Here is a 223468-nt window from a genome sequence, read left to right on the forward strand (position 1 = left end):
TGAAATCCGCTTTAAGAGAAGTCACGGTGTTCGTAAATGGTTTATTCCCCCAGCGATACAGAACACCGACCGCTTTAGAAATGCGGAATAATCGGGTGCCGGGTGTCGGTTATTTTAGTTCTATGCAAAGAGCGGTAGTAAAAAATAAAAATGGTAAATTACTATTTTTTATAAAACCATAGGTTTTTAGAAAAGGCTGAAAGTCCCCGACACCCGGCACCCGGCAAGCCTTGAAAAGTTAATTTCAACAGAAAGGACGGTGAAACCCTGATGGAAGAAAAGTGGTGTCCTATGTGCGGCCCTGATTGCAATATGCCCCACTGTGAGCGGGAAGGCTGTGCATGGTGGACAAATGGCCGCTGTGCAATTGTGGCGATTGCCGAAAACCTGAAGAAGCTGGACAGCGCCCAGGCCCAGTAATAAAAAGCCCCCATGCGTCACACCCTTCCACAAGCTGACGCATAGGAGCCGGAACCTACCCACCAAGGGGTGATCTATGATGATTCTACCATGGATCGCCCCTCCAGTCAAAGGAAAAGTGATTCAGAATGTTGTATAACGCTGAACAAGTCAAGCTGATGTTCGACGAACACGCTATCTTGTTCTATGACCAAGAGGGCGTTACCTTTACCGATGCTATCAGGCTTTTCGGGAATAACGCCTTTGAATGGGCGTTTCACTGTGGGGAACGTGATATTGACCTTCTTCTTTTCGGTGATCCTGAAATGTCCCTTTGTGAACCATTCGTTTCCTACCGGGGGTTCTGCCTTGTGGCTACATACGCAAATCTCTTGGAATTGCGCCGCATGAGTAAAGAAGCCGGAATGAAGGTTGATCCCCTTCCTGATGTTTCTATCAAGCCGAAAACGCCAGAGCGCCGCAAGCCCACCACTCCCAAAGTGGTTGATATTCGTCCGATGCTGAGAGACAATGCGGCCTATGCCGCCCAACAGAAAGTGAGGTAGTACATAATGGACAGAACTGATTTTGCAATGAAGATGGCCCAGTTTGTGGCCGATGCCCCGGACTATGGCGTGAGCCGGGAAACCCTGGACGCGCTGAATGATTTTTCGTGCAAGGTGGAACGCTTGAAGCACGATCTCAGCGTCCTTAGCGTTCTGACTTGGAATGGGACTATGGAGGGTGACGAGAAGGCCGGGGAACAGGCGGCGCACCTGTCCGAAACGCTGTTGGAGATCGTCACCATCCGGGACAAGGAGATCAGCCAGATTATTAGCACGATCCACCCGTTGATCTTCCCACCGTTGGAGTGATCGCCTATGAAGATTCATATCAGTTACGAACCGGAAGAAAAAGCGACAAAGGCCCGGATCGTGACGCTCCTGGAGGGAAATTTACCCCCCGTAAAAATCAAGAATACACCCGGCAAGCCCCCCTATAATAACGTGTATATCACCACTAAAAACCACGGAAAGCCTGTAAAATAGTCCGGTTTGGGCTTGACCCCCTACCCCCTATGTGGTATAATCGACCTATCAAAGTACCCCACCCCTTGCGGTGGAAGCTGTGCGAAAACGGCGTGGGAACTGTCTGCTATGGACGGTTCCCACGCTTTTTTCTATATTAGTCCACTCTGGACGTTAAACGGAGGTATTCAAAATGGATGAAAACAAGACCACGAACACCAACCCGGAGAGTGGAGCCGGGGAAAAGACCTTCAGCCAAGACGATGTGAACCGTATTGTGGGCGAACGCCTTGCCGCCGAAAAGCGCAAGGGGGAAGCCGCCCTTGCTGAAAGGGAACAGCAGTTGGCCCAGCGTGAATTGCTGTTGACCGCCAAAGAGGAATTGACCAAAGCGGGCCTTCCCGTGGAATTGGCGGACGCTTTGAACGTGTCCAGCTCGGAAGCCATGAAGAAGGCCATTAACACCCTGAAGGGTGTGATCGACAAAATCAAAGGGGAAGCCCCGCCCCGCAAGTTCTACGGTGCCAAGCCCACTGAATCTGGCCTGGCCATGCCGAGAGAAACCGGAACCGATTCCAAGATAAGAAAGGCTATGGGGCTTTCCTGATCAAGAAAGGAAGTGCCATAAATGGCTACAATCAATCTGATTACCAAGTTTCTTCCGTATGTGGATGAATTGTTCTCTACGGAAAGCAAAAAATCCGAACTGACCAATACTGATTTTGACTTTGACGGGGCCAAGACTGTAAAGGTCTACAAGATTTCCACCGCCGCCATGTCTGACTATGACCGTGATGGTTCCAGCGGCAACGCTTCCCGCTATGGTGTAATTCAGGGCCTTGATGCAACCACTGAAGAATTTACCCTGACGAAAGATCGTTCCTTCACGTTTGCCATTGACAAACTGGATGAGGACGAAACCGCCGCCCAGCTTTCGGCTGGTTCTGCTCTGGCCCGACAGATTCGTGAAGTGGTGATCCCGGAAGTGGACACCCACACCTATGGCGTGATGTGCGCCAATGCAGGTCACAAGCCTACTGCCGTTGCCCTGACCAAGGACAACATTTGTGGCGAAATCCTGAAGGCCAACACCGAACTGGACAATGCCGAGGTTCCCGAAACGGGCCGAATATTGGTGGTAACGCCTGACACTTATCTTCTGATGAAGTTGTCCGATGGGATCGAAATGATCACCGATGTTGGTAATGAAATGCGCCTGAAGGGCGTTATTGCCATGATGGACGGGGCCAAAGTGATCAAAGTTCCCGCCAACCGGCTTCCCGCTGGTTTTGGCTTCATGATTGCCCATCCGTGCGCCACCGTTGCTCCCACAAAACTGTCTGAATACAAAGTGCATGAAGATGCGCCGGGGATCAGCGGTTCTTTGGTTGAAGGTCGTATCTGTTATGATGCCTTCGTCCTGGATAACAAGGCCAAAGCTATCTACTATCAGGCCCAGCCCGTCAGCAAAGCAAAAGAATAACCCATCATGGGGCCGCATGGGGAAACGCCCTGTGCGGCCCTCTGTGAGCCTATGGAGGGCATTTTATGGATAGAGTAGACCGGTTAATTATCAAGGCCAGGAAAGCCGCCCAGCGGAACGCAGAACGCTTTTTTATGGGGTTCGTAAGCCATGACCCAGATACCGGGAAATGGACGGCACAAGGCCAGCTATGCGGCGGCAAGATTAACGGTATACGGCAGATTTTTACAGAGCATGACACCATGGAAGCCGCCGTGGATGCGCTTCAGGCTTTGGCGGACGAATACCCCAACACGGTTGAAGATGCCGTGATTTTCATTGACGATCTGAACCAGTAAGGCGGTGAGAGTATGCCCCGGCGAAAAACCTTGAAGCTATCCACCCCGGCTGACATTCGCCGGAGTATAGGCCGGATCGGCAACATGATCTTGAATGGTGAGATAGACCCCAAAAGGGGAAACGCCCTTCTCTATGCTTGCAATTCGGCGCTGAACGTGATTAAAACATCTGAACTTCAAACCAAGCTGGATGAGTTGGAAGCCCTGTTGATGGAAAGTGAACGGTGATCTTATGGTTGATTTGTCCCCGGCTGAAATCATGCTGGATTCCCTGGTTCCGGCGCAACGCCTGATAAGGCGCTTGCAAGCCGTCATAGCGGCCCCTGTTCCCTATACGGGTATTGACCTACCCCGGCGCACCAAAGACAAAATAGCGGCCTTTCAGGGCGATATACAAGGCCGTATTGATGAACTGACTACACAACGGGAAAAGGCTGTGGCATTGATCAAGCTGATTCCAGACACTACCGCCCGGACAGTCATAGAATTGCGCTATGGGCTGATCGGTTCGGGATGTGAGTTGATGCCATATCCCGATGTGTGCGAAACTTTGGCTTATGAGAATCAAACCATATTCAGGTATCGCAAGAAAGGTGTTGACCAGCTAAACCAAATTTTGGGAAGCACAAAGGATAGTGAAAAATCATGCTGAAACATGAAAACCCCAACATCGAAATTATCAACGAAAACCTGTGGGCTGTTCGATATTCCCTGATTCCGCTGATTCCCCAAATCGATTATAAGCCTGATCCGGCAATCCCTTTGGAGCATTTGCCCAGCCAAATTTCCCCCAATGGGGTTGTAGTATTGAACAAAGATTTCAAGTGGTATGAAATCCTTCAAAAAAATTCAGTGATTGCTATGAAGTTGACCACAAAGCAAATTAAAAAGGAAATCACCAAAAAGGGCCGGGTTTTGGCCGAAACCCCAGCGGCGGCGGTTTATCGATATTGCCTGAAGGTAGAGTTGGAGCGCCGAAAAATCAAGAAAGGTGGTGTTACATAATGGCTACAATCAAAAGCGCCCTGTCCCTGTATGACGGCATGACCCCCGTATTGCGGAATATTGACAATGCCCTGAATATTGTTCTGAACAGTTTTGAAGCGGTTCAAGACGCTTCCGGGAACGTGATCGACACTTCCGCCATTCAGGAAGCCCGTGAAGAATTGGCAAGGGCCGGAAGTCAACTGGATCAGATGGAACAGAACATCCGGGAAGCCGAACAGGCCCAGGATCAGTTCAACGGTAGTGTTCGGGAAGGAGCCAACGCCGCTGATTCTTTGGGAAGCAAGCTGAAGGGCATTTTGGCAACCGTGGTGAGTATCGCCGGGGTGAAATCGGCCCTTGGATGGGCGCAAGAAAATATGAAGCTGGCCGACACCCAACGCAACGCCGAAAACCAGCTAAAAGCGGTTTTGGCAAACATGGGTGTTGAAGATGTTGAAGTCCCCGTGACCGTGGAAGCCGGGGATGCAGTAAAAACCCTGAATAACCTTGAAAATAATTTGGAAGCGTTGAACAGTCCCCAAGTCATTGTTGACACTTCCAATGCTATAAACGCCTTAAACCGGTTCAACCGGGTTTCCAATAGGCTTGATGGTTCGGCCATTGACACGACCTTGAATCTGGACAATGGGGAAGCCATGCAAGCCGCCATGGAATATGACGATTGGGCTAACCGGACGGACGGGAACACCATTCAGAACACCCTTCTTTTGAATGGGCCGGATCAGCCGGGGAACCTGGAAGCCACCCTGGCCCTGAACACGGGCGGGGCGGTTGCGGCCTATGATGATTTCATCAACGCCATGGACGGGAACACGATCACCGCCAATGTAGCCGTGGACAATTCCCAAGCAATCAGCGCCTATGACGCTATCACCGCCAAAGCGTCTGAAATTCAGGGCCGGGGCATTTACGGTGATGAAGCCATGATTGCCGGTGCCGCTGAATTCGCCACCTACTTTTCGGACGCTGAAGCCATTATGTCCATGATGGACACCCTTTCCAATTACGCCATGGGCATGACCGGGGGCGGGGCTATTGATGCAACCGCCATGGTGGACTATGCCACCAATCTTGGTAAGATCATGACCGGTGCCTATGACGCTATGACCAAGAAGGGCTTTGAATTCACGGATGCCCAAAAAGCCGTGATTGAAGGCACCGCCACCCATGCCCAATATGTGGAAGCCTTGGGCGCTGATTATCAATCCATGTCGGAAGATATGCGGGCGGCAACCGTGATCAATAGCATTATTGCGGAAAGTTGGGACGGCCTGTATGAAGCCATGTCCAACACCCCTGAAGGGAAAGTCATTCAGTTCAACAACACCCTTGGGGATATGCGGGAAGTATTGGGAAACCGGATTTATCCCGCTGTTTTGCAATTTTTTGATGCCTTCACCACCCGATTCCCGCAAATCGAACAGCTTTTGACGTGGTTTTCCGATGGCCTTTCCACCCTGATCGTTGTGCTGACTTGGGTTGCCACCGCCGCCCTGGACGTGGCTTCCGTCTTTGCCGATAATTGGGGCTGGATTGGGCCAATTATTTTGGGGATTGCCGGGGCGCTGGCCGTTTATTATGGCTGGCAGATGGCTGTGAACACCTTGGAAGCTATTTCCAAAGGGTTGAAAATAGCTTCAGCGGCGGCGGCGTATATCCATGCGGCGGCAACAGGGGCAGAAGTAAGCGCAATGGCGGCGGCAACAGCGGCCCAAAACGGCCTAAATGCGGCCCTGTACGCTTGTCCCATTATGTGGGTTGTCATGCTGGTGATCGCCCTTGTGGCGGCGTTCTATGCCGCCGTGGCGGCGGTCAACAAATTTGCCGGAACCAGCGTTTCCGCCACCGGTATAATTTGCGGCGCATTTATGGCGGCGCTGGCCTTCATCGGGAACCTGTTCGTGGCCCTGTGGAATATCGCCGTTGACGTGTTCGTGCTGATCTACAATTTGGTTGCCACCGTGGCAAACTTCATCGGAAACGTATTCACTGATCCTGTCGGAGCCGTGGCCCGCCTGTTCTTTGATTTGGCGGACACGGTTCTTGGTGTACTTCAGACTTTGGCCGGTGCCATTGATGCCATTTTCGGTTCCAATTTGGCCGGATCGGTTCAAGGCTGGCGTGATTCCCTTGGTGGTTGGGTTGATGAAACCTTTGGCAAGGGCGAAGAAGTCATGGAGAAAATGAACGCCGATGATATGAAGTTGGGCCGGTTCGAGTACGGGCAAGCCTTTGATCTTGGGTACAAATTCGGTGAAGGAATTGAAGATACCATCGGCGGATTGTTCAAGACCCCCACCCTGGATGAAATGGGCCTGGATTCCCTGGACGCTTTTAATCTTGGAAACACCCTGGATGGGGTATATGGCAACACCGGGGACACCGCCGCCAATACTGCCGCCGCCGCTGACACGCTGGACTATATGGATGAAGATTTGGCGTGGATGAAAGATATTGCCGAACGGGAAGCAATCAACCGTTACACCACGGCGAAAATCAAAGTGGAACAGCACAACGAAAACCACATTTCCAAGGACACTGACCTTGATGGGGTTATGGAAGCCTTCTGTTTCGACTTTGCGGAAAAACTGGATGTTTCGGCGGAAGGGGTACATGAATAATGGTTCATGCACCTAATGAAAAAGCACGTGCGCCCCCTTGACCATGGGCCATTCCATCAGCTTTTCTTTGGTCATGCTGGTTTTAACTTCACCCCCGGCCCATTGTAGGAGTGGGCCGGGGTTCCTTTTTGCCCGATGCTGTGTTATACTGAACATATTCAATCCAACTGAAGGGAGCCTGAAAAGTGGGCAAAGGATATATTTACAGATGCCCGCACTGTGGGCATGAAGAAGAATATCTGACCGGGGTAGGATTTACGGCCCCAACTGAACGGGAAAAGGCGCAAGCAAGAGTTTTGACCGGTGACTTTGGCCCGGAAGCGAGAGTGGCCCTTGAAACAACCCCGGCCCTTGCTATGGCGGTAGATGTGGAATGGGCATTGTACCAATGCCCCACCTGTTTGAAGCTGGACAGCAGAATCCGGGTTACATCTTCCTCCCACGCCCTGAAGATCAGAAACCACCAATTCTGTGATAGCTGTGGGAAGGAAATGCACCGATTCAGGCGGGGGATGAAAATGATCTGTCCGTCATGCCGGGAGCCAATGGCGGAAACGGATTTGATTAGTAATATTCTGTGGGATTGAAAGTTAAGCTTCAATTTATACTATAAAGGGGAAACTAATATGAGTGAGAAAATAACAGTCAAACAGGCGGCGGAACAGCTTGGAAAAACAGAACAATTTATCAGGATGGGGCTTCAACGTGGCATTTTACCATTTGGTTACGCCTTTGTGGGGAGTGGGAAAAGGTGGAACTATTACATCAATGAAGCTGATTTGAAAAAATACATAGAGGGCGGTAAGGATTTCAAAATATATAACCCCAGGCTGACGGTGGAACACGCTGCTTGGCTGATGGGCAAATCTGTTAAATTTGTTCAGCAAGGTTTACAACAGAAAGTGCTTCCTATCGGGGCGGCGGTTGAATTAGATCATTATGTATGGGATTACTATATTAGTCCAAAACTGTTTTCCGATTACACCGGGATAGCTTTGAATCAGAATGAGTGATTTCCGGTGAAATGCTATCTAACTGGGATCATGTTCCGCTGGTTTCCTTGGGATCACATAACCCCCGTCAATGGCTTTTCGGAGCCATAGCGGGGATTCTCTTTTGCTCGTTAAAAGTTGATTTTCAAGGATTTGTTCACTGTTGCATTGGTGTTATAAGTCCGTCCCGCTACTGTGGGCTACTGTGAGCGGCCTAAATATTGAACACGTTGAATTGCAACTGTTAGCGGCTACTGTGGGGCATGGTGGAACACCCGAATATTGAACTAAATTATTGTACCTTATCGAGCCTCCTGTCTCTCGCTCCAACTGTGCGAACACAATGACAAACATATGCATTCCCGAGTTACGCAGTCTGTGCTGACAAGGCTTGAAAGACGGCTCGGTTGTGGAGGACCGCAGGGGAATCGGGTTTATAGAGGGCGGCCAGCTCGTTGAACATTTCCGCTCTTTGGAGGCCGCCCAGGCGGCTGTAGCAGACGCACAGCTGGATACAGGGCAGATAGCCGTAGCAGTCAGGGGAGACGAAGCCGCCCCGGCGGTCGTCACGGGCGCAGGTGAGGGCCAAAGCGTACCAGTAGGCGGCCTGCCGGTACTGCTCCCGCTGGAAAAACCAGAGGCCGATGTCGCAGCAGACCTCGGCCCGGGGCCGGTCATAGGTGAACGTGCGCAGCAGCGCCGCCAGCGCCGCCTGGCCGCGGCCCAGCTCTTTGTGGCAGTAGGCGCAGTGGCAGCATGCGTCAATGTTGTTCTCCACCCACCCCCGGCCCTCCTCCAGGAATGCCTCAAAGACCTCCAGGGCCTCCTCCCAGCGGTGATGGTAGTAGAGCTCCCGGCCATAGTAGAACTGCTGGCGGGGCTCCAGCTCCTTTCCCGCCTCCAGCTGACTTTGATAGATACGCAGATTTCGGTCCGGGTCTGAGGGGCGGGTCTTTTTGTGGGTGACGGCAAAATCCCCGTACAGAACAGTCCCAACCGAGGGAACCACCTCGTGGACGGCTCCGACCCAGCTCATACCGGCCCGGTTTTTGATGAGCCGCTCCCGATAGTAGGAGAAGGTCACCCGGCCGCTCTCGTCGAAGCCGGTGTGGTAGGGGGCCATGACCACCGAGACGCCGGGGTCCAGTTCCTCCTTCAGGGCTCGGAATTTCTCCTGGTCCTCCTCAAGAAGTACGTCGTCGGCGTCCAGCCACAGACAGTAGTCCATGGACGCGTGGGAAAAGGACTCGTTTCGGGCGGCGGCGAAGTCGTCCCGCCAGAGGAAGTTGAAGATTTTGTCCGTGTAGCGGGCGGCGATCTCCCTGGTACGGTCGGTGGAGCCAGTGTCCACAATGACGATCTCGTCCACCAGCTCCGCCGCGCTGTCCAGACAGCGCGCCAGCACATCCTCCTCGTTTTTTACAATCATGCATAGGCTGATACTCACCATATCGCGGCCTCCTTTGATTGGATTGATTTGCTGAGGAACTCCCGCCGGTTTTACCGGCGGGAGTTCCATTCTGTTCGGGAAAGGGACTGCGGCGTCCTTAATCGCCCAGCCGAACGATGAGCATAGAAGCGCCCGAACCGCTGGCCAGCTGGACATTGTCCACGGCGGGGAGGTTGCCCACACCGGGGATATTGACGGTCGGGGAGTATGCCTGAAGCTCAATCGTGGGGCCCGCCGGCAGGGCCAGTGTGAGCGTGCATTCAAACTGCCGGGCGCCCACCGTGGCGTCGATGACGCCCTCATAGTCGTCGGCGGTGGAGATCCACAGCCGGGTCCCCACCGGCCGAATGGAGGGGGCGCTGAGGGTCACACGGTAGGAGATCTGATAGGTGCCCGCCTTCCGCACCTGGAACACCGAGTGTCCCTCGGGCACCGTGTTTGTGTCGCCCAAGATGATCTCCGGGCAGAGGACCGACACATCCGGAAAGGCGATGAAATCAAGGTCGCCGAAGCCGACGCTGCTGCCCCGGGTGTTGGCGGCGTAGGCGGCAACGGCCGTGGGGTTGGGTCCCGGGGCCCCGGTGGGGCCGGTTGGACCGGCGGGCCCTTCGGGGCCGGCGGGGCCGTCAGGGCCGTCGGGACCGGCCTCGCCCTCGGCAGGGCCTTCCGGCCCCATGGGACCCTCGGGGCCCATGGGACCCTCGGGGCCGGGGATGGTGGGGGTCTTGAGCACCGCGCCCAGCTTGGAGGTCAGCACCATCTGCTGCTCCATGATGCCAGACAGGGTGTCCTTCACGCTTTTGTTGACCTGCATCACCTCGTCCAGGGAGGCCGCCCCGTCCAGACCGGGCATGGTGCCCAGGACGTACTGCAGCTTCTCGCCCTCCACGTTGAGGAGGTGGCTCAGGCTCAGCTCCTCGGCGGCGATGGAGGAAATGATCTCATTGAGGCTGCCCTCTCGGGTCAGCGGGGGATCATTCTTGGGGAATGTGGGCATTGACATAAAATACCCCTCCTTAGCTCAAGCGGACCATGGACAGGGAAGCCCCAATGGAGTTGGGCAGCAGGGTCACCAGGCCCGCGTAGCCGTACACCTGCAGGGAGACATTGGCCCCCGCCGGCAGATCCACCAGGATGTCGTTGGCGAGGCGGCTCAGAGGCGTCGTCTGGGGCATGACATTGGAGCCTGCGATTTCCGTGCCGTCGACCATCAGCCGGGCGCCGAGGGTCAGGGGCGTGACAGAGTTGATATTATAGGAAACCCGATACCGTCCGGCTTCCGCCACGGTGAAGGTGTCGTTTGCCCCGTTGACCGTGATGTCGGGGGACAGCGTCTGGGCGTCGGGCAGAGCCACGTTGGTTCCGGCCATGAGGACCGTGAACGCCGCGCCCTTGGTGCTGGCGGCATAGGCGTTGGTGGCGGTGACATTGGGTCCGGTGGGACCAGTGGGGCCGGCAGGGCCGGTGGGGCCGGTGGCGCCCGCGGCTCCAGGGGCTCCGGCGGGGCCGGCGGGGCCGCCTGCAGGACCGGCAGGACCCTGGGGGCCGGTGGGGCCGGTGGGGCCGGTGGGGCCCTGCATGGGAGAGGCGTCCAGAGCGCCCTGCATCTTCCCCTTCAGGAAAATCTGATTCTGCACGGCGGTCTCCAGCAGACCGCGGACGCTCTCGTTGGCGTTCAGCACATCCTTCACCGTGGCGGCGGGACCGCTGAGGCCGGGCAGAGTTCCAAGAATATACTGCATCTTCTCGCCCTCGGCGTTGAGGATATGGCTCAGGCCGAGTTCCTCCATAGCGATGGAGGAAAGAATTTGATTAACCGCATCTTCCCGCTGAATCGGCGGGTCTACATTGGGAAAACTGGGCAGAGACATAATTGAGAATCTCCTTTCATTTTAAGAAGTGCGTTGTGAAGCACACAGGTGCGGCGGCGGAAGAGAGGCGCTCTGCCGCCGCCGCACCCGCAATACTATATGTGCCGGCCCGCCGGCGTGTTCCAGCCGGAACCAAATGGTCTCCACTGTCATAGGGTAGGACGGCGGCACGGATATCCTGCCGCATATTTCAGTCCCGGCCTCGCCGGGATGCGCTATGGAGTTTTTGAATATGTCTATGCCTTCCTTCCCCAAAAACGGAGCGGATATGACACGGGAAGAAGCTCTGACTATGATTATCGCCTGCATTGCCATGGAGGAGCTTGCCCTGAGCCATATTCTCAACGCCGGGGGTGAACATCTGCAATTCATCCTGGGAACGCTGCCTGGAACAAGCTCCCAGGATGTGCTGGCCGCCCACAAAAGCATTACTGCCCTGATAGAGGCCGTGACGCACAACCAGATGCTGTTGAAGAACAAGCTGGACCATGTGTTGGAGTTTGTCCCGCATCCGCCCGAGCCCTCCCAGCCGGCGTTCCCGGTTCAGCCCCCGTCCCCGTCGCAGCCCCCGTCCCCGTCGCAGCCCCCGTCCCCGTCGCAGCCCACACCCCCGTCACAGCCCACGACCCCGACTCCGCCGGCCCCGCCGCCCCCCTATGTCCCTGTCTGTCCGATGCCCTCCTCTCCGCAATACGCAGTTCCCTGGTCTCCGGCCCGTCCGGCTCCATACCAGGTGCTGTCCTGCGCAAAGAGCGCCCTTCAGCTGGTTGGCCAGCGGGAGAGAATACGGTGGGAGCCGGGCAGCCACCTGTTCTGGCGGCAGCGGAGCCGCTCGGGACGAAACATCTGCTGGGATGGGCGCGCCCCCGGGCAGATCCAGCTGAATCCGGGAAAAAGCTATGTGGTCCAGTACACATTGAATGTCTGTGCAATTTCCCCGGCAGAAGGGACCGGCAGAATCCTGCTCAGCCAATCGCCCTGCGGCGCATTCGCGGACACACCGCCGCTGTGCCTCCCATTACAGCGCTTGACACATGGTCCTCAAACCCTGCACCATGTCGCGGTGCTGCACCCCTGCGCAAGCTGCGGATGCGGGGCGGCGCTGTCTCTGACGCTGGATTCGCAAACGCCTCTGTGCGTCGAACGGGCGTTGATGGATATTGTAGAACTTTAGCGAAAAAACCGAACGCCTTGATACGTCAAGGCGTTCGGGCAAAGAATGACTCTGGCCGGCTGAACAGCCAGCCTGTACAGCCGGTCTTATATCCAGTTTGGGCGCCGGAGAGGAGGGCTGAACGTGGAAGTAACCATTCATGCAAATACATTGATTAAGTTAGCGGAGCTCCTGACCGCGCTGGGTGTGATCGGCGGTGTGATCCTCTGGTGCTTCAAGTTTGTCCAGCGGAGCAAGAGGCAGCACGAGGAGCTGAAAGCGATCCGCAAGGAGCAGACCCTGATTTGCTATGGCCTTCTGGCCTGTCTGCAGGGATTGAAGGACCAGGGCTGCAACGGTCCGGTCACCGAAGCCATGAACCGGATTGAGGAGCACCTCAACCAGGCCGCCCACGATGAGGAGAATTAATTCGCAGGAAGGAGCGATCAATGATGAGTAAAATCGACTGGAAGCGCAAGCTGAGCTCCCGCAAGCTGTGGGCGGCGATCGCAGGTGTCGTCACCGGACTGGCCATGGTGTTCAAGTTGGATGAGAGCACCATCAGTTCCGTAGCAGGCGCTGTGGTATCGATGGCCTCTGTGGTATCCTACATCATCACGGAGGGCAAAGTGGATGCGGAGAGCGTCAAAAAGGCCATGAGTGATCCGGCGAATTGAGCCGGATCACCAAAAGAGGCTTGTTTCAGGTTCTATTTTATACGCTGTATGAACGTCCCGTATCTATTGCGCGCAATAGATACGGGTGTATTTGTGTATTCTTGGTTCAAACTAGCTCATACATCCAAATTCCAAAAGCTGGGGGCCAATCCAGGCCAAATTGAGCAGAGGGGTTTTAGAAAGAACCCGCCAGCTGGCAGACACATAAACTGTGCCGAGGGCCGCGCTGGTAAGGAGTCTTTCCTGCTGTTGTGCTGGCGCGTCCCTGGCGCGCGCCCTCATTCAGAAAGGAGATTGTTTTATGTCTCTGCCCAGTTTTCCCAACATTGACCCGCCTATCCAGCGGGAAAACGCAGTCAATCAGATTCTCTCCTCCATCGCCATGGAGGAACTCGGCCTGAGTCATATCCTCAATGCTGAGGGCGAGAAGCTGCAATATATCCTTGGCACCCTGCCTGGCCTCAGCGGTCCTGCCGCTGCCGTGGAGGAGGTGCTGACCGCTAACGAGAGCGTCCGGGACCTGCTGAAGACCGCGGTGCAAAACCAGCTCTTCCTGAAGTCCAAAATGCAGGAGGCGCTGGAGGCATCTCCCATGCAGGGGCCCTCCGGCCCGACCGGACCCGCCGGACCCGCCGGAGCGGCTGGTGCCACTGGCGCCACTGGCGCTGCCGGTCCTGCCGGCGCCGCCGGGGCTGCCGGGGCCACTGGCCCTACCGGACCTGCCGGACCCACTGGTCCCACCGGACCCACCGGCGCGACCGGACCAGAAGGCCCTGCCGGACCGGATCTGGCCGGCAAGAACGGGCCAACCGGCCCCACTGGTCCAACTGGCCCCACCGGCCCCATTATCATCGAGTATGCCTATGCCGCTAACACCGGCGCAGCCGCGATCCCTGTGAATGGCCTGGTGCCTCTGCCGAGCAACCAGGTAAAGGCCAAGAGCATCACCATCAGCCCAGACAACACCAAGTTCACCGTGAAGACCAGCGGGGTCTATCAGGTCGGGTATGTCATCAATACCGACAAGGCCCTGACCGCTGGCGCCCGGCTGCTGGTCAACGGCGAACCAAGGGAAGGGTCCGCCGTGGGGGGGATAGCATCCCTGTCCCTGAACCGGCTTTCCAACGAGGTCCTGCTGCGTTTGGACAATAACGACGAAGTTTCCTTGCAGATGTTCAATAATCCGCTTGGTACTGTGCTGCTGCCCGCTCCTGTGGGGGCGTCCCTGAGAATCGTCCGGTTGAGTTAAGGAGGAACGCTTTATGTCAATGCCCACATTTCCCAAAAACGATCCTCCTCTGAGCCGCGAGGGGAGTCTGAACGAAATTATCGCTTCCATCGCCGCCGAGGAGTTGAGCCTGAGCCACATTCTCAACACCCAGGGCGAAAATCTGCAATACGTCCTGGGGACCCTGCCCGGTCTGGATGAGGCGGCCTCGCAGGATGAGGTGCTCCGGGTCAACCAGAGCGTAAAGGACACACTGTCCGGCATCATAGAGCAGCAAATGATGCTGTCCTCCAAGCTGGGCGCGGCCTTGAAGGCCCCCACCGTTCCCGGTCCCGCCGGACCTGCTGGACCTGCTGGTCCCACCGGACCTGCAGGAGCTGCCGGGACCACCGGTGCGGATGGCCCTGCCGGTCCTGCCGGAGCCGCCGGGGTCACCGGAGCGGACGGTCCCACTGGCCCTGCCGGGGCTGCGGGCGCGGCAGGCCCCACCGGGGCCGCAGGTCCGCAGGGTGTCACCGCGGAAGGCGAGGCTCGCAATGGCGCCACCGGTCCCACTGGAGCTACCGGACCCACCGGGGCCACCGGCCCCAACCCCACAGCTGCCGCGGCCTTCGCCGCCAACACCCAAGGGCCTGACATCAATGTGCCGGCCTATTCCGGTGCTGCGATCCCCCTGCCGGATGCTCAGGTCATGTCCGCAGATATTACTGCCAACCCGGAGAACACCGTGTTTCAGGTGAACAAAAAAGGCGTCTATTTGCTCTCTTACCGCGTGAATCTCACCAAGCCCGCGCAGGTAGGGACCAAGCTGATGATCAACAAAATGGCGCGAACCACTTCTTCAGTTATCCCTGCGGCTCCTACTGCCAGCTTTGAGAATCAGTATGTGCATCTTATGAACGCCGGTGAGACACTCCAGCTCCAGCTGTGCGCGGCCCCCCTCCCCGGGCTCTCTCCAAAAGCTCAAACTGTCACCCTGGCAGGCGCTTCTTTGAGTATCATCCTGCTGAAAGAGGGGTCATGAAGGGGCACATTCCTCCTGTGCACACCCACTTAGAAAGGGGATTATTTTATGTCTCTGCCCAGCTTTCCCAATATTGACCCGCCCATCAAGCGGGAAGACGCAGTCAATCAGATTCTTTCCTCCATTGCGATGGAGGAGTTAGGAATGAGCCATATCCTGAACGCTGAGGGCGAAAAGCTGCAATATATCCTTGGCACGTTGCCTGGCCTCAGCGGCCCCGCCGCTACCGTAAAAGACGTGCTGAACACCAATGAGAGTGTTAAGGATCTGCTGGAAACCGCCGCGCAGAACCAGCTCTTCCTCAAATCCAAGATGCAGTGCGCGTTGGATACCACCCCCGCACAGGGTCCCGCTGGCCCCGCTGGAGCCACCGGTCCCACTGGCCCTGCCGGACCTACCGGAGCCACTGGCCCCACCGGCTCCGCTGGCGCGACAGGAGCGGCAGGAGTGACGGGAGCCACCGGTCCCACTGGCCCCGCCGGTGCAACGGGCGCTGCCGGCCCTGCCGGCCCCACCGGTGCAACGGGGCCTGCCGGACGATATTCCCCAGGCATGGATGGACCCACGGGGCCTACCGGCCCCACGGGACCCACCGGCCCTAACATCACAGCCACCTACGCCTTTGTTGACAATTCCACGGGAGGCACCGTCCTCCCCGATCCATTAAGCGACGGCCTATTAGGTGTCACAGTGCCTTTGCCGAATATCGGGACGCGTTCCACAGATATTGGCTTCGATACAGCCAGCAGCGAGTTTATTGCGAAAATAGACGGGTATTTCCAGATTTCCTACAACCTGAATCCCTCCACGCCGGTGGTAGGCACTGCTCAGATCGTAATCAACAATGAGGTCAATAAAGCCTCTGTCATGACTCCGCAGTTGGCCGCAAACCACTTCTCCGGCACGGTCCTGGTACCGCTGCGCAAGGACGACAGAGTCTCCCTGCGGGTGATCAGCGCCACGCCGGTCGTGCTGCCGGCTCAGTCTGCCGGGGCCTCCCTGTTCATGCTCCGCCTGGGCTAAGGCATAGGCTTTGGAACAACGAAACCGGTGTGAACCACAAAAGTAAAGCCATAAAAATATAACAAAGACGCCTGAAGAAGAACAGAAATCGCCGGAACTTGCTGCATCGCAACAGGTTCCGGCACTAAAGTGAGACCTCAATTTCAAATTCGGGCAGTAACTCCAAAATTCATACTCCCTACTCTGCATCGTTGTTTTGCAGGGATATATGAATGGAAAGAACCGTACTGAAGATGTACCCCTCCCCTATCGGGACAATACCGGCGCAGCTATCTCAAGTAACAGACAGCTGCGCCGTTTTTTAATGTAGGAGCGTTAAATTATACAAGATTCAGGAAAACAGTGATGATACCAGTATTGACTAGATTGATGAACAAGCTGCCAACCAACGGGACGATAAAAAATGCACTGGGAGAGGAGCCGTACTTAGCGTCGATAACCTGCATATTTGCCATAGCTGTAGGTACTGCCCCCAAGCCAAAGCCAGTTTGTCCAACGGTCATCACGGCGGCATCAAAGTTTTTTCCCATGATACGGAATGTGACAAAGATACCAAAGAGAGCGATCAGCACCATTTGAGCGCCAAGGATCACCAGCATGGGCAGAGCCAAATCGATGAGCTGCCAGAGTTTCATTGTCATCATAGACAGTGCAAGGAAAACCAACAAAGAGATATTGGAAATCATGGAGAGCTCGGGAAGCTTAAGGTCGAATTTGTCGGTGTGGTCAGCGATGTTTCTCAGGATGGCGGCCGCTACCATGGCGCCCACGGAGGCAGGGAAGTCCAAACCGGTCTTTTCCAATATAGCGGATACTAAGGCTCCAATGCCTATCGTAATCAGAACCTGGTAGGCAGCTGCGGTCAGCCGTTTCTCATTGACAGGAATTTTCTCTTCACTGGAACCAAATTTCATATTCGTGACATCGGGATTGGGGGTTAACTTATTACGTTCAATCAAGAAACGGCCGATGGGTCCGCCGAGCAAGGTGCCGGCCACTAAACCAAACGTGGCAGCAGCGGTAGCAACAGTTGTTCCAGCCGCCAGACCGGCTTTTTCCAGAGTGGGACCCCAAGTAGCAGCGGTACCGTTGCCGCCCACCATAGGGATAGAGCCGCAAGCCAAGCCAACTAAAGGGTCAACGTTCATAAGCTTGCAAACGATAACACCCAGTCCATTTTGTAAGACTACCAAAACAGAGGAAAGAATTAAAAACAGAATAACCTGCGGGCCTCCTCGTTTCAGTAGTTTCCAACTGGCCGTGTAGCCAATACCTGCATAGAACAGAAGACTGAAAAATTCATTAAAAGAACTATTGAGAGACACTTTACACACACCGGACATATTTAAAATGGTAATCAAAAGGGCAAAGAGGACACCACCTATGACGGGTGTGGGGATACAAAATCTGCGTAAAACCTCAGCGTGCTTTTTAATAAAATCGCCGGCCATTAAGACTACAATAGCCAGAGCAATCGTGTAATAGACATTTAAACTGATTTCCAACATCGGAATATCTCCTTTCCGCTTAAAAGTAGGTTAGTGTTTGATATGCAGTTCAACTACACCTTTGGTACGCCATGCTCCATCAATGTCTTCCCATCGGCTACGATAGTGCCATTTTTCATAATAACATCATAATGGCAAGCTGCTTTTACTACGCCGCCGAGCGTAATGCTAGTGCCAATTCCAATATGGCAGGTACCAAAGACACCTTCATCTTCCAACATAAAACCGCAAAAATGGCACTTTGGATTGAGTCCTACCCCGTGTTCTGCAATATTATAGACATTGGGGTCATTTTTAGAAGCCAAGTTGTCAGCCAGCATTTTGGCCTGGCGCCCACCAGAAATATCTACGATACGGCCATTTTCCACTTTGAGGGTGACTGGCTCCTCCAGTACACCGATACCGATATATGGAATGCTTCCATCCGCTACGATGATCCCATTGGCGGTACCCTCCAAGGGAGAAACATTGGCTTCTACGGTGGGAAGGGTGGAAAACTGTCCAGGTTCTACCATACAGTACAGGCTATTGCCCCGGCGGCCTTTTGCCGAATATTCAAGGTGGGTCCCACTCGAGGATGTTAAGATGACTTTCTCTGCCCCAGCCATTGCTTTGGCCATGGCAGTACAGACAATTTTTGCTTGCTCAAAATCGCCCTCAATGCCGCCATGAATCATCATTTCCTCCGTAAAGTGAGTGAGGACAAGTCCTCGGGAACCGGCGGCGATGGCATCTTTCACGGCGTGTGTGTGTGTTATAGAAGTGCCTACTACACTCAGGAAGGCGTCGCTGGCCTTCATAGCAGCGGCAATCTCCTTAGGGGGCTCTTCACCATCCTGCTTGCGAGGTTCCATAATGCAAATAGCAGGTTCTGCTCCTACCCGATAGACTTCAGCAGCCAACGCCTGCGCAATGCTCAATCTGGACAATTCAGTTACAATCAGTACCTGCTCCCCCGCTTGAATTTTGGCGCAAGTATTCACTACCTTGCTTGCGCCACGGGACATATAAATGTTATCCATTCCCTTCATCCTCCTCAATTTTAGTTGATCGCCTCTCTAGATAAGAAGAGAAGCGATATATTCTATATTCTATAGAATATAGAATATATTTTAATCAATTTCAGTCTGAAGTCAAGCCCCATTCTCTGATTTCTCATATATACGAAAAAAAGCGGTCAAGCATTTGTACAATCCATACAAAAAAGGCAGGGCAAATAGTGCCCTGCCTTACGATTATTTGCCTTCTATGAATCTTTGACCGTTTCTGATATGTCTGGAGACGGCGTCTTGCGCACGAGTTATATCGCGTGCTTCCATCGCCTCAACAATTGCTTTATGTTCCTCATAAATGGCGCAGCGCCGTTCAATGTTAGCAGAGGAATACTTTTTATCCCGGCTGATCGTTCCCTTCAGCACGGCTAATAGCTCGCAAAGGGTGCGGTTTTGAGTCATTTGATAGATGTAATCATCAAATTGCTGACTGGCTGAAAAAATTTCACTTGAATCGCCTGCATTCCGATATAATTCAATGAACTGGTACAGGTTTTGTATGTCTTTCTGCTCCATATGCTCAATTGCCTCAGCGATGGCCAGATGCTCTAAGGCCTCACGGCAAGCGTATGCTTCAGTAATTTCACGTTGATTTAATGTACGGACTACAGCGCCACGATATGGAATAATTTCGACAAGTCCTTCACTGGCCAAGCGCTTCAGTGCTTCGCGCACTGGTGTAGCACTGACATTCATTTGTTTGGCAAGGTGCTGCTCTTTTAATTCTGTGCCTGCAGCAAAGGAACCATTTACAATTAACTCCACTAATGTGCGATATACATGTTCATTCAATGGTATCCTTGATATTTTGTGGATGCCTTTAGGCTCCATATTGCCTCCACCCTCTTCATAATATTATATTTTGTATTATATTCTATTTCTGCTGCAGAAGTCAATCTTAGACATATGATATTTCTTTTTGTTCCCCCCTCCGTTCACGGAAAATATCCTGTAATAGACTTTTAAAGCGGTTCAGGTTCTTTCTCCCGTTTCTTGATCCCGAGGTAGGCGCTGTCCCCATAGACCACCTCGTCATCTTCCCGCAGAAGTCCTGCCTCCACAATGACATCATGGACATTGGCGGCGGCGGCCTCTACCCCTTCAAGCGATACCCATTCGCCGCACAAACGAGGAACAGGTGAAGGGCTTTCCATTGCCCTTCACCTGTTTCCTTACTCAAGCGCCAAATTGTAACCTCATTCCCATCAGGCAGTTTACTGGCAGGCGCAGGAGCCAGACACTCCCTGATAGAAAGCACCCCGCATACCATAAGGACCATCATCAAAGCCAGCCGAAGGAAGATGACGCCACGCAAAGCATAGGCGGTCATCAACCTTCTGCCGCGCTGTTTTCGCCTTGCTCGGACGGATGCTTGGCGCTCCTGTACCCTCACGGCTCAAAAACCACCTCCCTTCCGTCCGATTTTAGAACCATGGTAACTTTCTCACCGTTGTAATCAACAGACAGGGCCGGGGCATTTGAAACCTCCAGACTGCCAACACCATCCCTGCCGCATAGATAAACGCGGTCGGAATCCATGCGGTTGATAAAATACAGCCCCTGGCCGGTCAGGCAGAAGTCATAAGCAACCGCATTCCGAAACGGTCTTGTTTTGCGGGTCTTGGTGTCATACGCTGTCAGCAGAGAATGTTCGTTGATGAAGTAGATGGTCCGCCCATCAAACGCTATATTCCCCCTGGTGGGGATGTCCAGCACCTGTGTTCGCTGGACCGTCCTGCTCACTTCCGTGATTCCATCATTCGTAATGAAAAAGAGACTGTCATCGTTCAGGAAAAAGCCGTAGCAGTATTGCAGAAACATCCAGGTATCCCCCACGGTATAGTCAATTCCCAGCAGAGACCGCCCGCTGTCTGTTATTTTCTCAAAAATAACCCGTTCCTCAAAGGTTTCTGTATCAAGCTGGACAATGGACACCTGGGTGGCTGTACTGTTGTAGCTGCCGACCCGATCCACATACTGTTCTGTGCGGGAGGCCATATAATAAATGTACGGGGCATCCATATAGACGGCTTTGATGGATTCCCCATCCGAAAAGGCCCCGAACAGCGGAGAGAGGGCCAAATCCGTCAAAGCGCCGGTTGCCCGGTTTTCCAGCACGTATGTTCGCGTCTGGTCATCGCAGCTTACGCGGTAAGTTTCCGACACACTTTGTGAGGATGAATTGAATATCCCATTTGCGGAATCTGCGGCAGAGCAGCCGGACAGCGAGAGCAGCACCAGCAGGCAGAGCGCGGCAGCCCCGCAGCCTCGGACGTGCTTTCTTCCAGACTGCCAGCAGTTTGTGTTTTGCCGCAGCACCCACCCTACCATGAGGGCGCAGCACACAGCGGACAAGCCGAGCAGGGCCAGCAGCGCCTGGGGGGAACGCTCCGAAAACGTCACGAGGGGGTCGCCTGTCAACGAATCCTCCACGGAGGAAGTTCCCTCCAGGAAACCGGTTGCCAGCAGGAACGGCAGAGGCAGCGGCAGGCGATAGCACATCTGCCTGGACAGGCCGATGTAGGGAATCAAGGTAGATGCCACCCCGATCACCACCGTCAAAGCGTATTTCTTCACCAAAACGGAGGTAAAGAGCAGCAGGGCGGCGAGGTACACCGAGCCAAAGCAGCGCAGGACGGTCACAATCAGATACGCGGCCAGCAGGGAGATATGTTTTGTACTGCCCCCGAAACTGGCGATGCTCTGGACGGGGTACTCCCCGTGGGGCAGGCCGTATTTGATTCCGAAGAAAGCAAAACGAATCAGGGCCAGCCCTCCACAGAGAGCGAACACGGCGCAGAGGGTCATGACGGCTTTGCTTCTGGCGCTCTTGCGGCTCTGGGTCGCCGTCCGCAAAAGCGCATCCATCTGGCAGCTATACTCCGAGCAAAAAACCGCAGCCGCCAAAATCAAAATCACAAGGAACAGCGGGAAGTCCAGCGTTTGGGCGGAAAACAGCCCCGCCCAGCCGTTTGTGTTCAGAAAGTAACGGTTGCTGGTGTTCTCGCAGATATATAAATATTGCCGGTACACAGCTTCAAAGCCGTGCTCATGGGCCAATACCGTGCCCGCCTCCGCAGTCTGCCGCTCATACTGTTCCGCTGTGATCTGGCCGCTGTAATAGCTTTCCTGGGACCGGGAGCGGGCAGAGCGGGCCTCCGTGATGGCCTGGGCCTCCCGCTCCAGCCAGGCGGCCTTTTCCTCTGTGTACGCCCCGTCCAGCCGCTCCAGATACCACTCGTATTCCTCGCGGTATTCTTCCATCGCGCTGTTCTGCGGCCTGTCGGCCGCGGCCAGCCAAACTGTACTGATCAGGAGCGCGGCCAGGATATAGAGCAGGCCCCGCTGCATGACCATCAGTTTTTTCCATTCATAAGAGAAAACGCTCATTTTGCCCTCCGAACACAGCGGTGACAGTTTTCCGCTGACAGAAAATACATCATAGCAGCAGCCGCCAGGCCCGCAATCAGAGCAAACCACATTGCGGCCTGCCAGGTCAGGACGGGGAATCCCCCCAGGTTTACAAACTCCGTTTTGCCCAGGAGAACACGGTTTGTCAGCAGAGAATAGGGGTTCAGTACCTTTGTCCAGTAGAAACTGGAGTAGGCGCAGGCGGCTCCGCTGACGGTCAGCGCCATACAGAGGGACAACCCCATGACAAAGGGGAGCAGGGCATTGTTCCAAAACATCGAAACCAGCAGCCAGAGCATCCCCATCACCCATGCGCCGGCGCATTTGAGCGCCGCAGACAGGAGGACATACTGAACCACGCTGAGATTGACGGATGCCTCCGCAAAGTTCGGAATTGCGAACACCGGCAGGGCCAGCCCCTCCAAGGTCTGGAACGATGCCGCAAAGCCAATCAGGTCAAGGAGAGAAAACCACAGCGAGGTCAGGAGCAGAAACAGGGTGGCCGCGAGGATTTTCGCCAGGGCTGTCTTTCTGCCGCCGTTGGGACTTACCAGCAGCAGCATATCCATCTGCGTCTCCCGTTCGCTCACAAAGGTTCCGATGATCCCATAGAGACAGAGCAGGAGGGTCAGGACGATGGAAAAATCATAGTTCAGATAGTAATTGCACATTTCCCGGTAGGCAAAGACGGGGATGGAGCGGCCAGCATAGAGGTTATAGATCGCGCCGCTCTCCCTCTGCTGATAGACCGCTCCCCGTTCCCCATAGAACGCGGCATTTTGCCGCGCTCTATTTGCCACTTGCTCCGACCGGCCGCTGTACTCATAGGAATACTGCATGGGCTGCACAAAATACTTGTCCAGCAGGTTCCTGTCGCTATACAGGTTCCCGGTCATCGTGTTGGGGTCATCGGTGGCGGTGCTGGCGGTCATATCCGATGTGGCCTCCACAAGAGGCTGATAAACCGCAAGCAGGCGTTCGATCTTTTCCGTGGTGATCTCCCCCCGGTATTCCTCATAGAGCCGCCAATGAAGCGTGTGCCAGCTCCGCGCTCCGTTCCCGTCTGTCAGATAGGAGTAGGATTTGTATTCACCATAGATTTTGAACAGGTTGGCCAGGCTGAACACCACAAAGAGCGCCAGAATGGAGCGTTTACAGAACTGCTTGATAAATTCATACCGTATCAGACGTATCATGGCGTTCCCCTCTGCAATAGTACAAGAACACATCCTCCAGGTTGGGCTGGACAGGCTGTGCGGTCTTGATCGGGCATCCATCCTCAACAATGCGGAGGGTAAACTGTCCGCCCTCCTGCTTCATGTTGCTGACGCAGTACATATCGGTCAGCAGCGCGGCGTCCTCGGCCCCGGCGGTTACATTCCACACCTTGCCCGCAATGTTCTGCTCCAGCGCGGCGGGTGTTCCCTGCATAAGCAGCGTCCCCTGTTTCAGCAGCAGGATTTCCCGGGCGATGCACTCCACATCGGAAACGATGTGGGTTGCCAGCAGGATCGTCCGGCCCTGGGCAAACCGGGAGATCAGGTTCCGAAACCGTATCCGCTCGCTGGGGTCAAGACCGGCGGTAGGCTCGTCCAGAATCAGAATCTTCGGGTCGGACAGCATGGCCTGCACGATGCCGACGCGCTGGCGCATACCGCCGGAGAGCGCGCCGATCTTCTTGTCCTGCGCATCCGTCAGGTTCACCGTGGCCAGCAGCTCCGAAATCCGGTCCTGCCCTTCATGGGCGGGAATGTCTTTCAGCGCACACATATAGAGCAGAAAATCCTTGACGGTAAAGTCCCGATAGAAGATAGGATACTGGGGCATATAGCCGATTTGGGACAGGAACGCTTTGCCCAGCGTCCTCACATCCTGGCCGTTCACCCGGATCGTGCCGCTGTCCCCGCGCAAAATGCCTACAAAGGTATTGATAAGCGTGGTTTTCCCGGCCCCGTTTTCACCCAGCAGACCGTACACGCCCTCGTTCAAGACGGCGGTAAAGTTTTTCAGCGCGTACTTTCTTTTGTATTGCTTCGATACGCATTCAAATGTGATCTCCATGTTACGCTCCAAACTCAAACGTGGATACCAGCGTATCAAGCTCGTCGATACTGCCTCCGAGAACGACTACGGCGGTCTTGGCCCCGTCGAAAAGGTAGATTCTGGGGATGCGGTAGAAATATGTGGGGTCGGAATTCTCAATCACTTCGTCGGCCACCAATTCGCCGGAGGCCACGTCATAGACGCGAACGGTCAGATCGCTGCCCAGAGCGGCGGTGGCCACATAGTTCCCCTGTTCCGAGCTGTACACGCCGTCTTTGCCCTCACCGCTGGCGGAAAAGGACAGCGTATTGGCGCTGCCTGTTGCCCGGTCGATCCAAAGCAGCGTTCCATTGGCCTGGGTAAAGACCTGCGGGAAAAACAACCGGCTGACGCTGCTCTGCAGTTCGTCCATTTCATAGCCGGACGGTATGGTGAGCTTCAGACCGCTGCCATCCACGGCGATGCTCCCGTAGATGGAAACGTCTTCCTCGCCGTCTGCCGCGGGAATTGGGCTGCCGCTGCCATAGAACACGATCTGGCTGTTGTCCTGGGCAAAGGCAGCGCCGTTCAGCATGGAAACACGAATGCTGGCTGTTCCGGCGTTTTGGGCCACGTCCAGGAGGGTAGTCAGGCTCCCGCGTTCCAGATCATACAGATACAGCCCGCCCATGGCGGCGAAGGCCAGCTTCTTTCCGTCCGTGGAGGCCGCTACGCCCCCGGTTTCGCTGACAACAAAATCCCCCTGCAACAGCTCATTCACCGCGATCTCCTGCTTCAGAGCGAGGGAGCTGTCGTAGATGTACGCCATCATGCCGCTGTCGCCCATGCCGGACAGGACGCAGCCCCCGTCAATGGCCTGGGCTTCAAAGTCGCGCAGGGGCGCTTCCGTGGTGGCCAGCACCGAGGAAGTCCCGGTGTCGTAGAGGTACAGCTTGTCCGCCAGCACAAGGAGCGTTCCGTTCCCGGCATAGGCGCAGCTCTGGAGCTTGCCGCCAAACAGGGCGGGGTCGAAGGTGCAGGAGGAGGGGGACTGTCCCGGCTGTCCTCCAGGGGCGGGAACAGAAACCACGGGAGTGCCGGAGGGATCACTTCCCGACACCGCAGGAGCCGGGGAATCCGTCTTGCCGCAGGCGGACAACGCCAGGGTAAACATCAGCGCCAATGTGATGCAGCATGTCTTTTTCATGTTCAGTTCTCCTTATACAATAAAATAGAATTGGTCTTAAAGAACGGGCCGGAGGCTCCGTCCTGGGGGACGGCCACACAGTAAAAGGTGTGAAACTGCCCCAGCTTGTCCGGGTCGATCACGGCCTCAAGCTCCATGACGCCGCCTTTGCTCAAGGTAATGGAGCGGCAGGTGCTTTCGCCAAGCTTCACTGGCCGGTGGTCCAGGAAAAAAGCGATGCTGTAACTTGTTCCGGCTGTGCCGCACATGGTAAATTCCAGGGGAACGGGAGCGGCAACCCGCAGATTGTCATAGGTGATGCCGCCGTCACAGGAGAATGTATAATAGATTCCGCTGTCCAGCGTGTCCATGCTCACACCGCCCCAGCCGTATTTGGGCAGCTCGTTTTCCACATACTGCGCTGTGACCTTTTCCTCCCGCGCTTCGCTTTGTGAAAAGATGTCCCAGACTGGCGGAAGGTCTGAATGGGCGGCGGGGGCGTCCGCGTTGAACTGCAATTCAACACGGGAATCCAGCGTCTTATGATACCAGCCATAGCTGGAGGTGGATTCCATATCCGGCTGGAAGTCCGGGTTGGTAATGCTCACCACCGTCAGGGCCAGCGTATCGCCGGCGCTGCCGGTCACAGGCTCAAAGAGGAAGGAAACGCTCTGGTCCCCCTCTGCGGGGAAGCTGTGACAGTACTCATACTCCGCCGTGGTATCGTTCACCTTGTAGGGCTGGGGCTGGCCGTCCAGAAACAGGAGAAATCCAACCGTATCCATCTTTCCGGTGAGGGAAAACCAGTAGTCCAGCCGAAATTCGCCGCCGTCATAGGGAAATGGCAGACGCTCCCCGCTCTCGGAGAAATCAGCCGAAACAGCTTCGTGGGTGATCATTGCCAGAAATCCGGCATCCTCCTCCGCCTCCTCAAACGGATTTGCGGCGGCAGACTGTGACGGCAGGGGCGTACGGTCTGGAATGGCATAGTTTCCGCAGGCGGCGAGGGATAAAAGTGCGCCGCACAGCAGGGGAACGGCAATCAATCGTTTTCGCATACATGGCCTCCTTTGCTTTGATGGACTAAGCATAGCGGGCAAAGGTCAAAATTCGGTCAAGAAAAACGGACTGCCGCCCAACTTTTTGGGCGGCAGTCCGTCGTAAACGTCTGTCAAAGTTCCCCATTGTCAAAACTCCTTCCCGATGTCTCATCCCAAGGCCTCAATCCGTAACCTCGGATCACGCTGCTGGTCAGGGGATCGCTCTTGATCCTGCAGGCGTTTCCGCTGCTGCCCTCCACGGTATAGCCGTTCGCTCTCCTTGACAGTCTCTTTTGCCGCCTTGCCGGAGAACTTGGCTGCTTGTGCAAGCCGGGGATTGTCGTGCAGCGCCTTAATTTGCACAATTGATACTGGACGCTCCATGGTATATAATTAAAATATGCCGCCGAGTTTTCTTCTTGACGGAATTTTGACATTCTCCCCATATGATGAAAAAGACTGGAGGTGTTCTCGTGGCATACAGAATTTTGATCGTGGATGATGAACCTATCCTGACCGAATTGCTTTCCACCCATTTGCAGGATCACGGATATATGGTTTCCGCAGCCAACAGCAGCGATGAAGCTCTGGCGAAGCTGAATACAAAGCCAAACCTGATCCTTCTGGACATCAATATGCCGGGGATGGACGGTCTGGAGCTGTGCAAGGTCATTCGGAACCATATCGTCTGTCCTATCCTGTTCCTGACGGCGCGGATCACAGAGCAGGACAAGGTCAACGGCCTGCGGGCCGGAGGGGACGACTATATCACCAAGCCGTTCGGCTTGCAGGAACTGCTTGCCCGCATTGAGGCCCATCTGCGCCGGGACGAGCGAAATAACCGCCCGCCGGAGGTCGTGACCTCCCAGGGGCTGATTATCAATCTCTCGGATCGAAAAGTATGTTGGAACGAGCAGGAGCTTTCCTTTTCCAGGAGGGAATTTGACATCATCGAATTTCTGTCCTCTAACCCCAATCAGGTCTTTGACAAGGAGCGAATCTATGAGGCGGTATGGGGCTATGACGCGGAGGGCGACAGCAGCGTGATCAAAGAGCATATCCGCAAAATCCGCGCGAAGCTCATGCAGGCCAGCGGAAGCGAGTACATCGAAACAGTTTGGGGGATGGGCTACCGATGGAAAAAATAAAGAGGCAGTCATTGAAACGCTCTTTTATGGAGGCTGTGGCGGTGACGATGCTGATTGTGTTCTTTTGCGGCGGCCTTGCGATTTTCGGCTGTTATCGTTTCCAAAAACATATTCTCCCCGACTCCAACGAGGTCTGGCTGACGCAGCAGACAACCGCCCCGGATGGAACGGTCACAGAGGCAAAGATGAGGTATGTCCTTGACGGCTCACCAGTGCCATTCGGTCAACTGGTAGCGGACGGTCAGGAACACAGCGAGAGTCAGGGACAGACGAGCTACATGATCGAGCGCATTGAATCCAGCTACTCCATGCTTTCCTCGAAAGCGAGAACGGCCTACCGCGTTTCGCAAATTTGTATGGTGCTGCTGCCGTTTCTGTTTGCCGTGATTGGAATTACTTTGTGCGCGTGGTGGTTTTATCACAGGGTACTGGAGCCGCCGATCACGGTCCTGATGGACGCCACCGCCCATATTCAAGACCGGGATTTGAACTTTCAGATCAACTTTGATGGGCAGGATGAATTGGGCCAGCTCTGTGCCGCCTTCGAGAACATGCGGCAGACTCTATATGAGAATAACCGTCAAATGTGGAGTATGCTGGAGGAGCGCCGTGTATTGCAGGCGTCCGTGGCCCACGATCTGCGTAACCCCATCGCCATAATGACCGGCTATGTGGAATATTTGCAGGAGAACAGCCGGGGCGGAACCTTGACGGAGGAAAAACTGGAGAAGGCGCTCTCCAATCTCGGCATTACCGCGGAGCGCATGGGCCGCTATACCGATACCATGCGCGACCTGGGCGCTATCGAAGAAACAGAGGTCCACTGCAGAGAGGTGGAGCTTCCTGATTTTTTACAGCACATGGCGGACTCCTTATCCATCCTGTTTCAGAATACTCAGGTGCGTTTTTCCTGCGACCTCCATGCGCCGAAGGGGAGGGCCGTCCTTGACGGGGAGCTGCTGTACCGCGTTCTGGAAAATCTGATCTCCAATGCCCTCCGTTTTGCGGAGCGGGAAATCGGGCTGGCTTTTTGTCTGGAGCATGGAATCCTGTCGGCCACCGTAACCGATGACGGGCCGGGCTTTTCGGACAAGCTGCTGAAAAAGAAAACCGCCCTTTTTTACTCCGAAGATCCCTCCGGCAAGCACCTTGGCCTGGGACTGGCGGTGAGCCGGGTGCTGTGCCAGAAGCACGGGGGAACCATAGAGCTGTCCAATCAGTCACCACAGGGGGCCTGCGTGAAAGCCTCCATTCAATTGCAAGAAATAAGGCAGGATAAGCTGCGCAAATTGAAACAGGAGACAAGGTTTGCAGATCTCTGAGAGAATGAAGTTGCGATACACCATTCAGACAGGGGACAGCAGACCATGTCAGAGAAGATTGTACCGCTGAACGAGGAAGTCATGTTGTTCTTTCCTGCTGTGGAAACAAAATAATTAGGGCTTTTCACCAAGCTGCGGATATGGTATAATAGGAAGCAACCGATAGGGAAGCGCAGGCATGCAGCAAGAACTATTGACAGCGCGGGAGCGGCGGCGCATCAGCTCCGCCCCCACATCATAAAAGGAAACAGGAGGAATATACGATGGAACAAAAATTTTATATCTGCGAGCATTGCGGCAATATCGTCGCCATGGTGAAAAACGCCGGGGTGCCGGTGATGTGCTGCGGGCAGAAAATGACCGAGATCGTGCCCGGTACCACCGATGCCGCCGTGGAGAAGCACGTCCCTGTGTACCAGGTAGAGGGCAATCTGGTCAAGGTGCAGGTTGGCTCAGTGGAGCACCCCATGCTGCCGGAACACTACATCGAGTGGGTGTCTTTGCAAACCGAGCAGGGCAATCAGCGCAAGGTACTCCACCCCGGCGACAAACCGGAGGTCTGCTTTGCTCTATGCGAGGGCGACCATGTGGAGGCGGTGTACGCCTACTGCAACCTGCATAGCCTCTGGAAGGCGTGACCGAATGCCCTGCGCGGAGTTCCAAAGCTGCTTCTCGGTTTGGAGCAGGCTGACGCCCGGGCAGCAGAATCGGATGCTGGAGCAGCTCCAAGAGCGCCAGGTCAGAAAAGGGACGGTGCTTCACAGCGGCAGCGAGGACTGTACCGGACTGCTTCTCATAAAGTCCGGTCAGCTCCGGGCCTATATTTTGTCGAAAGAGGGGCGGGAAATCACCATCTACCGGCTGTTTGACCGGGACCTCTGTCTGTTTTCCGCTTCTTGTGTCATGAGAAGCATTCAATTTGACGTGACGGTCACAGCGGAAAAGGATACGGAATTCTGGGTGATCCCGGCGGAGGTTTACCGGCAGCTTATGGAGCAGTCCACCGTCGTCGCCAACTACACCAACGAGATCATGTCCGCCCGGTTTTCTGAGGTCATGTGGCTCATGGAGCAAATCATGTGGAAGAGCATGGACCGGCGGGTGGCCGCTTTCCTCCTGGAAGAAGCGGCCATTGAGAGTACCAGCCGGCTGAACATCACCCATGAGACCATCGCCAACCATCTGGGGACCCACCGGGAGGTCGTCACCCGGATGCTCCGCTATTTCCAGGGCGAGGGCATGGTGAAGCTGTCCCGGGGCGTGGTAGAGCTTCTGGACGAACCAAAGCTGACGGCTCTGCAAAATACATAAAAGCACCTCTCCTCAAACTTTGCTGCAGATTGAGGAGAGGTGTTTCTATCTACTGGTCCATGCCGCAGGCTGTGGACTGTTCCATCAGGCGGCGGTCGTTTGTTACCGCATCATAGAACCGAAAGCCTCCGGCGAAGTTATATGCTTCATAGCCGTACCCGGCCAGGACGCGGCAGGCGATATAGCTGCGCAGACCGCTCTGGCAGATGACATACACCGGCTTGCCTTTCTCGATTTCGTCCAGCCGTTCCCGCAGTTCGTCCACAGGGATGTTTCGGAATCCTTCAATATGACCGCCTGCGTACTCTTGGGGCGTCCGGACATCCAGCAGGGTCACGCTGCCATCGTGGGGCAGGGCGCTCACATCCTCAATATGGAACTGCTTCACCACTCCGCTGGCCAGGTTTTCCACCATGAAGCCCGCCATATTCACCGGGTCTTTGGCGGAGGAGTAGGGCGGCGCGTAGGCCAGGTCCAGGTCCTTCAGCTGGATGGCTGTCAGTCCGGCATGGATGGCGGCAGCCAGCACATCAATCCGCTTATCCACCCCCTCATACCCCACGATTTGAGCGCCCAGCAGACGATAGGTCCCTTGTTCAAAGACCAACTTCATGGTCATCAGCTTTCCGCCGGGATAGTAGCCCGCATGGCTCATGGGGGACAGAATCACCGTGTCCACGGCCAAGCCGGCCTTTTTGGCGTTCGTCTCGTTGACGCCGGTGGCGGCCGCCGTCAGGTCAAAGACCTTGATGACCGAACTGCCCTGACTTCCAAGATAACGGCTGTCCCCGCCGCAGATGTTGTCTGCCGCGATCCGTCCCTGCTTGTTGGCGGGACCGGCCAGGGAGATCACCGCGTCCTGCCCGGTCACAAAATGCTTCACCTGGACCGCGTCCCCTACGGCGTAGATATCCGGGACAGAGGTCTCCATCCGGTCATTGACCACGATGCTGCCCTTGAGGCCCAGCTCCAGGCCGGCCTCTTTTGCAAGAACGGTGTCCGGGGTGACGCCAATAGCCAGCACCACCATATCGGCGTGGAGCGGGACCGCGTCCTTCCGCAGCACGTCCACGCCGCCGTCCCGCTCCGCAAACCCTTCCACCGTATGCCCCAAGGCCAGCCGGATGCCGTGCCGCCGCACCTCGCCGTGGATGAAAGCGGCCATATCCGGGTCAAAGGGGTTCATCAGCTGCTTTGGACGCTGGACAATGGTGACCTCCATCCCCAACTCCCGCAGATTCTCCGCCAGCTCCAGACTGATGAAGCCCCCGCCCGCCAGCACAACGGATTTTGGGTGATGGGCGTGGATATAGTCCTTCATACGGAAGGTGTCCTCCACAGTCCGCAGCGTGAACAGTTTTTCCAGTCCCACGCCGGGGAGCCGGGGCTGGGTGGGGCTGGCTCCAGGGGAGAGGATCAGCTTGTCATAATGCTCCTCAAATTCCTCGCCTGTCTCCAAAGCTTTCACGGAGACGGTCTTTTGATCCGGATGAATGGCGGTGACCTCGTGGCGCACCCGCATATCCACCCGGAAGCGGGCGAAGAAGCTCTCCGGCGTCTGAAGGGTCAGGGCCTCGGGGTCCTCGATCACCCCGCCGATGTAGTAGGGCAGGCCGCAGTTGGCGTAGGAGACATACCCTGACCGCTCAAAGACCACGATCTCCGCCGTCTCGTCCAACCGGCGAAGCCGGGCCGCTGCCGTGGCCCCTCCCGCCACGCCGCCGATGATGACAACTTTCATTTCAGCGTTCCACCTTTCTTTTGTCTAGCGAATCTGTTCTAACTCAATTTTGTCCTGTGACCATGTCATCGTTTCGGTGTTTGGCCTTGCAGATCAGCTGGGTCATCGTGCCCATAGGGCAGTAGACGCACCAGCTGCGGGGCTTGAACAGGACCATGGTAAGCAGGCCGAGGACGGTGGAGGTCAGCATGACGCTATAAAACCCGAACGCGAACTGGGCGATGCCGGGGGAAAAGAGGGTTCCATGATAAGCCCAGTGCCAAGGCAGCTTGAACGTCCACAGCAGAGTCACCGCCTGCCTGAGATTCTGTACGCCGGCAAAGACCAAATAAGTATTCCACAGCATCTGGAAGAACATGATGAAAAAGAAAATCAAAAATCCATAGCGGAACCATTTGCTCCTCATCCACCTCGGAACATCCTTTTTCCGGGACAGGCCAAAGCGTCCGCCCAACAGGCCGAACAGCTGTCCCCGGCCGCAATATCGGTTGCAGTAGCCCTTGGTGCCCCAGACGAGGGAAATGATCAGCGGAATACAAAAGAACAGCATACCCAACCATGCAAACAGGATATTAACAAGGCCCAGGGCCATGTAGGTCAGCTCCACGATCCACAGATCGTCATACCAACACTTTTTCATACGGTCACCTCCTGAATTTCAATGACAGAGGCTGGACACTCCCTGGCGCATTTGCCGCAGCCCACGCACTTTGTTCCATCGACTTTGGCAAAAATCCCATTCCAAATCTGTATGGCGCTCAAGGGACATACCTTCATGCAGCAGCCGCAGGCAACGCAAACGTCTGTATGAATGAACGCACGCCGTTTCGCTTTGATTTTGATTTCCATGTCATACCCTCCCGGACGTTTTGATTTATGATACCATCAATGCCCGTTTTCTTCTGTGATAAGATTACACAAGCGAGGCAACTGCGATGATCTGCAGAAATCAATCAAAAAAGGAGGGTTTCCCTTGAACCAAAACAAAACGCGATCCCAACATCACCGCAGGCGCAGAAAACAAAACTCCACACAAAATTCATAATTCTCTGCTATAATCGCGTTGGTGAGGTGAATCACATGGTGAACATTTTAGTGGTCGAGGATGAATACGACATCCGGGAGCTTTTGCAGAACTATTTGGAACATGAAGGCTATCAGGTTGTTGCCGCCTCTGACGGCGCACAGGCCATTGAAGTATTCCGCAGCTCCCATGTCGATTTAATCCTGCTGGATATTCTGCTCCCCCGCTTAGACGGCTATGAAGTATGCAGGGCCATTCGGGAGGAATCAGATCTTCCAATCATCATGCTGACAGCGCTCGACAGCGAAGAGGATCAAATAAAAGGGTTTGACTTGCGGGTTGACGATTACATACCAAAGCCCTTTTCCATGCCGGTCTTGCTCCGCAAAGTTGGCGCCATTCTGCGCCGGACAATGGGAGACTGCATGTCCGGCCGGATCACATATAAAGCTCTGACCCTGGATTTGGAGGGCTACAAGGTCTATGTTTCCGGTCAAATTGTTGATTTGACCCAAAGAGAATTTGAACTGCTGAAGGTTCTGCTCCAAAACCAGGGGCGTGTTTTATCCAGGCAAACGCTGTTGAACCGGGTATGGAGCTACGACTTTTACGGTGACGAGAGAATTGTCGATACGCACATCAAGAATTTGCGAAAAAAGCTGGGGCTGGATTATATCGAAACAATCAGAGGGGTAGGGTATCGCATTGATTACGAAGCTGAAAAATAGTCTGACAGCGAAAATTTTCCTCGTCACCTGCCTGCTGCTGACGGCAGTCTGTGCTTTGACCTATGCCCTGATTGCCCAGCTTATGCCGCTGACCTACACAGTAGATCAGGAGCGTCTGCTGGCTGCCCAGACTGACCGGCTGGCAAAGCAGTTAGAGGAATATACACTGGCGGACTGCGGACCGCTCCTTTCGCAGTTCACGTTTCAGTATGGTGTCCCGGTGAGCATCCAGGATTTCGGAGGGAATGTTGTCGGGGGCGTTGACCCCTCCGACATTATGCCAACAGGAGAAAATGGGCAGCGGGAAACGCCTCCAACCCATTCATCAGACAAGGACATTCAGCCCAACCATGAAGCGGATTATATCGTACATTGTATTGGAGCCGATTTTTCGTTTCAGGATTCCTCTGAAAACTGTCAGCTGCTGGTATTTGCCAGCACTCGCGCAGTCAACCAGGCGGCGGAGGCTTTGAGCCGTATCTGGCCCTGGCTGGCCGCCGCCATTCTGCTGGTCTCGATTCTCAGCTCCGTGTTCTACGCCCGGTTTATTACCCGTCCCATTGTACGCCTGAGCGGCATTTCTCAAAAACTGTCTGGCCTGGACTTCAGCTGGCGGTGCAGGGAGCTGCGTACGGACGAGATCGGTACATTGGCGCACGATCTTGACGAGTTGGCGGATCGTCTCTCTCATTCCATGCAGGAACTCCAGGCCGCAAATGACGCCCTTCGGAAAGACGTGGAGCGGGAACAACAGCTGGAACAGGCCCAGCGGGATTTCTTCTCAGCAGTTTCCCATGAGTTGAAAACCCCCATCACCATTTTGAAGGGTCAGCTGGGCGGGATGTTGGACGGAATTGGCGTCTATGCGGATCGAGACAAATATCTGGCCCGCAGCTTAGCCGTGGCGAACCAGATGGAGGGCTTGGTGCAGGAGCTTTTGACGGTCTCCCGTATGGAAAAGGGCGGAGAACTGCCTGTGGTTCCCGTGGAACTGACCGCTTTGATTCAAAATTGCCTGCAAGACTATGGGGAACTGTTCCAACAGAAGGAGCAAAAAGCCGCTGCAGAATTACCGCCGGAAGTCTGGATCACGGGAGACCCAGCGCTTTTGAAAAAAGCCCTGGGCAATCTTCTCTCAAACGCCGCTCTTTACTCACCAGAGGGCGTCAAAATTTTTCTTTCCGTCCATGTGGAAGATGCAAATATCCTTTTGACGGTGGAGAATGAGGGGGCGCATATTGCCCCAGAACTGCTGCCGCACCTCTTTGAGCCATTCTTCCGCAGCGACCCATCCCGGAGCCGTCAGACAGGCGGAAGCGGATTAGGGCTTTATCTTGTTCAAAAAATAGCGGAACAGCATGGGGGAAGCTGTCAAATCCAAAACTCCGAAAGAGGTGTCTGTGCGACACTGATTCTGCCAAACTCCACACAAACCACATATTGACCACAAACGAACTCCACATTCTTCTGTTATCCTGGCTGCAATCTCAAGCAGAAAGGATGAAACACAGATGAATGTGGAGATTTTTAACCTATCCATGACCTACCCGTCAGGTAAAACCGCCTTGCAGGGAATCAACCTGAACCTGAGCAGCCCGAACCTCATCGGCCTGTTGGGGCCGAACGGAGCGGGGAAGTCCACCCTGATGAAGCTCCTGGTGGCGGGCCTCCTCCCCACAGAGGGGGCGATCTCGGTAGACGGGAAGCCCTTGATGAAGCAGGAGCGCATGCTGAAGGCCCGCTTAGGCTATCTGCCCCAGTCCTTCGGACTGTTTGACGAGCTGACAGTCTGGCAGTTTCTGGACTACATGGCGGCGCTGAAAGGAATCGTCAACAGCAAGGAGGCCATCGCCGCCGCGATCCAAAGTACCAACCTGGAGGAAAAGCAGAAGGCAAAAATCCGCACTCTGTCCGGCGGACAGCGCCAGCGGGTGGGGATTGCCCAGGCGATTTTGGGCGACCCCCATTTTCTCATTTTTGACGAGCCTACGGTGGGCCTTGACCCGGAAGAACGGATCAGCTTCCGCAACCTCTTTTCCCAAATGGCCCAGGACCGGCTGGTGCTTCTGTCCACCCACATCATCGAGGATGTTCAGTCAGTGTGCAATCAGCTCATTGTGATACACCAGGGCCGTATCCGCTTTGTTGGTACTCCCGCCGGGCTGATTGCCGGAGCTGTGGGCCACGTTGGTGTATTTTGGGAGAAAGACCGGCGGCAGGAAGTGGGCCTGCATATTACCTCCCGCGTCAACACGGCCCAGGGTATTGTCTGCCGCGCCGTGGCGGAGGAACTCCCTGATTTTGCGGAGCAGGTGGAGCCTGCGCTGGAGGACGCCTATCTTTATCTCATCTCCAGGGAGGCGATGCAATGAACACCCTGCGGCAATTTTCTTTGGAGCTGACCCGATTGCTCCAGAACCGCCTTACTTGGCTGGCGATCCTCTTGACCGCCCTCTCTCCGATTGCGGGCCTGACGGTCTACCGGCCTCTGTATTCCAGCAGCGACAGCGGCTATGTCACCACCATGCAGGGGATGTATCTTGCGAATCCGGCCCTGGCGGGCGGTATTCTGGGGGCTGTCGGATTTGCCATTCTCACCGTCTGGAGCATGGACAGGCTCCGGCGGGAGGGTATGGAACCCTTGACCCACGCGGTGGTATCCCCCATGACCGCCGCCCTGACCCGGCTGGGCGCGCTGCTGTGTGTCTCCATTCTGGTCCAGGCCATTACCACGTTGGCTTGGCTTCCGTATACCATCGTTAAGCTGGGCACGATCTTTGATCTGAAAAGCTATCTGCTGATATACCTGATCTTTATGTATGGAGCGATCCCTCTGGCGATTTTGTTCGCCTCCGCCGCCTATCAATTTACCCGGCGGGCTGATCTGTCTCTGGCCCTCTTTGCCGCCTTTGCCGCCCTCAGCCTGACGGTCTGGAAGGAGAAATGGCAGCTCTGCTGGCTGAATCCCTGTGTTTTGGCAGTCTCCGATGATTTTTCCAATTACCGTATTTTTCGCTCGGTGGCCTATATGCGGCTTACTTGGCTGCTGGCAATGGCCGGACTGTGGGTGTTGTCCTATCTCTGTGTGCGTCGATACGGGAAGGGACTGTTCGGCTCATTTGCTCATAATGTCCGGCGAGTTTACCGTCCAGCGTTAGCGGCGGCATTGATAGTCTGTTCCAGTCTGCTCTATATGGGCCAGCCCTTCCTCGATCACAGCAGCCCGGATATAGATTATGATTTTGTATTTGCCTCTGAATATATGGAGGCCGTCACCTGTTCGGGCCGTTATGCGGATGTGCGTCCCGACCCCAAAACGGGCAGCGTATATGGGACGGCCCAATTTCACCTTCAAAATACCAGCGGTCAGGAACAGAAGGTCCGTTTCCTTATCAATCCGGGATACGAAATTTCCTCCATTCAAGCAAACGGCGCAGATGCGCCGTTTACCTTGGAGGATAGGCAGGAAATCAACGAAAAGGCGTTCGTTGTGGTCATCCCTACCGCCCCGGAAATTGAGCTTACCATGGAATATGGCGGTTTTCCCCAGGAGTGGAATATCGTGTCCGCTGAACAGGGCAGTCTGGAAATCAGCGGCGCCTATATGAATCTAGAAAACGACGCGCTGTCGCCCTGTCCCTATAACGTGCGGTATCAGGGAGATCACCTTCCTAACGTGACGGACATTACCCTCCCCGGACATATGACTCCCATTTTGTTTGGGGTTGGCTCCACTGAGCTGCTGCGGGAAAATCCGGACAGCACAAAAACATGGCGCATGGAGCGGGACAGCTATCGCATGATTATATATGCCGGGGATTATATCCGGGAGGAAATTCCGGTGGAACGGGCGGGCATTACTGTCAATTTCTATTACAGCCGTAAGCATCAGCCCGTCATGGAGGCTATGAACGCCGCGGAATCCATCCGCCAGACCATTGAATACTGTACCGAACATATCGGCCCGTTGTCTTTTTATGGAGATGGGACCTTTAACCTGATTGAGCGGCGAAGCAGCGGCGGCGGATATGCCGGAGACGGCGCCAGCATTGCAGACGAGCTGGACTATACCGCTGAAAACCTGGCCAACGGCGCAAAAGGCGGCTCCCCCGCTCAGGTGACAATTCATGAAATTGTCCATCAATGGTGGGGCCTGGGGAATATGTTTGACCCCATGGACGAGAGCGGCATTTGGTCTGCCGAGGGTCTGACCTGCTACACCACCTATCGCATTGTAAAAGCGCTGTATGGGGAACGTGAGGCCCAGGCCAGCTTTGTGGACGCCTGGCAGAAGACCGTGGACGACTACTATAAGGATTTCTATGTCCGTCACCCGGAGTACCTGTCCGCCTTGCCGGAGCGGTATCAGGCTGACATTGCCAACAACTTGCGAGGGATGCGGCGATATAACGAAATGCCCTTGAAAATCTTGAAGGCTGAACAACTGGTGGGCGGCGAGGAGGCTATGGACGAGATTTTGAGCGGTCTCTTTGGCCGGGAACTGAACCCGGAATATCCCTATCTGACCTATCAGGAGTTTTTGGATGCCTGCCATCTGACAGAGGAGGACTTAAACCTTGCATAAGATTTTTCGATACGAGCTGCGGCGTCTGCTGTGGAACAGGCTGTTCTTCGGTATTCTGCTGGTGTCCCTGGGCTATGGCTGGCTGACACTGACTGGCTCTGTGATCCGGGGCGTGGCGCACACAGCGCCCTTTTCCCCATGGAGCTTTGGATACTATCTCAGCCAAGCTCTGCCGCTGATCTGCCTGGGAGAATTGTTTTTCCTTGCGTTCTTCTGCTCCAAGGAGGAGCGTCTGCTCCGGCCTTTGACCCAAGCCACCCCAATCAGGCAGCGTCGGTATGCGGCTCTGCGGTGTGGAGCGGTGCTGACGGCGACCCTTGTCCTCTGCCTATGTGCTGCAGCCCTGGCGGTTGGATTCTATGTGACGCTGTTTGGGTGGGTGGATTATGGGGAGCTGATTTTACCCGCTCTATTGACCCTGATCCCGCCCATTGTCTTTTGCCTGGGGGCAGGAATGATGCTGAGCCGCTTCAGCCATGCTCTGCTCTACGCTCTTATGGCGGCAGTGATTATATTGACTGCGTTACCCCTGCCCCCGGCAATCAATGTGTCGTTGAGCGGTTTCTTCTCTCAATTTCCGTTGACGGTTGAACAATTAGACCCGGCGTTTCATGTTCCAGGTTGGCTTGCAATACAGCAAATCAGCTTAACCGTCCTGGGGGCTGTTCTCGCTGTTTTTGCTATGCACAGAGAAATAGCAGCTGACAAGCTATGTGACTCAGCATGATACCAAGACCGATTGCTGCAGTTTCTTCGCAGCGCTCAACGGCGTCAATTTCGCGCGCTTTGTTCCTTGACAATCTGCGTAGAAATACGCAATAAAACAAGGCAGATTTCGCAAGAAATCTGAACTCTATGCTTGATTCGGCAGGGGCAGAACCTGCCTGACCCGGTGTGACGGGTGACCAAAACTCTGATGCTCCGACGTGCGTCCATAGTGTCATATGGAACGTGCGAAGCTCGGTAAAGAGCGGAGGCGATATCTGAGACGGTATCGCGCCGCAGGAGGCTATAAATCGGTCATGTCCAGTATGTTTTGTTGCAACCGACATATGTCCTGAGAGTACGGCTCGTAAACGCCAGGATGATTATACAGCCATCCGCCCCCATGAGGGGTGCTGCCGCCGTTGAAATTTGAATTTGTGGAAAACGGCAGAAAACCATTAAGGTCGAATGTCTTTGGCAGAATATCACACAAGTCAAAGATGGCAGCCGGGTTAGAGGGACGGGCTAAAACCGATATGTAAAGCTAAAGCATAGGGAACAAAGGAACCATGGACGGCACTTCATCTTTTTGAAGTAAGTGGAGTGGCACCTCCGCCGCGCGGGTAGGAAATGACCCGCTAATCCATGGGGCAGCAGCCCGTAGTAGCGAGGATGTCCGCAATAATAAGGCGGACGGAGCGAAGGGGCATAGTCAGTGCAGATTCGTATGTGAACAGAAGGTCGAGGAAGCCGTAGGCATACCTGACTAAAACCAGAAACACCAATTCCGAAGGGAGGCGGTGCGTATGGCACAACAATTCGACTACCCGAAAACCGAAACGGAATTACGCAAGCTCCAAGATAAACTGTATCAGCACAGCAAAAAGGTCTATGACGAGGGCGGAAGGCCAGCGCTCAAGGGACTTCTGGAAATTATGTCAGCAGAAGCAACCATCATCACAGCAATTCACAACATCAAAAGTAACCACGGCAGTGAAACCCCCGGTGTGGACTCCAAAACCATGCGCGATTACCTGCAACACTCCCATTCGTGGGTCATTCGAGATATTCAAAGCGCGTTCAAGCACTTTGAGCCGCAGAAAATACGCCGGGTGTATATCGACAAACCAGGAAAAGCCGAAAAACGTCCGCTGGGCATTCCTACCATACGGGACAGAATCGTACAAGAGTGCATGAGGATTGTGTTAGAACCCATATTCGAAGCACAGTTCTTTGCCCATTCCTACGGTTTTCGGCCCATGCGGGACGCACCTATGGCATTGGAACGCGCAAAATTGCTTGTTCATCATACTGGCTACCATTGGATTGTCGAGGGTGATATCAGCAAATGCTTTGACCGTATTGACCACGCTATTCTCCTGAAACGTCTTTATCACATGGGGATAAGGGACAGACGGGTACTGCAAATCATCAAGGCAATGCTGAAAACCGGGGTCATGGATGAATGTGAGGTAAATGAGGAAGGTACGCCACAGGGAGGGTTAATTAGTCCCCTATTGGCAAATGTCTACTTGGACATCATGGATGAATGGATTACCAAGCAGTGGGAAATAAAGAAAACAGAATATCCATTCTCAAAACCCTACCGCAAGTACAAAGGTCTGCGTAGAACGGCCTTGATTCCAGGATTCCTCGTCCGATACGCAGACGACTTCATAATCATCACAGACACACGCGCTCATGCCGAGGACTGGAAAAAACGACTGCAAATATTTCTCCACAGCAAAATGAAGCTGACACTATCCCCAGAGAAAACGCTGATAACAGATATCCGAAAAAAGTACATCAAATTCCTTGGCTATGAATACAAGGTGGTTCCGGGAAAAGCGCGAAAAGGCTATATTCCAAGAACGATTCCAGAAAGAGACAGATTAAGGCGGAAAACTGACAAGATTGCTCATGACATCAAGAAAATCCCGCACTATTACAGCCGGGAACAAATGGTGGACGCAATCAATCGCATCAACAGCCAAATCAGGGGAATTATCCAATATGATCAATGCTGTACCTGGGTGAACATTTCCATGAAGAAGTATAGCAGGAGGCTACAATTCGTTGCCAGACGCCGCCTGACGCAGTACAAGGGAAAGTGGATTCCTGCAAATCAAACGCAAAATCTTCCCCGTGTTCATCAGCAGTATAAGCAAAAGATACCCTCCATGAAATATCGCGATATTTATATCGGTTTTACCGCACTTTCCTTTTGCAAATGGGAGAAAACTATCCCCAAAAAGGAGGAAGAGACGCCCTACACTGAAGCTGGCAGGCAACTTTTCTTTGAGCGCACGAAAAAGAAGCGTATACACGCTCGCCTTGATGAAATGTACTCGGAAAAATCGGCCAGAGCAACCAGATATGGGCAATGGGGAAAACTTAACAACTTTGAGTTTATTATGAATCGGGCCTACGCGCTCAACCGTGACAAACTCAAGTGCCGGGTTTGCGGCGGCTGGCTTATTTCCAGTATGCCATGGGCACACCGGGTCAACCCAAATCTCCCATTGAATAAGGTAAATCGTGTCAACAATCTGATATCCCTGCACAAGAAATGCCTCGACGCAGTTAATAACCCGAACTATGATATAAGCGAGTTTGATGCAAAAGCACAGAAGAAAATTATCGGTTATAGGGAAAAACTGGTTCCTTCACATACACGCAACAAATAATCTGCATTGATGGAGCGCCGTGTGCGGTGAAAGTCGCACGCACGGTGCGAAGCGGGGGAAAATCCGCTCTGACTGCTGTCCTCTTATGAGGGCAGTAAAAGCGGCGGATTACCTATCGCTATCAGGGATAACAATGCGCAGAGCAGGAAAAATCGTAAAAGTTGCCTTCCCCCCCTCCCTCAGCACTCCAGTTTTCTCTGCCTGAAACAGCTCCACCCCGTCAGCGCCGCGCCTATAATCAGCAGAACTGCAATACAGATCGCTTCCGCTCCCTTTGGCACAAAGAACTCCGCGTAATCCCAGGCGGGGCGGAAGAAAAACGCGCCGCCCACCACCCAGACGGCAAAGAACCCGCCCATGACCACCAACAGCGGGAAGGCTTTCAGCAGCATGGACACATAGCTGTCGCTGAACCGGGACAGGAACAGGGTCACAGCGCCAACCACCAGCCCCAGGGCCAGCACCATCCCGGTCAGAACGGCCAGATACTGCCCATAGGTCCAGTTGAACCAGGGCGTTCCGCCGCCCCAGACGGTGTTGCCCAGAGGACAGTCCTTCAGCGCAAGAGGACCCTGCGCCAAGAACGGAATGGCATAAACCGTCACATTGATCGCACTCAGCAGCAATACGGAGACCAGCCCCGCCGCCAACTGGGTATGCAGAACCTTTCTCCCCCGGCGGCTGGACCACTGGAGGGGTCTCGTCCGCCGCAGCCGGTCCCGCACCAGAGTGGGCGACAGCAACAGAATGACACTTATGGCCGTCCATTGGGCCAGATACTTGAGATAGAATTCGGTGGAATCCATCACCGACCCGCTCAGGAGGCTTCTGGGCCAGCTGTTCACCACCAGCATTTGCTCCCGCTCCTTTGCGGTGTAGGACTCGAAATAGTCGTGCTGCCGGAGGTAGTCCCTGGGGTCGTCATAGCGCTCCAACATCTGCTGTATCGCGCTGATCGTATCGCAGTTGGTCCCATCTCGAATATCCCACGTCAACCGGGCATGTTTTTCGGTCTGGCCGGCGGTACGAAAGCTGGTATAGTCTGTAATGCCTGCCGCCGCAGCCTCGGGAATCCCCTCCAGCTGTCGGTTAAATTTGGTAATTTCCTCCTCTAAACGGCTGTCCAGCTCTGCCCGCTCCTCCGGTTCCAGGGTGGGTCCATACTGCGCCACCCACTCCACCGCCAGCTCGAACTCAGCTCGGGCAAAGGGACCGTTGGAAAAATGTTCGATATAAAAGCTGGGGAACATGTAATAATAGATCAGCCCCAGCAGAACGATACCCGCCAAAATACCGGGCCGCCAGATCTTTTTCAGCTCCTGCCAAAATAAACTCATGTTAATACGTCCTTTCTCCCAAAGCGCCGCAATGCCAGCGCAGTCCCCGCGCCGCAAATTGCCAGGCTCAGTCCTGTGCCCATGCTCTCCTGCCAGGGGACAAATGCGTTCAGGCCCAGCTCGGTAAACCAGCCGTTGACATACAGCCAGACGCTGACCGGCTGGAAGGTCAGCAGAGCGTAGCCCATCCAAAGCCCCGCCTGGGCGCAGAGGGCCTGTGTCGCCGCGCCGCCGCACAGCAGCAGGGCCAACACCAGGGCGGACAGGTAGACATTCTGTATCAACGTCCCGCAGACCGCCGCCAATAGAGCGAATACCACCGTCAGCAGTCCGCCCAGCCCTACCACCGACACAAGGTAACCCCCTGCGGTAAAGTCCATCCAAGTGAAAAACGGGCGTGGGTAAAACAGATCAATGATGTAGTTGAACTGGCTGGATACGCTGCCGCTCCAGACGCCGCTCCAATCCCAGAACAGCAGAAACACCCCCAGCGTGACCGCCGCCAGCAGCAGATAGATTGCCAGCGCCCAGGCGATCCCGGCCAGCACTTTCCAGCGGCACAGCCTGCGCCCGGTGCGGGAGGCGTACACCCCCGCCGCCGTCCGCTGCTGGTTCTCATAGCCCAGCAGGAACAGCATGGACAGCATCCCCAGCACCGCCCCCTCGGTGAGGACGGCCCGCATCAGCACACCATAGAGAAACTGGTGGACGTTGTGGGTGACCGGTCCGCCGTACCAGTCCATGGCCGCTCCTGTCTCCGACAGGTGAGCGACCCGCTCCGCCAGCTGTTCATATTTGCGCTCCATCAAAGCCGCCGCTGTATGGGAGCTTTTGACATAACCGTTGTAAAAGCCTGAGAGAGATTTCAGGTCGTAGTCTGCATAAATGTCCGTCATATCCTCCGTAGCGGACAGCAGATAGTCCCGGTACTCCGACTGGGGCCGTAACCGCAGGCCGTCCAAAAAACCGCTGTCTACACGCTGGCCCAGCTCCTTGGTCATGGAGGCGGCTTCGTTCCACTCCCACCGCCAGCGGTCCCCGCCGCCAATGAGCAGGCAGTTAAAGGCCAGACACAAAACCAGCACGCCCCAGAGGGCGGGCAGGCGGGCCAGCTTGCTCCACTCATACCACAGCAGCCTCATACCTGCCCCTCCCGGTAGACGGCAAGGAACGCGTCCTCCAGGCTGGGCGTCACCGGTGCGGCTCCCTGGGGCGGGGTGTCACAGAAGATACGCAGGACAGTCCCCTGTTCCCCCTGCCGCTCGCTGAGGAGAAACTGATTTTCTTCCAAGACAGTCCCTGCCGGAACCTCGAACACTCGCCCCTTCATCGTTCCGCGGATGCCCGCCGGGCTGTCACAGCAGAACAGCTTGTGATCCCGGAGCATGACGATCTGCCCAGCGATGGTCTCAATATCGGAGACAATGTGGGTGGAGAGGATGACGATCCGGTCCTCCGCCAGGGAGTGAATCAGATTGCGGAACCGAACCCGCTCACGGGGGTCCAGGCCGGCGGTGGGCTCGTCCAGAATCAGCAGCCGGGGGTCGTTGAGCATGGCCTGGGCGATGCCCACCCGCTGCCGCATCCCGCCGGATAACTGCCGCATTTTCTTGTGTTCCGCGTCAGACAGTCCCACCAGCTCCAGCAGTTCGCTGATCCGCTGGTCGGCCTCTTTCCGGGGGATACACTGGAGGGCGGCGACGTAGCGCAGAAACTGCCGGGGGGTGTAGCCAGGGTAGTAGCCAAACTCCTGGGGCAGATAGCCCAGCAGCCCCCGGTACTCTTCGTCCAGAGCATGGATGTCCTCCCCCTCCCACAAAATCTGCCCGGAGGTGGGAAACAGCAGGGTGGTGAGCATTTTGATGAGGGTGGTCTTACCCGCCCCGTTGGGGGCCAGTAGACCGTAAACCCCGGCGGTGAATTGCAGGGAGATATCCTCCAGGGCAGTAAAACTTCCGTAGCGCTTGGTGACGTGTTCAACTGTAAGCATAAAAACGGCCTCCTCGGTTGGGATAGCGGAGCATCCGCTCCAGTGTCAGAGCGCAGTAGGCCAGCCCGGCGGCGGCCAGGAAGAACAGAACCAGTACGGGAACCCGGAGCAGAAGCTCCCCGCCCCGCTCCCAAACCAGCAGAAGCAGTCCGGTTACACCCCACACGGCGGGCGGAACCACAATCCCCCGGCGAAGCCTCAGACAGAACAGGGTCAGGGCAGCGTAGAGAAACAGGCTGGAGAAGGACAGGCCCAGCATCCAGGGCAGGGACCAGCTCCGCCCGGAGGTCAGCCACAGCAGGATGTTGGCGGGAACGCACACAATCACCGCTAAACCGCCAAATACCAGCATTCGCAGAGCCAGAAGGGTACAGGCCGAGAGCTTGCAGCTCCGCCGCCACTCCGCGACGCCGCTTGCCGTGTCCTTCCAGGCGGTCAGCAGATGGAGGGCGGCGTACAGGGCGGGAGAGAACAGAACCAGCAGCGGGGCCACGGAATCAAAGCGGGCGATTACCGCGCCTGGAATCAGACACAGCAGCGCCGCCAGCACAGGGAGAAACAGGCAGTCCTCCACCCCGAAAAACACCACAGACAGGGGGACGCTCCGCCGCTTGGCTCTCTGCTCTGCCCCGCTCAGCTCCACAATGCGCCGGATGGCCGCCTGCCGCTCCTCGCCTGTGGGCATGGGAATTTTTTCATCCATCTGGATCAAACTCCTCTCTGATCCGCCCCAAAAGGCGGTAGTATTGACTTTTCACCGCCGGCTCCGACTGGCCCAGGGCGGCGGCGATCTCTTCGAAGCTCCGCTCCCCGTAGAGCCTTAGCCGAAACACGGCTTGAAGCGAGGGAGACACCCCGGATACATAGCCCTCGATCCGCTCCAGCAGCTCCCGGTCATGGATTCGGGAGACAAAGTCCTCCGGAACAGGCAGTTCGATTTCCTCCAACGGCGCGGTCACGGGCCGGGACTGGCGGCGGGCGTCGATGACCTTGTTGGCGGCGATACGGTAAAGCCAGGTACGGAAAGCGGCCTTCTTCGAGTCATAGGAAGGCAGCGCCCGGAGGACCGCAAGGAAGATGCTCTGGGTCAGGTCCATGGCGTCCTCCTTTTGCCCGGTCTGGCGGTAGACAAAAACGTAGATTTCGTCGTAATACCGTTCCACCAGCCGCTCCGCCGCCGGACGGGAGCCGCCGCGCTGGATGTCCCGTATCCACTTGCTCTCCTGCTCCATGGCCTCACCGCCTTTCCCTATTGATATATTCGTATGACAGAGTAACATCGTTGCAGGAAAAAGAAAAATTCGCGCAGCTGATTGCGCCTTATCTGTCTTGCAGGGCGCAGGTGGGACTGATGGAATCAAATATTAGAGCCGTATCTGCTTTCCTGCAGATACGGCTCTAACCGTACTACGCTTTCACATCAATACCGGCGACCCAGCCACCGCCTAGGTTGCTCTGAAATCCTATCCAAGCTTGGCAGCCACACTTTGGAAATCGTATTTTGAAACGGTTCATAGATGCAAGCTCATTTGTTCTTTTGCATCAAGAAGGGCCTGTTTCGCGGCCTCCAGCGGTATGCTGAAACGGAACTCAAACCATTCTAGGCTGTCCCATTTTGGTCGGGCACCTCAAAAAAGGAGTGTGAGACGTCGTCCCTCCGCATGAACAGGAGGCCGAAGGAGCCAGGACCGCAGTTGCTGGCAATGGCAGAAGACGCTTTTTGCAGGTAGACCCGTTCAAATGTACAATATTGCTGCACTAAGGTTTTGATGTACTGGAGCTTCTCCTTATCCAGCCCGGCATATGTGATAAACAGAATGCGGCGGTCAATATTCCTCGTTTCCTGCAGCGTTTTCCTGATATACCGTTTGGCCATATGTGAAAAGCTGCCCATTTCCACACGCCTGACTACCATTTTACTCTTTTTCAGCATAAGCACCGGATGCAGCAGAAGCGCATCACAGAGAACCTGTATCCTCTTGGAGATCAGCCCGGAGCTGCACATCATATGGGTCGTGTCTATGATAAACGCGGAAGAAATGAACCGCCGCATTCGCTTCACGGACTCCACGATCTCCTCCTTTGCCGCGTGATGCTCCGCCATGTGGGCCGCGCACAATACCAGCAGGCCCATGCTGCTGGAGAGATGCCCCGAGTCGACCACCGTAACATTTTCAAAGGATTTTGCCGCCTCAAGAGCGTTTTGATATCCTTTGCTGACGTGCTTTGCCATAGCAATGTGAATGACATTTTGCGCTTCCGTCAGCTTCTGGGCAAAAAACCGTTCGTAATCCTCCACCTCGGGCGGCTGAGAAACGCCCTTACGGCCCTCTGTAATATGCATCAGCAATTCATCCGTCCCAATCTCCTGGTCATCCAGGAACCGCCCTTCATCTGTGCAGACATAGTAGGGACATACCGAAATGTCGTATTCATTCAAGAAGGATACCGGCAGATCACACACACTGTCTGTTGTCACCAGCACCGAACGCCTTTGCGCCTGCTCGAAGATCAGAATATCCTTTTCAATATCCGTCTGCCTGACATTTTCATTCAGGTACACCAGCTCTTTAGGAAGAATACTCAGCACAGCCGCCTCCAGCAGCGCACCGCTGACCGGCTTGGCCAGATATCCGCTGAACCCCTCTTTCCGGTAGAGAAGCTGGTTGTCGCTGCCCGCGTTGGCGGTCAAAGCAACCACCGGGACATTCTGACATAATCCCGTTGGCTGTGCCCGCAGCGCGTGGAGGCATTCGATCCCATCCATTTCCGGCATCAAATGATCCATCAGGATGCAGTCGTAGTGGTAGTTTTGGGTCAGGCTTAAGCATTCGGCGCCGCTGGAGGCTGTATCGATCTGAATCTTGGTCTCTGCAAGCAGTTTTTTGACCACCAGCAGATTCATATCGTTATCGTCCACCACAAGAATATGGGCATCCGGCGCCTCAAAGCTCTGCTGGTAAGTTTCGCTCTCGTGTACCTTCGTGCGGGAGGCAAGGGTAAACGTTCCCAGCTCCCTGTCGTCCACGATGTCCTGCTCCAGCATGACCACAAATGTGGAGCCTATTGTATAGACGCTGTTCACGCTGATCTCGCCGCCCATCAGCTCCACCAGTTGGTGGACGATGCTCAGCCCCAGCCCGGTCCCCTCGATATAACGGTTCCGCTCTTCATCGACCCGCCGGAACGCGTTAAAAATATAAGGGATGTTCTCTTTTTTTACGCCCTGCCCGGTATCCTGCACGGAGTACCAGACACGCACCCGGTTAATCGCCTGTCGCTCGCACCGGACAGAGAGGGTCACAGATCCTTCGCTGGTATACTTCACCGCGTTGTTCAGCAGGTTGATTAAAATCTGCTTGATGCGGACCTCGTCCCCGCAGAGCATACTTGGGATGGATGAGTCCACCTGGAGCTTGAACTCCAGCCCTTTTTCCTTTGCCTTGATCCATATCATATTGACGATCTCGGAAAAGAGAGCGCCTGTCTCATAGGAGACGTTGACGATTTCCATCTTCCCCGATTTGATCTTGGAGATGTCCAGGATGTCATTGATCAGCGAGAGCAGCAGTTTGCTGGCCCCTTGGATATTCCTGGCGTTCTCCGCCACCTCCTCGGACGTGTTCTCCCGCAAAATGATCTCGTTCAGGCCAATGATCGTGTTGATGGGCGTGCGAATCTCATGGCTCATGCTGGAGAAGAAGTGATTTTCCGCGCGGTTCAACTCCTCGATCTCTTTTTTCTGCTTCTGGGTGAGGGCGTTCTCCTCTTCATACATCCTGTTCAGGAACATGAGCAGGACACAGGTCAGCAGGCCGACCATGATCACAGAGAACGCAGAGTCGAAAAAGGCGTGATGCTGCTCGTTTCGAGCGACCAGCTCCGGGTGATAATACGCCAGGCCGTAGCAAAACAGGGTTTCCAGCGTACAGAGCACAAAAAACGTATTCCTACGCCGCCCCTGCAGGGTAATGCAGACATAGACAAAGCAAAAGACAAACCATTCCGGCACTCCGCTGTAAAACCCTCCCGCTGTAAAAAAGCAGACCGGAAAAAGCGTTAGAAGCAGTATCGCGATAATCGTGGCCCCTGTATGAACACATTTCTTTCGAATGCTGAATTTGACAATCAGCGCCATCGCGGCCAGGTAAGCCACCATGATAAGAATGTTCCACAGCGTTCGGCCCATGGGCATGGTAAATACCAGCGCAATCATGCAGATACCCGTGACAAGGCGGAACATACGCTCATACAGGCTGATCCTGTGATCGGTGATGATTTCAAACCATTTTTTTATCACGCGGTTTCCCACCCTCAAATCGTAATATTTTCAGGAAAAGAAAAAGCTACAGCCCAGTAATTTGCGCGCAGAGTTCTTCATGCGCGCTCAGCAGCGCATGGTGATGGGCCTGGATAAAGTCAACATCGCCCCGCTTTCCCGCCAGCTCCAGCTCCTTTGCCTGTGCGGAAAGCGCCTCCGCGCCGATGGTCAGCGACGTGCTCTTCAGCGCGTGGACCTTGATCGCATAGTCCGCCCAGTTGGCGCTTTCATATAACGCGGCGATCTCCGTCCGCTTTTCCTCGCCCTGGGCGCTGAAAAGCCGAAGCATTTCCCGATAAAAATCCTCGTCCCCGGCACAATAATCCAGTCCCATGTCCACGTTGATGCCGGACTGAGCAAGCCGGTCATAGGGGATCGCGGAGACATCTGTCTGGTGTGCTGGAGGCTCAGCCGGCCCGGCCTGCTCCGGGCTGTCCGCCGGGACGCTCCGCGCGGGTTCCGGAAGTTCTTCCGCAGGCATTTCCCCCTTTGCGGGCGTTACGCTGTATTGGATGCAGCTCTTGGGCAAAACCTTCCGCAGCACCCGCTCCAGAACCATCCGTTCGATTGGTTTGGGGACAAATTCAGTGAATCCCTCGTTGCGGAACATTTCCCGCGCGCCGCTGACGGTATTGGCGGTCAGGGCGATCACTGGCAGGTCCTGGTACATTCCGTTCCGAAGCTCCCGAATTCTCTTCAGCGTCTCCACGCCGTCAAAGCCGGGCATCATATGATCCAGAAAGATGATGTCGTAGGCGGTGGTTCCGCACTGGGCGATGGCCTCTTTTCCGCTGAGGCAGGTGTCTACCTCGATTCCATAGTTTCCCAAAACTCCCTTTGCGACCATGAGGTTCATCTCTTCATCATCCACCGCCAAGGCCCGGACTCCAACGCAGGTAAAGGGCTTCCGGCCTGCAGCCTGGTCCTCCGCGAACCCGCGTTCCCCCATCTCGCCGTTCAGCAGGTTCGCCACGGAAAGGGCGGAAAAGGGCTTATGTATCACAAGCAGACGGCTTTCAGCGCTCAGCGTGAAATCCCTCTCTGCGATCACGATAACACGGAGGGTATTTGTCAGCTCCTCGTAATACTCCCGGTTCTCATCATACTCCGACTGGGCAATGAACACATGGGTCAGCTCGTGGCTGCGCCGCAATTTGAGCAGAGCCTCAAAATTATGCGCCTGGTATCCTTGGATACCAAGCCCATGGATCAGATTATAGATCAGCCCGTCGTAATATCCCCGGACCTCATCACAGACATATCGTTCCGGCCTGAAGTAGCAGGCTATACACAGCTGTTCCGGGTGATTGAGCACGATGCATGGCCGCTCATCCACAACCCCCTGGGGAATCACAATATGGGCGGACAGTCCCTGCCGCTCCTCGCTGTTGAAATGGATAAAACCGCCCATGGCGGTCAAAATTCCCTGCGCGATGGGGAGGCCAAGTCCGAGCCCTCCCGCCAGACGGCTGCTCCCGGTATCCGCCTGATAAAAGACATTATACATCTGTGTCAGCTGAGAATCGGTCATGCCGATGCCGGTGTCACAGATGTCAATGACCAGATTGGCGCCGTAATTCTCCCGGCGGTGCTTGATCCGGATATTCACGCCGCCCTCTTCCGTAAACTTGATGGAATTTTCTACCAGGATTTTGAGCACATGGGAAATCTTTTCCGCATCGCCGACCAGGGTTGCCGGCACATTGGGGTCGATATCAAACACCAACTCCAAATGCTGCCGGTTGGTTTGCAGCGCCACCGTTGTGATCACATCGTTCAGCACCGAGGTGATCATATATTCTTTTGTGGCCGGGGTCAGCGTACCTTCCAAGATCTCCGTATAGTCCAGCATATTGTTAATCTGGTTGGACAGGCGCTTTCCCGCCAGCTTGATGGATGACATATCCGAGCGGATGTCCGGGGGAAGCTCCTTCGCCAGGGCTACCTCGCTGATGCCGATCACCATATTGATCGGCGTGCGAAGCTCATGGGATACATTGGATAGAAAGACGGCGTTTTGCTTCCCCGTCGTCTCCAGCTCTTCAAATACATGCTCATACCACTTCCGCTGCATATTCCGCCGGTTGACCCAGTACCGCGCCAGCGCAGTTCCTCCAAGGGTCACAACAGCGCCAAGCCCGATGCGCACGATGTCCCGGAAGCCCATTTGAGGCGAGATGGTATGAAGGATCAAACCGTGGTACAGCAGCGCCAGCACATACAGGACGGCTATCCCATGCAAGATCCACTTTTTATTCAGCATGAACAGCGCAAGGATCAGGATACAGGCCATGGCTGGTATATCATAAAGGCTGGATTCATGTACGCTGAAGAAAAAGAATTCGGCCAGCATCACTCCCGCGCACAGATTTTCGTAAAACGTATCCGCCCCAAGCTTTGTAATGTGCAAAATCCACACGCTGCAGCATCCTGCTGCTACCGGCAGAATCATCCAGTATTCCCATGACATGACCAATGTGACAAAATTCAAGATACCGCTAAGTACCGTAATAATAACCGCCAGCAGAAGGTGCCTGCTTGTCTGTTCCTCCGGTCTCATCGCGCCTCAAACTCCTGGGAGATCCGTTTCAGCAGCTCCTGGGGACGGTAGGGTTTTTTAAGATAGTTCACCGCGCCCAGCTTGATGGCGCTGACCACATCCTCCTCCAGCCCCGATGCAGTCAAAAAGATCACGGGGATCTCGGGGGCAAAACCCTTCATGCGCTCAAAGGTCTCAATACCGTTCATCTCCGGCATATCAATGTCCAGAAGTACCATGTCTACCTTCGTGTCCCTCAACCTCATCAGCGCATCCATCCCTGATTCCGCCGTGAGTACGTCATATTCCTTCCCAAGGATGATCTGTGTCCTGGCCAAATTCATATTGTCGTCATCGACAACTAAAATACTCTTTTTCATGTGGCTACCTCCAGCTTTTATTATTGCGAAGTCGCATGAAGCGATACGTAGTTCATTTTAATTAGAAACCGCGAAAAAGTCAAGCCTCTGTTTTCGCTGGCCAGGGCAGCTGGCGAACCCGAAATGAAACACATCTTTCACAATGTCTTGTTGGAAATGGAGCCTCAAAATCCGGCAAAGTACACAACAGCCCCCAGGTGTAAAGCCGCACATTTCGGATTGAATTCTCTATGGCGTCATGCTAGTATAAAGTGGACTGGAAATGCATTTGCTGGCTATGGTATATCCTGGAGAGGAATGCGTCTCGTTCCCCACACCAAACTTCAGAAGAGAGGAAGATGATACATGAAGTCGATCAAATCAAAAATACAAGTCAGTATGCTGTCGGTGGTGCTGATCGGCTCCGTGCTGATTGGTGTAATTACAGCCCTGCTCAACGCCGCCGGAATCGATGATGTGATGACAAAAACCCTGGGCCCCGCTACACAAATGGCCGCGAACGCGGTGGAATGGAGGATGGGGAACTACTGGACAGCGCTTCAGTAGGCCGCCGCCTCTGATATGTTCCGCAGCTCCGATCCCATGGACCAGGAGCTGGTGTCTGTCCGGGATGAAATTGCCCAGCGAAATGGGTTTCTGTACACGGGAAAAATGGATGCCAGCGGCTTTTCCTCCACAGGCTACAGCTACGCAGAGGAAGATTATTTCCAGCAGTGTAAGGCCACTATATATAGATTCAGGCTGGGCATCTGCGCCCGCCGGCCAAATACGATGTAACTTTGGCCAGTCTAGCCTAGCCAGAACGGAATCGGGCAAAAACTTTGTTTTCCGAAAAATCAGGCTGCAACCAAAGAAAAACACCGTTTTAGCGACGATAGCCAAAGCAAAAGGGACATCCTTTCGGATGTCCCTTTGTGGTGCGCGAGGCGGGAGTCGAACCCGCACGCCCTTGCGAGCACTGGCACCTGAAGCCAGCGAGTCTACCAATTCCACCACTCGCGCGTGTGGCACTCGCTCAGTGCAAGAGAGATAATACCACATTCTCTTCCAGCTGTCAACACTTTTTGAGAATTTTTTCATTTCTTTTTTGCAGCCCTCTCCCGCAGGGGCCAGCGCAGTTTGAACCGAACCGCTCTTGACAGCGGCCGGGGCGTTCTGCTATACTGGACGGGCGGCAGGAAGCCGCAGACGGGCCAGAAGGCTCCAGGCACCCACAAAATCAAAACAAGAACCCATTCGTCCGGCGCAGAAGGCCGGGTGCTGCCAGAAGGCATACCGTACCGGTATGCCTTTTTCGTATTTTAAGGAGGGACCGGCTGTGACACTGGACGCTTTTTTTCAAACAAACCCCCGGACGGCGCTGGCTTTTTCCGGCGGGGTGGATTCCGCCTATCTGCTGTGGGCGGGGGTCCAGGCAGGGACGGAGGTGCAGCCCTATTTTGTCAAAACCCCCTTCCAGCCCCAGTTTGAGCTGGAGGACGCCCGCCGCCTGTGCGGGCAAGCAGGCGTGGAGCTGGTGGTCCTGGACTACGACATCCTCTCCGATGGGACCGTGGCCGCCAACCCGCCCGACCGGTGCTACCACTGCAAGAAACGTCTGTTTTCCCTGTTAAAGGAGCGGGCGGCCTTCGATGGCTTTTCCCTGCTGCTGGACGGCACCAACGCCTCGGACGACGCTGGGGACCGCCCCGGCATGCGGGCCCTGCGGGAGCTGGAGGTCCACTCCCCTCTGCGGGAGTGCGGGCTGACCAAGGAGCGCATCCGGGTCCTGTCCCGGCAGGCGGGGCTGTTCACCTGGGACAAGCCCTCCTACGCCTGCCTGGCCACCCGGGTCCCCACCGGGCGGACCATCACCCCGGAAGACCTGGAGCGCGTCGAAACGGGGGAGGCGGCCCTGGCCGCCCTGGGCTTCCGGGACTTCCGCCTGCGGCTGGCGGCGGAGGGGTGCAGGCTCCAGCTTGTAGAGGAGCAGTTTTCCCTGCTTCCGGAGCGGCGGGCGGAGCTTCTGTCCGCCCTGGAACCCCTGTTTTCCCAGATCACCCTGGACCTGCGCCCCAGGGCCCCTATCGACTAAGGAGGTATCTATGGACAACCGGCACGACATGTTACAGCTCCTGCGCCAGGTGGCGGAGGGGACCATCCCCCCGGAGGAGGCCCTGCTCCAGCTGAAGCAGGAGCCCTTCCAGGACCTGGGCTACGCCAAGGTGGACCTTCACCGGGGAATCCGCCAGGGGGCGGCGGAGGTCATTTACGGCGCGGGCAAGACCCCGGAGCAGATCGCCGGCATCGCCGCCGCTATGGGCGCGCGGGGGTGCAAAAACGTTCTCATCACCCGGCTGAGCCCGGAGGCGGCGGAGCAGGTGGGACAGTCCGTCCCCCTGGCCTACCGCCCCCTTCCCCGGCTGGCCGTCGCGTTCCCCGGGGAGCGGCGGGAGCTGGGCAGCATCGTGGTGGCCACCGGCGGCACCAGCGACATGCCCGTGGCCGAGGAGGCCGCCCTCACCGCTGAGGTGCTGGGCAACCGGGTCACCCGGCTGTACGACGTGGGTGTGGCAGGACTGCACAGGCTGCTGGCCAATCTGGAACCGCTGATGTCCGCCCGGTGCGTCATTGCCGTGGCCGGGATGGAGGGGGCGCTGGCCTCGGTCATCGGCGGACTGGTGGACTGCCCCGTCATTGCCGTACCTACCAGCGTGGGCTACGGGGCCAGCTTCGGCGGACTGTCCGCCCTGCTGGCCATGCTGAATTCCTGCGCCTCCGGGTGCAGCGTGGTCAATATCGACAACGGCTTCGGGGCCGGGTATCTGGCCAGCAGGATCAATCAAATGGAGGGTTTACAATGAAGACGCTTTATCTGGAATGCAAGATGGGGGCGGCAGGGGATATGCTCATGGCCGCGCTGTACGAGCTGCTGGACCAGGACCAGCGGGAGGAATTTCTCCGCACCATGAACCACCTGGGCCTGCCCGGGGTGGAGGTGGCCCCTGTCCCCGCCAAAACCGGCGGCATCGCGGGCACTCACATGCAGGTGACGGTCCACGGCCGCGAGGAGCACGAGCATGACCACCACCATGACCACGAGCACGGTCACGACCATGAGCACCATCACGACCACCATCACCACCACGCTACACCGGGGCACATTGCGGAACTCATCGACGGGCTGCCCCTGCCCCAGGCGGTGAAGGACCAGGCCCGCAGCGTCTACGCCGCCATCGCCCAGGCAGAGGCCCAGGCCCACGGCTGCGCAGTGGGGGACGTCCACTACCACGAAGTGGGGGCGCTGGACGCGGTGGCCGACGTGACCGGGGTGTGCTATGCCCTCCACCTGCTGGACGTGGACTGTGTGACCGCCTCCCCCGTCCACGTGGGCAGCGGGACGGTGCGCTGCGCCCACGGGATCATGCCCGTCCCCGCTCCCGCCACCGCCGCCCTGCTGAAGGGAGTGCCCATCTACGGCGGAGCCATTCAGGGGGAGCTGTGCACCCCCACTGGGGCCGCCCTGCTGAAGACCTTTGTCCAGTCCTTCGGCCCCATGGGGGAGATGGAGGTGGAGAAGATCGGCTATGGCATCGGGACCAAGGAGTTTGAGCAGGCCAACTGCGTCCGGGCCTTTTTGGGGGAGGAGGAGCCCCAAAACTGCGGCGATATTCTGGAGCTGGTGTGCAACATCGACGACATGTCCCCCGAGGCCCTGGCCTTCGCGTGTGCCCGGCTGCTGGAGGGGGGCGCGCTGGACGTGTACACCACCCCCGGCACCATGAAGAAGGGACGGCCCGGCTGGGTACTCACCGTGCTGTGCAAGCCCGACCATGAGCAGGAGCTGGTCTGTCAGATTTTTCTCCACACCACCACCAACGGCCTGCGCTCCCGCCTGCCGCAGAAGCTGTACCTCAAGCCCGACATCCGGCAGGTCCAAACCCAGTGGGGGCCGGTGGGGGTGAAAATCGCCAAGGGCTTCGGCGTCACCCATGCCAAACCGGAGTTCGAGGACGTGGCCGCCCTGGCCCGGGAGAACGGCCTGCCCTACCAGACCGTATTTCAGGCCGCCCTGCGGCAGCTGGAGGGCTGATATGCGACGGAATTTCTTCCCGCTCCTCCTGGCCCTGGCCCTTCTGGCCGGCTGTCAGGGGCCGGAGGCCCCCGCTCCCCGGGACAGCTCCTCGGTCACCGTGGTCATGCCCCCCACCTCCGAGCCGGAGGCCGGCTTTGATCCCGCCTTCGGCTGGGGAGCGGGGGAGCACGTCCACGAGCCGCTGATCCAGTCCACCCTGACGGTGACCAACCCCGACCTGACCATCGGCTACGACCTGGTCGCCTCCATGGAGGCCAGTGAGGACGGCCTGACCTGGACGGTCACCCTCCGGGACGACGCAGCATTCACCGACGGAGAACCCCTCACCGCCGCCGACGCGGCCTTCACCTACAACACGGTGAAAAGCACCAGCTCGGTGAACGACTTCACCATGCTGGACTACGCCGAGGCGGTGGACGAGACCACCGTGGTCTTCCACATGACCCGCCCCTTCTCCATCTGGCCCTACACCATGGCCATCACCGGCATCCTCCCGGAGCACGCCTACGACCCCGCCGTCTACGGCTCCAGCCCGGTCGGCTCGGGGCGGTATATCCTGAAACAGTGGGACCGGGGCCAGCAGGTCATTCTGGAGGCCAACCCGGATTACTACGGTGAACCGCCCCGGATGGAGCGGGTGGTCATCCTGTTCATGGAGGAGGACGCCGCCTTTCTGGCCGTCCAGGCGGGCCAGGCCGACCTGGCTTACACCTCCGCCGCCTACTCCGACCAGAGCGTGGACGGCTACTCCCTGCTGTCGGTGAAAACGGTGGACAACCGGGGGATCAACCTCCCCGCCTGGAACAACGATGTTACCGCCGACCCCCTGGTCCGTCACGCCATCAATCTGGGGGTGGACCGGCAGGCCATCATTGACCACGTTCTCAATGGATACGGTACCCCCGCTTACAGCGTGTGCGACGGCCTGCCCTGGTGGTACAGCGCCACCGCCGAGGCATCGGATGACCCGGAACAGGCAAGGGCCTTACTGGATCAGGCGGGCTGGCTTCCCGGGCCGGACGGGGTCCGGGAGAAGAACGGGGTCCGGGCGGCCCTCACCGTCCACTACGCCGCTGGGGACTCAGTGCGCCAGGGAATCGCCGCCGAGCTGGCCAACCAGCTCAGAGAGCTGGGCATTGAGACGGATATCAGGGGGGTGGGCTGGGACACCGCCTATGACGACGCCCTGTCCAACCCCCTGGTCTGGGGCTGGGGGGCCCACACCCCCATGGAGCTGTACAACATCTACCACACCGCCCCTGGCTCGGACAGCGCCCTGTACTCCCCCTACGCCAACCAGAGCGCGGACGAACTGATGGACGCGGCCCTGGCCTGTCCCGGCCTGGAGGAATCCTATGCCCTGTGGCAAGAGGCCCAGGCGGAGATCGCCCAGGATGCGCCCTGGGTGTGGCTGGTAAACGTGGACCATCTGTACTGGGTCCGGGAGGGCCTGGCGGTGGCAGAGCAGAAGCTCCACCCCCACGGCCATGGGTGGTCCATCGTCAACAACATCGATCAATGGAGCTGGACATGAGACACCGACTGCAATTTACCGCCCAAAAGCTGATCCGCATGGCCCTCCTCCTGCTGGGGGTGAGCCTGGCCGCCTTTCTGCTGATGGACGCCTCCCCTTTGGACCCCCTCCAGACCAACCTGGGCCAGGCGGCGCTGGGGAGCCTGTCCCCGGAGCAGCTCGCCCGGCTGCGGGAATACTGGGGGGTGGATACGCCGGCGGCGGAGCGGTATCTCAGCTGGCTCCGGGACGCGCTCCGGGGGGAGCTGGGCCTCTCCCTCCTCTACCGCCAGCCGGTGGCGGAGGTCATCGGCCAGCGGCTGGCCAGCTCCCTGTGGCTGCTGTTGGCCGCCTGGCTGCTGTCTGGGGCGCTGGGGCTTTCGCTGGGCATTCTGGCCGGGGCCAATCGGGGCCGCTGGCCCGACCAGCTGGTGCGGGGACTGTGCCTGACCCTGTCCAGCACCCCCTCCTTCTGGCTGGGGCTGCTGCTGATGATGGTCTTCTCCGTGTGGCTGCGGGTGCTGCCGGTGGGCTTTTCCGTCCCCATCGGGGCGGAGGCCGCCGCCGTCACCCTGGGCCAGCGGCTGCGCCACGCCCTCCTGCCCGCCCTCACCCTATCTGTCACCGGCGCGTCCAGCATCGCCCTCCACACCAGGGAGAAGACGGCGGACGTAATGGACAGCGACTACATCCTCTTCGCCCGGGCCAGAGGGGAGGGGCACATCGTCCTGCGCCATGTGCCCCGCAACGTGGCCCTGCCCGCCCTCACCCTCCAATTCGCCTCCATTGGAGAGGTCATCGGAGGCTCGGTGCTGGTGGAGCAGGTCTTCTCATACCCCGGACTGGGACAGGCGGCGGTGGCCGCCGGGCTGGGGGGCGACGCGCCCCTGCTGCTGGGCATCACCATCGTCACCGCCGCCCTGGTCTTCTCTGGAAATCTCATCGCTGATCTGCTCTACGGGGTACTCGATCCCCGCATCCGAAGGGGGGCGGCCAGGACATGAACAACCGCCGGAGGACCACCCTGCTCCTGCTGGCCGCCGCCTGCCTGTTGCTGGCCGCCGCCGCCCTCGCCGGGGCCTCCCTGCCGGAGACGGCCTTCGCCGCCGACTTCTCCCGCAAAAACCTCCCTCCCTGCCCCGCTTTCCCCTTCGGCACCGACTGGATGGGCCGGGACATGCTGAAACGCACCCTGGCTGGGCTGTCCCTGTCCATCCGGGTGGGAGCGCTGACCGCCTGCGTCAGCGCCGTCCTGGCCCTGGCCCTGGGGACGGCCTCCGCCCTGCTGGGCGGCTGGGTTGACGGGGCCGTTGGCTGGCTCATCGACCTGGTGATGGGGGTCCCCCACATCCTGCTCATCCTCCTCATCTCCCTGGCCTGCGGGCGGGGCTTCTGGGGGGTGACGGCGGGGGTGGCCCTCACCCACTGGACCTCTCTGGCCCGACTGATGCGGGGGGAGCTGCTGGCCCTGAAGAGCGCACCCTGGCTCCGGATGGCCCGGCGGCTGGGGGTTTCGCGAAGAAAACTCCTCAACCATCTGCTCCCCCACCTGCTGCCCCAGTTTTTGACCGGCCTGATTCTTCAGTTCCCCCACGCGATCCTCCACGAGGCCAGCGTTACCTTTTTGGGCTTCGGCCTGTCTCCGGACCAGCCCGCCATCGGGGTAATTCTGGAGGAGAGCATGGCCTACCTCACCACCGGGCGGTGGTGGCTGGCCCTGTTCCCCGGACTGGCCCTGGTGGGGGTGGTGCTGCTCTTCGCCTGGATGGGGGAGCGGCTGCGTCTGCTGCTGGCCCCGGCCACCGCTCAGGAATAGGAGGCTCTATGGAACCGCTTTTGACTGTGGAACATCTGTCCATCTCCTTCACCCGCTATGGCCGGGGGCTGTCCCGGGTGGAGCTGAACCCCATCCGGGACCTGTCCCTCTCCCTGGAGGCGGGCCAGGTGACGGCAGTGGTAGGGGCCAGTGGCTCGGGCAAGAGCCTGCTGGCCCACGCCATCCTCCACCTTCTCCCCCGAAACGCCCGGGTGTCCGGAATCCTCCGCTACGGCGGCGCGCCCCTCACCCAGGCGCGGGCGGAGGCCCTCCGGGGCCGGGAGATTGCCCTCATCCCTCAGGGGGTAACCTGGCTGGACCCTATGATGAAGGTGGGGCCCCAGCTCCGCCGGGGACAGCGGAACCCTTCCGTCCGCGCCCGCTGCCGGGAGGCCCTGGACCGCTGCGGCCTGGGGCCCGAGGTGGAGGAGCTGTACCCCTTTGAGCTGTCGGGCGGGATGGCCCGGCGGGTGCTCACCGCCTCGGCGGTGGCCGAGGCCCCCCGGCTCATTGTGGCCGACGAGCCCACCCCCGGCCTGGACCCTCCGGCGGCGCGGCGGGTCCTGGACCGCTTCCGGGAGCTGGCCGGCCAGGGGGCGGGGGTGCTGCTCATCACCCACGACCTGGAGCTGGCCATCACCGCGGCCAGCAGGCTGGTGGTCCTCAACCAGGGCCGCACGGTGGAGGAGCTCCCCGCCGCCCGCTTCCAGACCGGGGAGGGGCTGGCCCACCCCTACACCCGCGCCCTGTGGCGGGCCATGCCCCGGAACGGGTTTGAAGCGTAACGGCGTTTTCCCGGGGGCTCCGAACAGCCCGGGAAAAACCTCCGGCATTTGCTGCGCAAATACCACCGCCCTTTGCGAAGGGAGGCTTTTTGGAAAGGAGTGCGGATATGATCCTGGAAGCCAAGGACCTCACCTTCCGCTATCCCCGCCAGCGGGGCGGGGCGGCGGTGGAGCGGGTAAGCCTCACCCTGCGCTCCGGGGAGCGGGTGGGGCTGTCCGCCCCCAGCGGACGGGGAAAAACCACCCTGTGCAAGCTGCTGGCCGGGTGGGAGCGGCCCGAGCGGGGCCAGGTGCTGCTGGACGGCGCGCCACTCCCCTCCCAGGGCTTCTGCCCTGTCCAACTGCTGTGGCAGCACCCGGAGGAGGCGGTGGACCCCCTCCTCCGCCTGGGGACCACCCTGTATGAGGCCGGTCCGGTGGACCCCGCCGCGGCGGAGGGCCTTGGAATTCAGCCTGGCTGGCTGGAGCGATACCCCATGGAGCTGTCCGGCGGAGAGCTCCAGCGCATCTGCGTGGTCCGGGCTCTGGGGCCGGAGCTGAAATTCCTGCTGTGCGACGAGGCGTCGGCCATGCTGGACCTGGTCACCCAGGCCCGGCTGTGGCGGTTCCTCCTGGCCCAGGCGGAGGAGCGGAACCTGGGCTTGCTGGTGGTCAGCCATGACCGCCCTCTCCTGGAGCAGGTGTGTACCAGGATTCTGTCCTGGGAGGACATTTCTCCATAAAAAAGTCCCGGTCTTTTCCAAGACCGGGACTTTTTTACTTTTTCTTCTTTTTCTTGTCAAAAAAGCTCTTCAGCCCGCTCTCCTGGACCTCCTCCCCCATGGCCGCGCCGAAGGCGTTGAGGGCCGCCTTCTGCTCGCTGTTCAGGGAGGTGGGCACCTGAACCTTTATGGTGACGTACTGGTCCCCCCGGCGGCTGCTGCGCAGCTCGGGGATGCCCTTGCCCCGTAGCCGGAAGGTGGTGCCCGTCTGGGTACCGGCGGGGAGGCTGTATTTCACCTTGCCGTCGATGGTGGGGATTTCCAGCTCGGCCCCCATGGCCGCCTGATAGAAGGTGACCGGGTGCTCGTAAAGCACGGTCACCCCGTCCCGCTGGAACTGGGGGTGGGGCTTGATCTGCACCCGCACCAGCAGGTCTCCGGCAGGGCCGCCGTTGGTCCCGGCGTTGCCCTGGCCCCGTATGGAAACGGCCTGACCGTCGTCAATGCCCGCCGGGATGGTCACCGACACCCGCCGCTTCTTGCGCACGCTGCCTGCGCCGCCGCAGGTCTTGCAGGGGGTGTGGATGATCTTTCCCGTCCCCCGGCACTTCTGGCAGGCGGTGGTGGTGGAGAAGGCAAAGCCCCCCGCCCCCCGCTGGATGCGCACCTGGCCCGCTCCCCGGCAGTCGGGACAGGTCTCGGCGGTGGTGCCCGCCGCGCAGCCCGAGCCTTTGCACTCCTCGCAGGTCTCGGTGCGGCTCAGCTCGATCTCCTTGGTGCAGCCGAAGGCCGCCTCCTCAAAGCTGAGGGCCAGATTGACCCGCAGGCTCTCCCCCTTCTGGGGCCCGTTCCGCCGGGAGCCGCCCCCGCCGAAGCCGCCAAAGCCTCCGCCGAAGAAGGAGCCGAAAATGTCGCCCAGGTCGATATCCCCCATGTCGAAGCCCATGCCCCCGCCCCCGCCGTAGCTGGGGTCCACCCCGGCAAAGCCGAACTGGTCGTACCGGGTCTTTTTCTCCGGGTCAGAGAGGATGCCGTAGGCCTCGTTGATCTCCTTGAACTTGGCCTCGGCGTCCTTGTCGCCGGGGTTTACGTCAGGGTGGTACTTCTTGGCCAGCTTGCGGTAGGCCTTTTTCAGTTCTTCCTCCGAAGCCCCTTTGCTCAGACCCAGGACCTCGTAATAGTCGCGTTTTTCTTCCGCCATATGTTTCACCTCTTGACATGGAAGGCGAGCGGAACAGGGTCCTCACCCGTCCGCTCAGCTCCTTCCTCAGAATATTCTGTTTTACTTCTGGTCGTCGTCGATGACCTCATAGTCGGCGTCCACCACATCGGGCCCCGCCTGACCGCCGGGCTGAGAACCTCCGGCAAAGCCGCCGCCCATATCGGGGCCGGGACCGGCCTGACCATAGATCTTGGAGCCCACCTCGGCAAACTCCTTGTTGACGGCCTCGGTGGCGTCCTTGATGGCGTTGATGTCGGCCCCCTTCAGGGTCTCCTTCAGGTGGTCCAGAGCGGCCTGGACCTTGGCCTTATCCTCGGCGGGAATCTTGTCGCCCACCTCGCCCAGGGTCTTCTCCACCTGATAGGCGGTCTGGTCGCCGGCGTTGCGGATGTCGGCGGCCTCCCGGGCCTTCTTATCCTCGGCGGCGAACTGCTCCGCCTCCCGCATGGCCTTGTCGATCTCCTCCTTGCTCATGTTGGTGGAGGAGGTAATGGTGATGTGCTGCTCCCGGCCGGTGCCCTGGTCCTTGGCGGACACGTTCACGATGCCGTTGGCGTCGATGTCGAAGGTAACCTCGATCTTGGGGTCGCCCCGGCGGGCAGGCAGGATGCCGTCCAGCATGAACACGCCCAGCTGCTTGTTGTACTGGGCCATCTCCCGCTCGCCCTGAAGCACCTTGACCTCCACGGAGGTCTGGTTGTCGGAGTAGGTGGTGAACACCTGGCTGCCGTGGGCGGGGATGGTGGTGTTGCGGTCGATGATCTTGGTCATGACGCCGCCGGCGGTCTCGATACCCAGGGACAGGGGGGTGACGTCCAGCAGCAGCAGGTCCTTTACGTCGCCGGTGAACACGCCGCCCTGGAGAGCCGCGCCCATAGCCACGCACTCGTCGGGGTTGATGCCCTTAAAGCCGTCCCGGCCGGTGATGTTCTTCACCGCGTCCTGGACTGCGGGGATGCGGCTGGAGCCGCCCACCAGCAGGACCTTGTGCAGATCGCCGGCGGAGAGCTTGGCGTCCCCCATAGCCTGACGGACGGGACCCATGGTGGCCTCCACCAGATGGTGGGTCAGCTCGTTGAACTTGGCCCGGGACAGGGTCAGGTCCAGGTGCTTGGGGCCGGTGGCGTCGGCGGTGATATAGGGCAGGTTGATGGCGGTGGTGGTCACGCCGGACAGCTCGATCTTGGCCTTCTCGGCGGCCTCCTTCAGGCGCTGCATGGCCACCTTGTCGCCGGACAGGTCCACGCTCTCGGCTTTTTTGAACTCGGCCACCATCCAGTCCATGACGCACTTGTCAAAGTCGTCGCCGCCCAGACGGTTGTTGCCGGCGGTGGCCAGAACCTCGATGACGCCGTCGTCAATGTCCAGGATGGACACGTCGAAGGTGCCGCCGCCCAGATCGTAGACCATGATCTTCTGGGCCTCTTCCTTGTCCACCCCGTAAGCCAGAGCGGCGGCGGTGGGCTCGTTGATGATGCGCTTGACCTCCAGGCCGGCGATTTTTCCTGCGTCCTTGGTGGCCTGGCGCTGGGCGTCGGTGAAGTAGGCGGGGACGGTAATCACCGCTTCGGTGACAGGCTGGCCCAGGTAGCCCTCGGCGTCCGCCTTCAGCTTCTGGAGAATCATGGCGCTGATCTCCTGGGGGGTGTACTTCTTGCCGTCTACCTCCACCCGGTAGTCGGAACCCATCTCCCGCTTGATGGAGCTGATGGTCCGGTCGGGGTTGGTGATGGCCTGGCGCTTGGCCACCTGGCCCACCATGCGCTCGCCGTCCTTGGAGAAGGCCACGACGGAGGGGGTGGTGCGGTTGCCCTCGGCGTTGGCGATGACTACGGCGTCGCCGCCCTCCATCACCGCTACGCAGCTGTTAGTCGTACCTAAATCGATGCCAATAATTTTTCCCATGATGTTTTCCTCCTAAATATATGAAAGATTGGTGTTAACAGATTCAATGCAGGAGCATGGCTCCCACGCCCAGCAGGGCGGACAGCCAGACCAGCAGCCCGGCGCTGAGCATCAGGGTGAATTGAACGTTTTTACAGGGTTTACACATGCCGGTCTGACCTCCTTCTCTCAAACGGCACACGCTAATTGGCCACCTGGACCATAGCGAAGCGGATGACCTTCTCCCCCAGCATGAAGCCGGCCTGGAAGACCTGGGCGACGGTATTCTCCCCCAGATTCTCGTCCTCGATGTGCATGACGGCGTTATGGAGGTTGGGGTCGAAGGGCTGGCCCTGGGCCTCGATCTCGGTGACCCCCAGCCTGGCGAAGACCTCCTTCAGCTGGTTCATGGTCATCTCCACGCCCTTTTTGAATGCCTCGTCGGCGGTGTCCTGCTTGAGGGCCCGCTCCAGGTTGTCGTAGACGGGGAGAAAGGCCTGGACGGTATCCGCTTTTGCGTCGGTCCACAGGCTCTCCTTCTCCTTGGCGGTGCGCTTGCGGTAGTTGTCATACTCGGCGGCCAGGCGGAGAAACTGGTCCTTGGACACCATCTGCTCCACGACGGGAGTCTCCTCCGTCCCTTCCGGCTCCTCGCCGGGGCCGCCGGTCTGGGGCTCCTCCGGGAGGGCCTCCTCCGGCTCGGTCCGCTCCTCCAGGACCTCCTCCGCGGACATCTCCTGGTCGGGGACCTCTTGCGTCTCTTTCTTCTTACTTTTACTCACGATTCATGCTCCTTCGCAGTCTCGATTATTCTTCGGAATCCTCCGGGGCGGGCAGCTCCTTGCCGAACATGCGGGTCAGGCTGTCGGCGAAATAGGACAGCCGGGCGGTGACCTTGGCGTAATCCATGCGGGTGGGACCCACCACCCCGATCACCCCCCGCATGTTGTCCCCGATGTCGTAGCTGGCCATGACCACGCTGGTGTCCTTCAAAGCGTCGCTCACGTTTTCCGGCCCGATGAGGATGTTCATATTCTTGCCGGTGTCCAGGGTGGCGGGCAGGCGGGGCTCGTCGGTGTCCTCGCTGAGGTAGGCCATCAGGGGCTTAGCCTTGTCCAGGCTGCGGTACTCCGGGTGCTCCAGCAGATGGGTGATGCCGGCGGTGCGGAACTTCTGCTCCCGCTGGCCGGACAGCACCTCCATGGCGAACTCCACCACCAGGGCGATGAGCTGAAAGGCCCCCGGCGCGGTATGGGTCTCCATCTTGTCCAGGGTATCCTCCATCTCCTCCCGGGACAGGCCCACGAAGGAGGAGTTCAGCACGGCGGACAGCATTTGCAGCTGGGGGTCGGACAGGCCGTCGGGAATGTGAATCAGCTTGTTCTTCACCACGCTGCTGTCGGTCATGACCACGGCGATAAAGGCGTTTTCCTCCACCATCAGCAGGTCGAACCGCTTGACGGTGACCCGCTCCTTGGCGGCGGCCATGGTGAACACGGGGTAGTCGCTGAGCTGGGAGAGCACCTTGCCCGCCCGGTCGATCACCCGGTCCAGCTCCTCCATCTTCAGGTTGAGGGCGTCGTTGATGCGCTGGGTCTCCTGGATGGTGAGCTGCTGCCGGTCCATCAGCTCGTTGACGTAGAGCCGGTAGCCGGCGGCGGAGGGGATGCGTCCGGCGGAGGTATGGGGCTGCTCCAGGTAGCCCTGGTCGGTGAGGTCGGCCATCTCGTTGCGGATGGTGGCGGTGGAGACGTCCAGCCCGGCCAGCTGGGCCACCGCCTTGGAGCCCACCGGCTCGGCGGTGGCGATGTAGGTCTCGACAATGGCGCGGAGTATGCGCTTTTTCCGGTCTGACAGTGCCACGGCACTCACCGCCTTTCGATTTCATTGGTTTAGCACTCATATTCCCCGAGTGCTAAAGATAATGTACCACTCCCCTCCAAAATTGTCAATAGCCTCTTTATGAATTTATTATAAACAAATCAGCCCCGGCCATTCCTTGCAGAACAGCCGGGGTTGTGCTAATTCTTCTCTTCTTCCTCCGCCGCAAGATACATCTCCTCACATTTCCGCTGAGCATCAATTAAGAGATTCATTGCTTTCTCGCTGGCCCGGACCATGGTCTCGTACATTTCCTTGTAGTCTTCCATATTGATCACCTCCATATTATAGAATACATTAAAATGCATTCGATTGCAATGGATTATTTGAATAATTTGTTGTAGTACGATACAATTTATTCAGAAGGTGATCGTATGGGAATCGAAAAGAAAACTTACACGTTTCGTCTGAACGAGGAAGTGGCCGAAAAAATCAGAACATATGGCCAAATGGAAAATCGAAGCCTTGTCAATATGGTTGAGACGATCCTTATAAACTATATCACCGAACGTGAAAAAGAAAGCTGACCGCCTGCCGGAATGGACAGGCGGTCAGTTTTGTTCCATTAGTCTTCCAACGTAGATTGCAAGTCAACTAAAAGAATCTCAATCTTCTCACGCAGCTTTGCCGGGTCATCCTCTGCAAGACCTTCTTTTAAATCCCTGATAACCATGCGCAGAAAACCGTTGAATTGCTTGTCAGTCTGGCCCATACAGCTACCTCCCATTATAAATTATGTGTTCATTATACCGCAAATTCAGGCTCTTTGCAACCGTTTTTTAAAAATTCAGCACCTGCCCCGTCGCCAGGGCGTGGCAGTGAGGACCGAAGCGCTCCCGCAGAAGGGCCAGGGCGGTTTCTCCGGTGCAGTGGCCGGTGTGGAGTTCCTCCACGCCCAGCTCCTTCAGGGCGCCGGCCACCTGGAACACATACTCGGGGGTACAGTTCAGCGCCCCCTGTCCCTTGGCGGCCATATGGAAGCCGCCCACCACGGCGTACACCTGTTTCCCGGGCAGCTGGTCCAGCACCTCCCGGACGATGGGGACGATCCCACTGTGGCTGCACGAGTTAAAGACCACCAGCCCCTTCTCCCCCTCCAGCACCAGGGACTGCTCATGGCGGAAGTCGTCCGGGATAAAATCGTCCTCCCCCCGCTTAAAGAGCAGGCCGTCGGACCGGCCGGAGCCGTCCGGGGCCTGGACCGGGTCCGGCGCCAGCCAGGCCCCTTCCATCAAAGGATACAGGCCATCCACAGACACAAAGCGGTCCTGGGACTGAGCAAAGATTTCCCGATGAATGCCGATAAAGCAGGGGCCGTCCGTCCTCATGGAGAAGTAAGGTCCCGCCGCTCCGGGACGGGCGTACACCTTGGCCCTGTCATTGACCTGGAAGAACCGGCGCAGGCCGTCGGCGTGGTCGTAGTGGCCGTGGGACAGGGCGGCCAGCTCCACGGCGGTCAGGTCCACCCCCAGGGCCTGGGCGTTGTCCGCGAATTTTCCCGAGGAGCCGGCGTCCAGCAACAGCTTGCGGCCCCGGTATTCGATGTATAGGGACAGCCCATGCTCCGGGGTGAGGCCGCAGCCCTCCAGGGCGGTGTTTTCCATCAGAACAGTGACTTTCATGGGAAGCGCCTCCTTATTTTTATGCCCGCGTCAGGTCCCGGACCCACTTTCCGGAGCGCAGGCGGCCAATGCCCACGAAGAACTTGACCGCCTGTTCCAGGGGAAAGGCCAGATAGACCCAGAACACGGTGGTTTTCACCACCAGCCCGCACAGGGCGGCGTAGGGGATGGCCACCAGCCACAGGGGACCGGTGTCGATGAGGGTGGCCGCCTTCACATCCCCGCCCCCTCGGAGCACCCCTACAATATTCACCGTGTTGAAATCCTTCAGCGGCATGGCCAGCGCCATCATGGTCATCATCATGGAGGCCACCGCCGCCGCCCCGTGGGACAGCTTGAACAGGGGATACACCCAGAGGGGGGCAGCAAACAGGACGAAGGCCAGCAGCGTCCCGCCCAGCACCAAACCCTCCCCCACTGCCAGGGCGTTCAGCGCCTTGCCCACGTCCAGGAGCTTGTCCTGCCGGCCCGCGCCGATCTCCCGGCCGATGATGATGGCGGCTGTGGTGGACAGGCCGAAGGAGGCCACCATCACAATCTTCTCCACGTTGCCGGCGATGGTGTAGGCGGCCAACAGCTCGGTGCTGCCCGCCATGTGGCCCATGATGGTGGGGAACATGGAGGTTCCCAGCCCCCACATGGTCTCGTTGCACACCACCAGCCCGCCGTATTTCAGGAAGCGGCGGGTCATGTCCAGCCCGGGCCGGACCAGCAGCCCCAGCCGCACCTGGAAAAAGCGGTTTTTCATCATGTGCAGGACCACGATGGCCACCTCCAGCAGCCGGGCGGTGAGGGTGGCCATCGCCGCCCCCCGCACCCCCATGGCGGGAGCGCCCAGGTTGCCAAAAATCAGCACCCAGTTGAGGAAGGTGTTCACCGTCATGGACGCGCCCAGGATGTACATGCCCAGCTGGGGCCGCTCCATGCTGCGGTAGGCGGCTACATACATCATGGTAAAGGCGCTGCACACGTAGGAGACCCCGGCGATGGACCCGTATTGAGCGGCCAGAGCAATGACCTCGGGCTCGTTGCCGAAGAGGGACAAAAACTCCACCGGACACACCAGCAGCACCGCCGCGCACAGGGAGGACACCCCCAGCGCCACCCACAGGGCCACCCCCAGCACCCGGTTGATGGACTCCATCTCCTGCCTGCCCCAGTACTGGCTGATGAGGACGGAGGACCCGCTCTGCACCCCGAAGATGAACATCTGCACCGCGAACAGAGGAATGTTGGCCAGGGTCACCGCCGCCATGGGGGCCTCCCCCAGCATGCCCACCATAAAGGTATCCGCCATGCCCAGGGCGCTGGTGATGAGGTTTTGCAGCACGATGGGCAGGGACAGCAAAATCACCTGCCGGTAAAAACCGGGTTTCTGCTTCATGAACGCAAACATGGGAAATGGCTCCTTTGTACGATTATGATAATGTGGGAAACAGCTGCTCTTTGGCCGCCCGCAGCCCCTTGATCAGGGCGTCCACATCCTCCCGGGTGGTGTCACAGGAAAAGCTGATCCGCAGCGCCCCATCCAGCTGCGGCCTGGGCAGCTTGAGGGCGGCAAAGACATGGCTGGGCTTCCCCCGATGGCAGGCGGAGCCGGAGGACAGACACACCCCCTGGTCGCTGAGGAAGCGGACCACCACCTCGCTCTTGTAGCCGGGCAGGGTGATGGGCAGAATGTGGGGCGCGCCCCCGCGGGTGAGGACCTGGGCCTCCGGGACCTCCCGGGCCAGCCGCTCCACGGTGCAGGCTCTCAGCTCCGCCATGCGGGCGGTATCCGCCTCCATGGAGGCGGCCCCCAGCCGGGCGGCGGCGGCGAAGGCGGCAATCTGGGCGGTGGCCTCGGTGCCGGAGCGCAGGCCGCCCTCCTGTCCCCCGCCCCGGATGAGGGGGGGCAGCTTCAGCCCGCTCCGGACGTACAGCGCCCCCACCCCCTTGGGGGCGTGGATCTTGTGGCCGCTCACCGACAGCAGGTCCACCCCCAGCTCCTTGGGGGTGAAGGGCACCTTTAAAAAGCCCTGGACCGCGTCGCAGTGGAGCAGGGCGGGACAGCCCGCCGCCCTGATGGCCCGGGCCGCCTCCTTCACGGGGAGGACGGTACCCAGCTCGTTGTTTACCAACATCATGGATACCAGCACCGTGTCCGGGCGGAGGGCGGCGGACAGCTGGGCGGGGTCCAGCTCCCCCCAGCGGTCGGGCTGGAGACAGGTCACCTCATACCCCTGTCTCTCCAGCGCCTTGAGGGGTTCCAGCACAGCGGCGTGCTCGATGGCGGTGGTAACGATGTGTTTCCCCTGGCGGCGGTTCAGCTCCAGCGCCCCGCGGATGGCCCAGTTGTCGCTCTCCGAGCCGCAGGAGGTGAAGAAAACCTCCTCCGGCCGGCAGCCCAGGGCCGCAGCCGTGTCCGCCCGCCAGCCCTTCACCCGGCCGGCCGCCTGGCGGCCAAAGGCGTACTGGGAGGAGGGGTTCCCCCAGCCCTGGGTCATGGCCTCCACCGCCGCCTGAACGGCTTCGGGCCGCACCGGCGTGGTGGCGGCGTTGTCAAAGTAGTGGAGCATGGTGTCCGCCTCCCGAAAACAAATTCAATACCGGCTATTTTAAGCTGTCCCGATGGGAAAGTCAATAGGGATTTGCCCTTGCAAAGGGGCGCGTTTTTGTATATAATGGAAGCAAGAACGACCAAAGGAGTGGCGCGGGGTGAACCGAAACATCTGCTACATCGTGGGGGCCATGTCCCTCACACCGGACCTGCGGCCCTACCCCGTCCAGGGGGACTACGTCATCGCCGCCGACCGGGGGTTCGATTCCCTGGTGGCCTACGGGGTGCGGCCCGACCTGGCGGTGGGGGACTTCGATTCCCTGGGCCACCGGCCCAACCACCCCAATGTGATCCAGCTCCCGGCGGAAAAGGACGACACCGACATGGTCTTCGCCCTGCGCAAGGGGCTGGAGCTGGGCTACCGCCGCTTCGTCCTGCTGGGGGGCGTGGGCGGACGGCTGGAGCACACCTTGGGCAACCTCCAACTGCTGGACTGGTTGGCCTGTCAGGGCGGTCAGGGCTTCCTGGCGGGGGAAAAGACCGCCGCCACCTGCATCCGGGACGGTATGTCTGTCACCTTCCCGCCGTCTATGACCGGCTATCTGTCCGTCCTCTGCAACAGCGGCAGGGCAGAGGGGGTGGACCTGACAGGGCTGAAGTACCCTCTGAATGGGTATACCCTCACCGGCAGCTTCCCCCTGGGGGTGAGCAACCAGTTCCTGGGCCAGGAGGCTTCTGTGTCGGTGAAGCAGGGCAGTCTGCTGCTGATCTGGGAGGACAAAGGGGATTTTTACAGCAAACTGCCCAAGCTCTGGGCGGTTTGAGCTCCCAGTTTTGGGACAAAATATTCCATTTTTTCCTCTTGATTTTTTGAGCGCGCCATGGTATATTGATATACTCCCTTCGAGAGAGGAGGTGTCCGCTATGGGCGAGGCGGTCAAAATCGTCGCCAAAAACAGCAAAGCCTACCACGACTACTTCATTGAGGAGAAGTATGAGACCGGCATCGAGCTGGCGGGCACCGAGGTGAAATCCATCCGGCTGGGCAACGTGAACCTGAAGGATTCCTTCTGCCTGATCAAGGACGGGGAAATTTCTGTCCTTGGTATGCACATCAGCCCCTACGAGAAGGGCAACATCTTTAACAAGGACCCCCGCCGTACCCGCCGCCTGCTCATGCACAAGCGGGAGATTCTCCGCCTGTTCGCAAAGATCAAGCAGGACGGCTATTCCCTGATCCCCCTGTCCCTCTACTTCAAGGGCCCCCGGGTCAAGCTGGAAATCGGCCTGGCCAAGGGCAAAAAGCTCTACGACAAGCGGGAATCCGCCGCCCGGCGTGACGCCAAGCGGGAGATGGACCGGGCCATGAAGACCAGGAGCCGATGACCCACGCCTTTTCCAGTCCCGGACTGACCGTTCCAGACGCCTTCTGTGTCAACGAAGGCGGCGGCGGACGGGTCATTCATATCCAGAGGGCCGTCATTCGGGTGGAGCCTCCCCTGGGGAAGAGCCGGACCTTTTCTGTCCACGAGGCCGCACGCCTGATCGTCCACCGTCCCAAGGGCCGGAGCTTCGAAAACCTCCTGCTGGACGCCCAGGGCAAAACGCTGTGCAGCTTTGCCCGTATGGAGAAAAACGGCGCAGTCTTTCTCCAGTATCTGCTGGATCAGGGGGTGCCCTTCTACCACCCGGACGGCCAGCCGCTGGAGATCGTCCGCCCTGCAGGGACAGTTCCCAGCCTCCGGTTTACCCTTCAGCTCCGGCGCACCATCCCCGTGGGGACGTGGATCGGCCTGGGGTTTGGACTCGGGCTGGTGCTGCTCCTGGCGGGCGTACCCGTTACGGCTATGGTCAGCAGCGCCCACATAGAACGGAACCTGACCATCGTGCTTGGCATGGCGCTTCTCTCCATTGCCGCCCCCTGGGTCTGCGCGGTGGGAACGGGCCAGCTGTTTCCGCCGTTCCTGACCGTGGATGGCGAACAGGTTTGGGTGTACCGGGGACTGGGCCGCCGGGAGCTCCCCCTGGAGGAGATGGACTGCTGCCGCCTTCAGCACTCGGATGAGTGCTACGTGTTATACGACAAGCGGGGCAGGCCCGTGATCAAATTCAGCCCCAGAGAGGACTTCGCCCCCCAGTGGATGAAGTTCCTGACCAGTCACAAAATCAAGCTGTGCTCCGATCAGGGAGCATGAGGAAGGAAAGGAAGCCATGCCTGATACCAAACATCCCATCGTCACCATTGAGATGGAAAACGGCTCCGTCATGAAGGCGGAGCTCTACCCCGAGACGGCTCCCAACAGCGTGAACAACTTCATTTCCCTGATCCAGAAGGGCTTTTACGACGGCCTGATCTTCCACCGCTGCATCCCCGGCTTTATGATCCAGGGCGGCTGTCCCCAGGGCACCGGCATGGGCGGTCCGGGCTACTCCATCAAGGGGGAGTTCTCCCAGAATGGATTCCAAAATGACCTGGCCCACGACCGGGGGGTGCTGTCCATGGCCCGGGCCATGGACCCCGATTCCGCCGGCAGCCAGTTCTTCATCATGGTGGACCAGGCCCCCCACCTGGACGGCGGCTACGCCGCCTTTGGCAAGGTCATTGAGGGCATGGAGACCGCCGACGCCATCGTCTCCGGCAAGACTGACTGGAACGACCGGCCCCGGCAGAAGCAGGTCATGAAAAGGGTCACCGTAGACACCTTCGGCGTGGATTACCCCGAGCCGGAGAAGATTTAACCGTTTCTCCAGCCGCCCGCAGGGGCGGCTCAGACGGGGGCGTACCGGTTTCGACGGGGGCATAGAAGCAGGAAAAGCGAGCGGATGCGCCTAACATCCTAAAAATGGGCACTTATAAATTAAAGAACGACGATAACGTAGTTCTCGCCGCTGCTTGATGCGGCCGTCCTGCCCGGAAGGACCACGAGCCGGGTCTGGGCGTAGCCTAAGTGGTGCCCGTGCGTTCGGAAAGAGTTGACCGTTCCACGCATTATGACTCTACCAAGCCCAAGAGTGTGACGACCCACGCTTGAGTGAGGGAATGGAATCGATCGTCTGCGCTCGGAGAAGTTCCTGTGGAAGTGCTTTCGGACGGGAGTTCAACTCTCCCCGCCTCCACCACAATCAAAAGGTTCGAACCCGCGTCCGGGTTCAACCGTTCAAATCCGCAGTATCGCGGTATATAGAAGCACCTTCGGTATCGTACTCGACACATCGGGGTACGATGCCGGACAGTGCGACCCAGATTGTCCTCCCACCTATGCAGCCATTCAAAAATGGATAGAGGACAATCACGGTGTCAAAGTCAGCAAGTCAAGCGTCACTATGGTAAAAGACAAATGCGGGGCCTTGAAACTTGATTTTAAGGCCGGGAAGGAGCCGGATAGCGGTATTATAAAGACAGCAAAGGAAAGGCTTGTTTTAGAGGCATTTCGGGCGTTTGGCGTGGTGTAGTGCCTATGTATGTTGGGGCCGGGCGGTAGCTTCTACCACCCGGCCTTGCTTATACTTTGGCTTTGCGTTCTGGAAAAACGTTAGTAAAAAGTGTTACAAAAATGTTCGGAGAAGTCAGGGACATTTTAAGTGCCAACAAAAAAAGTGTTACAGGTGTTACAAAAAGTGTTACACTCTTTTTGACAGAAAGCCTTGTGTGGAGCGGGTTTGACAGTGCTGAGCTTATTTGTAACGGCTGTAACACTTTTTTTCAAAAACTTTCTACTGGAGCGAAGGGAGTATAATGTTTTCTTAATAATACCCCTTAAATGCCACTAATATCAAGGGATATTTAAAATTAGAAATCAATGTGTGCGTTATAATATAGAAGGGCTTGTAGATAGAAACGGCGGTGTAGCAGGCTCGGTGTGGCATGTGTGGCGGTATAGTATAATTAGAGGGATTATTAAAAAAATTTAATTATTCAAGAATAGAGATAGGGGTAGGCATTGCCTACCCCTATTTCTATTTGCGTACATATTTTAATAAAAGCGATTGTATGTAATTACGATTTAGCTCGGGCTCGTATGCTGATTTCCAATCCTTGTTCGCTAAAATTTCATCCAGAGAAATTATCTCTCCGTTCTTAATTTTTTCACACAAGATTACATAGTTTGTTTCCCGTAGCATACGCTCTATATCTCTTTTTTGATACATACATGCTAATTTCCATTCCTTATTTGCTATGATTTCGTCCAAAGAAGTTATCTCTCTGTTCTGAATTTTATCACATAAAGCCGAACAATCTTGCTTTGCTAAGTCTGCCATACATCTGCCTTTGTCTTTCAGTTTTTTCGCATACACCGGATTTTTCAATAGTTTACGATATTCTTTTATACCGCGCAATTCATTGTATGCAATTTCCTCCCTGTCTAGTTTTGCGATTGCTTCCCGAAAAAGGCGGTCAAGCGATTTCCCACCATTTTTCGTCACGAAATCCCTTCCCTTTAGCCAGCTTTCTTTATTCTCATTGTAACGCTCCATATAATCAGTTCCGGCAAGGGTTACAACATCTTCGGGGGCATACTGAATCTTGTTTTCATACTTGATGTGCGTCAGGTATGACAAACTGTTAGGGTAACTGTACCGGCCCGGGCGGGGCTTTTCGATAACTTCCGGGGGAACGCCGATATATTCCGCAATTTCTTCCAGTGTGGCCCCGTGCGAGGGTTCAAGTCTTGCAACAATGTGATAGTGCGGTTTGGTGGCATCAGTGCTATTGTGGTATTCTTTCGACTTTGAATCAGCCTTTTTCTCGCCCTTGTGTTCTATAGCGTACATTTCCTTTACCTTCACGCCGTTGTCCTCTAAACGCTTTTTAATGACTTCGGCAATTGCTTTGCAGTCCCCTAATGCGGCAAGCTCTTTTTCCGGCCAGTTGTAATGCGCAGGGTCATAATCACTTGCAAGCATAAAAAAGGATAAATTAGCATTTAATCTCGCCATTTTTTGCCTCCTTATAATGTTTTGAATTTTTACTGTGGATTGGTTTCCCCTACCGCCGGGGAAACCAATCCATATCGTCCTGTTGATTTTCTAACTGCTTCTGTGCTTCTTCTTCATCCCTTTTTTTGAGCATCATTTTCAGCTTCGCCATGCCGCTTAATGTATCTGTCTGCGGGGCTGTCGCGCTCTGTGTGGGCTGTTTCGCTTCGGGGATACTATTTTCCCCTTCGGTCCTCTCTGCTGCCGTAGACGGCGTTGTAGGGGGTTGCTGCGCGGGGCTGGGTACTTCTGCTCTAATATCCTGTTGCAATCCGCGAATCACGGAATCAACCTTGTTTCTCACCGTCTGGACATCCACGGACTTTATTACCGGGGTATGTGTCATTTCTGTGTTCCATCCGCTCTGTGAGAAGGCGGGCGGATCGTCCTTGCTTTCCGTTGCATGACTGCGCTGCTCTGCCATCCGCAACCGCTCTTTGGCCTTTTCGTCCAGTTTTTCCCGCAACGCTTTCACCCCATAGGCATCACCCAAGGTATAGGAACGCGCTTTATACTTCCTGTCCGCGCCCTCCATGTGGTCCGGAACGTCCACAAGTTCATAGGAAATATACTTGTCATGCTGCCGAGAAGTACCATACCGGGCCTTTACTCCTTCATCCTCCAAGGCTTCCAGAAAATCATCCTCAGAAGTTGCGTTCTCCATGGCAATTCGAATCCGCTCGCGCAAATCGTCCTTCCAGATATACGCCGCCGCGCCGCCGTTCTCTGCGGCATCCTCGTTTTCTTCCTCTAACGCACGTTCCGTCTGTGTAAACTTGTCCTTCGCCTTTTTGCCGTTGTCCAGCGTGATATGCCTACCCGCTACCCGGTTGAAGTTCTCCTTGACATATCCAAATTTCGTCTGCTCGTCCGTACAGCCTTTATATTCCATGCTGTCAACATTACTAACAAGGATATGGACATGCAGCTTTCCGCCTTTCCCGTCATTCTGTACGAAAATAGCGGCTTTCCGATTGGGATAGGCTTCTTCAATAAACTCCTGCGCCATTTCCAACGCCAAATAGGCAGAATCTTCGCCCTGTGGGTTAAGTTCCTTTTCGCTGAACGATACAACGATTCTCCGCACCTGATTTTTGTTCCTGCCGGAAGCCCGCTCCCATTCCTCGGCCATTTGATTTTCAAACGGTATCACGTCATCAGGCAGCATACCCACGCCGCCAATGAGCAAATTCCGCTTTGCGTGTCCGTTGTGGCCTCGTCCGTTTCCTCTCGCATATTGGATAGCGGCTCTTCCGTTTCTTGTGTGGGAAATTCTGGTATATGCCATAATGTTTGCAAATTCCTCAATCTGTGTATCAAACCTGTCCATGATTCCATTGATTGTTTCCGGGGAAAAACCTTTGCATTCTTCCACAATAGACTGCCGTATGTTCGCCAACTCCAGAACGCTAATTTTTCCTTCGGCAAACTTGTTTTCCAGATGCTTAAGCCTTGTCTGTTGGTTGTAATTTACGCCGATTCGGCGAAGCTCTGTCCTCATGCCGGAAAGTTCAGTGTAGATGTTGCCAAGCAGTTCTTTTATGGTTTCGCCCTGTTCCCCGTCTACATACTGCACCCCGTCAAGATACTTTTTCCAACTATCATCAAGAAGACGTCTTATAATCTCCGCTGTGGAGCAGCCGCCGCTTTTCGCCAGATTGTCAATTTTTTCTTTCTCCCTGAGCGGTAGCCGGATTGTAACCTGTATCAGCTCGTTTTCATCTTTCATGTAGTTTCCTCCATTTCTGAATTTAAGCGCAAAAAAGCCTGACATTCCTCTCTGTGAAATGTCAGGCTTACAAAGACAAAAACACCCAGCGTTTGACATTAACAGAGAAATTATCTGGTTTCTTCGCAATTATAACTCTGTAACTGTTGTTTGCTAGTCAAACTCTGTAACTGTTGTTTGTGATTGAAAACTATGTAATTGTTGTTTGTGATTAAAACACATAGCGGAGTTCCGCTCTTGACATGTGCGGCCTTGTGTTAGTCGGAAGCAAACCCCGTATGTTCGGAATTGTTGTCTGCCGCTCCCGCCGCAAACAATAATTCCTCTCGTGATTATCCTACCACACAATCCCGCGCATGTCAAGAGCCCAAAAGCGAGCGCAAGTAACTGGTTTAGAGGCGCGCCTCTCAAACCCTACTTGCCGGGGGACACGTACCGTTTCCCCTCGGAACCCCTTCTTTTGCGGAAATGCCCTATTGCATTTCCTTGTCAAAACATATATAATAATAGCGGACAACAAAAAAGGCAGGCCGGAAGGGTGCTGGTAACACCCGTCCGGCCCTATGCAGGAGAAATGGCCTCTCCCACACAGCAGATATAACTGCGCCCGTTTTTCATTATACCCCGTTCCATGCGTTTTATCAAGGGGGAGAATGTGGCTGTGCGCTTGTTAGCGGTGTAGGGAATTTGAAATCCCTGCGCCGCTTTTGTTGTCTCACACGGGAAAGCCTGTGGGGGCCGGGAATGGAAGTACCACCCCCAACGGCTGAACCGTTGAGACAGTTGAACCTACCGTCTGGCGCGGCGGTTCAAAATACAAACAAGTGCGAGGAAGAAAATATGAAAAGAAAAACAATGGCGCTCATGTTGGCACTGTCTATGTGCCTATCCTTACTGTCTGCCTGTGGTTCTGGCAACACGGCAACGGATGATAAACCACCCGAATCCGAGAATGTTGTCAGTTCCACAGAGCAGCCGGAGGAAAGCGAAAAGCCGGAGGAATCCAAGGAGCAGCCGGAAGAATCCGAGGAACCCAAGGAGGAAGAGCCGGAGGAATCAGAGGACCCAAAAGAGGAAAGCAATGTGGGAACGGAACTTCTTGCGCTTTTGCAGGAGGAATGGAATAATGGCTTTGTCGAGGGCGAGGGGCCGAGACATACTTATTATGATGCTACCGATAGAAAAGCCTTTATCCATAACGGAGTTGTCTATATACACGGTGTAGAAGGTTATGGCGGTGTAGACGTCTTTTGTTCTTATGACATTGCCACAAAAGAATTCAAGGAACTTGTTTCACCGGATACAATCGGCTGGGGTCAATGGTCTCTTCATTTTATGGACGGCAATTTTTATTTTATGGGATTTACGTTTGGGGATGGTGAGAATTCCGTAGGGGCAAGAATGTATGATTGTAACGGCACAGCTCTTACAACTGCTTATCTCGGCGATCTATCCTATTATTTTTTTGAAAAGGGCATTTTAGCACAAAGCATGTGGGGCAACACCTTTTCCTTTTTGACCCATAATCTTGAGGAAGTGACCGAGATTCCCGCCCCACAGCGTGAAGTTGAACATGGACTGAAAGAGGATGTGTATTTGGGTATATACAACATGTTCGCTGCTGACGGGACAGCATATGCGCGGGGTGATGAATCTCATCTTTACCGTTTCAACGCAGATACTTGCGAATGGGAAGATACGGGCAATGTTTCGGACTTTACGAATCAAGTCGGTAGTTTTTGCGGGAAATACGTCACACGGAGAGACGGCATTTATGACTATGCCGCAGGGGAGCAGGTTTTGGAATATGGGGAATTGTATCCCGCTGTAAGTGAATGGGGGCATGATAATCTTTGCTACTTTGGGGGAGACAAATACCTTGGTGTTAAAGACAGTGAATACAGATGGGTAAACTTAAAGGATTTGAGCATGTCTGACCCGCTGCCATTCCCGGATGTACACAGAAGCAATCTCGTCATTTTGGATGACACCTATTGTGTATATGAAGACCAGTATGGCTGGTTCCTGTGGAATTACAACACAGGTGAAGAAGAAACGATTGTGATGTTTGAACAGTAAGCCGCACCCGCGCTCATGTGGACGCAATATGTCAATCTAACTTATTCACAAAACGTTAATGAATATACCGTCAAAATAGCTTGACAAAAAGTTATTTTGACGGTATAATTTTATTGTCAGGATAACTATAGTTTGTTTGATGATTGGAGGTGCTTTTGTGGGGAACTATTACAGCTATATGCGGATTTCTACCGACACGGAGCGGCAGAACTTCGGCAGACAGGAAAAAGCTCTAAAGAAGTATGCCGAGGAAAAGGGCATTGAATATCTGATTGAATTTGCGGAAGAAAAGTCTGCAAAGAATTTCACGGACAGAAAGCAATTTAACAAGCTCGACAAGCTATTGCAAAGCGGTGACACGGTTGTTTTCAAGGATTTATCCCGGTTTACACGTGAGGCCGAGAACGGCTACAAGAAGTATATGGAATGGCTTGAACGGGGCATAAACATTATTTTTCTGGACAATCCCACCATATCAAGCGACTATATCCGGCAAATGATGAATACAGCAGAAAGTCAGGATTTAGTTACAAAGACCGCTATGGAAGGTATTATAAAGCTGCTTTTGATTGTGGAGCTTGACAGGGCGGAGCAGCAGAGGCGTTATATCTCAAAGGCTATAAAAGACGGTATCGCGGCAAGCGACAAGGGAAGCGGACGTAAAAAAGGCTCGCTGGATAAAATGACCGATGAATTAAGACGTGATTTAGAGCTTTACATGCACGACAGGACAATTACACAAAAAGCCGTTATGGAAAAGCATGGTATTAGCCGGAACACGCTAAAGAAGTATGTAATGAGGCTTGCAGAGGGATAAAGCGGGGGTAGCACAGGGGCGAAAGGCTGTCAAGGCACCGGCTTCGCCTCGCCTGCGGCGGCCTTGACAGCCTTTCACCCCTGTGCTCTTGTGTAATCAAGAGGTGTTGACACACCTCCGGCCAAAGAGGCCCAGCAGAAATTTTGAGACATACGAAAACCACCAAACAGGAAAGGAGCGAATTACAATGGCTAACAAAATGAAAGAGTTCAAGCGAAATCCGGGAAATATCGCCTTTTGCTACTATCGTTATAGCTCTGACGCACAACGGGACGTTTCCATTGACCAGCAGCGGCAAGCGGCCCATGAGTACGCAGAAAAACACGGCTATATCATTCCCCCTGGCTGTGAATTTGAGGATAGAGGTATCACGGGAACTACAATAGAAAGACCGGGATTGCAGCACATGCTTTATGAGGCAAAGCATAAACGCCCCGCCTATTTGATTCTCTGGAAGCTCGACAGGCTTTCCCGTGAAATACATGATTCATTTTTTATTGACGCACAATTACAAGATTCGGGCGTTCAAATCGTTACTGTAGGTGAGCCGCTTCCAGATGATAGCCATATGCGCTATGTGATACAGGCGTTATATGCTTCTATGGCGCACAACTTCATTGAGAACCACCGCAGCAACGTTATGAGAGGGCAAAATTTTAACGCTGAAAATGCATTGTATAACGGCGTAAAAATTTTGGGTTATATTGGGAAGCCGAATGAAAAGTATGAAATTGACCCGGAAACCGCGCCGATTGTTCGGAAAATCTTTACTAATTATGTGGAGGGGAAACCCCTTCAAAAAATAGCGAATGAGCTAAACGAAAGCGGGCTTAGGAGTATTCGGGGCAATAAATTTGTTGTGAACTCGCTAAATATGATACTTCGAAACAGGGCGTACATAGGCGAATATAGATGGGGTGAGCATGTCATACCGGGCGGAATGCCTCAAATTATTAGTGTTGAGCTGTTTGACGCTGCCGACAAGAAGCTAACAAAGAATAAGCGGGGCGGCACAGGTGCGGCGAGGAAGTTAAACCCAGAAGAAACTGATTTCTGGCTCACAGGTCATATATATTGCGGTGAATGTGGTGCCACTCTTCATGGTATATCTGGGACGAGTAAAACCGGGAAAATCTACTACTATTATTCCTGTTTGAATCACCAGAAAAAAGCGTGTAAAATGGGAAATCAGCGAAAGGAGAAACTTGAAACAATCGTAAGATATACCCTTGACCGAATACTTGAAGATTCTACATTAAGGCTAATTATCGCAAAGCTGTGTTTCGACTATTACGCAGATAGCAAAAGTGATGATAAGGGGGCATATCTGGAATCACTGAAAAGCAAGCTGAAAGACGTTGAGGGCAAATTGCAAAACTTTGTAAAAGCCATTAGCGCGGGAATTTTCAATGAAACAGTCCAAGAGGCCATGAACGAATTAGAAGGCCAGAAGCGTATGTTGAAAGAGCAGATTGAAGCGGAAGAACTTCGGGAAAAGTACGATATAAAACTTAATGATATTGTGAAATTCTTCGAGAGCTTTGTTGGGAATCTGGATGATAAAAAGCTGAGGGAATATGTCCTTGACATTTTTGTTGACAAGATATATGTTTATAAAGAGAGAATGGTTATCACGTTCCATTTCACTGATGATAAGCAGGAATTGTCTTATGAAGATACTCTTGAAATGATAGAGAATCACAGGTATCTAATGGATTGCGTGAATGACCCGGAAGCACATGTTGAAGACAATCCGGTTGCAGCAAAAATGAGGGAAAGCCTTATCAGTGTGGGAGGCACAGACCCCAATTTTTTTCCGTAAAGGGTTCGAACACTTTTGGGTTGATTCCACCATGATAAAAGCCTTGTGCCGCAACAGGTACAAGGCTTTTTCTGTGCTTATTTTTGGCTGTTTTCCCTTATGTTTTCCCTTTACAGATTGGAAATGCCCTTAATGTACTGTTCCATTCGGTCAGCGCTGGCCTGTTTCATCTCCTCTGTGACATGCCCATACACGTCCAGCGTAAAGGCAGCGGCGTGGTGGCCCAGATTGCCCTGGACAGTCTTGATATCATCCCCAGCCCGGAGGGACGCAACTGCAAAGCTGTGCCCTTATGGCATAATAAGGACAAATCGGAAAACCCTTGTGTTGCAACGGGTTAGCGGTTTGTCCTTATTCTTTTTCCACTAAAAACGGCCCTCAAATGGGGCCTGCGGGAGGGGGTGAAAAACCAAGGCTGCACTTAAAGGACAAATTTTTCAGACCACGAAGGAGGTTAAAATGGGAGCCTGGGGCATCACCGTAAGGCAAAGTGACGATGGCCTAGACCTGCTGGACACTATTGTGGCAGAACAATTGAGAAACGTAAATTTTACTGTTTTCAATGTGTCGGAGGCCATTACACTTTTGAACCAAACCATTCAAGAGGAAATCGAGCAATACAAGCAGAAGCCGCCGTCGAAGATCACAGATTTCTATATCAGCGAAACGCTTATGCACGACTTTATCAATGCGGCACTTCTTGTTGCAGAGTGTCTCTACGACTATTATCAGACCGGTGAATTGGTCGTCTATGATTATATCGGTGAGAACTACGATCCGGTTGAGTACCATATCAAAAACTTCATTGTCACAGAAAATGATTTGCCGTCCCTTTTGACAGAGCTGGAAAACGTCCAGAACCCGGAGCATTGGAAATATCAGGGATGGGCGAACGAGAAAATCCTTCAGCAGTGGCTGGCGCATATCCAGTCTGTCCAGCAGACCTTAAAAGAACACACATAGGAAGGAGGCCCAGCATGGCAGATTTACAGGCGGCGCTTTCGGAGGCTGTCAAGCTGAACCGGAGCATTTCGCAGTTTCTCAAATTCTCTACCTACACGGACTATGACGATCTGAGCGGCCTTGACATTGATTTTACCGATGGCGAGCAGCTTCTTCTTTGGGAGGAACTGCGGCGCATCACGGACAAGCTGGCGGACGTGGAGGAATACATTTCCTACCTTAACCGGCCCATCACGGAGGTCAGCCGTCTGCGGAAAGGGACCGCCGGGAAGTACCGCACGGCGAAGGGCCGCTACTACGATTGTTGCAGCAGCATCGAGGCCCTGGTAACGGACGAATACCACGATGTCCCCTACTGGACCCGGACTACCGTGGAACACAACGGAGAGGACTACTACCTCGTTGGCTACAAGGGCCTCCCCATGGAGGGGCTGCGCGTCCGTGTGAGATCGGCAGCATAATCCATCAGAGAAGCCCACCCGCAACTGACTAGGCCTTGTTTGAAAAATAGCAAGGAGTAGGCTAAATCAACAAAATAGCAATAGAAGCCAAGTAAACGAAGGCAAGAAAAGAAGCATCTAACTTGTCATATCTGGTGGCAATTCTGCGAAACCATTTAAGCTTTTGGAAGAAGCATTCAACCAAATGGCGCTCTTTGTATAACCACCAATCTACCGGCCATGGCTCAGAAACATTGCTCTGCGGCGGGATCACATAGCAGGCTCCTTGTTCTGAAATGTAAGTTCGAATATTCTTTGCCCCATAAGCACGATCTGCCAATACATTACTACCTCTGATCGTGACCTTTTCCAGCAGTTCAACGGCATGGACTGAATCATGGGCATTCCCCGCAGACAGCATAAATTCAACCGGGTTCCCCAGCCCGTCCACAATTGCGTGCAGCTTTGTATTTAACCCACCTCTGGTTCGCCCAATTGCCTTATTCGCCGTTTTTTCCCCCTCCATTGGCGCTTTCGTGAACCTTAACGCAAGTAGAGTCCAAACTCAGATTTTCCATATCTGCATCTTCGGACAAGGCGTGAAATATCGCTTCCAATGTACCATCATCCCGCCATTTGGCAAATCGGGCATAAACGGACTGCCAGGGGCCATACACCTCCGGCAGTTCCCGCCACTGCGCTCCGCTGCGGGCAATCCATAGCATTCCATTGAGCATTTTTCGGTCTTCTTTCCGAGGCCGGCCTCGTTTCCCTGTCTTTGGGGGTGGAAGCACTGCTTTCACTCGTTCCCATTGTCCTTTTGTCAATTCATATCTCTTCATTCCTCTATTTTCGCACTTACCATCGATTTGTGCAATATTTATTTTTCAAACAAGCCCTAACAATCAGCTGAGGGCGAGCTTTTTGCGTTTACGAACAAACCAACAAGCGGCAGGAGCATGAGCGCCCCGGTGACTATTATGGTCGCCGGGGCGCTTTTTTGTTTCTCCGCACATTGCAAAGGAGGCAATCACCATGCCGTCAAATCTGAATCTGGACTACTACTACGGGACCGAAGCGGACCAATACAGCTTTTACCGTATCCCCAAGACCTTGCTCACCGACCCCCGGTATAAGAGCGTTTCCATTGAGGCCAAGGTCCTCTACGGCCTTCTGCTGGACCGGATGGGACTGTCAGTGAAAAACGGCTGGATGGACGGGGATAAGCGCGTCTACATCTACTTCACCCAGGAGGACGCTATGAACCTCATGAGCTGCGGGAAGGACAAGGCCACGAAGCTGTTCCGGGAGCTGGACAAGGACGGCATCGGCCTGATCGAGCGGAAGAAGCAGGGCCAGGGACGGCCCACGCGGATTTACATCAAAAACTTCATTCTGCCCCCGGAACCGGGCCAGCCCCAGCAGCCGGAACAGGCACCGCCGCCCCCGGCTTCTCAGACTGCGGAAAATCAGCAGTCAAGACCGCTGGACCGTGCCGCACTCTTGACTGCGGAAAAACCGCAGTCTGCACCGCTGGAAACGCGCGGTCAAGACGGCGGTTTTTCCGCCCCTAATAAGACTGAGAGAAAGAAAACTGAACTGAACGATACTGACCCATCCATCTTTCCCCCTACCCTCGCCGTCGCAAGCTCCGCATCCTTCGCTTCGCCGCAAGCGGCAAAGCTCACTCGCTGCGCTGCTCCGTCTCTCCCCACCGCAAACGCTCCGCTGGTTTGCGGCGGGGACTCCGGTCGGCCCAAGAGCCGGATGAGGATAGATGAGATGGATAGATACCGAGAGCTGATAAAAGAAAATATCGACTTTGACCTCCTGCTCCAAGAGCATCCCTACGATGAGGAAACGCTGGAGGGCTATGTGGAGCTGATGGTGGAGGTCTGCTGTTCCCGGCGGGACTTCATCCGCATTGCTGGCGAGGAAATGGCTATCGGTGTGGTTAAGAGCCGGTTCCTGAAGCTGAACCATGAGCATATCGCCTATGTTCTGGACAGTCTGAGCCAGAATACCACGCTGGTAAAGAACATCAAGGCGTACACCCTAGCTGCGCTCTACAACGCGCCCACAACCATCAGCCAGTATTACGCATCCCTGGTCAGTCACGATCTGGCCCAGGACGCCGCTGGAATATAACAACTGGACAGACGAAGGAGGATTTTCTGTATGGCAAACAAAATCGACATTCTGGTGATAGAACCCTGTGAGGCTCCCCGCCCTGCCCAGGTGGAGGATACGCTGGAAGCCTTTCAGCAGATTGTGGGCGGCCGGGTGCTATCTGCCCCAGCGGGTCATGCTGATCTGCAACGGTGAGGGCAAGAACATGAAACTCATGCCCAACCGGGAGAATCCCACGGACAGCGGGGACTTTATCGCCGGGACGTTCCTGCTGTGCGGCTTTGAGGGGGAACACTTTACCTCCCTGACCCCTGCCCAGCAGCGGGAATTTGAAGCCTACTTCGCCACGTCCGGCCCGGAAGGAGGCGATAAGGATTGACCAACCGCCATCTGCTCCGCCGCCTGCTGGTCCCGCCTTAGTAGATAGCGGCCCATGATAATTCAAAACAACGGAAGGAGGCAAAATGAGCATCAAATTTCCCAATCTAAAGCGATTCTTTTCTCTGTTCCTGGCGGCGGTGATGATGGTCAGCCTTTTAGCGGTCAACGCCCATGCCGCCAATGCCAACAAGATCACCGACTACGGCGACGCCTACGGCCATTGGGTGTCAACGCCGATATGAAATTGTAAGAAAACGCCGAAGAAATTTTGTTGTTTTTCGGCGGTAAGGGGGGGGGGGGGACAAAATCAAGCGTTTCCTTGCTCAAAAAGAGTGTTCACGATTTGCTGCTTCTGGCGCATAAATTCCTTGCGTTCTTTCAGGCGGTAAGACTCGCCCTTGATGTTGATAACGGTGCAGTGATGCAGGACACGGTCCAGGATGGCGGAGGCGATGGTGACGTCGGCAAAGACCTCGTTCCACTGGGAGAAGGTCTTGTTGGAGGTAAAGACGGTAGACGTTTTTTCATACCTTCTGGCAATCAACTGGAAGAACAGGTTTGCGCCCTGGATGTCCATGGGGAGGCAGCCGATCTCGTCGATGATAAGCATCCTGTACTTGGCGAGAACCTTGAGCTTGTCCGGCAGACGGTTCTCAAAATGAGCCTTTTTCAGCTGCTCAATAAGCTGATGGCAGTTGATGTAGCAGGTGGAAAAGCGATGCTGTGCCGCCACAAGGCCCAGGGCGGAGGCCAGATGGGTCTTGCCCACGCCGGGCGGGCCAAGGAAGACCACATTCTCCCCGTTTTCCAGGAAGCGCATGGTGGCCAACTCATCGATCTGACGCTTGTCGATGGAGGGCTGGAAGGAGAAATCGAAGTCGTCCAAGGTCTTCTTGATGGGGAAGCCAGACATCTGGATCTGCTTCTCATAGGCCCGTCTCCGCTTGGATTTGGCTTCTTCTGAGAAAATGTGATCCAAAACCTCCACAATGTTGAGCTTGTCCGCCACCGCCCGTTCCAGGTAATTGTCCAGAATCTCCAGGGTGTTTTTCATCTTAAGGCTTTCCAGGTTTTCCCTCAGCCTGTCCATAGTAAATTCACTCATACAGCACCTCGTCATATCTGGATAAATCAGAGGGCTTCAAGGGGAAATCTATCACTTTGCCCTGTTCCAGCAGAACATTTTCCGCATCTATTGTCTGTTTCAGCGTAAGCCTTCTATAATGCTGAGGATTGACAACCATGTCCTTTCTCTGATACGATATTCGGTGCAGAGCGATCTGCTTTCCCTCGTAATACGCAGCCAGCATACTGTCGAGGGCCACGACTGCCACATCTTTGCCGATATACTCCGCTGGCACGGAGTACTGATTGCCGGCGTACGAGATGAGGCAGTCTTTTTGTACTCGCCTCAGGTTGATTTTGTCGATAATGTACTCGCGGGAGAGAGGGCTCAGCCCCTCTTTTTTCAACCGCTCAAAGGGAATCTCGTTGGTGGTGGCGTGGACTTTCCCATTGACCTTATTGCACCAGGCCAGGGCCTGTCCGTTCAAGTCCGCCAGACTGTTGTACTGGATCCCCACCATGAAATTATCTCTGACAAACTGAACCGTCCGCTCCACTTTCCCCTTGGTCTGACCCCGGTAGGGCCGGCACAGAATTGGCTTGAATCCATAGAATCCCGCGAAGTCCTCAAACTGCCGGTTTAGCGTGGAGTCCTCCTGCTTCAAAAGCCGCTTGATGACTACCTGCTTTTGGATGGCTCTTAGCGGCTTTGCCGCTTAGAGCCATCGCATCCCCCTTGCGGGGACATGTTATCATACAGAATCTCCTCCGGGTAGCCTCCGAAATACCGAAACGCGTTCTGATGGCACCGTATCAACGTGTTTGTGCTCATATCCGTTACGAACTCGATGTACCGCATCCTTGAGTACCCCAGTATCATGAGAAAACAGTACAGTTTTTTCCACTTCCCATCCTCGTACACCAGGTGATCCTCGAAGAATCCCCAGTCCATCTGCCCTTGCTTTCCTGGCATCGTCTCAAACCGCACCGTTGCCTTCTCATTCAAGTCCATCTTCCGGCTGCTCACATACGCCTTGACAATACTGTAACCTCCGTCAAACCCCATCTTCCGTGTCAGCGCCAATGATAAAATGAAAGAAAACGCCGAGGAAAAAATGTAGTTTTGTGGCGGAGAGGAGGGAAAAAAGATAGACTTCCAATCAGGGCGAGAAAGAGCCCGGAAAGGGAGTCAGGAAATGAAAGGAGCACAGTGGATGGATATCCGAAGCGACAGACAAAAAGGGCTGAGCTATGTGGAGCTGGGCCGGAAGTACCACATGGACCCGCGGACAGCAAAGCGGTACGCGGAATCGCCGCAGAAGCCGGAGTACACATTGAGCGAACCCAAGCCAACAAAGATGGACCCGTACAAGCAGATCGTGGACGAGTGGCTGGAAGAGGCGCCGTATTCAGCGCTGCGGATCCTGGAGAAGCTGCGGGAGATGGGATTTGACGGGGGCTACAGCATCGTCAAGGCGTATGTGAGCAGCCGGAAGATGGACTTGAATGAGAAAGCAACAGTGCGGTTTGAGACGATGCCGGGGAAGCAGGGGCAGATGGACTGGGGATTCTTCGAGGATCACCTGGTATACGAGGACGGAAAGTGGAAGAAGCTGTATTGCTTTCTCATGATTCTGGGGTATTCGCGGATGCGGTATATCGAGTTCGTAACGGATATGAGCACAAACACGTTGATACGGTGCCATCAGAACGCATTTCGGTACTTTGGAGGATACCCTGAGGAGATTCTGTACGATAACATGTCCCCGCAAGGGGGATGCGATGGCTCTAAGCGGCAAAGCCGCTAAGAGCCATCCAAAAGCAGGTAGTCATCAAGCGGCTTTTGAAGCAGGAGGACTCCACGCTGAACCGGCAGTTTGAGGACTTTGCGGGATTCTATGGATTCAAGCCCATCCTGTGCCGCCCCTACCGGGGTCAGACGAAGGGGAAAGTGGAGCGGACGGTGCAGTTTGTCAGAGATAATTTCATGGTGGGGATCCAGTACAACAGTCTGGCGGACTTGAACGGACAGGCCCTGGCCTGGTGCAACAAGGTCAATGGGAAAGTCCACGCCACCACCAGCGAGATTCCTTTTGAGCGGCTACAAAAAGAGGGGCTGAGCCCTCTCTCCCGCGAGTACATTATCGACAAAATCAACCTGAGGCGAGTACAAAAAGACTGCCTCATCTCCTACGCCGGCAATCAGTACTCCGTGCCAGCGGAGTACGTCGGCAAAGATGTGGCAGTCGTGGCCCTCGACAGCATGTTAGCAGCATATTACGAGGGGAAGCAGATCGCTCTGCACCGAATATCGTACCAAAGGAAGGACATGGTTGTCAATCCTCAGCATTATAGAAGGCTTACGCTGAAACAGACAATAGATGCGGAAAATGTTCTGCTGGAACAGGGCAAAGTGATTGATTTTCCCTTGAAACCATCGGATTTGTCCAGATATGACGAGGTGCTGTATGAGTGAATTTACCATGGACAGGCTGAGGGAAAACCTGGAAAGCCTTAAGATGAAAAACACCCTGGAGATTCTGGACAATTACCTGGAACGGGCCGTGGCGGACAAGCTCAACATTGTGGAGGTTTTGGATCACATTTTCTCAGAAGAAGCCAAATCCAAGCGGAGACGGGCCTATGAGAAGCAGATCCAGATGTCCGGCTTCCCCATCAAGAAGACCTTGGACGACTTCGATTTCTCCTTCCAGCCCTCCATCGACAAGCGTCAGATCGATGAGTTGGCCACCATGCGCTTCCTGGAAAACGGGGAGAATGTGGTCTTCCTTGGCCCGCCCGGCGTGGGCAAGACCCATCTGGCCTCCGCTCTGGGCCTTGTGGCGGCACAGCATCGCTTTTCCACCTACTACATCAACTGCCACCAGCTTATTGAGCAGCTCAAGAAGGCCCATTTTGAGAACCGTCTGCCGGACAAGCTCAAGGTTCTCGCCAAGTACAGGATGCTTATCATCGACGAGGTCGGCTACCTCCCCATGGACATCCAGGGCGCAAACCTGTTCTTCCAGTTGATTGCCAGGCGATATGAGAAGACGTCCACCGTCTTTACCTCCAACAAGACCTTCTCCCAGTGGAACGAGGTCTTTGCCGACGTCACCATCGCCTCCGCCATCCTGGACCGTGTCCTGCATCACTGCACCGTCATCAATATCAAGGGCGAGTCTTACCGCCTGAAAGAACGCAAGGAATTTATGCGCCAGAAGCAGCAAATCGTGAACACTCTTTTTGAGCAAGGCAGCTGCTGATTTTGTTACCTACCACCGCCGAAAAATGACAAAATTTCTTCGGCCTTTTCTTACAATTTCATATCGGTGTTGACATTCGGACAAGTCATCCAATGCGGCACAAATGCAACGGGAAGATCGCGGCTTTCCTCTTCCGGGCGGGCAATGCGTCCGGTGATAACCTCCCCTTCGCCCGTTACAAAGCGGTCATTCCCGCCGCCTTCGATTACAAAGACGGGCGCGGGATCAACGGGCATATTCTTTCCGGCAACCGTCCTGATCCAGTCGATTTCACGCCCGCACCCCCGGCAAATGCTCATTCTGAACGCCCCCGTTCTTCTGTGGCCGCCTGCGCCAGCCACCACGCCGGATTATTCCGGCACGCCTCATTCGGGCAAGCGTCGCAATCTGTGGCGGCGCACCCCGCGCAATACTGCTTCTGGAAAGCCTGATCCCACGGGGCTTCTAATACGGGCAATTCCCGAAGGAAGGCCGCCAACACCTGCGGGCTTTCCGTGATCCGTTCATACTGTGTCACGGTCTTAACCTCCCTTCCCAGCCGTGGCCGCCGTCCGGCCCCGCCGCTTGAAATGCTCCTGAACGGTTGCTTGCGCCCGCTCCGCTTTGTAGATTTCCCTTTGCCTGCTGTCCAGCTCCCCGACGTAGCCGCGCTTTAACTCGTTGTAGATCGTCGCCGTATGCACGCCCAGCCGCGCGGCAATTTCAAGCGGGCGATCCCCGCGGGCGTGCCACACTTCGATTTTCTGCCGATCTTCAAACGTCAGGTATTTTTACCTTCCCGCCATGCTTTTTCACCCCTCTTATTGACATTTTCCGCGCTTCATGGTATAAAAAAATAAATGCGGAAGAACTCTCCCGCCCCGCTTTGGGGGCTTCGTGTTCTTTCGCATTTAATATTACAACCTACGCCGCCGAAAATTTTTTCAAAAAGGGGTTGCTTTTTTCTTCCGGACGTGGTATTATACATAAGCTGTCTGGTACAGAGTACCAATTTCCGGGTGTGGCGAAGTTTGGTATCGCGCTTGAATGGGGTTCAAGAGGCCGCTGGTTCGAATCCAGTCACTCGGACCAATGAAAGCCTTGTGGTTCTAAGAACTACAAGGCTTTTTACTTTACGCTGAATTGGAAAAATATGTAAGCAGGTCAACAATTAGGTCAACAGATGATGAAAACCATTGATTCACTGGAAAGGGTGTTATCAATGGCAAGCATTACTCCAAAGCGAAAATCTGGCAGAATCGTGTCTTACAAATTCAAAACCTGTGTGGGCAGAAATACTCAGGGCAAACAAATTTTCCGCTGCACAACATGGGTCCCACCAGAGGGGATGAAGGTCTTTCAAGCTGATAGGGCCGCTGAGAAAGCTGCCCTAGAATGGGAAGATACTGCAAGGGCTGAATATGAAAGGGAAATGGCTGCTTTGGCAATTGGCAAAAGCTACTCCCTCCCTCCTGAGAAAAGACACGATGATTTTAACAGCTTCGTTTCTGAGATTTGGCTACCTCTGCAAGTCAGGAGCGGGAGCCATAAGCCTACTACAGTAGCTTTCTTTGAGAACATGTCAAAACCTATCATGGAATATTTCAAGGGTTCTATCTTACAGGAAATCAGCCCTTTTGATATTCAAAGATACCTGACATACCTGGGGACGGACTACAGGAGCAAGCTGGGGAAGCCTCTGTCTCCAAAGTCAGTACGGCACCAACACGGGGTATTGAATCAGATATTCAGTTACGCAGAACGGCATGAGCTGATAACAAAGAATCCTATGCGGCTGGTCGACACTCCACACAAAGAGAGAAAGTCCGTAGACGCTTTAACGCCAGAGCAAGCGGCACAGTTCTTTTTGCTCCTTGAATCCTGCCCTCTGAACTTCCGCTGTATCCTCCAACTGCTAATCACTACAGGGGTACGCAGAGGGGAATGTATGGGCCTACAATGGGGAGATATTGACACACAGGCCAGTACTATTCGTATCGAGCGTAGCGTCTCCTATACCCCTCAGAGCGGCGTAGTGGTCAATACGCCAAAAACTGCTAACAGTGTTCGGACTATCCCGATTCTTCCAAGTACCTAAAAGTCAAGAGAAATTTGCAAAAGACAAGAAAGAATAGCACCTTGCATAAGTGAGGCGGGCATATTTTATGCGTTTTCACAACAAAATGACATGACAAGCCAGCCGGATGGGTCAATCCCATTCGGCTGGTACGCTTATATAGGACCGGGGCGTTACGCCGCCTGGAGCTCCTGGTCAAAGAGCATGGTGGCGGACTTCCAGCCCAGTATCTTGCGGGGGTAGTTGTTGACCCACCGCTCCGCTGCCATCACCTCCTCCTTTGTGACCTCATCAAAGTTGGTGCCTTTGGGGAAAAACCGTCTAATCAGCCGGTTCATGTTCTCATTGCTGCCCCGCTCATAGGCGCTGTACGGGTGGCAGAAAAACACAATAGTCCGCTTGCCCTTGCGCCGGTGGGACATCTCTATGCCCTCGAAGTCTTGAAACTCACAGCCGTTGTCAACGGTGATGCTCTTAAAAAGTTTATAGAACAGTTTACCAAAGCGCCGCTCCAGGCTATTGATGGCCTTGACCACGCTGGCCGCCGTGTGGTCCTCCACCAGCAGGACAATCCCCATGCGGGTCCTCCGCTCTGTCAGCACCAGGAGGGCTTGCTTGGAGCCCTTGCACCCCATAACGCTGTCCATCTCCCAGTGCCCAAAACTGCCCCGGCTCTTGACCTCCTCCGGGCGCTTTTCGATGCTCTGGCCACGGGGAGCCCTGGCCGCCTCCTTTTTGCTCTTGGCGGCGTAGTGGCGGCGGCCCTTGTCATGCAGGTGCTCCGGGGTCAGAAAGAGGAACACGTCCCCACGGTAGATGTAATTATAGACCGTATTCTCACAGATTTCCGTGTCAAACTTCTCCCCGTTGTTTCGGATTTCCGCAAGGGCGGCACCAGGGGCAAAGCCCTGGACCATGATGAGCTCCTCCAGCCGCTTGACAAGGGCATGGTCATGGCCGATTTTGAGCTCCTTGCCCTTTTCCTTGAGAAAAGCCTTATACCTGCGGTGTGCCACATCCGCACAGTAGACCTCAACATCAATGAGGTCCGTGGTGCGCTGGATGCACAGGCCCCGGCCTATTTCGTAGTAGATGGACCGCTCACACTTGCCCAGGGCGTCTGCAATGGCTTTGGGCTTAAAGCCTTTTCTCAGCATCCGCTCCAGGGTTTGCCGGTCATTGAGTGTGAAATGGGTGGCTCCTTTGTGGTTCATGTTGCACCTCCAGAAAATAGTAAAAGCGGGGTGTCGCCACCCCGCTTGCCCGTGTGTTGTCATCTGGCCTGGTATCGCTCCAACAGCTCCGCCGTTTCTCCGTCCGGCAGGATGTCCTCCAGCTTGCAGTTGAGGGCAAGGCAGATTTTGAGGAGTGTGGCCAGCTTTGCACCGCACAGGTCACGGCCTCCCTGCTCATAGGTCTGGAGCACCCGGCCATTGATACCGGCGGCGGTGGCCAGCTCAGATTGTGAAAAATCATGCACCAAGCGTGTGCTTTGAAGTCTGCTTTTTGTTTGGCCCATTGGACAGCACCTCCTTTGTTTTCCCTACTATACAACAAAAGTTGTATATTGTCAAGATAGAAAAAAGCCCGTGCAAAAAGAAATTTTTGCCGGGCAATTTTCAATCCTTTGTGGCCCTCAGCCGGTCCGCAAGCATGGCCAGCGTTGCCACGTCCTTTTCGTCAAGGCCAGACACGTTAATGCTGGCCAGGGGCTCCAGGCCCAGGAGGTAGTCCGTAGACACGGAAAAGGTCTTTGCCAGCTCCACGATGCTGGCCGGGGACGGGACGGAAAGCCCCTGCTCCCAGGAGTTCACGCCGTTGCGGGTGATGCCCATACGGCGGGCAAGCTCCGCTTGCGCCCAGCCCCTTGCCTCTCTTAACGCCTTTATTTTCTCCGCAATCATCCGCAGCGCCCCCTCTCGAAATAATTATACTTTGCATGGCCGTCAAGTCATTATCAAATAGGCTCTACTGCTTGACAGCACGGCGGAGGCCAGATATAATGGGGTTTGAAAAGGTCAAGAAGAACAAGAAAGAGAGGGCGAAAAGGTGAAAAAGCTGACATCCATTTTTCGTGTGTTTCTTGGCGTGTTTTGTGTTCTTATGGCCCTGGGCAGTGTTATTGCCGCCACTCAGGAGCGGCAGCCAGCGATGCTTATTTTAGCTGCTGTTTTTGGTGGGCTGGCCGTTCTGTTGTTACGGAGAAAAAAGGTAGAGGTCAAGCCTCCGCAAATGTCTTTGGATGTGATTGAGCCACCCCAGCCCGTGGACGCTTATGTCAGCACAGGCAGCGTTATGTATCGGACAGATGGCAAGCCCATTGAGGACAGGGAGGTGCCACACCTCATTGAGATGGGTTTTCGTGAATTGCAGGAGCGCCCCGTTGGAGCTCCGCCGGATGCCACAGAGGATGAGCTTAAATTTTTTAAGGCTTTGGATGCCGCACTCTTTGTTTCAGGCAAACCAAAAGATTATAAAGTCACCCGGATGTCAAACGGAGCTATTTCTGTAAGTAGCGGCAGGGCATACCTTGGAAAAATAAAGCTCAGGGGCCGGAGTACATGGATGCAGTATATAAAGCGAAGCGGAAACGCTGAGAGTGTCAGCGGGCTCACACTGGAGGAGTATATTGCACTTATTCCTCGGTGGGTAAAGACAGCATAAACACAAAAAGCCGGAGAGGCCAGCAGGCCCCTCCGGCTTTTTTCCATTGGAAAAAACAGCCCCACCCAGGGCGGCGGGGTATCTTACCCCTCCCGGCCTTGACGGCCCTTGTGGGGGCCTTTACGGGCCGCACAGGGGCATTTCCCGCCGGGGGATTTACTCCTTTTTCTTTTCAAGCTGTAAAATGACCTCCCGCAGCTTGTCAAAGCCAAACATTGCGGCGTAGGCCACCATAAAGCCCACCACAGCGGCGGCCACCACCATGTACCATACCACGGCCAGGCCCTTGACCTGGCACCAGGCGAAGAACGCTGCCAGGGTCAGGCCCATGGCCACGATGACGGCCAGGATGTTGGTGGGGAGCCGGTCCCAGGTGAGCTTTTTGAGGACCTGGACGATGATGTTAGTGAGCACCACCAGGACGCCCACGATGCTGAGAATGACGGACCAGTCGAAAATGCTTTCCATAACTTTTTACCTCCCGGTTATTTTACCCCACAAGGGTGAGGTCCTTGATGTTGACGGCGGCGGTGACCGCCTTGCCCTGGCCGATGACGGCCCGGTCCCCGGACAGCTCCAGCACCGTGTAGGTGTTGGCGTAGACGAAAGAGGCCAGGCCCCCGCCGGTGTAGGTCTTGGCTCCGGCCTTGACCTTGACAGTGGAGCCCTTGGCGATGGCGGCGGAGGCCTCCACGGCGATGTCAGCGGCGTCCACCCAGCCGTAGACGGTGGAGCCACCGCCCTTGACGGCGATGAGATGATAGGGGTGCTTGCCATTAAAGGCCTGAGTGACCTCGGCCTTGCCGGGCTTGCAGGGGGAGCTCTTGGTGGCGTTGGCGCTGTAATAATGAGCGGAGCCGGTAAACTCCACGATGTCACCCACCTTGGGGCCGTTGGCCGGGGGCTTGACGGTTCCAGGAGTGCCGGTAGAGGCCACCGGGGGCTTGACAGCGGAGCCGTACCCGTTAAACTTCCGGGCATCAATCCACCAATAATAAGACACCTGGCTCTTAAAGGTCTTGAGGTCCCCGTTGAGGCGGGCATCTTTCGTGCTGGCGGGGTCATTGATGCGGACCTTGCCGTCCTCCCACCAAAGGACCACGAAGTGGCCCCCGGTAGTCCACAGGCCCGGACCCATAAGGGCAATAAAATAATAGCCCTGTTTGAGCATTTCAAAGACCTTTTTGTGATTGGCGTGGTCAGGCTTGCCATAGGTCTTGGTCCAGTTCAGCATATCACAGTCAATGCCAAACTCCGCAAACTGGGGCTTGAAATAACCGTAATAGGTGCCGTTGCCCAGGGCCTTGTAACCGTGGGCCATGCTCCAGTTGCAGGCGTCCTCTGGGGTGTACTTCTTGCCGGTCATGGTTTCGATAATCATGGCCGCCGCCGTAGGACCACAGCCGGAGCCGCCGATGGTGGCACTTTCGCCCTTGACCCGGTAGGGCTTGGATTTCCAGCGGGGGTCAGTCTGGAGGTAGGAAACGGGTTTCTTGTTCATGACGTGATTTCCTCCTTTAGTCTTTCAGCACGATTTCAGCCGCACGGAGGGCGATGTCCGCCCCATACTTGTCCGCAAAGCGGTTGAGAAAGCGCTGGGCATATTTAGCCCGGTTTTCGTTCTTGGACTTCCACAGGTAAAAGCCGCCCCAGGTTCCGTCTGTCACCAGGGAGGTGCCCGCAAGGACGGCAATGGCGGTAACATCCCACCCCCGGAGGGTCCCGGCCACGGTGATGGCGCACAGGACCACGGAGATGAAGATGTGTAGCACCAGCATTTTCTTGGAAAACTCCATCCAATGCCGCCCTCCTCAGTAAAGCGCCTGGACGCTTTGCTCCGTCAAAAATTCCTTGTGTTCATGCTTGACCTTGCGGGCATATTCCAGGGCGGCGTGCATATCACCGTTACAGTGTGCGTCCGGGATGCGCTGGACGGCCTCCGCCGTAGCCTCCCCCAGAGCGATGGCGGCCCCCACCCCTTTGATGATAAGCACCTCATTTTTCTCACGGGCACGCTCCCGCTCCTCCTGGGCTTTGTCCCGCTTTGTGATGCGCTGCTGGAGCAGCCAAAAACAAAAGGCAGTAATGGCGGTGGGGAGGCCCAGCAGCGTGACCAGGCCCCCGACAGAAAGCTCAATGACCATGATGTCCCCCTCCTTATTCGGTGACCTCATCCCAGCCATAGACGCCGGGCTCCCAGACGTTTCCGTCCACGGTAGAGGTCCAATGCTTGCCTTTGTGGCTCACCTGGGCCCCGGCGCTGTATGCGTCATGGGCCCCCAGGGGCTGGCTCCAGGCGGGCCACTTCTCCGCCGGGTCAGAGGTCACCGCCCAGAGGGATGCGGCCTTGTCCGGCTCCCACCCCTCCTGGGATTTGTGAGCCTGGACACAGCGGTAAAGGGTGCCGCCGTACTGGCGGAGGTTGCCCACGGTGTAGTTGACGCTGGGCACCCACTCCGCAAAGAGGGTGGACTGTTCGGCGGCGGTCACGGCGTCAATCTGGCCATTTTCCGCCAGCACCACAAAGGCGATGGCGGCGGCGTCCTCCCGCTGCTTGGCATAGAGCTTGGCCTCATTGATGGCCTTGAGGCTGTTTTTTGTGTACTGCACTCCCATTACTCAAAAGCACCTCCGATGCTGGAAATATAGCCGCCGGTGTCACTGGCCCCCCGGCTCACGTCCAGCTTGAAGTTGAACGCAAAGCCGTTGGCGGCGGTCTTGTTCTCAAAGACGTGGTTGGCCCCGCTCTTGATGCCCGCCGTGGCGTCCTCCCACACGGGGGCGGCGTCCTTGGCGTTGTTGGTGACCAGGACCCGGAGCACAGCGTCAACGGGCAGAGCGCCCACAATGTTGAGGACCATGACGGTGATGGCGTCATCGGCCTCCAGAGGCTCCGCCAGGGTGATGCTGGCGCTGGTGACCTTTTTGGTAAAGGTCACGGTGTAGGGGTCGCTGTCCGCCTTGCCGTCATTGGCCACCACCTTGAGGGTGTGGTCCCCGTTGAGCACTTTCTGGAAATTGGCGGCGGTGACGGCTTGGAACGTGTTGGACTGGCCCAGGGTGGCCGTATAGGTCCGCATGAGCACGTTGTCCATGTACTCCTTGACGGTCACCGTGTCCCCGTCTGCATCCGTCACGGTATAGGTGAGGTCAAAGCCCACATTTTTGGTGCCCAGGTTGGTGCCGGAGGCCGTGTCACTGGTGATGACGGGATAGGCGTTATTGTCCACCGTGCGGGTATCGCTGGTGGCATAGGAGCTGGTGGCGTTCAAGGTGTCATAGGCCCGGACACGATAGGCCACCGTATTCCACCCGGCGGTGATGGTGTCCGTAAAGGTCAGGGCAGAGCCCTTGTAGACCTGGGCCCAGGCACCGCCGTTGACGTTCCGCTCCAGCTCATAGCCGCTGAGGTTGTCATCGCTGTCCGTGGCACGGGTCCAGGAGACAGGCAGAGTGCTCCCACCCCGGACGGCGGCGGGCACCGTGATGGAGCCGGGGGCAGAGGGGGCCCGGTTGTTGACCACCGTGATGTTGCTGCCGGTTTTCCAGCCGGAGTTAAGGCCCTCTGTGTCATAGGCCCGGACCCGGTACATGACGGAGGTGGTGCCAAAGGCCACGTTGTTGGTGGTGCTCCGGGCGCTGCCCTGGTAGATTTGGGACCAGGAGGTGCCGCCGTTGGTGCTCCGCTCCACGACATAGCCCGCAAGGTTGCCCTCAGCGTCCGTGGACGCTCCCCAGCTCACGGTGATGTCCGTGCCGCCGTTGATGCTGGTGGGGTAGCTGATACTGGAGGGGGTGCCGGGAGCGGTGTTGACGGACACAGAGCCGTCATCGCTGACATAGAGGGAGGAGGGGAGAGTGAAAGTGGGGCGGGACCCGTAGGTGTGGGAGCAGTAGTTGTTGCCGAGGCTGCCATCGGAGTTCAAGAGCCAGGCGACGTTGGTGCTGTTCGTGAGCGGGGAACGGGTCCACTGAGGATATGCGGAGCCATTCAGCTTTGCGATTTTCAGCAGATTGAGGACCGTGCTGGACAGCGCCGTGCCCTCAGCGTTCATGTAGGTGTGGGACTGGCCCAGCTCCGTGGCGGACAGCAGGAACACGGACCGCTGCAAGGTGGTCTTGCTGTTGTTCCCGTTGCCGGGAGTGTAGTAGATTTTGGTGGTGCCCATCGCCGTGCGGATGTTGGCGTCCAGCAGGTTCTTGTAGGTGCCGTTGAGCCAGGTGTCAATGGCGCTGCTGGCGTAGGCGTTGATGTTGGAGCTGTGCCACTGGCGCTGGTCATAATAGTCCTTGCGGACCACCAGCACCCGCCCGGCTCCGTTCAGCCCGCTTTCATAGTTCTGCTTGGCAATGTAAAACTCCACCAGCACGCCGTTTTCCTTGAGCTTGATGATGGAGCCCTCTGCCTTGCTGCCAAGGGTGACAGTTGCCATTAGATGACCTCCTTTAGAATGTTTTGCACACGGTCCCGCACTTGCTGGCGCAGGAGCCAGGTGTTGCCGTGAGCGGCGTGGGCATCCCACGCCTGCCAAGATTGCAGGATTTCCTCACGGGTGACCTGCCCCGTGGGGTAGTCCCGCTCCCACCGGCGGAGCTTGGACCGCATCCGCTTGACGCTGCTGTGCCGCAGCTTGCGGATGACCTTGCCGCTGTCCGTGAGGTAGGTGTGAAAGCCCAAAAAGTCAATCCCGTTGCGCAAGGGGAAAATCTGGGTTTTCTCATTGAGCTCCAGCCCCAGGCTGGCCATGTAGGCCTTGATTTCCCGGAGGCAAAATTGCAAATATTCCTTGTCCGGGTGGATGAGGAAAAAGTCATCCATATACCGGCCATACCAGCGGATGTGGAGCCGTTCTTTGACGAAGTGGTCAAAATCGTCCAGGAATAGCAGGGCAAAGAGCTGGCTGGTCTGATAGCCCAGGGGCAAGCCGTCTGAGCAGTCGATGTAAGTACAGAGCAGGTCATAAACAACAGGCTCAAGGTCCAGCTTTTGCAGCTTTTCCTTGAGCCTGTCATGGTCTATACTTGCAAAGAATTTGCGCACATCACACTTGAGGACCCAGCCCTCCGCCGTGCGGTATTTGTTCCAGTATTCCGTGAAAAAGCCCTTGAGGCGGTCCAGGCCGAAGTGGAGGCCCTTGCCCTTTTGGGATGCGTAGTTATCCAGGATAAAGCTGTGCGTGATGCGGTCATAGAGCAGATTGTCCACTATGGCGTGCTGGACCACTTTGTCCACAAACGCCGGGGCCTGCACCAGCCTTTTCTTGGGCTCGAAAACGTAGAACACACGGAAACGGCCCGGCCTATATATTTTCGTGCGGAGGATATAGACCAGGTTGATGATGCGCTCCAGCAGGTGGGCCTCGTAGTGGGCCGTGGCAGCTCTGGAGCGCTTGCCCCTCCGGGCGGCAAGATATGCGGCGTAGAGCACCGCAAAGGTGCAAATATCGGAAAATCTCAAGCGGGTGGCCTCCTGTCTTTGTACGGCTGGCCATCCTCTCATCATGCGCCGTTTAGGTGCCGGGTGACAGGACCAGCAGCCCCCTCCCGTTCAATGCCGGGCGGGCGGCATCGGCGCAATGTGTTTGCCTTGAAAAACTCAAGGCTGGATGTGACCTCCTTTGATGTGATGGATGGCGCTGTTTTCGGCTTTGGGCCTACTCAGTCCGGCCTTGACCATCAGAGCGGGGCGGGACCCGTTGGTGTTGGAGCAGTTGTTGTTGTTGAGGTTGCCATCGGAGTTCAAGTTCCAGGCGTTGTTGGTGTTGTTCGTGTTCGGGGAAAACGCAAAATATAGGTCACACCCAAATATAACAGCCTTTGGCTGGTATATCCGCTTTAGGGGCTCCGCTGCATGGCCTCCGCAATCTGCTGGGCCATTTGCGCCATCTGGGCAAGCTCCTGGGCCGCCTTGGCCTCCCGAAGTGCGGCGGCACGGGTGCCGTCATTCCTCCGCCAGTTAAAGGCCTTTTGCTTGACCGGGCGGACCATCTCCGCCCAGTAGTGGCATTGGTCCCCGGAAATGTACCCTTTCTTAAAGCTGAGGTTGATATACTGGAGCATGGTGTCACACTTGACCACCACAACGTCCAGGTCCCGCAGCCGCTCCTCATACTCCGTTTCAAAGAAACGGCCATCGGCGGAGATGCACTTTTCCAGGATGTCAGCGGCACAGTCCTCCAGCCGGGCGCACAGGTGGAACGTCTGGGATTTGGGGAAATGGGGCTTGCCGTCATCCTTGACCTTTTCGTAAAGCACCCGCTCCACAAGCTGGCAGTTTTCCATGACGTAGCCCTTGACCTGCCGGTATTCGGCCTCCTTGGCCTTGACCCGCTGGATGGTGTACTCCAGCAGGTCAAGGGCCAGAGGGATGATGTCATAATTGGGCATGGCTAAAACTCCACCCGCTGGTAGGTTTCATTCCACACGCCAGTCACCACCAGCCCGGTGAGGGCGGCAAAGGTCACGGTGAAAGAGTTGCCGGTGATGTTGGTGCCGTATTTCAGCTCCAGGACAGCCAGGCGGGCGTCAATGCCTCCCACCGTGTTCTGGAGTTCCGGGTGCACATCGGCAGCGTTGTCATGGGTTTCCACGGCGTCCGTGATGGCCTGCCGGATGTCCTCATGGGCGGCGGGGTCCGTGTTGTGCTCAGAAATAGCCCGCTCCAGGTCCTCCCGGCTCACCACGTCCAGGGCGGGGATGATGGTAAACTCCAGCACGGAGGCGTCCGCCACAACAATGTGCATGACCATGGTGAGCCGCCCGTCCACGCCGGTGGAGATGGCCACCTTTTCCGTGTCCGGGGTGTTGCAAATGGCGATGAGCTCACCGTCCTCACTGAAAAGCCCCATCTCACGGCAGACAAAATTGCCCACGCTGTCATCAATGACGATTTTGACATCCAGCATATTGGGCACGGCGGGATTTTGCACGGCAGACACGATGGGGCCCCGCCACAGCTCTGCCACCAGCTCCGTTTGGTCCACCGTGGGCACATAGTAGCCCCCACCACCGTCACCGGCGGCGGCCTGGGTGATTTTCAGCTTGGTGCCCGCCAGAACGCAGGCAGTGATGCGGGCGGCCCCCACGGCGGTGATTTTCGTGCCGTATCGTTTCTCAATATCAGGCATTTTTATTGCTCCTCCTTGTATGGGTAGATTTCAACGGTGGCGTGATACTCCAGCGGCCCGGCCATGCTGACACCGCCAGCGCTTTCCAGCTCATTGACCAGCATGGGCCACACGTCCATGTAGACGGACCGCTCCGTCATGGCCCCCATCTGCACGATGCCATCCGATTGCACAAAGGACACCATGAGCATCCACATATTAGAGGGACGGACCGCCAGCAGCAGGTCCATGATTTGCTCCGCAATGAGGGCGGCGTCCGGCAGGATGGTATAGTCAAGCTGGATGTGGATGGAGTAGTCCACGATGGCCACCTCATAGCCCTGGGGCCCGCACAGGCCTTGGAGCCAGTTCTTGAGCCAGGGGACCGTATAGGGCAGCTCCCGGTTCCACAGGGCTTTGACACGGGCCTTGCGGACCGCCAGCGTGTCCGTGTCCTTGGGGTGGATTTTTAGCTCCTGCTCCCACACGGACACCCCCCGCTCATCGGCGTCATCCAGGAATTGATTGGCCATCACCCGGTCAAGGCCGTCCCATGCAAGGGAGATTTCCGGCTCGTTGGCATCGTTGATGGCCTTAAATTCCGTAACATCCCGCAGCACCGGGGGCAGGTAGTTGATGAGCTTTCTATCCACTCACAGCCCCCCTCACCGGGATGCTGTCCGGGCCCAGCACCAGGTTTTCCTCTTTCCCGTTGATTTTCGTGCCGCCAATGTCCGTGACCATCGTGGGGCAGGCGGACAAAATACGGCTCTCAATCTGGGAAATGCGCACGGTCAAAAAATCGGAGCTGGACCATTGCCCGGTCAGCTCCGAAAAATAGGCGTCCAGAGCGCCCGTCACATAGCTCTGCACCGCCTCCCAGCTCCAGCCGGGGGCAAAGGTCAGGTTGAGGGTGACGTTGACGGGCTCCGGGGTCACGCCGGTCACATGGACCACATGGCCGATGGGGGCAAGCCCCAGGCCCTCCCCGGCGTTTTCCGTGGGGTCCACCGCCGTCTGCACCTCATCAATGAGGGTGTCGGTGGGGACGGTGTTGTTGGCGGCCAGCAGGACCAGCTTGACGGTGCCTCCAACGGTCAGCAGCTTGTCCTTGGCCGCTGTATATACGGCGGTCAGCCAGGCCGCCACAGCGGGCTCCAGGGCCCCCACAGAGGCCTCCAGCCAGGCTGTGACCTCATCGCCGGGGATGAGGGTGCTGGGCCTCAGCCCCTCATTCCAGACGGGGTGGACCTTGAGGGCGGCCACGCCGGGCATGGCAAGCACCTTTTCCTTGTAGTCCGCCTGGTTGCCGCCAAAGGCCTGGGATTGAAAGCTGTCCAGCACCCTTTGGCGGAAAGCCTCTGTTTCCTCATCGTCCTCACCGGGCACCAGCAGCTCCACCAGCTCCGCACGGGTCAGCCCGTTCACATACTCCACGGGGATGAGATGCCCGGTGTAGCCGTTGCCCAGGGCTCCGGCCTTTTCGCAGGTCACCTCATGGCTCACGGCGTCCTCTGTGTCAGCCTCCTCCATGCGGGCGGTCACCACAAAGTTGATGTCCTCGCAGGAGAAACGGGTGCCCAGCGGCACCTCAATGTTACACTCCGCCCGGAACACGGCGGGGCTGGCGGGCTTGGGGGCCATGTTGCGGTCAGAGGCCCGCTTGATGAGGTATTCCCTGGGGGCGGTCAGCAGGTAGGTGGCCTTAAAAACGAAGTCAAGCCCTATAAAGAGCTGGGCCAGCTCCGCCATGGAGGGAGCCACGCCGTTGAACACCATGGAGCCCTCCCGTTTGTCAATGTCATTGGACACACGGGAAAGAGCGCTTTTGACCAGCACCTCATAGGTGTTGTATTCAAACATCTACACCTCAACCTCCTTTGAAAAGTCTATCTCACCATAGATGGTGTAGACGGTGAAGTTGGCCAGGACCGTTTTTCTGCCCGTTTCAAAGCTCCAGTTGCCCACGCCGGTGATGCGGTCATCCTGCTCCAGCGCCTCCGTGATGCGGCGTTTCATCTCGCTCATGGCATAGTCCTTGGGCTTGCCTATGAGGTCCGAAAATTCGGAGCCGTAATTGCGGGAATAGATAGGGTAGGCGTAGCGCTCCGAATTCAAAATGAGATAGATGGCCTGATAAAGCGCATCCCGCTTGTCCGTCATGCCGCTCACCCGCTGCCGGTCAATGTCCAGCTTGTGGGTATATCCGGGCTGTTCGCCCATGACAAAGGTGATGAGGTCCAGGTCATCCCCCGTGGTGGGTAAAGTTGCCATTATTCTCTCGCCTCCCATCTGTCCAAAACAATGTATTTTTGCCCGCCGTCACAGCGCAGCAGGATGACCTTTTCCCCTACCTTGAGGGCGTTGTGCACTCGCCACTTTTTCCGGCCCTGGTATCGGTGCTTGTGGGCCGCAAAGGCCGGATAGCCGGAGCCGCCGCTTTCGTCCTCCGTGTAGTGCGGCCCCAGGCTTTTGCCCGTGCCCTCAATGGTGGACATCTCCACATTGAAGTCCCGCACGTTGTCGGTGAGGATGAGTTGGGGGTCGGTCAGGGTCTTTTTTTGGTCCACCTGGATTTTGAGCGGGGAGGCGGAGGTCACGGTGCCATAGCACACGGCCACAGGAGCCTCCGCCCGCACGGCCTCCACGGCGGCCTGCTTGACCGCCTTGACCAGCTCATTGATGTCAAGCGACAAATGTACCACCCCTCATTTTCAAGTCCATAAGGTGCACGCTCTCCTTGAAAGTGTGCTTGACCTGTTCCACCATGAGGTAGTTGGAGAGGTTGATGTCCCCCAGGCCCAGGGTCACCACCAGCAGCGTGCCCGCCCGGACCCGCACGTCCCCCAAAACGTCCTGGAGCTTGAGCGTCCGGGTCTTGGTGTTGTAGAGGTCCAGCAGGGCGTCCGCCATCGCCTTTGCGTTGGCGGTGCTGTCGATTTTTTCATAGTATTGCAGGACGCCCCACTGGTTGATGTGTGAGCCGTCCTGGGCAATGTAGATTTCCCGCTTGCCGGTGTCCTTGTTCTCATAGGACAGCTTGATTTTGTCATAGGTCTGGGAGGCAATGGAGCTTTTATAATCATAATCACCGGCGGTTTCATCGTCAATGACCATGCCCAGTTTCATACTCCCCAGCGCCTTGAGGGTCAGCTTTCCGGCGTCATCGAAAAGCACATACATCTTGCCGGTGGCCTTGAGGGTTTCGTCCAAGGCGTTTTGGATGATGTCAAAGAGGGTTTGGTTGTCCTCCACCCGGCTTGCAATCTTGTGGCCGGTGCCCTCCAAACTTCCAAGGTTGAGCTGGAAGTCATCCGCCACCATCTGGATGACCTCCGTGGCGGTTTTATCGGTGTAGACGTATGTGTCCTTATTCTTGAGGTAATAGAGCTGGTCATAGGCGGTGACCTTGATGACCTTGGGGTTGCTGCCCTTGCGGGATTTCTCAAAGACAAAGCCATAGAAAATGGGGGAGCCGTCCACGGAAAAACGGCAGGGGTCCCCCTCTTGAAAGCTCAGGCCGTCCGTCTTTACTACCTCAAAGGATAGTTTTCCGGGCTGTCCCTGGCGCTCCCACTCTATGGTCACGTCCTCCACCACGGCGGGAAACATCACTGTCCCATTGTGCTGGATAATCAGCTCATAGGTCATGGGATGGTGAGCACCTGCCCCGGATAGATTAAATTGGGATTGCTGATTTTGTCCGTGTTTGCGCTGGCAATCTTTGAGTATTCGGCCCCCTTGCCGTAATACTTGGCGGCGATGGCCCACAGGCTGTCACCGGCCTTGACCGTGTAGGTCTTGGCGGTGGGAGCCGTGCTGGCGTCCCGCTCTTTTTCCACCGTCACCGTGGCCGCCTGGCCGCTTTCGGCAGGCTGTTCCACAGTGGCGGTCTTGGTCCCGTAGGGCCTCCATTGCTTGAGGTTGACATCCACGGCCACGTCCAGGCCCTTGGTGGCGTCCTCCACGATGTTGTAGTCCTCCACGCTCACCCTCATGTTGGTGTCGTAGAGGGTCCGCCCATCCGGGGAGCACCGCACAAGGATGAATTGGGTGGGCTCCTTGGAGGTCTTGAGCCGTTCCAAGGTCCCCAGGTAGTAGTCCGGGGACCTGCCGGTCAGCATGGGGAAAACAAACGGCACCACAATCTCCGTGAGGCCCGGCGTGCGCAGGAAATTGATTTCACCCTCATTGAGTAGGATGAGGGTTTTGTTTTTGTTCTTGATTTTCACAGTCAGCTTGGCCGGGGTGGGCATTTGCACCCCGGCCAGATAACAGGCATAGCTCATGCGTGCACCCCCTCAGCGGCGGTGACCAGGGCCTCAGTAAAGCCGTCTGTCAGCTCCCGGATGACGCCATCCAGGTCTGCACCGCCGTCAATTTTGTTGGTCATGCCGGTCATGCCTTAAACTGACTTTTAGAGCAGAAAAGCATCGAAAATATATAATTTTATTGCGGAATTTAGCAAAAATTGAATTGTGTGTAAATGTGTGCATTACAGTGAAAACAGACAAAAGCGGGAAAACAAGGGAAAAAACAAGAGGGCGCTTATGCGCTCTCCCGCTTTAAATATCGGTTTACCGACACCCTCAAAGTGTCGGACTTGTTCCCACCGCCCAGCTTTATGGCGGCGTTTTTCCAGGTCAGGCCATCCGAATAGCGGAGGGTCAGCACCTCCCGCATGAAGTCATCCGGCACAGCGGCCAGCCAACGCTCCAGGCTGTCAAGCTGGACCACACAGCGCTGCCGTTTGTCCTCTATGATTTCCCGTACCTCTTGGACCTTTTCTGGCCAGTGTGCCGCCTCATACTCTTGCTCCAGAGCCTGGAGCCGTTTGCCATCCATTGCGATTTCAGCCCGCAGCGGGCGGAGCTGTTCAAGGTCAAACTGCGTCATGCAAATATACACTCCCTTTGGTCTGATAGCAGACGGCGTAGGCGCATCTCCGCCCGCTCCAGTACATTGGCCCCGCCGGACGCTTTCACCGTCTGGCCCTCATAATACCGGGCCTTTATGGCAAGCCGCTCCTCCGTGGGGAGCTGCTCCAGGGCATCCCTAACAGCCTTGCGGGTGTAGTCCCGTTGTATGGTGTCCTCCACCGCCTGGAGGGCCTGGGCCGCTTTAGGGTCCGGGATGAAGTCCCCGAAAGCGCCGCTGTCCTCATCGTTTTCCTTGAGCTTTGCGTCCATACTTTTGGCGTTGTTCAGCGGGTCTTTTCTTTGGCGTGCCAGCCGAAAGCCCGTAGTTTCCGAAAAGTAAGATTTTAACCTCATCGCAAAAAAGGTGATAAACTTTGCCCTCGCCGCCGGGTCATACCTCTCCACAGCATCCACAAGGGCAAAATAACCGCTGTTGTAGAGGTCGCCAAACTCCACCCCGGCAAGGGCCGCTTTATCCGACCCCATGGCATGGAGGAGCCGGTTGGCCTGGAGCGCCACAAAGCGCTCCACCTGCTCCCACAGCTCCGGGAGCTTGTCCCGCTCCCCGGCCTGTATCAACGCCACAAGCTCCTCATTTGTCATGGCCAAGCCCTCCTTTTTCCATTGGAAAAATCACGCCCTTTAGAGCGGACCTATATACTTTCATACCCCCGGCCCGTGGGAACCTGTCAGGGTGCCTTAAAATGGCGGGGACGGGCAGCTTGTCCACCCGCCCCCTCTATGGCATTACTCGAAAGCCCCGCCAATACTGTTGATGTAACCACCCTCACCGCTGGGCCCACGCTCCAGCGTTACCCGGATGTTAAATGCAAAGCCGTTGACGGCGGTTTTGTTTGTGAAAATATGGTTTACTCCGGCCTTATAATCTGCTGTGGCATCCTCCCACACGGGGGCGGCGTCCTTGGCGTTGTTGGTGACCAGGACCCGGAGCACAGCGTCAACGGGCAGAGCGCCCACAATGTTGAGGACCATGACGGTGATGGCGTCATCGGCCTCCAGAGGCTCCGCCAGGGTGATGCTGGCGCTGGTGACCTTTTTGGTAAAGGTCACGGTGTAGGGGTCGCTGTCCGCCTTGCCGTCATTGGCCACCACCTTGAGGGTGTGGTCCCCGTTGAGCACTTTCTGGAAATTGGCGGCGGTGACGGCTTGGAACGTGTTGGACTGGCCCAGGGTGGCCGTATAGGTCCGCATGAGCACGTTGTCCATGTACTCCTTGACGGTCACCGTGTCCCCGTCTGCATCCGTCACGGTATAGGTGAGGTCAAAGCCCACATTTTTGGTGCCCAGGTTGGTGCCGGAGGCCGTGTCACTGGTGATGACGGGATAGGCGTTATTGTCCACCGTGCGGGTATCGCTGGTGGCATAGGAGCTGGTGGCGTTCAAGGTGTCATAGGCCCGGACACGATAGGCCACCGTATTCCACCCGGCGGTGATGGTGTCCGTAAAGGTCAGGGCGGAGCCCTTGTAGACCTGGGACCATGCGCCGCCGTTGACGCTCCGCTCCAGCTCATAGCCGCTGAGGTTGTCATCGCTGTCCGTGGCACGGGTCCAGGAGATGGGCAGGGTGGCCCCGCCCCGGACGGCGGCGGGCACCGTGATGGAGCCGGGGGCGGAGGGGGCCCGGTTGTTGACCACCGTGACATTGCTGCCGGTTTTCCAGCCGGAGTTAAGGCCCTCTGTGTCATAGGCCTTGACCCGGAACATGACGGAGGCGGTGCCAAAGGCCACGTTGTTGGTGGTGCTCCGGGCGCTGCCCTGGTAGATTTGGGACCAGGAGGTGCCGCCGTTGGTGCTCCGCTCCACGACATAGCCCGCAAGGTTGCCCTCAGCGTCCGTGGACGCTCCCCAGCTCACGGTGATGTCCGTGCCGCCGTTGATGCTGGTGGGGTAGCTGATACTGGAGGGGGTGCCGGGAGCGGTGTTGACGGACACAGAGCCGTCATCGCTGACATAGAGGGAGGAGGGGAGAGTGAAAGTGGGGCGGGACCCGTAGGTGTTGGAGCAGCTGCTGTTGCTGAGGTTGCCATCGGAGTTCAAGTACCAGGCGTGGCTGGTGTTGAGCGTGAGCGGGGAACGGGTCCACTGAGGATATGCGGAGCCATTCAGCTTTGCGATTTTCAGCAGATTGAGGACCGTGCTGGACAGCGCCGTGCCCTCAGCGTTCATGTAGGTGTGGGACTGGCCCAGCTCCGTGGCGGACAGCAGGAACACGGACCGCTGCAAGGTGGTCTTGCTGTTGTTCCCGTTGCCGGGAGTGTAGTAGATTTTGGTGGTGCCCATCGCCGTGCGGATGTTGGCGTCCAGCAGGTTCTTGTAGGTGCCGTTGAGCCAGGTGTCAATGGCGCTGCTGGCGTAGGCGTTGATGTTGGAGCTGTGCCACTGGCGCTGGTCATAATAGTCCTTGCGGACCACCAGCACCCGCCCGGCTCCGTTCAGCCCGCTTTCATAGTTCTGCTTGGCAATGTAAAACTCCACCAGCACGCCGTTTTCCTTGAGCTTGATGATGCTGCCCTCTGCCTTGCTGCCAAGGGTGACAGTTGCCATTAGATGACCTCCTTTTTCATTTCAAACTAAGGTTTTGTTAGGTTTTGTAGGGTCACGAAAACATGAGTTTTCTTGAGTAGCCGGGCCGGGGTGGAGCATACCAGCCCCGGCCCTGTTTTGGGGAAAGCGTTATTTTTCGTTATGCGTAAAGAACCTCAAATATGAAGTTTTATAAAGTCTTTCTCATACGTGCACCCCCTCAGCGGCGATGACCAGGGCCTCAGTAAAGCCGTCTGTGAGCTCACGGATAACCCCGTCAATATCTGTGGTGCCCTCAATTTTGTTGGTCATCCCGGTGAGGTCAATCTTGACCTCTGCCGTAGTAAAGCGGTTGATAGCGTCCCGCTCCGCAATGTCCCGCAGGTATTCTAGCTCCTCACCGCTGATTTCCAGGGATTTGGCCATACTGCCGGTGTTACCCGCAATATCGGACACATCACCGCCCAAGCCGTCCATGGCAAAGCTGTCCGTGCCGGGAGGATATGCCCCGCCATACTTTTCCATGAGGTCATCCATGCTGCCGGGGGTGTAACCCATGCTGTCAAAAAATCCGCCCACCTTGTCCGCTATGCCATCGCCCCAGGCCGCTCCCGCTTGGAAAGCGTCCGCCGCCCAGTTATCGGACCAGGCGCTCCCCCATGCGTCCCCGATGCTCTCATATTCCTTGACGCTGCCATAGGCCTCGGCGGATTTGGCGGCAAACTCATCCGCCTGGGCGCTGATGCCGGAATAGTCGAACTCTACAAAGGGCAGCTTATTGAGGGCCGCACAGATACCCTCCACCACCGTCAAGGCGGTGGACAAGAGGCCATACCACCAGCCCTGCACATTGGCAATGGTGTTGTGGAAAGCTGTGCCGATATTGGAGCAAGCGGCAAAGACAACGGCCACAGCGCCGGATATGACGTTGTAAAGGAATTGTCCCGCCACGCTAAGCACGCCCATAAATGTACCGAAAACAGTGGTGCTTTTCGCCCCGAAAATGTCCAGGTATCGGATGATGCCCACCACGGCGGCAATGAGAGCAATAACGCCAATTACCACCCACGTGACGGGACAGGCCAGCAGAGCGGCGTTGAGCCCGATTTGTGCGCCCGTGGCGGTGTTTGTTGCTGCTGCCTCCGTGAGTGAGGCCCCGGCCTTTATAGCGGAGTGGGCGGCGGCCACGGTTTTCAAGCCGTTGGAAACTGCCTCCAGGGCATTGTGGACCATCTGGGCCCCGTTGACCGCCAGCAGCACAGCGCCATAGGCCCCCAGTGCCGCAACGATGCCCCAGACAATGGGCTCTATCCAGCTCCAGTTTTCGGACACGGCGGTGCCAAACGCCACAGCGCCGCCCACCAAATTGGTGAGCAGTGTGATGCCAAAGCCCAGCACCGTGGCCAGGCCCATAGCGGCGGCGTTGATTTGCGGGAGGTTGTTCTGGACGGTCTGCACAAGGTCCAGCACCGCCGGATAGATACCAGCCCCCACATTCTCCTGGATGTCCCCCAAGGCGTTGTTGAGCTGAGTGATGAGCCCCGTGGGCGTACCGCTCATGGCCTCATACATCCCGGACCAGCCCTCATCAATGACACCTTGGATGACGGCGGCGGCCTGCATATCAGAGCTCAAGTTGAGGTATTCAGCGCCCAGCGCTGCAATGATTTGTTGCTCTGTTGCGGTGCCATCAATGATGGCCTTTTGGGCCTCTGTAAACTCAAAGCCCCGGTCTTTCATGGCGTCATAGGAGCCGGACATAATCTTGCCCAGATTGGTGGCATAGTCCACCATAGCGGATGCGTCCACCGCCTGTCCGTTGGACATACCGGCGGCGTAGTTGGTGAGAGTGTCCATCATGCTGAGTATGGCCTCAGTATCGGAGAAATAGGTGGCCAGCTCCGCCGCCCCCGCAATCATCGCCTCATCCCCGAACATCCCCCGGCTTTGGATGCCTGCCGCCTTTTGGGTGATGGCGTCATAGGCGCTCATGGCGTTGGAGGTGTCCACCTGGAGCTCCAGCGGATTGCCGGTGATACCGGCGGCGAAAGCGCCATAATTGCCCTCCGCCTCAGCGGTGTTGAGGGTCAAGGTGCTCTCCAGAGCCGTGCCGGTGATGGTGTCCTCCATACCGGCGTAAACGTCCGTAGCACCCATATTGTCCAACACTGTGCGGAGCTGCACCTGGGCCCCAATTTGGGTGTCAGCGGCCTCCATGGAGCTGGTAGCAAAGCCCTTGAGGGCGGATATGCTCATGTAGGTGGCGGCAAGGGAGGCGGCCTTGCTCAACAGCCCATCCATGGCGGATGCGCCCTGATTGACGCCGTTGTTCAGTCGCTCCTCCTGTTCCGCCGCCTGCCGGAAATATTCCTCCATGGCCTTGACCTCCGCCCCGGCCTCCGCCAGCCCTGCCCGTGCCGCCTCAATGTTGGCCACGTCAAGGGCGGAGCCGGAGGCACGCTGGACCTGCTCAAAGGCGTCCAAGGTGGTATTGAGGCCGTTGACGATTTTAGACAACACCCGGCTCATGCCATCGTCCAGGGCCATTTGAGATTTGATTGTGGCCATTAACGCACACCTCTTTTCGCCTTTTCCCGCCGCTCCAGCTCCGCCTCCAGGCACAGCCCATATAAATCCTCATAGGGGGTCTTGGCTTTCTTATTTGCCAGCTTGGCCCGCTCCCGGTTGAGCCGGTGGAGCGGGAGGCGGATGACTTTCCGCACAATGCCTTTCAAAAGCTCGTAGCCGGGGAGGTCCTTGTTAAGCAGGAACACCCCGCCATCCGTAATGCGGCAAGCCTCTGTATAGGCCAGTTGGTCCGGGTCCGGGGTGTATTCAATTTCCGGGATAAAGGGGATGTATGAGAACTTGACAGCGGCCAGCTTGCCGGGGATGATGACCTCAATATTTCTGTTGAGCTCAGACATTGAAAGCCCCCCTTAACAGCTTTTTCAGCTTGTCCTCAATGATGGCCGGAGCCTGTCCCCTCAGTTGCTGCTCTGATATGGTGAGGAAGTATTTTCCCTCTTTCCAGCCGCCGCCGGGTGTGCGGTGGCCAAACTCCACATAGCTGGCATAATGGACGGGGTTGATGACCTCCACAACGTAGGTTGTGCCCTGCTTTGAGATGGGCAGGACCTCAGCGTATGCTTTCGCCTGATCTGCCGTTGGGTGGCCTTGCCCACCAGCAGCCTCACCCTCTGTCCGGGCCGTCCATCCCCGGCGCAGGGTGCCGCCCATTTTGCCGGAGCGATTGACCCGCTTGGTGTAGACATCGCCCTTTTTGTGATGCTTGCTGTCCCGCTTGGCGGTTACCTTGACCTCGGTCTTGTAGTTGCCCACAGGGGTGGCCGGTATCACCAGGGACAGCAGACGGGCGGCCAGCTCCTTGGACGTGTCCCGGCAAAACTTATCCAGGTCAGCGCTTTGGAGCTTGGCCAAGTTGTCCCGGAGCTTGATGAGCTGCCGGTATTCACAGCGCCCCCACTTCATCACAGCCACACAAAACCGGCGTCAGAATCGGCGGGGCTCACAGTGCCAATCTGGTGACGGGCCTGGTAGAGCCGCCCGTACTTAAAATCGGCGCTGTCGTAGACAAAGGCCTTGTCACTGCCCAGTGTTTCAATGAGCCCGGCCAGCTCCACGATGCGCTCCTCAGCGGCCACCTCATCATAGCTGTCCAGACCACAGCCGCCATAGACGGGGAACTCACCGATGGTACAAGTGGAACCGTGCTCTTTCTTGCGGATGAAAAGCTGTTCGGCCAGCATCTCCGCCTCCCCAAACAGGGCGGTATAGGTGTCCGCCTTATTCAGCACAGCGCCCAGCGCCGTGGGGAAAGCGGAGCGGGTCATGTACTCGTTTTCCAGGTGCATCTGCTGGAGCACAGCCCGCTCGAAAAGGTGCATCTGCTCCCAGTCGTTGAAAAAGGGCTTGAGGATGGCAAAAGCAGCCTGGTCCGTCAGGCGGTCCCCCTCCAGGGAGAGAAACGCCAAGGCGTTACTGATCTGCTGCTGGTAGTCCGCCGGTTTGGTAAAGGCCCGCACCGTCTCCGGCATGGCGGCCAGCTTGGCCTCGGAGATGTTCTTTTTCACCTCAGCATTATTGAGCTTATCCAGGTCATTGGCCTGGAGCACCATGCCGTTGATCTCATCTTGCAGGACTTTGGCGGCCATCTCCGGGCTGTGCCGTTTCAGCAGCCGGGTGACAATGGAGGGGTCCGTCACCAGCTCCGTGGTTTCCTTCAGCAGCTTCTCACTGAGGAGCCGGTGCCGCTTGATGGCGTTTTCAATGTTTTCCTTGATTTTGATTTCCATGGTTAAAATCTCCTTTTCTTGTGTCGTTTTTTAGCTAAAAGGCCCAGGCACAGCCCGCTCGGGAGCTTTACCGCCTCCGTCAGTATGGGCAGAGGAGAGCTCCAGGGGTGAGCGGGCCTTTGGTGCTTTTGGTGCTTTTGGTCAGGAGGGCCCCGGTGAAAAGAGACAAAGGCCCAGGGCCCTCCCGGCCTATCAGAAAAAAGGAGGCTCACAGGGCAATACCACCGCCCAGCGGCGGGTGACGGACGCCACCCACCTCTCTATGGGTGTGGCGGGCGGTTCCGATGCAGTATCAAGCCCTAAAACCTTTTAGAAGCTGATAGATTGAGGGCTTGCGCAAAGCCATGAGCCCCCGGTCTGCCGCTTTTCGCTCTGACTGGGACATAGACGCCCCGCTCACTCCATACCACCGGCGGCGCAGAGCGGCGGCCTGTTCTGCTTTGATGCTTGACAGAGCTGCCTCCATTGTTTCCCGCAATTCGGTGAGCCACAAATCATGCAACACATCATCCGCCGGGTCTATGCCGTCAGTGAGCGTGTCTGCTATGGTTTCCCCGTCTTCGTCATCCACGGGTAAGTCAAGGCTTACAGAACGGTCAAGGGGATTTTTAGGCCCCTTATCGGAGCCTGGGCGCACATACACAAGGTTCAGATACCGGCGGGATATGACGGTAGCCAGATAGGACTTGAAATGACATGAGCAGGTGGCGGGGTCATAGTTTTTTACAGCGTCCAGCACCGCAAAAAATCCTTCCTGGCACAGATCATCAAAATCCATACCGTAAGCTGTGCTGTGGCCGTACAAAAAGCCGTTGGCCTTTTTCTTCACAAACCCCTCTACTCTCTCCCAGAGCATGGGCAAAAGATCAGTTTCCCCGGCCTTGATGCGTGCAACGATTTCCTCCACTGTCATTTTCTGGACCCCCTCTTTTTAGCGCACAGGCCGCACCGGGCGTATATGTAGCGCATTGCCCTGTTCCATGCGCCGTTGGTGCTGAGGGTCAATGCGGCGTTCCAGGCCGTTTCATACCACGGCTTGCCGTTCAGATAGTGGTCCTCAATGATGCCCCTGGTGACAGGGTCCTCAATCTCATCCACATACCGCCGCACTCGCACCCGCTCCGCCTCCATCTGGGCCCGCTTTGCGTCCATATCGGCCTTGATAAGCGGGATGACCTCAGCAGTATGGGGCGTGATGCCGTGCAGCTTTTTGAGCGCCTCTGCCTCAAGCCGGATGTCCTCACGTAAGACATTCAGCCGCTCTAAATCTGAGCGTGTCATGTAAATCATAAAATGCTCCCTTCCGCACCCTGCCGCCCGGCGCAAAAAGAGCGCAAGGGTGCCTTGTTTAGCTGACCTGGTTTTTCTTCCGCCGCTCAGAGGTTGCAGCCTCTGGGTGGTGGTTTGGTTGGATATAAGGTTTTATTAGGTCCATCCCTCACTTTCCGGGCTGGGGTACACTGGAACAGATTTTTTGCTGTTGGTATAAGCACCCCCTTATTAGAGAGTTTTAGAGCTTTTTGATAATTTCAAAAACTCTCTAATTTTCTCTAATTGCCCTATTTCATCTAAAGCTATATAAAAAAGTGTTCCAAGTGTTCCATAGGGTCTAAAGCCTTGTTCCGCAACGGTTTGGTCCTGGAACACTTGCAAAAAATTCTGTTCCAAGGTGGCTTTTGAAGTGTTCCAGGTGTAACATTTGAATGTTACAAGGATAGCCAATGTTACAGGCCCGTGGGTGAATGTTACAGGGGCAAGTGTTCCAGTCAATCGGAAATGTTACGAACAAAAGCCCGCTGCCGCCCGTAGGGGTGTTCTGGGGGCATCTTGCCCTTTTTCTCCCATCCCGGCAAGCTGCTGAGAATGCTGTTGATACGGCGGGCCTCCGTCTGGGTCATGTCCTCTGGGCGCTTGCCCAGGGCCTCCACCCAGACCTCAGCGGCACATACCCGGCGGCGCTCCGTGGCGGGTGGGAGGTCACCCTGGGCCACTCCGGCCCAGTAGATATTACGCCGCTGGATGGGCCACTCATCCCAGTCAACGGGCACAGGCCGCTCCACAAATTCCTTGATAGTGGCCTCCCAGGGGTCCGCCTCCCGGTATTCCTCCTGCTCCCGTTTCGCCTCCTGCTGGAGCTCATAGGTGTCCAAGTAGATGGCCTCTCCCAGTTGGTCATAGTGGACAGCTTCCGCCCAGATTTGGTCACGCTCCAGGGGCAGGTCTTTGGGCACGTCCTTGAGCCGGAGCTGTTCGTCCGTCCGCAGGGGCCAGAACCGCCGCCCGCCGGTGATGTCGGACAGGAAATAGCTGGAGTTGGTGGTGCCGAACATGACGCATTGCCGGGGATATTCGTTGACATACCGGCCATATGCGGCCCGGTAGCGGTCCGCCGTCTTGCTCAGAAACGCCTTGACGGCGGCGACCTCAGACCGGCGCATAGCCTCCAGCTCCGAAACCTCCATAAGCCACACGCCCCGCAACGCCTCCATGGCGTCCTTGCCCTCAAAGGTACGGATGCTGTCAGAGAACCACTTGCCCGCCATCATGTGCAGGATGGTGGACTTATAGCCGCCCTGGGGGCCGGACAGGATGAGCATATTGTCAAACTTGATGCCGGGGTGCCGGATGCGCCGCACAGCGGCCACAAAGGCCTTGCGGGTGACCGCCCTGGTGTATGGGGTGTCCTTTACTCCCAGGTAGTCAATAAAGAGGGTGTCCAGCCGGGGCTCCCCGTCCCATTCCAGCCCGTTCAGATAGTTCTTGATGGGGTGGTAGGTGTTCTGGGCGGCGCAGGCTGTAAAGGCGGTGTCAATCAGATTGGGGGCGTTAAAGCCCAGGATTTTCTCCACCGCAAGGTTGAGCTCGGCCCGGTCGGCGTCCGTCCACTCATGGGGGGATTTGTAGGTCTTGTCCGGGTCATACTGCCAGGGCAGGCGGGCACGGGCGATAATTTGATTGTGGAACGTGTCCAGCTCAATGCGGCCACGGATGGCGGGCCACTCGTCCAGTACGGTCCGCACGTTCTCCAGGGTCTTGAGGGGTAGCCCCGTTTTGGGGTGGAGCTTTAAGCCGGTCATTGTCATGCTCTCACCCCCGGCCCCAGGTATGGGTGGCCAGCCAGCCCTCTTTCTGCTGGTCCTCATAGCGCTCCACCAGCTCCTCCAGGTCAACGGTGATGGGCAGCTTGTCCGGCTTGCCGATTTCGATGGCGGTATAGCCCCGCCGGTCCAGCATCCGCTCCACCAGCTCATTGGAGCTCTGTCCCACCAGGGAGGCCGCTTGGAGCATTTCCTTGGTGACGGGGACGGTGACGGCCTCCTCCTTGCCGGTGCGGTGGTCATGGGCCAGGACTGGGAACACCCGGACGTTGATGGTGATTTCGTTTTTCATGATTATGTACCCCTTTCTTTGTTAGGCTCCCGCCCTGTTCTGCTCCTGGGCCCGGACCCACTCCGCCAGGCCAGCACGGGAGATGCGGACCCGCTGCCCGATGCGCACGGTGGGGAAGTCCGCCCGGTGGGTGAGGGTGTAGACGTTCTTGGTGCAGATACCCAACTCCTTGGCGGCCTCCGCCACGCTCAGTGTCAAGCGGCCCTCCGTGCTGACGTGGGCCTCCGGCGGGACCGGCGGGGGCGGAACGATCTCCGACAGGGAGAAAGACGTGTACCCCTTGCCAATAAGGGCCCGTCCGGGGTCATCGCTCTCCATGGTGAACGTCTGGCCGGTGGATAACTCAACTTTCCATTTTCTCATGATTAAACCTCCTTAGTGATTGATAGGGGGGTGATCTCCCGCCGCACGGTCTGGTTGTTTTCGTAGATGGGGCCGGTGCCGGTCCATTCATAGTCACACTCAGGGCCGATGAGGACGCCGGTCAGCTTGTGGGTGGCCTCGCTGTTGGTAGGGGCCCACACAATGAGGTTGAGTTTTTCACGGGTGACCTTGTGACGGACGCCAACGCTCCATTTATGCTCGTACACGGTTCAGTCCTCCTTGATGATGTCAGACCCCAGAGCCAGGGCCAGCGGGCGGGACAATTTGACCGTTTTGCTTTTTCTCATTGGTCAAACCTCCTCTTTGATGATGCTGGGGCCCAAAACCTGGACCAGCTTGTGGGCGGTGTCAGGGGAGCACGCTTTCCCACCCCGGATGGCGGAGAGGGTTGCCCGGCTCACGCCGGACAGCTCCGCCAACTTCTTTTGGTTGATGTCCTTGCGGGCCAGAGCCGCCGCAAAGGCTACTCGGTCAATTCGCATTTGTTTCACCTCCATCCTTAGCTTTTGTTCAAGAGGAATTATATCATGAGCATACGTTAAAGTCAATACGGAAATTTAGCTTTTGTTAAATTTATTTCTTGCGCTTTTCGCCTGAGTGTGTTATGCTATCCGTGGAGGTGATTACATGACCACGGGCCAGCGCATAAAAGCGGCCAGGAAAAAAGCGGGCGTAACACAAGAGGAATTAGGAAAGAAATTGGGGGTTTCACCGTCTTTTGTGGCTCAGTATGAAACAGGAAAACGCAACCCCAAAATTGAAACACTCCAGAATCTTGCAAATGCTTTGGGCGTGCCCGTCTATGAATTAATTGACAGTGATGACTTAAAGCGGGCCGTCATTTATGGAGAGGGGCTTGATGATGATTCCAGCGGTGGCCCTCCAAATGTTGTGTTGCATGAGGAGCCCATAGACAAAACAGAGGTGGAGGTGCATGAGCTCCCCGCCCAAGAACTGGATGCGTTGCTGGAAAAGCTCCAGGACGGTGAGCCCCTGCTACTCAGCCCGGATGAGTTGGCCAAACTAAAAGCCACCTCAAAAGAGCAGGTTGCCGCTGCCTTGGATAAATTACCGTCATCTATACCAGCGGCGCACGGCGCTGGGCACGCTTTCTACTGCCATCCCTCCTTGCATCCAGAATTAGAAGCTCTATTCCAAAAAAGCCAAGACGGCACTATCACGGCGGATGAATTGGCGCAGCGGGATGTGTTGATGGCCATCGTTCGGAATCTTGAGGGGTATGACCCATCACAGCATGAATTTTTTGAAAATTTACGCAATTATAGGGACGCTGTTGGCCTGTCCAGAAATAAATTGGCAGATAAAACAGGCATTTCAGCCGCAAAAATTAGAGACTATGAGGACCGTAGCAAAGTAGCTTTTGTTACAGATTCAGACCTGCAAAAGCTTGCCCACTTTTTTTGTGTGGACCCAATTAAATTCAAGGGCCGTTCCGTGACACAAGAGTGGATGACAGATACACATTCCCAAAATTGCTTGCGGCGAGTAAATGATGTTTGGGGAAAACTCAACACTTTAGGCCATGAGAAGTTGGCGGAGCGTGCTGAGGAATTAGTGGAGATACCTCGCTATCAGGCCCCAGAGCCCCCACAGGACACGCCAGCGCCGCAGGAGGGTACAGATACCACCCCGCCCGCAGATGGCCCAGAGGGCCGCATAACGTCCATTACCACATTTTGTCCGATTTGCGGAATGATGCTGAGGGGTGACCCTTCAACTGGCAAGGCCTATTGCCGTAGTTGTAACCGCACATTCCCCCTTCCGGCCTCTCGCTCACGCAATAAATAAGCCTCAAAAAATGCCCAGGCCTGTTAAATCAGCGGAATAAAATCGACCATGGGCAACAAAAAGGCCGCTCCACATGGGAGCGGCACGCAACCGCATATAATAGCAGCAGGAAAACAAGGAGGAAAATATGGAGTTACTAATCAAGCTGACATGGGACCCGGAGGCCCGTGTGTGGATTGCGGAGAGTGACGATGTTCCCGGCCTGGTGCTGGAATCCGGCTCTTTTGATGCCCTTATAGAGCGGGTGCGTTTCACGGTTCCTGAACTGCTGGAGCTCAATGGCACAGCCCCGGCCCCTGTCCAGCTCCGTATGGTATCGGAGCGCTGTGAAAGGCTGGCCATGTAATGGCTGAGTACGAAAAAGAAGTACGGGCAGAGCTGTCCAAACACGGCTGCACTTTTGTCCGACACGGCAAAGGCGATCATGACATTTGGTACAGCCCTATCACTGGACGGCACTTCACCGTGGATGGGAAAATCAAATCCCGCCACACCGCCAACGCCATTATGAAACAGAGCGGCCTCAACCACCGCTTTCGCTGAAAAAAAAAGAACCGCCCAGGGGCTGCAACCCCTGAGCGGCGAAAATGCACAAAAATACCAGGTCAGCTAAACAAGGCACCCTTGCGCCCTCTCAGTGTATCACAGGAGGGCCATGGTGTCAACCAGCAGAAAGGAGCACATCATGGCGAAAAGAGCCGCAAAAGGAGCGGGGAGCATCCACAAGCGCACATACACCCGCAACGGAAAGCAATACACCTATTGGGAGGCCCGTGTCACCACAGGCCGGGACCCTCTCACCGGCAAACAGGTCCAGCGCACATTTTCCGGCAAGACGCAAAAGGAAGTGCTGGAGAAAATGCAGGCCGTGGCCGTAGAGGTTAGCCGGGGCACCTACGTCCCACCCTGTAAAATGACCGTGGGGGAATGGCTGGACATCTGGCAGCGGGAATATCTGGGCAACGCCAAGTATAACACGGTCCGCATTTATGAGAATAACATCCGCCTCCACATCAAGCCTGTCCTGGGAGCCGTCCGCCTGGACCAGCTCCACCCCCACACGGTCCAGGCATTTATCAATCGGCTGGATGGGCTTTCTCCTCAGTCTGTGCGCATGGTCTACCAGGTGTTGAGGACGGCGCTGGAAAAGGCCGTTGACCTGGAGTATATACCTAAAAACCCCGCCGCAAAGTGTACCCCGCCTAAAAAGGCGCAAAAGGAAATCAAACCCCTGGACGATACCCAGGCTGCCGCTCTGCTGGCCGCCGCAAAGGGGACTGAGCTGGAGCACATCGTCACCGTGGCGTTGTTCACTGGGATGCGCATTTCTGAGCTGCTGGGCCTAACCTGGGACAGCGTGGACATGGAGCGGGGCACCATCACGATTGACAAGCAGCTCTCCCACTTCAACGCTCAGAAAACCGCCCTTTTCACCACGCCGAAAAGCGGCAAGCCCAGAACCCTCACCCCGGCCCCGGCTGTCATGCAGGAGCTCAAGGCACAGCGCCGCCGCCAGCTTGAGATGCAACTCCGGGCCGGTCCTGAGTGGGACAATCCCCACGGGCTGGTGTTCACCAACGCCACGGGCCGGAACCTGTTCACACAGTATGTGAATAACCATTTCCGGGCATTGGCGGAGGCCGCTGGCCTGGAGGGGGTGCGTTTTCACGATTTACGCCACACCTATACAGTGAACGCCATCCGGGCGGGGGATGATATAAAGACCATCCAGTGCAATTTGGGGCACGCTACCGCCGCCTTTACCTTGGACAAATACGGCCACCTCACTGACAGCATGAGGCAGGACAGCGCCGCCCGCATGGAGGATTTTATCAAGGATGTGCTGGAACTGTGATAAAGCGGAAATAAGCGGAAAACCATAGAAAAAGGCCGCCAAACCTGTTGATTTCAATGGGTTTGGCGGCCTCTTGCGTCATGCCGGTCATGTCGATTTTGACCTCCGCCGCGGTGAAACGGTTGATGGCGTCACGCTCCGCAATGTCCCGCAGGTATTCCAGCTCCTCACCGCTCACCTCCAGGGACTTGGCCATGCTGCCGGTGTTCCCGGCAATATCGGAGATGTCGCTGCCCATGCCGTCCATTGCAAAGCTGTCTGTGCTGGCGGGATAGCTCCCGCCATATTTCTCCATGAGGTCATCCATACTGCCGGGGGTGTAGCCCATGCTGTCAAAAAATCCGCCCACTTTGTCCGTGATACCATCGCCCCAGGCCGCTCCCGCCTGGAAAGCGTCCGCCGCCCAATTATCGGACCAGGCGCTCCCCCATGCGTCCCCGATGCTCTCATACTCCTTGACGCTGCCGTAGGCCTCGGCGGATTTGGCGGCAAACTCATCCGCCTGGGCGCTGATGCCGGAGTAGTCGAACTCCACAAAGGGCAGCTTATTGAGGGCGGCGCAGATACCCTCCACCACCGTCAAGGCGGTGGACAAGAGGCCATACCACCAGCCCTGCACATTGGCAATGGTATTGTGGAAAGCCGTTTCAACGTTGGAGCAACAGGCGAAAAATACAGCAGCGATGCCAGCGCCCACGTTGCAAATGAATTGCCAGACAACATTGAGCACGCCCATAAATGTGCCGAAAACGGATGTACTCTTTGCGCCGAAAACGTCAAGGTATCGGATGACGCCCACCACAGCGGCGATAAGGGCAATAACGCCAATCACCACCCAAGTGATGGGACAGGCCAGCAGGGCGGCGTTTAGGCCAAGCTGTGCCCCCTCGGCGGTTTTGGTTGCTGCCGCCTCCGCAAGTGATGCCCCGGCTTTTATGGCGGAATGGGCGGCGGCCACGGTTTTCAAGCCGTTGGAAACGGCCTCCAGGGCATTGTGGACCATCTGGGCCCCATTGACCGCCAGCAGCACGGTGCCATAGGCCCCCAGGGCCGCCACAACGCCCCAGACAATGGGCTCTATCCAGCTCCAGTTATCGGACACGGCGGAGCCAAACGCCGCGGCCCCGCCCACCAGGTTGGTGAGCAATGTGACGCCAAAGCCCAGCACCGTGGCCAGGCCCATGGCGGCGGTGTTGATTTGCGGGAGGTTGCCTTGTACGGTTCGCACAAGGTTCAAAAATGCTGGGTAGATACCGGCTCCCACGTTTTCCTGAACATCTCCAAGAGCGTTGTTGAGTTGAGTAACAAGGCCCAGGGGCGTGTTGCTCATAGCCTCATACAGTCCGGCCCAGCCCTCATCAATGACACCTTGAATGACGGCGGCGGCCTGCATCTCCCCGCTCAAGTCCGCATATTCAGCGCCCAAAGTGTCTATAATCTGCTGTTCTGTTGCAGTGCCCTCAATGATGGCCTTTTGAGCGTCCGAAAATTCAAAGCCCTTTTTGGTCATGGCGTCATAGGAGCCGGACATGATTTTACCAATGCCGGTGGCGTAGTCTACCATTGCGGCGGCGTCCAGCGCCTCCCCGTTTGACATACCGGCAGCGTAATTCGTCAAGGTGTCCATCATGGACAGGATGGCGGTGGTGTCGGAGAAATAAGTGGCCAGCTCTGCCGCCCCCGCAATCATCGCCTCATCCCCATACATTCCTTGGCTTTGAATGTCCGCTGCCTTTTGCACGATGGCGTCATAAGCGGTCAGGGCCTGGGAATTATCCGCCTGGACCACCAGCTCCGCCTCCAGGGTGTTGCCGGTGACCTCAGCGGCAAAGGTGTCATAATTGTCCAAAGCCCCGGCGGTGTTGAGGGTCAGGTCATTCTCCAGCTCATTGCCGCTCACCTCATTGGTCAGGGCCTCATAGCTGTCCATGGCTCCCATATTCTCCAGCACCGTGCGGAGCTGCACTTGGGCATTGATTTGGGTGTTGGCGGCGTCCATGGACGTTGTGGCAAGGTTCTTGATGGCGGACAGGCTCATATAAGCCCCCACCAGGGACACCACTTTTGTGACCATCCCGTCCATAGCGGAGGCCCCACGGTTGATGCTATCGTTTAGCCGTTCTTCCTCCTGAGCGGCCCGGCGGTAGTTGTCGGCCATATCATCCACCGCCCGGCTTGCGTCCGCAAGCTGGGCTCTGGCGGCCTCAATGTTGGCCACATCCACGGCGCTGCCGGAGGCACGCTGGACCATCTCAAAAGAGGACAGAGTGGTGTCCAGGTCGGACGTGATTTTTTTCAGCACCACGCTCATGCCGTCATTGAGGACCATTTGGGATTTGATAGTTGCCATTGGCTCACCACCTTTGAGAGAAAAGCCCCCGCCCGGCTGGACGGGGGCCCGGTATTATCGGCGGCGGCCCCGTTTGGCCGCCTTTGCTTTCAGCTCCGCCTCTTTTTTCTTTTCGCTTTCCGCACGGACCTCTATGGAGGCGATGACAAAGGCCCGCTCTTTGATGGGCAAGTCAAGGAATTTGGACGGCTCCCAGCCAAACTTTTGCAGACAGAAATGGGCAAAGTTGGCCTCCGGGTCACCGCCCAAAATCAGTTTTTTGCCTCATCCACCAAATCAGCATCATTCTTAAAGCCGTTGATGCGGAAAACCTCCGTAACATAATCGTCAAACTCACCGCCGATGAGCATAGCACCCACCAGGTCCTCCGGCTTGGTCACACCCCAGCTGTCCTGGAGGGCGGCGTCATTGAGGTCCGGGAACACGGTGCACGCCGCCGCCACCTTGGCCTGAAAGCCATAGGTGTTAAGCTGGGCGGTGAATTGGTTTTTCTTGCCCGGCACCGGCACCTGCCGGATGCACCCGGAGCGGATGCGGGCGTACTCATCGGCGGAGATGCAGCGGATTTCCCACTCCACCGGCTTGCCGTCCTCCCCCACAAAGCGGGGGGAGGGGGCAAAGCTGGCGTTTTTGATTTCCGCCACGTTGGGGCGCATAAATGCGGACAGGCTCTTACTCATGGTGTTTTTCCTCCTTGTAGTCATGCCGCCCTATCACATATAGGACGGGTTGGTGTATTTCTCAGGACGGCTAAAGCTATCGCAAAAGCCCTCAATGGACTGTTCGATAAAGTCGCCCTCAGCGTTGAACATGGACAGCAGCACGTCCCCGTCCAGCACGCAATCATTATAGATTTTCGTGCTCCGGCCCACGCTGCTGGCCTGGTCATCGTTGGAGGTCTGGATGGTGAAAGTGGGCATCACGCCGGTGCGGATAAACTGCTCAATCACGTCATCGAAAATCTCCGTGCACTTGTAGATGGTCATGGAAAAGGCCAGGACCACCGTGTCAGCCTTGTGGCCGATGACGATATTGCCCAGCCGGGGGACCTCCTTGGTGTTGACCTGGGCCTTGCCCTCAAAGTCCTTGGCCATCAGCATGGAGTAGCGTCTGCCGTCAATCGTGACAAAGCACTCCGCACGGTGGGCGCTTACAGCGTCCTTGGCGTTCATCATAGCTCCGTCAGGCATTTATTTCTCCTCCTTTACTGGATAATCACGCTCATGTAGAGCTGGGCCATAGCGTTGATGATGTTGAGGCCATTGACGGTGACCAGCACGGCCTTTTTCTTGTCACCCTGCTCACAGCTCACGGTGTCCGGGTCAAAGTTCTCCACCGCCCGGATGTCCTCAAGCTGCTTGATGTAGTGGGTGATGTCACCCCACAGGGCGGACCGCCCGGAGGCATCATTGGGCACGGTGCCCAGGTAGCGCTCATTGAACAGCACCGCCACGTCATTGGCGATTTGGTCACACACCCGCATGGTCTGATTGCTCTGGAAAACCTCCCCCTTGGTATCGGAGAGGGTCAGCAGGGTGTTGATGTCCTCCAGGACACGGGTGAGGCCGTTGACGTTGTGGAACATGAATTTACCCGCCTTGAGGGCCGCCGTGAGCTCCGCCTGCTTATAGTCCGTGTTCAGGGTGAGCTCCCCGTCATACTTGGCATTGGTCAGGGACTTGTTGACGGCCACGCCAGCATGGGCCCCGGTGGCCCAGTAAACCACAGCGTGCTCCTCCACATCCATGGAGGGGTGGGTGGCGCTGTTCCACACGCCGATGACGCCCTCATAGTCCACCGTGGAGGGTTTCCACGCAATGAGTTGGAATTTTGCGCCCACCTCATCCCGGACCCGCTGGCAGTAGGCGGCGTAGAGCTTGACGATGATGGGGTCAGCCGCCGGGCAGCACATGGCGTTAAAGGCATAGGCCTCAATCTTGTCCAAAAATGCCTGGTGGCTGTCCCCGGTGATGTTCGCCACGTCCTCCCCGCCGGTCAGGGGTGCCCCCGCCGTAGCCTCCAGCGTGAGGTCTTTCTTGAAGTCCACATAGTCATTGCCGGTCAGATCCTCCGCCTTGGTCACCGTCTGGAGGTCCACCTGGATGCCATCCAGATAGGTGCCAACGTCAAAGGCATCCGGGTCATCCACGTTGACCGCAATGACGATGGAGAGGTCATTGCCCCGGACGCCGGGGTACTTGGCGGTGGCCAGCGCACAGGCCGCCTTTTTGGCTCCCAGCCCCAGCCGGTAGCAGTAGACGGTGGTGGCGTGTAGGAAAATCTCCCGCAGGGCCAGCATCTTGGGGTGGTCATAGGAGTAACCGAAAATGGCCTTGCTGTTTTTCTGAAATTCCCCGGAGGTAACAGCGAAAACCTCATTTTCCGGGCCCCAGCTCAGGACAAAGGGGGCCGCCGCATATCCACGGTCGGACAGTGTGGCGGAGGCCTTTGCAACGCTGGAAAAGTTGATATAGCTGCCCGGCAGGACCTTGTTCTGGACCAGCCAGGTGCCGCCTCCCAGTGCCATTATTTCACCGCTCCTTTCATGAATTTGTTGATGAGCGCATCCACCTCAGCCAAGGTGTAGGACTTGCCGCTCTCCAGCAGGACGCTCACCAGGTCCCGCCGGGCGGCGTAGCGCTGGGAGCTCATGACCTGCTCCCTGGTGTAAACGGCCTCCGGCGCAGTTCTGGCCGGAGCCGCCGCAGTTTCATTTTTTGCCATAGGGTCATCCCTCCTGTTCGATTTTTAGGGTTTCCATCATGATGTGCTCCTGGGGAACACGGACAAAATGGTCATAGGTGGCAAGCACATGGAGCACCCCGCCGGTGATGGTCCACTCGCAGCTTGTAGCGTGCACCACATCCCCCTCCGGGGTGGTGATGCTCCCCAGGACCGCCGTGAGCCGGTCCGCCACGGCGTAGCACTCCGCATTGCCCCGCTTGGGGTAATAAATCACGTCCAGCGTGGGGCTCCGCCGGTAGCGGGACCCCACCTCCTGGGCGTGGCTGGCGGTGGGCATCGTGACATTGAAGTCACCAGGCTTGAGCCCCTGCTTGACCTCACCGCCGTGGACCTGAACGGGGGCAGGAAAAGCGGCGTGGACCGCAAGGCTCACGCCGTCAAAAATGCTGTTAAAACTGATTTCAGACACGGAACACCTCCCGCAAAAGCGCCTCCAGCTTTTTCTCAATGAGCGCCGGGGCCAGCGCCCTCAAGTCCTGCTCTGATAGGGTGAGGAAATACTGCCCGGCCACCCATCCCTTGCCGCCGGGCGTGCGGTGGCCAAACTCCACATAGCTGGCATAATGGACGAGGTTGATGACTTCCACAAGGTAGCTGCCGCCCTGCTTTTTGATGGGCAGGGCTTGGGCATAGGCCTTGGCGTTGCTGTTCCCGCCACGGCTGGCGGCCTCCTGCTCCGTTCGGGCCGTCCAGCCCCGGCGCAGGGTGCCGCCTTTTTTGCCGCTGGGGGTCACCCGCTTGGTGTAGACATCGCCCTTTTTGTGATGCTTGCTGTCCCGCTTGGCGGTTACCTTGACCTCGGTCTTGTAGTTGCCCACAGGGGTGGCCGGTATCACCAGGGCCAGCAGACGGGCCGCCAGCTCCTTGGACACGTCCCGGCAGAAATTCTCCAGGTCAGCGCTTTGGAGCCGGTCCAGGTTTTCCCGGAGCTTTTGGAGCTGCCTATAATCGCAGTTGCCCCATCTGGCCATTAGGCCCACCCCTCCCACAGCTCAAGCGGCACCTCCTGGTGGACGGTGTAGACCGCCGGGGTGCCGCTCCGCTCATAGTCACGGGTGACCTTGTTCTGTGTCACGGTGATTTTTGACCCCTCCGGGATGTCCACGGAGGGGTCAATGTAGAGCGTAACGGTTTGGACTGTCTTGGCGGCCTCCTCAGAGGGCTCCGTGGCGGTGACAGTCTTGTGGGAGATGCGGCAGGCCGCCCCCTCCACAAGCACCCGCTCAACGGGCTCCGTGCGGCCATTGGCCTCATTCAGCACACCCTCCCGCACGGTGACGGTGGCCTTGCCGGTCCAAAGGCGCTGGACCGCTGCCTTGTAGCGTTCAAGCGTCACCATTTCAACCTCCGAAAAGCCCCCAGGATTTTCTCCGATGGGTGGACCATGCCGTCCAGGGTGGCCAAAAAGCGCCCCTCCGGGCTGGAAACGCCGTGTCAGCGCCAATGATAAAATGAAAGAAAACGCCGAGGAAAAAATGTAGTTTTGTGGCGGAGAGGAGGGAAAAAAGATAGACTCCCAATCAGGGCGAAAAAGAGCCCGGAAAGGGAGTCAGGAAATGAAAGGAGCACAGTGGATGGATATCCGAAGCGACAGACAAAAAGGCCTGAGCTATGTGGAGCTGGGCCGGAAGTACCACATGGACCCACGAACAGCAAAGCGGTACGCGGAATCGCCGCAGAAGCCGGAGTACACATTGAGCGAGCCCAAGCCCACAAAGATGGACCCGTACAAGCAGATCGTGGACGAGTGGCTGGAAGAGGCGCCGTATTCAGCGCTGCGGATCCTGGAGAAGCTGCGGGAGATGGGGTTTGACGGAGGTTACAGTATTGTCAAGGCGTATGTGAGCAGCCGGAAGATGGACTTGAATGAGAAAGCAACGGTGCGGTTTGAGACGATGCCGGGGAAGCAGGGGCAGATGGACTGGGGATTTTTCGAGGATCACCTGGTGTACGAGGATGGGAAGTGGAAAAAGCTGTACTGTTTTCTCATGATTCTGGGATATTCGCGGATGCGGTACATCGAATTTGTCACAGATATGAGCACAAACACGTTGATACGGTGCCATCAGAACGCGTTTCGGTATTTCGGAGGCTACCCGGAGGAGATTCTGTATGACAATATGAAGCAGGTAGTCATCAAGCGGCTGCTGAAGCAGGAGGATTCCACGCTAAACCGGCAGTTTGAGGACTTCGCGGGCTTCTATGGATTCAAGCCCATTCTGTGCCGGCCATATCGGGGTCAGACGAAGGGGAAAGTAGAGCGGACGGTGCAGTTTGTCAGAGATAATTTTATGGTGGGGATCCAGTACAACAGTCTGGCGGACTTGAACGGACAGGCCCTGGCCTGGTGCAATAAGGTCAATGGGAAAGTCCACGCCACCACCAACGAAATTCCCTTTGAGAGGTTGAAAAAAGAGAGACTGAGTCCTCTTACCCGTGAGTACATCATCGACAAAATCAACCTGAGGCGAGTACAAAAAGACTGCCTCATCTCGTACGCCGGCAATCAGTACTCCGTGCCAGCGGAGTATATCGGCAAAGATGTGGCAGTCGTGGCCCTCGACAGCATGTTAGCAGCATATTACGAGGGAAAGCAGATCGCTCTGCACCGAATATCGTATCAGAGAAAGGACATGGTTGTCAATCCTCAGCACTATAGAAGGCTTACGCTGAAACAGACGATGGATGCAGAAAATGTTCTGCTGGAACAGGACAAAGTAATAGATTTTCCCTTGAAACCATCGGATTTGTCCAGATATGACGAGGTGCTGTATGAGTGAATTTACCATGGACAGGCTGAGGGAAAACCTGGAAGCCCTTAAGATGAAAAACACTCTGGAGATTCTGGACAATTACCTGGAACGGGCGGTGGCGGACAAGCTCAACATTGTGGAGGTTTTGGATCACATTTTCTTAGAAGAAGCCAAATCCAAGCGGAGACGGGCCTATGAGAAGCAGATCCAGATGTCCGGCTTCCCCATTAAGAAGACCCTGGACGACTTCGATTTCTCTTTCCAGCCCTCCATCGACAAGCGCCAGATCGACGAACTGGCCACCATGCGCTTCCTGGAAAACGGGGAGAATGTGGTCTTCCTTGGCCCGCCCGGCGTGGGCAAGACCCATCTGGCCTCCGCTCTGGGCCTTGTGGCGGCACAGCATCGCTTTTCCACCTACTACATCAACTGCCATCAGCTTATTGAGCAGCTCAAGAAGGCCCATTTTGAGAACCGTCTGCCGGACAAGCTCAAGGTTCTCGCCAAGTACAGGATGCTTATCATCGACGAGATCGGCTACCTCCCCATGGACATCCAGGGCGCAAACCTGTTCTTCCAGTTGATTGCCAGAAGGTATGAAAAGACGTCCACCGTCTTTACCTCCAACAAGACCTTCTCCCAGTGGAACGAGGTCTTTGCCAACGTCACCATCGCCTCCGCCATCCTGGACCGTGTCCTGCATCACTGCACCGTTATCAACATCAAGGGCGAGTCTTACCGCCTGAAAGAACGCAAGGAATTTATGCGCCAGAAGCAGCAAATCGTGAACACTCTTTTTGAGCAAGGCAACTGCTGATTTTGTTACCCACCACCGCCGAAAAATGACAAAATTTCTTCGGCGTTTTCTTGCAATTTCATATCGGCGTTGACAGCCATGGATGTACTTCTCTACCAGCTCCAGCTCACGGGTAAAGCGGGATTGGGTCTTGCAGCGAACGATGTCAAAGCGGTGGGCCTTGGCGTCCTCCAGCAAGCGGTTAAATTCGGGCCGTCTGCGGTCTGAGCCTGTGTAATCATCATCACTATAAAGGTTATAAACTTCCCACCCCTGTTCCATCGCGTATTGCAGCAGCATGGCTTTTTGGTTCTCAATGCCAGGGCTACAATCCATTGAGTAGACATGGTAATAGCTTTTTCTGCCCTCCTGCCGGTTTTCATAGAGCCGACATTCCCCCATAACGGCGGCAACCTCGTCCGGCACTTCCACAAATGTGTCGGTGGTATAGAGCGGGTAATAGTGCTTACGTAAATTGATGATTGCCATGCCGCCCTCACTTTTCTTGGGGGTGGTCTGCGTAGTAGCGGCGGAGATTGCACAGGCCACGGCGGATGGCGAGGCAAACATTGCTGTTGTGGACGCACTCGCGGTCTGCGATCTGCTGCTGGGTCAGCCCGCCCAGGTAGTAGGCACAGAGGCGGCGGGCCTGGGTGAGAGTAGCATAGACCAGGGCCTCCCGCAAGGCAGCGGCCAGCCGGTCACGCTCGGCCCGTTCCTCCGCCAGCATGACAAGCTGCTCCGGGGACGGGCTGTGTTCCAGGGCATAGTTCTCCGTCCAGTCGTAAGCGTCCAGGGAGTAGAACGCCCGGTGATACTGCTTGCGGCGCTCATAGTTCCGCATTTCCCGGATAGACTGGCACAGCACGTCAAAGACTTCCTCGCTGACCTCCACCAGCTTGTCCTGCTGACAGTGGGGGTAATGGAGCCGCAGGTTGATGATTTTCATATAGCCTCCTAAATGACGGGAGGGACAAACAGCCAAAACTGCTTGTCCCTCCCAGTGATGGAGCAAACGCCCTTCACATGGTAGCCACTTAGGGGGGCAATCATTAGTATGTTTTCCCAAAGAAATTGAAAAACTTTTTGCGAACGCCCGTGATGCTCTGGCAAACGGAAACTTTGGAGCAGCCGCACATCTCGGCAATCTCCGCATAACTAAAATCATGCAGGGCATAGAGCGAAAACCGCTCCCGCTGGGTGGGTGTGCAGAGCGCCAGCACCGCTGACGCTCACGGTAGAGTTTCTGATTGTTCCGCTTGGCCTGTTCCAGATAGTCGGCAACCTCGGCGCTGACCTCGACAGACAAAAACCGCCCATTGATTTTGATGGTAATTTCCATCGTCCTTTCCTTTGTTCAAATTTTTGGGGCCTGAACGGAGGGGGCGGGGAGCGGCAGCGAGGCCGGTGTTGCTGGCCTGGGTATAGAAAAGCGCCCGGACAGTGCAAGACTGTTCGGGCACCGGGGACGACATTATGAGTCGTCAGAAAATGACTATTTTCGCAATCTTGGGTGGAGTGCGCCGCTGCGGGGGTCAGGCTTTTTTTGACAAGCTCCTATCTATCTGTAATCGCATAGCGGCATTCTCTTATATGTCGAGAAAGCAAATAGAAAGGCGGCAGCTTTAATAAACCGCCGCAGAAAATAAGCCCTAAATGGATAGAGCTTCTGTTATTCGCTGAAATTACCCTTCATCATCCGATGGAGCAGAATAATGATTCTGCACTGCTGCCGGAAGCTCGTCATACTGCACCTCGCTCCAATCCAGGACGCCCCGGACCGGCATGACGGTCAGACGGATAAAGGCCCCCTCCCGAAGTTCTCTGGATGTCCCGAAGGTGATCTCTTTTTCGCTCCCGTTTTCGTCATAGGACAGCAGCGTGTAGGAATAGGGCAGGTTGCCTTTGAAGTTAATGACGCCTCCGTTAGAATCCACCTGTTCCACCTTGGTGTTGTCGATCTGGGCGTAATACTCGGCGCTGCCGGAGCCGGAGAGAAACCATGCGCAAAAGCCGACCAGACCAATGAGAAAGACAGCAACGACGCCTATTATGATTTTCAATTTTTTCTTCATATTGTTTGACACCCCTTACCAACCTTTTTTTGTGATGACCCGCTTGGGCTTTTTTGCTGTCTTTGGAGCCGCGCCTTTTTTTGCTGTCGCCACAAAAGCGGCGGCAATCAGCAGAGCGGCCAGCAAACTGAGCATACAAAGCAGCGGATTCCAATGGACGGCCGCATCATAGCTACGGTATCCGATCAGCCCCATGCTTGCGGTCACGGGATACAAATTCGCCAAGGTCATGCTCCCTGCCGCAAACATCCCGCCGTAGCCGTAGACGAAGGCTACCACCGCTCCAATTAAGTGCCCGTTTGGGATACGGGCGGCGATGGCGATGATTGGCAGAACCGCGATATAGAGGAACAGGCAGTTGAACGTGATCTGCAACCCGGCTTGCATGACTGCCGGAAAATCGCCGCCGGGGAAGCCCAAAAGGGAGGATGCCGTCACGGTGAACACGGTGCTGACGATCCCCAGGAACAGGGAGAGCAGTCCGCAGACGGCCAGCTTGCCAGCCAGCAGAGCGGGAAACGACAGGGGAACCGTCAGAATATTTTTCAGCGTGTCGTCCGTTCCCTCCCGGCTGATGATATATCCGGTAATCAAAGCGATGCACATGGGGAAAATTGTTGTGATGTTGTTCTTCAGGACCTGCTCCACGAAAAAGGAGAAGGTCCATACACTTCCATCCTGGGCGGTGGTGGAGAAAACGGTCAGCAGGACGGACAGCAGCATCAGGAAAACCCCTGCCCAGACCATGTGATACCGTTTCAGTTTCCAAACTTCAGTTTTCAGCAGTACTAGCATCTCAATCTCCCCCTCTCTTTTTATACAGCCGGTCAATCACCAGAATGGACAGGACAGCCATTGCACTCAAAATCAAGACGGTCTGCATTGTTGAGGGAATCAGGTATTGCAGTTCCCCCAAGCTGCCCTTGACGCCATGCCGAACCATATCCCCCGCGCACCAGAGGTTTGTGAGGGGAATCGGCATCAGCCAGCACAAAAACTTCGGCAGGGCACCGAAACTGCTTTCGGCGGTCAGGCTTAACACGCTGTAAAAGATGCACAGCAGAACGGAGAAGATATAGGTCTTGCTGAAAAAGACCACCAGCACTACCAACGGCAGGGTGCCCGCTGTGACGAAAACTCCCATCTCCACCGCCACCCACAGCTTATAGCCCAGCCCGCCCACCTCGGCAATCAGGCTCCCGCAGACGATGGTGACGGCGGCTGTGGACAGACAGAAGATCAGTCCGAACAGAAACAGAACGATAATTTTAGCGAAAATCATCTGGGTGCTGGTCACCGGGATGGTCCGCAGGTTTTTGAAGGTGTCGTTGTCCCGCTCCATGAAGAACAGCATGGCGGCTATGACACCGATGATACAGGGCAAAAGCAGCTCCACCCCATAGCCCAGGACAAACTGATAAAAGTCGTCAAAGAGCTCGGCTTTCGTGTCGTATCGGTCCATCATGCGGGGCGTCAGCATCATCAGTGCCAGCGGGAGCGGGAACAGGAACGCAGAGAGGATTACAAAAGGAATGAACTTCTTCCGTTTCAGCTTCGCCAGCTCGCAGAAAATCAGCTTAAGCAATCCCCTCACCCCCGGTCACCCGCTTGAAGTAATCCTCCAGGCTTTCCTCCACAGTTGCGGCCTCCGACACCTCCAGACCATACTGCACAAAGGCAGAAACGATCTTTGCCACGGGGACCTTGGCAGAATCCATCCGCAGATGGTGGCCGTCCTGTACAGTAAACTGATTTTCGTGGAAAGCACTGTTCAAGACCTCCGCCGCACGCCCCGTGTCGGAGACTGTGAAGCGGACATACCGGTCGCTCTTGGCTTCCAGGTCCGCAAGGCTCTCCTCCTCCAGCAGCACACCGTGGTCGATGATACCGATGTCATCCGCCAGCAGCGCCACCTCGGAGAGAATGTGGCTGGAGATCAGGATGGTCTTGCCCCGCTCGTCGCACAGCGCCCGGATGAAGGAGCGCACCTCCGCGATGCCGATTGGGTCCAGGCCGTTGATGGGTTCGTCCAAAATCAGCAGCTCCGGGTCGTGCATGACCGCCAGGGCGATGGCCAGCCGCTGCTTCATACCCAGGGAGTATTGGGAAAAGAGCTTTTTGTCCCGGTAAGGCAGGCCCACCAGCTCCAGGGCGTTCTTAATAGCCCCCTGATTTTTCAGTCCCCGCAGTGCAGCGAAAATACGCAGGTTCTCCGTCCCCGTCAGATTGGGATAGAAGCCAGGGGATTCGATCAGGCTGCCGATGCGGGGCAACAGCTTCTTCTCGTTACCAAGCAAGGGCTTTCCCCAGATCGTCACTTCCCCGGAGGTGGGCTGGGTCAAGCCCAGCAGCATCTTCATGGTGGTGGTTTTTCCGGCTCCGTTTCGGCCCAGCAGACCATAAATGCGGCCCCTCTGAACGTGGATGTTCAGCTCCGCCACGCTCTTTTGCGTCCCGTACTGTTTGGTCAGTTGTTTCGTTTCAATGACGATTTCGCTCATAGCGTTTACCTCCTTTGCGGGGTCAGTATACAACACCATCTTTGAGCTTTCCTTGAGGGAACCTTGAGATAACCTTGAGATTGTGCTGATGGCATATACAATTTTTAGTTTCTGCGCTATAATGAGTGCGGACAGGAGGGGCTTATATGCTGAACAGAGAAATTCTCGTCGTAGACGATGAAAAGGATTTGCGGACGATGATTCGCTCTATTTTCGAGAGCGCCGGATATACACAGATTACAACAGCGGCCTCCGGGCAAGAGGCGCTGGCGGTGATGGCGAAAAAAATACCCGGCATCATCATTCTGGATGTGATGATGCCGGATATGGACGGGTTTGAACTGCTCCAGGAAATTCGGGCTGTTAGCAAAGTTCCCGTTCTTATGCTCACCGCGAAGGGGGAAGCCGAGGACCGCTTCGCCGGGTTCGAGCTGGGGGCGGACGATTATCTGGTCAAGCCTTTTCTGCCAAAGGAACTGCTGTTGCGTGTCCAGGCAATTTTGAAACGGGCCTATCCTGAAAAAGAGCGGGTTGTTACGCTGAACGCTGCCGCAGTAGATTTAGACCGGGCTGAGGTTATTAGAGAGGGCCAGCGGACACCCTTGACCGCTAAGGAGTACAGCGTCTTTGAGAAGCTGGCGGAGAACGCGGGCCGGATTGTCACCATCGGCGTTCTCTGTCAAACGCTGTGCGGGGACATCTGGCAGGGGTATGAGACAACACTGATGACCCACATCCGGCACCTGCGGGAGAAGATCGAGGAAAATCCGTCAAAGCCCGTGTCGCTCCTGACGGTGAAGGGCCTGGGATATAAGCTGGTGGTAAAGGAGCCGGAGAAATGAAACCTGTGGAACGCTTCTTTCGGAAATACTTTTTATCTATGGTGGGCATCATCGTGCTGTTCCTGCTACTCAATGTTGTCCTGTTTTTCTCTGTGCTGATCTGGGCCTGGCAGACCTCGGAGACACCGGACCTCTCCATGAGCGAAATCTGTGACAGGATTACTCTGGACGGAACAGGACATTTGACAGCGGCTGGGGAGCTGGCCGAAATGTTGGAAGAACATCACGCCTGGGCCATGGTTTTGGACGATATAGGAACGGTCATTTTTCAGAGCAGACTGCCGGAGGAATTGCCCCGGCGGTACACGGCAGCGGACGTGGCAAAATTCAGCCGGTGGTATCTGGGGGATTATCCGGTCTATGTGCAGGAGCATCCCCAGGGGCTATTGGTAGTGGGCGGCGAAAAGGGCAGTCAGGCGAAGTATTACTTTTCTGTCAGTGAGAGCTATGCGAGAAAACTGCTTGTCGGGCTGGCTGCCGTCTTTCTGACCAATATCATTGTGGTGGTTCTTCTGATCTGGAAGAACACCCGGCACGTTGAAAAGGCGGTCACGCCCATTTTGCGGGGGATCGAAACGGTTTCCTCCGGCCAGTCGGTTAGCCTCCCGGAGAGAGGCGAATTGGCGGAGATCAACCGGCAGCTCAACAGGGCGGGGGCTTTTATTGCCAAAAAGGACAGCGCCCGCGCCGACTGGATCAGCGGTATCTCCCATGACGTGCGGACACCCCTCTCGGTAATTTTGGGTTTTGCCGGGCAATTGGAGGCTGACCAAACCCTCCCGGCCTCCGCCCGTGAACAGGCGTCCCATATCCGCAGGCAGGGGGAAAAGCTGCGGAGCCTGATTTCCGATCTGAACCTCACGTCCAGGCTGGAGTATTCCATGCAGCCCTTTCGGATGGAGAAAGTCTATTTCGTGGAGCTGGCGCGGCAAGTCGTCTGTGAGTTTTTGGACGGCGGGTTAGAGGCGCGGTATCAAATTATGTTTGATTCCAGCCAGGAGAGCGAAACAGCGTCCATCATGGGAGACGAAGCTCTGCTGAAACGTGCGCTGTATAATTTGATTCAGAACAGCGTCATTCATAATCCAAAAGGGTGCATAATTTCTGTTTCCGTAGCGCGAAATGAAACCGGTATAACCACCATGGTATCAGATGACGGCATAGGCGTGTCCGCTGAGAAGCTGGAGAAATTAAGAGCAACGGCGCATCATTTGGAAAGCACCGATGAAAGATTGAACCTGAGACACGGCTTAGGCGTTCTGTTGGTTCGGCAGATTGTTGAGGCGCATCATGGCACAGTGGAAATTGAAAGTACACCGCAAAATGGGTATCAGACAGTTTTAGTCTTTCCCGGCGGGGGACCATAAAGCAACGGAGAACGCTTATATACGTTCTCCGTTGCTCTTTATTTGATTTAGCTATAAACCAATTCCACAAAAATGATTTCCTCCACTTGGGCCTTGCAACGATTCATCAGGCCCACCCAGCGCATGGGGCCACGGGCTTTCAAATCTTCGGTGGCCCCGGCCTCCTTTGCCATTCCCGGCATCATACTGTCCAACAGGTCTTGGGCGGCGTCCTCGGTTTCCAGCAGATGGGCGTACAGCTTGCCCTCCATCACCAGTTCGGCCCAAACGATGGGACGATACTCTTTCAGATACCGCAACCGCAACAGACCATACTTGCCCAAACTGCGGTCAGGCGGCGGCTCTATCGTCAGGTCGGGGAGGTAGTAATCGCCCACTTTCACATAGTCCAATTCTATTTTCATTGCAAATCACTTGTCCTAAAAATTGGATTTGAAACAGCTTGTCCCATCGAAAATTTTAATAGGTTGTCCTTACACCATCGCCGCCGGAAAAGGCTTGTCCTACCAACAATCCAGTGTTTTCAAGGGTTTTCGGCCTTGTTGCGCTTACGCCATCGCCCCATCGGCGAGGGCTTCCAGGTCCTGATTCAGCTTTTGAATCTTGCCGTCAATATCCTCGGCCATCTGCTGCGGGGTGCGGCGCGTGCGCTTTACATTTTGCTCATCCATGGTTCATGCTCCTTTTTGATGTATGATTGAGAGAAAAATCTTATTAGAAATTATATCCAAAAACATCAAAACTAAATAGGCTCTGCTCCGCAACGTCAGCAAGACAAACAGCAGAAGCATAAGGCAAAACAGAGCGAGAGCGGCCCTCAGGGATAAGGAAAGGTTTGAGAGCAGCAGTGCAACGCCAATCACACAGACAGCGGTTTCCTGTAGGCGTGCCATGACGCGGTCCAGGCCGTAAGCGGTCTTGACCGTCCCAAAAACACCCTCCACAGCATTGCGGTCGCAGTTGTCCTGATACTCCAGTTTCTTTGCTTGACGGGACAGGCCGGGAGCTTTTGGCGGCTTTCCCAGGGCCGGACCGGACAGACGAATACCATGCTCTTTGCAAAAAGCCAGTGTCTGGCGGCTGCGGTAGATTTTGTCCGCCAGGATACGTTCCGGGTAACAGCCATAGCGCTCCCGGTACCGAGCCACCGCCCGCCAGAGGTCTTCCGATTCGTTGAAGGGCTCGAAGTCCAGCCGTTCGATCCTGGCATAGCCATCCACCAGACTGATATGCAGTTTTGAGCCAAACTCGGTTTTGGCGTGGGCTTTTCCCCGAACGATGGGCCGGACCCAGGGCTGGGCCAGACTGACGATGCGCCGGGGAATGCTGTGGGTCCCGGATTCAAACATGAGGCGCTGCTGCTCGTAGACAGTAGTCATGATATTCAGGCGGTCCGCCTGCTTTGAAGACAATTTTGCACCTTTTTGAACCAATTCAGCTATGTACCTGATATCCCGGCGGATGTATTGCAGCTGTTTGCGTATCGCGGAACGGATTGCTTTCCCACTGCGCTTCTTGCTTTTGGACAGACGGAGATAGTCCTTCCGGGCGCGCTTGCGGTACATCCGGGGCTTCTTCTGTCCTGCCGCTTTACACAGCTCGTCCACCGTTTTCTCCGCTTTCTCCCGCACTTGGTTGAGTAAATCGATGTCCTGAGGATAGGCGATGTCCGCGGGGCAGCATGTGGCGTCCAGAATCAGTGTCCCGCTGTTAGGCGGATCGTTCCCGTCATCCGAGTCATCCTGTTTCCCTGTCTCCGCTTTTGGGACAGACGCCTCCAGAATTGCTGCCAGGTCCTCCTCGCTGAACCGTTTCCGGAACGCTACCAGCGTGGACGCCCCGAACGGACACGGCCCGTACTCCTTCATGCCGATGAAATATTGCAGATACGGGTTTTCTCCAATGTGCTTCACCAGCCATTGGTCGCTGCATTTCAGCCGCCGCTGAATCAGCAGCGCCCCTAATGCCATCCGTGCCGGATGGGCCGGGTGACCATTGTTCACGAATCGCGCTGCATACCGCTCCTCCGCTATCTCCCACGGAACCAGCGCCGCCAGTTTCACCCAATCGTTTTCTGGGTCCAGTTTCCCATATGGAAAGATGAAATCTTCCATCCGAAGCTGACTGTTGTCCTTATACATCCACTCCGCCCCCTATAAGTGCACGCTTTTTCCTTGCTTTTTCCCAATTCCCTTGCACCTATTCTACCATATTTCATCCCATATTGCTTGTCTTCTAAGCAGTTTGAGGTTACGAAGCAGGCCCTAAATAGTTGTTTCTATCATAGCATAGGAAGCGCATTTTGCAAACAGGTTTTCAAATAAAAAATGGGCGGCGGAAGCGTAAAAGATACGCTCCCGCCGCCCCTCCGTGTCAAAGACCCTCGAATTTCTGTATCAGGTCATATACCTCATGCCATACCCGGTCATAGCCCTGCCGCAAATCCTCCACATCCTGGGCATAGAGGTTGCGTGTCTCGTTGCATCGGCGGGTGATCTGGTTCACATTGCTGGAGATCGAGCGGAGCAGTCTCACCAGTTCCTTTACACACTCCATATTCAACTGGACGATATACCCGTCCACCGCCATCTTCCGCAGATACCCCCGCAGGTTGAACGTGCCCAGCAGGGCCATTTTCTGGTCGATCACCTCCTTTTCCTCCGGGGACACCTTGGTAAACAGGCCCACCGTGCGGCCCTCGTTCTTCCTCACAGCACATCCCCCCGATAATGGCTTTTCTCGGTGCCAGCAGCTACCGGCGCAGGCGGCGTGTAGCTTCTCAACGCCGCCCGAATAGACGGTTTATCGCCCCCCGGTACGGGCGGCGCAGACGGCTCCTGCGGCGGTTCCTTGCCATCTCCCTGCTCTTTGTCCTTTCCGCTCTCGGCATTGTCCAGTTCAGCGTTCAGTTCGGAAAGCCGGGCCGACTTTGCCGCCAGTTCTTCCTCCTGGGGGAAGGGCCGCGCCGCTTCTTCCCTGGCGTTTTCCAGATTGCCCTCCAATGTGACCAGGCCCCGCTGCTGCTTTTCCAGACTTTCCGTGATCTTCTCCAACGCATTATTGATGCGGGTCACGTTCCCCAAAATTTCATCTGCCAGTTCCGCCGTATAGGTGAGATTCTGCTTCATTGTCACAACAAACTTTTCACCCTTTAGCTGAACCTGCATGGGGAAGCCCCGGAACTGGCCCAAATCAAGGGGCTTATCCGGTTCGGTCATACTCTTGCAGGCGGCAAGAATGGCCTCGCCTGCCGCTTTGCGCTCTGTGTATGTTTTTCCGCGGACGGTCATAGAAAAGGCGTCGTCCCTTACCGGGTGCATATCCCGAATTTGCATATCCTCCGTCAATGCCCGGATGAACATTCTGGCCTCCGCCATCTTCTGAGGGTAGTGTCAACGCCGATATGAAATTGTAAGAAAAGGCCGAAGAAATTTTGTTGTTTTTCGGCGGTAAGGGGGGGGACAAAATCAAGCGTTTCCTTGCTCAAAAAGAGTGTTCACGATTTGCTGCTTCTGGCGCATAAATTCCTTGCGTTCTTTCAGGCGGTAAGACTCGCCCTTGATGTTGATAACGGTGCAGTGATGCAGGACACGGTCCAGGATGGCGGAGGCGATGGTGACGTTGGCAAAGACCTCGTTCCACTGGGAGAAGGTCTTGTTGGAGGTAAAGACGGTGGACGTCTTTTCATACCTTCTGGCAATCAACTGGAAGAACAGGTTTGCGCCCTGGATGTCCATGGGGAGGTAGCCGATCTCGTCGATGATAAGCATCCTGTACTTGGCGAGAACCTTGAGCTTGTCCGGCAGACGGTTCTCAAAATGGGCCTTCTTGAGCTGCTCAATAAGCTGATGGCAGTTGATGTAGTAGGTGGAAAAGCGATGCTGTGCCGCCACAAGGCCCAGAGCGGAGGCCAGATGGGTCTTGCCCACGCCGGGCGGGCCAAGGAAGACCACATTCTCCCCGTTTTCCAGGAAGCGCATGGTGGCCAGTTCGTCGATCTGGCGCTTGTCGATGGAGGGCTGGAAGGAGAAATCGAAGTCGTCCAGGGTCTTCTTAATGGGGAAGCCGGACATCTGGATCTGCTTCTCATAGGCCCGTCTCCGCTTGGATTTGGCTTCTTCTGAGAAAATGTGATCCAAAACCTCCACAATGTTGAGATCCTCCGCCACCGCCCGTTCCAGGTAATTGTCCAGAATCTCCAGGGTGTTTTTCATCTTAAGGGCTTCCAGGTTTTCCCTCAGCCTGTCCATAGTAAATTCAGTCATACAGCACCTCGTCATATCTGGACAAATCGGAGGGTTTCAAGGGAAAATCAATCACTTTGTCCTGTTCCAGCAGAACATTTTCTGCATCCATCGTCTGTTTCAGCGTAAGCCTTCTATAGTGCTGAGGATTGACAACCATGTCCTTTCTCTGATACGATATTCGGTGCAGAGCGATCTGCTTTCCCTCGTAATATGCTGCTAACATGCTGTCGAGGGCCACGACTGCCACATCTTTGCCGACATACTCCGCTGGCACGGAGTACTGATTGCCGGCGTAGGAGATGAGGCAGTCTTTTTGTACCCGCCTAAGGTTGATCTTGTCGATGATGTACTCACGAGAGAGGGGACTCAGGCCCTCTTTTTTCAGCCGCTCAAAGGGAATCTCGTTGGTGGTGGCGTGGACTTTCCCATTGACCTTATTGCACCAGGCCAGGGCCTGTCCGTTCAAGTCCGCCAGACTGTTGTACTGGATCCCCACCATAAAATTATCTCTGACAAACTGCACCGTCCGCTCTACTTTCCCCTTCGTCTGACCCCGATATGGCCGGCACAGAATTGGCTTGAATCCATAGAAGCCCGCGAAATCCTCAAACTGCCGGTTCAGCGTGGAGTCCTCCTGCTTCAGCAATCGCTTGATGACCACCTGCTTCATGTTATCGTACAGAATCTCCTCCGGGTAGCCTCCAAAGTACCGAAATGCGTTCTGATGACACCGGATCAGTGTGTTTGTGCTCATATCTGTGACAAATTCGATGTACCGCATCCTTGAGTACCCCAGAATCATGAGAAAGCAGTACAGCTTCTTCCACTTTCCGTCCTCGTATACCAGGTGATCCTCGAAAAATCCCCAGTCCATCTGCCCTTGCTTTCCTGGCATCGTCTCAAACCGTACCGTCGCCTTCTCATTCAAGTCCATCTTCCGGCTGCTCACATACGCCTTGACGATGCTGTAGCCCCCGTCAAATCCCATTTCCCGCAGCTTCTCCAGGATCCGCAGCACTGAATACGGCACCTCCTCCAGCCACTCGTCCACGATCTGCTTGTACGGGTCCATCTTTGTGGGCTTGGGTTCGCTCAATGTGTACTCCGGCTTCTGCGGCGATTCCGCGTACCGCTTTGCTGTTCGCGGGTCCATGTGGTACTTCCGGCCCAGCTCCACATAGCTCAGCCCTTTTTGTCTGTCGCTTCGGATATCCATCCACTGTGCTCCTTTCATTTCCTGACTCCCTTTCCGGGCTCTTTTTCGCCCTGATTGGGAGTCTATCTTTTTTCCCTCCTCTCCGCCACAAAACTACATTTTTTCCTCGGCGTTTTCTTTCATTTTATCATTGGCGCTGACAGTTTATAGTAAGTTGGTTAGGGGTCGGTTTTCCGTCCAACGCAAAGGTCGGTTTTCCGTCCTTATGAGGGTCGCTTTTCCGGCTATCAGAGGGTCGGTTTTCCGGCTGTAAACTGTACCCAAGATTATGGACAGCAGGAAAAATGGAGACCCAGGTTGGTGGACAGGTTAAAAAGTAAGGACGTACCCTAAAAGTGGACGAAACAAGTAATGAAAGAAAAGGGATATAGGACAAGAGTATGTTCTAAGGGCAGGGCTGTGTGATAAAATGAAGCCAATAGAAAGGGGCATCACACATGGCACGGAAAATGTTTACCCAGGAGCAGGTGCGGGTTATGGCAGAAAATCCATACACGCTCCATGTGTCCACCACGCAGATCACCTTCACAAACACATTCAAGGAAGAATTCTGGCGGAGATACCAGGAAGGGGATACACCCAGAACGATTATGTACGATTTGGGCTATGATCCGGAGGTGCTCGGGAGGAACCGTCTCAGCGGCATCCAGAACGTAGTGTGCAAGCAGGCGGTTTCAGCGAAAGGGTTCCATGAGCGGCCGCAGCGCAGACGCGGAGAGGGGTCTGCTGAAGGCGGAGACACAACTACCCAGGCTCAGCTGCGGCAGATGCAGCATCGGCTGAAATATCTGGAGCAGGAGGTGGAATTTCTAAAAAAAATATCCTCTGCCAGAGGTGGACGAAAGCAAGGGCCGCGGCCATGAACGAGGCTTCCACCATCTTTTCCCTGATCCACCAGACGTTATCCGGCGGTGAGAACGAACTATCCGTATCCATGATGTGCCAGACAGCCGGGGTTTCCAGGTCCGGCTACTATGCGTGGTTAAACGCCGCTTCGGCCAGGCAGGTGCGGGAAGCACAGGATCGCGCTGATTTTGAGCTGGTTTTGGAGGCATACAACCGGCGGAGATATTCCAAAGGGGCGCGGGGCATCTATATGTGCCTTATCCACAATACTCCGCCGGTGGTTATGAACCTGAAAAAGATACGCCGGTTGATGAAAAAATACGGCTTGCAATGTCCGATTCGGAGGGCAAACCCTTACCGCAAAATAAAAAACGCAATGAAAACGAATCATTACGCGCCTAACCTTTTAGACCGTGAATTTGAGAGCTATGGCCCCCGGCTTGTGCTCCTCACGGACATTACTTATATCCCCTGGGGTGGGTCGTTCCTCTACCTCTGTGTGATCATGGACGCCTATACAAAGCAGGTGCTTTCCTATACCCTCAGTCCATCCTTGGATGTTGACTTTGTGCTGGACGCGGTGGATATTTTGATGCGGGAACATGGCGTCTCGCTCCATGCAGAGACTGTGATCCACAGCGACCAGGGCTGCCATTATACCAGCTGCAAATTTATTGAACTCGTTGAACACAACGAGCTTCGCCGCTCTATGTCCCGCAAAGGAAATTGCTGGGACAATGCGCCACAGGAGAGCTTCTTCGGGCATATGAAAGATTTGATTGATTTGACGGGCGATCCCTCTTTTGATGAGGTAAAGGCGATCATTGACGATTATATGTCGTATTACAACAACGAGAGGTATCAATGGGATTTGGCAAAGCTCTCTCCCAACGAATATTTCTCCTTTGTCACTACCGGCATTTATCCTCTTGATCTCCCCAGCAAACCCTCGCCGCCTGAAATCTCTAAAACCCCCAATGAGCTTGGTGCGCACACTTTGGAGCCAGAGATAGTTTCTGATCCTTTAATTAGGTGACAAATAGTTGAGATTCATTCAGCCTGCTGTCCTTTTTGATGTCTGTCCAAATATTGGGGTGTCTATTTCTTATTTTGTCCTTGACAAAGGGTACACTTTACTGTATGGCTGTCATATGGTCGGAAAACTGTACCACTGGCATTTGCGGTATTTTCACATAAAGGCGGTTGGGTGCGGAGAAGCCCCGGCGTTCCCTCACCAGAAGCCCGGCAGCGTCCAGCTCGTTCAGTGCGCTTTTTATGGCGGTGCTGCCTTTATCCAGCATTTCCGTTATCTCCGAAACGGGGTAGACAATATACGTCCTGCCCTCGCTGTCCTGCCAGCCGTTCTTCTGTGAGAGGGTGGAACGGTCAAGAAGCAGCCCATAGAGCAGCCTTGCGGTATGCGACAAGTCCATTTTCAGCAGAAAATAGGGATAGGGCAGAAAACGGGGCAATATGGTGTCGGCTGTGATGTAATCGGTTATGGTTCTCACCTCCTGTCTGTGGCTTCCTGTTACGCAGTTAAAACGGCATTTTCGTGGGTAAAGGATAAATGTATCGCCCACCCGTTGAGGGCGGTCAAAAAAGCCTTGATTTACGGGGGTTTGGAATATCCTAAAGCGTGACATTTATCCCTCTGTTTCCGCTTGCGCTGTGCGGCTTTGATTCTTTTCATGCGTCTGGCGCAATCCGGGCAGTATTTCCCCCGGTTTGACTTGGGGAGAAAATACCCGCCGCACTCGGTACAGCGTTTCCTGTCTGCCCGGTGCAAAAGGGCGGCTTCCAGTTTCCCGTCCAATGGCAGTACGGCTATCCGAAACCAGCGGCATATAAGCGAATAGCTGATACTCTGGACGCATACGCAAGGCTCGCCGTTATCCAGCAATATACAGTTGCCGTATCGTAGTTGCAGCACTCATGCACAAGACGGCGGGCGGCTCTGTACTGCTGGTAGTCCATGTATAGGCGTTTACCGTTCATTTTCCCGCCCCTTTCCCCGTTCCGGCTCACGGCGCAATATTTTGTCAAGATTGCTTTTCACGGTCTGCAATTCCCGGACGTTCGCTTTCTTCTTCCGGTACTCGTTGTAAAGGGCGTTTTTCTCTTTGGTAAGCAGCTCAATCTCGGTCTGTAATGCTTTGGTCGCTGGCAGCTTTTGGATTCCCTGTGCCTTGAAATACCGGGCGGCAGATTCGGAAATGATAAACTCGCTTTCGTGCTGTTCCCGGTAGGCTCTCCGGGCTTTCTCCGTTTTCTGCGCCCGCAATCCGTCACGGGCTGGCTTGGTCTTGATGTAGGCTAATAGCTGTTTTTGCAGGTCTTTTTTCTCCCGCAAGGCGCTTTCCACGGCTTTCAGTTTCCCGGTTGTTTCATGCAGTTCGGTACTGGCGGCGGCAAGGGCGGCTTCCAGTTCCTCCGGGGAAGAAAAGCCGGATTCCTCGTAAATGCTCACGGTAGCCGCCATTTGCTTCAAGTTGTGCAAGGTCGCCCATTTCTCGTAGCCTTTCCCCTTGCCCTCGGCTTTCTTGGCGGCTATGTCTACCATGCGCTGTACGCTGTCCTGTTTCGGGGCGTTTACAGCGGCTTTGTTGCGCTGTAAGCGGTCTTTTATGCTGCGGGGGTATTCCTGTTGGGGTAGGGGCGTTTCGGCGGCTCTGGCGGCGTTCTGTGCGTTTATGGTGAGTGCTTCCAGTACGGCGGCTCGGTCAAAATCATCACCCAGTTTCCGGGCGGTGATGGGCTTTGTTCTGTCCGGCGTGAGATATGACAATCTCCCCCGGCTCTCCTTGACGGTCACGCCCTGTTGCAGCAGCTTCCCGGAAAAATCCTCAAAGGAAACGGCAGAGGACAGGGCGGTGCGGATCGTGCGCCGTAGCTTCTCCTTGTCGGTTTCAAATTTTGTGACTTTGGGCGGGTCATCTGCGGCGGCAAGGGAAGCGTTCTCTTTATCCAGTGCGGCTTGTCCTTTCCGCTTCGCCCAATACTCACGCTCGGTAACTCGGTTCTTGCTCCCGTTCAGCAAGTCAATCTGATAGAGGTTTTCCCAGTGGCACATCTCCATGACTTCCGCTTTGAAGTATTCCATAGCTGCGTCTGTACAGCGGTGCTTGCAGCCCTCCCTTGTGTCGGCTGGTCTTTCCATGTAGGGCAATAGTGGCACTTCCGCAATCCGCAAGCTGTTTATGACGATATGCACATGAATGTTGCCGCTGTGGTTATGCCCGTCCGGGTGGGTGCAGACAAGGGCTTGGTGTCCGGGGAAATGCGCTTTGCAAAATTCCTCTCCCAATACTTGCGCCCGGTCTACGGTCAAGCCGTTGTCGGGTGCGTCACGGGGGTCAAAGCTGATGATATAGTGGTGGCTTTTTACGTCCTCCCGCTTCTGGTTCTTGCCGTATTTGAGATTGGAACGCATACAGGCGATTGCAAAATCTTCATCACCACAATTCAAAGAGGAAATGTGGTAATCGTCACGGAGAACAAGCCGCCCGTTTCCGTCCAGTGTGGGCTTCATGGTAAACTCGTCATGCTCAAAGGTTAGGTACTGCTCGGCAGCTCCGTAATCGGCATTTTTAGAGCTGATATGTTTGAATGTTGCCAACGGCTTCACCTACTTTCTGCAAGACTTCAAACTTCAAGGCGGCAAGCTCCGCTGTGGCGGCTCGTACCTCTTGGGAGAGGGCGTTATAGGGTGCGCCGTACTCGTTCAGACAGCGGGCAATCTGATTCAAGTTGCCGCCTATCTTTCCATACTCGGCTGTGAGTTTTCCAACGGCAGAGAGTAATTCATCATTGACCGGGGAAACGGTAATGACCGGGCGTATGCTTGACTTAATGAGGGCTTGCCGGATAAACTCGGCTTGGCTCATTTTGCAGAGGGTGACACGCTCGGAAAACTCTGCATATTCTTCCTCGGTCAAGCGTGTCTTGATTACCCGGTGGCGGTGGGGCGTGTTGTATCTTTTCATAGGCTTCAACTCCTTTCTTTTTATGCTTTGCCCTTTCACTAATAGGAGAAAAACAGGGGGCAAAGCGGAAGCGTTTTTTGAAAAATCCGAAAAAATTTTTCGGGGATTTTTCAAGCGGCGCAAGCCGCAAAAAGGCGGGCTTGGGGTGGCAACCCCAACAAGATTCCCGCAGGACAAAATTGAGCGATTAGCGAAATTTGGTACTGTGGTAGAATCTTGCTCTAAGAAAGTGGCGGCTTCCTCTGTGTGGGCTTCCGTCAATACCTTTAGTGCCGCAAGCGGGGATTTTGCCAAAGCTGCGGCGATATTTCTCCCCCTACTACCTACAACACCACGCAAAGCAAAAATGACGGTGATTTACGGAAATTCCTTTCTATCTTCTTTGCACGGCATAATACTGACGATTCTTCAAAATGCCAAAAATGGACGCAAAAAAAACAGGAAACCTTTTCTTGATTTCCTGTCTTGGTGTGCCGTTCTATGTAGCGGCGGTTATTCAGTTTTGATATATGGCTGTTCATCAAAGCGGAACTTGAACAGGGAAGCGACAAGCCGCTGTTTTATGCTGTCCTCGGTATCCCTGTCGATATGTCCGTTTTCAATGGCAGCTATCCGGATGCGCTTGCTGTAATGCCGCAAAACCTCGTCCACGGCTTCCGGCTCTCCGCTGGTCGCCCGGACAATCGTTTCATAGGGCAAAAGATTCGGATTTCCCATGCGAAAGCACCTCCATTTTCCTTTGCAGGAGTTTTAACGTCCTGCGGATTATATACCCGGTCGTACTCCGGCAGCGTCCATACATTTTCCCGATTTCCTGTTGTGTATAATCCCCGAAAAAGTAAAGGAATATGATTTCCCGGTTTCTCTCCGGCAAGGATAACAGGGCGGCGGCAAGCTCCCCATTGGTGAGGATAACGGTCTGACCGCATATCGTTATAGGGTATTCTTCATAAGGTGCTTCAAAATATTTGTCTGTTGTGCCTAAAGGGTAAAACTTTTCTTCTGTGAGGTATTCAAGGGATATTTCTTTCTGCCGCCGTCTGCTCCTGTCACGCCATGCGTTGAGTGCTGCATAGCGTATGACGGTCTTGCAAAAGCCGTTGAAGGTATACATGATGTGTTCCTTGTATGCTTCTGTGCAAGGCATAGGTGATTTCCCCCTTTCTCCCACATGGGCGTTTTATGGTTGACAGTTACATTTAATAATTCAGAGAAATAACAGCACGTAGTCTGTCATATCTTGAATATTGCAAAAAATATTTTGTATAAGCCTATAACCAAAAGCAAACTTGCATTTAACAGCAATACAATGAACAAGTCTTTTACAAAATACCATACTACCCATAATGGAATACCTACCATATAGGGCAAACAGAGTAACAGTAGTGGCAATATGCCATGCCTTGTAATGTCAAAGAGTATCAGTCTTGTTGTCTGTTTCTTTTTCTTCCATTTTCTTATTGTTGCTATCGGATATACTGCCACTGCAACCAACGCTAAATATGCTCCATTCAGCAACAGGTGTCTTACAATATACGGGCTGCCAGATATATCATATTGTTCTCTGCCCAAAAGAGCAAATATCACATTTTGGGAGATAATATCTGCCAGTTGATTCGTGACAAGATAATCGTTCATATTGATAAGGAAAATGATTCCTAATCCGCTTTCCGGCAATAGATACATATTAGACATATAATTCTCAACCAGCCCTGAATGCCCCAATACAGGCTCTGTATATTCTTCTGTCAAAGTCCACCCCATTCCGTAATAATAGGGAGTGTTATCATCTACATATACATTGTCATAAAGCATAGTATTTAAACTATTCTGATTGACTATTCCCATTCCTCCATTTAGATACATTTGCAGATATTTTGCCATATCTGATACACTGGAACTTAAATAACCTGCCGGAACGGTAGACCATGAATGTTTATCGGGATAGTCCGGCTCTCCCGCAATCGGAAGTCCAAAATAATTTCGATATCCTGTTATCAATCCGTTTTCTTTGCTTTGTACAAGTGTTGCTGCCGTATGATTCATACTTAGTGGAGAAAAAATGTTTTTATCCATATACTCTGAATAGCTAATTCCGCTGACTGTTTCTATGATTTCTCCTAACAATCCATAATTGATATTTGCATATTGATGTTGTCCGTAACTTTCTGTTATTTTTGCATTTCCAAAACGCTGATATGTCCCTAAACCGCTTGTCTGATTCAAAAGCTGTCTTACAGTAATTTTATCTCCGTCGGACACATTTATAAAATAATCAGATGTATCAATATAATCAGATATTGTCGTGTCTAAATCTACTTTTTCTTCTTCCACAAGCTGCATAACAGCTAATGCTGTAAATGATTTGCTCAATGAGCCTATAATAAAAGGCGTATCTAAATTATCGCAATTTCCATAAGCTTCAGAAAACAGAACCTCTTTAGAGTCTACAATGGCTATCGCCATTCCGGGAATATGTAATTCCTTTATTTCTTTTTTTATCTGGCTGTCAATATCGCTATAATTGCTACTTTTTTCATATGCCAAAACAGGCTTATCCCATATAGCAATAACACAAATTAGTGACAGTATTACACAAATGATTTGCCTGATTTTTCGATTCATAAAACCTTTTCCCTTGTTTTTTTCTGATATACCATGCGCTATCATTTCCCCTCTAATTTTTTTGCTCCCTCAATTAAAATGTCTATTGATAATTCAAAACTATCTTTTATCAACTGTGTATTACCAAAGGCGTTATGATTTTCAAGTAATGCAAAGCCCTCTAAAAAACTTCTAAACATTCTGACTAAATGAATGCAATTATCTTGTGAAATATTTAGTGACTTAGTTATTTTGAAAAAAATTGAAAACATTTTTGAAGTCACTTCATTCATCTGTTCATTCTCAAATTGATTGTACCAAAGCATTGTGCTAAAAACTCCTTGATTCTCTATTGCATATTCATGAAAAGCGTAGCACATAGCTCTAATCGCATCATATCCAGAAAATCCTATTACAGATTGAATAATTTTGTCTTCTAATTCTTTCCAACCATATAGCATAAGCTGCTGTTTTAGGTCGTCAAGCCCATCTATATGGTTATAAAGCGATGGCGACTTAACGCCTAATTGCGATGCAAGCGTTTTTAAAGATAGGTTTTCTATGCCTATCGTATTTGCTATATATGCAGCTTCTTTGATAACCGATTCTTTATCAATTTTTATTTTCGGCAAAATAAAGCTCCTCCTTTTTTCTTAATCTAGTTTGTATTTTAACAAATTTAATTAGTTATGTCAAGATATTAAGAATTGACAAGGGCTTCCGTAGTAGTCGGCATTGTGGGAATGTGTATAACTGGCTATCTCATGGAATTGTGGGTAACTCTGTTTGCAGGACGTGGGAAAGCTGCACTTTAGCTTTTCCATGTGCTGTGAATAGAGTTATCCATGATTCCATAGCCAGTTATGCACATTTCCACAATGCTTGTCTTTTGGTCTTTGGTTTCTTTGGTTCGGAATAGTGTGGTGCTGGCGGTCTATCTCTTGTTTTCGGTTGCTTGCTTCTTTACCGTACATGAGCATTCGCGCCAGGGTTATCGTTGCCGTAGCCTTCCAGCAGGTTAATGACGCCCCAAACGCCCAGACCAGCGCCGAGGGCAATCACGAGGACCTTCAAAGTGTTGATAGCCGAAGTGAAAAATTCCATTAGATTACCTCCATATTTGTTGTCAGATTGATTGAGTGGTTGAGCATGAAGAACCGCCCCCGGACAAGTCAGGAGGCGGCACAGGTGTCGGGGGGCGCTCTCACCATACGGGTTTTGTCCAACATGGGCATCACTCCTTTGTGTTGAGAATGAAAAAACCGCTCCCTGAACAGGTCAGGAGGCGGTATCATCAGGATCAGGCGGCGCGTCTAACTCGCAGCACTCGTAGGAATCGTTGGGCTGGACAGTAAGATAGCGGCTCAGGTATTTCTTCACATCAAAAGCGTTTTTCTTACTGAAATCCAGAAGATTTTTATATTGCGGATGCCTGGTAATATCAAACTTGTCGCTGAAAAAGGGCCTCACGCCCTGCACTTGCAGGATGCACTTGCCGTTGTCCATGACAGCCAGCTCATCCTGGCTCATCAATTCACTGCAACATTGTCAAGTGGTGAATTTAAGAATCCGATCATTTTGTTGTAAATAAATTTGGGCTTGAACACATATAATGAGTTCATTCTAAGCCTTGAAGTTTTTTTCTATGTGTGGTATAATGTAGAAAAAGCTTGCAAGGGGGCGTGAAAGAGTTGGTTGATAAGTTGGAAAAATTGAGGCAAGCTACTGTTTCTGATTTACTGCTTAAATTGGAGTCTAAACTAAATGCTGATGTTTTTACTTACTATGGCGAAATTGTCAACGGTGTTGAAAGAAATGTTAAGGATATGATAGAAGCTTTAGCTAAAGATTCCAATAAACATCAGGCGATTTATGTATTCCTTACTACGCCCGGCGGAAGCCTTCCTCCAGTTCAAAGGATGGTTGATATTTTGCGCCATTTTTATAGCGAAGTTAACTTTATTATCCCAGATTATGCATATAGTGCCGGTACAATTTGGTGCATGAGTGGGGATAATATTTACATGAACTATTATTCTTCTCTTGGGCCGATTGACCCACAAGTGCAGAGTAAGGATGGAAAATTAGTTGCAGCTTTAGGTTATCTTGACAAAATCAACGAACTCCTTGAAAAAGCCAGGAAAAATGAATTATCGCAAGCAGAATTTTTAATCTTAAAGGATTTTGACCTAGCGGAGTTACGCTCGTATGAGCAAGCAAAAGAGTTAGCTGTGGATATGCTGAAGAAATGGCTAACAAAATACAAATTTAAGGACTGGACGACGCATTCAAAAGATGGAACTCCGGTTACTTTGGAGCAGAAAGAGGCACGAGCACTTGAGATTGCCAATAAGTTAAGCGATAATAACGTATGGAAATCTCATGGGCGTCCGATAGGGATTCAAGTTTTAACAGAAGATCTGCACTTAAAAATTATCGATTATGAAAAAGATGCCGAATTGAATGAAATAATTGGCGAATATTATGATGTTTTATCTGAGTATATTAGGAGCCATAACTTTCGTGGTTTCTTTCAAACGAGGTTATTTATATGAGTATAGTTGAGAGAGTCCAACAGTTGTCATGCGGCGTGGTTATAGCAGACGAAAACTTTGAAAGATTAAAGGATGCATTGGGTGAATATCATCGATTAGTCCAGGAGGGCATATTGACCCCAAGGAAAAATAATGTTCAAGATATTTATACTGTCTATTCTTTTAGGAGTAATATAGACTCATAAATGTATCTAATAAACACCCCCGCTTCTCCATACGAGAAGCGGGGGTGTTTATTAATCGTGTTTTACCGTTATCTCCCCAACAAAATTGTAGATAATACGAACTTCCTGCATCTTTTCACCACCAATGACTTCGACTGCACTAATGATGATTTTATCAATCAGCCGATTCAAAATAGTTTCATCCAATTCCGTGATGGATGCATATTCCCGGATTTCCCCGATGAACCGGCGCACATCGTCCTCCGTGTCGCTGGCGGTACGCAATTTGTCCGTGATCGCCTGTATCCGGGCCTTGTTGTCCGCCTGTTCCTGCTCCAGCGTCTCAGTCATGCGGAAGAACCGCTGCTCCGTTAGGATACCTTTGGTCTTGTCCGCATACAGGCTCATGAACATCTCGTCAATTTCCTGATTGCACTTTGCCAGGGCATCCAACTCTTTCTTCAAGGCCCCTTCGTCCATTGTGTACCGCTGTTCCAGCCGGTGGGTCAGCCGCCCATAGAACGCCTCAGCATCCTGCAAAGCCATCTTGCCATGCTCGATAATGTCAGCCAGAACGAGGTTATAGAGGTCGCGGGCCTCAATCTTATGGCTGGTGCAGGCTTTCTTTCCCAGCCGGTTATAGGTCTGGCAGATGTAATATGCCCTGTCAATCGGCTCCCGCTTCTTCTTGGTGCTGCGGTCAATGTCCGTCCGCCCCACCTTCTCATATCGCACCTCCATCGACTTGCCGCAGGTGGCGCAGTAAACAAGACCGTGGAACAGATTGTAAAAGGGGCAGCTATTCCCTTGCATGATGGTCGGACGGTGGTCGATCAGCTTTTGCACTCTGTCCCACTGCTCCCGGCTGACAATCGCCTCATGGCAGTTCTCGACAATCTCCCATTCATTACGGGGGATTTTGTTGATGGTGTTGGAGCGAATCGCCTTCTGATGGCATTTGCACACCACATGATCGCCCTTGTAGACTGGATTCCGGAGCATCTTACTGATAACAGAACTGCCCCAGGAGTAATAGCGCACCTCTGATTCTATCGGGCCTTTGACGCGGGTAATGGGAATCTTGTGTTCCAGCAGATATTTGGCGATCCGCATCATTCCGTATCCGTCTGCCGCCAGATCGAAAACCAGCTTGACGGTGGGCGCAGTCTCCGGGTCGATAATCAGGTGGCCGTGGTCTGTGGGGTCGCGCATAAGGCCGTAGGGAGTAGGCCCACCCAAAAACTTTCCCTGCCGGGAGCGGGCCATCCAGCCCGCCAGTACCTTCTTGGAAATATCCCGGCTATACATATCGTTCAGGATATTTTTGAACGGGGTAATATCCATCTCCTGCCGGTTCAGACTGTCCACTCCGTCAGTGACAGCGATATAGCGGACGTTGTGACGCGGGAAGAAGATTTCGATATAGCTGCCAGACTCAATATAGTTACGGCCCAGCCGGGAGAGGTCTTTCGTGATGACGCATTTGACCTTCCCGGCTTCAATGTCGGCAATCATCCTCTGGAACGAAGGACGGTTGAAATTACGGCCTGTGTAGCCGTCATCAACGTAAAATTCATAGTCCAGCAGGCCATTTTTCTCGGCGAAGTCACGAAGCAGAGCTTTTTGATTGCTGATGCTCATGCTCTCGTTCTCCCGCCCGTCCTCAATGGAGAGGCGGCAGTACAGCGCGGTGACGGAGGGGGTAAGTTTATTCTTCCTGTTCATTGGTGATCTCCTTAATGAACAGGGACACGATACAGTCATGATACCATGCTTTGACAAATTTTTCAACAGGCATTTTTATCGCTCTCCCTCTTTTCAAGCCAGGATTCAAACTGCCCGCAAGCCTGGGATTCAATGGCCTGTTCAAAAGCGGCCCTCATGCTCTGACTGCCGTTATATTCACGGGTCACGATGAATCGAGGCTTGTCCTGGCGTCTGGTCTTGGGTACAGCGGGTTTATCCTGTTGCGTTTTTCTCATAGGCAGCTCCTTTCAGTCCATCAGATTTTTCAGCCGCGCCAGCTTGTCCTGCGCCGTCGCCTTTCGGAAGTTCTCACCGGAGAATCGAATGGGGGCGCACATTTCCAGCAGACGGTCATAAATACGGGCGTGGGCGGTGTCCTTGGGGTGCTGTAAATCCTGGAGCGGAATGTTGGTGGTTACAATCAGCGGTTTCTTACTGCGATACCGGCTGTCGATCACGTTGTAGACCTGCTCCAATCCGTACTCCGTCCCGCGCTCCATACCAAAATCGTCTATGATAAGCAGCAGAGCGCGGCAAAGCTGAGATATGTACTCATTCCGGCCCTCAAAGCTGGCAGTCAGATCGTTCAAAATCAGCGCAAAATTGGTCATGCGGACGGTAATCTCCTGCTCCATCAGGGCGTTTGCGATACATCCCGCGAAGTAGCTTTTCCCAGTGCCAACGCCGCCCCACAGTAGATAGCCGATGTTCTCCGCCAGCATGGTATCCCAATACTCAACGTAGAAATGGGCGTGTTTCATCTGTGGGCATTTGCCGTTGTCGTTGGCGAACGTCCAACCGCGCATAGCGGGGTCAGTGAAGCCCTGGCGTTTCAGATCGGCCACGGCCTGACGGTGACGGTGGGCTTCCTGTTTCGCGGCCTCTTGGTCAAGCCTCGCCTGTTCGCACTGGCAGGGGCAAGGGAGTAACCGCCCCTCCATGGGCGGCGCGTCCATGCGGAACTGTTTGGGGGTGCGGCACTTGCCGCAGTACAGAAGCCCGTCCTCGCCGGTGTAGTCCTCCGGCCTCACATGGGTCACGGTCATGCGCTTGATAATACTGTCAAAATCATTCATAGGCTCTCGCCCTCCTCGTAAGTGTAATTGGGTATGCTCTTGCCCTTCCGCCTGTCCTCCGCCGCCCAGCGGCGAATAGTGGCGGCGTGGTTCTGGTAGGTCTTGCCTGTGGAGGCCATATACTCGGACAGCTTCTCCACATACTGCTGCCAGAGATCAGGGAGTTCCGCTTGCAGTTCGGCTATCTCCGTATCCGAAAGGAAAATATTTTGATAGCGGCCTCGCGCGTGGGCGCACGCACCCTCACTCCCTTCAGGTAATTCTCTCAATTTACTTGTAAGGTTATTAGTGGACAATTTTCTGTCCGTTAAAGGGATAGTTTTCTGTCCATCAGAAGGACAATTTTCTTTCCTTCTGACAGACAATTTTTTATCCGTCAGACGGACAATATCCTGTCCATTAGGAATCTTGATGTAGATGCGGTTCGGTAAGGACTGGCCCCGCCGCTTGCGCTCGATCAGTCCGGCACTCTCCAATTCGTTCAATGAATTTTTCACGGTCATAGGGCTACGGTCAATGGCGTTGGCAATCTCAACAATGGGAAACACAATGTAAATCTGGCTGTTGCTGTCAGCCCAGCCATTAGCCTGGGATAGCCGCGCCCTGTCCATCAGAACCATATAGACCAGTTTGGTTGCTAACGCTAAATCCGCCTCCAAAAGAAAGCGAGGGAATGGCAGATAGGGCGGCAGCTTGGTATCTTTCATCATGTAGTCAGCAATATGGGTGTCACCTCCCCGCCGTTGCGGGCCGTCTGAAGGCCTTCCGGGGGGCTGGACAGGGAATGTATCAGGCCCCTATCGAGCCACCCCCGGAAAGCCTTGCAAAATCAGGGCTTTTTAAGCCCTAAATGCGTAGAATCGTAGTAGCGTTTTCGCTGGCGCTCTGCTTCTTTCTTCCGGCGGGCCGCAACAGCACATTCCGGGCAGTATTTCGCCCGGTTGGATTTCGGCAGATAGTAGCCGCCGCAGAGAACGCATTTCTTTCTATCTGCCCGATGAAGCAGAGCGGCGCACAAGCCAGCGTCCAGGGGCAGGACGGCGGCACGGAACCATTTGCAGATCAGCGAATAGGTGATGCTCTGCGGGCAGATACATTCCTCGCCGTTGTCCAGGAGCAGACAGTTCCCGCAATCGTAGTTGCAGCAGCTATGTACCAGCCTCCTGGCGGTGCGGTACTGCTGGTAGTTCATGTGAACGGTCACGGTGCGTCCTCTCCTGCGGGTAACTTGATGTAGATGTGATAGGGGGTATGGAGGGCTATCAGCTTCTTCTCCACCAGCCCAACATCCTCCAACTCCCGCAAGGACTGTGCCACGGTGCTGGGAGTGCGGTCGATGATCTCCGCGATGGTCTTGTTGTAGAACGCCAGATAACGCCGCCCGCGTCGGTCAGTCTGAACCATATCCGAATTGAGTGTCATATCCAGCATGATCGCGTAGATTTCCTTGGCGGTCAGCCGAATATTCATGCCCAGCAGGAACCGGGGATAGGCCAGATAGGGCGGCAAAGTGGAGCCACTGGTGATGTAGTCAGTTTTCATGTTCCTTCTCCATTTCGTGTCGGATTTCATGCACTTTCTCGAAAAATTCTTTGATTGCGGTCGTGACAGAATAGGCGCTATCGCCCAATGCGTCAAATTGGGAAATTGTCATTCCGGCGAAAATGTCCGCCCGGTGATGGAGGGATTCAATGCTGGAAACATAGCGGGCACATAGGGCCTTAAACTCACTCAACGCCGCTTCGCTGTCCATTATCCCCTGCCGCTTCGGTGTGGGCGGCGCTATGGTCAAAATGGCAGCGGCTTCTTCCTGCTGGTCAGGGGGCAGTCTGGAAATTTTCAGCGCGGCCCCCTTGGTGATTTTATCGCCAGCATCCCGGATGGTTTTCTTGGCCTCCGGGGTCAGATTGGCGGCTGTCTGGACAAGCTGCTCAACGGTGCGTTTGCTGACACCCAGCTTGTCAGCAGTGTCCTGGGCAAAGGACTTTGTTTCTAAAAGCGAAGAATTTGCGTTTTTAGCCGTCTGCCCATTTCGCTGGCCCTGGCGTGTCTCCGGGTGGATGGCCTCATAGAGTTCTTTTCGGCGCAGAAGCAGATCGCCCAGCTCACGGTGGGACAGGCCAGCCCGGACAAAGTTCTCGTCAATCTCGGCCAACTCCGCTTGCAGGCCGTCCGCCTCACTGACAACGCACTCGATCTCCGTCCAGCCCAGCAGCTTCACCGCCTCCAGGCGATGCAGGCCAGCGATAAGCGTGTTGTCCTGGGTGACGGTGATCGGGTTCATCAGGCCCACGGCGGCGATGCTCCGGGCCAGTTCCTCCACATTCCTCTGCTGGGTGTCGCGCCGCCCAGGATTGATTTTGATTTCGCTGATTTTCATTCGCATGGTGGTTGCCCTCAATGTGAAAAGATAGCGATAATCCGGTTGAGCATTTCCAGGTCGGGGCCGTCCAAGGATTCCCCCAGCCTGCGGAGAAAACTGACCTCCGCAGAGTTCAGAGAACGGCGGTCAAGGTGGAACCATTCGGCAACTCTGACGCCGCCATGGTGGCCTTTGACGGTTTCGACCGGATAGGAGCAGGTCAGTACCACAATGTCCCGGCGAATTGTCCCGGTGCTGACGTTAAACTCATGTGCCAGATTTCTGTAAGTATCATGTCGCCGGAGGCATAAGACCTCCAAAATCTTTTGGCGGCGCTCCCACGGGTTCATATCCATAACTGCAAAATCCTTTCTTCAAAATTATAGTGTTATCGTTCAGTCTCCTTCTGCTGGTGCTGTCCCTCATGGGCCAGCCGATCAGCGGCCTTGCGGAGATTTTCAACGGCTTTGATTTCATCTCGCATATCCCTCATTTTCTGATAATCGAAATCCTTCTGCGCGGTCAGCTTCGCAACCTCGGCCCGCCATGCCTTGGGCGTGATCGCCTCGCCGGATTCCTTTAGCCGTTTGAGAAAATCAGCAGCGGCGTCAAAGTCGGCTAACTCGGCCCTATGCTCCTGCTGGTACTTCTCCCGCTTACCCGGTTTCACCTTATCCAGCTTTTGGCGAATGGGCTTGTACTTCTCATACTGCGCCCACATTTCCAGCCGTTCATCCAGGACAGCGAGGCGACGCTCGGCCTTGACAATTTTGCCGCGCAAATCGTAATAGGCATCATTCATGGCAGAGACTTTTTCATAAAGTTCTTGCATGGACGTGATGCCGTTGCCCTGCAAAAACGCCAGTAGCTTCGCGTTCTCTTGGAGGGCCTTAATCCTGCCGGAACGGTAGCGGGCTTTGTTCCTGTTGACTTCCGCCTGGGCTTCATAAAGCCGGGTCACGAGACTGCCACCGCCCTGGGGCTGTTCGGCTTGGGCTTGTTCTTTTGACCAGTTGTAAATCCGGGTGATGCGGGCTTTGAGTTCCTTCAGCAATTTGTTATCTGCGGCAATTTGGCGATTGATGTTCCCTTTCTCCGTCTGGATGCCCTTTCGTTCCATCTGCGAGGCGGCAACGCCCATGTGGATGGAAGGAATTTTTTCAACGCCCTGCCGCTCATAGCTGCGGTGATCTATGCGCTCCGGTCGGCCCGCCGCCTCCAACGCCCGGTTAGCGTAAGCGGCCCATGCCGCCCGCCACTTCTCGGCGTTCTCACGATTGTTCCAGTCGGTGGTGTCCTCCCGGTGATTCTTCCATCCACCTTTGCCGTCCGGGATGCGGTTGCCCTGGCTGTCCAGGTCGTAGACCTTCCGACACTTCGGCCCCCACTTTCCATCAGGGCGGAGAGGCCGGATCGTCAGCAGAATGTGAGCGTGGGGATTGCCGTCACCTTTGTCATGAAGCGCAAAGTCGGCGCACATTCCAGCGTCCACGAAATTGTCTTTGACAAATGCCCGGACAAGGGCTAACTGCTCCGCTCTGGACAACTCTACGGGAAGGGCAACTTCAATTTCACGGGCAAGCTGGGCGTCGCTGGCCTTCTCAATTTGCTCCACAGAGTTCCAGAGGGTGGAGCGGTCTGAAAACTCCGGCGGGGCATGGGCGGGCAGCATGATTTCAGTATGGACAACACCGGGCTTGTGCGTGTAGTCATGGGTTCGCCCGTCCCACTCGTTTGTCAGCCGTTCGCCGCTTCGGTAGGCGGCAGCAGCGACGGCCGAACGGCCCACACTCCGCTTGATAATTTGGATGGGACAGTGAAAGATTGCTATGAGATCGGCCTCCTTCCGTCAGGGGGATATAGGCCAGCGGAAACGAAGCAGACGCAAGGCGGATGTTTCGTTTTTGCTGGCACACATGGGGTTTGGGGAAGGTACTTCCCCATCGCGTCCGCAAGGACGCAACAGCCCCCGGCAGGGCGTACGACACCGGAACGGTGTATAAGTGCGCCGTTCTCCGAACGGACTATCCCTCGTCCCCAGCGTTCTGCGCCTTTTCTGCCGCTTCTGTTGCTCCTGGCAGGCGGGAAAGGGCAATCAGGAACACCTTGATCGCCTCGCCATCCATGCTGGCGGTGAAGGGGAACACGCCCTCCATGATTGCGCCGTGTACGATTAGGCGGTGGTTCCGGGCGTGGCGCTCCGCGTCCCTCTGCTTGTTCAGCAAAATCTTTACCTGGTTCTCGTATTGGCGGGCTTTCTTTTCTGCTTCGGCTTTCTGCTGCAACAAGGATTTTTCCTTATCCATGATGGGATAGACCTCCTTTCTGCCAGAGGACAAGTGAGTGCTTGTCCTCTGGCGGTGATGGAGCAAATGCCCCTCACTGGGTAAGCCACTAAAGGGGCCAATCGTTAGGGTGGTTTTCAAAGTATTTCAAGAATTTTTTCGGACGGTCTCTATGCTCTCAAAAGCTGAAACCTTGGAGCATCCGCACAGCATACCGATCTCGGCGTAACTGTAACCGTACAACGCATAGAGCAAAAATCGTTCCCGCTGAATCTCTGTACAAGTATCCAAAATGGACAGCAGCAGTGCCAGGATTTCCTGCTGGCATACGATGTCCTCCGGGGTGGGCTGGTAAGGGAGCAGGCCCTCGGTGGCAGCTATGTACTCGTCAAATTCGCGCCCATCCCAGTGCCGCCGCTTTTCGTGGGAAAGGTTCTCGGCTTTCCGTCTGCCCTGGTCGTAGCACTCGGCCACTTCATCGCTGACCTCAACGGACACCATGCGCCCATTGATTTTGATGGTAATTTCCATCTTGATCTTCCTCCGTTCAGATTTTTGGCTGGGGTTTGGTCTGAACGGAGAAGGCGGGGAACGGCATTGAGGCATGATGTCTCGACCAAGCAATAGAAATGCACCTGTCTGAAAAGCACAGACAGGTGCATAGGAATTAAAACAGCTATTTAGATGATTGGACAGTTCATACTCATGGATGGAATATTCCTCGGCGGTGGCTTGGCTTTTTTTGACGATGCGGCTTCTATCTGGTATGGTCGAATGGTTATCTGCCTCATGGCGGCTACCTCCTATCAGCCGCCAGTTCCACAAACAATCGGACGGCGGCTTTCATCTCCGAAAACCGCCGTCCGATTTGGCATCATGTAAATTGGGCGCAGGAAATTAGCTGCCTCGACCAACGGTTTTTTTCTTTCCCCGTTGGGAGCAGTCAAGTTCTGTAACAGCAAAACTGATGTGCGCTAATCGGTCTGCTGTGCTTTTTCTTTCAGCTTTTGAAATGACAGGTCGCTGATTGCGTGTTCTATCTGGTGGGCGTCTTGCTCCGCTGTTTCCTGATCGACACCAGCGGCGATTAGCTGCTCCATGAAAAATTGGCGGCGTTCATAAATCTTTTCAGCGACTGTTCGTCCATTCTCGGTTAGACAAAGACAGCCGTTTTCATCTATGACCAGAAATCCGCCAGTCCGCAGGTTCTTTACCGCATGGCTGACACTTGGTTTTGAATATCCCATATATCCGGCAAGGTCAACCGATCTGATGCTCCCCCTTTTCTGGTGAAGCATCAAAATGGCCTCTAAATAGTCCTCCGAGGATTTACCTAATGTCAGGTTGGTTCACCCCCTTGTGGATATGCAGATGTTTCTACGGTTAAAGCACGATTGATTTTGATTGCAAAAATGAAGGTAACTGCGGTTGTCAGCAAGTCGGCTGCTGGCTGCACCCAAATTACCCCGGATAGTTGGAAAAGGCGGGGCAACACATAAATCAAGGGCAGGAAAAATATCCCTTGTCGGCTTAAGCTCAACAGTCCGCCCACCAGACTTTTTCCGATGGAGAGATAAAGACTTGCATATACCATCTGAAAACCAAAGGTGACAAACAGTATTGCGTTCAGCCGGAGGGCCTTGCCTGCCAGATGTACCATTTCTGCATCGGTTCCAAAAATGGATACAATTGGTTCCGCAAAGGCAAAGAGTACGATAGCCGCGATCATGCCGAATGTTGTAGACCAAATGAGGCAAAGGCGGATGGCCTTTTTCAGCCGGTCAAATTGCTTTGCGCCGTAGTTATATCCGGCAAACGGCTGGAAACCTTTCAAGAAGCCAAAGACGATGTAAGTCCCAACGGTCATAATACGGATTACAGCCCCCATCGCCGCCACAGCATAGTCCCCATAAGGCTTTGCCGCGCTGTTGGTAAGTCCCATAGACGCGCTGGCAAGAAGCTGGAACAGAAGCACAGGAATACCGATTTTCAAAATCTCGCCCAAAAGCTGGGGTGAAAGACGGATATTCCGAAGCGACAGCCGTAGAACCCCTTGCTTTGTTGCTATGTACCCAATATAAAGGGCCATGTTGACGCCCAGCGAAATCACCGTGGCGATAGCCGCGCCCTCAATGCCCCAATCCAGGGCGTAAATCATAATCGGATCTAAAATGATGTTGATGATACTGCCGGTGAGCATAGAGATCATGGTGAACCGGGTAGCACCCTGCGCCGTCAGAAGGTTGTTCATTGTGACGGTAAACACATTGATGATGGAGCCAGTCACATAGATTTGGGCGTAGGCTCTCGCATAAGGCAAAATCGTATCAGTTGCCCCCAGCGACATCAGCACAGGGTCGAGGAATACCATAATCCCTGCGATAATGACCGCTCCTACAAAAATGCTGGCAAAAAGAGCGGTGGAGGCGGTTCGATTGGCTTCTGCGTTATCTCCCTTTCCAAGTAACCGGGAGATATAGGACGATGCTCCGGCCCCAAACATCATCCCCAAGCCAATAACGATCTGTACGATGGGAAATACAACAGACACCGCCCCCATCTGGCTCATGCCCAGGCCGCTCACAAAATAGGCGTCGATAGCGTTGTAGAGTGCGGAGATCAGCATACCGATCATGGTCGGTATGCCTAACTTCATCAACGAGGCCGCTACCGGCTCGTCCCGCATGATGCTGATTCGGTTGTTGCTTTGCTGATTCATTTGTTGTCCTCCTGATTTTTGGATTTATTTCGACGGTGGGAACCATATCGCTCCCGCCGAAGAATACTTTTGATGATTGTACGGTATTGAGGATTTTCGCTCTCTAATTCCATTTCAATCTCCCGACAAATGACTTCCTCGCTTTTTTGCAGTTCAGCAGGATAGAGAAGATCAAGTGAAATTGTGGTATAGCAGCCGCTTTCAATCAGCCGGAAATGGTCTATGCTTACCTTACCGCTGTACTTTTGCAGAACAAATTCGACTTTATCCCGCAAATATGCCGTCACCCCATCGTCATCTATGAGATAGTCCACTTGGATGAAACAGTCACAATGAAACTGCTGGTATAAGGCGCAGGATATTTCGTGAATTGCGTTGTAAAGCTGTTCGCTGTCTTTTCTGTACCCCTCAATTCGCAAGGAGATCACGAAATAGCCGAACCCATAATCATGCACCATCAGATTCCGTACTGCCGCAATTTCCGGGTATGCTTCAACAGTCCGTAGAACGTCGTCAATGATACTCTGGTCGGTGGCCTGGCCCATGACCCGCCCCAGCACTTCCCAAAGGCTTTTTGTCCCCGCAATCACAATAAAGGCAGATACCAATACGCCGCAGTAGCCGTCAATCCGCCAGCCTGTCACATGGCTGATTACCGTTGAGAGCAAAACCGCTCCCGTAGCGGCGGCATCGCTGATACAGTCCGTGGCAGTTGCTTTCAGCGTTTCAGAATTTGTAACTTTTGCAAACTGCTGGTTGTAAAAATACATATAGCCTTTTACCAGGATGGACAACACCAGAACAATGATCGTTGCCACGCTGAACAGCGGCTTTTGAGGGCTGACAATGGACTGGAAAGAGGTTTGTACGAGTTTTCCGCCCATCAGCACCACGGCAAGGGATGCAAAAATCCCCATGATCCACTCAAAGCGTCCATGACCGAACGGGTGGGTACTTCCCCTGCCATACCTCGCGATCTGAAACCCTAAAAGTGTCATAAGTGAAATTCCTGCGTCTGACAGGTTGTTAAATCCGTCCGCAGATATGGCAACCGACCGACTGAAAAACCCGGTCATGATTTTTGCCGTACACAAGAGCAGATTCAGGATAATGCCTGCGATGCTGGACAGTGAGGCATACGCTTTTTTTACTGCGGTGTTGGATGTGTTCAGCTTTCCTTTGAAATACAGCTTGATTAGTTGAGCCATCATAGGCTGTTCCTCCTTTAATTTTGAACGATAGTTCATTATTGTTCAATAAAAAAAGGAACCGGTCTAAAGACCGATCCCCGACAAATACATTTTGGATAATTTGTGTAAAATCATAATCGCCCATTCCTTTCCCTTGTAGTGATACATGATCTGCATGAGGCCATCCACAAAATTGTTTGCAATAATGTGGATGAAAACTGTGTCGGCGGAGTTGTCGTCCCGATGCTCCAACAAATGCGCTTCTATATCTTGGACAAAACGTTCCTTTTCGCATTCATACTTTGTGCCGCCGCTCTTGTCGATCAGGATGATAAATTCTTTCCGATGGGCAAAGAGGTTTAGCAAGCATTCTGTTTCCGCCTTGCTTAACCCATAGATTTCTGTGTTGCTGTGTTTGCTTTCGTCTGCTTCGCCAGCGGTCAATACCCGCTCCCAATCATACAGCACAGGACGGAGGATGGCATCAAACAAATCAGTCTTGTTCTTGTAGTAAGAATAGATAAGGCCGGTAGGGATTTGCGCCTTGGCCGCAATATTACGCATAGCAGCCAGTTTGTAACCTCTATCAAAAAATTCATCTAAAGCCGCAGCAAGAATTTTCTCCCGTATCTCGTCTTTCAATACCTGTGCCATAGCGCCCTCCAATATTGAATTTATGTTCAATTATAATCGGGAGTGTAGATTTTGTCAAGTCCTTTTTTACGTCCACAAATAATATGAATTATTTTAGCTACTCAATAGAACTATATAGACATATTCAAAGCAAAAGAGGAACGGTAGAATGTAACAGGGTGATATGAATATGGCAAAAAGGCCAGTACCACGATATGACTTTAAGGCTTTTGGGGCGGCAATCAAAGCGGCGCGGCTGGAACGTAAAGAGAGCCGGAAAAAGGTATGTGACGAGATGTACTTATCCCGCGCTATCTTGCCAACATTGAGAACAAGGGCCAGCACCCAAGTCTGCAAATCTTTTTCGAGTTAATGCTGCGCTACAACATTGTCAACGCCGATATGAAATTGTAAGAAAACGCCGAAGAAATTTTGTTGTTTTTCGGCGGTAAGGGGGGGACAAAATCAAGCGTTTCCTTGCTCAAAAAGAGTGTTCACGATTTGCTGCTTCTGGCGCATAAATTCCTTGCGTTCTTTCAGGCGGTAAGACTCGCCCTTGATGTTGATAACGGTGCAGTGATGCAGGACACGGTCCAGGATGGCGGAGGCGATGGTGACGTCGGCAAAGACCTCGTTCCACTGGGAGAAGGTCTTGTTGGAGGTAAAGACGGTGGACGTCTTCTCATATCGCCTGGCAATCAACTGGAAGAACAGGTTTGCGCCCTGGATGTCCATGGGGAGGTAGCCGATCTCGTCGATGATAAGCATCCTGTACTTGGCGAGAACCTTGAGCTTGTCCGGCAGACGGTTCTCAAAATGGGCCTTCTTGAGCTGCTCAATAAGCTGATGGCAGTTGATGTAGTAGGTGGAAAAGCGATGCTGTGCCGCCACAAGGCCCAGAGCGGAGGCCAGATGGGTCTTGCCCACGCCGGGCGGGCCAAGGAAGACCACATTCTCCCCGTTTTCCAGGAAGCGCATGGTGGCCAGTTCGTCGATCTGGCGTTTATCGATGGAGGGTTGGAAAGAGAAGTCGAAATCGTCCAGGGTCTTCTTAATGGGGAAGCCGGACATCTCCCCGCAAGGGGGACGCGATAGCTCTAAGCGGCAAAGCCGCTAAGAGCTATCCAGTGGATCTGCTTCTCATAGGCCCGTCTCCGCTTGGATTTGGCTTCTTCTGAGAAAATGTGATCCAAAACCTCCACAATATTGAGATCCTCCGCCACCGCCCGTTCCAGGTAGTTGTCCAGAATCTCCAGGGTGTTTTTCATTTTAAGGGCTTCCAGGTTTTCCCTCAGCCTGTCCATAGTAAATTCAGTCATACAGCACCTCGTCATATCTGGACAAATCGGAGGGCTTCAAGGGGAAATCTATTACTTTGCCCTGTTCCAGCAGAACATTTTCTGCATCCATCGTCTGCTTCAACGTAAGCCTTCTATAGTGCTGAGGATTGACAACCATGTCCTTTCTCTGATACGATATTCGGTGCAGAGCGATCTGCTTTCCCTCGTAATATGCTGCTAACATGCTGTCGAGGGCCACGACTGCCACATCTTTGCCGACGTACTCCGCTGGCACGGAGTACTGATTCCCGGCGTAGGAGATGAGGCAGTCTTTTTGTACTCGCCTCAGGTTGATTTTGTCGATAATGTACTCACGGGTAAGAGGACTCAGTCCCTCTTTTTTCAACCTCTCAAAGGGAATTTCGTTGGTGGTGGCGTGGACTTTCCCGTTCACTTTGTTGCACCAGGCCAGGGCCTGTCCGTTCAAGTCCGCCAGGCTGTTGTACTTGATCCCCACCATAAAATTATCTCTGACAAACTGCACCGTCCGCTCTACTTTCCCCTTCGTCTGACCCCGGTAGGGCCGGCACAGAATTGGCTTGAACCCATAGAATCTCGCGAAGTCCTCAAACTGCCGGTTCAGCGTGGAGTCCTCCTGCTTCAGCAATCGCTTGATGACCACCTGCTTCATATTGTCATACAGGATCTCCTCCGGGTAACCTCCGAAATACCGAAATGCGTTCTGATGGCACCGTATCAACGTGTTTGTGCTCATATCCGTTACGAACTCGATGTACCGCATCCGCGAATACCCCAGAATCATGAGAAAGCAATACAGCTTCTTCCACTTTCCGTCCTCGTATACCAGGTGATCCTCGAAGAATCCCCAGTCCATCTGCCCCTGCTTCCCCGGCATCGTCTCAAACCGCACTGTTGCTTTCTCATTCAAGTCCATCTTCCGGCTGCTCACATACGCCTTGACGATGCTGTAGCCCCCGTCAAATCCCATCTCCCGCAGCTTCTCCAGGATCCGCAGCGCTGAATACGGCGCCTCCTCCAGCCACTCGTCCACGATCTGCTTGTACGGGTCCATCTTTGTTGGCTTGGGTTCGCTCAATGTGTACTCCGGCTTCTGCGGCGATTCCGCGTACCGCTTTGCTGTTCGTGGGTCCATGTGGTACTTCCGGCCCAGCTCCACATAGCTCAGGCCTTTTTGTCTGTCGCTTCGGATATCCATCCACTGTGCTCCTTTCATTTCCTGACTCCCTTTCCGGGCTCTTTTTCGCCCTGATTGGGAGTCTATCTTTTTTCCTTCACCTCCGCCACAAAACTACATTTTTTCCTCGGCGTTTTCTTTCATTTTATCATTGGCGCTGACACTTGAATATATCTCCGGAACAGCATAACATCTACTCCGATCAACGCCGTCGCTGCTCCATGAAAAAAACAGCGGATTTGCCTGAGCAATCCGCTGATACTGTGCCTTCAAACGCATGAAAAGCGGGCTGCGGTGCGACGTTTTTTTACGCACTGCGGTCTGCTTACTTTTTAAGTTAGCCTCCTTTCCAAACGCGGCCCTAACCGGCTCAATAGTTCGTTGGGGATTGTCCCTGTTTGCTGCGCCAAATTTTGGGGCGTTATTTCCTGATTCCCTGACCTGCCGATAAACACCGCAAAATCTTTGGACGTTACATCTGGAACATCTGTCACGTCAAGCACGGTCTGATCCATGCAGATACGGCCCGCAATGGGAGCCATATATCCCCGGACTAAAGCGGCCCCTACTCCGTTAGACAAACTGCGTGGCAGCCCATCAGCATAGCCAATCGTGGCAACGGCAATCTTTGTGCTTCTCTCCGCCTTAAATTGGTGTCCATACCCGGCCCCCTCTCCTGGAAATACATCTTTTACCTGCGCGATCCGGGCTTTTAGGGAAAGAACACGGTCATAGAGCGCAATGCCTACCCGCGCATAGTTGCCGCCGAGTTCGGGATAATGGAGCAAGCCCTCACTAGCCAGAATGTGAATCTTGGGGATCACATAGCCCTGGCTTTTTAAGAGGTCTACTGTCTGACAAAGGATTTCGCTCTGCTTCAATGCCGCCGCCCGGTCTGCCGGACTGGTCATATCATCCTCATACAGATGGGTATAGGCCCCTGTGATTTGGAGATAGCCGCAGTTAAATATCTGCCGCAGTTTTGACAGGTTTTCATAGCGTTCTCCCAGCCGGTGCATTCCTGTGTCAATCTTGATATGGGCCTTGATACTCAGACCACAGGCGTTCAGTTCCAGGGCGTGAACATGGTCTGCAATCGTCTGCGTTAAATGGTACTGCGCAATCAGCGGGGCATACTGAGGATGTGTGTATCCAAGTATCAGGATTTCTCCCAAAATTCCATTCTGCCGCAGTTCCACCCCCTCAAAGACAGTGGCAACACAGAAAGCGTCAATTCCCATCTTATTTAGTTCTCTGGCAATCAGGACTGCGCCGTGTCCATAGGCATTGGCTTTCACTGCGGGCATCAATATGCAGCCGGGCGGAAGCAGAGCGGACAACCGTTCCACATTCCGCCTCAAAGCCGCTCTGTTCAGCTCGATCCAGGCACGGCCCTGGTAAAAATCATCCATGTCCCGTCCCCCTGACAATAATTCTTGGGGGCTGGGCCACTACGGTGGCGTTGCTTGGAATATCGGTGCAGACCACCGCTCCAGCCCCAATTTTCACATCGCTTCCAATTTGGATTGCTCCGACAATAACCGCCCCGGCGCCAATGAGACAGTGGTCTCCGATTTGGGGAGCGGCCCGGTCAACTTCGCCAATGGTGACATTTTGGTAAACCCAGCAGCCAGCTCCGACATGCGCGTACCGGGAAATATAGATACCATGCAGCCCGTGAGGTAAAATAGGCGTACCGTCAAATTGGGCTCCATTCCCGATATAGCCGCCGTGCCGGTGGGCCATGCGGTTGAGAAAGAAGGTCAAAATATCCTTGACCAGTTTAACCGGGCACCGTTCCCGCCACCGGAACAGCCGCCAATAGCACCGTAAGCCGTCCCCCTTTGACCAATCAATGACGTTTTCCCTCATGCCAGATATTCCTCCAGAGTCAGTCCCAGGCCGGCCATCCTCTCGCTGTGTGGTGTGCCGACATATCGGAAATGCCACGGCTCATGGGCGATTCCTGTGATCCGCTCCTTGCCCTTTGGGTAGCGCTCAATAAAGCCGAAGGAAGGGGCCTGCTGCCGAAATTGCTGACAGATACCCTCATAGGGAAATTCCGGGCGGATAAAGTCGATTGACTGTTGGCGCAGCCCCAGGTCGATGGCAAGCCCGGTCTGGTGTTCGCTGTGTCCGGGCCGGGCCACAAACTGTTCTGTGAACGCCGGGCCGTTGTCCCGGAGGGAGTGTTCGTAAATCGTCCGCTGTTCCTCCAGAGAGCGCCAGCCGCTCACCGGGATCATAAATTGCCAGCCGCCCAGCTGATCCATGAGACGGGTGAGGGCCTGGGCCGCCTCCTGTTCCAACAGGATATCAGGATAATTTGCATGGACCGGAATCAAGTCCTGTGCTGTGTCCGCCGGGTAAGCGTGCTGGCCGTTGACCAAAATCAGGGGATTCATCGCTTCACCGCCAATTCAATCACAGCGGAGATGATCTGTTCCAAGGACATTCCAGCCGCCTTCATCATGCTGGGATAACGGCTGTGGGCGGTAAATCCCGGGATGGTGTTGACCTCGTTCAAGACCACCCTGCCGTCCTCGTCCAGAAACATGTCCACTCTGGCAAACCCCTGACACCCAAGGACCTTATAGATGTGTTGGGCGATTCTCTTGATTTCTGCCGTCTTTTCCGGGGAGATTCGGGCCGGGACATGAATTGCGGACGTCTTTAGCGTGTACTTTTCCGTAAAATTGAAAAAACCTCCGGCCAGTTCAATTTCGTCCAGCTCTCCCACAGTCAAAGTATCGTCGCCCAACACGGCGCAGCCCACCTCAAACCCGGAGACGGCCTCCTCCAAAACCACACGGCTGTCATATTGGAAGGCCAGTTTGAGGGCGGCGGGCAGCTCGTTCCGCTCCATGATCTTTGTGATTCCATAGGAGGAGCCAGCCCGGACAGGCTTGACAAACAGCGGAAACCCCAGCGTTTCAGCGGCGGCCAACGCCTCTCCCGCGTCCGTTTCCCGCTCCAGGACGGCGGAGGCGGGAACGGCCACCCCCGCGGCTTGAACCAGCTTGTGGGCGCGGTCCTTGTCCATGCACAGCGCGGAGGCCAGAACGCCGCACCCCACTAATGGAATACCCGCCAGCTCAAAGATACCTTGCACCGTTCCGTCCTCCCCGTTTTTCCCATGCAGAACAGGAAACCCGGCGTCCAGCCTGATTCGCTTTCCGCTGCTTGGCACCAGCAGAGCGCAGGCGCTCCGGTCGGGGGATACCAGGGCCGGAGCGCAGTCGGTAGGGTTATTCCAGGTATCCAGCCTGATTTTTTCTACATCCCCGGTGAAGTGATACCAGTCCCCGGAGGGGGAAATACCAATCAGCACAGGGGCGTACCTTGTTTGGTCCAGGTGGGTAATGACCGCATGGGCCGATTCCAGCGATACGCTGTACTCCGGGGAGCAGCCGCCAAACAAAATTGCGATATTGAGCTTGTCCATGATGACATCCTTTCTGTACATAAAAATCCGTTTGCCTCTGGTATATCTATCATACCAGGGACAAACGGACCATGTTTTAATGTTTTACTGTGAAATTCCTAAGAAATTCCTAATGTAGGATTGATATTTTCTGAATGGGAAACAGGCAGGCAGACAGTAAATGTTGTAACATTCTCCCGGCTTTCCGCCGAAATACTGCCGTTGTGGAGCGTGACAATTTCCTTTGCGATTGCCAGTCCCAGCCCGGCTCCTCCTGCATTGGTACTGCGGGCCTCGTCCATACGATAGAAGCGGTCAAAAATCATGGACAGCTTTTCCGCCGGGATGGTCGGACCCCGATTTTCAAAGGCAATCACCATTTGTCCGCTCCGTTCCTGAGCGGAAAGGATGATTTCTGAATTGGGAAAGCTGTACGCCGCCGCATTTTTCAGAATATTGTTGAACACGCGGGCCAGCTTTTCCGGGTCGCCCCAAAGTGTCAGAGATTCGTCGGCCCGGAGGACAGCGGTATTTCCTTTTGCGGACAGAACCGGATAAAATTCATCCCGCAGCTGTACCAGCATATAGTAGAGGTCGATTTGCTCTTTGTTCAGCCTGATTTCCTGCAAATTGTATCGGGTGATTTCAAAAAATTCGTTGACCAGCCGCTCCAGCCGGTTTGCTTTGTCCAGCGCGATGTGGGTATATTTTGCTTTTTGCTCCGCTGGCATATCGGGGGCCTCGTCCAACAGGCTCAGGTAGCCGATTACCGAAGTCAACGGGGTCTTTAAGTCGTGGGCGAGGTAAGTGACTAAATCGTTCTTCTGTGCGGATTCATTTCGGAGGGCCTGTTCGCTGCGAAGCATAGACGCTCTGATTTCCGCCATTTCTACCGATATTTCAGCATATTCCCGAGGGAACAGTTCATCTGTTTCCTCACTCATGCAGCTGTGAAGCATGTTACTAATTGATGTGATTGTTTTTCTGCGCACTGATTTGGCATAGAAGTGGGCCGCAACAAACGCAGTTATGATATTCACAACAACCACGCCTATAAAAGCGGCTAACAACAGCTGTTTTACTTTCCACCACATCGGCTCACGGATGATAGTTGTTTGTCCGGCTTCTGGAAGATAAGTATTGTACGTCTGCATAAAATTAAATTCAAACCAATCCACAAAGCTGCCGTTCCATACCCTGTCAACAAGAAAGTAGACTGCAACACAGGTCCCAATGCCGATTATAATAACGGCGATAAGTTGTAAAATTTTAACTGATTTACCTTTCAATTTGATACCCCACTCCCCAAATAGTTTTGATATACTTCGGGCTATCTATGGTGTCCCCCAGCTTCTCCCGCAGATGCCGGATATGGACCGTAATTGTATTGTTGCTTTTGCTGTAATACTCGTCCCTCCAAATTTCGTGAAATAACTCCTCAGAGCTGACAACCTTTCCCTTTCGCTCCAATAAAATGCGCAGGATGGAAAACTCGGTAGGGGTCAGGGACAGCGGTTTATCATGCAGCAGGCAGGTATGAGTGCCGGTATTCAGCTCCAACCCAGCGTGTAAAATCACACCGGAAGTATCCTCCAGTGATGGAGCTCGGGCCGGGTTGTACCGCTTGTACCGCCGTAGCTGGGCCTTTACCCGTGCCACCAGCTCCAACGGACGGAAGGGCTTCGTCATATAGTCATCCGCCCCTAACGTCAGGCCGGTGATTTTATCGGTTTCCCCATCCTTGGCTGTCAGCATGATGACAGGATATGTGTGCTGCTCCCTGATCGTTTGGCAGAGGGAAAAGCCGTTCATCTCTGGCAGCATAATGTCCAAAATCGCCAGATCAAGTTCTGTGGATTCAATACATTCCAGGGCCTCCTTAGCGGAGTAAAATTTGAATACCTGATAATTCTCATTTTTCAAGTACAACTCCACAAGATCGGATATTTCCTGTTCATCGTCCACGATTAAAATTTTGTCACTCATTTTATCAACCTCTTCCATATGCAGGAACCCTAAAACATTTTATCACAGATTCTCTCTGGCTTTCTTGTTTTTTTACTCAGAAATGATTAAGATTTTCCTAATATTTAGGATTACCTCATTTCCTTTTTTCCAAATTGTGTTACCGACAGGGCAAGCAGAGCAGCGAATACAGCGATCGCACAGGGCAGGAAGGGCATCAACGCAAACGCGGCGTCAGAGGTTTCCGCCGTAAAATCGTGGAGGGAACAGGACACCAGATAGCCGCTGTAACAGTAGGGATAAGCAATCCAGAGCGGCGTGTTGGCGGCCAGAATACCGGGGATCACCAGCAATGGTATCGGCTATTTTAGCGGACGAGGGCTTTTCGCGCCTTGTGACCGCCGCCAATAGGAAAGAGGGTCTTGCCGCCGCCAAGGCGGAACAGCCTGATCTGGCGATTTTGGATGTGATGCTCCCGGACGGCGACGGCTTTTCCCTGATGGAGCAGATCCGCGCATGAACGGATATTCCCGTGATCTTTCTGACGGCCCGTGACGAGGCGGCGGACAAGCTGGCGGGGCTGGGTCTTGGGGCAGTCGATCTGGGGACGGGCCATGTATGAGGCGGACGCGCTCGGCGCAATTTACTCTTTCGGGTCGATCAAGGCGGCGGCCTTTATGCGATTCCCATTCAGTATGTCACTTGGGTGGAATCCTTAACGGGAACGATTACCGCCGTTTCGCGGTCTCCAGATCACATGGCCGGCCCTATCGCGGAAGCAGGCAAAGCAGCAAATCCCCAATTCCCGACTCACGCCCCGGCATGGACCGGAAATGGCCGGCGCTGTGTGTCCGCCTGCCAAGCATGTGGAACCGGTGGTACTGTTCGAGCAAAAAAATCCCCAATAATTTGTACATTTTAGTACTGGACCGTCCGATTTTCCTGTAGTATGATTATCTGACTGTGAACATATAAGGAGAATCAGACATTGTGAAAAAAAGCCACAGCATTGACATGTGCAGCGGCTCTCTGGCGGACAAGATCCTGCTCTTTGCCCTGCCCCTGATGGCCTCCAGCCTGCTCCAGCTGCTGTTCAACGCGGCGGATATCGTGGTGGTGGGCCGGTTCGCCGGGAAAGAGGCGCTGGCTGCGGTGGGGTCCAACACCTCCCTCATCAACCTGATGATTAATCTGTTCGTGGGCCTGTCGGTGGGCACCAACGTGGTGGTGTCCCGGGACCTGGGCGCCGGGCGGCACGACAACGTAAGCCAGAGCGTCCACACCGCCATGACCCTGGCCCTGGCCAGCGGAGTGGGCATGATGCTGTTCGGGACCATGATGGTCCGGCAGCTGCTGGAGTGGACCTCCTCCCCCACCGACGTCATCGATCTGGCCACCGTGTACCTGCGCATCTACTTTCTGGGCATGCCTGCCAATCTGGTGTACAACTTCGGCGCGGCCATCCTCCGGGCCCAGGGGGACACCCAGCGGCCCCTGTACTTCCTCACCTTCGCCGGGGTGGTCAACGTCCTCCTCAACCTGATCTTTGTCATCGGCTGCCAGCTGGACGTGGCCGGAGTGGCTCTGGCCACCATCATCGCCCAGTACATCTCTGCCGGACTGGTCGTGCGCTGCCTGATGAACGAACAGGAGCCCCTCCGCCTGGAGCTGAAAAAGCTGGGCCTGACAAAAAAGGTGGTCCTCCAAATTTTAAAGGTGGGCCTGCCTGCCGGCTTTCAGGGCGTGGTGTTCTCCCTGTCCAACGTAGTGATTCAGTCCTCCCTCAATTCCTTCGACGACCCGGTGCTGGTCGCCGGCTCCGCCGCCTCGGCCAACATTGAGAGCTTCGTCTATGTGTCCATGAACGCCTTCCACCAGGCGGCCATCTCCTTCGTGGGCCAGAATTACGGCGCCGCCAAGTGCGAGCGGGTGGACAAGGTGGCCTGGCAGTGCGTGCTGTACTCGGTCCTGGCCGGTCTGATCTTTGGCAACCTGGCCTACCTGCTGGGCGCCCCTCTGGCGGGCATCTACGCCCCCGGCGAACCCGACGTGGTGGCTCAGGCCCTGATCCGGATGAGCTTTATCTGCTGCCCCTACTTCATCTGCGGCATCATGGACACCCTGGTGGGTGTGCTGCGGGGGCTGGGCAGCTCGGTGATCCCCATGGTCACCTCCATCGTGGGGGCCTGCGGCCTGCGGCTGCTGTGGGTGGCCGCCGTCTTCCCCCTTGACCGCACCCCCGCCTGCCTGTACATGTCCTACCCGGTCACCTGGATCATCACCACCCTGTTCCACTTCCTGTTCCTCATGCTGATCGTCCGCCGCCGGGCGTTCGCCAAGGTGCGGAACGACGGCCCCGCCTATCTGTCCACCGAGGGACGCCATCCAGAGCTGTAAGCAGTTTGAAAAAAGGACCGTTTGAAACGGTCCTTTTTCCGTCAAAAATTTCCTGGAGAATTTTCGGGAAAGGGTTTGACAAACGGTAACAATTATGTTACAATTCGGTTACAGTTTTCCGAACCCAATTCGTAACCAATTTTTTGAGGAGGCGTATTATGGCAAACCAAGCTCCACCGCTTTCCTATAAGGGTCACCCCCTGCGCCGGAAAGACAATCTGATCTATTACGGAACTATGGCCGAGAAGTATATCATCATGTTGCAGGTCCTTTCCTCCAAAAAACAGGGCGATTTAACGGTTGCGGACAAGGTATCCGTCCAGCTTCAGTTCACCGACCCCGACCTGAAGAGCCGGGACCGGGTGGTCAAGAAGAGCGAGAAGGACAGTCTCTACGCCGCGATGGACGTGGCCGCCGTCTGGCTGGACCGGGCGCTGGCCGGAAAGTAACAAAAGTTACAAACTGGATTCCACACTGCCGATAAGCCGTCTGCTGACAAAAATAGGAGGACGTCAAGATGAACTTCAAGCGTATCGCTTCCCGTGTCACCGCCAGCCTGCTGCTGGCCGCCGTTATGGTCTCCCCCACCCTGGCCGCCACCGGCACCGTCAATACAGAGGGCAGCAGCCTGCGGCTGCGCTCCCAGGCCAGCACCGAAAGCTCTGTGCTCACCAAGCTGCCCCACGGCACCCAGGTGGACGTGCTGGACCAGTCCGTGGAAGGCTGGTATCAGGTCTCCTACAAGGGCACTGAGGGCTATGTCTCCGCCGACTACCTGATCGTCTCGGAGGGGGACGACACCGTAGCGGACGCCCCCATCCCCGCTTCCGCCGCTCCCACCGACGAGCTGGCGGAGGTGATGTACATCAAGGTCCTCCAGGGTCCGCTGAACATCCGCACCGGCCCCAGCACCGACTATGACCGGGTGGGCCAGCTGTCTGTGGGCCGGACCGCCGAGGTCCTGGACGTTCTGGACGGCTGGTATCAGATCGAGAGCGGCTACGTCTGCGGCGACTATGTGCAGGAAGTGGACGCCACCGAGGCCCAAAACTCCAGCAAGGGCCAGGAGGTTGCGGACTACGCGCTCCAGTTCCTGGGCTACCGCTACGTCTACGGCGGCGCCTCCCCCAGCGGGTTTGACTGCTCCGGCTTTACCTCTTATGTGTACAAGCAGTTCGGCTATAGCCTCTACCGTTCCGCCTCTGACCAGCTGCAAAACGGCGTTGTCATCTCTCGGGACGAGCTTCAGCCCGGCGACCTGGTCTTCTTCAAGAAGAACACCTCAAAGCCCGCCTCCCACGTGGGGCTGTACATTGGCAACAACCAGTTCATCCACGCCTCTACCTCCAAGGTGGGCGTCATCATCAGCCGCATGTCGGACGCCTACTACACCACCGGCTTCGTGGGAGCCCGCCGCATTGTCTGATCAAATACATAAACACCGCGCTCCCCGTCTGGATGCAGACGGGGAGCGTTTTTTGTGCAAAAAAAACGGAATAGACCTTGACAGCCTATCCCAGTTATGGTAAAATAAAATGCTTTCGTGTCCGTATAATTTTTGATTGGACACTTTCCCATATTCACAATGTCAGTGTAGCACACCCCCGCTGGATTGGCAAGAGCGCAGAAGCCGTTTTTAACCACGCCCCCGTGTGTGCCGCTCCTCCCTCTCTCCGCGGTTTTGTGCAAACTGACAGCTTTTCTCCCCTGTTTTTCCAAGATCCGCCCAAAGAAAGTGACAACCAACCGTCAATTCTGAAGAAAGCGAGTTGATTTTTCAGCATGGTCGTCAAGGACGTAATGTATGGCAAGACCCCAAGAAAGAGCTTCGCCCGGTACGAGGAGATCCTGGAGATGCCCAACCTGCTGGAGGTACAGAAAACCTCTTACCAGTGGTTTTTGGACGTCGGCCTGAAAGAGGTGTTCCGGGATGTGGGCTCCATCGTGGACTACGGCGGCAACCTGGAGCTGTCCTTCGTGGACTTCTCCATGGACGAAAAGCCCAAGTACGACGTGGAGGAGTGCAAGGCCCGGGACGCCACCTACGCCGCCCCCATCAAGGTGCGGGTACAGCTGCGCAACACCCAGAACAACCAGATCAATGAGCAGGAGATCTTTATGGGGGACTTCCCCATCATGACCAACTCGGGCACCTTCGTCATCAACGGGGCCGAGCGTGTCATCGTCTCTCAGATCGTCCGCTCCCCTGGCATGTACTACACCCGCGAGGTGGACAAGGCGGACAACAAGACCTACGCCACCACCGTCATCCCCGGCCGGGGCGCCTGGCTGGAGTATGAGACCGACCTGAGCGATGTGTTCTACGTCCGCATCGACAAGAACCGCAAGCTGCCCGTCACCTGCCTCATTCGGGCCATGGGGCCCCGCACCGATCCGGAGATTTTGGAGCTGTTTGGCGAGGACGAGCGCATCCTGGCCACCCTGGAGAAGGACGCCTGCAAGACCTACGAGGATGCCATGCTGGAGATCTACCGCAAGCTGCGTCCCGGCGAGCCCCCCACGCTGGACTCCGCCGAGACCCTGATCAACGCCACCTTCTTCGACCACCGGCGGTACGACCTGTCCACCGTAGGCCGCTACAAGTTCAACAAAAAGATGGCTCTGTGGACCCGGCTGTCCGGCTGCAGGCTGGCCCAGCCCATCCCCGACCCCCTCACCGGCGAGGTCATCGCCGAGGCTGGCGAGGTTCTCTCCCGGGAGCGGGCCCAGGAGCTGGACAACAGAGGTGTGAACCGGGCTGTGGTGGACGTGGACGGCAAGCTGGTGGTGGTATTCTCCAACGACATGGTGAACCAGAAGGGCTTCACCGCCCTCACCGGCTTCGACCCCTCTGAGGTGGGCATCGACGAGATGGTCTCCTTCCCCGTGCTGCGCAAGCTGCTGGAGCAGTACCAGGGCAGCGAGCTGAAGGAAGCGATCTGCCGCTCCAAGGAGGAGCTGATCCCCAACCACATCACCGTGGCCGACATCATGGCCTCCATCAACTACCTGAACTGTCTGGCCAACAACATCGGCACCCCGGACGACATCGACCACCTGGGCAACCGCCGCCTGCGCTGCGTGGGCGAGCTGATCCAGAACCAGTTCCGCATCGGCTTCAGCCGCATGGAGCGTGTGATCCGGGAGCGGATGACCACCCAGGACCTGGATGTGGTCACCCCCCAGAGCCTGATCAACATCCGGCCGGTCACCGCCGCCATTAAGGAGTTTTTTGGCTCCTCCCCCCTGTCCCAGTTCATGGACCAGACCAACCCCCTGGCCGAGCTGACCCACAAGCGCCGTCTGTCCGCTCTGGGCCCCGGCGGTCTGAGCCGGGACCGGGCCTCCTTCGACGTCCGTGACGTTCACTACTCCCACTACGGCCGGCTGTGCCCCATCGAGACCCCCGAAGGTCCCAACATCGGCCTGATCTCCTATCTGGCCTCCTACGCCCGGATCAACAAGTACGGCTTCATCGAGGCCCCCTACCGGAAGGTGGACAAGGAGACCGGCCGGCTCACCGACGAGATCACCTATATGACCGCCGATGTGGAGGACGAGTATATCATCGCCCAGGCCACCGAGCCGGTGGACGAGGAGGGCCGTCTGGTCAACGAACGGGTCACCTGCCGCCACCGCAACGAGACCATCTCCGTGGATCAGCACCGGGTGGACTATGTGGACGTCTCCCCCAAGATGATGGTGTCGGTGGCCACCGCCATGATCCCCTTCCTCCAGAACGACGACGCCAACCGCGCCCTGATGGGCGCCAACATGCAGCGGCAGGCCGTCCCCCTGCTCCGCCCCGAGGCCCCCATCGTGGCCACCGGCCAGGAGCACAAAAACTGCATCGACTCCGAGGTGGCCATCCTGGCCGAGGGGCCGGGGACCGTCACCAAGGTGTCCGCCCGGTATATCACCGTGGCCTATGACAACGGGAAGACCAAGGACTACCGTCTGACCAAGTACCTGCGCTCCAACCACACCACCTGCATCAACCAGCGGCCCATCGTGGACGCGGGGCAGCGGGTGGACTTCCAGGACGTGCTGGCCGACGGCCCCTCCACCGACAAGGGCGAGATCGCGCTGGGCCGGAACATCCTTATGGGCTTCATGACCTGGGAGGGCTACAACTACGAGGACGCCATCCTCCTGAACGAACGGATGGTAAAGGATGATGTGTTCACCTCCATCCATATCGAGGAGTACGAGACCGAGGCCCGGGACACCAAGCTGGGGCCCGAAACCATTACCCGGGACATCCCCAACGTAGGCGACGACGCCCTGAAGGACCTGGACGAGCACGGCATCATCCGGGTGGGCGCGGAGATCCGGGCCGGCGACTACCTGGTGGGCAAGGTCACCCCCAAGGGCGAGGCCGAGGCCACCGCCGAGGAAAAGCTGCTCCGGGCCATTTTTGGTGAAAAAGCCCGGGAGGTCCGCGACACCTCCCTGAAGGTGCCCCACGGCGAGTCCGGCATCGTGGTGGACGTGAAGGTCTTCACCCGGGAGGCCGGCGACGAGCTGGGCCCCGGTGTTAACCAGACGGTCCGTGTCTACATCGCCCAGAAGCGTAAGATCAGCGTGGGCGACAAGATGGCCGGCCGCCACGGCAACAAGGGCGTGGTCTCCCGCATCCTGCCCCAGGAGGATATGCCCTTCCTCCCCGACGGCACCCCCCTGGACATCGTGCTGAACCCCCTGGGCGTGCCCTCCCGTATGAACATCGGTCAGGTGCTGGAGGTCCATCTGGGCTACGCCGCCAAGACGCTGGGCTGGAAGGTGGCCACCCCCATCTTCAACGGCGCCACCGAGTCCGACATCCAGGACTGCCTGAAGCTGGCCGGTCTGGCCCGCACCGTGGGCCGGAACGAGCCGCTGATCGGCAAGCCTCTCTACCTGGCCGACGAGGGCGAGACGGCGGAAAAAGCCGCCGTAGCCCCTCCCATCGGAGAAGGCGGCAGCCCTGCCATGCGTCCCCTCACCCCCGAGGAGATGGCCGACGCCAAGCAGGTGGCCCAGTGGCAGCAGGAGGGCCGGCTGCGCATCGTAGACGGCAAAAACTGGCTGTATGACGGCCGCACCGGCCGCCGGTTCGACAACCCCGTCACGGTGGGCTACGTCTACTTCCTGAAGCTCCACCACCTGGTGGACGACAAGATCCACGCCCGCGCCACCGGCCCCTACTCGCTGGTCACCCAGCAGCCGCTGGGCGGCAAGGCCCAGTTCGGCGGCCAGCGTTTCGGCGAGATGGAGGTGTGGGCCCTGGAAGCCTACGGCGCCGCCTACACCCTCCAGGAGATTTTGACCGTCAAATCCGACGACGTCACCGGCCGTGTCAAGACCTACGAGGCCATCGTCAAGGGCCTGAACGTGCCCAAGCCCGGCGTGCCCGAGTCCTTCAAGGTGCTGATCAAGGAGCTGCAGTCTCTGTGTCTGGACATGAAGGTGCTGGACACCGAGGGCAACGAGATCGAGCTGAAGGAAGAGGACGAGGACACCTATCAGCCCGTCCGGGACGACTACTACGACCGGGAGGACGGCTTCGGCTATCAGGCCAGCAGCGACTTTGCCTCCGCCGGCGGCTTTACCTTCAAGGGGGACAGCGACGACGACGACCTCTCCATCGGCCAGACCGAGGAGAGCGCGGAGGATGCCCTGTTCACCGACGAAGACTATAACTGAGGTAGGGAGGAGATCAACACATGAGTTACGCTGAGTTTGACGCGATCCGAATCGGTATCGCCTCCCCCGAGCAGATCCGCGAGTGGTCCTTCGGCGAGGTGAAGCGGCCGGAGACCATCAACTACCGCACCCTCAAGCCGGAGAAGGACGGCCTGTTCTGCGAAAAAATCTTCGGCCCCACCAAGGACTGGGAGTGCAACTGCGGAAAGTATAAAAAGATCCGCTACAAGGGCAAGGTGTGCGACCGCTGCGGCGTGGAGATCACCAAGGCCAAGGTCCGCCGGGAGCGGATGGGCCACATTGAGCTGGCCGCCCCGGTGAGCCACATCTGGTATTTTAAGGGCATCCCCTCCCGGATGGGCCTGCTGCTGGACATCAGCCCCCGGATTCTGGAGAAGGTGCTGTACTTTGCCGCCTATATCGTCATCGACCCCGGCTTCTCCCCCCTGTCCAAGAACCAGATCCTGTCGGAGAAGGAATACCGGGACATGCGGGAGAAGTATGAGGACGACTTCGACGCCGGTATGGGCGCCGAGGCCGTGAAGAAGCTGCTCCAGCAGATCGACCTGGACCAGCTGTCTGAGCAGCTGCGCAAGGAGCTGAAGGACGCCTCCGGCCAGAAGAAGGTAAAGATCATCAAGCGGCTGGAGGTGGTGGACGCCTTCCGCCTGTCCGGCAACAAGCCCGAGTGGATGATCATTGACGTGCTTCCTGTCATCCCCCCGGAGATCCGGCCCATGGTCCCCCTGGACGGCGGACGGTATGCCTCCTCCGACCTGAACGATCTGTACCGCCGGGTCATCAACCGGAACAACCGCCTGAAGCGGCTGATTCAGCTCAACGCCCCTGACATCATCGTCCGCAACGAGAAGCGGATGCTCCAGGAGGCGGTGGACGCCCTCATTGACAACGGCCGCCGGGGCCGGGCGGTCACCGGGGCCAACAACCGGGCGCTGAAGTCCCTGAGCGACATGCTCAAGGGCAAGCAGGGCCGCTTCCGCCAGAACCTGCTGGGCAAACGTGTGGACTACTCCGGCCGTTCCGTTATCGTGGTGGGTCCCTCCCTGAAGATCTACCAGTGCGGCCTGCCCAAGGAGATGGCCATCGAGCTGTTCCGCCCCTTCGTCATGAAGAAGCTGGTGGACGACGGCCTGGCCAACAACATCAAGGCCGCCAAGAAGATGGTGGAGAAGGGCGAGGCCGCCGTGTGGGACGCCCTGGAGTTTGTCATCAAGGACCACCCCGTCATGCTCAACCGCGCCCCCACCCTGCACCGGCTGGGCATTCAAGCCTTCGAGCCCGTCCTGGTGGAGGGCCGGGCCATCAAGCTGCACCCTCTGGTGTGTACCGCCTTCAACGCCGACTTTGACGGCGACCAGATGGCGGTCCATGTCCCCCTGTCCGCCGAGGCCCAGACCGAGGCCCGGGTACTGATGCTGTCGGCCAACAACCTGCTCCGTCCCCAGGACGGCGGACCGGTGACCATCCCCTCTCAGGATATGATCCTGGGCGCCTACTATCTGACCTACAGCCGGGACGAGGGGGACGTCAACCACGCCTTTGCCGATGTGGATGAGGCCATGATGGCCTACGACGCCGGGTTGGTCACCCTCCACACCCCCATCCGGGTCCGCCTGTATAAGGAGATCGACGGCGAGATGCGCCACAAGCTGGTGCAGACCACCGTGGGCCGCCTGATCTACAACGAGGCCATCCCCCAGGACCTGGGCTTTGTGGACCGGGAGAACCCCGAGACCATGTTCGACCCCGAGGTCAACTTTGTGGTGGGCAAGAAGCAGCTGGGGAAGATCATCGACAAGTGCATCGCCAAGCACGGCTTCACCACCTCCGCCGGTATGCTGGACGCCATCAAGGACCTGGGCTACCATTACTCCACCACCGGCTCCCTCACCGTGGCCATCGCGGATATGACGGTTCCCTCCAAGAAGTATGAGCTCATCAACGAGACCGAACAGAGGATCGTCCTGATTGACAAGCAGTACCGTCGGGGCAATCTGACCAACGAGGAACGCTACCGCGAGGTGGTCAAGGCCTGGGAAAAGACCACCAAGGACGTCACCAACGCCCTGCAGGAGTCCATGGACCAGTACAACCCCATCTTTATGATGGCCGACTCGGGCGCCCGCGGCTCCATGGCTCAGATTCGTCAGCTGGCTGGTATGCGCGGCCTGATGGCCGACACCGCCGGACGTACCATCGAGATTCCCATCAAGGCCAACTTCCGTGAGGGGCTGTCGGTTCTGGAGTACTTCATCTCCTCCCGAGGTGCCCGGAAGGGCATGGCCGATACCGCCCTGCGGACCGCCGACTCGGGCTACCTGACCCGCCGTCTGGTGGACGTCTCCCAGCAGGTCATCATCCGCGAGGAGGACTGCGGCACCAGCGACGGCATCCTGGTCAGCGAGATTGAGTCCCACGGCCAGGTGATCGAGACCTTTGCCGAGCGCATCCACGGCCGCTACCCCACCGAGGACGTCCTGGACCCCACGACCGGCGAGGTGCTGTTCACCAAGGATACCATGCTCCGCAAGGACGACGCCACCACCCTGGAGGCGCATGGCCTGCATCAGGTAAAAATCCGCTCCGTCCTGGCCTGCCGGGCCCGCAGCGGCGTGTGCGCCAAGTGCTACGGCATCAATCTGGCCATCGGTGAGCCGGTGGGCGCCGGCGAGGCGGTGGGCATCATTGCCGCCCAGTCCATCGGCGAGCCGGGCACCCAGCTGACCATGCGTACCTTCCACACTGGCGGCGTGGCCGGCGGCGACATCACCCAGGGTCTTCCCCGTGTTGAGGAGCTGTTCGAGGCCCGCAAGCCCAAGAAAATGGCCCAGCTGGCTGAGATCTCCGGCCGCATCTCCATTGAGGAGACCAAGCGCAATGTCATGTGCAACGTCACCATCACCGCCAATGACGGCGAGGTGGTCACCTACGCCCTGCCCTACTCCTCCGGCATCAAGGTGAAGGAGGGCGATATGGTCGAGAAGGGCGTGGAGCTCACCGAGGGCGTTCTCTCCCCCCACGACGTGCTGCGCATTCGCGGCCTGTCCGACTGCCACAACTACCTGATCAGCGAGGTCCAGAAGCCCTACCGCCAGCAGGGCGTGGACATCAACGACAAGCACATTGAGGTCATCGTCAGCCAAATGATGCGCAAGGTGCGGGTGGAGGACCCCGGCAGCTCTGAACTGCTGTCCGGCTCCACAGTGGACCTGGTGGAATTCCTGGATATTCAGGATAAAATCCAGGAGCGCATCGACGCCGGGGAAAAGGACGAACTGGGACAGGACCTGGTCCTGCCCACCTGTACCCGGCTGCTCATGGGAATCACCAAGGCGTCGCTGGCCACCGAATCCTTCCTGTCCGCCGCCTCCTTCCAGGAGACCACCAAGGTGCTCACCGAGGCCGCCATCAAGGGCAAGGTGGACCACCTCCAGGGCCTGAAGGAGAACGTGATCATCGGCAAGCTGATCCCCGCCGGCTCCGGCCTGGCCCAGTACCGCAAGGAGGACATCATCGACGACGAGGGCAATCTGGTCTCCCAGTCCCGCCGCCGCCCCGAACGGGAGATCAACCTGGACTTCAGCGTAGATGAGGACGAGGATGAGGGCGAAAACGAGAGCGAAGAGCTCTTCGAGACCGGCGTCATCGAGCTGGAACCCGCCTCCGCAGAGCCTGCGGCTCAGGAGGCCGAGGTCTGAGCCTCGGAATACTGGAAAAGGGACTGCCAACTGGCAGTCCCTTTGTTATGATCCCCTGTTCAGACAGGCATCCGGCCCGCCAGCGTTCATGGCGGCGTCTTTTCCAATGGCAGCATATGTAAGCCGAAAAACAGGGCCGCCCTTTTGGGCGGCCCTGCTGCGCTTCAGGAAACTTACTTCAGGTTGAAGAACGCCTTCATGCCGGGGTACTGAGCCACGTCGCCCAGCTCCTCCTCGATGCGGAGCAGCTGATTGTACTTGGCCACGCGGTCGGTGCGGCTGGGGGCGCCGGTCTTGATCTGGCCGGCGTTGAGGGCCACGGCGATGTCAGCAATGGTGGCGTCCTCGGTCTCGCCGGAGCGGTGGGACACGATGGCGGTGTAGCCGGCCCGGTTGGCCATCTGGATGGCGTCCAGGGTCTCGGTGAGGGTGCCGATCTGGTTGACCTTAATGAGGATGGCGTTGCCCACCTTCTTCTCAATGCCGGTGGCCAGACGGGACACGTTGGTGACAAACAGGTCGTCGCCCACCAGCTGGACCTTGTCGCCAATGGCCTTGGTCAGCATGGCCCAGCCTTCCCAGTCGGTCTCGGCCATGCCGTCCTCCAGGGAGATGATGGGGTAGGTGTCAGCGAACTTCTTCCACATGTTCACCAGCTGCTGCTGGGTCAGCTTCTTGTTGCTCTTGGGCTGGATATAGCACTTCTCCTCCTCGTTCCACCACTCGGAGGAAGCGGCGTCGATGGCGATCTTGAAGTCCTCGCCGGGCTTGTAGCCGGCCTCCTCGATGGCCTGGACGATCACTTTCAGGGCGTCCTCATCCTTCTTCAGGTTGGGGGCGTAGCCGCCCTCGTCGCCCACACCGGCGGCGGGGGTGCCGTTCTCCTTCAGGGTCTTCTTCAGCTGATGGAAGACCTCGGCGCAGCGGCGCAGGGCCTCCCGGAAGGAGGGGGCGGAGACGGGCATGATCATGAACTCCTGAATCTCCACGTTGTTGGTGGCGTGAGCGCCGCCGTTGAGGATGTTCATCATGGGGACGGGCAGCTGCTTGGCGTTGACGCCGCCGATATAGTTGTACAGGCTGGTGCCCAGAGCGTTGGCAGCAGCCTTGGCACAGGCCAGGGAGGCGCCCAGGATGGCGTTGGCGCCCAGGCGGTCCTTGTTGGCGGTGCCGTCCAGCTCGATGAGCATCTTGTCGATGGCAGTCTGGTCCAGAACGTTGGTGCCGATCAGGGCCTCAGCGATCTCGGTGTTCACGCTCTCCACGGCCTTCAGCACGCCCTTGCCCAGGTAGCGGCTCTTGTCGCCGTCCCGGAGCTCGCAGGCCTCGTAGATTCCAGTGGAAGCGCCGGAGGGAACGGCGGCGCGGCCCATAGTGCCGTCTTCCAGATAAACCTCTACCTCAACGGTGGGGTTGCCGCGGCTGTCCAGGATCTCGCGGCCGATTACGTCTACAATTTCGATCATCTGCTTCATGATATTTGATCTCCTTTCAAATCGTCGGATATCATTTGGTAAGGCGGGCTCCCCCGCCGGGGCAACAGATTTACTGGGCGATGAGGGTCTGTCCGTCCATCTCGGCGGGCTTTTCCAGGCCCATCAGGTCCAGCATGGTGGGGGCGATGTCGCACAGGCGGCCGTCCCGCAGGGTGACGTTTGCGCCCACGATGCAGAAGGGTACCAGATTGGTGGTGTGGGCGGTAAAGGGAGAGCCGTCGGTGTCCACCATCCGCTCGGCATTGCCGTGGTCGGCGGTGATCAGGGACACGCCGCCCATCTTGGAGGTGGCCTCCACTACCTTGCCCACGCACTCGTCCACTGTGGACACCGCCTTGCAGGCGGCCTCGTACACGCCGGTGTGGCCCACCATGTCGCAGTTGGCAAAGTTGAGGATAATTACGTCATAGCTGCCGCTGAGGATGCGCTTCACCGCCTCCTCGGTGACCTCATAGGCGGACATCTCCGGCTGAAGGTCATAGGTGGCCACCTTGGGGGAATTGATCAGGCACCGGTCCTCCCCCGGGAAGACCTGCTCCACGCCGCCGTTGAAGAAGAAGGTCACGTGGGCGTACTTTTCCGTCTCAGCGATGCGCAGCTGGGTCAGGCCCAGGTTGGAGATATACTCCCCAAAAATGTTCTGCAGCTTCTGCCGGGGATAGGCCACCGTCACGTTGGGCATAGTGGCGTCGTACTCGGTGGTGCAGATGAAGTCTACGGGGATGAAGCCGGTCTTGCGCTCAACGTCGGTAAAGTCCTCATCCACCAGGGTGCGGGTGATCTCCCGGGCCCGGTCGGGGCGGAAGTTGAAGAAGATCACCGAATCGTTGTCCCGGAGCTGGGCGTCCTTGGCGCACACTACGGGGACCATGAACTCGTCGGTAACGCCCGCATCGTAGGAGGCTTGGACGGCATCCGCCGCATCCTCCGCGAACGGGGCCTGGCCGCAGGCGATGGCGTCGTATGCCTTCTGGAGGCGGTCCCACCGCTTGTCGCGGTCCATAGCGTAATAGCGGCCCATGACGGTGGCAATCTGGCCGATGCCCAGCTGCTGCAGTTTGGCCTGGAGCTGCTCCACGTAGCCCTTGCCCGAGGAGGGGGGCACATCGCGGCCGTCCAGGAAGCAGTGAATATAGACCTTCTTCAGGCCCTGATCCTGGGCCATCTTCAGCAGGGCGAAGAGGTGGGTGATATGGCTGTGGACGCCGCCGTCGGACAGCAGGCCCATCAGGTGCAGGGCGGAGCCCCACTCCCGGCAGTTGTCCATGGCCTCCAGGTAGGCGGGGTTCTCAAAGAAGACCCCGCTCTCAATGTCCCGGCTGATGTGAGGCAGGTCCTGGAACACCACCCGGCCCGCGCCGATGTTGGTGTGGCCCACCTCGCTGTTGCCCATCTGGCCGTCGGGCAGGCCCACGTCCAGACCGGAGGCGGACAGCTTGCTGTGGGGGCACTGGGAGAAGAATTTATCCAGATTGGGGGTGGGGGCGTTGACCACCGCGTTGCCCGCGGAGGGAGCCTCCACACCAAATCCGTCCATGATGATCAACGTGGTAGGTGTTTTCATACAAAAAACCTTTCTTAATTCCCCGGCTGCGCCGGGTCATACATTACTCCTGATTGGCGGCCTCGATGATCGTGACAAAGTCCGCAGGCTTCAGGGCGGCGCCGCCGATGAGGCCGCCGTCCACGTCGGGCTGAGCCAGCAGCTCCTGGGCGTTCTTGGCGTTCATGGAGCCGCCGTACTGGATGGTGACGGAGCGGGCCACGTGAGCGCCGTACTCCTTGCGGATGACGGTACGGATGGCCTGGCAGACCTCGCCGGCCTGCTCGGCGGTGGCGGTCTTGCCGGTGCCGATGGCCCACAGGGGCTCATAGGCGATGACCACGTGGCGCACCTTCTCGGGGGCCACGTTGGCCAGGGCGCACTTCACCTGATAGGCGATGAGCTCCATGGTCACGCCCAGCTCCCGCTGCTCCAGGCTCTCGCCTACGCAGATGATGGGGATCAGGCCGGCCTCGATAGCGGCGTGGACCTTCTTGTTCACGGTGAAGTCGGTCTCGTTGTAGTACTGACGGCGCTCGGAGTGGCCGATGATGACATACTTGGCCCCGGCCTCCTTGATCATGGCGGCGGTGATCTCGCCGGTGTAGGCGCCGTGGTCCAGCTCATGGCAGGTCTCAGCGCCAATGGCGATGTGGCACTCCTTGAACAGGCGGACGGCGGACTGGATGTTGGTGGCGGGCACGCACAGCACCACGTTGCACCACTTGCCCTTGGGCATGATGGGCTTGATCTCCTCCGCAAAGGCTTTGGTCTGGGACAGGGTGTTGTTCATTTTCCAGTTTCCGGCGATGATTGTCTTACGGTAACGACGATTCATGGTAAATCACTCCTATTTGTTTTTTCCAAGCTGATTACAAAGGGGGGTGACCCCCACTTAGATGACAAAATACTTATGCGTCCAGCAGGCAGGCCACGCCGGGCAGCTCCTTGCCCTCCATAAACTCCAGGGAGGCGCCGCCGCCGGTGGAGATGTGGCTCATCTTGTCGGCGTAGCCCAGCTGCTGCACGGCAGCCGCGCTGTCGCCGCCGCCGATGATGGTGGTGGCGTTGGTCTTGGACAGGGCCTCGGCCACCGCCTTGGTGCCAACGGCAAACTGATCAAACTCAAACACGCCCATGGGGCCGTTCCAGATCACGGTGCCCGCGTCGGCCACGGCGTCACAGTACAGCTTCACCGTCTCAGGGCCGATGTCCAGGCCCTGCCAGCCGTCGGGGATCTCGCCAGCCTTGACCACCTTGGAGCTGGCATCGGGGGCGAAGGCGTCAGCGATGACGGTGTCCACGGGCAGCAGCAGCTTCACGCCCTTGTCCTTGGCCTTCTGGATCATCTCCAGGGAGTAGTCCTTCCAGTCCTCCTCCAGCAGGGAGTCGCCCACGGCGCCGCCCTGAGCGGCGGAGAAGGTATAGGCCATGCCGCCGCCGATGATGATGGTGTCGGCAATCTCCAGCAGGTTGTTGATGACGCCGATTTTGGAGGAGACCTTGGACCCGCCCAGGATGGCCACCAGGGGCCGCTTGGGGTTGGCCAGCGCACCGCCGATGAAGTCCAGCTCCTTCTGGATCAGGAAGCCGCTGACGGCGGGCAGATAGTCGGCCACGCCGGCGGTGGAGGCGTGGGCGCGGTGGACCGCGCCGAAGGCATCGGACACGTAAACCTCCGCCATACCGGCCATCGCCTTGGCCAGGGCCGGATCGTTTTTGGTCTCCCCCGCCTCAAAGCGGGTGTTCTCCAGCAGCAAAACCTGGCCGGGCTGGAGGGCGGCGGCCTTGGCCTGGGCGTCCTCGCCCACCACATCGGCAGCCATGATGATATCCTTGCCCAGCAGCTCCCCCAGGCGGACGGCCACCGGCTTCAGGGACAGCTCGGGCTTGACCTCCCCCTTGGGCTTGCCCATGTGAGAGCAGGCGATCACCGCTGCGCCCTGGTCCAGCAGGTACTGGATGGTGGGCAGAGCGGCCCGGATGCGCTTGTCGTCCGTGATGACGCCGCTGCCGTCCTTGGCCATGGGCACGTTGAAGTCGCAGCGAAGCAGGACCTTCTTGCCCTTGACATCGATGTCTTTGACCGTCTTTTTGTTATAGTTCATACTCTTGACTCCTTTCATTTCGTAAAGGTGACAATAGACTTACCGCTCTTGAGCCATCTCCCCCGTCCCGGACAGCTCGGGAAAGCCCTGCTGGCGCAGCGCCTCATAGGCCAGGACTGCCACCGAATTGGCCAGGTTCAGGCTCCGGGCGTCGGGCCGCATGGGGATGCGGACGCACCGGTCCCGCCACTTTGCCCGCAGATCCCCGGGCAGTCCGGCGGTCTCCTTGCCAAACATGAGCCAGCAGCCCTCCCGGTACTGGACCTGGGTGTAGTCCCGGGGAGCCTTGGTGGTGGCCAGCCACAGATCCGGCCTGGGGTTGACGGCGAAGAAGTGGTCCAGACTGTCATATACCTGCAGGTCGACCATATGCCAATAGTCCAGTCCCGCCCGGCGCACCGCTCGCTCGCTGATGTCAAAGCCCAGGGGCCTGACCAGGTGGAGACGGCTGCGGGTGGCGGCGCAGGTGCGGGCAATATTGCCGGTATTCTGCGGAATCTCCGGCTCGACCAGTACAATGTTCAGCACGCGGGCCCCTCCTTGCTCTTGCGGCTTTCATTGTAGTCCAAACCGAGAAAAATTTCAACTGCAAAATGGTCGAAATATTGCAGAAACTTCATAAATTTATTGAAATATCTATGATTCGCCTCGTTTTTTGTGCAATTCCGAGATTTACCACTTTTTTCTCCTCTTTTTTTAGGCAAAGTGCCGAAGCAAATTCCTTCAAAGCAGCAGAAAAACTGCGTCCCTCCCTTCCAATTTCTGTTTTATCCTCCTTTGGGTAGAAAAATTGTACAAAAAGCATTCCTCTTTCTGGAAATGACTATCCCTTTCCGGAAATACATGCTATAATGGCTCCACCCACATATTCAGAAGGATCAGGAGGTCTTGTTTTATGTCTCATACCGTTGAAATTCTCTCGGTGGGAACCGAGCTGCTGCTGGGCAACATCGCCAATACCGACGCTCAGATGCTCTCTCAGGGGCTGAGCGAGCTGGGGCTGAACGTCTTCTGGCACACGGTGGTGGGGGACAACCCCCAGCGCGCCCGGGAGGCGGTGGCGCTGGCCAAGCAGCGGGCGGACGTCATCATCACCACCGGCGGCCTGGGGCCCACCTGCGACGATTTGACCAAAAACGTGCTGGCCGAAGCCTTTGGCAAGAAGCTGGTCTTTGACGAGGGGTCGGCGGAGCGCATCCGCTCCTACTTCACCCGCACCGGCCGGCCCATGACGGACAACAACCTTCAGCAGGCCATGCTGCCCGAGGGCTGCACCATCCTGGAGAACGACTGGGGCACCGCCCCCGGCTGCGCCTTTGAGGCGGAGGGGGTCCATGTCATCATGCTCCCCGGGCCTCCCAGCGAGTGCCGGCCCATGTTCCAGTACCGGGCCAAGCCCTACCTCCTCTCCCTGTCCGAGGGGGTCATCGCCTCCCACACCATTAAGCTGTTCGGCATCGGGGAGTCGGCCATGGAGGCCCAGCTGCGGGACCAGATGAACGCCATGTCCAACCCCACCCTGGCCCCCTACGCCAAGGAGGGAGAGTGCGAGCTCCGGGTCACCGCCAAGGCCGCCACCAGCGAGGAGGCCCAGGCTCTGCTCAAGCCCACCGTGGAGCAGGTCAAAAAGCTGTTTCACGACAAGGTCTACGGGGTGGACGTCCCCTCCCTGGAGTACGTGGTGCTGGAGGCGCTGCGCACAAAGGGCCTTACCCTGGGGACCGCCGAGAGCTGCACCGGCGGCCTCATCGCCAAGCGGCTCACCGACATCCCCGGCGCCTCCCAAGCCTTCCAGGGCGGCATCGTGTCCTACACCAATGAGATCAAGGAAACCCTGCTCGGCGTCCCGGCCCACATGCTGGACCGCTATGGCGCGGTGTCCCGGGAGGTGGCCGCCGCCATGGCGGAGGGCGCGCGGAAGGCGCTGAACTGCGACATCGCCCTGTCCTCCACCGGCGTCGCCGGGCCGGATCAGGACGACCGGGGCAATGAGGTGGGCACCATGTTCGTGGCCATCGCCACCACCCGGGGCACCCACGTCCGGGCCCTGAATCTGGGGCCCCGCCCCATGCGGGAGCGGCTGCGCACCCAGACCGCCAGCCACGCCTTCGATCTGGCCCGCCGGTATCTGTCCGGGCTGGACTGCGGGGACTAAAAAACCTCCCTCACAGAGGGAGTCCCGCTCAAATTTGATTAGGAGGGAGAGCGACTTGTCCGCACAAGTAACACGGTCCGCCCGCTCCGTGGATATGACGGAGGGCAGCGTGGTGGGCCACCTGGTCCGCTTCGCCGTTCCGCTCCTGCTGGGCAACCTGTTCCAGCAGCTGTACAACACGGTGGACCTGTGGGTGGTGGGCCGGTACGTCAGCAACGCGGCCTACTCCGCCGTAGGCACCGTCACCCCGATCATCATCATGCTCATCGGCTTCTTCATGGGGCTGGCCAGCGGCGCGGGGGTGGTCATCTCCCAATACTACGGGGCCAAAAAGCAGGACCAGGTGCGCCAGACGGTCCACACCTCCATCGTCATGACCCTGGTGCTGGGGGTGGTGCTGTCTGTGGCCGGCATCCTGATCATCCCCTTCATGCTCCGGCTGATGAAGACCGCTCCCGAGGCCGTCCCCGAGGCCACCACCTACCTGACCATCTACTTCGCCGGGGCCATGGGCCTGCTGCTGTACAATATGGGGTCCGGCATTCTGCGGGCAGTGGGCGATTCCAAACGGCCCTTCTACTTTCTGGTGGTGTCCGCCCTGCTGAACATCGCCCTGGATCTGCTCTTTGTGGCCGGCTTTCGCATGGGGGTGGAGGGGGTGGCCTACGCCACCATCCTGTCTCAGGGGGTTTCGGCGGCGCTGATCCTGACCGTCCTGGCCCGCAGCAGCGAGGCGTGCATCCGCCTGCGGCTGCGGGATCTGCGGATCGACCTCCGCATCCTGCGGCAGATCATCCGCATAGGCGTCCCCTCCGCCCTGCAGATGGCCATCACCTCCTTCTCCAACGTATTCGTCCAGTCCTACATCAACTTCTTCGGCCTGGACTGCATGTCCGGCTGGACCACCTACAGCAAGCTGGATCAGTTCATTATCCTCCCGGTCCAGTCTCTGGGGCTGGCCGCCACCACCTTTGTGGGACAGAATCTGGGGACCAGCCAGGTAGAGCGGGCTAAAGAGGGCACCCGCGCCGCCTTCTTCCTGTCCGTGGGCATTACGGTGGTCATCTCCGCCTTCGCCATTCTCTTCGCCCCCTGGCTGGTGGCCTTCTTCAACGACAAGCCGGAGGTGGTGGCCTACGGCGCCCTCTTTCTGCGCCGCATGTGTCCCTGCTACGTGCTCATCTGCGTCAATCAGGTCTACTCCGGCTCCCTGCGGGGGGCTGGCATCAGCCAGCCGCCTACCTACATCATGCTGGCCTCCTTTGTGGTGTTCCGGCAGATCTACCTTTACATCATGGCCAACTTTATCTCCAACACCATCCTGCCCATCGCCCTGGGCTACCCCGCCGGGTGGCTGGTGTGCAGCATCCTGACCCTGCTCTACTACAGCCGCGTGGACCTGGCCGGCAGGCGTCTGGTGGACGATCCCACCTCCATGCCCTCGAAGACATAAAAAAGAGCGCCATAAGGGATGTACGGATCAAGAACCTGATCAACCCACATACAAGTTGAGCAGTTACCGAAAAAAGCAAAACTTTTTGACCGGTAATGTCAAGAAATATGCGCAAAATAGCCAGCGCCCATCCAGCATGACTGAACAGGCGCTGGCTGAATCAAATTTCTTTTACAGTTGTCAAAGGCGGTTTTTCCTCTTTGCTCCAAGGTACAATGTTACTTTGCCAGTCCCCGATACAGGAAGGTCACAATCTGCCCCCGGGGCTGCAAAATAGTCACTTTCCTGCACAACTGAAGCGGAATAGCTGACGGTATTATAAATATGCTCCCGCCGGCGTTCCAGATACCGGGGCGACGGCCTTGACGCCCTTGCCTCTATAGGCCGGTACACGGGTGAGGTTCTGAGAGAACCTGCGCGCATTTGACAGCTGACATAGAAAAACGGTGTGAACCCACACCGTTTTCCCAAATAAAATTGTCTGGCTTTACCATCCGTCCAGCATGGAGATCATGGCTTCCCCCTCCGCCCGGGTCAGCGTTTCGAGGGGACGGAAGGCTCCATTCTCCCCATGCATGAGTCCTGCGGACGTCACTGCCGCCACGGCCTCACGGGCCCAGGGAGCGATCTCCTCCCAATCGGTCCAGGACTGGGCGTCCGCCCCCGTCAGGCCGGCATACCGGGCCAGCATAACCGCCGCCTCCTGCCGGGTAACGGGCCGGGCGGCCTGCACCGCCCCGCCGCCTACACCGGAGAGAACCCCCTGTTCCGCCGCCCAGCTCAGGGCGGGCAGGAACCACTCAATGCCAAACGTGTCAGCAAAACCGGCCTCCGTGCCCTGGGGACTGCCCGCCTTCTGCCACAGCAAAGCGGCGAACCGGCCTCTGGTGAGAGGGGCGTCGGGGTAGTCCCGCTGCTCCAGCCGACCGGGGTGGGCCAGCAGCCATTCCACGGCGGTGTCCCGGCCCGCCAGGGTATCCTCCATGGTCCGAAGGACGGTCACATCGGGCTCCAGGGCCTCCACGCCACGCCCCGCCCCGGCGTCAAAGAGGGTGTCCAGGTCGATGTACTTCTGGGACACGCTCACCCGCAGGCCGGAGTTAGGCAGACGGAAGGAGCCCACCGAGCCGAAGTGGTCCACGCTCCCGCTGGCCGGTTCTCCCACCAGCACGCCCCCCATCTCCTGGAGCTCTACCGCGTTGATGATGGCGGAGGAGAAGGTGGTCTCACCAATGAGGCCCACCAGCTCCGCGCCCCGGTCCATCTCCTGGCGGAGTACCTCCAGCAGGGGCCAGAGCACCCCGTCGGAGCCCCCGCCGTTGTTCCGCAGGTCCACCACCACCCGGCGGTAGTTTCCCAGCTCCTCCGCAGCCTGGGCGGCAAACTGCTCCATGGGCAGCTCCGGGTCCGCAGCGCAGGTGTTGTACTGGATGTAGTAGGTGTCGGAGTTCAGGGGAAAGGCGCAGTAATAGCAGTCCTGAGCGGCGGTGACAGGCCGGGGCAGTCCCTCACCCAGCTGGGCTATCTCGATGTTTCCCAGCTCCTCCATGGACACCGGGGCCAGGGACAGCTCCGTCCCCTCCGCCAGGGTGAGAACCAGAGGCTCCCCCGCCTCCACCAGGCCCAGATACTCATAGAGGTCGGCCACGTTGCAGGCCTGCCGGAACTGACGGCGCAGCTTCACCGGGTTATCGGCGCTAAGCAGCCCGCAGAAGGCTTCCGCCGCCTGGGCCACCGGCTTTCCCGCTGCTGAGATCACCTCCCGGCCCAGCAGCTCCCGGTGTTCCGCCAGGAGGGCGGACAGATACCATTTGCCCTCCCGCCAAGTCAGCGAGAACGGATAGGCCCGCATCAGTTGGGTCTGGTCCCCCAGGGCGGCGGAGGTGTGGGAGTCTCCCGCCAGCGCTGTCAGGCTCATCAGGTCCAGGAAAAACTCCTGGTCGCTGGCGGCGTCCAGCCCAGCCTCAATTTCCCCCTTCCGGGCGAGAAATTCCTCCTCCGGAGTGTTGGCGAACAGGTTGGGGTGACCCTTTTTCAGGTTCTCATAGAGTACGTTCAAATCTTCCCGCCGCTGCTGGACGGTGAGCTGCTCCCCGGGGGCGGCCCAGGCGGGGACTGTCATGCTCAAAATCAGAGCTGCGCTGATGATGCCTCTCCATAATTTCATAGTCAGCTTCCTCCCTCTTGATTGTTTATTATATCATGTGCAGCACAGGGAATCTATTAAGGGCAGATTAAATTTCGGCCCTAGCTTTTGATATTGTCTAAGCGGTGACGGCATAACTTCGGCCAGACTGCGAACCGAGCCGCGCATAGGTCATGCTCCTTCCATGACGGTTCCGGGCTTCGGGCGGTCAAAGAGGTCACCCATCCAGCCGCGGACGCTCTGCGGGCAGCCCATCAATTGCGTCCGGATGAGGCCAAAAACAAATCTGAAAAACAGCATTGCACCAACGTGCAATGCTGTTTTGCGTTAAAGATTCAGATACAGATACTGCAGGGCCGATTCTGTCAGCCAGACCGAAACCGAGCCGCCCTGAACCGAAAATGTGCCCCAGCCGTCCCCGTCGATCACCGCAGTCCCGGCGACATGGCCCAGAGCATCCAACATGGTCTGGCCCGCCAGCCGCCGGCCCACATACATCCGCTTGCTGCCGCCAGCGCCGTCCGTCAGGAGGACCGCCGCCCCGGAGTCCGGACGTCCCCCGACCCCTTCCCGGGTAAAGCCCACCAGGGAACCGTCGTCAAAAAACAGGTGCTCCGGGCCGTAGGCATAGCGCTCCCGTATTTTGATCAGCCTGTCCAGCTGGGGGACCGGAGGGACGCCGTCATGGGGAATCCCGTAATAGTCCCCATAAAACACGCAAGGGGTTCCCTGGTCCCGGAGCAAAATCAAAGCATAGGCGATGGGCTTGAACCATGCCGGGATGAAGGAGCACAACGCCTGGCCCGGCTGGGTGTCGTGATTGTCCACAAAGGTGACGGAGCAGGCCGGGTCCGCCGCTGTCAGGGTATTCTCGAACAGCCGGGACAAATCAAAATTCCCGTTTGAGGTGGCCGCCTCCAAAAAACGGAAGTGCAGCGGCACGTCAAACAGGGAGAGCGCCCGCCCGGTGGCCTCCAGGTAGTGGGTCAGCTTGCCCACCTCATGTGACCAGTATTCTCCTACCACATAGAGGTCCTTTTTCTGTTCCCGCATAGCCGCCAACCAATCCCGGCAGAAGGCAAAGCTGATGTGCTTCACTGCGTCCATGCGGAAGCCGTCCATATGTACCGTCTCCTGATACCATCTGCCCCAGTTTCGGGTCTCCTGGATCACCTCCGGGTTGTCAGTATCCAGGTCCGCCCCCATCAGATAGTCGTAGTTGCCCTTTTCCGAGTCGGTCTCCCGATTCCAGGACTTTCCCAAAAACCGAAAAATTCCGTTTCGTTTGGCCGCCGCATCCCAGTCCGTTCCGCTAAAGTGGGACGCGTTCCACTGAAAATCAGAATAAGCCCCCGCCCGGCCGGGAAAATTGAACTTGGTCCACGCCGTGATCTGCCGCTGGCCGCTGACGTCCTGGCCCCGGTCTCCGTCCAGTCCCTCAATGACTGACACCTGTTCCGTGTCGTCGGCCCCCATGCGGTGGTTGAGCACCACGTCGCACAGCACCTGGATTCCCTCCTGCTGCAGGGTTTTCACCGCGGCGAGATAGTCCTCTTTTTTTCCGTATTTTGTGGCCGTGCCGCCCTTCTGATCAAACTCCCCCAGGTCGTACATATCGTATACGTCATAGCCGACGCTGGCCCTTCCGGCGGCGCCCTTGTAAGCCGGGGGCAGCCAGACCATATTGATCCCGATGTTCCGAAGCTCAGCGGCTTGCGCCGCGGCACGTTTCCAGTGCAGCCCGTTCTCCGGCAGATACCACTCGAAGAACTGCATCATTGTTTGGTTTGTCATAGTACGCCATCGTTCCTCCCGCAAAATTCGACATTCTAATATGGACAGTATATCGAAAATCTTCACTCCTGTCAACCGCAGCCAAAAGCACTGGCCCTGGGACTTCCAGAACGCCCCGTCAAGCAGGCGCTGTGATCCGTGAGAAAAATGCGGGGCTGCAAAACATTTGGCGCAGCAGTAATGCAGATGTCCTCGGAGGACAAACCGGGCCATGAAAAAGAAGCGCTCTCAAAAGACAGCCGCCTGGCAAGGGAGGCGAAATAATGGCGCATAGATGAGTCGTGGACGACGATACGTCTGGCAGGCCGAACCAGGAGGATGAGCGCCAGCTAAGGTAAATGGCGCGGTCGTTTCCGTTCTAACCTGTCCATGACCTCGCCCATTTCCGTTTTTTCGCAAAGCTGGCAGATGCAAGAAACACCTTCCCTGCTAAAATTTCAGACGAATCACGGTATCTCCTGCCGTAATTTCATCCCCGCTGCGCAATCTCCGGGTCCTCTGAAGCTCCTCCCCGTTGACCTGTGCCGGGCCGGAGGTATCCAGGGCTTCCACATACACCGCACCTTCCATGGAAAACAGCCGGGCCTGCCGGGGGGCTGCGCTGCCATCCTGTACCACAATATCGCAGGCCGGATCTGCACCGATCATCAGATCATCCCGCAATTCCAGCTCCTGCTGGCTCTGTCCACCGGCCAGCGCTCCCCGCACCAGCTCCAGGCGCATATAGATGCCCGCCTGCTCCTGCTGTATAGAACCGGAGTCCGCCGGGGCTTTCCGTTTCCCTCTGGTCAGGAGCGCCGCCGCCGCAATCATCACCAACACGACGGCGGCGATCCCCCCAATCAGCGGCGCCACCGGCGGCGCGGCCGGAGAACCGGCCGGGGATACGGAACCACCGCCTGTTCCATTGGGGGACTGCGCCGGGGACTCCGGCAGCGGATCAGGCGGCTGGACATCGGCCCCTGTTCCTTCCTTCCCGGTAAACTCAGGCAGTTCCACCTGAGCTTCCGCCCGGCAGACCAGCTCGCTGCCGGCGGCGAAGATCACGGATACCCGCTCCGTTCCGCCCTCTGTGGTCAAACCGGACAGGTCAAAGCCGGTGACAAACAGTTTTCCGCTGTCCTCCGCCAGGACGGTGCCGGCCGCCGCCGCTGTCACCCCTCCAATCACCTGATGTATCCCTCCGGAAGCCTCCGCCAGCCGCCCCATGCTCTCCAGGGCCTCCTGGTCGCCGCCCAGGCCCACCGAATGGAGCATCACATCGGAGGCGCCGACCCGCTCCAGCAGCTCCTCATAGGGTACGCCGCCTGCGGGGTCGTACTGCACCCCGTCAGACAGTACCACCATGCAGCGCAGCTCGCTGCGCTGCCGGGGCAGCCCCTCGAAGTAGTCCAGCCCCTGGTCGATGGCAGTGTGGAGGCGGGTCACCCTCTCGTCAAAGGGGATCTTTTCCACCTCACCGGACAGCTCCTCCGGAGAGACGTCCTCCGCCCTGACCGTAAATGCGTCTCCGAAGGTGGCCAGGATGAATCTGGTGTTCTCCCCGCCGGACTGGACCAGACTTTGGGCGAAGTCCTCCGTCTCCTGGCGGAAGGCGGGCATGGAGGTGGAGTTGTCCACCAGCAGCAGCCAGGTCACTGGAGCCCCCGCCTGACGCACGGTCTCCAGCCGGTCCGACGATGGGAACGTCTGCCCGCCCAGCCTGGCCTCCGCCTTGGTGACCGGCTTCTCGATCCCCTCCATGGCGATATAGGTATACAGCGTGCCGTCGCAGACAAAGGCCCGGACGATCTCTGCGCTGCCGGCGGCCAGAACGCTGGTACACAGGACCCCCGCCAGCAGCAATGCAAGAAATATGGATGTCAGCCGTCTCATAGCTCCTCCTCCACAAACACGGTGATGAGAGAAAAGTTGTCGTTTCCCGGCGGGGTGCGGCGGATGTGGCGCAGGAGCATCCCCTCCGCCCACTGCTCCGGCGTCTCCGCTTTCAGCAGGTCGGCCAGCATCTCCTCCTGATAGACATACTCCCAAAAGCCGTCGGAGCACAGCAGAAGGGCGTCCCCCGGCTGGAGACGGGCCTGGCCCGTCTCCGGCTTGCAGGGCAGCTTCCCCAGAGCCCGCAGAAGGCTGGAGCGGTCATCGTCGTGATAGACATCCATATAGGAGATCTCGCCGCCCAGATACTTCATGTAGGTGACGGAGTGGTCCCGGGTCTCCTGGGTCAGCGTTCCGGCGGAAAAGCGGTAGAGCCGGGAGTCCCCAACGTGGCCCCACACCGCCCGGTCCCCGGCAACGGACAGGGCCACGGCGGTGGTCTTCATCTCCTCCTGGCCGGGGACCTTCTGGCCCTCCATCACAGCCTCGTTGGCCTTTTGAAACAGCTCCGCCAGTCCATCGGGGTCCGGGTGGGCGGCGCAGCCTTCAAAGAGGACGTCCGCCGCCAGAGCGGAGGCCACCTCCCCCTTCCCGTGGCCCCCCAGCCCGTCGGCCAGGACAAAAGCCCCCTGTCCGGCACAGCAGCGCACGCTGTCCTCGTTGTGGTCCCGGCCCCCCTGGTTGGTATAGCAGTAAGCAGATAGTCTCATGGCTTACTCCAGATCAACATAGACGGTGTTGTCCGCCTCACCCAGGTAGAAGGAGCTCTTGGGGGACAGCTTGACCGGGCTGTTGGGGGCCACCCGCTGTCCGTTGGCCAGGAAGGTACCGTAGGTGGAGTTCAGGTCGGTGAGGATAAACTGTCCCTGTTCAAAGGACACCTGACAGTGCCTGCCGCTCACCCCGGGGGTGCCGTCCTGATAGACCAGGCGGCACACCGCCCCGTCCCGGCCGATCTGCACCGGCTGGCCGTGGAGCTGGACCACCATCCCGCTGTGCTGGGGGGCCATGGAGCGCAGGACGGGGGTCCCCTCTGCTTTCTGCCCCTTGGGGGCGGCGGGAGCTTTTTTCTTTTTGCTCAGCACAACCACGAGAATCGCAATGGCCGCCACTACCGCCGCGCCGATGCCCACATAGAGCATGGTGCTGCCGCCGGACTTGGTCTCCGGAGCCAGGGTATAGGGGATGCTGTTCTTGTCCAGCAGGGGCAGGACCTCGCTCACGCTGACGGCGTAGAACAGGTTGGAGTCCAGCTTGGAGCCTGCGGTGTTGATGCCGATGACCGCGCCGGAGCTGTCGATCAGGGGTCCGCCCGAGTTGCCGCCCCCCAGAGAGGCGTCGGTCTGGATCAGCTTGCGGCCGGTGCCGCTCTCGGTGAGGAAGCGGCTGATGCTGCCGGTGGTGACGGTGGCGTCCTTCTGGCTGAAGGAGTTCACCGCCGTAACGGTCAGGTCGGCGGCGGCGGGGTAGCCCACGGCGTAGACCTCGCTGCCCAGGCTGTCCTCCTGGGGGACCCGCATCTGGAGGGACACCCGCTGATCAGTGGCCTCCGCCAGCCGGAGGATGGCCACGTCCTTCTCCGCGTCGTAGTCCACCAGATAGGCTTCCGCCTCGTCGTCCTTGTCAAAGCGGACGTGGAGCTCTCCGCCCCCCAGGGCCTTGCCCGCCAGGATGAACTCCTCCACCACATGGCAGTTGGTGACGATGTACTGGGGGTTCTTTCCCGCCTCCCCCACAAAGAAGCCGGTGCCCCGCCAGTAATTCATCGTTCCGTCCTTATCCGGCGCGCCGGTGGTGATCATGATGATGCCGTTGAGGGAGTCGCTGTCAAACGCGGCGAGGGCAGGCACGGCCAGCACACCGGTCAGCAGGACCGCCAGCAGCGCCGCGGCAAAGTTCCGAATCTGTCTCATATCCGTTCTCCAATCTTTATTATTGGCAGGAAATCAATATCCCAGTGTAGTTGTCCTGCCCGATGATCCTTTTCTCCAAAACCATCCCCTCCAGCAGCCTGACCCCCTCCTCCAGGTCCGGGGACATGCACTCCAGCAGCTCGGGTGGGGTGAGCACCCCGCTGATGCCGTCGGAGCACAGCAGCAGGGCGTCTCCCCGCTGAAGTGTCAGTGGCCGCAGGCTCAGGTCCACCTCGGTGAGCCGGTCGATGCCGATAAAAGAGGTGAGCCGGGGGGCGTCCGGGTCAGAAACAGCCCGCTCCTTCTCGATGACCTCCCGCTCCAGCTCCTGGAGGAACAGCCGGTTGAGGCAGGTGTGTTCCCGGTTGAGCTGGAAGACCCCGCCGTTTCGCGCAAGGAAAATGGCGCTGTCCCCCACGCTGAGCCAGTGCAGCCGCTCCCCCTGGATGTGGACCGCCACCAGCGTGGTGCCGCTGCGGCCGCCAAACTGCCGGAACACCTCGTCGCTGACGGCGTGGGCGCTGCGGTAGGACCAGCCGGGGATGTCCTCTCCCTCCCGCTCCTGGAAGAGCTGGAGGAACCGCTCCGCCGCCCACTGGCTGGCGCCCTTGCCGTCCTCCATGCCCCCCATGCCGTCGGCCACCAGGGCCAGCAGTCCCTGGCCTGCCTGGAGCGCCGCATCGGCGGCGTTGGCGATGGCGAAGGAGTCCTCCTGCCGCTCCCGGTCCCCCTGGCCCTGGACGTTGGCGATCCGGAGGGCCAGCGGGCCCTCCGCCCGGAAAACCAGTTCCTCCCGGGGCGGCTCCGGCGGCGGGGCGGCCCGTTTCTCCCGGGAAAACAGCTTAAACAGTCCCATCCTTGTCCTCCCAGGTGAATTTTTCCCCGCACAGAGGGACAAAGAGCAGCTTGGTCTCCCCGAAGTCGATGAGGTCGTAGGCATGCAGGGGCATGGGGGTGAAGACCTCCTCGTCGTTGAGGTAGACGATGTTCCGCCCCTCGCCGGGGAGGAGGTTGAAGCGGTTATGCTTGTCGCTGTAGCTGATCTTGGCGTGGTTCTCAGCCGAAATTTTCAGGTCGCCGGTGATGACGATGTCCATCCGCTCGCTGCGGCCGATGGAATTCACCCCGCCCCGGACGGTGTAGCTCTTGCCCCGGCTGGGGCCGGCCACGCAGGCCAGCCAGCCCACCACCGGGTCAAAGCCCATCTGGGACTGCATCATGCCCACGGTCTTGCCCGCCGCCGCCACGCTGACCCCGAAGCCCGGCGGGGATGGGGGCGCGGTCTGGACAGGCTCAGGGGGCGGCGCGCCGTAGCCCCTGGGGGGCATGGTCTTTTGGGGCGCGGTGACGGAGATGCCCGACAGGGGGGCGGTTTTTTGCGGAGCCGTCACCGACACCCCGGACAGGGGCGCGGTCTTCTGGGCCGCCGTCACCGGGGTGCCGCCCACCGGGGCGGTGCGGCTGGGCGAGAGCACCGAGCGGCCAATGGGGGCCGTCCGTCCCGCCGATGCCACGGTGATCTTCTGCCCGCCGCTGCAGTAGGGACAGGTGGGGTTTTTGTCCGGGTCGTAGAGGTGGCCCCGGCCGCATTCAATCTGCGCCATGGAAAAATTCCTCCTTTCAAATCAGTTGCTGATATTCAAGTCGCTGACAAAGGATACCGGCGAGGTATCAATATTCTCCGCCGCGCCGTTCACTTGCAGGCTGTTCAGTTTGGTCAGCCCCGACAGAGGAGACAGGTCCCGGATATAGGTGTAGCTATTACTGTTGCCGCCGTTCCAAGAGTAGTGGTGGATTTGCAGGGCGCGCAGCTCGGCCAGTCCGGACAGGCCGGACAAGTCCCCATTCTGAACGCGCCCGTAAAATTGCAAATCCGTCAGCTTGGTCAGGCCGGACAGGGGTTCCAGAGACAGCGCCGGAGCGTCGGAGTCGTTGGACTGGATCCACAGGGAGCGCAGCTCGGTGAGGCCCCGCAGAGGCTCCAGGCTGGCCGTATCGCTGTCGATGACCAGCGTCTGGAGCTTGGTCAGGTTTTTCAGGCCGCTGATGTCAACGGGGGGAAGGGGATTTTCGTAATCATAGCGCCGGTAGGGCAGATTCAGCTCCACCAGTCCGGTCAGGCCCGCCAGGGCGTCCACGTCGGTATAGGTGGAGCCGGAGCCATACATCCGCAATGTCCGCAGGGCAGTGGCGCCCTCCAGCCCGTCCAGGCTGGCTACGGGAACCCTGAGCTGAAGGTCGGTGAGCTTGGTCAGGCCTGACAGGGCGGTCAGATCGTCCAGCACCGGGGCTCCCTCCCCGCCGCTACCGCTCATCTGCAGGGTATGCAGCTCGGTCAACCCTTGGAGGAAGGACAGGTCCTCGATGATATAATCTCCGTAAAAACGCAGCTCGGTCAGGGCGGTCAGCCCCGAAAGGGGGGAGAAGTCCTCCACATTCCCGATATCCAGGCGCAGATAGTTCAGCCGGGTCAGCTCCGCCAGGGGGCTGAGGTCGGTGATGCCGGACCTGGAATTGCCGCTGTTGCTGCTGAACAGCTGCATATGCTCCAGCTGGGTCATCCCCGCCAGGGGGCTGAGGTCGGTCACATCATAGCTGATGTTCAGGTCCAGCCGCTTCATCTTAGTCATGCCCGCCAAGGGGGATAGGTCGTTAACCGCCATGCCCACGCTGTTTCCATTCTGGTAGAAGCCCAGCCGCTCCAGCTCGGTCAGGCCGGCAAAGGGGGTCAGGTCCAGCTCATCCATAAGGTATCCCTCACAGCTGAACTCCGTCAGCTTGGGGAACTGGGCCACCCAGGATAAATCCTCCGTCTCGATGGTCACGCCGTCCAGATAGATACGCTTTAAGCTGCCCAGCTGCTTCAAAGTCTCCACATCCGCGTCTGTGAAGGTGCCGTCTACCAGCTCCAGGAACTCGGTGGCCGTGGACACCTCCTGCCCGGCGATGGTCACCTTGGGGGCCAGGGCCTCCATGATGCCACCGCCACCGCCGCCTCCGCCCCCGTCTCCGCCGCTGCCCCGGCCGCCCAGGACAGCTCCCAGGCCAACGGCCACCACAATGGCCGCCGCGATGCCGCCGATGACCAGGGGGTTGAACTTCTTCTTCACCGGTTGGGCAGGGGCGGTCTGTCCGGCGGCGGGCACGTCCACCACCAGCTGGTTCTCAATGGCGTCCAGAAACTCGGCGGCGGACTGGAACCGGTCCTCCGGCTGGACGGCCAGCCCCTTGAGAATGGCCTTATCCAGCCACTCGGGGACCGCCACCCCCGCCTGGGAGACGGGCACCAGCTCGTCGTGGTCCAGCCGCTCCAGGGACTCCGGGGGCAGGTAGCCCGTCAGGGCGGCGTAGAAGCAGGCGGCGCAGGAGTACACGTCGGTAAACGGCCCCTGACGGCCCCGTCTTATGTACTGCTCCTTGGGGGCGTAGCCCACCTTCAGGATGACGTCCAGACTCTTGCTCTTGTCCCCGATGGAGTACCGGGCGGAGCCGAAGTCCAACAGCTTCACGTTGCCGTCCTTGGAGATGTAGATGTTGTCCGGCGTCACGTCCCGGTGGATGAAGCCCTCGGCGTGGACGGCGGTCAATGCCCGGAGGACCGGAATCATCACGTTCAGGGTCTCGTCCACGGACACCTTCCCGCCGTTGTTGGCGATGTAGGACTTGAAGCTGACCCCCTCGATGTAGTCCATGACGAAGTAGGAGGTGTCGTTCTGGTCAAAATAGCTGGACACACCGGCGATGTTGGGGTGTCCGATGAACTTGGCCAGGGTCCGGGCCTCCTCCTGGAAGCGCTCCGCGCCGTAGGTAAAGTCCTCCGCCCGGGTGTCCATCATGACGGACACGTTGGTCCCCTCCACGCGGGTGGCCATGTCGCTGGGCATGTACTCCTTCACCGCCACCTTGGCCTGGAGCTGGGTGTCAAAGGCCACGTAGGTGATGCCGAAGCCGCCCTGGCCCAGGACGCGGCCCACGATGTAGCGGTCGTTGAGCACCGTCCCCGCCCGGAGGGCCACCGGGAATTTCTGCTGGTTCTCCCCCAGGTCAAAGCCGCAGTGGGGACAAGGGACGAACGGGTCCGCTACCTGCCGGAAACAGTTGTAGCACAGGGTTTGGGTGGTGGTTGACATGGTATCTCTCCTTACTGCGCTGCGGCTCCCGATACCGGAACCGGCTGAGTGTTCAGGGTGCTGATGGTATTGATCCGATCCTGCATCACGATGATGGATACGATGGGCAGAAATGGGGCGAACGCCAGGCACACAATCGCCAGATTGCGGTGGATGTTGTACTCGTGGGCCAGGATATCCAGCCGCTGGGCGTTTTTGTAGATCCAATAGACGGTGTAAAACAGCACGAACAGGCAGGCCAGCACCTGGGTTCTGGGCTTCTGGCGGGCCTCACCCTCCACGCGGTTCAGGTACTGTGTGGTGCGGTGAATCCAGAAAAACTGGTAGATGCCCAAGGTGAACAAGTTGAGCAGAAGGAGCTTGACCATTCCGATATAGCCGTCTCCGCCGGCTTCGCTCTCAGACAGTCCCTCGGGGTAGGCGAGCCACAGGCCCGCCAGCGCCAGACCGGCGGTGAGCAGAACCGTATTCAGGTTCAGGAAAGCGGACAGGAACGGCCAGTAGGAGCCGCCCAGGATGTTGGTAAACAGGTAAGCCAGCAGCGCCAGAACGATGCTCCCGCCCTGGAGGACGGCGGGCAGGAACCAGAATGTCTCCGCCTTTTGCCGGTACTGGGGCGCTTTGTCGGTCAGCACAGCCACCGCTACGCCCAAAATGCCCAGTTTGGAGGCAAAATTTGCCAGTCCGGGCAGGAAGCAGAACAGATTGAACCGGAACTCATTGTCTCCGCGGTAGACCCAGATTTCAGTGCTGTAGGCATGGAGGGCGAAGCCGTTGCACCATACCAGCAGCCCTGCCGCCGCCAGCAGTCCGAAGCCGATCAGAGGCAGGTTGGTTCGATTTCCTGTATAGAATACCGCTGCCAGGACCCCAAAGGCCGCCAGACTGGTCAGAATGATGAGCATGGACATTGCGCCTGGAAAGCCCAGTTTGGTGAGCTGTGTCAGAGCCAGCAGCGTGAAGATCACACCCGCTGGAATATTGGTCTGTTTCTTTCCGGTTGTCATGATGGTATTCTCCCTTCCTTATTTTGACCCCGCTCCTGACCCGCAGGCCGGGAGGGCGCATGGACGCTTATACCGTTCCCTATTTTTCTTCCTCCCCTTTACTTCCGAATAGAGAGCCGGTATAATATAATTGCTATTGTAGCGAACTTTACAGCTGGATACAATATGCCAGCTGCATCGTGTTTGATATTTTCGGGGAGGGGATCGTCATGTACGCCTGGCTGAACGAACAACTGCAGACCAAGTTTGAGGTGGTCCGCCTTTTAAAGAAGAGTCCCCGGGGCAGCGTGGAGCTCATCCGGCACCGGGAGAGCGGCCGGCAGTTCATTCTCCGCCGTTTTACCGGCAACGGGGAGGTCTACCGGAAGCTGCTGGACTGCTCCTGCCGCTACCTGCCGGTGATCTACGAGATGGCGGAGCAGGATGGGGAAAATCTGGTGATTGAGGAGTTTATTGAGGGGGACACCCTGGACTTTTTGCTGAAAGACGCCCTGTTTTCCCAGGCGGAGACCAGGCAGATTGTCAAGCATCTGTGTCAGGGGCTGTGGGTGCTCCACTCCATGGCCGCCGTCCACCGGGACATCAAGCCGGAGAACGTGATTCTGCGGGGCCATGACGCGGTGCTCATCGACTTTGACGCCGCCCGCCTCCACAAGCCGGAGGCGGAGGCGGACACCCAGGTGCTGGGCACCACCGGCTTCGCCGCCCCGGAGCAGTACGGCCTGAGCCAGTCCGACGCCCGGACAGACATCTACTCCCTGGGGGTGCTGATGAACGTGATGCTCACCGGGGAGCACCCCTCCAAGCATCTGCCCGAGGGCCGGATGGGCCGGATCATTGAGCACTGCACCCGGGTGAATCCGGCCAAGCGGTATAAGAACGTGCTGCATCTGATGGAGGCGCTGTGATAGTGATGGACGATTGGAAACGCTGTCCCCACTGCGGGTCACAGCTCCCGAACGAGGCCGCTTTCTGCCCCCACTGCGCCGCAAGCATCCATCCGCGAACCGAGGTCAAGCCGCCCCGGCCTATGCCGGGGCGGGCGCTTCGGAACGCCCTGATGGCCCTCCTTATTTTGGCCATAGGGCTGACGTCCTGGTTCTGCACCCGGCCCAAGGTCTACGACAACGGCACCGCCGAGATCATCTACACCGACAACGACGGGAGTTATCAACTCCTTCTCAATTACTTCGGGGACCGTTTTCAGTCCATGACTGACTACTCGGAGGAGTTGGAGGAGGGGACCACCTCCAACAAGCCCTCCCGGCTGTTTGTCAACCACGTGGACACCGGCGTCAACGCCAAGGAGGCTTTCCTCCGCAAGGTGGAGGCCATCAATGTGGAGCTCCTGCGGGGTGGCGACAGCCTGGAGCCCTGGCAGTACACCCAGCCCCAGGCCTCAGACTACGACCTGGAGGCCGCCTCCCGAAGCATCCTGACCTACACCGACCGCAGCGGCGACATGGAGCTGCGCTGGAACATCCGCATGCAAAACGGCGACACCATCCGCCTGTACCAGCGGATGGCGCTGGGGGTGGTTCCCACCCGGCACTTCTACCCGGAGGACGTGCCCATGGACACGATGGATGACCTCCAGGCCCTGGTGGACCAGGTCAACGAGACCATCACCTCCGACGTGATCGTCTACATCCACCTGCCCGCCGTCACCTACGAGGGCAGTCTGCTGCTGGAACAGCGGTCCATGAACCTGATCGGCAGCGAGGGCCCGGACGGGGCACGCACCACCTTCACCGGCACCCTTCAGGCCACCGCCCAGAAGGGCTACATCTGCCAATTTCAAAACCTGTGCTTCACAGGAGACGGCGAGGGGGTGGGGGTGTCCGCCTCCGCCCGGATCAACTTCAACCACTGCCAGTTTACCGGGTGGCGCACCGGCGTGCTGTGCTACGGCAGCTCCTGGGTGAACATCAAAGACAGCGTCTTTGAGGACAACGCCGTAGGCTTCCACTTCAACTCCACCAGCGACAACCGAAACGACCACATGTACAGCGGCAACCTGTTCCGGCGCAACGGCACCGCCGTCCTGCTGGAGAGCGTCCCCAGCGATCAGCCGCTGTACTTTGAGGGCGCCCGCTTCTCCCGCAACGGCACGGACATCGACAACCGCTGCGGGCAGAAGGTGGATATCTCCCAGGCGGTCTTTGAGTAGTGCAGCCAATCAATATGAGACAGCGCCGAGCCCTTCCTGCGCGGAACGGCTCGGCGCTGTCTCTTTTATAGGTATGGAGCTACTGCGTCAGGTATACCCCGTTCCCCGCTGGCAGCCGGGAATTCATTTGAATTTTTGATGGAGCAGCCTGATTTCAAAGTGGTTGTAGTCCCGATTCAATTTTGCAAGAGATAATTTGCAGTATCGATCCGCTGGGTAAATCAAAACCTTGGAAAATATGGCCTGAAGCTCCGGCCTCTGCTCAATCTGCAGCCGAATCAGGGCCTGGGCAAAATAGACCGTTCCTAATTCTCCCGGGTCTTTGATATGTTCCACACTTTTTTGCGCAGAAGCAAGATAGTGCAGCACCTTGGGAAAATCATTCTCTATCATCATCGTCAGAGCCATGTAGCTGTCCAGAACAGGACGCCTCCAGAAGGAGTCAAATTCACCATAGAGGGAGTAGGCTTTTTCAAAGTATTCCTTCGCCTCATCAAACCGATTCATAATGTAGGCGTTTTTTCCGGCGTTGATATAAAAATAGGACAGGCTTGAGGAGACGTTACACCAGAGACACAGCGAAATGGCCTTTTGAAAGGCGCTCATGGCGGCGGGGTAGTTCCCCTCCGCCTGACGGATCTCACCAATATAATTGTGGGCCGCAGCGATATTTGTGCTGTATTTCCGGGCCATTTCCGGCGTAATGGTCAAAAGGGAGATGGATTTGTCCAGGGCCGCCTCAGCCGTTTTAAAATTACCGGCCATCAGATTATAGAGGCCCTTCAGGCGGAACATAATCCCGATCTGGTCATAGGCGTTGCAGCTGAGAGCCGCCTCAAGGCCGAGTTTTACATACCGTTCCATCTTTTTCAGATCGTGTATCTGAAGATAGAGCAAAATCATCTGTTTATAGCTTTCCAGCTCATACCACAGGTCGTTCATCTGTTTGCTCTTTGTAATCACGTAGGCAATATGTTCGGTGCCCTCGTCATAATTTCCATCCCTGATATGATAGCGCCCTTTAATATAGTTGAACTCCAGCAGCAGACGGTCCAGCTCCGCCGGATTGTCTGCTGCTTGCCCCATCTGTATAAAGTCCTCCTCCAGCGAGACGAATATTTCCCATATGCGATTGCGGGAAATATAGATGTTGGCTGTGGAGTCGGACTCCATTTCATCCAATGTGGGGAACATCTCGTGGTTGAAGTTCAAGACATGCTTCAGGGTGGCGATTCTGTATTTCATCGCCTTGCAGATATTTCCGGCCTGAGAGAAATGATAGATCAGTTTGGTGTTCAGCTTGATATTGTTTTGGGACGAGAACTGCTCCAGCAGCTGGGCAATCTGTTCATGAATCAGCTTTTTCTGCAGCTCCGTCTGCGTCATGTAGGCATATTCCCGGAGTTTGATGTGGGTAAAGAAAACAATGTGGTCCTGTTCCAAGGTCTGCTCTGCCAGAAGGGCTCTGTCCTCCAGCAGTGTCAGGCATTGAAACAGCTCTTTTTCGTCTCTTCCGGTGAGGATGGGCAGCAGGCTGACTGGTGCGCCGCCGTCAAAAAAAGAGACGATCTGAAGCAGCTCCAACTGCTCCGGACTCAGGTATAAGAAACGGGCCTTCAAGGTTTTCAGCATGGCCGGGGTCATGGTGTCAAGGCCGGCCTTCCGGCTCAGCATGCCGATGTACTCATGGAGGAAAAAGGGATTGCCCTCTGTCTCCGTATAGATTTGCCGCAACAAATCACCTTCAATTTTTTGCCCGGAGAGAGATTTTTCCAAAAAGCTATGGCAGGTCTCAATGCTGAACCGCCGCAGGGGTAAAACGGTCAGCTTTCCATGCTCCTGCAGCTCTGTCAACATGTCCTCCAGCGGTCGGATGCGCTGCACGTCCGCCGTGGCCAGCATCATAACCCGGCAGGCGGGCAGATTCAAGAGGACAGAAGTCAGCACCTGCAGGCTCTCGGTGTCCATCCACTGGAGATTTTCCATGGCGAGCAGCACCTTTCGATCCTGTGAGAGATTGATCAGCGCTTCGGTGATGACGTGGGCCAGCCTGTACAGGGGCGGACGGTTGGTTTGGGAGATATACCCCTTGCCGGGCAAATCATCGCTGAAATCGGGAAACACATCTCGCATCAGCTCGGGCCACAGGGACTGTATCCGCTCATCCCGGCAGATCAGAGGTTTGATCCCCTGGATCAGCCTGTTCCAGGGCCGCAGGGGCTGCTCGGACTCTCCTTGATAGCAGCTTGTCTCCAATACGGTCAGCCGGCCCGCCGCTTTTTCCAACAGCTGGCGCTGCAGCACGCTTTTACCCGATCCAAACTCTCCCTGGAACACCAGCGACAAGCTCTGTTCTCCCAGCTCAAACTCCCGCAGAAGCTTTTCAGCCGCAGCGAATTCCTGGAAACGTCCATATAAATGGGAGGACTGTTCGCTCCGCTCCTTGGACTGTCCCCCAAAGGTGATCCGCTTCAGCAGACTCTCATAAATCTCGGTGGTTTCCGGTTCCGGTTCGATGCCCAATTCCCTTTCCAGCCGCTTTACCAGGTCGAAATAGGTCTCGATCACCTTGCTGCTCCGTCCGGTTTCCAGATAGAAGCGCATCAAAAGCCGGTAGTTCCGCTCGTCAAACTCATCCATGGCGGTCAGTTGGCTGAGCAAAGACTCCAGGCCGCCGCACTGATGTGTGCGCAGGCCGTCCTCCACTTTTTTATAGCACTCCGCGGCAAATATCCTGGCAAATTTATCCCGTATGCCAGCGATCCAATACTCATAGGGGACGGCGTCTTTCAGATAGAAGCCCTGTAAAAAGTCCCCCCGGTACAGGTCCAAATTGGCGCCGGGGTCTGCCTCAAAGGCGTCCACATCCAACTCCAGCTCCAATTCCTCATTCAATACGAGAATGGACTTTTGAGATGCCACGATGATATCCTGCCCCACAGACTTTTTGGCCTGATAAAGCGCGTTTCGAATATTCTTTTTCGCGGTGACTCCGTCCACGTCGGGCCATAGAAGTCCTGCGACCTCATCCCGGCTGGCTACCTTTACCACAAGCAGATAGTATAGCAAAGCGTTTATTTTTCCATAGGGGAAGAAGCAGATTTGGCCATCTTTTGTGATCTGAGGAACTCCAAACAGCTTACATACATATTTGCTCATCGGTACCTGAACCTCCTTGAAACAAAACAGCGTTCCTTCCGCACTGTCTGTTACTGTAGCAGAAACAGTCCGGCATTTCAATCGTTTTGTCATGAACCATATTTGGAAAAACTGCCGTCTTGAGTCAGTGGGCGTCTTTTCCGCCTAGTGCTGGCAGAGCGAGGGAATAACCGTCAAATCCAACAAAAATACAGCAAATTTTCCGGGTTAATTTTCAGTCTTGAACACATTAGACGCAAATTAGACGTTAAAAACGTCTGCGAACCGGGAAAAGTCAAGGGATTCCCCATCATTCTGACTCGGAACGCCTTTTGACATCTCCGGGCGGAAGGAAGCCGTTCAGCGGAACCCGTCTCTTATTTGGACGGCACACAGACGATTTAGAGACCCGAGACCCCTATACTGAACTCATCTCCAAAGCAAACAGGTCAATTCCCTTACTATTTTTTCGACGAAAGGAAGGAACGGTTTATGGATTTCGGGTTCAATGACGAGTACAAAATGATACAGAAGATGTATTGCGACTTTGCGGAGAAAGAGATCAAGCCTCTTGCGGAGGAGATCGATGAAAACGAGCGCTTCCCCAAGGAGAGCGTCCAGAAGATGGCCGAAAACGGCATGTTCGGCATCCCCTTTCCGGAAGAATACGGCGGCGAGGAGGGCGACTACCTCTCCTATGTGATCGCAGTAGAGGAACTGTCCAAGGTCTGCGCGTCTACCGGCGTCACCTTGTCCGCCCACACCTCCCTGGGTTCCGCTCCCATCTATGACTGGGGCACCGAGGAGCAGAAGCAGAAGTATCTGGTTCCTTTGGCCAGCGGCGAGCGTCTGGGCGCGTTCGGACTGACCGAGCCCAACGCCGGAACAGACGCCTCCCGGCAGAAGACCACTGCGGTGAAGCAGGGCGACCACTACGTGCTCAACGGCTCCAAGTGCTTCATCACCAATGCCGGCGAGGCCGGTATCTACATTGTCATGGCCATGACCGATAAGGAAAAGGGCAATCATGGCATCTCCGCCTTTATTGTGGAAGACTCCTTTCAGGGCTTCTCGGTAGGCAAGCATGAAAAGAAGATGGGAATCCGCGGCTCCGCCACTGCCAGCCTGATCTTTGAAGATTGTGTTGTCCCTGCGGAAAACCTGCTGGGTAAGGAAGGCGACGGCTTTAAGATCGCCATGCACACCCTGGACGGCGGCCGCATCGGTATCGCAGCCCAGGCTCTGGGCATCGCGCAAGGGGCGCTGAACGAGGCGGTGGCCTATGTGAAGCAGCGCGAGCAGTTCGGCAAACCCCTGTCCGCATTCCAAAATACCCAGTTTGTCATTGCCAATCTGAGCAATCAAATCGAGGCGGCCCGCCTGTTGGTTTACCGCGCCGCCTGGGCCAAGGACAACCATCTGCCCTACTCCGTGGAGTCCGCCCACGCCAAGCTGTTTGCCGCTGAAACCGCTATGCGTGTGACCACCGAGTGCGTCCAGCTGCTGGGCGGCTACGGCTATACCCGGGAATATCCCGTGGAGCGCATGATGCGCGATGCCAAAATCACCCAGATCTATGAGGGGACCAGCGAGGTTCAGCGGATGGTGATCTCCCGAGCCCTTCTGAAATAAGCCTGTTGGGAGCCATACAACTGTTTTGAAAGGCGGTGCGTTACGTTTGGATGAAAATAAGGTTTCTCAAGAACTGTCAACATCTGCGGACGATGCGGCGGCAGGGCGGGACCTGGACAACCGGGTGGGCGTACCGGTTGACTACGGAACGCTGCGTCTCCCCAGTATCCTGAAATTCCTGCTTTTTTCCGCGATTGGCATATGGATATTCTTTCTTCCAATTTCGGTTGGGGAAACCAGCGGAGTTCCCATGGTTCTTTTGATCGATGCGGTAAAGGCGCGTCTGGGCTCAACGGCAATGAACGGGCTGGTTTTGATTACCTGCGCCGCTCTGTCCGTCACATTTACCATCGCTAAAATCACAAAAACCGGCCCAATCGCCCGGTTCCACGCGAAGGACGGGTGGGGCACCGGAATCCTCTACTACCTGGCCGCCATGTTCTCTATCATGGTCACTGCGGGCGTGGGCCCCGCCATCATCCTGGATGAAGAGGTGGGGGGACAGGCGATCGGTCTGGCTGGGTCAACCCTTTTTACCGTGACGATTGCCGGCTACCTGGTTACGTTCCTGATTGAGTTTGGGATTCTGGAATTTGTCGGTACGCTGATGGAGCCCATTATGCGCCGGGTATACAAGCTTCCCGGCCAATCGGCGGTAACGGCTGTGTCTGCCTTTGTTGCCGCTCCCGCCGTTGGTGTGTTTATGACCAACCGGCTGTATCATGACCGCATCTACACGGAAAAGGAAGCCTGCTGCGTCGCAACCAATTTCAGCGTTGTCTCGCTGGGATTTTTCGCTCTGCTGGTTTCGATTACGGATACCGTCTATATGTACAGCAAGGTGGTTCTGACGTCGCTGATTGTAGTCTTCATTCTGGCCGCCATCATGATTCGCATTCCTCCCCTTTCCAGGAAGCGGGACGTGTACATCAACGGAAGCGAGCAGACGGCTGACATGAGAAAGCCCATGCGGTATAACCGCAATACCCTGCGCAAAGCCCTTGCGGCAGCTACTACAAAGGCGTCCGGCACTTCCTATCGCGTGTTCCTGACCTCGATTCCCAGTGTGCTGTCCTTTGCGGTCAAGATTGTAACTTTTGTTCAATCCATTGCGGTCATCGCCCTGCTCATCAGCACTCACACCCCGCTGTTTCAGTGGATCGGGATTCCAGTGATTCCCTACCTGGAGCTGATGCAGCTGCCGAACGCCCAGGAGGTCGCTCCCGCTACGCTGGTGGGCATTGCCGAGATTGCCCTGCCGGTTATGACGATTGCCGGACAGGCGATCGCTCCTGTCAGCATCTTTTTCGTGATTGTGCTCTCCACCGTACAGATCATCTTTTTTACAGAGAGCGCCAACGCCATGATGCAGTCCGACCTGGGACTCACGTTTGTTCAGCTGGTTGTTATTTTCCTGATCCGCACGGTGATTGCCATCCCCATTGTGGCTGGCTTCGCTCATCTGCTTTTCTAGCGGATACCATCGAAACAAGCTTTCCCTGAAATATTATTGTTTTGGAGGTGCATCGTTTGAAACAAGTTCTTTCCGGAATACGAGTTCTGGACTTTTCCCAGGTGTTGGCCGGCCCGTTCTGCACGATGAATCTCGCTGACTTCGGCGCTGAGGTCATCAAGGTGGAGCGCCCCGGCTCCGGGGACGGCAGCCGCATCTTCGGCCCCTTTGTTGAGGAGCAAAGCGGCTACTACATTCTGGTCAACCGGGGCAAGAAGGGGGTCGCCCTGGATCTGAAAAAGGGAAAAGAACTCATCTATGAGATGGTCAAATCCTGCGACGTGGTGGTGGAGAATTTCAAGCCTGGGGTAATGGCCAAGCTTGGCTATGCCTACGAGGATTTGAGCAAGATCAACCCCAGGCTGGTTTACTGCTCCATCTCCGGCTTTGGCCAGACCAGCCCCATGCGGGACCTGCCCGCCTATGACATTGTGGCGCAGGGCATGTCCGGCATGATGAGTGTAACTGGCTACCCCGACGGCAAGCCCGCTCGGGTGGGCAGTTCTCTGGGCGATGTCAGTGCCGGCCTGTTTGCGGTCACCGGCATCATGCTGGCGCTGTATCACCGTGAGCGCACTGGCGAAGGACAGTATGTAGACATCGCCATGTTGGACAGTGTTTTCTCGTTCCTGGAAACCAATGTGGTCCGCCACACCATTGGCGGCGTCCACCCCACTCGGGTCGGCGCCCGCCACCCGCTAAGCGCCCCTTTCGACATTTACATGTGCAAAGACGCGCACGTCATCATCGCGGTGGCCAGCGACGCCCAGTTTGCCAAGCTGTGTGAGATGATTGGCCAGCCGGAGCTGGCCCGGGACCCCAGATTCGACTCCGACCCCCACCGTTCGGACAACGATGTGGCGCTGAAGGAAATTCTGGAGGAGTTCCTGAGCAATTACACCGCAGCGGAGGCTATGGAGATGATGCAGGCCCGTTCCCTTCCCTGCGGCCCCCTGTGTACTGTGGACGAGGCTTGCCAGAACCCCAGTATTCTTCAGCGGGACATGCTGGTGGATATCCACCAGCCCGGCGCCGGCAAGCTGCGGATTACAGGAAATCCCATCAAACTGTCCGAGACGCCCCCAGATCCCAAGCACCCCGCCCCGCTGCTGGGTCAGCATACCAAAAGTGTGCTGACGGAGACGTTTGGCTTCTCTCAAGAGCAAGTAGCCAAGTGGGAAGCGGAAACGATTATTTAATCCATTCCAATCAATACGAGGAGGAAATTATTATGGAATTCAAGTACACGGAGGACCAAATTGCCCTGCGCCGCGCCGTCCGCGAGTGGGCCCAGAGCTACCTGGCCCCCAAGGCCGAGGAGATCGACGTGAACAACCGCTTTCCCACTGAGACCATCGAGGCCCTGGGCGAGCAGGATCTGATGGGCCTGGCCTATCCCGAGGAGCTGGGCGGCGCCGGATACGACGCCATTTCCGAGGCCATCGCTATGGAGGAAATCTCCGCAGCCTGTGCGGCCACCGGGTCCATTATCACCGGCCACTACCTGGGCTTTGACGCCCTGTATCTGGCTGGAAGCCCGGAGCAAAAGGAAAAATGGCTGCGGCCTGCTCTGGAGGGCGAGAAGTATGCCGCGTTCTGCCTCACCGAACCTGCCGGCGGTTCCGATATGACCTCGAACAAGACCACCGCCGCAGAGGATGGGGATGACTATGTCATCAACGGTGTGAAGCACTTCATCACCGGCGGCGCCCACTGTGACTACCTCTGCTGCTTCGCCATCACCAACAAAGAGGACCCCCGCCGCGGTATGACCTGCTTCGTGGTGGAAAAGGGAACCCCCGGCATGGAGATTGCTTCCGAGGACAACAAGATGGGCATCCGGGGCGCCCGCACCGCTGAAATCGTGTTCAAGGACTGCCGCGTGCCCAAGGCCAACATGGTGGGCAAGCTGAACGAGGGCTACCGCCTGGCCCTGGACGTGGTGGACCGCGGCCGCATCGGCATCGCCGCCATGTCAGTGGGCATTGCCCAGTCCGCTCTGGATCTGGCTGTCAAGTACGCCAAGGAGCGCGAGGTCTTTAAGCGGCCCATCGCCAAGTTCCAGGGCATCCAGTGGATGCTGGCCGATGCGGCCACTCAAGTCGAGGCCGCACGTATGCTTACCTACTATGCAGCCGACCTGAAGGAGCAGGGCGTCCCCTTCACCAAGCAGGCCGCTATGGCCAAGCTTTTCGCCGCTGAGGCTTCCCACAAGGTGGTCGATATCGCGCTCCAGGTCCACGGCGGATACGGCTACATGAAGGAATATGCCATCGAACGCATTTACCGCGACCAGCGCATCACCGAGCTGTTCGAGGGCACCTCCCAGGTCCAGCGCATCGTGATTGCCGGCCAGCTTCTGCGCTGAGCTGTCTTTCAAACGGCAGTTCTGCCTGTGTCCGCACAGGCAGAACCGCCCTCTCCCTAATTTTATCAAACAGCGCGCCCCAGGCGGGCGCCCGACTGGAGGAAATTGTATGAATATCATGGTATGTGTCAAGCAAGTACCTGATAACGCGGTTGTTCCCAAGCTGGACCCCAGCACCGGGAAGGTGATGACCCAGGGGGTGGAAACCATGGTCAGCCCCTTTGATCTCAATGCGATCGAGGCCGGTCTGACCCTGGTCTCGGAGCACGGCGGCGAGGTCAGCGTAATCACCGCAGGCGATGACTCCTGCAAGACCGCACTGCGGATCGGTCTGTCCATGGGAGCGGAGAAAGCTTATCTGGTCTGCGATTCCGCTCTGGAGGACTCCGACACCTGGGCCACTTCCTACACCCTGGCCAAAGCCATTGCGTCCATCGGCTCCTTCGATGTGATCCTCTGCGGCAAGCAGGCCATCGACGATGACGCCGGTCAGGTTGCCGCCGGCATTGCAGAGCAGCTGGGCATCTCCCAGGTCACCTACGTCAATGAAATCAGAGAGGTTACCGCCAGTTCCATCATCGTCAAGCGGGTCTGCCCCGCCGGTGAGGAAGTGGTTACCGCCTCCCTGCCTGTGGTGCTCTCCTGCGAGAAGTCTCTGAACGAGCCTCGCTACCCCACGCTGAAGCGCACCCGTATGGCCAACCGTGTGGAAATCCCCACTCTGGACTGCGCAGCCATTGGAGCGGACGCTGGTAAGGTCGGCAAGAACTCCCCCTCCGCCGTAAAACGGCTGTATACTCCCGCCCCCCGTCAGAGCGGCGAGATCCTCAAGGGCGAGGCGGATGAAATTGCAAGGACCGGCGTCCAAAAGCTTGTTGACCAGAAGGTCATCTGATAAAGGGGGAAGGAAACATGTCTAATAAGAACAGCATATGGGTCTGTCTGGAGCAGACCAACGGGAAGATCGCCAGCGTTTCCTATGAGATGCTCAGTCAGGCCAAGAAACTGTCCAGCGCGCTGTCCGGCGAGGTCTGCGCCGTCCTCCTGGGCAGCCAGCTGGACGATCTGAAGCAGGAGCCCTTCCTCTATGGCGCGGACAAGGTCTACGTCTGTGACGACGAGCGGCTGAAGGACTACCGGACCGACAGCTACTGCCAGGTGCTGGACGCCTTGGTGAAGGAGAACGCGCCTGAGGTTCTGCTGATGGCCGCCACCACAAACGGCCGGGACTTGGCCGCACGTCTGGCCAGCCGTCTGGAGACCGGGCTGGCTGCCGACTGTGTGGACTTAAAGCTGGAGGACGGCGAGTTTGTCGCCACCCGCCCCATGTATGGCGGCAACATTATGGCCGATATCGTATTTTCCGAGAAGCGGCCCATCATGTGTACCGTGCGGCCCAACGCCTTTTCCAAGGATGAGGCGGACACGGGCAGGTCCGGCGAGATGGTCGCCGTGCCCTTCGGCGGCGGAGAAGATCCGATTCGCACCCAAGTCCGCGAGATTCTGTCCAAAGCTGGCGGCGAGATCAGCCTGACCGACGCCCAGATTATTGTATCCGGCGGCCGGGGGCTGGGCGGCCCCCAGGGCTTCGACCTGATCCGTGAGTTTGCCGGCGCCTTGAATGCCGCCGTGGGCGCTTCCCGGGCCGCCGTGGACGCGGGCTGGATTTCCTATGAGCACCAGGTGGGCCAGACCGGCAAAACAGTCGGCCCCAAGCTGTACATCGCCTGCGGTATCTCCGGCGCCTTGCAGCATTTGGCCGGTATGAAAACCTCCGACGTCATTGTAGCAATCAACAAGGACGAGGAAGCCCCCATCTTTGAGATTGCCAACTATGGCATTGTGGGAGATCTGTATCAGGTCATCCCTGTGATGATTGAGGAATTCAAGACGGTCCTGGCCAGCCGGTAACTGCACCGCGGCCGATGGTTTCGCCATAAAAATTTAAAAAAGGGGTAACGATTATGACAACACAAGACGCTATGACCATTAAACTGGACTATGATCTGCCGGAGTATCCCTCCTTTGATCCCCAGTACCGCCGGGCCCCCCGCCGGGAGTCCCACCTGTCCCAGGCAGACAAGGCCCTGGCCATCAAGAACGCCCTGCGGTACATCCACCCCGACCATCACGCCCAGATGGCCAAGGAGTTCGCCCAGGAGCTGGAGGAGCACGGCCGCATCTACGGCTACCGCTTCCGCCCCGCCGGCAAGCTCTACGGCAAGCCCATCGACGAGTACAAGGGCAGCTGCACCGAGGCTAAGGCTTTTCAGGTGATGATCGACAACAATCTGGACTTCGAGGTGGCCCTCTACCCCTACGAACTCGTCACATACGGCGAAGCCGGTCAGGTGTGCCAGAACTGGATGCAGTACCGCCTCATCAAGAAGTATCTGGAAGTCATGACCGACGAGCAGACCCTGGTGGTCATGTCCGGCCACCCTCTGGGCCTGTTCCACAGCCACAAGCTGGCCCCCCGGTGCATCATCTCCAACGGCCTGATGATCGGCATGTATGACGACCAAAAGAACTTCAACCGTGCCACCGCCATCGGCGTGGCCAACTACGGCCAGATGACCGCCGGCGGCTGGATGTACATCGGCCCCCAGGGCATCGTCCACGGCACCTTCAACACCCTGCTGGGCGCCGGCCGCACCAAGCTGGGTATCCCCGAGGACGGCAACCTGGCCGGCCGCCTGTTCGTGTCCGCCGGTCTGGGCGGCATGTCGGGCGCCCAGGGCAAGGCCGCCGAGATTGCCGGCGCGGTATCCATCATCGCCGAGGTGGACGAGTCCCGTATTATGACCCGCTACACCCAGGGCTGGGTCAGCGCCAAGACCTCCAACCTGGACGAGGTTCTCGCCATGACCCAAGAACACCTGGCCAGCAAGAGTCCCTTTGCCATCGCCTACCATGGCAATGTAGTGGATCTGCTGGAGTTCCTGTATGAGAAAGGCGTCCATGTAGACCTGATGAGCGACCAGACCTCCTGCCACATGGCCTACGACGGGGGGTACTGTCCCCAGGGCCTGACCTTCCAGCAGCGCACCGAGATGCTGGACAAGGACCCCGACGGCTTCGCCAAGCTGGTGGATCAGTCCCTGCGCCACCACTACGAGATGATCTGCAAGTTCCACGACAAGGGCACCTACTTCTTCGACTACGGCAACGCCTTCCTGAAGTCTGTGTACGACGCAGGTGTGGTGTCCGTGTGCAAAAACGGCGAGAACGACCTGGACGGCTTTGTCTTCCCCTCCTATGTGGAAGATATTCTGGGCCCCTTCCTCTTCGATTACGGCTATGGCCCCTTCCGCTGGTGCTGCCTGAGCCGCAAGCCCGAGGATCTGGATAAGACCGACATGGCCGCCGCCGAGTACATCAAGGCCCACAACCGCCGCTATCAGGACAACGATAACTACATCTGGCTGCGGGACGCAAAGAAGAACAAGATGGTTGTGGGCACTCAGTGCCGCATCCTGTACGCTGACGCCATGGGCCGCATGAACATCGCCCTGAAGTTCAACGAGATGGTCCGCAACGGCGAGATCGGCCCCGTTATGCTGGGCCGCGACCACCACGACACCGGCGGAACCGACTCCCCCTTCCGTGAGACCTCCAACATCAAGGACGGCTCCAACATTATGGCCGACATGGCCACCCAGTGCTACGCAGGCAACGCCGCTCGCGGCATGAGCCTCATCGCCCTGCACAATGGCGGCGGCGTAGGCGTGAGCAAGTCCATTAACGGCGGCTTTGGTATGGTGCTGGACGGCTCCGAACGGGTGGATCAGATTCTGCGGATGTCCATGCCTTGGGACGTGATGGTAGGCGTGGCCCGCCGTTCCTGGGCCCGGAACGAGAACGCTCTGTCCACCGCAGCCGAGTACAACAAACTATACGAGGGTCAGGACCACATCACCCTGCCCTATATGGCTGACGACGCCATTGTTGACAAGGCCGTTCAGGAAATGAAGGACTGATGGATTGCCATGCATCCGTTCCGCGCAACGCCCTCAAGGGCTGACTGCTGGGAATAGGCCCGGACGTGCCGGAACACCTCAAACTGAACTGCGGAGCGCAGCTCACAGCCTGAAGGCTGTAGGTTCAAGTCCTGTCCCCGCAACCAAAATCGAAAGCCCGTTATCCATTGGGGCACAGTGGATAGCGGGCTTTCGTTATGCTTGAATTTGGGTAGTTTGGTCGTTGTGTGGTCGTTGTGTGGTCGTTGTTCCCCTACCCGGCTTTCTATGATCTGGATCGGGATAGGCTTTTGACCGGCACCATGCACTCGAAGCTCTCCACAGTGCTGAACCTGGCCCCGCAGGAAGGGCAGCGGCGCTTGCGATGGATCGTACCGTCTGCCGCCTCCCTGGTGTTGTAGACCTGGCTGTCCTCGCCGCAGATTGGACACATACGGGCAGCATGATTCATCGACCGTAATCCCTTGTTGCCCATGATACATCCCCCTATTATTTGCAGTCACGTCCCAGAAGATAGTCCGTGGAGACCCCAAAGAAATCGGCGATGGCTTCCAATTTGCTGATTGTCGGTTCCTGTTCACCGCGCTCATATAAAAGTATTCTACTTTTGCCCATACCGCATAGTTCACTAAGAGCGCGAGCACTCAGCCGCCGTTGTTTGCGCAGTTCTTGAAGACGTTGTGGGAATATCAGATTATTGCACACAAAACCACCTCATTTTTAGGGCCTGCGAAATCTGCGGATAGCCATCTTTTTAGGGCCTCGGAAATCTTAGATTAAGAGCAGGAGGGCGCATGGAGCAAAGCCCACACGCCTCCCTCTATCAGCTCTATTCCGTGCCGCTGAGCGTGTCAGTGACGGGCTGGGCCTGGTAGTAGATCGCCTTGGCCTTGTTGTCCAGGACAAAGGCGTCATAGCAGATGCGGCCCTCCACAAGGCTGCCGCTGATCCCGGGCGGGTTCTCATGGATGGTGTAATCCTCCAGCTTGATGGGGGCCACGGTGGCGCAGGGGTGGGCCACCATGAAGCCGAACCCAGCAGGCAGGCGGTTGGCGGGAATCTTCTGCACGGTCATGCCGTCCAGGATGCCGATTACGCCCTTCAGGCGCAGCTCGTTCCCCACGTCGGTCTCCATGGTGATGTCCTTGCACTTCTTCATCAGCGCATAGGTGGCGGGGGTGACCACCAACACCCGGCCCGTCTCGGGGACTTCTGCGTCGTCCAGGGCCTGAGAAGCGGCCAGAATTTCGGGGTACAGGTTGGCGGAGGTCAGAGCCAGGGCGGCGGGTTTGTGACCGGCCTTCTGGCACATGAGGGCGTAGGTGTAGGCGTCCACCTCGGGAATCACGACTTCACGGTTCTGACGGGCCAGAGCGGACGCAGCGGCCAGCTGCCGGGCGGTCTCGTCGGTGTCCAGCTTGTCAATGGCGAAGGTGAAGGAGCGGTCCTTCTTCAACGTGAACTCCTCGGTGGTGGCGTCCAGGGCGGCCACAGCGCCATACCGGCTCCACTGACCTTCAGCGGGGCCTTTGCGGCCATAGTCGTTCATGGCGCTGGTAGTGATCTTGTAGACCTTGATGGTGTGGGCGCCGGTCCAGTCAAAGTCCTGATTGGTCAGGAGGGCCTTTTTGCTCTGTGTGGAAAACTGCTCGTCAGTATAGGGCTGGAATTTGGTTGCCAGGTCAATAGGCATTCGTTCTCATCCTTTCAGCTTTTGGGCCCGAACGCTGCCGCAAAGGGGTCTCCCAGCATGGACATCGTGCCCGTCCCCGCTGCATAGGGGGGCGGGACCTCATCCGCCCGGGCAATGGCCGGGAACTTCTCCACAGCTACGCCCACAGCCGCCTTGAACTTCTCCACGTCGGAGCAGTCCAGGACCTCCAGGAGCGCGGCGGGAAGCTTCTTGCTGTCCAGGTAGTCCCGGCAGTCCAGCCGGGCCTCGCGGGCCTTCAGGGCCTTCTCTCGCTCGTCCTCCGGGCTGGGCTTATCCCTGTCAGCCCGATCCCGGGCCAACCGCTCGGAGACGATCCGGTTTACATCGTCCTGTGTGAAGAGCTTGCCGCCTTCCCCCTTTGCGCCGGGGTCGGCTTTGGCGGCCTCCAGGTCCCGGCCATGCTCCGCCAGGATGGCGTCGATCACTTCGTTGGGGAGAGGCTGGCCGTTCACCTGGAAGTTCTTCAAAAATTCCTTGTTCATAATTACCTCCGTTTTACGCCCTGAGTCGGGCTAAATAAAAAGCGCACAGGAGAACAGCTATAAAGCTGCTTTCCCATGCGCTTGAACGCTAACCTTGCGGCGGTACTCCTGTGCCTTTGTTAATATTATACCACAGGGGGGACTACTGGTCAAGGCTTTTCCCTAGAGCCGCAGGCGGTCCAGGGACAGGAACGGTCACATAAATGTGCATAAAGGGCGGGTGACGGTCACTTTTCCGCACCTTCGCCCCAGGGTGCCGCTGGAGGAGAGCCGCCAGATCAGCGGCGGCCTCCTCCTTTTCCTCGGGCTGGTATGTACATTTCCACTTCATGCGGACAGTCCCCTTCCATAGATCAGCTGGGCTTTTGCCTCCCTGCCTGGCGGGGCCAGTTTATTCTTGGTCACCTTCACCCGCATAAGGTGACCAATGATGTCCGTTCTTTTCTTGATGGGTTCCACCTTGTATGTATCCAGCCGCAGGGCCGCATAGAAGCCGATAGCCTTTCCTCCGGTCGGCCGCTCCGGATTCCCATACACAACGTCCGGTTTGGTCCGCATTTGGTTTACCAGAATGAGGGTGCAACCAGAGTGGTGAAGCGCCCGGGCCAGGATAGGCAGAGCCTTTGACATGACCTTTGCATGTGTTTCTTTTGGGCTGCACACAGCATTGATACCACACGCACGATCCGCCTCAGTGGGCAGGGCAGCCACAGTGTCTATCACAATGGAGCCAAACGCCCCGCTTCCTGCTGCAAGGAAACAGGCGTCCAGGGTTTTCTCCAGAGTGCCCACATCCAGCCGGTAGAGCTCTCCCGCTCCACGGAGCATGTGCGGGCTGAGGCCGTGATCCGCGTCAACGTAGAGCGTGGGCCCGGGGAGTTGGGCGGCCAGGTGGAGTGCAAGGGTGGTCTTGCCGCTGTCCTCGCGGCCGTGGATCTCCACGATCCGCCCCCGGGGGATACCGCCGCCCAGGGCATCGTCCAGCTGGGGGAACCCGGTGGACACGACCTCCTGCTCCGGGAGGC

General features: G+C 56.4%; 230 protein-coding genes, 2 tRNA genes, 1 other RNA gene and 8 pseudogenes (2 of these 241 cut by a window edge). 90 read left to right on the top strand and 151 right to left on the bottom strand.

Translation table 11 applies throughout. From position 1 onward, the window contains the following. The 14 genes from VV088_RS09930 to VV088_RS09990 all read left to right on the top strand — a co-directional run. A protein-coding gene (locus tag VV088_RS09930; protein ID WP_334600520.1) for a VapE domain-containing protein crosses the window boundary here: on the top strand, positions 1-91 show its 3' portion. The gene continues 1868 nt to the left of window position 1, outside the view; the window shows 91 of its 1959 coding nt (coding positions 1869-1959); its start codon lies beyond the left edge, outside the window; the stop codon is at positions 89-91. Between the two features lie 179 nt (positions 92-270). Beyond that, positions 271-420 (top strand): hypothetical protein, encoded by a 150-nt coding sequence (locus tag VV088_RS09935; RefSeq protein WP_334600521.1) that lies wholly within the window; start codon positions 271-273, stop codon positions 418-420. Between the two features lie 128 nt (positions 421-548). Further along, the gene (locus VV088_RS09940) at positions 549-965 is read left to right on the top strand and encodes a hypothetical protein (protein WP_334600522.1); all 417 of its coding nucleotides are present in this window, start codon (positions 549-551) and stop codon (positions 963-965) included. A gap of 6 nt (positions 966-971) precedes the next feature. Further along, on the top strand, positions 972-1274 hold the full coding sequence (locus tag VV088_RS09945; RefSeq protein WP_334600523.1) for a hypothetical protein: 303 nt from the start codon (positions 972-974) through the stop codon (positions 1272-1274). A gap of 6 nt (positions 1275-1280) precedes the next feature. Next, a complete protein-coding gene (locus VV088_RS09950; RefSeq protein ID WP_334600524.1) occupies positions 1281-1448 on the top strand; it encodes a hypothetical protein in 168 nt (55 codons plus the stop codon). Between the two features lie 172 nt (positions 1449-1620). Further along, the gene (locus VV088_RS09955) at positions 1621-2034 is read left to right on the top strand and encodes a capsid assembly scaffolding protein Gp46 family protein (RefSeq protein WP_334600526.1); all 414 of its coding nucleotides are present in this window, start codon (positions 1621-1623) and stop codon (positions 2032-2034) included. 21 nt (positions 2035-2055) lie between these two features. Beyond that, the gene (locus VV088_RS09960; protein WP_334600527.1) at positions 2056-2910 is read left to right on the top strand and encodes a hypothetical protein; all 855 of its coding nucleotides are present in this window, start codon (positions 2056-2058) and stop codon (positions 2908-2910) included. A 65-nt stretch (positions 2911-2975) separates the two neighbouring features. Further along, positions 2976-3248, top strand: a complete 273-nt coding sequence (locus VV088_RS09965) for a hypothetical protein (RefSeq protein WP_334600528.1) — start codon at positions 2976-2978, stop codon at positions 3246-3248. A gap of 12 nt (positions 3249-3260) precedes the next feature. Then, positions 3261-3476 (top strand): hypothetical protein, encoded by a 216-nt coding sequence (locus VV088_RS09970; protein ID WP_334600530.1) that lies wholly within the window; start codon positions 3261-3263, stop codon positions 3474-3476. Further along, on the top strand, positions 3466-3900 hold the full coding sequence (locus VV088_RS09975; RefSeq protein ID WP_334600531.1) for a hypothetical protein: 435 nt from the start codon (positions 3466-3468) through the stop codon (positions 3898-3900). Before VV088_RS09970 ends, VV088_RS09975 begins: the two co-directional genes overlap by 11 nt. Further along, complete coding sequence (locus VV088_RS09980; protein ID WP_334600532.1) at positions 3894-4253, top strand: hypothetical protein; 360 nt, start codon at positions 3894-3896, stop codon at positions 4251-4253. Before VV088_RS09975 ends, VV088_RS09980 begins: the two co-directional genes overlap by 7 nt. After that, on the top strand, positions 4253-6877 hold the full coding sequence (locus VV088_RS09985; protein ID WP_334600534.1) for a phage tail tape measure protein: 2625 nt from the start codon (positions 4253-4255) through the stop codon (positions 6875-6877). The genes VV088_RS09980 and VV088_RS09985 overlap by 1 nt, the downstream gene beginning before the upstream one ends. A gap of 356 nt (positions 6878-7233) precedes the next feature. Beyond that, positions 7234-7464 (top strand): NADH pyrophosphatase zinc ribbon domain-containing protein, encoded by a 231-nt coding sequence (locus VV088_RS22745; protein ID WP_442913176.1) that lies wholly within the window; start codon positions 7234-7236, stop codon positions 7462-7464. 39 nt (positions 7465-7503) lie between these two features. Further along, positions 7504-7890, top strand: a complete 387-nt coding sequence (locus VV088_RS09990) for a helix-turn-helix domain-containing protein (protein ID WP_334600535.1) — start codon at positions 7504-7506, stop codon at positions 7888-7890. Positions 7891-8236: 346 nt separating this feature from the next. On the opposite strand, the gene VV088_RS09995 is transcribed toward VV088_RS09990, so the two are convergent. The 3 genes from VV088_RS09995 to VV088_RS10005 all read right to left on the bottom strand — a co-directional run bounded on the left by VV088_RS09995 (position 8237) and on the right by VV088_RS10005 (position 11190). Then, positions 8237-9319, bottom strand: a complete 1083-nt coding sequence (locus VV088_RS09995) for a glycosyltransferase family 2 protein (protein ID WP_334600536.1) — start codon at positions 9317-9319, stop codon at positions 8237-8239. A gap of 97 nt (positions 9320-9416) precedes the next feature. Next, complete coding sequence (locus VV088_RS10000) at positions 9417-10322, bottom strand: BclA C-terminal domain-containing protein (RefSeq protein ID WP_334600537.1); 906 nt, start codon at positions 10320-10322, stop codon at positions 9417-9419. A gap of 13 nt (positions 10323-10335) precedes the next feature. Further along, positions 10336-11190: a BclA C-terminal domain-containing protein gene (locus tag VV088_RS10005; RefSeq protein ID WP_334600538.1), complete on the bottom strand. Its 855-nt coding sequence runs from the start codon at positions 11188-11190 to the stop codon at positions 10336-10338. A 232-nt stretch (positions 11191-11422) separates the two neighbouring features. Here VV088_RS10005 and VV088_RS10010 point away from each other — a divergent pair, with 232 nt between their 5' ends. The 6 genes from VV088_RS10010 to VV088_RS10035 all read left to right on the top strand — a co-directional run bounded on the left by VV088_RS10010 (position 11423) and on the right by VV088_RS10035 (position 16295). Next, entirely contained in the window at positions 11423-12364 is a 942-nt protein-coding gene (locus VV088_RS10010; protein ID WP_334600539.1) for a hypothetical protein, read from the top strand. A gap of 123 nt (positions 12365-12487) precedes the next feature. Further along, positions 12488-12772 (top strand): branched-chain amino acid ABC transporter permease, encoded by a 285-nt coding sequence (locus tag VV088_RS10015; protein ID WP_334600540.1) that lies wholly within the window; start codon positions 12488-12490, stop codon positions 12770-12772. Positions 12773-12792: 20 nt separating this feature from the next. Beyond that, positions 12793-13020, top strand: a complete 228-nt coding sequence (locus VV088_RS10020; protein WP_334600541.1) for a hypothetical protein — start codon at positions 12793-12795, stop codon at positions 13018-13020. 301 nt (positions 13021-13321) lie between these two features. Then, on the top strand, positions 13322-14269 hold the full coding sequence (locus VV088_RS10025) for a BclA C-terminal domain-containing protein (RefSeq protein ID WP_334600542.1): 948 nt from the start codon (positions 13322-13324) through the stop codon (positions 14267-14269). A 13-nt stretch (positions 14270-14282) separates the two neighbouring features. After that, positions 14283-15272 (top strand): BclA C-terminal domain-containing protein, encoded by a 990-nt coding sequence (locus tag VV088_RS10030; RefSeq protein ID WP_334600545.1) that lies wholly within the window; start codon positions 14283-14285, stop codon positions 15270-15272. 48 nt (positions 15273-15320) lie between these two features. Beyond that, the gene (locus VV088_RS10035; protein WP_334600546.1) at positions 15321-16295 is read left to right on the top strand and encodes a collagen-like triple helix repeat-containing protein; all 975 of its coding nucleotides are present in this window, start codon (positions 15321-15323) and stop codon (positions 16293-16295) included. Positions 16296-16615: 320 nt separating this feature from the next. Here the strand turns inward: VV088_RS10035 and gltS are convergent, their stop codons facing one another. The 9 genes from gltS to VV088_RS10080 form a co-directional block, all read right to left on the bottom strand. Then, positions 16616-17803, bottom strand: a complete 1188-nt coding sequence (gltS, locus tag VV088_RS10040) for a sodium/glutamate symporter (RefSeq protein WP_334600547.1) — start codon at positions 17801-17803, stop codon at positions 16616-16618. 53 nt (positions 17804-17856) lie between these two features. Continuing rightward, entirely contained in the window at positions 17857-18825 is a 969-nt protein-coding gene (locus VV088_RS10045; protein ID WP_334600548.1) for an aminopeptidase, read from the bottom strand. Positions 18826-19038: 213 nt separating this feature from the next. Continuing rightward, on the bottom strand, positions 19039-19686 hold the full coding sequence (locus VV088_RS10050) for a GntR family transcriptional regulator (protein WP_334600549.1): 648 nt from the start codon (positions 19684-19686) through the stop codon (positions 19039-19041). Between the two features lie 131 nt (positions 19687-19817). Continuing rightward, positions 19818-20009 (bottom strand): hypothetical protein, encoded by a 192-nt coding sequence (locus VV088_RS22750; protein WP_442913140.1) that lies wholly within the window; start codon positions 20007-20009, stop codon positions 19818-19820. A gap of 235 nt (positions 20010-20244) precedes the next feature. After that, positions 20245-22245 (bottom strand): hypothetical protein, encoded by a 2001-nt coding sequence (locus VV088_RS10060; RefSeq protein ID WP_334600550.1) that lies wholly within the window; start codon positions 22243-22245, stop codon positions 20245-20247. After that, on the bottom strand, positions 22242-23462 hold the full coding sequence (locus VV088_RS10065) for a hypothetical protein (protein ID WP_334600551.1): 1221 nt from the start codon (positions 23460-23462) through the stop codon (positions 22242-22244). Before VV088_RS10065 ends, VV088_RS10060 begins: the two co-directional genes overlap by 4 nt. Next, complete coding sequence (locus VV088_RS10070) at positions 23440-24327, bottom strand: ATP-binding cassette domain-containing protein (RefSeq protein ID WP_334600552.1); 888 nt, start codon at positions 24325-24327, stop codon at positions 23440-23442. The genes VV088_RS10065 and VV088_RS10070 overlap by 23 nt, the downstream gene beginning before the upstream one ends. A 1-nt stretch (position 24328) precedes the next feature. After that, positions 24329-25495 (bottom strand): hypothetical protein, encoded by a 1167-nt coding sequence (locus VV088_RS10075; RefSeq protein WP_334600554.1) that lies wholly within the window; start codon positions 25493-25495, stop codon positions 24329-24331. Positions 25496-25497: 2 nt separating this feature from the next. Further along, positions 25498-26532, bottom strand: coding sequence for a hypothetical protein (locus tag VV088_RS10080; protein WP_334600555.1), 1035 nt, complete (start codon positions 26530-26532; stop codon positions 25498-25500). A gap of 455 nt (positions 26533-26987) precedes the next feature. Between VV088_RS10080 and VV088_RS10085 the strand changes: the two genes are divergently transcribed. The 4 genes from VV088_RS10085 (at position 26988) to VV088_RS10100 (ending at position 30295) form a co-directional block, all read left to right on the top strand. Continuing rightward, positions 26988-27662, top strand: coding sequence for a response regulator transcription factor (locus VV088_RS10085; RefSeq protein ID WP_334600556.1), 675 nt, complete (start codon positions 26988-26990; stop codon positions 27660-27662). 11 nt (positions 27663-27673) lie between these two features. Continuing rightward, positions 27674-28984, top strand: coding sequence for a HAMP domain-containing sensor histidine kinase (locus tag VV088_RS10090; protein ID WP_334600557.1), 1311 nt, complete (start codon positions 27674-27676; stop codon positions 28982-28984). Between the two features lie 263 nt (positions 28985-29247). Next, complete coding sequence (locus VV088_RS10095) at positions 29248-29622, top strand: desulfoferrodoxin family protein (protein WP_300693044.1); 375 nt, start codon at positions 29248-29250, stop codon at positions 29620-29622. 4 nt (positions 29623-29626) lie between these two features. Continuing rightward, positions 29627-30295, top strand: coding sequence for a Crp/Fnr family transcriptional regulator (locus VV088_RS10100; RefSeq protein ID WP_334600558.1), 669 nt, complete (start codon positions 29627-29629; stop codon positions 30293-30295). Positions 30296-30344: 49 nt separating this feature from the next. Here VV088_RS10100 and VV088_RS10105 read toward each other — a convergent pair whose 3' ends face one another. The 3 genes from VV088_RS10105 to VV088_RS10115 are packed head-to-tail and all read right to left on the bottom strand — an operon-like array spanning position 30345 to position 32885. Beyond that, the gene (locus tag VV088_RS10105; protein WP_334600559.1) at positions 30345-32036 is read right to left on the bottom strand and encodes an FAD-dependent oxidoreductase; all 1692 of its coding nucleotides are present in this window, start codon (positions 32034-32036) and stop codon (positions 30345-30347) included. Positions 32037-32079: 43 nt separating this feature from the next. Beyond that, positions 32080-32676: a 4Fe-4S binding protein gene (locus VV088_RS10110; protein WP_334600560.1), complete on the bottom strand. Its 597-nt coding sequence runs from the start codon at positions 32674-32676 to the stop codon at positions 32080-32082. Next, a complete protein-coding gene (locus VV088_RS10115) occupies positions 32673-32885 on the bottom strand; it encodes a 4Fe-4S binding protein (protein ID WP_300693049.1) in 213 nt (70 codons plus the stop codon). The genes VV088_RS10110 and VV088_RS10115 overlap by 4 nt, the downstream gene beginning before the upstream one ends. 231 nt (positions 32886-33116) lie before the next feature. Here VV088_RS10115 and VV088_RS10120 point away from each other — a divergent pair, with 231 nt between their 5' ends. The 6 genes from VV088_RS10120 to ltrA all read left to right on the top strand — a co-directional run bounded on the left by VV088_RS10120 (position 33117) and on the right by ltrA (position 41765). Next, positions 33117-33788 carry a response regulator transcription factor gene (locus VV088_RS10120; protein WP_334600561.1) on the top strand — a complete coding sequence of 224 codons (672 nt, stop codon included), beginning with the start codon at positions 33117-33119 and terminating at the stop codon, positions 33786-33788. Next, entirely contained in the window at positions 33766-35232 is a 1467-nt protein-coding gene (locus VV088_RS10125; RefSeq protein WP_334600562.1) for a sensor histidine kinase, read from the top strand. The genes VV088_RS10120 and VV088_RS10125 overlap by 23 nt, the downstream gene beginning before the upstream one ends. A 67-nt stretch (positions 35233-35299) precedes the next feature. Continuing rightward, a complete protein-coding gene (locus VV088_RS10130) occupies positions 35300-36160 on the top strand; it encodes an ATP-binding cassette domain-containing protein (protein ID WP_334600563.1) in 861 nt (286 codons plus the stop codon). After that, positions 36157-38373, top strand: coding sequence for a hypothetical protein (locus VV088_RS10135; RefSeq protein WP_334600564.1), 2217 nt, complete (start codon positions 36157-36159; stop codon positions 38371-38373). Before VV088_RS10130 ends, VV088_RS10135 begins: the two co-directional genes overlap by 4 nt. Then, on the top strand, positions 38366-39100 hold the full coding sequence (locus tag VV088_RS10140) for a hypothetical protein (RefSeq protein ID WP_334600565.1): 735 nt from the start codon (positions 38366-38368) through the stop codon (positions 39098-39100). The genes VV088_RS10135 and VV088_RS10140 overlap by 8 nt, the downstream gene beginning before the upstream one ends. Before the next feature lie 784 nt (positions 39101-39884). After that, the gene (ltrA, locus tag VV088_RS10145) at positions 39885-41765 is read left to right on the top strand and encodes a group II intron reverse transcriptase/maturase (RefSeq protein ID WP_334599178.1); all 1881 of its coding nucleotides are present in this window, start codon (positions 39885-39887) and stop codon (positions 41763-41765) included. 179 nt (positions 41766-41944) lie between these two features. Here ltrA and VV088_RS10150 read toward each other — a convergent pair whose 3' ends face one another. The 6 genes from VV088_RS10150 to VV088_RS10175 all read right to left on the bottom strand — a co-directional run bounded on the left by VV088_RS10150 (position 41945) and on the right by VV088_RS10175 (position 49029). Then, positions 41945-43102, bottom strand: a complete 1158-nt coding sequence (locus VV088_RS10150) for a hypothetical protein (protein ID WP_334600566.1) — start codon at positions 43100-43102, stop codon at positions 41945-41947. Further along, positions 43099-44244 carry a hypothetical protein gene (locus tag VV088_RS10155; RefSeq protein WP_334600567.1) on the bottom strand — a complete coding sequence of 382 codons (1146 nt, stop codon included), beginning with the start codon at positions 44242-44244 and terminating at the stop codon, positions 43099-43101. Before VV088_RS10155 ends, VV088_RS10150 begins: the two co-directional genes overlap by 4 nt. Beyond that, on the bottom strand, positions 44241-45092 hold the full coding sequence (locus tag VV088_RS10160; protein ID WP_334600568.1) for an ABC transporter ATP-binding protein: 852 nt from the start codon (positions 45090-45092) through the stop codon (positions 44241-44243). Before VV088_RS10160 ends, VV088_RS10155 begins: the two co-directional genes overlap by 4 nt. Next, positions 45079-45795, bottom strand: a complete 717-nt coding sequence (locus tag VV088_RS10165; RefSeq protein WP_334600569.1) for a hypothetical protein — start codon at positions 45793-45795, stop codon at positions 45079-45081. The genes VV088_RS10160 and VV088_RS10165 overlap by 14 nt, the downstream gene beginning before the upstream one ends. Continuing rightward, positions 45788-46324 (bottom strand): RNA polymerase sigma factor, encoded by a 537-nt coding sequence (locus tag VV088_RS10170; protein WP_334600570.1) that lies wholly within the window; start codon positions 46322-46324, stop codon positions 45788-45790. Before VV088_RS10170 ends, VV088_RS10165 begins: the two co-directional genes overlap by 8 nt. Before the next feature lie 368 nt (positions 46325-46692). After that, on the bottom strand, positions 46693-49029 hold the full coding sequence (locus tag VV088_RS10175; protein ID WP_334600571.1) for a DegV family protein: 2337 nt from the start codon (positions 49027-49029) through the stop codon (positions 46693-46695). A gap of 156 nt (positions 49030-49185) precedes the next feature. On the opposite strand from VV088_RS10175, the gene VV088_RS10180 reads away from it, so the two are divergent. Beyond that, the gene (locus tag VV088_RS10180) at positions 49186-49452 is read left to right on the top strand and encodes a hypothetical protein (RefSeq protein ID WP_334600572.1); all 267 of its coding nucleotides are present in this window, start codon (positions 49186-49188) and stop codon (positions 49450-49452) included. On the opposite strand, the gene VV088_RS10185 is transcribed toward VV088_RS10180, so the two are convergent. Both VV088_RS10185 and VV088_RS10190 read right to left on the bottom strand, forming a co-directional pair. Continuing rightward, positions 49439-51973 (bottom strand): hybrid sensor histidine kinase/response regulator, encoded by a 2535-nt coding sequence (locus VV088_RS10185; protein WP_334600573.1) that lies wholly within the window; start codon positions 51971-51973, stop codon positions 49439-49441. The genes VV088_RS10180 and VV088_RS10185 overlap by 14 nt on opposite strands. Continuing rightward, complete coding sequence (locus tag VV088_RS10190; protein ID WP_334600574.1) at positions 51970-52332, bottom strand: response regulator; 363 nt, start codon at positions 52330-52332, stop codon at positions 51970-51972. Before VV088_RS10190 ends, VV088_RS10185 begins: the two co-directional genes overlap by 4 nt. A gap of 345 nt (positions 52333-52677) precedes the next feature. On the opposite strand from VV088_RS10190, the gene VV088_RS10195 reads away from it, so the two are divergent. Continuing rightward, the gene (locus VV088_RS10195; protein WP_334600575.1) at positions 52678-52878 is read left to right on the top strand and encodes a hypothetical protein; all 201 of its coding nucleotides are present in this window, start codon (positions 52678-52680) and stop codon (positions 52876-52878) included. A gap of 369 nt (positions 52879-53247) precedes the next feature. On the opposite strand, the gene VV088_RS10200 is transcribed toward VV088_RS10195, so the two are convergent. Next, positions 53248-53334 (bottom strand) — tRNA-Leu (locus VV088_RS10200). Positions 53335-53650: 316 nt separating this feature from the next. On the opposite strand from VV088_RS10200, the gene larE reads away from it, so the two are divergent. From larE to VV088_RS10240, 8 genes are all read left to right on the top strand, one after another. After that, complete coding sequence (larE, locus tag VV088_RS10205; RefSeq protein WP_334600576.1) at positions 53651-54406, top strand: ATP-dependent sacrificial sulfur transferase LarE; 756 nt, start codon at positions 53651-53653, stop codon at positions 54404-54406. A 10-nt stretch (positions 54407-54416) separates the two neighbouring features. After that, entirely contained in the window at positions 54417-55175 is a 759-nt protein-coding gene (gene larB, locus VV088_RS10210) for a nickel pincer cofactor biosynthesis protein LarB (protein WP_334600577.1), read from the top strand. Beyond that, a complete protein-coding gene (gene larC / locus VV088_RS10215) occupies positions 55172-56404 on the top strand; it encodes a nickel pincer cofactor biosynthesis protein LarC (protein WP_334600578.1) in 1233 nt (410 codons plus the stop codon). The genes larB and larC overlap by 4 nt, the downstream gene beginning before the upstream one ends. 1 nt (position 56405) lies before the next feature. After that, positions 56406-57941 (top strand): ABC transporter substrate-binding protein, encoded by a 1536-nt coding sequence (locus tag VV088_RS10220; RefSeq protein WP_334600579.1) that lies wholly within the window; start codon positions 56406-56408, stop codon positions 57939-57941. Beyond that, positions 57938-58924, top strand: coding sequence for an ABC transporter permease (locus tag VV088_RS10225; RefSeq protein ID WP_334600580.1), 987 nt, complete (start codon positions 57938-57940; stop codon positions 58922-58924). Before VV088_RS10220 ends, VV088_RS10225 begins: the two co-directional genes overlap by 4 nt. Further along, positions 58921-59736 (top strand): ABC transporter permease, encoded by an 816-nt coding sequence (locus tag VV088_RS10230; protein WP_334600581.1) that lies wholly within the window; start codon positions 58921-58923, stop codon positions 59734-59736. Before VV088_RS10225 ends, VV088_RS10230 begins: the two co-directional genes overlap by 4 nt. Positions 59737-59744: 8 nt before the next feature. Continuing rightward, entirely contained in the window at positions 59745-60521 is a 777-nt protein-coding gene (locus tag VV088_RS10235; protein WP_334600583.1) for an ATP-binding cassette domain-containing protein, read from the top strand. Positions 60522-60628: 107 nt separating this feature from the next. Next, complete coding sequence (locus VV088_RS10240; protein WP_334600585.1) at positions 60629-61243, top strand: ABC transporter ATP-binding protein; 615 nt, start codon at positions 60629-60631, stop codon at positions 61241-61243. 34 nt (positions 61244-61277) lie between these two features. On the opposite strand, the gene dnaJ is transcribed toward VV088_RS10240, so the two are convergent. The 5 genes from dnaJ to VV088_RS10265 all read right to left on the bottom strand — a co-directional run bounded on the left by dnaJ (position 61278) and on the right by VV088_RS10265 (position 66478). Then, a complete protein-coding gene (dnaJ, locus tag VV088_RS10245; RefSeq protein ID WP_334600586.1) occupies positions 61278-62423 on the bottom strand; it encodes a molecular chaperone DnaJ in 1146 nt (381 codons plus the stop codon). 81 nt (positions 62424-62504) lie between these two features. Beyond that, on the bottom strand, positions 62505-64349 hold the full coding sequence (dnaK, locus tag VV088_RS10250; RefSeq protein ID WP_334600588.1) for a molecular chaperone DnaK: 1845 nt from the start codon (positions 64347-64349) through the stop codon (positions 62505-62507). 182 nt (positions 64350-64531) lie between these two features. After that, positions 64532-65110, bottom strand: a complete 579-nt coding sequence (gene grpE, locus VV088_RS10255; RefSeq protein ID WP_334600589.1) for a nucleotide exchange factor GrpE — start codon at positions 65108-65110, stop codon at positions 64532-64534. A 25-nt stretch (positions 65111-65135) separates the two neighbouring features. Next, entirely contained in the window at positions 65136-66191 is a 1056-nt protein-coding gene (hrcA, locus tag VV088_RS10260) for a heat-inducible transcriptional repressor HrcA (protein ID WP_334600591.1), read from the bottom strand. Positions 66192-66349: 158 nt separating this feature from the next. Then, on the bottom strand, positions 66350-66478 hold the full coding sequence (locus VV088_RS10265) for a hypothetical protein (RefSeq protein WP_334600593.1): 129 nt from the start codon (positions 66476-66478) through the stop codon (positions 66350-66352). A 105-nt stretch (positions 66479-66583) separates the two neighbouring features. Here VV088_RS10265 and VV088_RS10270 point away from each other — a divergent pair, with 105 nt between their 5' ends. Next, complete coding sequence (locus tag VV088_RS10270) at positions 66584-66736, top strand: hypothetical protein (protein ID WP_334600594.1); 153 nt, start codon at positions 66584-66586, stop codon at positions 66734-66736. A gap of 38 nt (positions 66737-66774) precedes the next feature. Here the strand turns inward: VV088_RS10270 and VV088_RS10275 are convergent, their stop codons facing one another. From VV088_RS10275 to VV088_RS10290, 4 genes are all read right to left on the bottom strand, one after another. Then, a complete protein-coding gene (locus tag VV088_RS10275; protein WP_334600595.1) occupies positions 66775-66921 on the bottom strand; it encodes a hypothetical protein in 147 nt (48 codons plus the stop codon). Between the two features lie 67 nt (positions 66922-66988). Further along, positions 66989-67831, bottom strand: coding sequence for an MBL fold metallo-hydrolase (locus tag VV088_RS10280; RefSeq protein WP_334600596.1), 843 nt, complete (start codon positions 67829-67831; stop codon positions 66989-66991). Positions 67832-67850: 19 nt separating this feature from the next. Continuing rightward, entirely contained in the window at positions 67851-69227 is a 1377-nt protein-coding gene (locus VV088_RS10285; protein WP_334600597.1) for an MATE family efflux transporter, read from the bottom strand. Positions 69228-69249: 22 nt separating this feature from the next. After that, positions 69250-70389 carry a cysteine desulfurase family protein gene (locus VV088_RS10290; RefSeq protein ID WP_334600598.1) on the bottom strand — a complete coding sequence of 380 codons (1140 nt, stop codon included), beginning with the start codon at positions 70387-70389 and terminating at the stop codon, positions 69250-69252. 139 nt (positions 70390-70528) lie between these two features. Here VV088_RS10290 and VV088_RS10295 point away from each other — a divergent pair, with 139 nt between their 5' ends. From VV088_RS10295 to ssrA, 5 genes are all read left to right on the top strand, one after another. Continuing rightward, the gene (locus VV088_RS10295; protein ID WP_334600599.1) at positions 70529-71194 is read left to right on the top strand and encodes a thiamine diphosphokinase; all 666 of its coding nucleotides are present in this window, start codon (positions 70529-70531) and stop codon (positions 71192-71194) included. A gap of 100 nt (positions 71195-71294) precedes the next feature. Then, a complete protein-coding gene (gene smpB, locus VV088_RS10300; RefSeq protein ID WP_334600600.1) occupies positions 71295-71756 on the top strand; it encodes an SsrA-binding protein SmpB in 462 nt (153 codons plus the stop codon). Next, positions 71753-72565 carry a hypothetical protein gene (locus tag VV088_RS10305; RefSeq protein WP_334600601.1) on the top strand — a complete coding sequence of 271 codons (813 nt, stop codon included), beginning with the start codon at positions 71753-71755 and terminating at the stop codon, positions 72563-72565. Before smpB ends, VV088_RS10305 begins: the two co-directional genes overlap by 4 nt. A gap of 16 nt (positions 72566-72581) precedes the next feature. Further along, positions 72582-73109, top strand: coding sequence for a peptidylprolyl isomerase (locus tag VV088_RS10310; protein ID WP_334600602.1), 528 nt, complete (start codon positions 72582-72584; stop codon positions 73107-73109). 35 nt (positions 73110-73144) lie between these two features. Further along, positions 73145-73490: a transfer-messenger RNA gene (gene ssrA / locus VV088_RS10315) on the top strand. Between the two features lie 837 nt (positions 73491-74327). Here the strand turns inward: ssrA and VV088_RS10320 are convergent. Then, positions 74328-75308: a Rep family protein gene (locus VV088_RS10320; protein ID WP_300754181.1), complete on the bottom strand. Its 981-nt coding sequence runs from the start codon at positions 75306-75308 to the stop codon at positions 74328-74330. A gap of 49 nt (positions 75309-75357) precedes the next feature. Further along, positions 75358-77076, bottom strand: coding sequence for a relaxase/mobilization nuclease domain-containing protein (locus tag VV088_RS10325; RefSeq protein WP_300754179.1), 1719 nt, complete (start codon positions 77074-77076; stop codon positions 75358-75360). A gap of 744 nt (positions 77077-77820) precedes the next feature. Here VV088_RS10325 and VV088_RS10330 point away from each other — a divergent pair. The 5 genes from VV088_RS10330 (at position 77821) to VV088_RS10350 (ending at position 83218) form a co-directional block, all read left to right on the top strand. After that, entirely contained in the window at positions 77821-79155 is a 1335-nt protein-coding gene (locus VV088_RS10330; RefSeq protein WP_334600603.1) for a hypothetical protein, read from the top strand. Between the two features lie 157 nt (positions 79156-79312). Then, on the top strand, positions 79313-79972 hold the full coding sequence (locus VV088_RS10335) for a recombinase family protein (RefSeq protein WP_325295104.1): 660 nt from the start codon (positions 79313-79315) through the stop codon (positions 79970-79972). Positions 79973-80159: 187 nt separating this feature from the next. Then, positions 80160-81794 (top strand): recombinase family protein, encoded by a 1635-nt coding sequence (locus tag VV088_RS10340; RefSeq protein ID WP_325295105.1) that lies wholly within the window; start codon positions 80160-80162, stop codon positions 81792-81794. 459 nt (positions 81795-82253) lie between these two features. Beyond that, positions 82254-82757: a hypothetical protein gene (locus VV088_RS10345; protein WP_334600604.1), complete on the top strand. Its 504-nt coding sequence runs from the start codon at positions 82254-82256 to the stop codon at positions 82755-82757. 14 nt (positions 82758-82771) lie between these two features. After that, complete coding sequence (locus VV088_RS10350) at positions 82772-83218, top strand: DUF5348 domain-containing protein (protein ID WP_334600606.1); 447 nt, start codon at positions 82772-82774, stop codon at positions 83216-83218. Between the two features lie 61 nt (positions 83219-83279). Here the strand turns inward: VV088_RS10350 and VV088_RS10355 are convergent. Further along, positions 83280-84039 (bottom strand): annotated as a pseudogene (locus tag VV088_RS10355) (IS5 family transposase). A gap of 193 nt (positions 84040-84232) precedes the next feature. Between VV088_RS10355 and VV088_RS10360 the strand changes: the two are divergent. The 4 genes from VV088_RS10360 to VV088_RS10375 all read left to right on the top strand — a co-directional run bounded on the left by VV088_RS10360 (position 84233) and on the right by VV088_RS10375 (position 85950). Beyond that, entirely contained in the window at positions 84233-85345 is a 1113-nt protein-coding gene (locus VV088_RS10360; protein ID WP_334600607.1) for a DUF6017 domain-containing protein, read from the top strand. A gap of 30 nt (positions 85346-85375) precedes the next feature. After that, on the top strand, positions 85376-85522 hold the full coding sequence (locus tag VV088_RS10365; RefSeq protein WP_334600608.1) for a hypothetical protein: 147 nt from the start codon (positions 85376-85378) through the stop codon (positions 85520-85522). A 10-nt stretch (positions 85523-85532) separates the two neighbouring features. Further along, the gene (locus VV088_RS10370; protein ID WP_334600610.1) at positions 85533-85706 is read left to right on the top strand and encodes a DUF3846 domain-containing protein; all 174 of its coding nucleotides are present in this window, start codon (positions 85533-85535) and stop codon (positions 85704-85706) included. An 85-nt stretch (positions 85707-85791) separates the two neighbouring features. Continuing rightward, entirely contained in the window at positions 85792-85950 is a 159-nt protein-coding gene (locus VV088_RS10375) for a hypothetical protein (RefSeq protein WP_334600611.1), read from the top strand. A gap of 65 nt (positions 85951-86015) precedes the next feature. Here VV088_RS10375 and istB (VV088_RS10380) read toward each other — a convergent pair whose 3' ends face one another. The 3 genes from istB (VV088_RS10380) to VV088_RS10390 are packed head-to-tail and all read right to left on the bottom strand — an operon-like array spanning position 86016 to position 87839. After that, positions 86016-86813: an IS21-like element helper ATPase IstB gene (istB, locus tag VV088_RS10380; RefSeq protein ID WP_334600612.1), complete on the bottom strand. Its 798-nt coding sequence runs from the start codon at positions 86811-86813 to the stop codon at positions 86016-86018. Then, positions 86806-87438 carry a Mu transposase domain-containing protein gene (locus VV088_RS22755; protein WP_442913141.1) on the bottom strand — a complete coding sequence of 211 codons (633 nt, stop codon included), beginning with the start codon at positions 87436-87438 and terminating at the stop codon, positions 86806-86808. The genes istB (VV088_RS10380) and VV088_RS22755 overlap by 8 nt, the downstream gene beginning before the upstream one ends. Positions 87439-87473: 35 nt before the next feature. Beyond that, positions 87474-87839, bottom strand: coding sequence for a DDE-type integrase/transposase/recombinase (locus VV088_RS10390; protein WP_334599652.1), 366 nt, complete (start codon positions 87837-87839; stop codon positions 87474-87476). A 130-nt stretch (positions 87840-87969) separates the two neighbouring features. Here VV088_RS10390 and istA (VV088_RS10395) point away from each other — a divergent pair, with 130 nt between their 5' ends. From istA (VV088_RS10395) to istB (VV088_RS10405), 3 genes are read left to right on the top strand one after another with little or no spacing between them, the layout of a single operon-like run. Further along, positions 87970-88581, top strand: coding sequence for an IS21 family transposase (gene istA, locus VV088_RS10395; RefSeq protein ID WP_334600613.1), 612 nt, complete (start codon positions 87970-87972; stop codon positions 88579-88581). Positions 88582-88616: 35 nt separating this feature from the next. Then, complete coding sequence (locus tag VV088_RS22760) at positions 88617-89249, top strand: Mu transposase domain-containing protein (RefSeq protein WP_442913142.1); 633 nt, start codon at positions 88617-88619, stop codon at positions 89247-89249. Beyond that, a complete protein-coding gene (istB, locus tag VV088_RS10405; RefSeq protein WP_334600614.1) occupies positions 89242-90039 on the top strand; it encodes an IS21-like element helper ATPase IstB in 798 nt (265 codons plus the stop codon). The genes VV088_RS22760 and istB (VV088_RS10405) overlap by 8 nt, the downstream gene beginning before the upstream one ends. A 50-nt stretch (positions 90040-90089) precedes the next feature. On the opposite strand, the gene VV088_RS10410 is transcribed toward istB (VV088_RS10405), so the two are convergent. Genes VV088_RS10410 through VV088_RS10420 form a run of 3 tightly spaced genes read right to left on the bottom strand, consistent with a single transcriptional unit; the run spans position 90090 to position 90803 of the window. Further along, on the bottom strand, positions 90090-90338 hold the full coding sequence (locus VV088_RS10410) for a hypothetical protein (protein WP_334600616.1): 249 nt from the start codon (positions 90336-90338) through the stop codon (positions 90090-90092). After that, entirely contained in the window at positions 90335-90556 is a 222-nt protein-coding gene (locus VV088_RS10415) for a hypothetical protein (RefSeq protein ID WP_334600617.1), read from the bottom strand. The genes VV088_RS10410 and VV088_RS10415 overlap by 4 nt, the downstream gene beginning before the upstream one ends. A 4-nt stretch (positions 90557-90560) precedes the next feature. Beyond that, entirely contained in the window at positions 90561-90803 is a 243-nt protein-coding gene (locus VV088_RS10420) for a helix-turn-helix domain-containing protein (protein WP_334602060.1), read from the bottom strand. 230 nt (positions 90804-91033) lie between these two features. Here VV088_RS10420 and VV088_RS10425 point away from each other — a divergent pair. Beyond that, positions 91034-91110, top strand: a tRNA-Pro gene (locus VV088_RS10425). Positions 91111-91240: 130 nt separating this feature from the next. Next, the gene (locus VV088_RS10430; protein WP_334600618.1) at positions 91241-92116 is read left to right on the top strand and encodes a tyrosine-type recombinase/integrase; all 876 of its coding nucleotides are present in this window, start codon (positions 91241-91243) and stop codon (positions 92114-92116) included. A 152-nt stretch (positions 92117-92268) separates the two neighbouring features. Here the strand turns inward: VV088_RS10430 and VV088_RS10435 are convergent, their stop codons facing one another. From VV088_RS10435 to VV088_RS10445, 3 genes are all read right to left on the bottom strand, one after another. After that, positions 92269-93309: an IS30 family transposase gene (locus tag VV088_RS10435; RefSeq protein WP_334600619.1), complete on the bottom strand. Its 1041-nt coding sequence runs from the start codon at positions 93307-93309 to the stop codon at positions 92269-92271. Positions 93310-93368: 59 nt separating this feature from the next. Then, positions 93369-93614, bottom strand: coding sequence for a helix-turn-helix transcriptional regulator (locus VV088_RS10440; protein ID WP_334600621.1), 246 nt, complete (start codon positions 93612-93614; stop codon positions 93369-93371). A 100-nt stretch (positions 93615-93714) separates the two neighbouring features. After that, complete coding sequence (locus VV088_RS10445; RefSeq protein WP_334600622.1) at positions 93715-93999, bottom strand: helix-turn-helix domain-containing protein; 285 nt, start codon at positions 93997-93999, stop codon at positions 93715-93717. 145 nt (positions 94000-94144) lie between these two features. Here VV088_RS10445 and VV088_RS10450 point away from each other — a divergent pair, with 145 nt between their 5' ends. Beyond that, the gene (locus VV088_RS10450) at positions 94145-94759 is read left to right on the top strand and encodes a hypothetical protein (protein WP_334600623.1); all 615 of its coding nucleotides are present in this window, start codon (positions 94145-94147) and stop codon (positions 94757-94759) included. 156 nt (positions 94760-94915) lie between these two features. Here the strand turns inward: VV088_RS10450 and VV088_RS10455 are convergent, their stop codons facing one another. The 29 genes from VV088_RS10455 to VV088_RS10595 form a co-directional block, all read right to left on the bottom strand. Further along, positions 94916-95227: a hypothetical protein gene (locus VV088_RS10455; RefSeq protein WP_334600624.1), complete on the bottom strand. Its 312-nt coding sequence runs from the start codon at positions 95225-95227 to the stop codon at positions 94916-94918. A gap of 22 nt (positions 95228-95249) precedes the next feature. Then, positions 95250-96260 (bottom strand): C39 family peptidase, encoded by a 1011-nt coding sequence (locus VV088_RS10460; RefSeq protein WP_334600626.1) that lies wholly within the window; start codon positions 96258-96260, stop codon positions 95250-95252. Between the two features lie 16 nt (positions 96261-96276). After that, complete coding sequence (locus VV088_RS10465) at positions 96277-96555, bottom strand: hypothetical protein (protein ID WP_251319989.1); 279 nt, start codon at positions 96553-96555, stop codon at positions 96277-96279. Positions 96556-96570: 15 nt separating this feature from the next. Continuing rightward, positions 96571-96903, bottom strand: a complete 333-nt coding sequence (locus VV088_RS10470) for a serine/threonine protein kinase (RefSeq protein ID WP_251319988.1) — start codon at positions 96901-96903, stop codon at positions 96571-96573. Positions 96904-96916: 13 nt separating this feature from the next. Continuing rightward, positions 96917-97375, bottom strand: coding sequence for a carbohydrate-binding protein (locus tag VV088_RS10475; protein ID WP_334600627.1), 459 nt, complete (start codon positions 97373-97375; stop codon positions 96917-96919). Then, positions 97375-99192, bottom strand: coding sequence for a DUF6273 domain-containing protein (locus VV088_RS10480; RefSeq protein ID WP_334600629.1), 1818 nt, complete (start codon positions 99190-99192; stop codon positions 97375-97377). The genes VV088_RS10475 and VV088_RS10480 overlap by 1 nt, the downstream gene beginning before the upstream one ends. Beyond that, the gene (locus tag VV088_RS10485) at positions 99192-100217 is read right to left on the bottom strand and encodes an RNA-directed DNA polymerase (protein ID WP_251319916.1); all 1026 of its coding nucleotides are present in this window, start codon (positions 100215-100217) and stop codon (positions 99192-99194) included. The genes VV088_RS10480 and VV088_RS10485 overlap by 1 nt, the downstream gene beginning before the upstream one ends. 377 nt (positions 100218-100594) lie before the next feature. Further along, on the bottom strand, positions 100595-101146 hold the full coding sequence (locus tag VV088_RS10490) for a hypothetical protein (protein ID WP_160233041.1): 552 nt from the start codon (positions 101144-101146) through the stop codon (positions 100595-100597). Between the two features lie 2 nt (positions 101147-101148). Beyond that, entirely contained in the window at positions 101149-101886 is a 738-nt protein-coding gene (locus tag VV088_RS10495) for a phage tail-collar fiber domain-containing protein (RefSeq protein WP_160233040.1), read from the bottom strand. A gap of 2 nt (positions 101887-101888) precedes the next feature. After that, entirely contained in the window at positions 101889-102518 is a 630-nt protein-coding gene (locus tag VV088_RS10500; RefSeq protein WP_251319915.1) for a putative phage tail protein, read from the bottom strand. Beyond that, positions 102511-103728: a baseplate J/gp47 family protein gene (locus VV088_RS10505; RefSeq protein ID WP_160233038.1), complete on the bottom strand. Its 1218-nt coding sequence runs from the start codon at positions 103726-103728 to the stop codon at positions 102511-102513. The genes VV088_RS10500 and VV088_RS10505 overlap by 8 nt, the downstream gene beginning before the upstream one ends. Beyond that, positions 103729-104139 carry a DUF2634 domain-containing protein gene (locus VV088_RS10510; protein WP_334600631.1) on the bottom strand — a complete coding sequence of 137 codons (411 nt, stop codon included), beginning with the start codon at positions 104137-104139 and terminating at the stop codon, positions 103729-103731. Then, positions 104139-104561, bottom strand: coding sequence for a DUF2577 domain-containing protein (locus VV088_RS10515; protein WP_251319914.1), 423 nt, complete (start codon positions 104559-104561; stop codon positions 104139-104141). Before VV088_RS10515 ends, VV088_RS10510 begins: the two co-directional genes overlap by 1 nt. After that, positions 104551-105516 carry an XkdQ/YqbQ family protein gene (locus VV088_RS10520; RefSeq protein WP_160233036.1) on the bottom strand — a complete coding sequence of 322 codons (966 nt, stop codon included), beginning with the start codon at positions 105514-105516 and terminating at the stop codon, positions 104551-104553. The genes VV088_RS10515 and VV088_RS10520 overlap by 11 nt, the downstream gene beginning before the upstream one ends. Beyond that, a complete protein-coding gene (locus VV088_RS10525; protein ID WP_300346348.1) occupies positions 105513-106154 on the bottom strand; it encodes a LysM peptidoglycan-binding domain-containing protein in 642 nt (213 codons plus the stop codon). Before VV088_RS10525 ends, VV088_RS10520 begins: the two co-directional genes overlap by 4 nt. Before the next feature lie 259 nt (positions 106155-106413). Next, positions 106414-106761 carry a hypothetical protein gene (locus VV088_RS10530; protein WP_334600633.1) on the bottom strand — a complete coding sequence of 116 codons (348 nt, stop codon included), beginning with the start codon at positions 106759-106761 and terminating at the stop codon, positions 106414-106416. Next, entirely contained in the window at positions 106758-107387 is a 630-nt protein-coding gene (locus VV088_RS10535) for a sigma-70 family RNA polymerase sigma factor (protein ID WP_334600634.1), read from the bottom strand. The genes VV088_RS10530 and VV088_RS10535 overlap by 4 nt, the downstream gene beginning before the upstream one ends. 144 nt (positions 107388-107531) lie before the next feature. Next, positions 107532-109349: a DUF6273 domain-containing protein gene (locus VV088_RS10540; RefSeq protein WP_334600635.1), complete on the bottom strand. Its 1818-nt coding sequence runs from the start codon at positions 109347-109349 to the stop codon at positions 107532-107534. Between the two features lie 183 nt (positions 109350-109532). Beyond that, positions 109533-111896: a hypothetical protein gene (locus tag VV088_RS10545; RefSeq protein WP_334600636.1), complete on the bottom strand. Its 2364-nt coding sequence runs from the start codon at positions 111894-111896 to the stop codon at positions 109533-109535. After that, on the bottom strand, positions 111896-112255 hold the full coding sequence (locus VV088_RS10550) for a hypothetical protein (protein ID WP_334600637.1): 360 nt from the start codon (positions 112253-112255) through the stop codon (positions 111896-111898). The genes VV088_RS10545 and VV088_RS10550 overlap by 1 nt, the downstream gene beginning before the upstream one ends. Continuing rightward, positions 112248-112820, bottom strand: a complete 573-nt coding sequence (locus VV088_RS10555; RefSeq protein ID WP_334600638.1) for an HK97 gp10 family phage protein — start codon at positions 112818-112820, stop codon at positions 112248-112250. The genes VV088_RS10550 and VV088_RS10555 overlap by 8 nt, the downstream gene beginning before the upstream one ends. Then, positions 112820-113644: a hypothetical protein gene (locus tag VV088_RS10560; protein ID WP_334600639.1), complete on the bottom strand. Its 825-nt coding sequence runs from the start codon at positions 113642-113644 to the stop codon at positions 112820-112822. Before VV088_RS10560 ends, VV088_RS10555 begins: the two co-directional genes overlap by 1 nt. Before the next feature lie 292 nt (positions 113645-113936). After that, the gene (locus tag VV088_RS10565) at positions 113937-114557 is read right to left on the bottom strand and encodes a sigma-70 family RNA polymerase sigma factor (protein ID WP_334600640.1); all 621 of its coding nucleotides are present in this window, start codon (positions 114555-114557) and stop codon (positions 113937-113939) included. Beyond that, positions 114554-114934, bottom strand: coding sequence for a hypothetical protein (locus tag VV088_RS10570; protein WP_334600641.1), 381 nt, complete (start codon positions 114932-114934; stop codon positions 114554-114556). Before VV088_RS10570 ends, VV088_RS10565 begins: the two co-directional genes overlap by 4 nt. Positions 114935-115410: 476 nt before the next feature. After that, positions 115411-116727: a virulence-associated E family protein gene (locus VV088_RS10575; RefSeq protein WP_334600642.1), complete on the bottom strand. Its 1317-nt coding sequence runs from the start codon at positions 116725-116727 to the stop codon at positions 115411-115413. A 4-nt stretch (positions 116728-116731) separates the two neighbouring features. After that, positions 116732-117034, bottom strand: coding sequence for a hypothetical protein (locus tag VV088_RS10580; protein ID WP_334600643.1), 303 nt, complete (start codon positions 117032-117034; stop codon positions 116732-116734). 21 nt (positions 117035-117055) lie between these two features. Then, on the bottom strand, positions 117056-117397 hold the full coding sequence (locus VV088_RS10585) for a helix-turn-helix domain-containing protein (protein ID WP_334600644.1): 342 nt from the start codon (positions 117395-117397) through the stop codon (positions 117056-117058). Between the two features lie 2 nt (positions 117398-117399). Continuing rightward, positions 117400-117624, bottom strand: coding sequence for a hypothetical protein (locus VV088_RS10590; protein ID WP_334600646.1), 225 nt, complete (start codon positions 117622-117624; stop codon positions 117400-117402). 84 nt (positions 117625-117708) lie between these two features. Then, entirely contained in the window at positions 117709-117900 is a 192-nt protein-coding gene (locus tag VV088_RS10595) for a helix-turn-helix transcriptional regulator (protein ID WP_334600647.1), read from the bottom strand. Positions 117901-118045: 145 nt separating this feature from the next. Between VV088_RS10595 and VV088_RS10600 the strand changes: the two genes are divergently transcribed. From VV088_RS10600 to VV088_RS10615, 4 genes are all read left to right on the top strand, one after another. Then, entirely contained in the window at positions 118046-119227 is a 1182-nt protein-coding gene (locus tag VV088_RS10600; protein ID WP_334600648.1) for a helix-turn-helix transcriptional regulator, read from the top strand. 127 nt (positions 119228-119354) lie between these two features. Next, complete coding sequence (locus VV088_RS10605; protein ID WP_334600650.1) at positions 119355-119573, top strand: DUF1902 domain-containing protein; 219 nt, start codon at positions 119355-119357, stop codon at positions 119571-119573. After that, complete coding sequence (locus VV088_RS10610; RefSeq protein ID WP_334600651.1) at positions 119573-119770, top strand: type II toxin-antitoxin system HicA family toxin; 198 nt, start codon at positions 119573-119575, stop codon at positions 119768-119770. Before VV088_RS10605 ends, VV088_RS10610 begins: the two co-directional genes overlap by 1 nt. Positions 119771-119912: 142 nt before the next feature. Beyond that, positions 119913-121082 (top strand): tyrosine-type recombinase/integrase, encoded by a 1170-nt coding sequence (locus VV088_RS10615; RefSeq protein ID WP_334600652.1) that lies wholly within the window; start codon positions 119913-119915, stop codon positions 121080-121082. Here VV088_RS10615 and VV088_RS10620 read toward each other — a convergent pair. From VV088_RS10620 to VV088_RS10660, 9 genes are read right to left on the bottom strand one after another with little or no spacing between them, the layout of a single operon-like run. Next, complete coding sequence (locus VV088_RS10620; RefSeq protein ID WP_334600653.1) at positions 121060-123432, bottom strand: hypothetical protein; 2373 nt, start codon at positions 123430-123432, stop codon at positions 121060-121062. The genes VV088_RS10615 and VV088_RS10620 overlap by 23 nt on opposite strands. 54 nt (positions 123433-123486) lie before the next feature. Continuing rightward, the gene (locus VV088_RS10625) at positions 123487-123681 is read right to left on the bottom strand and encodes a hypothetical protein (protein WP_334600654.1); all 195 of its coding nucleotides are present in this window, start codon (positions 123679-123681) and stop codon (positions 123487-123489) included. Positions 123682-123683: 2 nt separating this feature from the next. Then, entirely contained in the window at positions 123684-124112 is a 429-nt protein-coding gene (locus VV088_RS10630; protein ID WP_334600655.1) for a phage tail assembly chaperone, read from the bottom strand. 33 nt (positions 124113-124145) lie between these two features. Next, positions 124146-124622 carry a phage tail tube protein gene (locus VV088_RS10635; RefSeq protein ID WP_325220131.1) on the bottom strand — a complete coding sequence of 159 codons (477 nt, stop codon included), beginning with the start codon at positions 124620-124622 and terminating at the stop codon, positions 124146-124148. A 14-nt stretch (positions 124623-124636) separates the two neighbouring features. Continuing rightward, positions 124637-125959, bottom strand: coding sequence for a phage tail sheath family protein (locus VV088_RS10640; protein ID WP_160233030.1), 1323 nt, complete (start codon positions 125957-125959; stop codon positions 124637-124639). Further along, complete coding sequence (locus VV088_RS10645) at positions 125959-126156, bottom strand: hypothetical protein (RefSeq protein ID WP_160233029.1); 198 nt, start codon at positions 126154-126156, stop codon at positions 125959-125961. The genes VV088_RS10640 and VV088_RS10645 overlap by 1 nt, the downstream gene beginning before the upstream one ends. Positions 126157-126160: 4 nt before the next feature. Further along, positions 126161-126586, bottom strand: coding sequence for a phage tail terminator family protein (locus tag VV088_RS10650; RefSeq protein WP_334600657.1), 426 nt, complete (start codon positions 126584-126586; stop codon positions 126161-126163). Continuing rightward, positions 126579-127148: an HK97 gp10 family phage protein gene (locus VV088_RS10655; RefSeq protein ID WP_334600658.1), complete on the bottom strand. Its 570-nt coding sequence runs from the start codon at positions 127146-127148 to the stop codon at positions 126579-126581. The genes VV088_RS10650 and VV088_RS10655 overlap by 8 nt, the downstream gene beginning before the upstream one ends. Then, a complete protein-coding gene (locus VV088_RS10660) occupies positions 127148-127516 on the bottom strand; it encodes a hypothetical protein (protein ID WP_160233026.1) in 369 nt (122 codons plus the stop codon). Before VV088_RS10660 ends, VV088_RS10655 begins: the two co-directional genes overlap by 1 nt. A 217-nt stretch (positions 127517-127733) precedes the next feature. Between VV088_RS10660 and istA (VV088_RS10665) the strand changes: the two genes are divergently transcribed. Continuing rightward, positions 127734-128957, top strand: a complete 1224-nt coding sequence (gene istA / locus VV088_RS10665; RefSeq protein ID WP_334599300.1) for an IS21 family transposase — start codon at positions 127734-127736, stop codon at positions 128955-128957. Continuing rightward, a complete protein-coding gene (istB, locus tag VV088_RS10670; RefSeq protein ID WP_334599301.1) occupies positions 128950-129747 on the top strand; it encodes an IS21-like element helper ATPase IstB in 798 nt (265 codons plus the stop codon). Before istA (VV088_RS10665) ends, istB (VV088_RS10670) begins: the two co-directional genes overlap by 8 nt. 75 nt (positions 129748-129822) lie before the next feature. Here the strand turns inward: istB (VV088_RS10670) and VV088_RS22765 are convergent. From VV088_RS22765 to VV088_RS10705, 7 genes and pseudogenes are all read right to left on the bottom strand, one after another. Next, a pseudogene (locus tag VV088_RS22765) lies at positions 129823-130296 on the bottom strand (recombinase family protein); the annotation flags it as partial. Further along, the gene (locus VV088_RS10680; protein WP_334600659.1) at positions 130223-130675 is read right to left on the bottom strand and encodes an RNA polymerase subunit sigma-24; all 453 of its coding nucleotides are present in this window, start codon (positions 130673-130675) and stop codon (positions 130223-130225) included. The gene VV088_RS10680 and the pseudogene VV088_RS22765, both read right to left, overlap by 74 nt. 103 nt (positions 130676-130778) lie before the next feature. Further along, a complete protein-coding gene (locus VV088_RS22770; RefSeq protein WP_442913143.1) occupies positions 130779-130949 on the bottom strand; it encodes a sigma factor-like helix-turn-helix DNA-binding protein in 171 nt (56 codons plus the stop codon). Between the two features lie 462 nt (positions 130950-131411). Then, a complete protein-coding gene (locus VV088_RS10690; RefSeq protein WP_334600660.1) occupies positions 131412-131801 on the bottom strand; it encodes a YxeA family protein in 390 nt (129 codons plus the stop codon). Between the two features lie 15 nt (positions 131802-131816). Then, positions 131817-132596 (bottom strand): ABC transporter permease, encoded by a 780-nt coding sequence (locus VV088_RS10695; RefSeq protein ID WP_334600661.1) that lies wholly within the window; start codon positions 132594-132596, stop codon positions 131817-131819. Between the two features lies 1 nt (position 132597). Continuing rightward, complete coding sequence (locus tag VV088_RS10700) at positions 132598-133395, bottom strand: ABC transporter permease (RefSeq protein ID WP_442913144.1); 798 nt, start codon at positions 133393-133395, stop codon at positions 132598-132600. Continuing rightward, entirely contained in the window at positions 133379-134302 is a 924-nt protein-coding gene (locus VV088_RS10705; protein WP_334600663.1) for an ABC transporter ATP-binding protein, read from the bottom strand. The genes VV088_RS10700 and VV088_RS10705 overlap by 17 nt, the downstream gene beginning before the upstream one ends. A gap of 146 nt (positions 134303-134448) precedes the next feature. Between VV088_RS10705 and VV088_RS10710 the strand changes: the two genes are divergently transcribed. Together VV088_RS10710 and VV088_RS10715 are read left to right on the top strand one after the other, a co-directional pair. Continuing rightward, positions 134449-135144, top strand: a complete 696-nt coding sequence (locus tag VV088_RS10710) for a response regulator transcription factor (RefSeq protein ID WP_334600664.1) — start codon at positions 134449-134451, stop codon at positions 135142-135144. Beyond that, positions 135141-136511: a sensor histidine kinase gene (locus VV088_RS10715; RefSeq protein WP_334600665.1), complete on the top strand. Its 1371-nt coding sequence runs from the start codon at positions 135141-135143 to the stop codon at positions 136509-136511. Before VV088_RS10710 ends, VV088_RS10715 begins: the two co-directional genes overlap by 4 nt. Before the next feature lie 47 nt (positions 136512-136558). Here VV088_RS10715 and VV088_RS10720 read toward each other — a convergent pair whose 3' ends face one another. From VV088_RS10720 to istA (VV088_RS10750), 7 genes are all read right to left on the bottom strand, one after another. After that, positions 136559-136915, bottom strand: a complete 357-nt coding sequence (locus VV088_RS10720) for a TnpV protein (protein ID WP_334600667.1) — start codon at positions 136913-136915, stop codon at positions 136559-136561. 144 nt (positions 136916-137059) lie between these two features. Next, entirely contained in the window at positions 137060-137182 is a 123-nt protein-coding gene (locus VV088_RS10725) for a hypothetical protein (RefSeq protein WP_325305495.1), read from the bottom strand. Positions 137183-137185: 3 nt separating this feature from the next. Further along, entirely contained in the window at positions 137186-138652 is a 1467-nt protein-coding gene (locus tag VV088_RS10730) for an IS5 family transposase (protein WP_334600668.1), read from the bottom strand. 232 nt (positions 138653-138884) lie between these two features. Continuing rightward, on the bottom strand, positions 138885-139223 hold the full coding sequence (locus VV088_RS10735) for a plasmid mobilization protein (RefSeq protein WP_334600669.1): 339 nt from the start codon (positions 139221-139223) through the stop codon (positions 138885-138887). Continuing rightward, complete coding sequence (locus VV088_RS10740; protein ID WP_334600671.1) at positions 139220-139873, bottom strand: hypothetical protein; 654 nt, start codon at positions 139871-139873, stop codon at positions 139220-139222. Before VV088_RS10740 ends, VV088_RS10735 begins: the two co-directional genes overlap by 4 nt. A gap of 105 nt (positions 139874-139978) precedes the next feature. Continuing rightward, entirely contained in the window at positions 139979-140776 is a 798-nt protein-coding gene (istB, locus tag VV088_RS10745; protein WP_334600672.1) for an IS21-like element helper ATPase IstB, read from the bottom strand. Continuing rightward, complete coding sequence (gene istA / locus VV088_RS10750; protein WP_334600674.1) at positions 140769-141992, bottom strand: IS21 family transposase; 1224 nt, start codon at positions 141990-141992, stop codon at positions 140769-140771. The genes istB (VV088_RS10745) and istA (VV088_RS10750) overlap by 8 nt, the downstream gene beginning before the upstream one ends. 419 nt (positions 141993-142411) lie before the next feature. Between istA (VV088_RS10750) and VV088_RS10755 the strand changes: the two genes are divergently transcribed. Together VV088_RS10755 and VV088_RS10760 are read left to right on the top strand one after the other, a co-directional pair. Then, positions 142412-142837 (top strand): HTH domain-containing protein, encoded by a 426-nt coding sequence (locus tag VV088_RS10755; protein WP_331486427.1) that lies wholly within the window; start codon positions 142412-142414, stop codon positions 142835-142837. Further along, on the top strand, positions 142834-143856 hold the full coding sequence (locus VV088_RS10760) for an IS3 family transposase (protein ID WP_334600675.1): 1023 nt from the start codon (positions 142834-142836) through the stop codon (positions 143854-143856). Before VV088_RS10755 ends, VV088_RS10760 begins: the two co-directional genes overlap by 4 nt. 97 nt (positions 143857-143953) lie before the next feature. Here the strand turns inward: VV088_RS10760 and VV088_RS10765 are convergent, their stop codons facing one another. The 10 genes and pseudogenes from VV088_RS10765 to VV088_RS10810 form a co-directional block, all read right to left on the bottom strand. Then, positions 143954-144331, bottom strand: a complete 378-nt coding sequence (locus tag VV088_RS10765; protein ID WP_442913145.1) for a replication initiator protein A — start codon at positions 144329-144331, stop codon at positions 143954-143956. Between the two features lie 101 nt (positions 144332-144432). After that, positions 144433-144818 (bottom strand): annotated as a pseudogene (locus VV088_RS10770) (cysteine-rich VLP domain-containing protein). After that, positions 144808-146439, bottom strand: coding sequence for a relaxase/mobilization nuclease domain-containing protein (locus VV088_RS10775; RefSeq protein ID WP_334600676.1), 1632 nt, complete (start codon positions 146437-146439; stop codon positions 144808-144810). The pseudogene VV088_RS10770 and the gene VV088_RS10775 overlap by 11 nt, the downstream one beginning before the upstream one ends. Beyond that, positions 146411-146806 carry a plasmid mobilization protein gene (locus VV088_RS10780; protein WP_004068264.1) on the bottom strand — a complete coding sequence of 132 codons (396 nt, stop codon included), beginning with the start codon at positions 146804-146806 and terminating at the stop codon, positions 146411-146413. The genes VV088_RS10775 and VV088_RS10780 overlap by 29 nt, the downstream gene beginning before the upstream one ends. A 492-nt stretch (positions 146807-147298) precedes the next feature. Further along, positions 147299-147523 (bottom strand): helix-turn-helix domain-containing protein, encoded by a 225-nt coding sequence (locus VV088_RS10785; protein ID WP_016290299.1) that lies wholly within the window; start codon positions 147521-147523, stop codon positions 147299-147301. Further along, complete coding sequence (locus VV088_RS10790; RefSeq protein WP_120480645.1) at positions 147495-147953, bottom strand: RNA polymerase sigma factor; 459 nt, start codon at positions 147951-147953, stop codon at positions 147495-147497. Before VV088_RS10790 ends, VV088_RS10785 begins: the two co-directional genes overlap by 29 nt. A gap of 86 nt (positions 147954-148039) precedes the next feature. Further along, positions 148040-149431 carry a serine hydrolase domain-containing protein gene (locus VV088_RS10795; RefSeq protein WP_334600677.1) on the bottom strand — a complete coding sequence of 464 codons (1392 nt, stop codon included), beginning with the start codon at positions 149429-149431 and terminating at the stop codon, positions 148040-148042. Positions 149432-149472: 41 nt separating this feature from the next. Continuing rightward, positions 149473-150042, bottom strand: coding sequence for a TetR/AcrR family transcriptional regulator (locus tag VV088_RS10800; RefSeq protein ID WP_016290296.1), 570 nt, complete (start codon positions 150040-150042; stop codon positions 149473-149475). Positions 150043-150385: 343 nt separating this feature from the next. After that, positions 150386-150514, bottom strand: a pseudogene (locus VV088_RS10805) (Maff2 family mobile element protein); the annotation flags it as partial. Between the two features lie 174 nt (positions 150515-150688). Beyond that, positions 150689-150946: pseudogene (locus VV088_RS10810) on the bottom strand (VirD4-like conjugal transfer protein, CD1115 family); the annotation flags it as partial. Positions 150947-151101: 155 nt separating this feature from the next. Between VV088_RS10810 and VV088_RS10815 the strand changes: the two are divergent. Further along, positions 151102-151965, top strand: a complete 864-nt coding sequence (locus VV088_RS10815) for an SDH family Clp fold serine proteinase (RefSeq protein ID WP_334600678.1) — start codon at positions 151102-151104, stop codon at positions 151963-151965. A gap of 236 nt (positions 151966-152201) precedes the next feature. Here VV088_RS10815 and VV088_RS10820 read toward each other — a convergent pair whose 3' ends face one another. The 14 genes from VV088_RS10820 to VV088_RS10885 form a co-directional block, all read right to left on the bottom strand. Beyond that, positions 152202-153854: a recombinase family protein gene (locus VV088_RS10820; protein WP_334600679.1), complete on the bottom strand. Its 1653-nt coding sequence runs from the start codon at positions 153852-153854 to the stop codon at positions 152202-152204. 269 nt (positions 153855-154123) lie between these two features. Then, positions 154124-154951 (bottom strand): ATP-binding protein, encoded by an 828-nt coding sequence (locus VV088_RS10825; protein ID WP_334600681.1) that lies wholly within the window; start codon positions 154949-154951, stop codon positions 154124-154126. Next, positions 154948-155661, bottom strand: coding sequence for a replication initiator protein A (locus VV088_RS10830; RefSeq protein ID WP_334600682.1), 714 nt, complete (start codon positions 155659-155661; stop codon positions 154948-154950). Before VV088_RS10830 ends, VV088_RS10825 begins: the two co-directional genes overlap by 4 nt. 119 nt (positions 155662-155780) lie before the next feature. Next, complete coding sequence (locus VV088_RS10835; protein ID WP_334602061.1) at positions 155781-156143, bottom strand: cysteine-rich VLP domain-containing protein; 363 nt, start codon at positions 156141-156143, stop codon at positions 155781-155783. A gap of 8 nt (positions 156144-156151) precedes the next feature. Next, positions 156152-156493, bottom strand: coding sequence for a hypothetical protein (locus VV088_RS10840; protein ID WP_334600683.1), 342 nt, complete (start codon positions 156491-156493; stop codon positions 156152-156154). Beyond that, entirely contained in the window at positions 156483-157337 is an 855-nt protein-coding gene (locus tag VV088_RS10845; RefSeq protein WP_334600684.1) for a ParB N-terminal domain-containing protein, read from the bottom strand. The genes VV088_RS10840 and VV088_RS10845 overlap by 11 nt, the downstream gene beginning before the upstream one ends. A gap of 11 nt (positions 157338-157348) precedes the next feature. Then, complete coding sequence (locus VV088_RS10850) at positions 157349-157669, bottom strand: DeoR family transcriptional regulator (protein ID WP_334600685.1); 321 nt, start codon at positions 157667-157669, stop codon at positions 157349-157351. Positions 157670-157701: 32 nt separating this feature from the next. Continuing rightward, complete coding sequence (mobQ, locus tag VV088_RS10855) at positions 157702-159102, bottom strand: MobQ family relaxase (RefSeq protein ID WP_334600687.1); 1401 nt, start codon at positions 159100-159102, stop codon at positions 157702-157704. 235 nt (positions 159103-159337) lie between these two features. Beyond that, the gene (locus VV088_RS10860) at positions 159338-159619 is read right to left on the bottom strand and encodes a DUF3847 domain-containing protein (protein ID WP_334600688.1); all 282 of its coding nucleotides are present in this window, start codon (positions 159617-159619) and stop codon (positions 159338-159340) included. Positions 159620-159745: 126 nt separating this feature from the next. Next, the gene (locus tag VV088_RS10865; protein WP_334600690.1) at positions 159746-160129 is read right to left on the bottom strand and encodes an RNA polymerase sigma factor; all 384 of its coding nucleotides are present in this window, start codon (positions 160127-160129) and stop codon (positions 159746-159748) included. A 443-nt stretch (positions 160130-160572) separates the two neighbouring features. Next, on the bottom strand, positions 160573-160941 hold the full coding sequence (locus VV088_RS10870; protein ID WP_334602062.1) for a metal-dependent transcriptional regulator: 369 nt from the start codon (positions 160939-160941) through the stop codon (positions 160573-160575). Beyond that, complete coding sequence (locus tag VV088_RS10875; protein ID WP_334600691.1) at positions 160938-162317, bottom strand: MATE family efflux transporter; 1380 nt, start codon at positions 162315-162317, stop codon at positions 160938-160940. The genes VV088_RS10870 and VV088_RS10875 overlap by 4 nt, the downstream gene beginning before the upstream one ends. After that, a complete protein-coding gene (locus VV088_RS10880) occupies positions 162314-163528 on the bottom strand; it encodes a cation diffusion facilitator family transporter (protein ID WP_334600692.1) in 1215 nt (404 codons plus the stop codon). The genes VV088_RS10875 and VV088_RS10880 overlap by 4 nt, the downstream gene beginning before the upstream one ends. 63 nt (positions 163529-163591) lie before the next feature. After that, positions 163592-164161 carry a TetR/AcrR family transcriptional regulator gene (locus VV088_RS10885; RefSeq protein WP_334600693.1) on the bottom strand — a complete coding sequence of 190 codons (570 nt, stop codon included), beginning with the start codon at positions 164159-164161 and terminating at the stop codon, positions 163592-163594. A gap of 169 nt (positions 164162-164330) precedes the next feature. Between VV088_RS10885 and VV088_RS10890 the strand changes: the two are divergent. Continuing rightward, positions 164331-164530, top strand: a pseudogene (locus VV088_RS10890) (transcriptional regulator); the annotation flags it as partial. Positions 164531-164605: 75 nt separating this feature from the next. On the opposite strand, the pseudogene istB (VV088_RS10895) reads toward VV088_RS10890, so the two are convergent. From istB (VV088_RS10895) to VV088_RS10935, 9 genes and pseudogenes are all read right to left on the bottom strand, one after another. Then, positions 164606-165459, bottom strand: a pseudogene (gene istB / locus VV088_RS10895) (IS21-like element helper ATPase IstB). Further along, positions 165452-166675 carry an IS21 family transposase gene (istA, locus tag VV088_RS10900; protein ID WP_334600695.1) on the bottom strand — a complete coding sequence of 408 codons (1224 nt, stop codon included), beginning with the start codon at positions 166673-166675 and terminating at the stop codon, positions 165452-165454. The pseudogene istB (VV088_RS10895) and the gene istA (VV088_RS10900) overlap by 8 nt, the downstream one beginning before the upstream one ends. A gap of 293 nt (positions 166676-166968) precedes the next feature. After that, positions 166969-168048, bottom strand: a complete 1080-nt coding sequence (gene vanT / locus VV088_RS10905; RefSeq protein WP_334600696.1) for a serine racemase VanT catalytic subunit — start codon at positions 168046-168048, stop codon at positions 166969-166971. Beyond that, the gene (locus tag VV088_RS10910; RefSeq protein ID WP_334600698.1) at positions 168041-168508 is read right to left on the bottom strand and encodes a DapH/DapD/GlmU-related protein; all 468 of its coding nucleotides are present in this window, start codon (positions 168506-168508) and stop codon (positions 168041-168043) included. The genes vanT and VV088_RS10910 overlap by 8 nt, the downstream gene beginning before the upstream one ends. Next, positions 168505-169041 carry a M15 family metallopeptidase gene (locus VV088_RS10915; protein WP_334600699.1) on the bottom strand — a complete coding sequence of 179 codons (537 nt, stop codon included), beginning with the start codon at positions 169039-169041 and terminating at the stop codon, positions 168505-168507. Before VV088_RS10915 ends, VV088_RS10910 begins: the two co-directional genes overlap by 4 nt. Continuing rightward, the gene (gene vanG, locus VV088_RS10920; protein WP_334600700.1) at positions 169038-170081 is read right to left on the bottom strand and encodes a D-alanine--D-serine ligase VanG; all 1044 of its coding nucleotides are present in this window, start codon (positions 170079-170081) and stop codon (positions 169038-169040) included. Before vanG ends, VV088_RS10915 begins: the two co-directional genes overlap by 4 nt. Before the next feature lie 98 nt (positions 170082-170179). Further along, positions 170180-170887, bottom strand: a pseudogene (locus tag VV088_RS22775) (sensor histidine kinase); the annotation flags it as partial. A 451-nt stretch (positions 170888-171338) separates the two neighbouring features. Continuing rightward, on the bottom strand, positions 171339-172046 hold the full coding sequence (gene vanR, locus VV088_RS10930; RefSeq protein ID WP_334600702.1) for a VanR-ABDEGLN family response regulator transcription factor: 708 nt from the start codon (positions 172044-172046) through the stop codon (positions 171339-171341). A gap of 110 nt (positions 172047-172156) precedes the next feature. Then, positions 172157-172378 carry a hypothetical protein gene (locus tag VV088_RS10935; protein WP_442913146.1) on the bottom strand — a complete coding sequence of 74 codons (222 nt, stop codon included), beginning with the start codon at positions 172376-172378 and terminating at the stop codon, positions 172157-172159. Here VV088_RS10935 and VV088_RS10940 point away from each other — a divergent pair. The 6 genes from VV088_RS10940 to rpoC all read left to right on the top strand — a co-directional run bounded on the left by VV088_RS10940 (position 172378) and on the right by rpoC (position 183826). Further along, a complete protein-coding gene (locus VV088_RS10940) occupies positions 172378-172545 on the top strand; it encodes a response regulator (RefSeq protein WP_442913147.1) in 168 nt (55 codons plus the stop codon). The two genes, VV088_RS10935 and VV088_RS10940, sit on opposite strands and share 1 nt — an antisense overlap. 470 nt (positions 172546-173015) lie before the next feature. Next, on the top strand, positions 173016-174422 hold the full coding sequence (locus VV088_RS10945; RefSeq protein WP_334600703.1) for an MATE family efflux transporter: 1407 nt from the start codon (positions 173016-173018) through the stop codon (positions 174420-174422). A gap of 158 nt (positions 174423-174580) precedes the next feature. Then, a complete protein-coding gene (locus VV088_RS10950) occupies positions 174581-174871 on the top strand; it encodes a hypothetical protein (RefSeq protein ID WP_334600704.1) in 291 nt (96 codons plus the stop codon). A gap of 68 nt (positions 174872-174939) precedes the next feature. After that, positions 174940-175848, top strand: a complete 909-nt coding sequence (locus tag VV088_RS10955; RefSeq protein ID WP_334600705.1) for a C40 family peptidase — start codon at positions 174940-174942, stop codon at positions 175846-175848. A 356-nt stretch (positions 175849-176204) separates the two neighbouring features. Further along, on the top strand, positions 176205-180107 hold the full coding sequence (gene rpoB, locus VV088_RS10960; RefSeq protein ID WP_334600706.1) for a DNA-directed RNA polymerase subunit beta: 3903 nt from the start codon (positions 176205-176207) through the stop codon (positions 180105-180107). Between the two features lie 20 nt (positions 180108-180127). Beyond that, complete coding sequence (gene rpoC / locus VV088_RS10965) at positions 180128-183826, top strand: DNA-directed RNA polymerase subunit beta' (RefSeq protein ID WP_334600707.1); 3699 nt, start codon at positions 180128-180130, stop codon at positions 183824-183826. Positions 183827-183999: 173 nt separating this feature from the next. Here the strand turns inward: rpoC and eno are convergent, their stop codons facing one another. The 5 genes from eno to VV088_RS10990 form a co-directional block, all read right to left on the bottom strand. Continuing rightward, complete coding sequence (eno, locus tag VV088_RS10970; RefSeq protein WP_334600708.1) at positions 184000-185301, bottom strand: phosphopyruvate hydratase; 1302 nt, start codon at positions 185299-185301, stop codon at positions 184000-184002. 70 nt (positions 185302-185371) lie between these two features. Next, positions 185372-186886 carry a 2,3-bisphosphoglycerate-independent phosphoglycerate mutase gene (gene gpmI, locus VV088_RS10975; protein ID WP_334600709.1) on the bottom strand — a complete coding sequence of 505 codons (1515 nt, stop codon included), beginning with the start codon at positions 186884-186886 and terminating at the stop codon, positions 185372-185374. Between the two features lie 43 nt (positions 186887-186929). Next, positions 186930-187703 carry a triose-phosphate isomerase gene (tpiA, locus tag VV088_RS10980; RefSeq protein WP_334600710.1) on the bottom strand — a complete coding sequence of 258 codons (774 nt, stop codon included), beginning with the start codon at positions 187701-187703 and terminating at the stop codon, positions 186930-186932. Positions 187704-187776: 73 nt separating this feature from the next. Then, the gene (locus tag VV088_RS10985; RefSeq protein ID WP_334600711.1) at positions 187777-188973 is read right to left on the bottom strand and encodes a phosphoglycerate kinase; all 1197 of its coding nucleotides are present in this window, start codon (positions 188971-188973) and stop codon (positions 187777-187779) included. A gap of 39 nt (positions 188974-189012) precedes the next feature. Beyond that, a complete protein-coding gene (locus tag VV088_RS10990) occupies positions 189013-189501 on the bottom strand; it encodes a tRNA (cytidine(34)-2'-O)-methyltransferase (RefSeq protein ID WP_334600713.1) in 489 nt (162 codons plus the stop codon). Between the two features lie 367 nt (positions 189502-189868). Between VV088_RS10990 and VV088_RS10995 the strand changes: the two genes are divergently transcribed. Beyond that, positions 189869-191128: a competence/damage-inducible protein A gene (locus tag VV088_RS10995; RefSeq protein ID WP_334600715.1), complete on the top strand. Its 1260-nt coding sequence runs from the start codon at positions 189869-189871 to the stop codon at positions 191126-191128. Between the two features lie 55 nt (positions 191129-191183). Continuing rightward, positions 191184-192581, top strand: a complete 1398-nt coding sequence (locus VV088_RS11000) for an MATE family efflux transporter (protein WP_334600717.1) — start codon at positions 191184-191186, stop codon at positions 192579-192581. 487 nt (positions 192582-193068) lie between these two features. Here the strand turns inward: VV088_RS11000 and VV088_RS11005 are convergent, their stop codons facing one another. The 9 genes from VV088_RS11005 to VV088_RS11045 form a co-directional block, all read right to left on the bottom strand. Then, on the bottom strand, positions 193069-194748 hold the full coding sequence (locus tag VV088_RS11005; RefSeq protein ID WP_334600718.1) for an S-layer homology domain-containing protein: 1680 nt from the start codon (positions 194746-194748) through the stop codon (positions 193069-193071). A gap of 306 nt (positions 194749-195054) precedes the next feature. Next, positions 195055-196521 carry an alpha-amylase gene (locus VV088_RS11010; protein WP_334600719.1) on the bottom strand — a complete coding sequence of 489 codons (1467 nt, stop codon included), beginning with the start codon at positions 196519-196521 and terminating at the stop codon, positions 195055-195057. Between the two features lie 429 nt (positions 196522-196950). Then, positions 196951-198396: an FHA domain-containing protein gene (locus tag VV088_RS11015; RefSeq protein WP_334600720.1), complete on the bottom strand. Its 1446-nt coding sequence runs from the start codon at positions 198394-198396 to the stop codon at positions 196951-196953. Then, complete coding sequence (locus VV088_RS11020; RefSeq protein WP_334600721.1) at positions 198393-199106, bottom strand: PP2C family protein-serine/threonine phosphatase; 714 nt, start codon at positions 199104-199106, stop codon at positions 198393-198395. Before VV088_RS11020 ends, VV088_RS11015 begins: the two co-directional genes overlap by 4 nt. 3 nt (positions 199107-199109) lie before the next feature. Further along, a complete protein-coding gene (locus tag VV088_RS11025; protein ID WP_334600722.1) occupies positions 199110-200309 on the bottom strand; it encodes a trypsin-like peptidase domain-containing protein in 1200 nt (399 codons plus the stop codon). Positions 200310-200328: 19 nt separating this feature from the next. After that, positions 200329-201165 carry a PP2C family protein-serine/threonine phosphatase gene (locus tag VV088_RS11030; RefSeq protein WP_334600723.1) on the bottom strand — a complete coding sequence of 279 codons (837 nt, stop codon included), beginning with the start codon at positions 201163-201165 and terminating at the stop codon, positions 200329-200331. Continuing rightward, positions 201152-201913 carry an FHA domain-containing protein gene (locus tag VV088_RS11035; protein ID WP_334600724.1) on the bottom strand — a complete coding sequence of 254 codons (762 nt, stop codon included), beginning with the start codon at positions 201911-201913 and terminating at the stop codon, positions 201152-201154. The genes VV088_RS11030 and VV088_RS11035 overlap by 14 nt, the downstream gene beginning before the upstream one ends. A 21-nt stretch (positions 201914-201934) precedes the next feature. After that, entirely contained in the window at positions 201935-204439 is a 2505-nt protein-coding gene (locus VV088_RS11040) for a protein kinase domain-containing protein (protein WP_334600725.1), read from the bottom strand. A gap of 11 nt (positions 204440-204450) precedes the next feature. After that, the gene (locus tag VV088_RS11045; RefSeq protein ID WP_334600726.1) at positions 204451-205446 is read right to left on the bottom strand and encodes a DUF4234 domain-containing protein; all 996 of its coding nucleotides are present in this window, start codon (positions 205444-205446) and stop codon (positions 204451-204453) included. Between the two features lie 209 nt (positions 205447-205655). Between VV088_RS11045 and VV088_RS11050 the strand changes: the two genes are divergently transcribed. Further along, entirely contained in the window at positions 205656-206354 is a 699-nt protein-coding gene (locus tag VV088_RS11050) for a protein kinase domain-containing protein (RefSeq protein ID WP_334600727.1), read from the top strand. A gap of 5 nt (positions 206355-206359) precedes the next feature. Continuing rightward, positions 206360-207616, top strand: coding sequence for a zinc-ribbon domain-containing protein (locus VV088_RS11055; protein WP_334600728.1), 1257 nt, complete (start codon positions 206360-206362; stop codon positions 207614-207616). Positions 207617-207739: 123 nt separating this feature from the next. Here VV088_RS11055 and VV088_RS11060 read toward each other — a convergent pair whose 3' ends face one another. Beyond that, a complete protein-coding gene (locus VV088_RS11060; RefSeq protein WP_334600729.1) occupies positions 207740-210775 on the bottom strand; it encodes a BTAD domain-containing putative transcriptional regulator in 3036 nt (1011 codons plus the stop codon). Between the two features lie 471 nt (positions 210776-211246). Here VV088_RS11060 and VV088_RS11065 point away from each other — a divergent pair, with 471 nt between their 5' ends. The 7 genes from VV088_RS11065 to VV088_RS11095 all read left to right on the top strand — a co-directional run bounded on the left by VV088_RS11065 (position 211247) and on the right by VV088_RS11095 (position 220247). Next, the gene (locus tag VV088_RS11065) at positions 211247-212386 is read left to right on the top strand and encodes an acyl-CoA dehydrogenase (protein WP_334600730.1); all 1140 of its coding nucleotides are present in this window, start codon (positions 211247-211249) and stop codon (positions 212384-212386) included. A gap of 46 nt (positions 212387-212432) precedes the next feature. Further along, positions 212433-213860, top strand: coding sequence for a YjiH family protein (locus VV088_RS11070; protein WP_334600731.1), 1428 nt, complete (start codon positions 212433-212435; stop codon positions 213858-213860). Between the two features lie 56 nt (positions 213861-213916). Continuing rightward, positions 213917-215098, top strand: coding sequence for a CaiB/BaiF CoA transferase family protein (locus VV088_RS11075; protein WP_334600732.1), 1182 nt, complete (start codon positions 213917-213919; stop codon positions 215096-215098). A gap of 32 nt (positions 215099-215130) precedes the next feature. After that, positions 215131-216267, top strand: a complete 1137-nt coding sequence (locus tag VV088_RS11080) for an acyl-CoA dehydrogenase family protein (RefSeq protein WP_334600735.1) — start codon at positions 215131-215133, stop codon at positions 216265-216267. Positions 216268-216376: 109 nt separating this feature from the next. Beyond that, positions 216377-217162 carry an electron transfer flavoprotein subunit beta/FixA family protein gene (locus VV088_RS11085; protein WP_334600736.1) on the top strand — a complete coding sequence of 262 codons (786 nt, stop codon included), beginning with the start codon at positions 216377-216379 and terminating at the stop codon, positions 217160-217162. A gap of 17 nt (positions 217163-217179) precedes the next feature. Beyond that, complete coding sequence (locus tag VV088_RS11090) at positions 217180-218178, top strand: electron transfer flavoprotein subunit alpha/FixB family protein (RefSeq protein ID WP_334600738.1); 999 nt, start codon at positions 217180-217182, stop codon at positions 218176-218178. 53 nt (positions 218179-218231) lie between these two features. Continuing rightward, a complete protein-coding gene (locus tag VV088_RS11095) occupies positions 218232-220247 on the top strand; it encodes a urocanate hydratase (RefSeq protein WP_334600740.1) in 2016 nt (671 codons plus the stop codon). Between the two features lie 265 nt (positions 220248-220512). On the opposite strand, the gene VV088_RS11100 is transcribed toward VV088_RS11095, so the two are convergent. From VV088_RS11100 to VV088_RS11120, 6 genes are all read right to left on the bottom strand, one after another. Beyond that, positions 220513-220722, bottom strand: a complete 210-nt coding sequence (locus VV088_RS11100; RefSeq protein ID WP_334600741.1) for an NrdR family transcriptional regulator — start codon at positions 220720-220722, stop codon at positions 220513-220515. A gap of 14 nt (positions 220723-220736) precedes the next feature. Then, positions 220737-220952 (bottom strand): helix-turn-helix domain-containing protein, encoded by a 216-nt coding sequence (locus VV088_RS22780; protein ID WP_442913148.1) that lies wholly within the window; start codon positions 220950-220952, stop codon positions 220737-220739. Positions 220953-221076: 124 nt separating this feature from the next. Beyond that, on the bottom strand, positions 221077-221940 hold the full coding sequence (locus VV088_RS11105; RefSeq protein ID WP_334600743.1) for a hypothetical protein: 864 nt from the start codon (positions 221938-221940) through the stop codon (positions 221077-221079). A 14-nt stretch (positions 221941-221954) separates the two neighbouring features. Then, a complete protein-coding gene (locus VV088_RS11110) occupies positions 221955-222443 on the bottom strand; it encodes a hypothetical protein (protein ID WP_334600746.1) in 489 nt (162 codons plus the stop codon). A gap of 142 nt (positions 222444-222585) precedes the next feature. Then, a complete protein-coding gene (locus VV088_RS11115; protein ID WP_334600748.1) occupies positions 222586-222774 on the bottom strand; it encodes a hypothetical protein in 189 nt (62 codons plus the stop codon). Next, positions 222771-223468, bottom strand: the 3' portion of a protein-coding gene (locus VV088_RS11120; RefSeq protein WP_334600749.1) for an ATPase domain-containing protein. Its footprint extends 58 nt past the window's final position; 698 of the gene's 756 nt are visible here — the last part of the coding sequence; the start codon falls outside the window, past its right edge; it ends in the stop codon at positions 222771-222773. Before VV088_RS11120 ends, VV088_RS11115 begins: the two co-directional genes overlap by 4 nt.

Source organism: Lawsonibacter sp. JLR.KK007, assembly GCF_036941135.1.
Lineage (GTDB): Bacteria > Bacillota > Clostridia > Oscillospirales > Oscillospiraceae > Lawsonibacter.

Bases quoted from the DNA above. Each gene is read 5' to 3' on its own strand.
- VV088_RS09935 (WP_334600521.1), top strand. From the start codon at position 271: ATGGAAGAAAAGTGGTGTCCTATGTGCGGCCCTGATTGCAATATGCCC.
- VV088_RS09940 (WP_334600522.1), top strand. From the start codon at position 549: ATGTTGTATAACGCTGAACAAGTCAAGCTGATGTTCGACGAACACGCT.
- VV088_RS09945 (WP_334600523.1), top strand. From the start codon at position 972: ATGGACAGAACTGATTTTGCAATGAAGATGGCCCAGTTTGTGGCCGAT.
- VV088_RS09950 (WP_334600524.1), top strand. From the start codon at position 1,281: ATGAAGATTCATATCAGTTACGAACCGGAAGAAAAAGCGACAAAGGCC.
- VV088_RS09955 (WP_334600526.1), top strand. From the start codon at position 1,621: ATGGATGAAAACAAGACCACGAACACCAACCCGGAGAGTGGAGCCGGG.
- VV088_RS09960 (WP_334600527.1), top strand. From the start codon at position 2,056: ATGGCTACAATCAATCTGATTACCAAGTTTCTTCCGTATGTGGATGAA.
- VV088_RS09965 (WP_334600528.1), top strand. From the start codon at position 2,976: ATGGATAGAGTAGACCGGTTAATTATCAAGGCCAGGAAAGCCGCCCAG.
- VV088_RS09970 (WP_334600530.1), top strand. From the start codon at position 3,261: ATGCCCCGGCGAAAAACCTTGAAGCTATCCACCCCGGCTGACATTCGC.
- VV088_RS09980 (WP_334600532.1), top strand. From the start codon at position 3,894: ATGCTGAAACATGAAAACCCCAACATCGAAATTATCAACGAAAACCTG.
- VV088_RS09985 (WP_334600534.1), top strand. From the start codon at position 4,253: ATGGCTACAATCAAAAGCGCCCTGTCCCTGTATGACGGCATGACCCCC.
- VV088_RS22745 (WP_442913176.1), top strand. From the start codon at position 7,234: ATGGCGGTAGATGTGGAATGGGCATTGTACCAATGCCCCACCTGTTTG.
- VV088_RS09990 (WP_334600535.1), top strand. From the start codon at position 7,504: ATGAGTGAGAAAATAACAGTCAAACAGGCGGCGGAACAGCTTGGAAAA.
- VV088_RS09995 (WP_334600536.1), bottom strand. From the start codon at position 9,319: ATGGTGAGTATCAGCCTATGCATGATTGTAAAAAACGAGGAGGATGTG.
- VV088_RS10000 (WP_334600537.1), bottom strand. From the start codon at position 10,322: ATGTCAATGCCCACATTCCCCAAGAATGATCCCCCGCTGACCCGAGAG.
- VV088_RS10005 (WP_334600538.1), bottom strand. From the start codon at position 11,190: ATGTCTCTGCCCAGTTTTCCCAATGTAGACCCGCCGATTCAGCGGGAA.
- VV088_RS10010 (WP_334600539.1), top strand. From the start codon at position 11,423: ATGTCTATGCCTTCCTTCCCCAAAAACGGAGCGGATATGACACGGGAA.
- VV088_RS10020 (WP_334600541.1), top strand. From the start codon at position 12,793: ATGATGAGTAAAATCGACTGGAAGCGCAAGCTGAGCTCCCGCAAGCTG.
- VV088_RS10025 (WP_334600542.1), top strand. From the start codon at position 13,322: ATGTCTCTGCCCAGTTTTCCCAACATTGACCCGCCTATCCAGCGGGAA.
- VV088_RS10030 (WP_334600545.1), top strand. From the start codon at position 14,283: ATGTCAATGCCCACATTTCCCAAAAACGATCCTCCTCTGAGCCGCGAG.
- VV088_RS10035 (WP_334600546.1), top strand. From the start codon at position 15,321: ATGTCTCTGCCCAGCTTTCCCAATATTGACCCGCCCATCAAGCGGGAA.
- gltS (WP_334600547.1), bottom strand. From the start codon at position 17,803: ATGTTGGAAATCAGTTTAAATGTCTATTACACGATTGCTCTGGCTATT.
- VV088_RS10045 (WP_334600548.1), bottom strand. From the start codon at position 18,825: ATGGATAACATTTATATGTCCCGTGGCGCAAGCAAGGTAGTGAATACT.
- VV088_RS10050 (WP_334600549.1), bottom strand. From the start codon at position 19,686: ATGGAGCCTAAAGGCATCCACAAAATATCAAGGATACCATTGAATGAA.
- VV088_RS22750 (WP_442913140.1), bottom strand. From the start codon at position 20,009: ATGGAAAGCCCTTCACCTGTTCCTCGTTTGTGCGGCGAATGGGTATCG.
- VV088_RS10060 (WP_334600550.1), bottom strand. From the start codon at position 22,245: ATGAGCGTTTTCTCTTATGAATGGAAAAAACTGATGGTCATGCAGCGG.
- VV088_RS10065 (WP_334600551.1), bottom strand. From the start codon at position 23,462: ATGATACGTCTGATACGGTATGAATTTATCAAGCAGTTCTGTAAACGC.
- VV088_RS10070 (WP_334600552.1), bottom strand. From the start codon at position 24,327: ATGGAGATCACATTTGAATGCGTATCGAAGCAATACAAAAGAAAGTAC.
- VV088_RS10075 (WP_334600554.1), bottom strand. From the start codon at position 25,495: ATGAAAAAGACATGCTGCATCACATTGGCGCTGATGTTTACCCTGGCG.
- VV088_RS10080 (WP_334600555.1), bottom strand. From the start codon at position 26,532: ATGCGAAAACGATTGATTGCCGTTCCCCTGCTGTGCGGCGCACTTTTA.
- VV088_RS10095 (WP_300693044.1), top strand. From the start codon at position 29,248: ATGGAACAAAAATTTTATATCTGCGAGCATTGCGGCAATATCGTCGCC.
- VV088_RS10100 (WP_334600558.1), top strand. From the start codon at position 29,627: ATGCCCTGCGCGGAGTTCCAAAGCTGCTTCTCGGTTTGGAGCAGGCTG.
- VV088_RS10105 (WP_334600559.1), bottom strand. From the start codon at position 32,036: ATGAAAGTTGTCATCATCGGCGGCGTGGCGGGAGGGGCCACGGCAGCG.
- VV088_RS10110 (WP_334600560.1), bottom strand. From the start codon at position 32,676: ATGAAAAAGTGTTGGTATGACGATCTGTGGATCGTGGAGCTGACCTAC.
- VV088_RS10115 (WP_300693049.1), bottom strand. From the start codon at position 32,885: ATGGAAATCAAAATCAAAGCGAAACGGCGTGCGTTCATTCATACAGAC.
- VV088_RS10120 (WP_334600561.1), top strand. From the start codon at position 33,117: ATGGTGAACATTTTAGTGGTCGAGGATGAATACGACATCCGGGAGCTT.
- VV088_RS10130 (WP_334600563.1), top strand. From the start codon at position 35,300: ATGAATGTGGAGATTTTTAACCTATCCATGACCTACCCGTCAGGTAAA.
- VV088_RS10135 (WP_334600564.1), top strand. From the start codon at position 36,157: ATGAACACCCTGCGGCAATTTTCTTTGGAGCTGACCCGATTGCTCCAG.
- ltrA (WP_334599178.1), top strand. From the start codon at position 39,885: ATGGCACAACAATTCGACTACCCGAAAACCGAAACGGAATTACGCAAG.
- VV088_RS10150 (WP_334600566.1), bottom strand. From the start codon at position 43,102: ATGAGTTTATTTTGGCAGGAGCTGAAAAAGATCTGGCGGCCCGGTATT.
- VV088_RS10155 (WP_334600567.1), bottom strand. From the start codon at position 44,244: ATGAGGCTGCTGTGGTATGAGTGGAGCAAGCTGGCCCGCCTGCCCGCC.
- VV088_RS10160 (WP_334600568.1), bottom strand. From the start codon at position 45,092: ATGCTTACAGTTGAACACGTCACCAAGCGCTACGGAAGTTTTACTGCC.
- VV088_RS10165 (WP_334600569.1), bottom strand. From the start codon at position 45,795: ATGGATGAAAAAATTCCCATGCCCACAGGCGAGGAGCGGCAGGCGGCC.
- VV088_RS10170 (WP_334600570.1), bottom strand. From the start codon at position 46,324: ATGGAGCAGGAGAGCAAGTGGATACGGGACATCCAGCGCGGCGGCTCC.
- VV088_RS10180 (WP_334600572.1), top strand. From the start codon at position 49,186: ATGAACACATTTCTTTCGAATGCTGAATTTGACAATCAGCGCCATCGC.
- VV088_RS10185 (WP_334600573.1), bottom strand. From the start codon at position 51,973: ATGAGACCGGAGGAACAGACAAGCAGGCACCTTCTGCTGGCGGTTATT.
- VV088_RS10190 (WP_334600574.1), bottom strand. From the start codon at position 52,332: ATGAAAAAGAGTATTTTAGTTGTCGATGACGACAATATGAATTTGGCC.
- VV088_RS10195 (WP_334600575.1), top strand. From the start codon at position 52,678: ATGAAGTCGATCAAATCAAAAATACAAGTCAGTATGCTGTCGGTGGTG.
- larB (WP_334600577.1), top strand. From the start codon at position 54,417: ATGGACAACCGGCACGACATGTTACAGCTCCTGCGCCAGGTGGCGGAG.
- larC (WP_334600578.1), top strand. From the start codon at position 55,172: ATGAAGACGCTTTATCTGGAATGCAAGATGGGGGCGGCAGGGGATATG.
- VV088_RS10220 (WP_334600579.1), top strand. From the start codon at position 56,406: ATGCGACGGAATTTCTTCCCGCTCCTCCTGGCCCTGGCCCTTCTGGCC.
- VV088_RS10225 (WP_334600580.1), top strand. From the start codon at position 57,938: ATGAGACACCGACTGCAATTTACCGCCCAAAAGCTGATCCGCATGGCC.
- VV088_RS10230 (WP_334600581.1), top strand. From the start codon at position 58,921: ATGAACAACCGCCGGAGGACCACCCTGCTCCTGCTGGCCGCCGCCTGC.
- VV088_RS10235 (WP_334600583.1), top strand. From the start codon at position 59,745: ATGGAACCGCTTTTGACTGTGGAACATCTGTCCATCTCCTTCACCCGC.
- VV088_RS10240 (WP_334600585.1), top strand. From the start codon at position 60,629: ATGATCCTGGAAGCCAAGGACCTCACCTTCCGCTATCCCCGCCAGCGG.
- dnaJ (WP_334600586.1), bottom strand. From the start codon at position 62,423: ATGGCGGAAGAAAAACGCGACTATTACGAGGTCCTGGGTCTGAGCAAA.
- dnaK (WP_334600588.1), bottom strand. From the start codon at position 64,349: ATGGGAAAAATTATTGGCATCGATTTAGGTACGACTAACAGCTGCGTA.
- VV088_RS10265 (WP_334600593.1), bottom strand. From the start codon at position 66,478: ATGGAAGACTACAAGGAAATGTACGAGACCATGGTCCGGGCCAGCGAG.
- VV088_RS10270 (WP_334600594.1), top strand. From the start codon at position 66,584: ATGGGAATCGAAAAGAAAACTTACACGTTTCGTCTGAACGAGGAAGTG.
- VV088_RS10275 (WP_334600595.1), bottom strand. From the start codon at position 66,921: ATGGGCCAGACTGACAAGCAATTCAACGGTTTTCTGCGCATGGTTATC.
- VV088_RS10280 (WP_334600596.1), bottom strand. From the start codon at position 67,831: ATGAAAGTCACTGTTCTGATGGAAAACACCGCCCTGGAGGGCTGCGGC.
- VV088_RS10285 (WP_334600597.1), bottom strand. From the start codon at position 69,227: ATGTTTGCGTTCATGAAGCAGAAACCCGGTTTTTACCGGCAGGTGATT.
- VV088_RS10290 (WP_334600598.1), bottom strand. From the start codon at position 70,389: ATGCTCCACTACTTTGACAACGCCGCCACCACGCCGGTGCGGCCCGAA.
- smpB (WP_334600600.1), top strand. From the start codon at position 71,295: ATGGGCGAGGCGGTCAAAATCGTCGCCAAAAACAGCAAAGCCTACCAC.
- VV088_RS10305 (WP_334600601.1), top strand. From the start codon at position 71,753: ATGACCCACGCCTTTTCCAGTCCCGGACTGACCGTTCCAGACGCCTTC.
- VV088_RS10310 (WP_334600602.1), top strand. From the start codon at position 72,582: ATGCCTGATACCAAACATCCCATCGTCACCATTGAGATGGAAAACGGC.
- VV088_RS10320 (WP_300754181.1), bottom strand. From the start codon at position 75,308: ATGGCGAGATTAAATGCTAATTTATCCTTTTTTATGCTTGCAAGTGAT.
- VV088_RS10325 (WP_300754179.1), bottom strand. From the start codon at position 77,076: ATGAAAGATGAAAACGAGCTGATACAGGTTACAATCCGGCTACCGCTC.
- VV088_RS10330 (WP_334600603.1), top strand. From the start codon at position 77,821: ATGGAAGTACCACCCCCAACGGCTGAACCGTTGAGACAGTTGAACCTA.
- VV088_RS10340 (WP_325295105.1), top strand. From the start codon at position 80,160: ATGGCTAACAAAATGAAAGAGTTCAAGCGAAATCCGGGAAATATCGCC.
- VV088_RS10345 (WP_334600604.1), top strand. From the start codon at position 82,254: ATGGGAGCCTGGGGCATCACCGTAAGGCAAAGTGACGATGGCCTAGAC.
- VV088_RS10350 (WP_334600606.1), top strand. From the start codon at position 82,772: ATGGCAGATTTACAGGCGGCGCTTTCGGAGGCTGTCAAGCTGAACCGG.
- VV088_RS10360 (WP_334600607.1), top strand. From the start codon at position 84,233: ATGCCGTCAAATCTGAATCTGGACTACTACTACGGGACCGAAGCGGAC.
- VV088_RS10365 (WP_334600608.1), top strand. From the start codon at position 85,376: ATGGCAAACAAAATCGACATTCTGGTGATAGAACCCTGTGAGGCTCCC.
- VV088_RS10370 (WP_334600610.1), top strand. From the start codon at position 85,533: ATGAAACTCATGCCCAACCGGGAGAATCCCACGGACAGCGGGGACTTT.
- VV088_RS10375 (WP_334600611.1), top strand. From the start codon at position 85,792: ATGAGCATCAAATTTCCCAATCTAAAGCGATTCTTTTCTCTGTTCCTG.
- istB (WP_334600612.1), bottom strand. From the start codon at position 86,813: ATGAGTGAATTTACTATGGACAGGCTGAGGGAAAACCTGGAAAGCCTT.
- VV088_RS10390 (WP_334599652.1), bottom strand. From the start codon at position 87,839: ATGGGGTTTGACGGAGGTTACAGTATTGTCAAGGCGTATGTGAGCAGC.
- istA (WP_334600613.1), top strand. From the start codon at position 87,970: ATGAAAGGAGCACAGTGGATGGATATCCGAAGCGACAGACAAAAAGGG.
- istB (WP_334600614.1), top strand. From the start codon at position 89,242: ATGAGTGAATTTACCATGGACAGGCTGAGGGAAAACCTGGAAAGCCTT.
- VV088_RS10410 (WP_334600616.1), bottom strand. From the start codon at position 90,338: ATGAGCATTTGCCGGGGGTGCGGGCGTGAAATCGACTGGATCAGGACG.
- VV088_RS10430 (WP_334600618.1), top strand. From the start codon at position 91,241: ATGGCAAGCATTACTCCAAAGCGAAAATCTGGCAGAATCGTGTCTTAC.
- VV088_RS10435 (WP_334600619.1), bottom strand. From the start codon at position 93,309: ATGAACCACAAAGGAGCCACCCATTTCACACTCAATGACCGGCAAACC.
- VV088_RS10440 (WP_334600621.1), bottom strand. From the start codon at position 93,614: ATGGGCCAAACAAAAAGCAGACTTCAAAGCACACGCTTGGTGCATGAT.
- VV088_RS10445 (WP_334600622.1), bottom strand. From the start codon at position 93,999: ATGATTGCGGAGAAAATAAAGGCGTTAAGAGAGGCAAGGGGCTGGGCG.
- VV088_RS10455 (WP_334600624.1), bottom strand. From the start codon at position 95,227: ATGGAAAGCATTTTCGACTGGTCCGTCATTCTCAGCATCGTGGGCGTC.
- VV088_RS10460 (WP_334600626.1), bottom strand. From the start codon at position 96,260: ATGAACAAGAAACCCGTTTCCTACCTCCAGACTGACCCCCGCTGGAAA.
- VV088_RS10465 (WP_251319989.1), bottom strand. From the start codon at position 96,555: ATGGAGTTTTCCAAGAAAATGCTGGTGCTACACATCTTCATCTCCGTG.
- VV088_RS10470 (WP_251319988.1), bottom strand. From the start codon at position 96,903: ATGGTCATTGAGCTTTCTGTCGGGGGCCTGGTCACGCTGCTGGGCCTC.
- VV088_RS10475 (WP_334600627.1), bottom strand. From the start codon at position 97,375: ATGGGAGTGCAGTACACAAAAAACAGCCTCAAGGCCATCAATGAGGCC.
- VV088_RS10480 (WP_334600629.1), bottom strand. From the start codon at position 99,192: ATGGCAACTGTCACCCTTGGCAGCAAGGCAGAGGGCTCCATCATCAAG.
- VV088_RS10490 (WP_160233041.1), bottom strand. From the start codon at position 101,146: ATGCCCAATTATGACATCATCCCTCTGGCCCTTGACCTGCTGGAGTAC.
- VV088_RS10495 (WP_160233040.1), bottom strand. From the start codon at position 101,886: ATGCCTGATATTGAGAAACGATACGGCACGAAAATCACCGCCGTGGGG.
- VV088_RS10505 (WP_160233038.1), bottom strand. From the start codon at position 103,728: ATGTTTGAATACAACACCTATGAGGTGCTGGTCAAAAGCGCTCTTTCC.
- VV088_RS10510 (WP_334600631.1), bottom strand. From the start codon at position 104,139: ATGGCAACTTTACCCACCACGGGGGATGACCTGGACCTCATCACCTTT.
- VV088_RS10520 (WP_160233036.1), bottom strand. From the start codon at position 105,516: ATGACCTATGAGCTGATTATCCAGCACAATGGGACAGTGATGTTTCCC.
- VV088_RS10525 (WP_300346348.1), bottom strand. From the start codon at position 106,154: ATGAGCTATGCCTGTTATCTGGCCGGGGTGCAAATGCCCACCCCGGCC.
- VV088_RS10530 (WP_334600633.1), bottom strand. From the start codon at position 106,761: ATGACGCAGTTTGACCTTGAACAGCTCCGCCCGCTGCGGGCTGAAATC.
- VV088_RS10535 (WP_334600634.1), bottom strand. From the start codon at position 107,387: ATGACAAATGAGGAGCTTGTGGCGTTGATACAGGCCGGGGAGCGGGAC.
- VV088_RS10540 (WP_334600635.1), bottom strand. From the start codon at position 109,349: ATGGCAACTGTCACCCTTGGCAGCAAGGCAGAGGGCAGCATCATCAAG.
- VV088_RS10545 (WP_334600636.1), bottom strand. From the start codon at position 111,896: ATGGCCACAATCAAATCTCAAATGGCCCTGGACGATGGCATGAGCCGG.
- VV088_RS10550 (WP_334600637.1), bottom strand. From the start codon at position 112,255: ATGTCTGAGCTCAACAGAAATATTGAGGTCATCATCCCCGGCAAGCTG.
- VV088_RS10555 (WP_334600638.1), bottom strand. From the start codon at position 112,820: ATGAAGTGGGGGCGCTGTGAATACCGGCAGCTCATCAAGCTCCGGGAC.
- VV088_RS10560 (WP_334600639.1), bottom strand. From the start codon at position 113,644: ATGGAAATCAAAATCAAGGAAAACATTGAAAACGCCATCAAGCGGCAC.
- VV088_RS10565 (WP_334600640.1), bottom strand. From the start codon at position 114,557: ATGACAGTGGAGGAAATCGTTGCACGCATCAAGGCCGGGGAAACTGAT.
- VV088_RS10570 (WP_334600641.1), bottom strand. From the start codon at position 114,934: ATGATTTACATGACACGCTCAGATTTAGAGCGGCTGAATGTCTTACGT.
- VV088_RS10575 (WP_334600642.1), bottom strand. From the start codon at position 116,727: ATGACAATGACCGGCTTAAAGCTCCACCCCAAAACGGGGCTACCCCTC.
- VV088_RS10580 (WP_334600643.1), bottom strand. From the start codon at position 117,034: ATGAAAAACGAAATCACCATCAACGTCCGGGTGTTCCCAGTCCTGGCC.
- VV088_RS10585 (WP_334600644.1), bottom strand. From the start codon at position 117,397: ATGAGAAAATGGAAAGTTGAGTTATCCACCGGCCAGACGTTCACCATG.
- VV088_RS10595 (WP_334600647.1), bottom strand. From the start codon at position 117,900: ATGCGAATTGACCGAGTAGCCTTTGCGGCGGCTCTGGCCCGCAAGGAC.
- VV088_RS10600 (WP_334600648.1), top strand. From the start codon at position 118,046: ATGACCACGGGCCAGCGCATAAAAGCGGCCAGGAAAAAAGCGGGCGTA.
- VV088_RS10605 (WP_334600650.1), top strand. From the start codon at position 119,355: ATGGAGTTACTAATCAAGCTGACATGGGACCCGGAGGCCCGTGTGTGG.
- VV088_RS10610 (WP_334600651.1), top strand. From the start codon at position 119,573: ATGGCTGAGTACGAAAAAGAAGTACGGGCAGAGCTGTCCAAACACGGC.
- VV088_RS10615 (WP_334600652.1), top strand. From the start codon at position 119,913: ATGGCGAAAAGAGCCGCAAAAGGAGCGGGGAGCATCCACAAGCGCACA.
- VV088_RS10620 (WP_334600653.1), bottom strand. From the start codon at position 123,432: ATGGCAACTATCAAATCCCAAATGGTCCTCAATGACGGCATGAGCGTG.
- VV088_RS10630 (WP_334600655.1), bottom strand. From the start codon at position 124,112: ATGAGTAAGAGCCTGTCCGCATTTATGCGCCCCAACGTGGCGGAAATC.
- VV088_RS10635 (WP_325220131.1), bottom strand. From the start codon at position 124,622: ATGCCTGACGGAGCTATGATGAACGCCAAGGACGCTGTAAGCGCCCAC.
- VV088_RS10640 (WP_160233030.1), bottom strand. From the start codon at position 125,959: ATGGCACTGGGAGGCGGCACCTGGCTGGTCCAGAACAAGGTCCTGCCG.
- VV088_RS10645 (WP_160233029.1), bottom strand. From the start codon at position 126,156: ATGGCAAAAAATGAAACTGCGGCGGCTCCGGCCAGAACTGCGCCGGAG.
- VV088_RS10655 (WP_334600658.1), bottom strand. From the start codon at position 127,148: ATGGCCAGATGGGGCAACTGCGATTATAGGCAGCTCCAAAAGCTCCGG.
- VV088_RS10660 (WP_160233026.1), bottom strand. From the start codon at position 127,516: ATGGTGACGCTTGAACGCTACAAGGCAGCGGTCCAGCGCCTTTGGACC.
- istA (WP_334599300.1), top strand. From the start codon at position 127,734: ATGAAAGGAGCACAGTGGATGGATATCCGAAGCGACAGACAAAAAGGC.
- istB (WP_334599301.1), top strand. From the start codon at position 128,950: ATGAGTGAATTTACCATGGACAGGCTGAGGGAAAACCTGGAAGCCCTT.
- VV088_RS10680 (WP_334600659.1), bottom strand. From the start codon at position 130,675: ATGAAAATCATCAACCTGCGGCTCCATTACCCCCACTGTCAGCAGGAC.
- VV088_RS10690 (WP_334600660.1), bottom strand. From the start codon at position 131,801: ATGAAGAAAAAATTGAAAATCATAATAGGCGTCGTTGCTGTCTTTCTC.
- VV088_RS10695 (WP_334600661.1), bottom strand. From the start codon at position 132,596: ATGCTAGTACTGCTGAAAACTGAAGTTTGGAAACTGAAACGGTATCAC.
- VV088_RS10705 (WP_334600663.1), bottom strand. From the start codon at position 134,302: ATGAGCGAAATCGTCATTGAAACGAAACAACTGACCAAACAGTACGGG.
- VV088_RS10710 (WP_334600664.1), top strand. From the start codon at position 134,449: ATGCTGAACAGAGAAATTCTCGTCGTAGACGATGAAAAGGATTTGCGG.
- VV088_RS10715 (WP_334600665.1), top strand. From the start codon at position 135,141: ATGAAACCTGTGGAACGCTTCTTTCGGAAATACTTTTTATCTATGGTG.
- VV088_RS10720 (WP_334600667.1), bottom strand. From the start codon at position 136,915: ATGAAAATAGAATTGGACTATGTGAAAGTGGGCGATTACTACCTCCCC.
- VV088_RS10725 (WP_325305495.1), bottom strand. From the start codon at position 137,182: ATGGATGAGCAAAATGTAAAGCGCACGCGCCGCACCCCGCAGCAGATG.
- VV088_RS10730 (WP_334600668.1), bottom strand. From the start codon at position 138,652: ATGTATAAGGACAACAGTCAGCTTCGGATGGAAGATTTCATCTTTCCA.
- VV088_RS10740 (WP_334600671.1), bottom strand. From the start codon at position 139,873: ATGTTCATCCGGGCATTGACGGAGGATATGCAAATTCGGGATATGCAC.
- istB (WP_334600672.1), bottom strand. From the start codon at position 140,776: ATGACTGAATTTACTATGGACAGGCTGAGGGAAAACCTGGAAGCCCTT.
- istA (WP_334600674.1), bottom strand. From the start codon at position 141,992: ATGAAAGGAGCACAGTGGATGGATATCCGAAGCGACAGACAAAAAGGG.
- VV088_RS10755 (WP_331486427.1), top strand. From the start codon at position 142,412: ATGGCACGGAAAATGTTTACCCAGGAGCAGGTGCGGGTTATGGCAGAA.
- VV088_RS10760 (WP_334600675.1), top strand. From the start codon at position 142,834: ATGAACGAGGCTTCCACCATCTTTTCCCTGATCCACCAGACGTTATCC.
- VV088_RS10780 (WP_004068264.1), bottom strand. From the start codon at position 146,806: ATGAAAAGATACAACACGCCCCACCGCCACCGGGTAATCAAGACACGC.
- VV088_RS10785 (WP_016290299.1), bottom strand. From the start codon at position 147,523: ATGGGAAATCCGAATCTTTTGCCCTATGAAACGATTGTCCGGGCGACC.
- VV088_RS10790 (WP_120480645.1), bottom strand. From the start codon at position 147,953: ATGCCTTGCACAGAAGCATACAAGGAACACATCATGTATACCTTCAAC.
- VV088_RS10795 (WP_334600677.1), bottom strand. From the start codon at position 149,431: ATGAATCGAAAAATCAGGCAAATCATTTGTGTAATACTGTCACTAATT.
- VV088_RS10820 (WP_334600679.1), bottom strand. From the start codon at position 153,854: ATGAACAGGAAGAATAAACTTACCCCCTCCGTCACCGCGCTGTACTGC.
- VV088_RS10825 (WP_334600681.1), bottom strand. From the start codon at position 154,951: ATGAATGATTTTGACAGTATTATCAAGCGCATGACCGTGACCCATGTG.
- VV088_RS10830 (WP_334600682.1), bottom strand. From the start codon at position 155,661: ATGATGAAAGATACCAAGCTGCCGCCCTATCTGCCATTCCCTCGCTTT.
- VV088_RS10835 (WP_334602061.1), bottom strand. From the start codon at position 156,143: ATGAACTACCAGCAGTACCGCACCGCCAGGAGGCTGGTACATAGCTGC.
- VV088_RS10840 (WP_334600683.1), bottom strand. From the start codon at position 156,493: ATGAAAACTGACTACATCACCAGTGGCTCCACTTTGCCGCCCTATCTG.
- VV088_RS10845 (WP_334600684.1), bottom strand. From the start codon at position 157,337: ATGCGAATGAAAATCAGCGAAATCAAAATCAATCCTGGGCGGCGCGAC.
- VV088_RS10850 (WP_334600685.1), bottom strand. From the start codon at position 157,669: ATGGATATGAACCCGTGGGAGCGCCGCCAAAAGATTTTGGAGGTCTTA.
- VV088_RS10860 (WP_334600688.1), bottom strand. From the start codon at position 159,619: ATGGATAAGGAAAAATCCTTGTTGCAGCAGAAAGCCGAAGCAGAAAAG.
- VV088_RS10865 (WP_334600690.1), bottom strand. From the start codon at position 160,129: ATGGAAATTACCATCAAAATCAATGGGCGCATGGTGTCCGTTGAGGTC.
- VV088_RS10875 (WP_334600691.1), bottom strand. From the start codon at position 162,317: ATGAATCAGCAAAGCAACAACCGAATCAGCATCATGCGGGACGAGCCG.
- VV088_RS10880 (WP_334600692.1), bottom strand. From the start codon at position 163,528: ATGATGGCTCAACTAATCAAGCTGTATTTCAAAGGAAAGCTGAACACA.
- VV088_RS10885 (WP_334600693.1), bottom strand. From the start codon at position 164,161: ATGGCACAGGTATTGAAAGACGAGATACGGGAGAAAATTCTTGCTGCG.
- istA (WP_334600695.1), bottom strand. From the start codon at position 166,675: ATGAAAGGAGCACAGTGGATGGATATCCGAAGCGACAGACAAAAAGGC.
- vanT (WP_334600696.1), bottom strand. From the start codon at position 168,048: ATGGATGATTTTTACCAGGGCCGTGCCTGGATCGAGCTGAACAGAGCG.
- VV088_RS10910 (WP_334600698.1), bottom strand. From the start codon at position 168,508: ATGAGGGAAAACGTCATTGATTGGTCAAAGGGGGACGGCTTACGGTGC.
- VV088_RS10915 (WP_334600699.1), bottom strand. From the start codon at position 169,041: ATGAATCCCCTGATTTTGGTCAACGGCCAGCACGCTTACCCGGCGGAC.
- vanG (WP_334600700.1), bottom strand. From the start codon at position 170,081: ATGGACAAGCTCAATATCGCAATTTTGTTTGGCGGCTGCTCCCCGGAG.
- vanR (WP_334600702.1), bottom strand. From the start codon at position 172,046: ATGAGTGACAAAATTTTAATCGTGGACGATGAACAGGAAATATCCGAT.
- VV088_RS10940 (WP_442913147.1), top strand. From the start codon at position 172,378: ATGGTATCGGCTATTTTAGCGGACGAGGGCTTTTCGCGCCTTGTGACC.
- VV088_RS10950 (WP_334600704.1), top strand. From the start codon at position 174,581: ATGGCAAACCAAGCTCCACCGCTTTCCTATAAGGGTCACCCCCTGCGC.
- VV088_RS10955 (WP_334600705.1), top strand. From the start codon at position 174,940: ATGAACTTCAAGCGTATCGCTTCCCGTGTCACCGCCAGCCTGCTGCTG.
- rpoB (WP_334600706.1), top strand. From the start codon at position 176,205: ATGGTCGTCAAGGACGTAATGTATGGCAAGACCCCAAGAAAGAGCTTC.
- rpoC (WP_334600707.1), top strand. From the start codon at position 180,128: ATGAGTTACGCTGAGTTTGACGCGATCCGAATCGGTATCGCCTCCCCC.
- eno (WP_334600708.1), bottom strand. From the start codon at position 185,301: ATGAAGCAGATGATCGAAATTGTAGACGTAATCGGCCGCGAGATCCTG.
- gpmI (WP_334600709.1), bottom strand. From the start codon at position 186,886: ATGAAAACACCTACCACGTTGATCATCATGGACGGATTTGGTGTGGAG.
- tpiA (WP_334600710.1), bottom strand. From the start codon at position 187,703: ATGAATCGTCGTTACCGTAAGACAATCATCGCCGGAAACTGGAAAATG.
- VV088_RS10985 (WP_334600711.1), bottom strand. From the start codon at position 188,973: ATGAACTATAACAAAAAGACGGTCAAAGACATCGATGTCAAGGGCAAG.
- VV088_RS10995 (WP_334600715.1), top strand. From the start codon at position 189,869: ATGTCTCATACCGTTGAAATTCTCTCGGTGGGAACCGAGCTGCTGCTG.
- VV088_RS11005 (WP_334600718.1), bottom strand. From the start codon at position 194,748: ATGAAATTATGGAGAGGCATCATCAGCGCAGCTCTGATTTTGAGCATG.
- VV088_RS11010 (WP_334600719.1), bottom strand. From the start codon at position 196,521: ATGACAAACCAAACAATGATGCAGTTCTTCGAGTGGTATCTGCCGGAG.
- VV088_RS11015 (WP_334600720.1), bottom strand. From the start codon at position 198,396: ATGAGACGGCTGACATCCATATTTCTTGCATTGCTGCTGGCGGGGGTC.
- VV088_RS11020 (WP_334600721.1), bottom strand. From the start codon at position 199,106: ATGAGACTATCTGCTTACTGCTATACCAACCAGGGGGGCCGGGACCAC.
- VV088_RS11025 (WP_334600722.1), bottom strand. From the start codon at position 200,309: ATGAGACAGATTCGGAACTTTGCCGCGGCGCTGCTGGCGGTCCTGCTG.
- VV088_RS11030 (WP_334600723.1), bottom strand. From the start codon at position 201,165: ATGGGACTGTTTAAGCTGTTTTCCCGGGAGAAACGGGCCGCCCCGCCG.
- VV088_RS11035 (WP_334600724.1), bottom strand. From the start codon at position 201,913: ATGGCGCAGATTGAATGCGGCCGGGGCCACCTCTACGACCCGGACAAA.
- VV088_RS11040 (WP_334600725.1), bottom strand. From the start codon at position 204,439: ATGTCAACCACCACCCAAACCCTGTGCTACAACTGTTTCCGGCAGGTA.
- VV088_RS11045 (WP_334600726.1), bottom strand. From the start codon at position 205,446: ATGACAACCGGAAAGAAACAGACCAATATTCCAGCGGGTGTGATCTTC.
- VV088_RS11050 (WP_334600727.1), top strand. From the start codon at position 205,656: ATGTACGCCTGGCTGAACGAACAACTGCAGACCAAGTTTGAGGTGGTC.
- VV088_RS11055 (WP_334600728.1), top strand. From the start codon at position 206,360: ATGGACGATTGGAAACGCTGTCCCCACTGCGGGTCACAGCTCCCGAAC.
- VV088_RS11060 (WP_334600729.1), bottom strand. From the start codon at position 210,775: ATGAGCAAATATGTATGTAAGCTGTTTGGAGTTCCTCAGATCACAAAA.
- VV088_RS11065 (WP_334600730.1), top strand. From the start codon at position 211,247: ATGGATTTCGGGTTCAATGACGAGTACAAAATGATACAGAAGATGTAT.
- VV088_RS11080 (WP_334600735.1), top strand. From the start codon at position 215,131: ATGGAATTCAAGTACACGGAGGACCAAATTGCCCTGCGCCGCGCCGTC.
- VV088_RS11085 (WP_334600736.1), top strand. From the start codon at position 216,377: ATGAATATCATGGTATGTGTCAAGCAAGTACCTGATAACGCGGTTGTT.
- VV088_RS11090 (WP_334600738.1), top strand. From the start codon at position 217,180: ATGTCTAATAAGAACAGCATATGGGTCTGTCTGGAGCAGACCAACGGG.
- VV088_RS11095 (WP_334600740.1), top strand. From the start codon at position 218,232: ATGACAACACAAGACGCTATGACCATTAAACTGGACTATGATCTGCCG.
- VV088_RS11100 (WP_334600741.1), bottom strand. From the start codon at position 220,722: ATGGGCAACAAGGGATTACGGTCGATGAATCATGCTGCCCGTATGTGT.
- VV088_RS11105 (WP_334600743.1), bottom strand. From the start codon at position 221,940: ATGCCTATTGACCTGGCAACCAAATTCCAGCCCTATACTGACGAGCAG.
- VV088_RS11110 (WP_334600746.1), bottom strand. From the start codon at position 222,443: ATGAACAAGGAATTTTTGAAGAACTTCCAGGTGAACGGCCAGCCTCTC.
- VV088_RS11115 (WP_334600748.1), bottom strand. From the start codon at position 222,774: ATGAAGTGGAAATGTACATACCAGCCCGAGGAAAAGGAGGAGGCCGCC.